General features: G+C 37.8%; 203 protein-coding genes, 8 tRNA genes, 3 rRNA genes, 14 pseudogenes and 4 riboswitches (2 of these 232 only partly in view). Of the genes and pseudogenes, 194 read left to right on the forward strand and 34 right to left on the reverse strand.

Annotated features, from left to right (window positions below):
* The 9 genes from fmt to DQN23_RS02235 form a co-directional block, all read left to right on the forward strand.
* Positions 1 to 421 carry the final stretch of a methionyl-tRNA formyltransferase gene (fmt, locus tag DQN23_RS02195; RefSeq protein WP_020916308.1) on the forward strand. It extends 515 nt beyond the left edge of the window, so 421 of the gene's 936 nt are visible here — the last part of the coding sequence; its start codon lies off the left edge, out of view; its stop codon occupies positions 419 to 421.
* Positions 411 to 1,733, forward strand: coding sequence for a 16S rRNA (cytosine(967)-C(5))-methyltransferase RsmB (gene rsmB / locus DQN23_RS02200; protein WP_111712651.1), 1,323 nt, complete (start codon positions 411 to 413; stop codon positions 1,731 to 1,733). Before fmt ends, rsmB begins: the two co-directional genes overlap by 11 nt.
* Before the next feature lie 37 nt (positions 1,734 to 1,770).
* A complete protein-coding gene (locus DQN23_RS02205; RefSeq protein ID WP_043894973.1) occupies positions 1,771 to 2,508 on the forward strand; it encodes a Stp1/IreP family PP2C-type Ser/Thr phosphatase in 738 nt (245 codons plus the stop codon).
* Positions 2,508 to 4,421 (forward strand): Stk1 family PASTA domain-containing Ser/Thr kinase, encoded by a 1,914-nt coding sequence (gene pknB / locus DQN23_RS02210; protein ID WP_058813683.1) that lies wholly within the window; start codon positions 2,508 to 2,510, stop codon positions 4,419 to 4,421. The genes DQN23_RS02205 and pknB overlap by 1 nt, the downstream gene beginning before the upstream one ends.
* A gap of 100 nt (positions 4,422 to 4,521) precedes the next feature.
* Complete coding sequence (liaF, locus tag DQN23_RS02215) at positions 4,522 to 5,217, forward strand: cell wall-active antibiotics response protein LiaF (protein ID WP_058813684.1); 696 nt, start codon at positions 4,522 to 4,524, stop codon at positions 5,215 to 5,217.
* The gene (locus tag DQN23_RS02220; RefSeq protein ID WP_020916313.1) at positions 5,214 to 6,239 is read left to right on the forward strand and encodes an envelope stress sensor histidine kinase LiaS; all 1,026 of its coding nucleotides are present in this window, start codon (positions 5,214 to 5,216) and stop codon (positions 6,237 to 6,239) included. The genes liaF and DQN23_RS02220 overlap by 4 nt, the downstream gene beginning before the upstream one ends.
* Positions 6,223 to 6,867, forward strand: coding sequence for a response regulator (locus DQN23_RS02225; RefSeq protein WP_020916314.1), 645 nt, complete (start codon positions 6,223 to 6,225; stop codon positions 6,865 to 6,867). Before DQN23_RS02220 ends, DQN23_RS02225 begins: the two co-directional genes overlap by 17 nt.
* Positions 6,868 to 6,990: 123 nt before the next feature.
* Positions 6,991 to 8,391 (forward strand): bifunctional Cof-type HAD-IIB family hydrolase/peptidylprolyl isomerase, encoded by a 1,401-nt coding sequence (locus DQN23_RS09550; RefSeq protein WP_081048448.1) that lies wholly within the window; start codon positions 6,991 to 6,993, stop codon positions 8,389 to 8,391.
* Positions 8,391 to 8,747 carry a S1 RNA-binding domain-containing protein gene (locus DQN23_RS02235; RefSeq protein WP_020916316.1) on the forward strand — a complete coding sequence of 119 codons (357 nt, stop codon included), beginning with the start codon at positions 8,391 to 8,393 and terminating at the stop codon, positions 8,745 to 8,747. The genes DQN23_RS09550 and DQN23_RS02235 overlap by 1 nt, the downstream gene beginning before the upstream one ends.
* Positions 8,748 to 8,845: 98 nt before the next feature.
* Here DQN23_RS02235 and cysK read toward each other — a convergent pair whose 3' ends face one another.
* Both cysK and DQN23_RS02245 read right to left on the reverse strand, forming a co-directional pair.
* Positions 8,846 to 9,775: a cysteine synthase A gene (gene cysK, locus DQN23_RS02240; RefSeq protein ID WP_020916317.1), complete on the reverse strand. Its 930-nt coding sequence runs from the start codon at positions 9,773 to 9,775 to the stop codon at positions 8,846 to 8,848.
* Between the two features lie 99 nt (positions 9,776 to 9,874).
* A complete protein-coding gene (locus DQN23_RS02245; protein ID WP_111712652.1) occupies positions 9,875 to 10,501 on the reverse strand; it encodes a YigZ family protein in 627 nt (208 codons plus the stop codon).
* Positions 10,502 to 10,555: 54 nt separating this feature from the next.
* On the opposite strand from DQN23_RS02245, the gene DQN23_RS02250 reads away from it, so the two are divergent.
* The 14 genes from DQN23_RS02250 (at position 10,556) to DQN23_RS02315 (ending at position 19,079) form a co-directional block, all read left to right on the forward strand.
* The gene (locus tag DQN23_RS02250) at positions 10,556 to 11,854 is read left to right on the forward strand and encodes a DEAD/DEAH box helicase (protein ID WP_020916319.1); all 1,299 of its coding nucleotides are present in this window, start codon (positions 10,556 to 10,558) and stop codon (positions 11,852 to 11,854) included.
* Positions 11,854 to 12,516 carry a ComF family protein gene (locus tag DQN23_RS02255; protein WP_020916320.1) on the forward strand — a complete coding sequence of 221 codons (663 nt, stop codon included), beginning with the start codon at positions 11,854 to 11,856 and terminating at the stop codon, positions 12,514 to 12,516. The genes DQN23_RS02250 and DQN23_RS02255 overlap by 1 nt, the downstream gene beginning before the upstream one ends.
* A gap of 76 nt (positions 12,517 to 12,592) precedes the next feature.
* Positions 12,593 to 13,141: a ribosome hibernation-promoting factor, HPF/YfiA family gene (gene hpf / locus DQN23_RS02260; RefSeq protein WP_058813685.1), complete on the forward strand. Its 549-nt coding sequence runs from the start codon at positions 12,593 to 12,595 to the stop codon at positions 13,139 to 13,141.
* 402 nt (positions 13,142 to 13,543) lie between these two features.
* A 16S ribosomal RNA gene (locus DQN23_RS02265) occupies positions 13,544 to 15,092 on the forward strand.
* Between the two features lie 53 nt (positions 15,093 to 15,145).
* Positions 15,146 to 15,218: transfer RNA gene (locus DQN23_RS02270), tRNA-Ala, on the forward strand.
* A 147-nt stretch (positions 15,219 to 15,365) separates the two neighbouring features.
* Positions 15,366 to 18,265, forward strand: a 23S ribosomal RNA gene (locus DQN23_RS02275).
* Positions 18,266 to 18,350: 85 nt separating this feature from the next.
* Positions 18,351 to 18,466, forward strand: a 5S ribosomal RNA gene (gene rrf / locus DQN23_RS02280).
* Together the 16S, 23S and 5S rRNA genes with 8 tRNA genes alongside form the textbook arrangement of a ribosomal RNA operon.
* Positions 18,467 to 18,470: 4 nt before the next feature.
* A tRNA-Val gene (locus DQN23_RS02285) sits at positions 18,471 to 18,543 on the forward strand.
* Between the two features lie 24 nt (positions 18,544 to 18,567).
* A tRNA-Asp gene (locus DQN23_RS02290) sits at positions 18,568 to 18,640 on the forward strand.
* 3 nt (positions 18,641 to 18,643) lie between these two features.
* Positions 18,644 to 18,716: transfer RNA gene (locus DQN23_RS02295), tRNA-Lys, on the forward strand.
* Positions 18,717 to 18,725: 9 nt separating this feature from the next.
* Positions 18,726 to 18,807: transfer RNA gene (locus DQN23_RS02300), tRNA-Leu, on the forward strand.
* 14 nt (positions 18,808 to 18,821) lie between these two features.
* Positions 18,822 to 18,894 (forward strand) — tRNA-Thr (locus DQN23_RS02305).
* Between the two features lie 28 nt (positions 18,895 to 18,922).
* Positions 18,923 to 18,996, forward strand: a tRNA-Ile gene (locus tag DQN23_RS02310).
* An 11-nt stretch (positions 18,997 to 19,007) separates the two neighbouring features.
* A tRNA-Glu gene (locus DQN23_RS02315) sits at positions 19,008 to 19,079 on the forward strand.
* A gap of 53 nt (positions 19,080 to 19,132) precedes the next feature.
* On the opposite strand, the gene DQN23_RS02320 is transcribed toward DQN23_RS02315, so the two are convergent.
* The 3 genes from DQN23_RS02320 to recX form a co-directional block, all read right to left on the reverse strand.
* Positions 19,133 to 19,444 carry a DUF960 family protein gene (locus tag DQN23_RS02320; protein ID WP_020916322.1) on the reverse strand — a complete coding sequence of 104 codons (312 nt, stop codon included), beginning with the start codon at positions 19,442 to 19,444 and terminating at the stop codon, positions 19,133 to 19,135.
* 53 nt (positions 19,445 to 19,497) lie between these two features.
* Positions 19,498 to 20,031, reverse strand: a complete 534-nt coding sequence (ntdP, locus tag DQN23_RS02325; protein ID WP_006531621.1) for a nucleoside tri-diphosphate phosphatase — start codon at positions 20,029 to 20,031, stop codon at positions 19,498 to 19,500.
* Positions 20,032 to 20,116: 85 nt separating this feature from the next.
* Complete coding sequence (recX, locus tag DQN23_RS02330) at positions 20,117 to 20,893, reverse strand: recombination regulator RecX (protein ID WP_058813687.1); 777 nt, start codon at positions 20,891 to 20,893, stop codon at positions 20,117 to 20,119.
* A gap of 56 nt (positions 20,894 to 20,949) precedes the next feature.
* Here recX and DQN23_RS02335 point away from each other — a divergent pair, with 56 nt between their 5' ends.
* From DQN23_RS02335 to DQN23_RS02345, 3 genes are all read left to right on the forward strand, one after another.
* Complete coding sequence (locus DQN23_RS02335; RefSeq protein WP_058833210.1) at positions 20,950 to 21,852, forward strand: tetratricopeptide repeat protein; 903 nt, start codon at positions 20,950 to 20,952, stop codon at positions 21,850 to 21,852.
* Positions 21,852 to 23,204, forward strand: coding sequence for a 23S rRNA (uracil(1939)-C(5))-methyltransferase RlmD (gene rlmD / locus DQN23_RS02340; RefSeq protein ID WP_061407276.1), 1,353 nt, complete (start codon positions 21,852 to 21,854; stop codon positions 23,202 to 23,204). The genes DQN23_RS02335 and rlmD overlap by 1 nt, the downstream gene beginning before the upstream one ends.
* Positions 23,205 to 23,337: 133 nt before the next feature.
* On the forward strand, positions 23,338 to 23,910 hold the full coding sequence (locus tag DQN23_RS02345; RefSeq protein ID WP_020916326.1) for a GNAT family N-acetyltransferase: 573 nt from the start codon (positions 23,338 to 23,340) through the stop codon (positions 23,908 to 23,910).
* A gap of 80 nt (positions 23,911 to 23,990) precedes the next feature.
* Here the strand turns inward: DQN23_RS02345 and pnuC are convergent, their stop codons facing one another.
* The 3 genes and pseudogenes from pnuC to DQN23_RS02360 all read right to left on the reverse strand — a co-directional run bounded on the left by pnuC (position 23,991) and on the right by DQN23_RS02360 (position 26,535).
* A complete protein-coding gene (gene pnuC, locus DQN23_RS02350) occupies positions 23,991 to 24,725 on the reverse strand; it encodes a nicotinamide riboside transporter PnuC (RefSeq protein ID WP_020916327.1) in 735 nt (244 codons plus the stop codon).
* Positions 24,726 to 24,731: 6 nt separating this feature from the next.
* Positions 24,732 to 25,370, reverse strand: a complete 639-nt coding sequence (locus DQN23_RS02355) for a deoxynucleoside kinase (RefSeq protein WP_058813692.1) — start codon at positions 25,368 to 25,370, stop codon at positions 24,732 to 24,734.
* Between the two features lie 398 nt (positions 25,371 to 25,768).
* Positions 25,769 to 26,535, reverse strand: a pseudogene (locus DQN23_RS02360) (nucleoside phosphorylase).
* A 248-nt stretch (positions 26,536 to 26,783) separates the two neighbouring features.
* On the opposite strand from DQN23_RS02360, the gene DQN23_RS02365 reads away from it, so the two are divergent.
* The 11 genes and pseudogenes from DQN23_RS02365 to asnA all read left to right on the forward strand — a co-directional run bounded on the left by DQN23_RS02365 (position 26,784) and on the right by asnA (position 38,245).
* Positions 26,784 to 27,038 (forward strand): DUF1912 family protein, encoded by a 255-nt coding sequence (locus DQN23_RS02365; RefSeq protein WP_020916330.1) that lies wholly within the window; start codon positions 26,784 to 26,786, stop codon positions 27,036 to 27,038.
* Position 27,039: 1 nt separating this feature from the next.
* Positions 27,040 to 27,357, forward strand: coding sequence for a helix-hairpin-helix domain-containing protein (locus DQN23_RS02370; RefSeq protein WP_020916331.1), 318 nt, complete (start codon positions 27,040 to 27,042; stop codon positions 27,355 to 27,357).
* 255 nt (positions 27,358 to 27,612) lie between these two features.
* A pseudogene (locus DQN23_RS09180) lies at positions 27,613 to 27,747 on the forward strand (GNAT family N-acetyltransferase); the annotation flags it as partial.
* Positions 27,748 to 27,845: 98 nt separating this feature from the next.
* Entirely contained in the window at positions 27,846 to 28,673 is an 828-nt protein-coding gene (locus tag DQN23_RS02380; protein ID WP_233422888.1) for a ribosome-binding factor A, read from the forward strand.
* Positions 28,674 to 28,694: 21 nt separating this feature from the next.
* A complete protein-coding gene (locus DQN23_RS02385) occupies positions 28,695 to 31,343 on the forward strand; it encodes a valine--tRNA ligase (protein ID WP_111712654.1) in 2,649 nt (882 codons plus the stop codon).
* Between the two features lie 326 nt (positions 31,344 to 31,669).
* On the forward strand, positions 31,670 to 32,233 hold the full coding sequence (locus DQN23_RS02390; protein WP_058813695.1) for a TetR/AcrR family transcriptional regulator: 564 nt from the start codon (positions 31,670 to 31,672) through the stop codon (positions 32,231 to 32,233).
* 124 nt (positions 32,234 to 32,357) lie between these two features.
* Positions 32,358 to 34,133: an oleate hydratase gene (locus DQN23_RS02395; RefSeq protein WP_058813696.1), complete on the forward strand. Its 1,776-nt coding sequence runs from the start codon at positions 32,358 to 32,360 to the stop codon at positions 34,131 to 34,133.
* A gap of 91 nt (positions 34,134 to 34,224) precedes the next feature.
* Positions 34,225 to 35,576: pseudogene (locus tag DQN23_RS09185) on the forward strand (IS3 family transposase); the annotation flags it as partial.
* An 18-nt stretch (positions 35,577 to 35,594) separates the two neighbouring features.
* The gene (locus DQN23_RS09190; protein WP_228380524.1) at positions 35,595 to 36,338 is read left to right on the forward strand and encodes an MmcQ/YjbR family DNA-binding protein; all 744 of its coding nucleotides are present in this window, start codon (positions 35,595 to 35,597) and stop codon (positions 36,336 to 36,338) included.
* Between the two features lie 55 nt (positions 36,339 to 36,393).
* Positions 36,394 to 36,693 (forward strand): annotated as a pseudogene (locus DQN23_RS09055) (MFS transporter); the annotation flags it as partial.
* Between the two features lie 559 nt (positions 36,694 to 37,252).
* Positions 37,253 to 38,245, forward strand: coding sequence for an aspartate--ammonia ligase (gene asnA, locus DQN23_RS02415; protein ID WP_058813699.1), 993 nt, complete (start codon positions 37,253 to 37,255; stop codon positions 38,243 to 38,245).
* A 133-nt stretch (positions 38,246 to 38,378) separates the two neighbouring features.
* Here the strand turns inward: asnA and DQN23_RS02420 are convergent, their stop codons facing one another.
* On the reverse strand, positions 38,379 to 39,110 hold the full coding sequence (locus DQN23_RS02420; RefSeq protein ID WP_111712657.1) for a hypothetical protein: 732 nt from the start codon (positions 39,108 to 39,110) through the stop codon (positions 38,379 to 38,381).
* A gap of 171 nt (positions 39,111 to 39,281) precedes the next feature.
* A complete protein-coding gene (locus tag DQN23_RS02425; RefSeq protein ID WP_111712658.1) occupies positions 39,282 to 40,124 on the reverse strand; it encodes a V-type ATP synthase subunit I domain-containing protein in 843 nt (280 codons plus the stop codon).
* Between the two features lie 131 nt (positions 40,125 to 40,255).
* Between DQN23_RS02425 and rsmD the strand changes: the two genes are divergently transcribed.
* From rsmD to trpA, 17 genes and pseudogenes are all read left to right on the forward strand, one after another.
* A complete protein-coding gene (gene rsmD / locus DQN23_RS02430; protein WP_058814365.1) occupies positions 40,256 to 40,795 on the forward strand; it encodes a 16S rRNA (guanine(966)-N(2))-methyltransferase RsmD in 540 nt (179 codons plus the stop codon).
* A gap of 31 nt (positions 40,796 to 40,826) precedes the next feature.
* Positions 40,827 to 41,324: a pantetheine-phosphate adenylyltransferase gene (gene coaD, locus DQN23_RS02435; RefSeq protein WP_058833202.1), complete on the forward strand. Its 498-nt coding sequence runs from the start codon at positions 40,827 to 40,829 to the stop codon at positions 41,322 to 41,324.
* Positions 41,302 to 42,387 (forward strand): SepM family pheromone-processing serine protease, encoded by a 1,086-nt coding sequence (locus tag DQN23_RS02440; protein ID WP_020916344.1) that lies wholly within the window; start codon positions 41,302 to 41,304, stop codon positions 42,385 to 42,387. Before coaD ends, DQN23_RS02440 begins: the two co-directional genes overlap by 23 nt.
* A 130-nt stretch (positions 42,388 to 42,517) precedes the next feature.
* Positions 42,518 to 42,766 carry a DUF3923 family protein gene (locus tag DQN23_RS02445; protein ID WP_043894978.1) on the forward strand — a complete coding sequence of 83 codons (249 nt, stop codon included), beginning with the start codon at positions 42,518 to 42,520 and terminating at the stop codon, positions 42,764 to 42,766.
* Positions 42,767 to 42,870: 104 nt separating this feature from the next.
* The gene (locus DQN23_RS02450) at positions 42,871 to 44,199 is read left to right on the forward strand and encodes a bifunctional metallophosphatase/5'-nucleotidase (protein ID WP_043894980.1); all 1,329 of its coding nucleotides are present in this window, start codon (positions 42,871 to 42,873) and stop codon (positions 44,197 to 44,199) included.
* A 29-nt stretch (positions 44,200 to 44,228) separates the two neighbouring features.
* Positions 44,229 to 44,790: pseudogene (locus tag DQN23_RS02455) on the forward strand (YutD family protein).
* Between the two features lie 20 nt (positions 44,791 to 44,810).
* Positions 44,811 to 45,911 (forward strand): 23S rRNA (adenine(2503)-C(2))-methyltransferase RlmN, encoded by a 1,101-nt coding sequence (gene rlmN, locus DQN23_RS02460; RefSeq protein WP_020916348.1) that lies wholly within the window; start codon positions 44,811 to 44,813, stop codon positions 45,909 to 45,911.
* Positions 45,912 to 45,920: 9 nt separating this feature from the next.
* Positions 45,921 to 46,427, forward strand: a complete 507-nt coding sequence (locus tag DQN23_RS02465; protein WP_020916349.1) for a VanZ family protein — start codon at positions 45,921 to 45,923, stop codon at positions 46,425 to 46,427.
* 216 nt (positions 46,428 to 46,643) lie between these two features.
* Positions 46,644 to 47,478, forward strand: a pseudogene (locus DQN23_RS02470) (ABC transporter ATP-binding protein).
* A pseudogene (locus DQN23_RS02475) lies at positions 47,475 to 48,087 on the forward strand (ABC transporter permease). The pseudogenes DQN23_RS02470 and DQN23_RS02475 overlap by 4 nt, the downstream one beginning before the upstream one ends.
* A pseudogene (locus tag DQN23_RS02480) lies at positions 48,084 to 49,174 on the forward strand (sensor histidine kinase). The pseudogenes DQN23_RS02475 and DQN23_RS02480 overlap by 4 nt, the downstream one beginning before the upstream one ends.
* A 1-nt stretch (position 49,175) precedes the next feature.
* Positions 49,176 to 49,761: pseudogene (locus DQN23_RS02485) on the forward strand (response regulator).
* 125 nt (positions 49,762 to 49,886) lie between these two features.
* A complete protein-coding gene (locus tag DQN23_RS02490) occupies positions 49,887 to 51,044 on the forward strand; it encodes a hypothetical protein (RefSeq protein WP_020916355.1) in 1,158 nt (385 codons plus the stop codon).
* Positions 51,045 to 51,525: 481 nt separating this feature from the next.
* Complete coding sequence (gene trpC, locus DQN23_RS02495) at positions 51,526 to 52,266, forward strand: indole-3-glycerol phosphate synthase TrpC (RefSeq protein WP_058833333.1); 741 nt, start codon at positions 51,526 to 51,528, stop codon at positions 52,264 to 52,266.
* Positions 52,253 to 52,834, forward strand: a complete 582-nt coding sequence (locus DQN23_RS02500; RefSeq protein WP_058833199.1) for a phosphoribosylanthranilate isomerase — start codon at positions 52,253 to 52,255, stop codon at positions 52,832 to 52,834. Before trpC ends, DQN23_RS02500 begins: the two co-directional genes overlap by 14 nt.
* Positions 52,835 to 52,907: 73 nt before the next feature.
* Positions 52,908 to 54,041: pseudogene (gene trpB / locus DQN23_RS02505) on the forward strand (tryptophan synthase subunit beta).
* Positions 54,042 to 54,044: 3 nt separating this feature from the next.
* Positions 54,045 to 54,828 (forward strand): annotated as a pseudogene (gene trpA, locus DQN23_RS02510) (tryptophan synthase subunit alpha).
* A 35-nt stretch (positions 54,829 to 54,863) separates the two neighbouring features.
* Here the strand turns inward: trpA and DQN23_RS02515 are convergent.
* A complete protein-coding gene (locus tag DQN23_RS02515; RefSeq protein ID WP_111712660.1) occupies positions 54,864 to 56,210 on the reverse strand; it encodes an Nramp family divalent metal transporter in 1,347 nt (448 codons plus the stop codon).
* Between the two features lie 87 nt (positions 56,211 to 56,297).
* Positions 56,298 to 56,948: a prepilin peptidase gene (locus DQN23_RS02520; protein ID WP_020916359.1), complete on the reverse strand. Its 651-nt coding sequence runs from the start codon at positions 56,946 to 56,948 to the stop codon at positions 56,298 to 56,300.
* Positions 56,949 to 57,086: 138 nt separating this feature from the next.
* Between DQN23_RS02520 and DQN23_RS02525 the strand changes: the two genes are divergently transcribed.
* From DQN23_RS02525 to DQN23_RS02570, 10 genes are all read left to right on the forward strand, one after another.
* Positions 57,087 to 57,611 (forward strand): Dps family protein, encoded by a 525-nt coding sequence (locus tag DQN23_RS02525; RefSeq protein ID WP_020916360.1) that lies wholly within the window; start codon positions 57,087 to 57,089, stop codon positions 57,609 to 57,611.
* 130 nt (positions 57,612 to 57,741) lie between these two features.
* Positions 57,742 to 57,951 carry a YqgQ family protein gene (locus tag DQN23_RS02530; protein WP_006531568.1) on the forward strand — a complete coding sequence of 70 codons (210 nt, stop codon included), beginning with the start codon at positions 57,742 to 57,744 and terminating at the stop codon, positions 57,949 to 57,951.
* Positions 57,944 to 58,912: an ROK family glucokinase gene (locus tag DQN23_RS02535; protein ID WP_111712661.1), complete on the forward strand. Its 969-nt coding sequence runs from the start codon at positions 57,944 to 57,946 to the stop codon at positions 58,910 to 58,912. The genes DQN23_RS02530 and DQN23_RS02535 overlap by 8 nt, the downstream gene beginning before the upstream one ends.
* A gap of 10 nt (positions 58,913 to 58,922) precedes the next feature.
* Complete coding sequence (locus DQN23_RS02540; RefSeq protein WP_020916363.1) at positions 58,923 to 59,303, forward strand: rhodanese-like domain-containing protein; 381 nt, start codon at positions 58,923 to 58,925, stop codon at positions 59,301 to 59,303.
* Between the two features lie 230 nt (positions 59,304 to 59,533).
* Positions 59,534 to 60,349 (forward strand): hypothetical protein, encoded by an 816-nt coding sequence (locus tag DQN23_RS02545; protein ID WP_228380506.1) that lies wholly within the window; start codon positions 59,534 to 59,536, stop codon positions 60,347 to 60,349.
* 187 nt (positions 60,350 to 60,536) lie between these two features.
* A complete protein-coding gene (gene typA / locus DQN23_RS02550; RefSeq protein ID WP_058813708.1) occupies positions 60,537 to 62,384 on the forward strand; it encodes a translational GTPase TypA in 1,848 nt (615 codons plus the stop codon).
* A gap of 141 nt (positions 62,385 to 62,525) precedes the next feature.
* Entirely contained in the window at positions 62,526 to 62,798 is a 273-nt protein-coding gene (locus DQN23_RS02555; RefSeq protein WP_058813709.1) for a DUF3165 family protein, read from the forward strand.
* A 142-nt stretch (positions 62,799 to 62,940) separates the two neighbouring features.
* On the forward strand, positions 62,941 to 64,296 hold the full coding sequence (gene murD / locus DQN23_RS02560) for a UDP-N-acetylmuramoyl-L-alanine--D-glutamate ligase (RefSeq protein WP_020916366.1): 1,356 nt from the start codon (positions 62,941 to 62,943) through the stop codon (positions 64,294 to 64,296).
* Positions 64,297 to 64,298: 2 nt separating this feature from the next.
* Complete coding sequence (locus DQN23_RS02565) at positions 64,299 to 65,375, forward strand: UDP-N-acetylglucosamine--N-acetylmuramyl-(pentapeptide) pyrophosphoryl-undecaprenol N-acetylglucosamine transferase (protein ID WP_020916367.1); 1,077 nt, start codon at positions 64,299 to 64,301, stop codon at positions 65,373 to 65,375.
* Positions 65,376 to 66,611, forward strand: coding sequence for a cell division protein FtsQ/DivIB (locus DQN23_RS02570; RefSeq protein ID WP_020916368.1), 1,236 nt, complete (start codon positions 65,376 to 65,378; stop codon positions 66,609 to 66,611).
* A 21-nt stretch (positions 66,612 to 66,632) separates the two neighbouring features.
* Here DQN23_RS02570 and DQN23_RS02575 read toward each other — a convergent pair whose 3' ends face one another.
* Positions 66,633 to 67,586, reverse strand: a complete 954-nt coding sequence (locus DQN23_RS02575) for an IS30 family transposase (RefSeq protein ID WP_111712662.1) — start codon at positions 67,584 to 67,586, stop codon at positions 66,633 to 66,635.
* Between the two features lie 72 nt (positions 67,587 to 67,658).
* Here DQN23_RS02575 and DQN23_RS09195 point away from each other — a divergent pair, with 72 nt between their 5' ends.
* The 14 genes from DQN23_RS09195 to ileS all read left to right on the forward strand — a co-directional run bounded on the left by DQN23_RS09195 (position 67,659) and on the right by ileS (position 79,834).
* Positions 67,659 to 67,871, forward strand: coding sequence for a hypothetical protein (locus DQN23_RS09195; protein WP_020916369.1), 213 nt, complete (start codon positions 67,659 to 67,661; stop codon positions 67,869 to 67,871).
* 1 nt (position 67,872) lies between these two features.
* On the forward strand, positions 67,873 to 68,130 hold the full coding sequence (locus DQN23_RS09200; RefSeq protein WP_058813711.1) for a hypothetical protein: 258 nt from the start codon (positions 67,873 to 67,875) through the stop codon (positions 68,128 to 68,130).
* A 9-nt stretch (positions 68,131 to 68,139) separates the two neighbouring features.
* Positions 68,140 to 68,490, forward strand: coding sequence for a hypothetical protein (locus DQN23_RS09205; RefSeq protein ID WP_058833193.1), 351 nt, complete (start codon positions 68,140 to 68,142; stop codon positions 68,488 to 68,490).
* Positions 68,491 to 68,782: 292 nt separating this feature from the next.
* The gene (locus DQN23_RS02585) at positions 68,783 to 68,986 is read left to right on the forward strand and encodes a cold-shock protein (RefSeq protein ID WP_020916371.1); all 204 of its coding nucleotides are present in this window, start codon (positions 68,783 to 68,785) and stop codon (positions 68,984 to 68,986) included.
* A gap of 673 nt (positions 68,987 to 69,659) precedes the next feature.
* On the forward strand, positions 69,660 to 70,073 hold the full coding sequence (locus tag DQN23_RS02590; protein ID WP_233422889.1) for a sigma-70 RNA polymerase sigma factor region 4 domain-containing protein: 414 nt from the start codon (positions 69,660 to 69,662) through the stop codon (positions 70,071 to 70,073).
* 256 nt (positions 70,074 to 70,329) lie between these two features.
* Positions 70,330 to 70,515 carry a competence regulator inhibitor paratox gene (locus tag DQN23_RS02595; protein WP_043894982.1) on the forward strand — a complete coding sequence of 62 codons (186 nt, stop codon included), beginning with the start codon at positions 70,330 to 70,332 and terminating at the stop codon, positions 70,513 to 70,515.
* A gap of 354 nt (positions 70,516 to 70,869) precedes the next feature.
* Entirely contained in the window at positions 70,870 to 72,243 is a 1,374-nt protein-coding gene (ftsA, locus tag DQN23_RS02600; protein WP_020916374.1) for a cell division protein FtsA, read from the forward strand.
* Between the two features lie 19 nt (positions 72,244 to 72,262).
* Positions 72,263 to 73,588 (forward strand): cell division protein FtsZ, encoded by a 1,326-nt coding sequence (gene ftsZ / locus DQN23_RS02605; RefSeq protein WP_111698309.1) that lies wholly within the window; start codon positions 72,263 to 72,265, stop codon positions 73,586 to 73,588.
* A complete protein-coding gene (locus tag DQN23_RS02610) occupies positions 73,588 to 74,262 on the forward strand; it encodes a YggS family pyridoxal phosphate-dependent enzyme (protein ID WP_058813713.1) in 675 nt (224 codons plus the stop codon). The genes ftsZ and DQN23_RS02610 overlap by 1 nt, the downstream gene beginning before the upstream one ends.
* A 12-nt stretch (positions 74,263 to 74,274) precedes the next feature.
* Positions 74,275 to 74,886 carry a cell division protein SepF gene (locus DQN23_RS02615; protein WP_111712663.1) on the forward strand — a complete coding sequence of 204 codons (612 nt, stop codon included), beginning with the start codon at positions 74,275 to 74,277 and terminating at the stop codon, positions 74,884 to 74,886.
* Positions 74,887 to 74,889: 3 nt separating this feature from the next.
* Entirely contained in the window at positions 74,890 to 75,147 is a 258-nt protein-coding gene (locus tag DQN23_RS02620) for a YggT family protein (RefSeq protein ID WP_006531549.1), read from the forward strand.
* A complete protein-coding gene (locus DQN23_RS02625; protein WP_020916378.1) occupies positions 75,144 to 75,929 on the forward strand; it encodes a YlmH family RNA-binding protein in 786 nt (261 codons plus the stop codon). The genes DQN23_RS02620 and DQN23_RS02625 overlap by 4 nt, the downstream gene beginning before the upstream one ends.
* Positions 75,930 to 75,939: 10 nt before the next feature.
* Positions 75,940 to 76,704, forward strand: a complete 765-nt coding sequence (locus tag DQN23_RS02630) for a DivIVA domain-containing protein (RefSeq protein ID WP_020916379.1) — start codon at positions 75,940 to 75,942, stop codon at positions 76,702 to 76,704.
* Between the two features lie 331 nt (positions 76,705 to 77,035).
* Entirely contained in the window at positions 77,036 to 79,834 is a 2,799-nt protein-coding gene (gene ileS, locus DQN23_RS02635) for an isoleucine--tRNA ligase (RefSeq protein ID WP_111712664.1), read from the forward strand.
* Positions 79,835 to 79,920: 86 nt separating this feature from the next.
* On the opposite strand, the gene DQN23_RS02640 is transcribed toward ileS, so the two are convergent.
* The 3 genes from DQN23_RS02640 to DQN23_RS02650 form a co-directional block, all read right to left on the reverse strand.
* A complete protein-coding gene (locus tag DQN23_RS02640) occupies positions 79,921 to 80,223 on the reverse strand; it encodes a DUF1827 family protein (RefSeq protein WP_020916381.1) in 303 nt (100 codons plus the stop codon).
* Between the two features lie 71 nt (positions 80,224 to 80,294).
* Positions 80,295 to 80,741, reverse strand: a complete 447-nt coding sequence (locus tag DQN23_RS02645) for an NUDIX hydrolase (protein ID WP_058833190.1) — start codon at positions 80,739 to 80,741, stop codon at positions 80,295 to 80,297.
* 201 nt (positions 80,742 to 80,942) lie between these two features.
* Positions 80,943 to 83,228 carry an ATP-dependent Clp protease ATP-binding subunit gene (locus DQN23_RS02650; RefSeq protein WP_020916383.1) on the reverse strand — a complete coding sequence of 762 codons (2,286 nt, stop codon included), beginning with the start codon at positions 83,226 to 83,228 and terminating at the stop codon, positions 80,943 to 80,945.
* A gap of 387 nt (positions 83,229 to 83,615) precedes the next feature.
* On the opposite strand from DQN23_RS02650, the gene DQN23_RS02660 reads away from it, so the two are divergent.
* Positions 83,616 to 84,967 (forward strand): IS3 family transposase gene (locus tag DQN23_RS02660; RefSeq protein ID WP_111712665.1). Its coding sequence is split into 2 segments (ribosomal slippage): positions 83,616 to 84,075 and positions 84,075 to 84,967, totalling 1,353 coding nucleotides; the frame shifts between segments, so codons are not numbered across the junction.
* Positions 84,968 to 85,165: 198 nt separating this feature from the next.
* On the opposite strand, the gene DQN23_RS09520 is transcribed toward DQN23_RS02660, so the two are convergent.
* Entirely contained in the window at positions 85,166 to 85,396 is a 231-nt protein-coding gene (locus DQN23_RS09520) for a DUF3278 domain-containing protein (protein WP_325051268.1), read from the reverse strand.
* Positions 85,375 to 85,572, reverse strand: coding sequence for a helix-turn-helix transcriptional regulator (locus DQN23_RS02670; protein ID WP_058813719.1), 198 nt, complete (start codon positions 85,570 to 85,572; stop codon positions 85,375 to 85,377). The genes DQN23_RS09520 and DQN23_RS02670 overlap by 22 nt, the downstream gene beginning before the upstream one ends.
* A gap of 174 nt (positions 85,573 to 85,746) precedes the next feature.
* On the opposite strand from DQN23_RS02670, the gene argF reads away from it, so the two are divergent.
* The 24 genes from argF (at position 85,747) to DQN23_RS02790 (ending at position 107,332) form a co-directional block, all read left to right on the forward strand.
* Positions 85,747 to 86,727: an ornithine carbamoyltransferase gene (gene argF, locus DQN23_RS02675; protein ID WP_058833331.1), complete on the forward strand. Its 981-nt coding sequence runs from the start codon at positions 85,747 to 85,749 to the stop codon at positions 86,725 to 86,727.
* Between the two features lie 117 nt (positions 86,728 to 86,844).
* Positions 86,845 to 87,075 (forward strand): DUF1797 family protein, encoded by a 231-nt coding sequence (locus DQN23_RS02680; RefSeq protein ID WP_004230761.1) that lies wholly within the window; start codon positions 86,845 to 86,847, stop codon positions 87,073 to 87,075.
* Between the two features lie 311 nt (positions 87,076 to 87,386).
* Complete coding sequence (locus tag DQN23_RS02685; protein WP_020916387.1) at positions 87,387 to 88,073, forward strand: amino acid ABC transporter permease; 687 nt, start codon at positions 87,387 to 87,389, stop codon at positions 88,071 to 88,073.
* On the forward strand, positions 88,073 to 88,807 hold the full coding sequence (locus DQN23_RS02690) for an amino acid ABC transporter ATP-binding protein (protein WP_058813720.1): 735 nt from the start codon (positions 88,073 to 88,075) through the stop codon (positions 88,805 to 88,807). Before DQN23_RS02685 ends, DQN23_RS02690 begins: the two co-directional genes overlap by 1 nt.
* A gap of 365 nt (positions 88,808 to 89,172) precedes the next feature.
* The gene (locus tag DQN23_RS02695) at positions 89,173 to 89,649 is read left to right on the forward strand and encodes a FeoA family protein (protein ID WP_020916389.1); all 477 of its coding nucleotides are present in this window, start codon (positions 89,173 to 89,175) and stop codon (positions 89,647 to 89,649) included.
* Positions 89,646 to 91,784, forward strand: a complete 2,139-nt coding sequence (gene feoB / locus DQN23_RS02700) for a ferrous iron transport protein B (RefSeq protein WP_111712666.1) — start codon at positions 89,646 to 89,648, stop codon at positions 91,782 to 91,784. The genes DQN23_RS02695 and feoB overlap by 4 nt, the downstream gene beginning before the upstream one ends.
* Positions 91,785 to 91,789: 5 nt before the next feature.
* Positions 91,790 to 91,936 carry a FeoB-associated Cys-rich membrane protein gene (locus tag DQN23_RS02705; protein WP_043895205.1) on the forward strand — a complete coding sequence of 49 codons (147 nt, stop codon included), beginning with the start codon at positions 91,790 to 91,792 and terminating at the stop codon, positions 91,934 to 91,936.
* 138 nt (positions 91,937 to 92,074) lie between these two features.
* The gene (locus DQN23_RS02710; protein WP_058813722.1) at positions 92,075 to 92,929 is read left to right on the forward strand and encodes a bifunctional methylenetetrahydrofolate dehydrogenase/methenyltetrahydrofolate cyclohydrolase; all 855 of its coding nucleotides are present in this window, start codon (positions 92,075 to 92,077) and stop codon (positions 92,927 to 92,929) included.
* Positions 92,926 to 93,759 (forward strand): NAD(P)H-hydrate dehydratase, encoded by an 834-nt coding sequence (locus DQN23_RS02715; protein WP_058813723.1) that lies wholly within the window; start codon positions 92,926 to 92,928, stop codon positions 93,757 to 93,759. The genes DQN23_RS02710 and DQN23_RS02715 overlap by 4 nt, the downstream gene beginning before the upstream one ends.
* 322 nt (positions 93,760 to 94,081) lie before the next feature.
* A complete protein-coding gene (locus tag DQN23_RS02720; RefSeq protein WP_058833182.1) occupies positions 94,082 to 94,309 on the forward strand; it encodes a YSIRK-type signal peptide-containing protein in 228 nt (75 codons plus the stop codon).
* Between the two features lie 30 nt (positions 94,310 to 94,339).
* Positions 94,340 to 96,145, forward strand: coding sequence for a GBS Bsp-like repeat-containing protein (locus tag DQN23_RS02725; RefSeq protein ID WP_111712667.1), 1,806 nt, complete (start codon positions 94,340 to 94,342; stop codon positions 96,143 to 96,145).
* Positions 96,146 to 96,206: 61 nt separating this feature from the next.
* Positions 96,207 to 96,776, forward strand: a complete 570-nt coding sequence (locus tag DQN23_RS02730; RefSeq protein WP_020916394.1) for a L,D-transpeptidase — start codon at positions 96,207 to 96,209, stop codon at positions 96,774 to 96,776.
* 163 nt (positions 96,777 to 96,939) lie between these two features.
* Positions 96,940 to 98,268: an exodeoxyribonuclease VII large subunit gene (gene xseA, locus DQN23_RS02735; protein ID WP_111712668.1), complete on the forward strand. Its 1,329-nt coding sequence runs from the start codon at positions 96,940 to 96,942 to the stop codon at positions 98,266 to 98,268.
* Positions 98,258 to 98,473: an exodeoxyribonuclease VII small subunit gene (locus DQN23_RS02740; protein ID WP_020916396.1), complete on the forward strand. Its 216-nt coding sequence runs from the start codon at positions 98,258 to 98,260 to the stop codon at positions 98,471 to 98,473. Before xseA ends, DQN23_RS02740 begins: the two co-directional genes overlap by 11 nt.
* On the forward strand, positions 98,473 to 99,342 hold the full coding sequence (locus DQN23_RS02745; protein ID WP_111712669.1) for a polyprenyl synthetase family protein: 870 nt from the start codon (positions 98,473 to 98,475) through the stop codon (positions 99,340 to 99,342). The genes DQN23_RS02740 and DQN23_RS02745 overlap by 1 nt, the downstream gene beginning before the upstream one ends.
* Complete coding sequence (locus DQN23_RS02750) at positions 99,335 to 100,159, forward strand: TlyA family RNA methyltransferase (RefSeq protein ID WP_020916398.1); 825 nt, start codon at positions 99,335 to 99,337, stop codon at positions 100,157 to 100,159. Before DQN23_RS02745 ends, DQN23_RS02750 begins: the two co-directional genes overlap by 8 nt.
* Entirely contained in the window at positions 100,146 to 100,616 is a 471-nt protein-coding gene (locus tag DQN23_RS02755) for an arginine repressor (RefSeq protein ID WP_058813728.1), read from the forward strand. The genes DQN23_RS02750 and DQN23_RS02755 overlap by 14 nt, the downstream gene beginning before the upstream one ends.
* Positions 100,617 to 100,629: 13 nt before the next feature.
* Positions 100,630 to 102,288 carry a DNA repair protein RecN gene (recN, locus tag DQN23_RS02760; RefSeq protein ID WP_111712670.1) on the forward strand — a complete coding sequence of 553 codons (1,659 nt, stop codon included), beginning with the start codon at positions 100,630 to 100,632 and terminating at the stop codon, positions 102,286 to 102,288.
* Between the two features lie 139 nt (positions 102,289 to 102,427).
* Complete coding sequence (locus DQN23_RS02765; RefSeq protein ID WP_111698323.1) at positions 102,428 to 103,270, forward strand: DegV family protein; 843 nt, start codon at positions 102,428 to 102,430, stop codon at positions 103,268 to 103,270.
* Positions 103,263 to 104,111, forward strand: coding sequence for an SGNH/GDSL hydrolase family protein (locus tag DQN23_RS02770; RefSeq protein ID WP_111712671.1), 849 nt, complete (start codon positions 103,263 to 103,265; stop codon positions 104,109 to 104,111). Before DQN23_RS02765 ends, DQN23_RS02770 begins: the two co-directional genes overlap by 8 nt.
* Entirely contained in the window at positions 104,080 to 104,682 is a 603-nt protein-coding gene (locus tag DQN23_RS02775; protein ID WP_020916403.1) for a YpmS family protein, read from the forward strand. The genes DQN23_RS02770 and DQN23_RS02775 overlap by 32 nt, the downstream gene beginning before the upstream one ends.
* 94 nt (positions 104,683 to 104,776) lie before the next feature.
* Positions 104,777 to 105,052 (forward strand): HU family DNA-binding protein, encoded by a 276-nt coding sequence (locus tag DQN23_RS02780; RefSeq protein WP_003063767.1) that lies wholly within the window; start codon positions 104,777 to 104,779, stop codon positions 105,050 to 105,052.
* A gap of 178 nt (positions 105,053 to 105,230) precedes the next feature.
* Positions 105,231 to 105,428, forward strand: a complete 198-nt coding sequence (locus DQN23_RS02785) for a hypothetical protein (RefSeq protein ID WP_020916404.1) — start codon at positions 105,231 to 105,233, stop codon at positions 105,426 to 105,428.
* A gap of 419 nt (positions 105,429 to 105,847) precedes the next feature.
* On the forward strand, positions 105,848 to 107,332 hold the full coding sequence (locus DQN23_RS02790) for a peptide MFS transporter (protein WP_020916405.1): 1,485 nt from the start codon (positions 105,848 to 105,850) through the stop codon (positions 107,330 to 107,332).
* Positions 107,333 to 107,440: 108 nt separating this feature from the next.
* On the opposite strand, the gene DQN23_RS02795 is transcribed toward DQN23_RS02790, so the two are convergent.
* Positions 107,441 to 108,376, reverse strand: a complete 936-nt coding sequence (locus DQN23_RS02795) for a dihydroorotate oxidase (protein ID WP_043894994.1) — start codon at positions 108,374 to 108,376, stop codon at positions 107,441 to 107,443.
* A gap of 321 nt (positions 108,377 to 108,697) precedes the next feature.
* On the opposite strand from DQN23_RS02795, the gene DQN23_RS02800 reads away from it, so the two are divergent.
* The 9 genes and pseudogenes from DQN23_RS02800 to DQN23_RS02840 all read left to right on the forward strand — a co-directional run bounded on the left by DQN23_RS02800 (position 108,698) and on the right by DQN23_RS02840 (position 119,042).
* On the forward strand, positions 108,698 to 109,012 hold the full coding sequence (locus tag DQN23_RS02800; RefSeq protein ID WP_058813731.1) for an ArsR/SmtB family transcription factor: 315 nt from the start codon (positions 108,698 to 108,700) through the stop codon (positions 109,010 to 109,012).
* A 2-nt stretch (positions 109,013 to 109,014) separates the two neighbouring features.
* Positions 109,015 to 110,898 (forward strand): heavy metal translocating P-type ATPase, encoded by a 1,884-nt coding sequence (locus DQN23_RS02805; protein WP_111712672.1) that lies wholly within the window; start codon positions 109,015 to 109,017, stop codon positions 110,896 to 110,898.
* A 360-nt stretch (positions 110,899 to 111,258) separates the two neighbouring features.
* Positions 111,259 to 111,951, forward strand: a complete 693-nt coding sequence (locus tag DQN23_RS02810) for a phosphoglycerate mutase (protein ID WP_020916409.1) — start codon at positions 111,259 to 111,261, stop codon at positions 111,949 to 111,951.
* Between the two features lie 175 nt (positions 111,952 to 112,126).
* A complete protein-coding gene (locus DQN23_RS02815) occupies positions 112,127 to 112,648 on the forward strand; it encodes a transcription repressor NadR (protein WP_020916410.1) in 522 nt (173 codons plus the stop codon).
* 176 nt (positions 112,649 to 112,824) lie between these two features.
* Positions 112,825 to 113,373, forward strand: coding sequence for a hypothetical protein (locus tag DQN23_RS02820; RefSeq protein ID WP_020916411.1), 549 nt, complete (start codon positions 112,825 to 112,827; stop codon positions 113,371 to 113,373).
* A gap of 153 nt (positions 113,374 to 113,526) precedes the next feature.
* Positions 113,527 to 115,608, forward strand: a complete 2,082-nt coding sequence (gene pbp2b, locus DQN23_RS02825; protein WP_020916412.1) for a penicillin-binding protein PBP2B — start codon at positions 113,527 to 113,529, stop codon at positions 115,606 to 115,608.
* Between the two features lie 59 nt (positions 115,609 to 115,667).
* The gene (recR, locus tag DQN23_RS02830) at positions 115,668 to 116,264 is read left to right on the forward strand and encodes a recombination mediator RecR (protein ID WP_014334442.1); all 597 of its coding nucleotides are present in this window, start codon (positions 115,668 to 115,670) and stop codon (positions 116,262 to 116,264) included.
* A gap of 183 nt (positions 116,265 to 116,447) precedes the next feature.
* Positions 116,448 to 117,728, forward strand: a pseudogene (locus DQN23_RS02835) (DUF3329 domain-containing protein); the annotation flags it as partial.
* A gap of 267 nt (positions 117,729 to 117,995) precedes the next feature.
* Entirely contained in the window at positions 117,996 to 119,042 is a 1,047-nt protein-coding gene (locus DQN23_RS02840; RefSeq protein WP_020916414.1) for a D-alanine--D-alanine ligase, read from the forward strand.
* Positions 119,043 to 119,119: 77 nt separating this feature from the next.
* On the opposite strand, the gene DQN23_RS02845 is transcribed toward DQN23_RS02840, so the two are convergent.
* Positions 119,120 to 119,677: a folate family ECF transporter S component gene (locus DQN23_RS02845; RefSeq protein WP_043894995.1), complete on the reverse strand. Its 558-nt coding sequence runs from the start codon at positions 119,675 to 119,677 to the stop codon at positions 119,120 to 119,122.
* A gap of 44 nt (positions 119,678 to 119,721) precedes the next feature.
* Positions 119,722 to 119,812, reverse strand: a riboswitch (THF riboswitch).
* Between the two features lie 116 nt (positions 119,813 to 119,928).
* On the opposite strand from DQN23_RS02845, the gene DQN23_RS02850 reads away from it, so the two are divergent.
* Both DQN23_RS02850 and DQN23_RS09215 read left to right on the forward strand, forming a co-directional pair.
* A complete protein-coding gene (locus DQN23_RS02850) occupies positions 119,929 to 121,293 on the forward strand; it encodes a UDP-N-acetylmuramoyl-tripeptide--D-alanyl-D-alanine ligase (protein WP_058813736.1) in 1,365 nt (454 codons plus the stop codon).
* Between the two features lie 10 nt (positions 121,294 to 121,303).
* Positions 121,304 to 122,461 (forward strand): polymerase, encoded by a 1,158-nt coding sequence (locus DQN23_RS09215; protein WP_233422891.1) that lies wholly within the window; start codon positions 121,304 to 121,306, stop codon positions 122,459 to 122,461.
* Here DQN23_RS09215 and DQN23_RS02860 read toward each other — a convergent pair.
* Positions 122,436 to 123,389 (reverse strand): IS30 family transposase, encoded by a 954-nt coding sequence (locus tag DQN23_RS02860; RefSeq protein WP_111712673.1) that lies wholly within the window; start codon positions 123,387 to 123,389, stop codon positions 122,436 to 122,438. The genes DQN23_RS09215 and DQN23_RS02860 overlap by 26 nt on opposite strands.
* A gap of 297 nt (positions 123,390 to 123,686) precedes the next feature.
* Here DQN23_RS02860 and DQN23_RS02865 point away from each other — a divergent pair, with 297 nt between their 5' ends.
* The 3 genes from DQN23_RS02865 to DQN23_RS02875 all read left to right on the forward strand — a co-directional run bounded on the left by DQN23_RS02865 (position 123,687) and on the right by DQN23_RS02875 (position 128,593).
* Complete coding sequence (locus DQN23_RS02865) at positions 123,687 to 125,231, forward strand: peptide chain release factor 3 (protein ID WP_058813738.1); 1,545 nt, start codon at positions 123,687 to 123,689, stop codon at positions 125,229 to 125,231.
* A gap of 74 nt (positions 125,232 to 125,305) precedes the next feature.
* Positions 125,306 to 126,657 (forward strand): IS3 family transposase gene (locus DQN23_RS02870; RefSeq protein WP_111712674.1). Its coding sequence is split into 2 segments (ribosomal slippage): positions 125,306 to 125,765 and positions 125,765 to 126,657, totalling 1,353 coding nucleotides; the frame shifts between segments, so codons are not numbered across the junction.
* A gap of 358 nt (positions 126,658 to 127,015) precedes the next feature.
* Positions 127,016 to 128,593, forward strand: coding sequence for a DEAD/DEAH box helicase (locus tag DQN23_RS02875; RefSeq protein WP_020916419.1), 1,578 nt, complete (start codon positions 127,016 to 127,018; stop codon positions 128,591 to 128,593).
* 40 nt (positions 128,594 to 128,633) lie between these two features.
* Here DQN23_RS02875 and DQN23_RS02880 read toward each other — a convergent pair whose 3' ends face one another.
* Together DQN23_RS02880 and DQN23_RS02885 are read right to left on the reverse strand one after the other, a co-directional pair.
* A complete protein-coding gene (locus DQN23_RS02880) occupies positions 128,634 to 128,909 on the reverse strand; it encodes a GIY-YIG nuclease family protein (RefSeq protein ID WP_111712675.1) in 276 nt (91 codons plus the stop codon).
* The gene (locus DQN23_RS02885) at positions 128,884 to 129,645 is read right to left on the reverse strand and encodes a tRNA1(Val) (adenine(37)-N6)-methyltransferase (protein ID WP_111712676.1); all 762 of its coding nucleotides are present in this window, start codon (positions 129,643 to 129,645) and stop codon (positions 128,884 to 128,886) included. The genes DQN23_RS02880 and DQN23_RS02885 overlap by 26 nt, the downstream gene beginning before the upstream one ends.
* A gap of 115 nt (positions 129,646 to 129,760) precedes the next feature.
* Between DQN23_RS02885 and DQN23_RS02890 the strand changes: the two genes are divergently transcribed.
* The 6 genes and pseudogenes from DQN23_RS02890 (at position 129,761) to DQN23_RS02915 (ending at position 136,143) form a co-directional block, all read left to right on the forward strand.
* Entirely contained in the window at positions 129,761 to 130,507 is a 747-nt protein-coding gene (locus tag DQN23_RS02890) for a lysophospholipid acyltransferase family protein (protein ID WP_111712677.1), read from the forward strand.
* Positions 130,508 to 130,603: 96 nt separating this feature from the next.
* The gene (locus tag DQN23_RS02895; RefSeq protein WP_020916423.1) at positions 130,604 to 131,284 is read left to right on the forward strand and encodes a helix-hairpin-helix domain-containing protein; all 681 of its coding nucleotides are present in this window, start codon (positions 130,604 to 130,606) and stop codon (positions 131,282 to 131,284) included.
* Positions 131,277 to 133,508 (forward strand): annotated as a pseudogene (locus tag DQN23_RS02900) (DNA internalization-related competence protein ComEC/Rec2). Before DQN23_RS02895 ends, DQN23_RS02900 begins: the two are co-directional and overlap by 8 nt.
* A gap of 64 nt (positions 133,509 to 133,572) precedes the next feature.
* Positions 133,573 to 134,610 carry a DNA polymerase III subunit delta gene (holA, locus tag DQN23_RS02905; RefSeq protein WP_020916425.1) on the forward strand — a complete coding sequence of 346 codons (1,038 nt, stop codon included), beginning with the start codon at positions 133,573 to 133,575 and terminating at the stop codon, positions 134,608 to 134,610.
* Between the two features lie 94 nt (positions 134,611 to 134,704).
* Positions 134,705 to 135,316: a superoxide dismutase gene (locus tag DQN23_RS02910; RefSeq protein ID WP_020916426.1), complete on the forward strand. Its 612-nt coding sequence runs from the start codon at positions 134,705 to 134,707 to the stop codon at positions 135,314 to 135,316.
* Positions 135,317 to 135,417: 101 nt separating this feature from the next.
* A complete protein-coding gene (locus DQN23_RS02915) occupies positions 135,418 to 136,143 on the forward strand; it encodes a YebC/PmpR family DNA-binding transcriptional regulator (protein ID WP_043894998.1) in 726 nt (241 codons plus the stop codon).
* 50 nt (positions 136,144 to 136,193) lie between these two features.
* Here the strand turns inward: DQN23_RS02915 and queA are convergent, their stop codons facing one another.
* The gene (gene queA, locus DQN23_RS02920) at positions 136,194 to 137,222 is read right to left on the reverse strand and encodes a tRNA preQ1(34) S-adenosylmethionine ribosyltransferase-isomerase QueA (RefSeq protein ID WP_020916428.1); all 1,029 of its coding nucleotides are present in this window, start codon (positions 137,220 to 137,222) and stop codon (positions 136,194 to 136,196) included.
* 163 nt (positions 137,223 to 137,385) lie between these two features.
* On the opposite strand from queA, the gene DQN23_RS02925 reads away from it, so the two are divergent.
* The 22 genes from DQN23_RS02925 (at position 137,386) to ribH (ending at position 160,198) form a co-directional block, all read left to right on the forward strand.
* The gene (locus tag DQN23_RS02925; RefSeq protein ID WP_058833169.1) at positions 137,386 to 137,892 is read left to right on the forward strand and encodes a VIT1/CCC1 transporter family protein; all 507 of its coding nucleotides are present in this window, start codon (positions 137,386 to 137,388) and stop codon (positions 137,890 to 137,892) included.
* A 132-nt stretch (positions 137,893 to 138,024) separates the two neighbouring features.
* Positions 138,025 to 138,732: a glucosamine-6-phosphate deaminase gene (nagB, locus tag DQN23_RS02930; RefSeq protein WP_111712678.1), complete on the forward strand. Its 708-nt coding sequence runs from the start codon at positions 138,025 to 138,027 to the stop codon at positions 138,730 to 138,732.
* A 73-nt stretch (positions 138,733 to 138,805) separates the two neighbouring features.
* Complete coding sequence (locus tag DQN23_RS02935) at positions 138,806 to 139,522, forward strand: pseudouridine synthase (RefSeq protein WP_111712679.1); 717 nt, start codon at positions 138,806 to 138,808, stop codon at positions 139,520 to 139,522.
* Between the two features lie 49 nt (positions 139,523 to 139,571).
* Complete coding sequence (locus tag DQN23_RS02940; RefSeq protein WP_111712680.1) at positions 139,572 to 140,534, forward strand: competence protein CoiA; 963 nt, start codon at positions 139,572 to 139,574, stop codon at positions 140,532 to 140,534.
* Positions 140,534 to 142,336 (forward strand): oligoendopeptidase F, encoded by a 1,803-nt coding sequence (gene pepF, locus DQN23_RS02945; protein ID WP_020916433.1) that lies wholly within the window; start codon positions 140,534 to 140,536, stop codon positions 142,334 to 142,336. The genes DQN23_RS02940 and pepF overlap by 1 nt, the downstream gene beginning before the upstream one ends.
* A 68-nt stretch (positions 142,337 to 142,404) precedes the next feature.
* Complete coding sequence (locus DQN23_RS02950; protein ID WP_111713073.1) at positions 142,405 to 142,902, forward strand: GNAT family N-acetyltransferase; 498 nt, start codon at positions 142,405 to 142,407, stop codon at positions 142,900 to 142,902.
* Positions 142,903 to 142,921: 19 nt separating this feature from the next.
* On the forward strand, positions 142,922 to 143,533 hold the full coding sequence (locus tag DQN23_RS02955; RefSeq protein ID WP_020916435.1) for an HAD-IA family hydrolase: 612 nt from the start codon (positions 142,922 to 142,924) through the stop codon (positions 143,531 to 143,533).
* 47 nt (positions 143,534 to 143,580) lie between these two features.
* Positions 143,581 to 144,282 carry an O-methyltransferase gene (locus DQN23_RS02960; RefSeq protein ID WP_111712681.1) on the forward strand — a complete coding sequence of 234 codons (702 nt, stop codon included), beginning with the start codon at positions 143,581 to 143,583 and terminating at the stop codon, positions 144,280 to 144,282.
* Positions 144,283 to 144,351: 69 nt separating this feature from the next.
* On the forward strand, positions 144,352 to 145,413 hold the full coding sequence (locus tag DQN23_RS02965) for a peptidyl-prolyl cis-trans isomerase (protein ID WP_111712682.1): 1,062 nt from the start codon (positions 144,352 to 144,354) through the stop codon (positions 145,411 to 145,413).
* A gap of 357 nt (positions 145,414 to 145,770) precedes the next feature.
* On the forward strand, positions 145,771 to 148,389 hold the full coding sequence (gene alaS / locus DQN23_RS02970) for an alanine--tRNA ligase (RefSeq protein ID WP_048791501.1): 2,619 nt from the start codon (positions 145,771 to 145,773) through the stop codon (positions 148,387 to 148,389).
* A 344-nt stretch (positions 148,390 to 148,733) separates the two neighbouring features.
* A complete protein-coding gene (locus tag DQN23_RS02980) occupies positions 148,734 to 149,516 on the forward strand; it encodes a carbon-nitrogen family hydrolase (protein ID WP_058813745.1) in 783 nt (260 codons plus the stop codon).
* Positions 149,517 to 149,529: 13 nt separating this feature from the next.
* Positions 149,530 to 150,708 (forward strand): pyridoxal phosphate-dependent aminotransferase, encoded by a 1,179-nt coding sequence (locus DQN23_RS02985; RefSeq protein ID WP_058813746.1) that lies wholly within the window; start codon positions 149,530 to 149,532, stop codon positions 150,706 to 150,708.
* A 312-nt stretch (positions 150,709 to 151,020) separates the two neighbouring features.
* Positions 151,021 to 151,473: a hypothetical protein gene (locus tag DQN23_RS02990; RefSeq protein WP_233422892.1), complete on the forward strand. Its 453-nt coding sequence runs from the start codon at positions 151,021 to 151,023 to the stop codon at positions 151,471 to 151,473.
* A gap of 133 nt (positions 151,474 to 151,606) precedes the next feature.
* Complete coding sequence (gene argC / locus DQN23_RS02995; RefSeq protein ID WP_058833163.1) at positions 151,607 to 152,629, forward strand: N-acetyl-gamma-glutamyl-phosphate reductase; 1,023 nt, start codon at positions 151,607 to 151,609, stop codon at positions 152,627 to 152,629.
* A gap of 19 nt (positions 152,630 to 152,648) precedes the next feature.
* Positions 152,649 to 153,842: a bifunctional ornithine acetyltransferase/N-acetylglutamate synthase gene (gene argJ / locus DQN23_RS03000; protein WP_020916445.1), complete on the forward strand. Its 1,194-nt coding sequence runs from the start codon at positions 152,649 to 152,651 to the stop codon at positions 153,840 to 153,842.
* A gap of 12 nt (positions 153,843 to 153,854) precedes the next feature.
* Positions 153,855 to 154,589, forward strand: coding sequence for an acetylglutamate kinase (gene argB / locus DQN23_RS03005; protein ID WP_020916446.1), 735 nt, complete (start codon positions 153,855 to 153,857; stop codon positions 154,587 to 154,589).
* Between the two features lie 16 nt (positions 154,590 to 154,605).
* Positions 154,606 to 155,736: an acetylornithine transaminase gene (locus DQN23_RS03010; protein WP_020916447.1), complete on the forward strand. Its 1,131-nt coding sequence runs from the start codon at positions 154,606 to 154,608 to the stop codon at positions 155,734 to 155,736.
* A 76-nt stretch (positions 155,737 to 155,812) separates the two neighbouring features.
* The gene (locus tag DQN23_RS03015; protein WP_374938522.1) at positions 155,813 to 156,388 is read left to right on the forward strand and encodes an NAD(P)H-dependent oxidoreductase; all 576 of its coding nucleotides are present in this window, start codon (positions 155,813 to 155,815) and stop codon (positions 156,386 to 156,388) included.
* A 59-nt stretch (positions 156,389 to 156,447) separates the two neighbouring features.
* A riboswitch (FMN riboswitch) is annotated at positions 156,448 to 156,665 on the forward strand.
* A 214-nt stretch (positions 156,666 to 156,879) separates the two neighbouring features.
* Complete coding sequence (gene ribD, locus DQN23_RS03020) at positions 156,880 to 157,935, forward strand: bifunctional diaminohydroxyphosphoribosylaminopyrimidine deaminase/5-amino-6-(5-phosphoribosylamino)uracil reductase RibD (protein WP_111712683.1); 1,056 nt, start codon at positions 156,880 to 156,882, stop codon at positions 157,933 to 157,935.
* The gene (locus DQN23_RS03025; protein ID WP_111698335.1) at positions 157,935 to 158,537 is read left to right on the forward strand and encodes a riboflavin synthase; all 603 of its coding nucleotides are present in this window, start codon (positions 157,935 to 157,937) and stop codon (positions 158,535 to 158,537) included. Before ribD ends, DQN23_RS03025 begins: the two co-directional genes overlap by 1 nt.
* Positions 158,538 to 159,716 (forward strand): GTP cyclohydrolase II, encoded by a 1,179-nt coding sequence (ribA, locus tag DQN23_RS03030; protein WP_111698337.1) that lies wholly within the window; start codon positions 158,538 to 158,540, stop codon positions 159,714 to 159,716. It begins immediately after the preceding gene.
* Between the two features lie 20 nt (positions 159,717 to 159,736).
* A complete protein-coding gene (gene ribH, locus DQN23_RS03035) occupies positions 159,737 to 160,198 on the forward strand; it encodes a 6,7-dimethyl-8-ribityllumazine synthase (RefSeq protein WP_020916453.1) in 462 nt (153 codons plus the stop codon).
* A 62-nt stretch (positions 160,199 to 160,260) separates the two neighbouring features.
* Here the strand turns inward: ribH and thiT are convergent, their stop codons facing one another.
* The 4 genes from thiT to nrdH all read right to left on the reverse strand — a co-directional run bounded on the left by thiT (position 160,261) and on the right by nrdH (position 164,873).
* On the reverse strand, positions 160,261 to 160,827 hold the full coding sequence (thiT, locus tag DQN23_RS03040; protein WP_111698339.1) for an energy-coupled thiamine transporter ThiT: 567 nt from the start codon (positions 160,825 to 160,827) through the stop codon (positions 160,261 to 160,263).
* A gap of 69 nt (positions 160,828 to 160,896) precedes the next feature.
* Positions 160,897 to 160,994: riboswitch (TPP riboswitch) on the reverse strand.
* 69 nt (positions 160,995 to 161,063) lie between these two features.
* Positions 161,064 to 162,029, reverse strand: coding sequence for a class 1b ribonucleoside-diphosphate reductase subunit beta (gene nrdF / locus DQN23_RS03045; protein ID WP_058813753.1), 966 nt, complete (start codon positions 162,027 to 162,029; stop codon positions 161,064 to 161,066).
* A gap of 386 nt (positions 162,030 to 162,415) precedes the next feature.
* On the reverse strand, positions 162,416 to 164,575 hold the full coding sequence (nrdE, locus tag DQN23_RS03050; protein WP_111712684.1) for a class 1b ribonucleoside-diphosphate reductase subunit alpha: 2,160 nt from the start codon (positions 164,573 to 164,575) through the stop codon (positions 162,416 to 162,418).
* Between the two features lie 70 nt (positions 164,576 to 164,645).
* Positions 164,646 to 164,873: a glutaredoxin-like protein NrdH gene (nrdH, locus tag DQN23_RS03055; RefSeq protein WP_111712685.1), complete on the reverse strand. Its 228-nt coding sequence runs from the start codon at positions 164,871 to 164,873 to the stop codon at positions 164,646 to 164,648.
* 285 nt (positions 164,874 to 165,158) lie between these two features.
* Here nrdH and acnA point away from each other — a divergent pair, with 285 nt between their 5' ends.
* The 8 genes from acnA to DQN23_RS03095 all read left to right on the forward strand — a co-directional run bounded on the left by acnA (position 165,159) and on the right by DQN23_RS03095 (position 176,869).
* The gene (gene acnA / locus DQN23_RS03060; RefSeq protein WP_111712686.1) at positions 165,159 to 167,822 is read left to right on the forward strand and encodes an aconitate hydratase AcnA; all 2,664 of its coding nucleotides are present in this window, start codon (positions 165,159 to 165,161) and stop codon (positions 167,820 to 167,822) included.
* Positions 167,823 to 167,825: 3 nt separating this feature from the next.
* Positions 167,826 to 168,944 (forward strand): citrate synthase, encoded by a 1,119-nt coding sequence (locus tag DQN23_RS03065; RefSeq protein ID WP_111712687.1) that lies wholly within the window; start codon positions 167,826 to 167,828, stop codon positions 168,942 to 168,944.
* 29 nt (positions 168,945 to 168,973) lie between these two features.
* Positions 168,974 to 170,149, forward strand: coding sequence for an NADP-dependent isocitrate dehydrogenase (gene icd, locus DQN23_RS03070; RefSeq protein ID WP_061407419.1), 1,176 nt, complete (start codon positions 168,974 to 168,976; stop codon positions 170,147 to 170,149).
* A gap of 77 nt (positions 170,150 to 170,226) precedes the next feature.
* Positions 170,227 to 171,027, forward strand: coding sequence for a putative ABC transporter permease (locus DQN23_RS03075; RefSeq protein ID WP_061407422.1), 801 nt, complete (start codon positions 170,227 to 170,229; stop codon positions 171,025 to 171,027).
* A gap of 219 nt (positions 171,028 to 171,246) precedes the next feature.
* Complete coding sequence (locus DQN23_RS03080; RefSeq protein WP_020916462.1) at positions 171,247 to 171,510, forward strand: phosphocarrier protein HPr; 264 nt, start codon at positions 171,247 to 171,249, stop codon at positions 171,508 to 171,510.
* Positions 171,511 to 171,514: 4 nt separating this feature from the next.
* Complete coding sequence (ptsP, locus tag DQN23_RS03085) at positions 171,515 to 173,248, forward strand: phosphoenolpyruvate--protein phosphotransferase (RefSeq protein ID WP_111712688.1); 1,734 nt, start codon at positions 171,515 to 171,517, stop codon at positions 173,246 to 173,248.
* 361 nt (positions 173,249 to 173,609) lie between these two features.
* Positions 173,610 to 175,040 carry an NADP-dependent glyceraldehyde-3-phosphate dehydrogenase gene (locus DQN23_RS03090; protein WP_111712689.1) on the forward strand — a complete coding sequence of 477 codons (1,431 nt, stop codon included), beginning with the start codon at positions 173,610 to 173,612 and terminating at the stop codon, positions 175,038 to 175,040.
* A 185-nt stretch (positions 175,041 to 175,225) separates the two neighbouring features.
* On the forward strand, positions 175,226 to 176,869 hold the full coding sequence (locus DQN23_RS03095) for a phosphoenolpyruvate carboxykinase (ATP) (protein ID WP_020916465.1): 1,644 nt from the start codon (positions 175,226 to 175,228) through the stop codon (positions 176,867 to 176,869).
* A 104-nt stretch (positions 176,870 to 176,973) separates the two neighbouring features.
* Here the strand turns inward: DQN23_RS03095 and DQN23_RS03100 are convergent, their stop codons facing one another.
* The gene (locus DQN23_RS03100) at positions 176,974 to 178,056 is read right to left on the reverse strand and encodes a DEAD/DEAH box helicase (protein WP_111712690.1); all 1,083 of its coding nucleotides are present in this window, start codon (positions 178,054 to 178,056) and stop codon (positions 176,974 to 176,976) included.
* Between the two features lie 155 nt (positions 178,057 to 178,211).
* On the opposite strand from DQN23_RS03100, the gene udk reads away from it, so the two are divergent.
* The 9 genes from udk (at position 178,212) to DQN23_RS03145 (ending at position 186,699) form a co-directional block, all read left to right on the forward strand.
* Positions 178,212 to 178,844, forward strand: coding sequence for a uridine kinase (udk, locus tag DQN23_RS03105; protein ID WP_020916467.1), 633 nt, complete (start codon positions 178,212 to 178,214; stop codon positions 178,842 to 178,844).
* Between the two features lie 306 nt (positions 178,845 to 179,150).
* On the forward strand, positions 179,151 to 180,716 hold the full coding sequence (locus DQN23_RS03110; RefSeq protein ID WP_111712691.1) for a 2-isopropylmalate synthase: 1,566 nt from the start codon (positions 179,151 to 179,153) through the stop codon (positions 180,714 to 180,716).
* A 47-nt stretch (positions 180,717 to 180,763) separates the two neighbouring features.
* On the forward strand, positions 180,764 to 181,801 hold the full coding sequence (gene leuB, locus DQN23_RS03115) for a 3-isopropylmalate dehydrogenase (protein WP_111712692.1): 1,038 nt from the start codon (positions 180,764 to 180,766) through the stop codon (positions 181,799 to 181,801).
* Positions 181,798 to 182,076, forward strand: coding sequence for a DUF1294 domain-containing protein (locus tag DQN23_RS03120; RefSeq protein ID WP_111698349.1), 279 nt, complete (start codon positions 181,798 to 181,800; stop codon positions 182,074 to 182,076). The genes leuB and DQN23_RS03120 overlap by 4 nt, the downstream gene beginning before the upstream one ends.
* A gap of 23 nt (positions 182,077 to 182,099) precedes the next feature.
* Entirely contained in the window at positions 182,100 to 183,488 is a 1,389-nt protein-coding gene (gene leuC / locus DQN23_RS03125; RefSeq protein ID WP_111712693.1) for a 3-isopropylmalate dehydratase large subunit, read from the forward strand.
* 12 nt (positions 183,489 to 183,500) lie between these two features.
* Entirely contained in the window at positions 183,501 to 184,091 is a 591-nt protein-coding gene (gene leuD, locus DQN23_RS03130; protein WP_111712694.1) for a 3-isopropylmalate dehydratase small subunit, read from the forward strand.
* Between the two features lie 152 nt (positions 184,092 to 184,243).
* On the forward strand, positions 184,244 to 184,741 hold the full coding sequence (locus tag DQN23_RS03135; RefSeq protein WP_020916473.1) for a GAF domain-containing protein: 498 nt from the start codon (positions 184,244 to 184,246) through the stop codon (positions 184,739 to 184,741).
* Positions 184,741 to 186,417, forward strand: a complete 1,677-nt coding sequence (dnaX, locus tag DQN23_RS03140; RefSeq protein WP_111698351.1) for a DNA polymerase III subunit gamma/tau — start codon at positions 184,741 to 184,743, stop codon at positions 186,415 to 186,417. The genes DQN23_RS03135 and dnaX overlap by 1 nt, the downstream gene beginning before the upstream one ends.
* A gap of 87 nt (positions 186,418 to 186,504) precedes the next feature.
* Positions 186,505 to 186,699 (forward strand): DUF3272 family protein, encoded by a 195-nt coding sequence (locus DQN23_RS03145; RefSeq protein ID WP_111713074.1) that lies wholly within the window; start codon positions 186,505 to 186,507, stop codon positions 186,697 to 186,699.
* Here the strand turns inward: DQN23_RS03145 and birA are convergent.
* The gene (gene birA, locus DQN23_RS03150; RefSeq protein ID WP_111712695.1) at positions 186,680 to 187,612 is read right to left on the reverse strand and encodes a bifunctional biotin--[acetyl-CoA-carboxylase] ligase/biotin operon repressor BirA; all 933 of its coding nucleotides are present in this window, start codon (positions 187,610 to 187,612) and stop codon (positions 186,680 to 186,682) included. The two genes, DQN23_RS03145 and birA, sit on opposite strands and share 20 nt — an antisense overlap.
* Before the next feature lie 513 nt (positions 187,613 to 188,125).
* On the opposite strand from birA, the gene metK reads away from it, so the two are divergent.
* Together metK and DQN23_RS03160 are read left to right on the forward strand one after the other, a co-directional pair.
* A complete protein-coding gene (gene metK, locus DQN23_RS03155) occupies positions 188,126 to 189,316 on the forward strand; it encodes a methionine adenosyltransferase (protein WP_043895003.1) in 1,191 nt (396 codons plus the stop codon).
* 140 nt (positions 189,317 to 189,456) lie between these two features.
* Positions 189,457 to 190,277, forward strand: a pseudogene (locus DQN23_RS03160) (AraC family transcriptional regulator).
* A gap of 189 nt (positions 190,278 to 190,466) precedes the next feature.
* Here the strand turns inward: DQN23_RS03160 and DQN23_RS03165 are convergent.
* Positions 190,467 to 191,420: an IS30 family transposase gene (locus DQN23_RS03165; protein WP_111712696.1), complete on the reverse strand. Its 954-nt coding sequence runs from the start codon at positions 191,418 to 191,420 to the stop codon at positions 190,467 to 190,469.
* A gap of 208 nt (positions 191,421 to 191,628) precedes the next feature.
* On the opposite strand from DQN23_RS03165, the gene DQN23_RS03170 reads away from it, so the two are divergent.
* The 5 genes from DQN23_RS03170 (at position 191,629) to DQN23_RS03190 (ending at position 196,689) form a co-directional block, all read left to right on the forward strand.
* Positions 191,629 to 192,888 (forward strand): UDP-N-acetylglucosamine 1-carboxyvinyltransferase, encoded by a 1,260-nt coding sequence (locus DQN23_RS03170; protein ID WP_058813767.1) that lies wholly within the window; start codon positions 191,629 to 191,631, stop codon positions 192,886 to 192,888.
* Between the two features lie 75 nt (positions 192,889 to 192,963).
* Positions 192,964 to 193,518, forward strand: a complete 555-nt coding sequence (locus DQN23_RS03175; RefSeq protein ID WP_061408902.1) for a GNAT family N-acetyltransferase — start codon at positions 192,964 to 192,966, stop codon at positions 193,516 to 193,518.
* Complete coding sequence (gene spxR, locus DQN23_RS03180) at positions 193,511 to 194,794, forward strand: CBS-HotDog domain-containing transcription factor SpxR (protein WP_061407452.1); 1,284 nt, start codon at positions 193,511 to 193,513, stop codon at positions 194,792 to 194,794. Before DQN23_RS03175 ends, spxR begins: the two co-directional genes overlap by 8 nt.
* A 112-nt stretch (positions 194,795 to 194,906) precedes the next feature.
* Positions 194,907 to 195,767, forward strand: a complete 861-nt coding sequence (locus DQN23_RS03185; protein ID WP_020916481.1) for a methionyl aminopeptidase — start codon at positions 194,907 to 194,909, stop codon at positions 195,765 to 195,767.
* A gap of 1 nt (position 195,768) precedes the next feature.
* Entirely contained in the window at positions 195,769 to 196,689 is a 921-nt protein-coding gene (locus DQN23_RS03190) for a YihY/virulence factor BrkB family protein (RefSeq protein WP_111712697.1), read from the forward strand.
* Positions 196,690 to 196,701: 12 nt separating this feature from the next.
* Here the strand turns inward: DQN23_RS03190 and DQN23_RS03195 are convergent, their stop codons facing one another.
* Positions 196,702 to 197,127 (reverse strand): GtrA family protein, encoded by a 426-nt coding sequence (locus DQN23_RS03195; RefSeq protein WP_111712698.1) that lies wholly within the window; start codon positions 197,125 to 197,127, stop codon positions 196,702 to 196,704.
* A 28-nt stretch (positions 197,128 to 197,155) separates the two neighbouring features.
* Positions 197,156 to 197,267, forward strand: a riboswitch (PreQ1 riboswitch).
* Here DQN23_RS03195 and DQN23_RS03200 point away from each other — a divergent pair.
* From DQN23_RS03200 to DQN23_RS03300, 21 genes are all read left to right on the forward strand, one after another.
* A complete protein-coding gene (locus tag DQN23_RS03200) occupies positions 197,265 to 197,774 on the forward strand; it encodes a QueT transporter family protein (RefSeq protein ID WP_020916484.1) in 510 nt (169 codons plus the stop codon). It overlaps the preceding riboswitch by 3 nt.
* A 107-nt stretch (positions 197,775 to 197,881) precedes the next feature.
* A complete protein-coding gene (ligA, locus tag DQN23_RS03205) occupies positions 197,882 to 199,840 on the forward strand; it encodes an NAD-dependent DNA ligase LigA (protein ID WP_111712699.1) in 1,959 nt (652 codons plus the stop codon).
* A 20-nt stretch (positions 199,841 to 199,860) separates the two neighbouring features.
* Entirely contained in the window at positions 199,861 to 200,886 is a 1,026-nt protein-coding gene (locus DQN23_RS03210) for a diacylglycerol kinase family lipid kinase (protein ID WP_020916486.1), read from the forward strand.
* 318 nt (positions 200,887 to 201,204) lie between these two features.
* A complete protein-coding gene (locus DQN23_RS03215; protein ID WP_006532331.1) occupies positions 201,205 to 201,408 on the forward strand; it encodes a F0F1 ATP synthase subunit C in 204 nt (67 codons plus the stop codon).
* Positions 201,409 to 201,446: 38 nt separating this feature from the next.
* Positions 201,447 to 202,166: a F0F1 ATP synthase subunit A gene (gene atpB, locus DQN23_RS03220; protein ID WP_020916487.1), complete on the forward strand. Its 720-nt coding sequence runs from the start codon at positions 201,447 to 201,449 to the stop codon at positions 202,164 to 202,166.
* Positions 202,167 to 202,180: 14 nt separating this feature from the next.
* A complete protein-coding gene (gene atpF, locus DQN23_RS03225; protein ID WP_111712700.1) occupies positions 202,181 to 202,678 on the forward strand; it encodes a F0F1 ATP synthase subunit B in 498 nt (165 codons plus the stop codon).
* Complete coding sequence (locus DQN23_RS03230; protein ID WP_020916489.1) at positions 202,678 to 203,214, forward strand: F0F1 ATP synthase subunit delta; 537 nt, start codon at positions 202,678 to 202,680, stop codon at positions 203,212 to 203,214. Before atpF ends, DQN23_RS03230 begins: the two co-directional genes overlap by 1 nt.
* 15 nt (positions 203,215 to 203,229) lie before the next feature.
* Positions 203,230 to 204,735, forward strand: coding sequence for a F0F1 ATP synthase subunit alpha (atpA, locus tag DQN23_RS03235; RefSeq protein ID WP_020916490.1), 1,506 nt, complete (start codon positions 203,230 to 203,232; stop codon positions 204,733 to 204,735).
* 14 nt (positions 204,736 to 204,749) lie between these two features.
* Positions 204,750 to 205,625 (forward strand): F0F1 ATP synthase subunit gamma, encoded by an 876-nt coding sequence (locus tag DQN23_RS03240; RefSeq protein WP_020916491.1) that lies wholly within the window; start codon positions 204,750 to 204,752, stop codon positions 205,623 to 205,625.
* A 67-nt stretch (positions 205,626 to 205,692) separates the two neighbouring features.
* On the forward strand, positions 205,693 to 207,099 hold the full coding sequence (atpD, locus tag DQN23_RS03245) for a F0F1 ATP synthase subunit beta (RefSeq protein ID WP_020916492.1): 1,407 nt from the start codon (positions 205,693 to 205,695) through the stop codon (positions 207,097 to 207,099).
* Positions 207,100 to 207,111: 12 nt separating this feature from the next.
* The gene (locus DQN23_RS03250) at positions 207,112 to 207,528 is read left to right on the forward strand and encodes a F0F1 ATP synthase subunit epsilon (protein WP_020916493.1); all 417 of its coding nucleotides are present in this window, start codon (positions 207,112 to 207,114) and stop codon (positions 207,526 to 207,528) included.
* Positions 207,529 to 207,656: 128 nt separating this feature from the next.
* Complete coding sequence (locus tag DQN23_RS03255; protein WP_111698364.1) at positions 207,657 to 207,893, forward strand: DUF1146 family protein; 237 nt, start codon at positions 207,657 to 207,659, stop codon at positions 207,891 to 207,893.
* Positions 207,894 to 207,954: 61 nt separating this feature from the next.
* Positions 207,955 to 209,229 carry a UDP-N-acetylglucosamine 1-carboxyvinyltransferase gene (murA, locus tag DQN23_RS03260; RefSeq protein ID WP_043895004.1) on the forward strand — a complete coding sequence of 425 codons (1,275 nt, stop codon included), beginning with the start codon at positions 207,955 to 207,957 and terminating at the stop codon, positions 209,227 to 209,229.
* 3 nt (positions 209,230 to 209,232) lie between these two features.
* Positions 209,233 to 209,421 carry a DNA-directed RNA polymerase subunit beta gene (locus DQN23_RS03265; RefSeq protein ID WP_020916495.1) on the forward strand — a complete coding sequence of 63 codons (189 nt, stop codon included), beginning with the start codon at positions 209,233 to 209,235 and terminating at the stop codon, positions 209,419 to 209,421.
* A 104-nt stretch (positions 209,422 to 209,525) separates the two neighbouring features.
* Positions 209,526 to 210,392, forward strand: a complete 867-nt coding sequence (locus DQN23_RS03270) for a DNA/RNA non-specific endonuclease (RefSeq protein ID WP_020916496.1) — start codon at positions 209,526 to 209,528, stop codon at positions 210,390 to 210,392.
* 291 nt (positions 210,393 to 210,683) lie between these two features.
* Positions 210,684 to 211,727, forward strand: a complete 1,044-nt coding sequence (pheS, locus tag DQN23_RS03275) for a phenylalanine--tRNA ligase subunit alpha (RefSeq protein ID WP_111712701.1) — start codon at positions 210,684 to 210,686, stop codon at positions 211,725 to 211,727.
* 32 nt (positions 211,728 to 211,759) lie between these two features.
* Positions 211,760 to 212,284 carry a GNAT family N-acetyltransferase gene (locus DQN23_RS03280; RefSeq protein ID WP_058833150.1) on the forward strand — a complete coding sequence of 175 codons (525 nt, stop codon included), beginning with the start codon at positions 211,760 to 211,762 and terminating at the stop codon, positions 212,282 to 212,284.
* A gap of 69 nt (positions 212,285 to 212,353) precedes the next feature.
* On the forward strand, positions 212,354 to 214,759 hold the full coding sequence (gene pheT, locus DQN23_RS03285; protein ID WP_111712702.1) for a phenylalanine--tRNA ligase subunit beta: 2,406 nt from the start codon (positions 212,354 to 212,356) through the stop codon (positions 214,757 to 214,759).
* Positions 214,760 to 214,905: 146 nt separating this feature from the next.
* A complete protein-coding gene (rexB, locus tag DQN23_RS03290) occupies positions 214,906 to 218,148 on the forward strand; it encodes an ATP-dependent nuclease subunit B (RefSeq protein ID WP_111712703.1) in 3,243 nt (1,080 codons plus the stop codon).
* Entirely contained in the window at positions 218,138 to 221,764 is a 3,627-nt protein-coding gene (addA, locus tag DQN23_RS03295) for a helicase-exonuclease AddAB subunit AddA (protein ID WP_111712704.1), read from the forward strand. Before rexB ends, addA begins: the two co-directional genes overlap by 11 nt.
* A gap of 224 nt (positions 221,765 to 221,988) precedes the next feature.
* Entirely contained in the window at positions 221,989 to 225,711 is a 3,723-nt protein-coding gene (locus DQN23_RS03300) for a P-loop NTPase (RefSeq protein WP_111712705.1), read from the forward strand.
* A gap of 241 nt (positions 225,712 to 225,952) precedes the next feature.
* Here DQN23_RS03300 and DQN23_RS03305 read toward each other — a convergent pair whose 3' ends face one another.
* Positions 225,953 to 227,098, reverse strand: coding sequence for a cobalamin-independent methionine synthase II family protein (locus DQN23_RS03305; RefSeq protein ID WP_111712706.1), 1,146 nt, complete (start codon positions 227,096 to 227,098; stop codon positions 225,953 to 225,955).
* Between the two features lie 186 nt (positions 227,099 to 227,284).
* Here DQN23_RS03305 and DQN23_RS03310 point away from each other — a divergent pair, with 186 nt between their 5' ends.
* Positions 227,285 to 227,725, forward strand: a complete 441-nt coding sequence (locus DQN23_RS03310) for a cytidine deaminase family protein (protein ID WP_111712707.1) — start codon at positions 227,285 to 227,287, stop codon at positions 227,723 to 227,725.
* Between the two features lie 28 nt (positions 227,726 to 227,753).
* Complete coding sequence (locus DQN23_RS03315; protein ID WP_058833144.1) at positions 227,754 to 228,488, forward strand: PHP domain-containing protein; 735 nt, start codon at positions 227,754 to 227,756, stop codon at positions 228,486 to 228,488.
* Positions 228,489 to 228,545: 57 nt separating this feature from the next.
* Here DQN23_RS03315 and DQN23_RS03320 read toward each other — a convergent pair whose 3' ends face one another.
* On the reverse strand, positions 228,546 to 228,722 hold the full coding sequence (locus DQN23_RS03320) for a DUF3042 family protein (protein ID WP_020916505.1): 177 nt from the start codon (positions 228,720 to 228,722) through the stop codon (positions 228,546 to 228,548).
* Between the two features lie 187 nt (positions 228,723 to 228,909).
* Between DQN23_RS03320 and miaA the strand changes: the two genes are divergently transcribed.
* Both miaA and hflX read left to right on the forward strand, forming a co-directional pair.
* The gene (gene miaA, locus DQN23_RS03325) at positions 228,910 to 229,809 is read left to right on the forward strand and encodes a tRNA (adenosine(37)-N6)-dimethylallyltransferase MiaA (protein WP_111712708.1); all 900 of its coding nucleotides are present in this window, start codon (positions 228,910 to 228,912) and stop codon (positions 229,807 to 229,809) included.
* An 89-nt stretch (positions 229,810 to 229,898) separates the two neighbouring features.
* On the forward strand, positions 229,899 to 230,686 hold the 5' portion of the coding sequence (hflX, locus tag DQN23_RS03330) for a GTPase HflX (RefSeq protein ID WP_020916507.1). 451 nt of this gene lie beyond the right edge of the window; only the first 788 of its 1,239 coding nucleotides appear in the window; its start codon is at positions 229,899 to 229,901; its stop codon lies beyond the right edge, outside the window.

Consider the following 230,686-nt stretch of genomic DNA (forward strand, 5'->3'; position numbering starts at 1 on the left):
AGGATGTGATCTGCTTTTGAAAACATTACCAGATTACATTGCTGGAAACATCAAACCAGAACCACAAGATGAAAGCAAAGCGACTTTCTCACCAAATATCACACCAGAAGAAGAACGTATCGATTGGAATAAATCAGCGCGTGAAGTCTTTAATCACATCCGTGGTTTGTATCCATGGCCTGTTGCACATACCCTTCTTGATGGCAAACGATTCAAAATCTATGAAGCAAGCTTGGCAGAAGGTCAAGGACAACCAGGTCAAATCATTGAAAAAGGCAAGGAAACTTTGGTTGTGGCAACTGGAGACGGTGCGATTTCTCTTAAAACAGTTCAACTAGCAGGGAAACCACGCATGAGCGTTGTGGATTTCTTAAATGGTGTTGGACGTAAACTTGAAGTAGGTGAACTTATTGGCGAATGATTGGAAGAAACAAGCACGCGGCTTAGCGCTAGTCGTTCTTGAAAATGTCTTTGAAGAAGGAGCGTATTCAAATATTACTCTCAATCAGGAACTTAAACAGACTCAGTTGTCACAAAAAGATAAGTCTTTGGTGACAGAAATCGTCTATGGTACAGTAGCACGAAAGATTACCCTAGAATGGTACTTAGCTCACTATATCGAAGACCGTGACAAATTGGATCCTTGGGTTTATTATCTTTTGATGCTGAGCCTTTATCAATTATTGTATCTTGACAAGATGCCAGCTCATGCTGTAGTAAATGACGCGGTTAATATTGCTAAAAATCGTGGCAATAAAAAAGGTGCTGAAAAATTTGTCAATGCGGTTTTGCGACGTTTGACTAAAGATGAGCTCCCAAATCCTGAAAGCATTAAACGTAAAAACAAATGTTACTCAGTTCTTTATTCTTTACCAGTCTGGTTGGTTAAAAAGTTAATTGACCAATTCGGTGAGGACCGTGCAAAAGCTATTATGCAAAGTCTGTTTATTCGAAATAAGGCAAGTATTCGAGTGACAGATCCTGAAAAATTGGCTGAGATTAAAGCTGCAACAGGCGCAGAACCCTCTACTTTATCGCCAGTAGGTTTGGTTAAAACGTCAGGTCACTTTGCTGGAACAGACTATTTTGCCAAAGGTGATATCACGATTCAAGATGAATCTAGTCAATTGGTGGCCCCAACTCTTAATATTCAGGGCGATGAAAATATCTTAGATGCTTGTTCAGCTCCAGGTGGAAAAACAACTCACATGGCTTCTTACCTGACAAGCGGGCATATTACAGCATTAGATTTATACGACCACAAGCTTGATTTGGTAATGGATAATGCTAAACGTCTGCATGTGGCTGATAAAATCTCTACACAAAAAATGGATGCCACAACAGTTCACGAACATTTTGCACCAGACACTTTTGATAAAATATTAGTTGATGCACCATGTTCAGGAATTGGTCTTATCCGCCGTAAACCTGACATTAAGTACAATAAAGAAAATCAAGATTTCAATGCTTTACAGGAAATTCAATTGCAAATTCTTGATAGCGTTTGTCAAACATTGCGCAAAGGTGGTATAATAACTTATAGCACTTGTACGATTTTTGATGAGGAAAACTTCCAAGTTATTAATAAATTTTTAGAAACTCATCCAAATTTCGAACAGGTAAAACTGAGTCATACGCAAGAAGATATTGTAAGAGATTGTTGTATTGCGATTACCCCTGAACAATATCAGACAGACGGGTTCTTTATTGGACAAGTTAAACGTATCTTGTAATCTCAAGGAGGAAACTGACACAGTCAGAAGGAAAACTATGAAAATTTCACTTGTAACTGATATCGGACAAAGACGTTCAAATAATCAGGATTTTATTAATAAATTTGATAACAAAAAAGGTATCACTTTAGTCATCCTAGCAGATGGTATGGGAGGTCATCGTGCTGGTAATATTGCTAGTGAAATGACCGTTACTGATCTTGGACGTGAATGGATTAGTACCGAATTTACAGAATTAAGCCAAATTCGTGATTGGCTGATTACTGCGCTTGAAGCAGAAAATCAAAGAATTTATGAACTGGGTCAAACCGATGAGTATAAAGGTATGGGAACAACCGTTGAAGCTTTAGCGATTGTTGATAACAATGTTATCTTTGCTCACGTTGGTGATTCACGCATCGGCTTGCTTCATAATGGTGAATACGAATTGTTAACAAGCGATCATTCTCTTGTTAATGAATTAGTGAAAGCTGGTCAATTGACAGAAGAAGAAGCTGCTAATCACCCACAAAAAAATATTATCACGCAATCTATTGGACAAGCTAATCCAGTTGAACCTGATTTAGGGGTTCAAGTTCTTGAAGAAGACGATTATCTTATTATTAACAGTGATGGTTTAACAAACATGATTACCAATGACGAAATTGTTAGCATTTTGAGCCAAGATAAAAATCTTGACGATAAAAATAATGAATTAGTTACTCTAGCTAACGAACGTGGAGGTCTTGATAATATCACCATTGCTCTTATCCACGCCGAAAGTGAGGAAGCTTAATGATTCAGATTGGCAAATTATTTGCTGGTCGTTATCGGATCCTCAAGTCTATCGGACGGGGTGGAATGGCAGATGTTTATCTTGCCAAAGATCTAATTCTTGATAATGAAGAAGTGGCTATCAAAGTCCTTCGAACTAATTATCAAACAGATCAAATTGCCGTTGCTCGTTTCCAACGTGAAGCACGTGCCATGGCAGAGCTAAACCATCCAAATATCGTTTCGATTCGTGATATTGGAGAAGAAGACGGACAGCAATTCTTAGTAATGGAATATGTTGATGGCTCGGACTTGAAAAAATATATTCAAGACCACGCCCCTCTTTCTAATAATGAAGTTGTTAGAATCATGGAAGAAGTCTTGTCTGCGATGACTTTGGCTCATCAACAAGGAATTGTTCACCGTGATTTGAAACCACAAAATATCTTGTTAACCAAAGACGGAACGGTTAAAGTTACCGACTTTGGTATCGCTGTAGCTTTTGCAGAAACAAGTTTAACACAAACAAACTCAATGCTTGGTAGTGTACACTATTTATCACCTGAACAAGCGCGTGGTTCAAAAGCCACTGTTCAAAGTGATATCTACGCTATGGGGATTATGTTGTTTGAAATGTTGACTGGTCACATTCCATATGATGGTGATTCAGCTGTTACGATTGCTCTTCAACATTTCCAAAAACCACTTCCATCAATCATTGATGAAAATAAAAATGTTCCACAAGCTTTGGAAAATGTTGTCATTAAAGCAACTGCAAAACGTTTGAGTGATCGCTACGCCTCAACTTTTGAAATGAGTCGTGATTTAATGACTGCTCTCTCATATAACCGTAGCCGCGAACGCAAACTTGTCTTTGAAGATACAGAAAATACGAAGACACTTCCAAAAGTAACAACTTCAACACCTGTTCCCTCAACAACAGAACAATTGTTGACAAAACAAAAAGCAGCTAAAGTTAATCGTGAAGCTGCGGATAATAAAATTGCAAAAGCGAAAACGAAGAAGAAAAAATCACATCGTATGTTTGGTACTTTAGTGAAAATTTTCTTTGCGGTCGTAGTAGTTGCAATTGCTATCTTTACTTACTTGACGCTAAGCACACCAGCTTCAGTCAACGTTCCAGATGTAGCTGGAACAAGTTTACAAGCTGCTAAGACAAGTCTTACATCAGCAGGACTTAAAGTTGGAAGGACCAAGGGAATTTATAGTGATACTGTTCCAAGTGGTCAGGTTATTGAGACTAATCCGAAAGCTGGCACATCTAAGAAAGAAGGTGCCAAAGTTGACATTTATGTGTCAAAAGGAACATCAGGCTTTAAGATGAAAGATTATACTGGTCAAAACTATCAAGAAGTTATCAAAGAACTCAAAGATAAACACGGTATTTCAAGTGATAAGATTGATGTTGAATGGATAACAGGCACTAACTATGATGGTGGTACTATCATTAGTCAAACACCTGAAAAAGGTACAAAAGTTGCTAGTGAAGATAAGATTACTTTCAAGGTTGCAGCAATCGTTATGCCAAACCTTATTGGTTATACTTATCAAGATGCAATTGCTGAATTGACTGCACTTGGCTTATCAAGTTCGCATATTATAGTATTCCAAGCAGATGCTACTTCATCAACTGGATATTCTCAAGTTAAAACACCATCTGCCTCTGCAGTTGTTGTGGCACAAGATCCTTACTTTGGCGCATCTATTGAAGGAGAGGTTAACCTTTACTTCTCAGCTAGAAGTGAAGCTCAGTCTTCAGAAGTTGCACCATCTCAATCTGTTTCTGAGTCATATGAGACAAGTGAAACTAGTGAGTCAAGTTCTTTAAGTAGCAGCAGTAGCAGCAGTAGCAGCAGTAGTAGCAGTAGCAGCACTGAAGAAAGTTCACAAACCGACTCATCATCAGTTGAATAATAAGATATTATAAGAACACCTAAATGGGTGTTCTTTTTTAGTCAAAATCGAGCAATTTCCGCTTCTTTTTGGTAAAATACAGAAAAAGAAAGGGTATGATATGAGGAAAGTTCAATTTTTTGTCATTGTCGAAACTATTTTATTAGTCATGGGTTTAATGACAATTATGGCCAACAATTTATCGAGTTTTATCTTAATTTTAGTTTTAATTCTTTTGGCATTACGTTTTTATAATCAAGACAAGCGCAATAATTTATTGTTAACAGTAGGATTGGTTCTTTTATTTTTGATTTTAATGTTAAATCCTTACATTATCATGGCAGTTGTACTTGGTGTTGTTTATGTGGTTATTAACCGCTTCTCACAAGTCAAGAAAAAAAATCGCTTTGCTTTGGTTCGTTTTTGTGAGGAAGACTTGAAAGCAAAACCAATTCGTAATCAATGGATTGGGGCGGATATGCATGATAGTGATTTTTATGCCTTTGATGACATCAACATGGTTCGTTTAACTGGAAGTGACACTATTGATTTAAGCAATGTCATCGTAACGGGTAAGGATAATGTTGTGATTATTCGTAAAGTTTTCGGTCCAACGAAGATTTTAGTTCCTATTGATGTTTCGGTTAAATTGAATGTTAGTGCAATTTATGGAAGTGTCCGTTATTTTGATTTTGAAGAATATGATTTGCGTAATGAATCTTTGAAATTATGGCATCCTAAAGATGAAGAATGTTTGAAAGCAGTTAAAGTGATTGTCAATGTTTTAGCAGGAGATGTTGAGGTGGTGCGTAAATGAAAAAACATCATTTTTTACTTTTGATTCTTTATGCAAGTATTATCATCATTTCTATCGTTGTTGTTGTCCTAGATAGTTTAGAGTTGCATTTGAAAAGTTTGATAACAGATTTCTGGATGGGGGAACGTTTTGTTTTTTCAATTATCTTCCTTATCTTAGCTGTTACTATTTTGTTATTACTACTTTGGGTTATTTTGGATGATAATAGCAAACGAAGTATTAACCAAAATCTCCGTCGTATTTTGAATAATCAAGAGGTTTGCTTAGATGAAGATACAGAGATTAATGCCAATTTAGCACGTTTGTCTAAAAAGATGACACACTTAACAAATAGTCTTCAAAATACTGAGAATAGTCGTATTCAAAATGGACAAGAAATTGTGGAGCAAGAACGTAAACGTATTGCTCGTGACCTTCATGACACGGTTAGTCAAGAACTGTTTGCTTCTTCGATGATTCTTTCAGGAGTATCTGCTAATCTTGATCAAATTGAAAGAGAGCAGTTGGAGTTTCAGCTAACAGCTGTTGAAAGTATGTTGCAAAATGCTCAAAAAGATTTGCGTATTTTATTGCTACATTTAAGACCTACAGAACTGGAAAATAAAACCCTTTCAGAAGGTTTTGACATCCTCTTGAAAGAATTAACAGATAAGAGTAGTATAGAAGTTGTTTATAAGAAAAATATCGGAAAACTGCCTAAAAAGATTGAGGATAATGTTTTTCGAATTGCTCAAGAATTTATCAGCAATACACTTAAACATGCCAGGGCAACGCGTTTAGAAGTTTACCTTAATCAGACAGAGACAGAATTGCAATTAAAAATGGTTGATAATGGTGTCGGTTTTGATATAGATGAACGCCATGATTTAAGTTATGGCTTGAATAACATTGAAGAACGTGTTGATGACATGGCAGGGACAATGACATTATTGAGCCAAAAAGGAAAAGGAGTATCAATGGATATTCGCTTGCCTTTGGTTAAGGGAGAAAACAAGGAGAAAGAAGATGGCCCAGAAAATTAGAGTTATCCTAGTTGATGATCATGAAATGGTGCGTCTTGGTTTGAAAAGTTTTTTTAACTTGCAACCAGATGTTGAAGTTATTGGCGAAGCAGGAAATGGAATTGACGGAATTAAACTTGCTTTAGACTTAAAACCAGATGTCGTAGTGATGGATTTGGTGATGCCTGAAATGAGTGGTGTTGAAGCGACCTTAAAACTCTTAAAAGAGTGGAAAGAAGCTAAAATCCTTGTTCTGACATCTTATCTTGATAATGAAAAAATCTATCCAGTTATTGAAGCAGGTGCTAAAGGTTATATGTTAAAAACATCTAGTGCCGCTGAAATTCTTAACGCTATTCAGAAAGTAGCACGTGGTGAACTAGCAATCGAAACAGAAGTCGATAAGAAAATCAAAGCACACGATCAAAGACCTGAATTGCATGAGGATTTGACAGCGCGTGAGCGAGATATTTTAAGACTTTTAGCCAAAGGTTATGATAATCAGACTATTGCTGATGAACTGTTTATTTCGTTAAAAACCGTTAAAACACACGTTTCAAATATCTTGGCTAAGCTAGAAGTGGATGACCGTACACAAGCGGTTGTCTATGCCTTTAAGCATCATTTAGTACCGCAAGATGAGGATTAATGTTATAATAAAAACATAGCTTTTCTTTGATTTCAAAGTTAGAAAGGAAAACGGGGCAAAAAGTCTAAGGACTTTTATGGAAATGAGATTTTAGTGACCATTTCCTTTCCCATAATGATACAGATGGATGTAAAAACAAAATACAAGGCTAAGAAGACAAAAATTGTTTTCTTTGATATTGATGATACCTTACGTGTCAAAGTCACAGGTTATATGCCAGAATCAATCAAATATGTTTTTAAAAGTTTGAAAGAAAAAGGCATTATGACAGGAATTGCGACAGGACGCTCTCTCTATGGTGTTGTTCCTGAAATTCGTGATTTAAACCCTGATTATTTTGTCACAATCAATGGAGCATATGTTGTTGACAAAAAAGAAGCAGAGATTGTTAGTGATCCTCTTCCACGTGATTTAGTTGAAAAATATGTCAACTGGGCTAAGTCAGAAGGTATTGAGTACGGCTTTACTGGTAAGGATAAACCAGCCGTGTCAAAACGTTGTGACTTGATTGATGATGCGATGAAACCTATTTATGGTATCTGTGATGTTGAGCCAGATTTTTATTTAACAAATGACGTTTATCAAATGTGGACATTTGCTGAAAATAATGCTGACTTACAATTGCCAGAAGATTTAGCTGATGAAATTCGTTTGGTACCTTGGCACGAACACTCATCTGATGTTGTTAAGGTTGGCGTTTCTAAAGCTTCAGGGGTTGCCCATGTTTTAGAAAGTCAAAACTTAAAACCACTCAATGCCATGATGTTTGGAGATGGTCCAAATGATATGGAAATCTTTGATTATGTTGGCTTGAAAATTGCTATGGGCAATGCCGTGCCTGAACTCAAAGAAAAAGCAGATTTTGTAACAAAAACAGTAGAAGAAGATGGCATTTTATATGCCTTGGAGAAACTCGGTTTGGTAGAAAAACAATTAAATTTCCCACAAGTTGATTTATCAACAGTTGAAGGTCCAGTTGCGACAATTAAAACAAATCATGGTGACATGAAAATCAAACTTTTCCCTGATCATGCACCAAAAACAGTAGCGAACTTTATTGCTTTGTCAAAAGATGGCTACTATGACGGTATCATCTTCCACCGTATCATTCCTGAATTCATGATTCAAGGTGGTGACCCAACTGGTACTGGTATGGGTGGACAATCTATCTATGGTGATAGCTTTGAAGATGAATTTTCAGAAGAACTTTACAATGTTCGTGGAGCTCTTTCAATGGCAAATGCTGGTCCAAATACAAACGGAAGCCAGTTCTTTATCGTTCAAAATAGCATAATTCCATACGCTCAAAAAGAACTAGAACGTGGTGGCTGGCCAAAACCAATCGCAGAACTTTATGCTGCTAAAGGTGGAACACCTCACCTTGACCGTCGTCACACAGTTTTTGGACAAATCATGGACGAAGAATCATACAAAGTTCTTGATGAAATTGCAAACGTTGAGACTGGCGCACAAGACCGCCCAGTTGAAGATGTAGTTATTGAAACAATCGAGGTAGTAGATTAATGAGAATTGGCGACAAAATCACTGGAACAATAACAGGTATAAAACCTTATGGTGCCTTTGTCGCATTGGATAATGGGACTACAGGCCTTATTCATATCTCAGAAATTAAAACAGGCTATATTGAAAATATTTACCAACTGCTAAAAGTTGGTGAGAAAGTCTTGGTACAAGTGGTTGATTTTGATGAATTTACGCAAAAAGCCAGTCTTTCATTGCGTACTCTCGAGGAAGAAAAACATCACCTTCATAGACGTCATCGTTTTTCAAATAGTCATTTAAATATTGGTTTTCAACCATTAGCAGACAATCTACCAAAATGGACAAAAGAAAGCCTAGAATTACTAACAAAAGATTAAAAAAATGCTGAGGCGAAGTGCTCAGCATTTTTTATATCATAATCATAAGCAAACAAGGTTAGAGCAGGACTGTAGCCTTGTTGAAGTTTTGATAATTTTTAGTCACCAAAGTCGTAAAGAGAAGTTGAAAGGTAACGTTCGCCGTTGTCAGGAAGAAGGGCTAAGACTTTTTTACCTTTACCAAGTTCTTTGGCTTTTTCAATAGCTGCAAAAATGGCTGCACCAGAAGAGATACCTGCAAGGAATCCTTCTTTTCCACCAAGATTACGGCTTGTGATAATAGCATCGTCTGATGCGACGCGAATGACGGCGTCATAAGATTTAGTATCGAGAGTGTCTGGGATAAAACCAGCTGAAATTCCTTGAATTTTGTGTGGACCAGGTTTTTCACCAGAAAGAACAGCAGATTCATCTGCTTCAACAGCATAGACTTTGATGTCTGAGTTTGCTTTTTTAAGAGCGTGAGAAACACCAGAAACAGTTCCTCCAGTACCAACACCAGCTACGAAAGCATCAAGGCCTTTTGGACCGAAGGCTTCAATGATTTCAGCACCTGTTGTTGCTTCGTGAACAGCTGGGTTAGATGGATTAGCAAATTGAAGTGGAACCCAACCATTTTTCTCTGCAGCAACTTCTTTGGCTTTAGCGATAGCCCCTTTCATCCCTTCGCTTCCTGGTGTCAAAACAAGTTCAGCACCATAAGCTTGGATAATTTTACGACGTTCAAGGCTCATTGTTTCAGGCATTACAATAATGATTTTGTATCCTTTAGCAGCACCGACCCAAGCAAGGCCAATACCTGTATTACCTGATGTCGGTTCGACAATTGTATCACCAGGTTTGATTGTACCAGCTTTTTCAGCATCTTCAATCATACGAAGAGCAATACGGTCTTTAACAGATGAGCCTGGGTTAAATGATTCAATTTTGACGTAAACATCAGCAGCATCTTCAGGAACAATGTTGTTAAGTTTGATAATAGGAGTGTTTCCAATTAATTCAGTAATTGAGTTATAAATTTTTGCCATAAATGATTCTCCTTGAATTAAAAGTTATAGGTCAAGTATATGCTCAAATTGACTGTTTGTAAAATATATAATTCTTATCATGGTGATAGGGAAATCTTATCACAAGGCAACTTCGACAATTTTTGAACCAGATTTTTCAAAAGAAACCTTACCCTGATAAAATTCAACAAGGCGGTCACTGACCTCTTGGACATTTTCAGGATCAAGGTAGATGTGAGTTGTTACATTTTCTAGAAATTCTGCGTCAAATTCTTGAAGATTTTCAGCTTGTAAGAAATTGGAGAATGTTTGGTATTGTGGGTAAGAAAGAGTTAATTTAAGTCCTTCTTGTTCCTTAACTTCTACAATACCAATCTCTTCAAGGGCGTTAGCAACACTGCCAGCATAAGCACGGATTAGCCCACCTGCACCAAGTTTAATGCCACCAAAATAACGTGTGACAACAGCGACAACATTAGTCAAACCTTGCTTTTCCAAAACAGTTAGCATCGGTACACCAGCTGTTCCACTTGGCTCACCGTCATCGCTAGAACGCTTTATTTCAGCATTTTCCCCAATAATCATAGCTGAACAAGAATGAGTTGCTTTGTAATGTTCTTTTTTGATTTGAGTAATAAATTCTCGTCCTTCTTCTTCAGTTTCAACACGTTTTAATTGGCAAATAAAGTGTGATTTTTTAATCTCTACCTCGCAAATGCCATCGTTTTTGATTGTTTTATAGTTCATACCAAAATTTTACAAGATTTTTTGGGATTTAGCAAAATTTTCGAATAAATAGGTATGACAGAGTTGAATGATTACTATGGAAGAATTTTTACAGGAAGTCAATTAACAGATGACTTGAAAAAGAAAGCAAAAGCCCTTCCTTCGGTTAAAAAGGAAAAAGGGCAAATGATTTGCAATCGCTGTGGAAGTGTAATGGCAGCAAATCAAATGTTGCAAACTGGTCGCATTTATTGTAGAGAGTGTTTAGTTTTTGGACGAAATACTAGTGATTCTAACCTTTATTATTTTCCTCAGAAGCCTTTTACAAAGACTCAGTCGTTAAAGTGGCAAGGGCAATTGACTTCTTATCAAGGTGAAGTTTCTAAAGGCATGCTTAAAGGCATTTTAGAAAAACAAGATTTATTGATTCACGCTGTGACTGGTGCTGGTAAAACTGAAATGATTTATCAATCTTTAGCCAAAGTTATTGATAATGGAGGAAGTGTCTGCTTAGCAAGCCCAAGGATTGATGTTTGTTTAGAACTTTATAAACGGTTATCCAGAGATTTTTCTTGCCCTATTACGCTTTTACATGGTGATTCTGAGCCGTATAAACGCTCTCCCTTGGTAATTATAACGACCCATCAGCTTTTAAAATTTTACCGAGCTTTTGATTTATTAATCATTGACGAAGTTGATGCCTTTCCCTTTGTTGATAATAAAATGCTTTATCACGCGGTCAACCAATCCTTAAAAGATGATGGCGTTAAACTCTTTTTAACAGCGACTTCGACTGATGAACTTGATAAAAAGGTGAAAAAAGGCGAGCTGACAAAGCTGCATTTGGCAAGACGTTTTCATGCCAATCCTTTGGTAGTCCCTAAAATAGTTTGGTTAAGTAAAGTGCTAATCTCAATGAAAAAGAAAAAACTTCCTCCTAAACTAATCTCTCTTTTAAAAAAGCAAAGGCAAAGTCAATTTCCGCTTCTTATCTTTTTTCCGAATATTGAACAAGGTAGAGAATTTACAAGTATCTTACAAACCACTTTTCCAGATGAAAGAATAGGATTTGTATCAAGTAAAACTGAAAATCGTCAGGAATTGGTAGAAGAATTTAGACAAGGAAAATTAACAATATTGGTGACAACAACCATCTTAGAACGCGGAGTCACTTTTCCTTGTGTTGATGTTTTTGTTCTACTTGCAAATCATAAATTGTACAGCAAAAGTGCGCTTGTACAGATATCAGGACGAGTTGGACGAGCAGCTGAAAGACCAACAGGAGAATTGCTATTTTTACATGATGGAGTGACAAAAGCAATGAAAAAAGCTATTTCAGAAATAAAAGAGATGAATAAAAAAGGAGGATTCTAATGAAATGCCTCCTTTGTGGACAAGACTTTTCTGAGAAAGAAATATTTTTAGGAATTATTTCAATACGTAAAAATAATTATTTGGTTTGTCCAGAGTGCCATAATATCTTTGAAAAGATTGGTGATGTGCATTGTCCTACTTGTTATCGAAAAGACTACAAAGAGCAATGTGAAGATTGTAAAAAGTGGGCAAAAGAAAATCACAAGGTTTCTCATCGAGCACTTTATACTTATAATGAAGCCATGAAAGAGTATTTTTCTAAATACAAATTTCAAGGAGATGCTATGTTAAGTAATGTTTTTGCAAAAGAAGTCAAACAAGTCTTGAAGAATTACAAAGGCTATACTATTATTCCAGTACCCTTAAGTAAAGAAAGGATGAAAGAAAGACAATTTAACCAAATTACAGCCATTCTAAATGCTGCCAAAATTCCCTATCATGATATTTTAGAGAAGAAGGATATTAAAAAGCAATCTGAAAAAAGTAGAAAAGAAAGATTGACGAGTGATTGCCCGTTTAGGATTAAATCAGACAGCCAGATACCAGATAAAGTATTAATTCTTGATGATATTTACACAACGGGAGCAACTTTAAAAGGAATTTATCACTTATTTTATGAAAAAGGAGCAAAGATTGTAAAAAGTTTAACAATTGCACGGTAAATGCTTGCAAATTTTCATGAAAGCAGTATAATAAAAGAGTAAAGAAAGCGCTTTATAGCGAGAAAGAGGTGTTTTTATGATTAAATATAGTGTTCGTGGAGAAAACATCGAAGTAACAGATGCTATACGTAACTATGTCGAATCTAAACTCGGAAAAATTGAGAAATACTTCAATGCTGAACAAGAATTAGATGCTCGTGTTAATCTAAAAGTTTACCGTGAAAAAACTGCAAAAGTTGAAGTAACAATTTTGGTTGATTCAATCACTCTTAGAGCTGAAGACGTTTCACAAGATATGTATGGATCAATCGATTTGGTAACTGATAAGATTGAACGTCAAATTCGTAAAAATAAGACTAAAATTGCTAAAAAACATCGTGAAAAACTTCCAGCTAGCCAAATTTTCACAAGTGAGTTTGAAGCTGAACCCGTAGAAGAAGGACCAGCAGTAAACGTCGTTCGTACAAAACACGTTAGCTTGAAACCGATGGATCTTGACGAAGCGCTTCTTCAAATGGACCTTTTAGGACATGATTTCTTTATCTACACTGATGCTGAAGATGGTGTCACAAACATTCTTTATCGTCGTGAAGATGGTGAACTTGGTTTAATCGAAGCCAAATAATCCGTAGAAAAATCCGCTAAAAAATTTAGCGGATTTTTTTAATTTACCTATTGACAGGAATCAGGATAGATGATAAACTATTGCAGTTGCTGCTTGAGAGTGAGCCTTTCAAGAGACTTAAGTTAATAACAAAAACTTAAAAAACTTCTTGACAAAGCGTTGAAGAAATGATAAACTAATATAGCTGTTGTTCGAGAGGGCGACAGAAACAAGTTTGAAAAGAGTTTGAAACTTTCTTGAAAAAAGATGTTGACAACGCGCTTCAAATTTGATAGAATATAGAAGTTGTCTCGAGTAAGACAAAGACCTTTGAAAACTGAACAATACGAACCAAACGTGCGGGTTACGGAAGTAACCTGTCAAAAAAACGATAAATCTGTCAGTGACAGAATGAGAACAAGATTAAATGAGAGTTTGATCCTGGCTCAGGACGAACGCTGGCGGCGTGCCTAATACATGCAAGTAGAACGCTGAAGACTTTAGCTTGCTAAAGTTGGAAGAGTTGCGAACGGGTGAGTAACGCGTAGGTAACCTGCCTACTAGCGGGGGATAACTATTGGAAACGATAGCTAATACCGCATAACAGCATTTAACCCATGTTAGATGCTTGAAAGGAGCAATTGCTTCACTAGTAGATGGACCTGCGTTGTATTAGCTAGTTGGTGAGGTAACGGCTCACCAAGGCGACGATACATAGCCGACCTGAGAGGGTGATCGGCCACACTGGGACTGAGACACGGCCCAGACTCCTACGGGAGGCAGCAGTAGGGAATCTTCGGCAATGGGGGCAACCCTGACCGAGCAACGCCGCGTGAGTGAAGAAGGTTTTCGGATCGTAAAGCTCTGTTGTAAGAGAAGAACGTGTGTGAGAGTGGAAAGTTCACACAGTGACGGTAACTTACCAGAAAGGGACGGCTAACTACGTGCCAGCAGCCGCGGTAATACGTAGGTCCCGAGCGTTGTCCGGATTTATTGGGCGTAAAGCGAGCGCAGGCGGTTTAATAAGTCTGAAGTTAAAGGCAGTGGCTTAACCATTGTTCGCTTTGGAAACTGTTAGACTTGAGTGCAGAAGGGGAGAGTGGAATTCCATGTGTAGCGGTGAAATGCGTAGATATATGGAGGAACACCGGTGGCGAAAGCGGCTCTCTGGTCTGTAACTGACGCTGAGGCTCGAAAGCGTGGGGAGCAAACAGGATTAGATACCCTGGTAGTCCACGCCGTAAACGATGAGTGCTAGGTGTTAGGCCCTTTCCGGGGCTTAGTGCCGCAGCTAACGCATTAAGCACTCCGCCTGGGGAGTACGACCGCAAGGTTGAAACTCAAAGGAATTGACGGGGGCCCGCACAAGCGGTGGAGCATGTGGTTTAATTCGAAGCAACGCGAAGAACCTTACCAGGTCTTGACATCCCGATGCTATTCCTAGAGATAGGAAGTTTCTTCGGAACATCGGTGACAGGTGGTGCATGGTTGTCGTCAGCTCGTGTCGTGAGATGTTGGGTTAAGTCCCGCAACGAGCGCAACCCCTATTGTTAGTTGCCATCATTAAGTTGGGCACTCTAGCGAGACTGCCGGTAATAAACCGGAGGAAGGTGGGGATGACGTCAAATCATCATGCCCCTTATGACCTGGGCTACACACGTGCTACAATGGTTGGTACAACGAGTCGCGAGTCGGTGACGGCAAGCAAATCTCTTAAAGCCAATCTCAGTTCGGATTGTAGGCTGCAACTCGCCTACATGAAGTCGGAATCGCTAGTAATCGCGGATCAGCACGCCGCGGTGAATACGTTCCCGGGCCTTGTACACACCGCCCGTCACACCACGAGAGTTTGTAACACCCGAAGTCGGTGAGGTAACCTTTTAGGAGCCAGCCGCCTAAGGTGGGATAGATGATTGGGGTGAAGTCGTAACAAGGTAGCCGTATCGGAAGGTGCGGCTGGATCACCTCCTTTCTAAGGATAAACGGAAGCACGTTTGGGTATTGTTTAGTTTTGAGAGGTCTTGTGGGGCCTTAGCTCAGCTGGGAGAGCGCCTGCTTTGCACGCAGGAGGTCAGCGGTTCGATCCCGCTAGGCTCCATTGAATCGAAAGATTCAAAAGATTGTCCATTGAAAATTGAATATCTATATCAAATTCCACGATTCAAGAAATTGAATTGTAGATAGTAACAAGAAATAAACCGAAACGCTGTGATTTAATGAGTTTAAGGTCAACAGACCAAAATAAGGTTAAGTTAATAAGGGCGCACGGTGGATGCCTTGGCACTAGAAGCCGATGAAGGACGTGACTAACGACGAAATGCTTTGGGGAGTTGTAAGTAAACATTGATCCAGAGATGTCCGAATGGGGGAACCCGGCATGTAATGCATGTCACTCATTACTGTTAAGGTAATGAAGAGGAAGACGCAGTGAACTGAAACATCTAAGTAGCTGCAGGAAGAGAAAGCAAACGCGATTGCCTTAGTAGCGGCGAGCGAAATGGCAAGAGGGCAAACCGATGTGTTTACACATCGGGGTTGTAGGACTGCGACGTGGGACGACAAGATTATAGAAGAATTACCTGGGAAGGTAAGCCAAAGAGAGTAACAGCCTCGTATTCGAAATAGTCTTTAACCCTAGCAGTATCCTGAGTACGGCGAGACACGAGAAATCTCGTCGGAATCTGGGAGGACCATCTCCTAACCCTAAATACTCTCTAGTGACCGATAGTGAACCAGTACCGTGAGGGAAAGGTGAAAAGCACCCCGGGAGGGGAGTGAAATAGAACCTGAAACCGTGTGCCTACAACAAGTTCGAGCCCGTTAATGGGTGAGAGCGTGCCTTTTGTAGAATGAACCGGCGAGTTACGATATGATGCGAGGTTAAGTTGAAGAGACGGAGCCGTAGGGAAACCGAGTCTTAATAGGGCGCATTAGTATCATGTCGTAGACCCGAAACCATGTGACCTACCCATGAGCAGGGTGAAGGTGAGGTAAAACTCACTGGAGGCCCGAACCAGGGCACGTTGAAAAGTGCTTGGATGACTTGTGGGTAGCGGAGAAATTCCAAACGAACTTGGAGATAGCTGGTTCTCTCCGAAATAGCTTTAGGGCTAGCGTCGATGTTAAGTCTCTTGGAGGTAGAGCACTGTTTGATTGAGGGGTCCATCCCGGATTACCAATATCAGATAAACTCCGAATGCCAATGAGATATAATCGGCAGTCAGACTGCGAGTGCTAAGATCCGTAGTCGAAAGGGAAACAGCCCAGACCACCAGCTAAGGTCCCAAAATATATGTTAAGTGGAAAAGGATGTGGGGTTGCACAGACAACTAGGATGTTAGCTTAGAAGCAGCTATTCATTCAAAGAGTGCGTAATAGCTCACTAGTCGAGTGACCCTGCGCCGAAAATGTACCGGGGCTAAAACATATTACCGAAGCTGTGGATACCTTTTAGGTATGGTAGGAGAGCGTTCTATGTGTGAAGAAGGTGTACCGTGAGGAGCGCTGGAACGCATAGAAGTGAGAATGCCGGTATGAGTAGCGAAAGACAGGTGAGAATCCTGTCCACCGTATGACTAAGGTTTCCAGGGGAAGGCTCGTCCTCCCTGGGTTAGTCGGGACCTAAGGAGAGACCGAAAGGTGTATCCGATGGACAACAGGTTGATATTCCTGTACTAGAGTATATAGTGATGGAGGGACGCAGTAGGCTAACTAAAGCGTGCGATTGGAAGTGCACGTCTAAGCAGTGAGGTGTGATATGAGTCAAATGCTTATATCTCTAACATTGAGCTGTGATGGGGAGCGAAGTTAAGTAGCGAAGTTAGTGATGTCACACTGCCAAGAAAAGCTTCTAGCGTTAATTATACTCTACCCGTACCGCAAACCGACACAGGTAGTCGAGGCGAGTAGCCTCAGGTGAGCGAGAGAACTCTCGTTAAGGAACTCGGCAAAATGGCCCCGTAACTTCGGGAGAAGGGGCGCTGGCTTTAAGTCAGCCGCAGTGAATAGGCCCAAGCAACTGTTTATCAAAAACACAGCTCTCTGCTAAATCGTAAGATGATGTATAGGGGGTGACGCCTGCCCGGTGCTGGAAGGTTAAGAGGAGCGCTTAGCATTAGCGAAGGTGTGAATTGAAGCCCCAGTAAACGGCGGCCGTAACTATAACGGTCCTAAGGTAGCGAAATTCCTTGTCGGGTAAGTTCCGACCCGCACGAAAGGCGTAATGATTTGGGCACTGTCTCAACGAGAGACTCGGTGAAATTTTAGTACCTGTGAAGATGCAGGTTACCCGCGACAGGACGGAAAGACCCCATGGAGCTTTACTGCAGTTTGATATTGAGTATCTGTACCACATGTACAGGATAGGTAGGAGCCTATGAAATCGGGACGCTAGTTTCGGTGGAGGCGTTGTTGGGATACTACCCTTGTGTTATGGCTACTCTAACCTAGATAGGCTATCCCTATCGGAGACAGTGTCTGACGGGCAGTTTGACTGGGGCGGTCGCCTCCTAAAAGGTAACGGAGGCGCCCAAAGGTTCCCTCAGAATGGTTGGAAATCATTCGCAGAGTGTAAAGGTATAAGGGAGCTTGACTGCGAGAGCTACAACTCGAGCAGGGACGAAAGTCGGGCTTAGTGATCCGGTGGTTCCGCATGGAAGGGCCATCGCTCAACGGATAAAAGCTACCCTGGGGATAACAGGCTTATCTCCCCCAAGAGTTCACATCGACGGGGAGGTTTGGCACCTCGATGTCGGCTCGTCGCATCCTGGGGCTGTAGTCGGTCCCAAGGGTTGGGCTGTTCGCCCATTAAAGCGGCACGCGAGCTGGGTTCAGAACGTCGTGAGACAGTTCGGTCCCTATCCGTCGCGGGCGTAGGAAATTTGAGAGGATCTGCTCCTAGTACGAGAGGACCAGAGTGGACTTACCGCTGGTGTACCAGTTGTCTTGCCAAAGGCATCGCTGGGTAGCTATGTAGGGAAGGGATAAACGCTGAAAGCATCTAAGTGTGAAGCCCACCTCAAGATGAGATTTCCCATGATTTTATATCAGTAAGAGCCCTGAGAGATGATCAGGTAGATAGGTTAGAAGTGTAAGTGTGGTGACACATGTAGCGGACTAATACTAATAGCTCGAGGACTTATCCAAAAAAGAAACGAGTCAATATTGACAGCGCGTAGGTTTCTTGTTAGAATATATAGGTATTCAATTTTGATTGGATAATCAATCATAGTTAAGTGACGATAGCCTAGGAGATACACCTGTTCCCATGCCGAACACAGAAGTTAAGCCCTAGCACGCCTGATGTAGTTGGGGGTTGCCCCCTGTTAGATATGGTAGTCGCTTAGCAAAAGGGAGTTTAGCTCAGCTGGGAGAGCATCTGCCTTACAAGCAGAGGGTCAGCGGTTCGATCCCGTTAACTCCCATTAACAATGGTATATAAACCAAAAGGTCCCGTGGTGTAGCGGTTATCACGTCGCCCTGTCACGGCGAAGATCGCGGGTTCGATTCCCGTCGGGACCGTTTGACTCGTTAGCTCAGTTGGTAGAGCATCTGACTTTTAATCAGAGGGTCACTGGTTCGAGCCCAGTACGGGTCATATTAATATGCGGGTTTGGCGGAATTGGCAGACGCACCAGATTTAGGATCTGGCGCTTAACGGCGTGGGGGTTCAAGTCCCTTAACCCGCATTAAATAAGAAGTTGCCGGCTTAGCTCAGTTGGTAGAGCATCTGATTTGTAATCAGAGGGTCGCGTGTTCAAGTCATGTAGCCGGCATAACCTTTTTGTTAATAGTATTGGCTTAGGGCGCATAGCTCAGCTGGTTAGAGCGCACGCCTGATAAGCGTGAGGTCGGTGGTTCGAGTCCACTTGTGCCCATTTATTAATATGGTCCGTTGGTCAAGGGGTTAAGACACCGCCTTTTCACGGCGGTAACACGGGTTCGAATCCCGTACGGACTATTTTATTTATTTTTGTTTAAAAGGTTTAAAAAAGAAGGCGGAAGTCTTCTTTTTTAGTCTAATTCATGTGGTAATAAAAGTGTTTCGGCTCCTGATTGATCAATCAGATAGACAATATTTGGAAAGAATGGGTCATACGGGTGATTATAATCAAAAGCAATAGCTGTTTTCTGCTTTCGATTTTGGTAGTAAATCGTTAGTGCTGCTTTTTTCTCAGTTAAGCGAAAGCTGATGATTGACTTTATTGGAACAACACCTTTTAGGTAGTTACCTAAGATATCCCAAAAGGTATCAAAGAATTCGTGTGGAAGGTTTGTTGCTACGCCAAAACTGGCGTATCTTTCTTTACTGATTTCAAATGCCATATAAAACTTCCTTTCTTTAGCGTAAAAGCACTCCAATAGGAGTGCTCGCAACTTTAACGATTCTTAAGTTCAAGATAACGTTTGTACCAAATGTTAATATAGGCTTCTGAGAATGGTCCTTTTCCATTGTTAATCCAATCAACAAGGATTTTGACATTCTCTTTTAAAATAAAATCAATGTCTGGAGAGTAGCCCATTTCTGCTTTGTGTATTTCGTACTCGTCGACGTCGAGTAGCCTTTTTTCACCGTCTGCAAAGACTTTGACATCCAAGTCGTAATCGATATACTTAAGAGCTTCTTCATCCATGACGTATGGACTAGCAAGATTGCAGTAGTATGAAACACCGTTATCTCTTATCATCGCAATGATATTAAACCAGTATTTTTTATGGAAATAAACAATGGCTGGTTCTCGCGTAACCCAACGTCTCCCATCACTTTCTGTTACTAGTGTGTGGTCGTTAACTCCTATAACAGCATTGTCTGTTGTTTTTAGTACCATAGTGTCGCGCCATGTTCGGTGCAAACTACCATCATGCTTATAACTTTGAATTGTAATAAAGTCGCCTTCCTTAGGTAATTTCATGCCTTACCAACTTTCTACAATTAAACTTATCTGTTATAGTTTATCATAATTTTCTGAAAAAGGACACTTAGAAATGCAATTTATTTCACAAATAATCTCTAAGAGCGCTCTTAATATCATCATATGAAAAGCCTTTTCGAGTGAGAGCTTGCGTTAATCGTTGATTTAGTTCATATCCTTCGTATTTTTTACTAAATTTTCGATATTGTTTATCAAGTTCTTTATTTAAAAGTTCGAATTCTTGTTCTTCATCTTTTTCGATGTCAAGTGTTTCAAAGGCATCTTTTGCTTCTGTGTATGAGAAGCCTTTGTTCATCATATTTTGGATAATTTTTTCTTTAAGTGTTTTTGTTGAGAGCTTGTTTTGATATTTTCGTAAAAGTTTTTGAGCTGTTTTTTCAGCTAGATCTGAAAAGTCTAATTCAGCTATTTTTGGGTCAATGAGCTGAGCATCAACTCCTTTTTGAAGTAATTTTTGTTTTAATACGTAGCCACCTTTATCACCTGATGTTAGATTTTGTGACAAATAGGTTTCAACATATTGAGAATCATTAATCCAGTTTTCTTTTTTGAGGTTTTCAATGATTTCTGGGATGTACTGATTATCAATTTCATGCTTTTCTAAATATTTTTTGACTTCATCTGAGGTACGTTGCTTGAAAGAAATTTGATAAAGCGCCAAGTTTTTACCGTATGAAAATTGAGCGTATCTTTGGATATCTTTTAAGGTTGTTTCGTCAATTTCCATATTTTTACTTAACATAAAGTGAACAATAGTGTCTTCTGTTACGTAAAGTTTATCTTTTTCGTCAATTTCTAAAAGATATAGCCTTTTTTTCTTTTCGATTTTAGTGATTTTCATACATTCATTATAACAAAAATGTTAAAATAGTAGTGATTAAAGTGTAGGGAGGTGATATGGTGAAAGCTAGTAAAATCGTTGATTTAGACGAATACCGTATGCTTAAAGCTTTGGGTGATGAGCTTGAAGAGTTTCCGTTTGATGATGACTTTTTAGAAGATGAAGAAGATGAGCTAGACTCTGAAAATTGGAATTTATTTGAGGATTTAACAGAGCTTAGAAAGCGTGTAGATTATTACCAAGAGCTTCATGAGAATGGTGAAATATCTGAGAAAGATTATTATTTTTCAAAGGTTAATCTTGGCATGGTTTATAAGCAAAACGGACTTTATCAGAGAGCTCTTGAGCAATTTGAAGCGGTTTATGAGCTGGATTTATCGGATTTGTTTGCTTGTCGTCATGAGATAATGGCATTGTATATTTTGACGTCACAATATGATAAGGCTTTGGTATTCTTTAAGAAACAGTCTGATATTGGACATGATATTTTACTAGAAATCCCTTTGTTAGTTGGGGCTATTTTAGATGGTCATGATAAGATGGCACTCTATTTGATTGAAGTTTTGAATGCTGATGTTAAGGATTTTGCTATTTTTTGTCAATCACCCGAGCTTTTGATGGATGATATTATGTATGTCGGCGCAGCTGGCATTCATTGTCCGGATAGTTTAGAAACGGTCTATGTAGGACTTTATCGTATTTTACCTTTACTGATGACTGCTGGAAATTATGTGCAAGCTTATTTGAATGATTATTTTTCAGAGCACAAGGTAGGTCAGGCAGAAGTTGAAGCATTAGCCTTTTTATCAGAATACCAAATTGAAATCTTGCTGACGCATGATATTTATGATTTGCAGGATTTTCAAGTTTGGACAGAAACAGAAATTTTAGCTTTACCTCAGTTTGGTAAGGTAACTTTAGAAAAATTGAAAGAAGCAGGAGTTATATTTAGTCACTAATGAATTTGAAAGTAAAACAAAGAATTCCTTTGAAAATTAAGCGTATGGGAATTAATGGTGAAGGAATTGGATTTTATAAGAAGACTTTAGTCTTTGTTCCAGGTGCTTTGAAGGGGGAAGATATTTTTTGCCAGATTACGGCGGTTAAGCGTAATTTTGCTCAGGCAAGACTTTTGACAATCAATAAGAAATCTAAGTTTCGTGTAGAACCAAAATGTCCTATTTATCAAAAATGTGGTGGTTGTCAGATTATGCACCTACATTACGATAAGCAGTTGGAGTTTAAGGATGATTTGATTGGTCAATCCTTGAAGAAATTCAAACCTGCTGGTTATGAAAATTATGAAATCAGGCACACACTTGGAATGGATGTGCCGTATTATTATCGTGCTAAATTACAGTTCCAAACACGTTCTTTTAAAGGAAATGTTAAGGCGGGACTTTTTGAAGAAGGCAGTCACCGCTTGGTCGATATCAAGGATTGTTTTGTTCAAGATGAATTGACGCAAGCGATTATTAATCGTGTGGCAGAATTGCTAGAAAAACATCATGTTCCGATTTATGATGAGCGCAAGGTGGCTGGCATTCGAACAGTAATGATTCGTAAGGCAAAGGCTACTGGACAAGTTCAGATTATCTTTATTACTAGTCGAGAAGTCTTTTTAGCACCGCTTATTAAGCAATTAACAGCTGAATTTGAGGCTATTAAGGGAATTGCTGTCAACTTTAACCGCTCTAAATCAAGTGAGATTTACGGCGGAAAAACAGAGGTTATCTGGGGCGATGCTGATATTTCAGAAGAGGTTTTGGATTATCAATTTAGTCTTTCGCCGCGTGCTTTTTATCAGTTGAATCCTGAGCAAACACAGGTCTTGTATAGTCAAGCTGTGGCTGCACTTGATGTGACAGAAGATGACCATGTTATCGATGCTTATTGTGGTGTCGGAACAATTGGTTTTGCTTTTGCAGGTAAAGTTAAGAGTGTTCGCGGGATGGATATCATTCCTGAAGCAATCGAGGATGCTAAGAAAAATGCACATCGTATGGGCTTTGATAATACTTATTACGAAGCTGGTCGCGCAGAAGATATTATTCCTAAGTGGTATAAGGAAGGTTATCGTGCAGATGCTTTGATTGTTGACCCACCTCGTACGGGTCTTGATGATAAACTCTTGGATACTATTTTGAAATACCAACCTGCTAAGATGGTTTATGTGTCATGTAATACGGCGACTCTGGCTCGTGATTTGGTTAAATTAAGTAAAGTTTACGATGTTCATTACATTCAGTCGGTGGATATGTTTCCTCATACGGCAAGGACAGAAGCAGTTGTCAAGTTGGTCAAGAAATAAGAAATGATGAAACGTAAGGGCTCCCTTATGTTTTTTAATAGCTAAATTTGACAAGTGGTGTTATGTTTATTTTGACACTGGGCTACTTTATCATTATACTTAATTATTGATTATTTTTGGAGGACTTGTAAGAATGGCCATTACGATTCGTTTGGCAAGCTTAGATGATGCAAAATCTCTGCTTGATATTTATCGTTATTATGTTGAAGAAACAGCTATTACTTTTGAATATGATGTGCCAACTTTAGAGGAATTTACGGGGCGTATGCGCTCAATCATGGCTTTTTATCCTTATCTCGTGGCAGAAGAAGATGGCAAGATTCTTGGCTATGATTATGCTTCTAAATTCCATCCTAGAGCTGCTTATGCTTGGTCAGCAGAAGTGACGGTTTATCTGGATAAGGCTGCGCGTGGTAAGGGTGTAGGACGTCAAATATATGGAAAGTTAGAAGATTATCTAACTCAAATGGGCATCCTCAATCTTAACGCTTGTATTGCCTCAACTGATGTTGAAGATGCCTACCTGACAAATGGAAGCGAGAAATTCCATCGAGCACTTGGTTATCAATTGGTTGGAAAATTTCATGATTCGGGTTATAAATTCAACCGTTGGTATGACATGATTTGGATGGAAAAAATACTGGGTGAGCATGGAGCAGACGTTGCACCAGTTAAGTCTATTCATGAGATTACAAAAAAAGCTTAACTTTTATGAGTTAGGCTTTTTATCATGTTTGTTCATGATATCAAAAAACTCTGAGACTACGGTCTCAGAGTTTTTTATTTTTATTCAGCAACGGTTTCTTGGGTAAGACTTTCTTGGCCTTGGCTCTTCTTCCAGATGATAATGCCTACGAAACCTTGTGCCACCATACCTAGGTAACTAAAGGCAACGATTGGGTTTCCGATAGATAGATAAAGGATAAAGCTAAGCAAATCGACAACTAGCCAAATGTAGTAGCCATCGAGGTGTCCTTTTACCTGACGTTGTTGGGCAGTAAAGGAAAGACCATTTGTGATGGCATCTAGGACAATTTTTTGTCCGCCCATCCAGTAAGAAATAAATCCTAAACCAAATGTCCAGAAGAAGACAGCGATAAGCACGTCTTTTAGACTGAATTTTTTATCAACGACTAATTCACCATTGTCATTGCGGCGTTTTTTCCAGTTATAGTGTCCGATAAATTCGGTTGAGAGGTAATAGCAACTTTTGAACATTTCACCATAAACACCTTGAATACCAGCGACTAAGATACCAGCAACATTTTGAACACCATTTGCTTTAAAGGTGTGCTGCCATTGAATCGCTAGTGTCCATGTCCCAATAAAACCAAAGATAGACATGATAATTGAGAGGACATGTAAGATGTTAAGGTCTCCTGAAAAGAGTGTCGGAATCATCCCGTATAGGGTAAATCCGAGAGAGACTAAGAAGGCAAAGATTACGAAAATCTTTTCTTTTAAGTCAAAACGATTCCAAGCGTTGTTAAATGATTCTTTGAGTGAAAGTTCTTTTTTCAAAAAATGTTAATCTCCAATTCCAATTGATTTCATTTCTTGACGGATCATTTTGTACACTTTATCCCAGTCCTCAGGTTTTGTAACATCGAGGTTGTCGGTGTTAATTTTCATTTTTGGACTGTATTGGTAATCTTCATACCATTTTGTGTAGTGCTTGTGAAGGAGTTTGTAGTAATCTGTTAGACCATTTTCGTCATCTGGTTGTTCAAAATCACGTCCACGTTTTTTGATGTTGTACATGATGTGGTCAAAACTACCTTCGAGGTAGATTAGCAAATCAGGGGCTTTTTTAGGAAGTCCGTCAATTTCCTCCATCATGTTGTCTAGCAATTCCAAGTAGATATTATATTCTTGATCGCTGATGCTTCCTTGAAGGGTATTAATGTAAGTAAATAAAGCATCTTCATAGATTGAGCGGTCTAAGACATTGTTGTCTGCTTCGTAAGCTTTTTTGATTGATTTGAAGCGTTTGTTCAAGAAGTAAATTTGTAAAGCAAACCCGTATTTTTCAGGGTCTTCATAGTATTTATCTAAAATTGGGTTATTGTCAACAGGTTCAAAGAATGCTGTTGTGCCAAGTTCTTTGGCTAAGAGAGAAGTGTAGGTAGTTTTTCCGACTCCTATCATTCCTGCTAGAATAATCACGATGGTAATGCACCTCCAATATGCTAATTCAGTAATATTTGTTTAAAAATGTAATGTGTAAAATGTATCTTTGATAGCAATGCTATCTGTCTAGAGTAAGGTTAGTAAATGTATGTTTGGTGAGTTATTATGGTTTGGAAATAGGTGAAACAAGCCCTCCTTTCCCAGTAGAGTATCTATATGTGACAAAATCAAGGCCTTGTATTTATCATAATAAATGATTTAAGCACAATATCTTGTGCCCGGATAAAATAGTAGCACTATATTTTGTGTTTGACAAGAGCGAAAACTTAATTATTTTTGACTAAAAAGTCAAAGATGGCTAAAAATCAGGATTTTAGCGTAAGCAAAAAATTTTTTTAAAAAAACTCAGCTAAAAAAGCTGAGAGTTTTTGAGCTTATTTGAAGACTTGGGTGGCAAAGTGTAAGGCGATACTAGCGATGCGGTCTTTTCTTTCAAGGTCAGCGTCATTTGCAAGGCTACGTGGGTCCCATTTTTCGCTGTCAAGATTGTCGGCGGAATAGAAAAACTGAAAATGATTAATCTGTCTAAAGTTAGCTAGTGCGGCAATAGCAGAGCATTCCATGTCAACAGCGATAGCACCTTGTGCCTTTCTAGCTAGCATTTTGCTTTGTGTTTCACGGTAAATACCATCTGTCGACCAGACTTTGCCTTCAGTATAAGAGATGCTTTGATGACTAAGAAAGTTTTTAAAGCGCTCACGATAAGTTGGATTAAGAGCAATTTCATTAGTAGCAGGGGCATAGTGATAGCTTGTTCCTTCGTCGCGAATAGCAGAGTTTGGAATAATAATCGAGGTTTCTTTAATGCTATTATCAAGGACGCCACAAGTTCCAAAGACAAGGAGATTTCCTGCTTCCATGGCAATGATATCTTCTAAGACAGCAACGCAGCTACTTGCCCCGACGTAGGAGTTAAAAAAGCCGATTTTTTCTCCATGAAAGTCAAGCTCATAAACTGGAATTTCGAGATTAGCCACACTTGTTTTAGCGATCTGACGGTGAGGAACTTCGGCTAAAATTCTAGCAAAGGTTGTTCTTGCAAAGCAGGTCACAACTGTTTTCGGAAAATCTGATAATTTTGCTACGCTATCGCTGGGATTGATGATGGCTCTTTTTCTGGATCAAATTGCGATAGAATCATATTGCATCTCCTTTATAAAGTGTGTCGAAATATTTTTAATATTCTACTTTAATATAGTAGCAAAAGACAAGTTTCTGTGAGAAAAAAGCTGAGGGACTCTTTTTTAGCCTTATCTGAACTTATTTTCAGAAAAATTTCTTAAAAAGGAAGGGGATTCATGGAAATCATGTTACAAATCCTTTACAAGGCTCTCATTTTTTCAAGGTTTGTGTTATAATATGACCTAGGAAATCAGACGAGAGGTATTTATGACTTACGAACAAGAATTTTTAAAAGAATTTGAAGCTTGGGTTGATTCACAGATTACAGTTAATGAGATGGCAATGGAAACCAGCCGTAAGATTGTGGAAGAAGATAAGGATGAACGTGCTGCTGATGCTTACATCCGTTACGAAAGCAAACTTGATGCTTACCGTTATATCCAAGGCAAATTTGCTAATTATAAAGCCGGCAAAGGTTTCCACGAATTACCAGATAATCTTTTAGGGGAGAGAAATTACTAAAATGGCAAAGAAAAAGAATCGAAAAAAAGAGTACTTATTGAAATTAAAACGTGCAGGTATCATCAAAACAGCTGCAACTTCAACTGTTAAAGCTGCTGCTAACGTTGTTTCAAAAGCGACTCTTAGTTTGGAAGAATTTTCAGCGATTTCTGCCGTAGAAGGCATTCGACCAAAATTTGTTGAAACACTTTATAATGAAGGAATTAAATCAGTATCTGATTTCCAAAATTACACAGAAAAAGAAGTTTTGGCCTTTAAAGGAATTGGTCCAGCAACAGTTAACAAACTTAAAGAAAATGGCGTGGCTTTCAAAGCTTAATCCATTTGCGTTAGCTGACCAAATCTGTTAAAATAAAAATATTCAGAGGTGTCTTGAAGACCATTTGTTACAGAAAGCGGTGGCACTGAGAAATCCGCACAAATGTCGAGGCTGGTTGCTGAAGGTTGTAACTGAATAACAAAGTTGCGAGTGCTAGTCACTCGAATGTGGGTGGTACCGCGGATTTATAAAAGTTCGTCCCTGTCGAAAGACAGGGGCGATTTTTTTGAACATACTTTATAGTTACAACAAGCCAGCCAGCGTATTGCTGAAAAGCTTGGTTTCACTCTAGAATCATGTATCCGCGACCGCAAAGACGCACAAGGAAAACGTTGCGATTTACTGCGTTATGGATTGTTAAAAAGTGAGCAGGAGGAGAGAAAATTATAGAAAATTCTATTTTAACAGAAGAGCAAATAAAAGAAATCGATGAAAAATATCCTCACTTGAAGGATAGCGACGTTATTGAAGATTTAGGCCGATATGAGATGATTTCTGGTCAAAATAATTTAATTATCGGTGAGTTTTCAAATAGGGAACAGTTAATCGAAATTTCTAATCAAATTTCTGATATTCAACAAGAATTTAACAAGCTTAAAGTGATGTATAAAATATTCATTTCGGATGTTTTTGATTTTTTGAAATTAAGTTCTGAGTTGGAGGAGAAAGAGAAGAAAATTGATGAATTTGATGTAAATCGTTTCATGATGCATCTACTTTCTAGTGGAAAATTATTTATTGATTTTGCTGAAAATCAGATAAAAATAAAACATAAGCAAGAATTTGAAAAATTTCATAAACTTACTAGTCAACAATATGACAATAGTTTTGCTTATCGATTTTGCTACAATCTTAGAAATTTTTCACAACATGTTGGAATTCCAATCTCTGCACTTCATAAGAAACAAGATTACGTCGATGACGAAAAAGTAATCATTAGTCTTTTGATTGAAAAAGATTATTTATTAAATTCTAGTTTTAATTGGAAAAAAATGCGTGCTGAAATAGAGGCAAGAAATGATATTGACGCAGTTGAGTTGGTTAAATCTTATATGAAGGCAATTACAATTTTATATGGTGAATATAATAAATTTCTTTTGAATATACACCATCGTAATTTAATGAATTTAAAACTTTCACTTGAAAATTTTGGATTAGTACATAGAAAATACTGTATAGTTGAAAGAACAAAATACAATTTAAAGTACGATCCAGCTAACATCACAACAAGACCTTTACTGGGATTAGCAGATATTGATGCAATTTATGTACATCTTAGTGAAATTGGAATTGTAAAAATAGTTAATAAAGAATAATATAAATTTAGGAGACACATTATGTCAAAAGAACTTTCACCAAAATATAACCCAGCTGAAGTTGAAGCTGGTCGTTATCAAAAATGGTTAGACGAAGATGTTTTCAAGCCTTCTGGCGATAAGAAAGCACATCCGTATTCTATCGTTATTCCACCACCAAACGTTACAGGTAAACTTCACCTTGGTCACGCTTGGGACACAACTTTGCAAGATATTATCATCCGTCAAAAACGTATGCAAGGTTTCGATACTTTGTGGTTGCCAGGTATGGACCACGCTGGTATTGCAACTCAAGCAAAAGTTGAAGCACGTCTTGCTGAAGATGGTATTTCACGTTACGACCTTGGTCGCGAAAAATTTCTTGATAAAGTTTGGGAATGGAAAAATGAATACGCATCAACAATCAAACAACAATGGGGTAAAATGGGTATCTCTGTAGATTACTCACGTGAACGTTTCACCCTTGACGAAGGTTTGTCAAAAGCAGTTCGTAAAGTCTTTGTTCAACTTTACAAAAAAGGTTGGATTTACCGTGGTGAATTTATCATCAACTGGGATCCAAAAGCTCGTACAGCTCTTTCTGATATCGAAGTTATCCACAAAGATGTCGAAGGTGCATTCTACCACATGAACTACATATTGGAAGATGGTTCACGTAGCCTTGAAGTGGCAACAACTCGTCCTGAAACAATGTTTGGTGACGTTGCCGTTGCGGTTAACCCAAATGATGACCGTTACAAAGATTTGATTGGCAAAAATGTTATCCTTCCAATAGTTAACAAAGCTATTCCAATCGTTGGTGACGAACACGCTGACCCAGAATTCGGTACTGGTGTGGTTAAAATTACTCCTGCACATGACCCTAACGACTTCCTAGTTGGTCAACGTCACAATTTGCCACAAATCAACGTTATGAACGACGATGGTACAATGAACGAACTTGCTGGTGAATTTGCTGGTATGGATCGTTTTGAAGCACGTAAAGCTGTCGTTAAAAAATTGGAAGAAATCGGTGCGCTTGTTGAAATCGAAAAAATGGTTCACAGCGTTGGTCACTCAGAACGTACTGGTGTGCCAGTTGAACCACGTTTGTCAACACAATGGTTCGTTAAAATGGACCAATTGGCTAAAAATGCCATTGCTAACCAAGACACTGATGACGAAGTGAAATTCTATCCACCACGTTTCAACGATACTTTCCTTCAATGGATGGAAAATGTTCACGATTGGGTTATTTCTCGTCAATTATGGTGGGGTCACCAAATCCCAGCATGGTACAATGCTGAAGGTGAAATGTACGTCGGTGAAGAAGCTCCAGAAGGTGACGGATGGACTCAAGACGAAGACGTTCTTGATACTTGGTTCAGTTCAGCGCTATGGCCATTCTCAACAATGGGGTGGCCTGACACAGAAGCAGAAGACTTCAAACGTTACTTCCCAACTTCAACATTGGTAACTGGTTATGATATCATCTTCTTCTGGGTATCACGTATGATTTTCCAATCATTGGAATTCACAGGACGCCGTCCATTTGAAAACGTGCTTATCCACGGTCTTATCCGTGACGAACAAGGACGTAAAATGTCTAAATCACTTGGTAACGGTATTGACCCAATGGACGTTATCGAAAAATACGGTGCTGACGCCCTTCGTTGGTTCTTGTCAAATGGTTCTGCACCAGGCCAAGACGTTCGTTTCTCTTACGAAAAAATGGATGCTGCTTGGAATTTCATTAACAAAATTTGGAACATTTCTCGTTACATTTTGATGAACAATGAAAATCTTACACTGGAACAAGCTAGCGCCAACGTTGAAAAAGTTGCTGCTGGTACAGCTGGTAACGTTACTGACCGTTGGATCCTTCATAACTTGAATGAAACAATCGGAAAAGTCACTGAAAACTTTGATAAATTTGAATTTGGTGTAGCTGGTCACATCCTTTACAATTTCATCTGGGATGAATTTGCTGACTGGTACGTTGAGTTGACTAAAGAAGTTCTTTACAGCGACAATGAAGACGAAAAAGTTATCACTCGTTCAGTTCTTCTTTACACACTTGATAAACTCCTTCGTTTGCTTCACCCAATCATGCCATTCGTAACTGAAGAAATCTTTGAACAAATTTCTGAAGCTTCAATCGTAACAGCTGAATACCCAACTGTTAACCCAGTATTTGAAAATGAAGCTGCGCACAAAGGTGTTGAAAGTCTTAAAGACCTTATCCGTGCCGTTCGTAACGCACGTAGCGAAGTGAACGTTGCACCAAGCAAACCAATCACACTTCTTGTGAAAACAAGCGACAAAGAATTGGAAGACTTCTTCAACAGCAATGTGAACTATATCAAACGTTTCACAAACCCTGAAAAACTTGAAATTTCTTCTGATATCGAAGCTCCAGAATTGGCAATGTCTAGCGTTATCACTGGTGCTGAAATCTTCTTGCCACTTGCTGACCTTCTTAACGTTGAAGAAGAATTGGCACGTCTTGACAAAGAACTTGCTAAATGGCAAAAAGAATTGGACATGGTTACTCGCAAACTTGGTAACGAAAAATTCGTCGCTAACGCTAAACCAGAAGTTGTCCAAAAAGAACGTGACAAACAAGTTGACTACCAAGCCAAATACGACGCAACAGTGGAAAGGATTAAAGAGATGGAGAAGTTGGGGTAAAAAGATGGTCTTGTTTAATATAAGCGCAGATTGTGCCCCCTTTTTAAGTTAGACCCGAGATATCGTCAAAATCTCCTGAACTAGCTGACAATATCAGTTAGTTCATTTTATTATGTCTTCAAGTCATGGTTTTAGTGACTGTTACCGTGACAAAGGTCATCATTTGAATTGATGCGGAAGTATTTGCCTGTATTGATGTTTTGGTGAGTAGGGAGAACCTCTATCAGTCAAAATGAGTGTTTCCTTTCTCAAACTTTTCAGCCCTGCTATTTCAGTGGGTGCTTTATTTAATTTTTGGTATAATAAAAGTATTGAAAGAGGAAACTATGGCACAAATAACGAAAAAAGCTTTGGAAGCGTCTTTGAAGCACTTGTTGCTACAAAAGCCTCTGCCTAAGATTACGATTCAGGATCTTACGGATGACTGTGGGATTAGTCGGATGACTTTTTATTATCACTTCAAGGACATTTATGATTTAGTAGAGTGGTCTTGTGAGGAAGATGCGCAAAAGGCTCTTGGTGAAAATAGGCATTATGATAGCTGGGAGGAAGGGCTGCTGGATATTTTTAAAGCAGTCAGGGAAAATAAGCCTTTTATCCTTAATGTTTACCATTCGGTGAGTCGGGAGCAGATTGAAACCTATCTCTATCAGTTGACCTATCAGCTCATGATTGATGTGGTTGAGGAAAAGGCAGTTAGTTTACGCGTCAGCACTGAAGATAAGGACTTTATAGCAGACTTTTACAAGTATGCCCTAGTCGGGCTCATGTTGGATTGGATTAAAAAGGACATGAGAGAAGACCCTCAAGACTTGGTCAATCGTCTGGCAATTTTGGTGCATGGTAATATTGTGGCTGCTCTGCAACATTATGATACTAAAGGGAGATAGCTCTGCTTTTTATCAAATATGCTTAAATGATAAAAAAATTATCATTTAAGCTTTTTTGTTTATTGTTCTTAGGTGGGGAGGCTTTTACAATAGAGATAAGTAAAAAAGATGAGAGGTATTCAAAATGTATTATTCTAGTGGTAATTATGAAGCTTTTGCTCGTCCTCAAAAGCCAGCTGGTGTTGATCACAAATCGGCCTATATCATAGGTTCTGGCTTAGCTGCTCTTTCAGCAGCATGCTTTCTTGTTCGTGATGGGCAAATGCTTGGTAAGCAAGTTCATATCTTAGAAAAGGATCCGATTCCTGGCGGGGCCTGTGATGGTTATCAATACAGTGATATTGGCTATGTCATGCGTGGCGGCCGTGAGATGGACAATCATTTTGAATGCATGTGGGATCTTTTCCGATCAATTCCTTCCATTGAAACTGACGGCGTCAGTGTCTTGGATGAATATTATTGGCTCAATAAAGCAGACCCTAACTACTCGCTCTGCCGCGCGACTGAAAAACAAGGTCAAGATGCTCATACAGATAAGAAGTTTGGCTTGTCTGACAAGGCAGCTATGGAAATTATGAAACTCTTCTTTACACCTGATGAAGATCTTTATAACAAACGAATCAATGAAGTTTTTGATGATGAGGTTTTTGATTCCAATTTCTGGCTTTATTGGCGAACCATGTTTGCTTTTGAAAATTGGCATTCTGCTTTGGAAATGAAGCTTTATATCAAGCGCTTTATCCATCATATCAGTGGTTTGCCTGATTTCACAGCTCTGCGTTTTACCCGTTACAATCAATACGAATCTATGATTTTGCCGATGGTCAAGTATCTGGAATCTTTTGGCGTTGTTTTCCATTACAATACTAAAGTGGTCAATGTCCTCTTTGACTGTCAAAAAGATAAGAAAGTCGCTAAAAAGATTGAAGTTATTCGTGAGGGGGAAGAAGACAGCATTGACCTGACTGAAAATGATTTGGTCTTTATCACCAATGGCGGCTGTGTTGAAAATTCAAGTTATGGTAGCCAAGATAAGCCTGCTAGCTTTAACAAGGCGATTCGTCCAGGTGGCGGTTGGGATATGTGGCGGAAGATTGCGGCACAAGATGCTAGCTTTGGTCATCCAGACAAATTCTGCTATGATCCCGAGCAATCTAATTGGATGAGTGCCACAGTAACGACGATCGATGATAAGATTCCATCTTATATTCAAAAAATTTGTAAGCGCGATCCGTTTTCAGGCAAGGTTGTTACAGGCGGAATTGTCACTGTTAAGGATTCAAGTTGGCTGATGAGCTGGACGGTTAACCGCCAACCACAATTTAGAAACCAAGCTAAAAATGAATTAGTGGTTTGGGTTTATGGGTTATTTTCTGATAAGGAAGGTGACTATATCAAAAAACCAATGCGCGATTGCACTGGTCAGGAAATTTGTGCCGAATGGCTTTATCATATGGGAGTGCCCGTATCAGAAATTGATAATTTATCGCGTCACAGTGCCAAAACTGTTCCTTGTATGATGCCTTACATAACAGCCTTTTTTATGCCACGTGAAAAAGGAGATCGTCCAAATGTTGTGCCAGATGGTGCGGTTAACTTTGCCTTTTTAGGACAATTCGCCGAAACACAGCGTGATACCATCTTTACCACCGAATATTCTATTCGGACAGGTATGGAAGCTGTTTACACGCTCTTGGATATCGACCGAGGTGTGCCAGAAGTTTGGGGAAGCACCTATGATGTGCGTGACTTGCTTCATGCGACAGTTGCACTGCGTGATGGCAAAACTATCACTGATATGGATTTAAATTTCGTGGAAAAATTTATCCTGAAACAAGCCCTTCGTAAGACAGAAGGTACCGATATTGAAAAACTTTTGCAAAAGTACCGTCTTATTTAAAAAGAAAAGGAAGTTAAGAAATGATATACTCCCCATATAGTAGACAGTGAAAAAACAAAAATTCACTAGAAACTATAAGGGGAGTTTTCATATGTCCAAAAGAAGTCCAAAATCTGTAGAAGAGAAATTAGAGATTGTTCAACGATTACTTAATCATGAGAAATCAGTCTCCCAACTCAGTAAGCTGTACGGAGTAAGTGAGTCAGCTATCAACTCTTGGAAAATGAAGTATGAAAAAGATGGTGTGGTTGGTCTAAAGGAAAGTCGAACTTGGAATAGCTATTCCAAAGAAGTCAAGGAACAAGCTGTTCTAGACTATCTTTATAGGAAAGGTTCCCTTACTGATATTTGTCAAAAGTATGATATTTCGGCTCATTCGGTTCTTGAAAAATGGATAAAACGCTATAATAGTGGTGAAGGTTTAAAAGCTACTAGTAAAGGATATAGCCGTATGAAGCAAGGAAGACAGACAACATTTGAAGAGCGTGTAGAGATTGTCAACTATACTATCGCACATGGGAAAGACTATCAAGCAGCTATTGAGAAGTTTGGTGTTTCTTACCAACAGGTTTATTCTTGGGTGCGTAAGTTTGAAAAAGATGGTTCTCAAGGTCTACTTGATAGACGTGGAAAAGCGTTAGAGAGTAAACCCAATCTTACCGAAGCTGAACAACTTCAACTCAAGATTAAACAATTGGAAGAGCGTAATCGTCTCCTAGAAATTGAGGTTGACCTGCTAAAAAAGTTAGAAGAGGTCAAACGGCGCAACCGTCGGTGAGGTTAGGTAAGCATTTAGAAGACTTTCAAGTCATCAAAGACTATCATGATAAAAAACCAGATATCCCCATTCAAACCTTATGTCAGCTCTTAAAGGTGTCACGGTCTGGTTACTATAAATGGCATAATCACATAGAAACAGTTTCTGAGACAGAGAATAAGAAGCTCATGAAGAAAATCAAGGAATTCCATAGGAACTACAATGGCATTCTAGGCTATCGCCGTATGACAAACTTTATCAACCGCCAGCTTGGCACAAATTATAACAAGAAACGTATTCGTCGATTGATGAAAATACTAGGTATCCGTTCTGTTATTCGCCGTGTGAGACAGTCTTGTACCAAAGGTGGAGGAAGATTTTACGAAGACAATATCCTTAATCGTGATTTCACCACAACAGCTCCCAATCAGAAATGGTGCACGGATGTGACTTACCTTCAATATGCACTAAGTGCTAAAGCCTACCTTAGCGTTATCAAAGACTTGTATGATGGCTCTATCATCGCTTATGAGATTGGCCATAAAAATGACAATCCACTGGTTATAAAGACGATTAAGAAGGCTTTAGAACTCAATCCAGGTGCTACACCAATTATCCATAGTGACCGGGGGAGTCAGTACACCTCGAAGGAATGTCGCTATATCACACAACAAGCTGGGCTGACCTTTCGTCTCGCACACTACTTGCAAGCGACATATGGCGACATATATGACCATCCTTTTGAAAAATATCCTGAGTTTTCGTCTTACCGTTACCCGCTGAATCATAAGTGGTATGCGTTGATTATGACGGTTGCGCGTGGAAAGTTAGATTTGGGCGATGAAACGTGGTCAAAAGAGGCATTGGAACAGAAAATCGAGATTATCAATATCAAAGTTAACCCCAAAGACTTGCCCCAATTGCTTGAAATAAGAGGCATTTACCCGTCTTACCATATGAGCAAGAAATCGTGGGTATCGCTAGTGCTGGACGAGACGGTTTCGGATGATTTGCTTTTTTCTTTGGTGGAAAATAGCAGAGCTTTAGTTGCAGGGAAAAGTCTTGGGAGCTTATCTGGGCCTGATTATTGGATTATCCCTGCCAATCTGAAATATTACGATATCGATGCGGAATTTGCTGCAAATTCGATTATTAATTGGACACAAAAAGCCAGTATTAAAGTGGGTGATTATGTTGTCATTTATATTACGGCGCCAACATGCGCCCTTCGCTACCTTTGCCGTGTCTTAGAATCCGACATTCCAAATAGCGGTTATCGAGAAGAAAAATCAATTAAAAAACTAATGAAAATTGAGCTATTGCAAACTTTTTCGGATAGCCAATTTCCAATCGCTGTGCTGAAAAAATGTGGTGTCACTAACATTCGTGGACCACGCCGTATGACAAAAGAATTAATTACCTTGATTGATTCGAACATAAAATCGTAAAATCTTGTGCGAAAGTGCAAGATTTTTTGTGTTCTATTTAAAAAATTGAAAGAATATTGCAAAAAATACTAGTTTGCTTGTTTCAAGTAGCGCCATTTCAAAAATTGGAGATGTTTTATTTGATTATGTTAACAATTCGTTTTTAGCTAGTTTGAATATGAATTCAATGGTGTTAGTTGGGGTATATCAAGCACTTGAAAACATTATGGGAGTCCTTTTTAATCTTTTTGGTGGTGTGATTGCTGACCGTTTTCGTTGAAAGAAAATCATCATTTTGAGCGATTTTTTAAGTGGTCTAGCTTGTATAGCCTTGTCATTTATCAGTGATAATACATGGTTAATTTATGCGATTATTTGAGGCGTGTTTTGGGAATTGTCTTTACAATAGCGGTGCTCTTTATGCCTCTTGGAATAACTATTTTTACAATCATATTGCGCCCTGACTACGAATTTAATTATTTATTCGTTGGTTTAGCGGTAATCATCTTATCTATCATTTTCTTGGTTTTACTACGCAAAACGAATGATAAAGAATAATATTTGGTCTGAAAATTCTTTTTTAGAAAACTTTTGAAAATTATAACAGTTATTAAAAAAGAATCATTTTAACAATATAAAAAGACTTTGAAGAAGATTGCACACACAACTTTTTCAGGTCTTTTTTCTTGTATTTTTTTGGTAAAAATAGCTGAAATTCCTTGATATGATTGACTTATCCCAAACATATGTAAGGTTTTCTGACATAAATTTAAAAAATATTGTAGAAATTTTCAAAAAAGTATTTATTTTTTAAAAGCTTAGGTGTATAATAGCTCTATCATTGTAAAGCGATCACGAAATACAAAATAAACCTCACCGTTATTCATTATTATTTTGGTATTTCAAATTTAAAAAAATTTTTTAAGGAGGAGCATATGAAGAAAAGCTTTATTCATCAACAGCAGGAGATTTCTTTTGTCAAGAATACTTTTACTCAATATTTGATTGATAAACTTGGCATTGTTGAAGTGCAAGGCCCTATTCTTAGTCAGGTCGGGGATGGTATGCAAGATAATTTGAATGGTATTGAAAATCCTGTATCAGTGCACGTAAAACGTATTCCTGATGCTGAATATGAAGTTGTTCATTCACTTGCTAAGTGGAAACGTCATACCTTAGCACGTTTTGGCTTCAATGAAGGAGAGGGGCTTTTCGTACACATGAAAGCTCTCCGACCAGACGAAGAAGAATTAGATCCAATTCACTCTATTTATGTTGACCAATGGGATTGGGAAAAAGTTATTCCAAATGGTCGTCGTAACATCGAGTATTTAAAAGAAACGGTTGAACAAGTTTACAAAGCTATTCGTTTGACAGAATTAGCAGTAGAAGCACGTTTTGATATTGATGCTGTTTTACCTAAGAAAATCACTTTCATTCACACAGAAGAATTGGTAGAACGTTATCCAGATTTGACACCGAAAGAACGTGAAAATGCTGCTGCTAAAGAATTTGGAGCAATTTTCCTTATCGGTATTGGTGGTATTTTGCCAGATGGTCAACGTCATGATGGTCGTGCACCTGACTACGATGACTGGACTTCTGAATCTGAAAATGGTTACCACGGTCTTAATGGTGATATCATTGTTTGGAATGAAGCTTTGGGTTCTGCATTTGAATTGTCTTCGATGGGTATTCGTGTTGACGAAGAAGCTCTTAAACGTCAAGTTAAAATTACTGGCGATGAAGATCGTTTGCAATTAGAATGGCATAAAGCTCTTCTTAATGGTCTCTTCCCACTTACTATCGGTGGTGGTATCGGTCAATCTCGTATGGCAATGTTCTTGCTCCGTAAGAAACATATCGGAGAAGTTCAATCAAGTGTTTGGCCGAAAGAAGTTCGTGACACTTACGAAAATATTCTTTAAGTAGAAGAAATCTTATTTTAAGGACTAAGAAAAGTCGGCTAGGATAACTAGTCGGCTTTTTGATTTTGGGAATAGAAAAAGTTGTTAGAGCGATTTTCTAACAACTTTTGTAAAATTATTTAAATTAGATTGCTTACCAAGGAAGACCTGCTGCAGCAATTTCAGCTTTTGAAGCGTATTGTCCATTTGGACGATGCCATCTGCCACGAGCATCTCTAGAGTATCCACTAGCAGCTTGTTGTTGTACCTGTTGAGCCGCTGCCTGTTCTTGTGCTTGGCGTGCAGCTTCTTCGGCTGCAGCTTGTTCTTGAGCCTGTCTAGCCTCTTCGGCTTTTCTTGCTTCTTCAGCTTGAGCCGCTTCTTCGGCTTCTTTAGTCTCAATAGCTGAAACAACGGCGTTAATACGATTGTTAAAATCACCTTTTTTAGCTGTGTCTGTTACCGCATCAACTTTATTTTTAGCATCGTCAACATTTTCACGAGTTTGATTAGCTTCTAAGTTTGCAACAGCAGTTTCAGCCGCTGCCTGAGCTGTCTCTTCTTGTTTTTGTGTTTCTATCGCAGTCTTGACAGTTGCGATACGTTTTTTAAGCTGGTTTTTGACTTTCTTATTTTTTACGGCTTTAACTTTTTTGGTAGCTAAATCAAGATTTTCTTGGGTCTGGTCCTTTTCAAGTTGTTTAACAGCTTTTTTTGCTGCTTTAGTAGCTTTATCTTCTTTTTTGGTGGTTTTACTTTTAGACTTAGTATCCGCTAAAACAACATGATTGTTTTCGACTGATGTTGTTAAAAGTCCTTGGTCTTGAGAGACTCCGATGAGGGCAGTTGCCATTAATAATATGGCGAGTTTTATTTTCTTCTTCATGTTTGATTCCTCCTGAAAAAACTTTGAATGATAAAATTTTTACACTAAAAGAATACCATTTTGGAATAATTCTGTAAATCTCTTTTTAAGGAAAAATTAATCAAAAAATGTTTGCGTAAAAATACTATAAAAAAACCGCTAGAGCAATCTCTAACGACTTAAAATAATCTATTATTCAAAACCACAGAGTGTTAAGCCTAAGGCCTGTGCTTCTGATAAGCTAACTGGTGTAGTGCTTTTTGAGCGATTTAAGCCACGGCAATTTGGATTGAGGTGGTAGTGGCTACCAGTTCTTGTAATGTAAACTGTTGTGGTATCTACTGGTTGGGCAGCTGCTTGGTTTTGTTGTTGCTGTGCCTGTTGAGCAGCAGCTTCGGCAGCGGCTTGTTCTTGAGCTTGTTTAGAAGCTTCGGCTTCTTTGGCTTCGATAGCTGAAACAACAGCGTTGATACGGTTGTTGAAAGCTTCCTTTTTAGTTGAATTATTTACCGCATTAACTTTATTTTTAGCGTCATCAATGTTATCACGCGATTGGTTATTTTCAAGGTTTTTAACCGCAGTTTCTGCTTTATCTTCTAGTTCTTTTTCTTTTTTAGCTTCAATGGCTGTTTTGACAGTTGCGATACGCTTTTGAAATTTCTCTTTTTTGTCAGCGTCTGTAACAGCGTCAACTTTACTTGTTGCTAAATCAAGATTAGCCTGCGTTTGGTCTTTTTCGAGACTTTTTACGGCAGTTTCTGCACTGTTTTCAATCTCTTTAGTCTTTTGAACTTCTTTTTTGCCAACTTCGATATAATCAGCATTTTTTTCTTTAAAATCAGCCAGTTCATCTTGGCTATCTTTTAAGTCTGATTTGGCTTGTTTGACATCCTGGCTAAGCTGTTCAATCTTATCCTCTGCTTGGGATAATTCTTGACTTTGGTTACCTTGACTAGAAAAACTAGCAATCAATAATACCGATAAAATGGTAATGGCAAGATTTTTCTTGTCTTTAAAGAATGTTTTAAAATCCATCATAACTCCTTTATCCTAAAAACTTTGATAATTTAAATTATCCTATTCATCATATCAAATCTTATTTTTAATGTAAACCTTATCAATAATTTTTTAAGGCATTTTAGGTTAATTTTGTTATAATGGTTCTTATGAGAGTTGTAGCAGGAAAATTTGGTGGGCGTCCGTTGAAGACGCTCGATGGAAAAATTACTCGTCCGACAACTGATAAGGTTAAGGGCGCTATTTTTAATATGATTGGCCCATTCTTTGATGGTGGGCGTGTTTTGGATTTGTTTTCTGGTAGCGGTAGCCTTGCTATTGAAGCTATCTCACGTGGGATGGATGAAGCGGTCATGGTTGAACGCAACCGTAAGGCGCAAGCTATTATCACAGAAAATATCAAAATGACGAAATCTGAACAGCAATTCCATTTGATGAAAATGGATGCTAATAAAGCACTTGGCATGGTCAATGGGTCATTTGATTTGGTTTTGTTGGATCCACCATATGCGAAAGAGGAAATTGTTAAAAATATCACTGACATGGAAGAAGCTGGGCTTTTGTCTGAAGATGTGATGATTGTATGTGAAACGGATAAAGCTGTGGATTTGCCAGAAGAAATTTCAAATTTTGGCATCTGGAAACAAAAAACATACGGAATTAGTAAGGTGACGGTTTACATTAGATAGTAAATGTCATGATATCCTTGATGGAGGCAATATGACAAAAATTGGTATGGTGACGGGATCTTTTGACCCCGTGACAAATGGACATCTTGATATTATAGCGCGTGCGAGTCAGTTATTTGAGACACTTTACGTGGGAATTTTTTACAATAAAAATAAAACAGGGCTTTTTACGATTGCTGAAAGAAAAGCTATGTTAGAAGAAGCAGTTAAAGCTTTTCCAAATGTAAAGGTTGTGACAGCACATGATTCTTTGGCAGTTGATGTAGCTAAAGAATTGAATGTTGGCTATTTGGTACGTGGAATTCGCAATGCTAAGGATTTGGATTATGAGGCTGATCTTGCTTTTTATAATCGCTATCTGGCAAGTGATATCGAAAGTGTCTTCTTGTTAACTTCACCAGAGTGGCTTTATGTCTCATCTAGTCGTATTCGCGAATTGATGCATTTTCATTCGGATATTTCGGCCTTTGTTCCAGAAAGCGTTGTGAAAAAAGTGGAGGAAAAATATGACAATCTTAAACGCATTTAAAGGGATTTTGAAAAAGTTAGGTCGTATTTTATACCGCTTTAAATGGTGGATACTAGGAGTAGTGGGAACTGTATTTCTTATCTTTAGTTTATTTTATCCCCTCGACTATTATGTTGAAATGCCTGGCGGTGCTTATGATGTTCGTAGTGTTTTGACTGTTAATAACAAAACAGATAAAGATGAAGGCTCTTATAACTTTGTAGCGGTGACGGTGAATCAAGCGACGCTTGCTCAGCTGGTTTATGCTTGGTTAACACCGCATACGGAGATTTCAACGGCTGCCGCAACAACAGGGGGCTACAGTAATGAAGATTACATGCGTATTAATCAATACTACATGGAAACTTCACAAAATACAGCGACTTACCAAGCTTTAACCCTAGCAGGAAAAGATGTTAAGCTTGATTATCAGGGTGTTTATGTCCTAAATGTAACCAAAAATTCAACCTTTAAAGGACTTTTACATCTAGCTGATACGGTTACTGGTGTAAATGGAAAAACGTTCAAGAGTTCACAAGAATTGATGGCTTATGTAGCAGACTTGGATCTTGGCTCTAAAGTCACTATTCAAGAAATTTCAAATGGTAAAACAAAAGAGGTTTCTGGTAAAATCATTGAATTGCCAAATGGTAAAAATGGTATCGGCATTGGTTTAGTCGATCATACCAAGGTGTCATCTGATGTCGATGTGACTTTTGATACCAGTGGTGTTGGTGGACCTAGTGCAGGCTTGATGTTCACCCTTGATATTTATGATCAAGTTAATAACGAAGACCTTCGTAAAGGTCGTAAAATTGCTGGTACTGGTACCATTGAATCAGATGGTTCTGTTGGTGATATCGGCGGAGCAGGCTTAAAAGTTGTCTCAGCTGCCAAATCTGGTGCAGATATTTTCTTTATTCCAAATAATCCAGTCGATAAAGAAACATTGAAAAAAAATCCTGATGCTAAGACAAATTACGAAGAAGCCAAAGAAGCTGCTAAAGGCCTTGATACAGACATGAAAATTGTCCCTGTCAAGAATGTCCAAGAAGCGATTGATTACCTAAGAAGTACAAATTAATACAAGAAGCATCTCTTTTAGACTAGCTAAAAGAGATGTTTTTTACTATATCAGTTAACTTTTTCTTAAGCTTTATTGTTTACAATGGTTTAAAATGAAGAGGTGGAATACTAATAGATTGGAGGAGTATATGACAAACTGGCAGAAACGTTTGGTGATTGGCTTTAATATTGCAGCCTTGTTTATCTTTTTAGATGTTAGTTTGTTAATTTTTATTAGATCTGTAAATGGTCATGGTGTTTATCAGACCTTAGGCATGAAGTGGCTGACTTTCTCAGCTTGGGTACTTTGTTATGCTTCCTTATGGATGCTCCAAGGAATTGCTTATATGTTTGTTAAGCGTCTCTCCTTGGCAAAAGAACAGCGAAATAGTCACTGAGTATTGAAAAAAGCTAGATTTTTTATCTAGCTTTTTTGGTTGATAATAGATTTGTAAAGGCACTGAAATATCACTATTGTGATGGAAAATGCTATAATATTGCTATGATAGAAAAGCTAACGATTTTACATCTGAATGATTGGCATTCTCATTTTGAAAACTATCCAAAAATCAAACGTTTTTTTCAAGAATATCCTGAGACAAATGAAGTTATTCGCCTTGATATTGGGGATAATATTGACCGCTGGCATCCGATGACAGATATCAGTAAGGGAAAATGTAATGTTCAATTTTTAAACGAGCTTAAGATCGACCTTGCGACTATTGGTAATAATGAAGGAATTGGTCTGGCAAAACATTGGTTAAATGAGGTTTATCAAGAGGCTGACTTTGATGTTATTTTAGGTAATCTTGAAGATGACAATGGTCGTCCAGCTTGGGCTGAGCCTTATAAGATTTATGAAACGAAAGCAGGCACTAAGATTGCTTTTTTAGCTTATACTTTTCCCTATTATCTGACTTATAAACCAGGTGGTTGGAAGGTACTTGACCCTTTAGAGTGTTTAAAAAGAGACCTTGCCGTTAAGGAAGTGCAGGAGGCAGATTTTAGAATTCTGCTAAGTCATTTGGGACTTCCTTGGGATAAAAAAATTACTGCTCTGTGTCCCGAAATCGATTTGATTATTGGGGCACATACGCATCATATCTTTGAGGATGGGGCATATCTTAATGGCACTTACATGGCAGCTGCAGGAAAATACGGTCAGTTTGTCGGTGAAATTAATCTCAGCCTTGACAATCATGAAATGATTGATATCACAATCCACGCTCATGAAACTAGTCATATGGCAAGTAAACCAGGTGATAAAGAATGGATTGAAAAAATCGTTTCAGGTGGTCGTAAGCTCTTAGGGCAAGAAATGGTGATGCAATTTGATGAGGATTTGAGTTTAGATGAGTCTTGTCGATTGGTTATGGATGCCATGAAAGATTATGCCAAGGCAGATATTGCCATGATAAATTCTGGTTTGGTTGTAGAGCCTTTTACTAAGGACATTACTAAAGATACCTTGCACCATTCGCTTCCGCATCAAATGCGATTAGCGAGGTTAGAGCTAACGACACAAGAGTTAGCCGAAATTTGTCAGGATGTTTATTCACAAGCTGAATTGTTAGCAAGACAACAAATCCGTGGAATGGGATTTCGCGGTAAGGAATTTGGGACCGTTTTAACGAGTGGATTTGCTTACAAAAACGGAAAAATAGTGTATAATGAAAAGGTTACGAATGAAAAGGAAACTGTCAGTCTAGTCTTGGTTGATCAATATTATTTTGCTCGTTATTTTGAAAGCATTAAATCACATCAAGCTGAGCTGCTTTTTCCTGAATTGCTTCGAGAACTGGTAGAAGGCTACCTCAGACATAAAGAATAAGTTTTACGATGGATGAAGAGAGGAGACCGATGAGAAAAGATATCTCTCCTGAAATGTACAATTACAATAAATTTCCTGGTCCACAATTTGTGGCAGTTTCTGATCGTGTCAAAAGCGACGATATCGAGTTGTTGATTTTAGCCAATGAAAAAGATGCTTTTAACGCAACTGTGTTTAGTCAACGATTTTCAGAGATTTTGCTTAAATATGACTACATCGTCGGAGATTTTGGAAATGAACAGCTACGTCTAAAAGGTTTTTACAAAGATGACCGCGACGTTAAAAAGGCTAATCGTATTTCACGTTTAGATGATTACCTCAAAGAGTATTGTAACTTTGGCTGTGCTTATTTTGTTCTTGAAAATAAAGAGCCGCGTCCTGTGAAGTCTGAAGAAGAAAAACAAACAAGACATCATAAATCACAAAAACGTTCGTCTGGTAAGAAAAAATCTGACCGTTCAGGAAATCAACATTTTACCAGCCAAAAACGTAAAGAAAACAAAGGTCGTTCAGACCGTCATCAAAAACATGAACAGCAAAAAGAAATTTAATCGGCAAAAACAATTTGTTATTCGCCGCAAAGAGAAATAGGAAGGAAATAAATTTACAGAATGCAAACAGAAACTAAGGACATGAAGCCCTCTATTTACGGTTTAACACGCGATGAACTTATCGAATGGGCAATCGAACACGGTGAAAAGAAATTCCGTGCAACACAAATTTGGGATTGGCTTTACCGTAAACGTGTCCAATCTTTTGAAGAAATGACAAACATCTCAAAAGATTTTATCGCTATTTTAAATGAAAATTTCTGCGTTAACCCATTAAAACAACGTGTCGTCCAAGAAGCATCAGATGGTACCGTCAAATACTTGTTTGAATTGCCTGATGGCATGCTGATTGAAACAGTTTTGATGCGCCAACATTATGGTTTGTCTGTCTGTGTAACATCACAAGTCGGTTGTAACATTGGTTGCTCATTCTGTGCTAGCGGTTTGATTAAAAAACAACGTGATTTGACAAGTGGTGAGATCACTTCACAAATCATGATGGTACAAAAATACTTTGATGAACGTGGTCAAGATGAGCGCGTGAGTCACGTCGTTGTTATGGGGATTGGTGAACCATTTGATAACTACGATAACGTGCTTCGCTTTGTTCGTACGATTAACAATGACAATGGTCTAGCTATCGGTGCGCGTCACATCACAATTTCAACATCAGGTTTGGCACACAAAATCCGTGAATTTGCTCATGAAAGCTTGCAAGTTAACTTGGCTGTTTCACTTCACGCGCCAAACAATGAATTGCGTTCACAAATCATGCGTATTAACCGTTCATTCCCACTTGAAAAACTCTTTGCTGCGATTGAATACTACGTTGAAACAACTAATCGTCGTGTGACATTTGAGTATATCATGTTAAATGATGTTAATGACTCACCAGAAAACGCACAAGAATTGGCTGATTTGACGAAAAAAATTCGCAAATTGTCTTACATCAACTTGATTCCATATAACCCAGTTTCTGAACACGACCAATATTGTCGTTCAAGCAAAGAACACGTTGCAGCCTTTTACGATGTTCTTAAGAAAAATGGTGTTAACTGTGTCGTTCGTCAAGAACACGGAACTGATATTGATGCCGCTTGTGGCCAATTGCGTTCAAATACAATGAAACGTGACCGCCAAAAAGCTGCTAAAGCAAAATAAGAAGGTAATATGAGAGAGCTATTTGATGAAGAACTTGAGTTGACAAGCTTAGGGCGTAAAGTAGCCCTAACTTTGGTGGGGATTTACATCCTTTGCCTTTGTTTCTTGTGCTTTAGTCCGCAACCTTTTAACATCGATGGGGTTGAGACACCCAATATCATTTATTATGGACGTTTGCGTTTGCTTTTGGTGCCGTTTAATAGTTTGGTTGGTATCGGTCAGCTAGACAGTGTCTTTGAAGTATTTTGGGTATTTGCGCAAAATGTCACCAATATATTTCTTATCTTTCCTTTGATGTTGGGATTGATTTGGATTTTTCCAAAACTTCGTCAGTGGATGCGAGCTTGGCTGTTAGCCTTTGGAATCAGCCTAACAATTGAAACAACTCAGCTGCTTGTCGATTTACTTTATAATGCTAATCGAGTCTTTGAAATTGATGACTTATGGACCAACTCCTTAGGCGGTCTTCTAGCTCTGTGGCTTTACTCAGCAATTTATCAAAAATTTCATAAATAATGAAAGGTTGGGTTTTCCCGATCTTTTTTTGTATACGTAAAGAAGTGATTTGAAAACTTTTCAAAAAACATGACAAAAGTCATGTGTTGTCATGATATTATGAGCTAAAAAAATCTGTGTTATTTTTCTAAAATTAAATCATCGAATGAAGATAAAAATGGAGATGTTAAGATGATTACAGTTAATAATATTTCAAAGATAATCAAGTAAAAAGAAATTTTAAGGGATGTTTCTTTTGAAGTAGTTGAGGGAGATTGTCTTGCATTGATTGGATCAAATGGCGTAGGTAAAACAACATTGATATCATGTCTTTTGGGAGATTTAAAGACTAGTAAGGGAGAAATTTTAGTTAAAGGATTATCACCACGTCATCACCAGTTAAGGGAAATGGTAGCAGTATTGCCACAAGAAAACCAGCTCCCAGAGAAATTAAAGGTGAAAGAGCTGATTCATTTTTTCAAAACGATTAGTAAGAACCCTTTGAATGACCAAGATATTGATCGAATTTTACAGTTTAGCGAGATACAAAAAAGATCAGTTGACAGAAAAATTATCTGGTGGTCAAAGACGACTGCTAGCTTTTACCTTATGTTTGATTGCTCAGCCGAAAATTCTTTTTTTAGATGAACCAACTGCTGGTATGGATACATCGACACGTCAGCATTTTTGGCGAATTATTCAATCTTTGAAAGACAAAGGGGTGACGATTATTTACTCTAGTCACTACATTGAAGAATTAGAGCATACAGCAGAGCGGATTCTTGTTTTACATCAAGATCGTCTGATTAGCGATACCACGCCATTTGCTATGCGAGAAGCTGAGCACGAAAAACAGTTGACCTTACCAAAAACATTTTTGCCAATTGTGGAAAAATTATCTTATATTAACAATATTGAATTGAAAAATGACACAGTAACTTTTATGACCAAAGAGATTGATAATGTCTGGCAGGACTTACAGGAGCAAGGTTGCCAGATTTCTGATATTGAAATTCAAAATAATAGCCTATTAAACACACTATTTGAACAGATTGAGGAGATTGAAAAATGATTGCTTTACTAAAAATTGAATGGATTAAAATGATACGCACTTGGATGACTTTTGTATTGTTTATTGGGCTGCCAGTTTTCTTTTTCTTACTTTTTTCCGGTATGGAATTTTCATCAAATAACCAAGAGCAACAATCTTATATTACGAGTTATATGTTAACGATGACAGCTTTTTCCATGTCGAGTTTTATTGTGTTTCGTATTATCTATTTTACTGGTATTTTCGTGTGGTGTGATTTTTTGTGATGTGATGATGCCGATTAATTGTTGGTTAGGGTCAGCAGCTTTATTACTGTTATCAAGTCTTTTGTTTTTAGCATTTGGGTTATTAATTTCACAATTAAAATCCCAACAATTAATGACGCTTGTGGGAAATATTGCTTTTCTTGGTTTAGCGATTCTTGGTGGTTCTTGAATGCCAATTGAAATTTTTCCAGAATGGCTGCAAACTATCTCGAAACTAACACTAACTTATCATGTCAATCAGCTGGTAACAACTTTTACTAAGAATGCTCAATTAAACTGGCAATCCTTGATTATCGTGCTCGGCTATGCCATAATAGTGGCAGCATTAGCACTTATGATTAAAAATAATACTGAGGTTAAATGATGTTCAAAAGAATTAAAAGAATTCATCCCTTATTTTATTTACCATTAGCTTTTTTGGCTTTTCCTGTTTTGGGTGTTTTCTTTTTTGGTTATCCAATTTGGACTCTAGGGACAACACTTGCTTTTTTGATTGATTATTTATTTCTTGTTAATTATGAAAAAATGTCCTAACCAATATTGTCTGGTTTTTTATGTTGTTATACATCATTTACATGACACTTTGTATGGGTGGTGGGATGATGTGGTTTACTTTTTATTTTAATAGTTTGCTTGTTTTTCGATTTCAAGATGATTATCGGTCATTTCGTTTTATTTCCTATGATTTATCCATGTTTTTCATGATGTTTGTAGGAATGACTTTGGCAGAGGACATAAAGACTCGTGTGATGATTTTTCTTGTTCCTATTGTTAATTATGCTATTTTATTCCATTGGACGAATGCTCGAAAAGATGAAGTACAAGAAAAAGCTATCATGGAAAAGAATCGCACCATTAATTTGTTACTAACTGAAAATGAGTGAAATCGTATTGGCGGTGATTTGCATGATACTTTGGGATATGTTTTTGCTGCCATGACTTTAAAAACAGAGTTAGCTCTCAAACAATTAGAAAAAGGAAAGTATGACCCAGTCAGAAAAGAGTTAGAAGAATTGAATCAAACCAGTCGTTCTTCGATGCATGATGTTAGAAATATCATTAACAATCTCAAATTTAGAAACTTGAAAGAAGAAATTGAACAGTTAGAACAATTTTTTGCGATGACTGATATTGATTATCATTTGCAAAATGAGTTAAATTTATCGGCTATGTCACCCGTGATGCAGTCGACACTTTGCATGATTTTGCGAGAACTAAGTAATAATGTTATCAAGCATAGTTAAGCAAATCAGTGCCAACTACGTTTATTTGAAAAAGAAGGTAAAATAGTTGTTGAAATAGAAGATAATGGTGTCGGCTTTGAAAAGACTTTTGGAGATGAATTGAAATCAATCCGTGACCGATTGCTTTTGGTAAAGGGAAATGTTCAGATACTATCGCCAAGAAAGCCTACACTTATTCAGGCTGAGCTGGGGTTAAAGGAGAATTAGGATGAAATTATTAGTTGCTGAAGATCAATCCATGTTGCGAGATGCTTTGTGTCAGCTGTTGCTTATGGAAGATGATGTCGATGAAGTTTTGCAGGCTGGAGACGGTGAAGAGGCTATTGAACTAGTCAAAAACGAGTCAATTGATGTAGCGATTCTTGATGTTGAAATGCCTAAAAAATCAGGACTTGATGTTTTAGAATGGACTCGAGAGCATAAGGATTTGAAAGTGATTATAGTGACTACCTTTAAACGAGTTGGTTACTTTGAACGTGCAGTAAAGGCAGGTGTTGATGCTTATGTGTTGAAAGACCGTTCAACTTCTGAGTTAATGTCAACAATCCACACAGTACTTGCAGGCAAAAAAAGAGTATTCACCGGAATTGATGGAATCTATGATAAGCCAGGATAACCCGTTGAGTCCTCAAGAAAAGCGTATTTTACTTGGAAAATCGAATCAAGATATTGCTGATACTCTTTATCTTTCAAATGGAGCGGTGAGAAATTACACATCATCAATTTTTAATAAATTATCAGCCAATAATCGTGTTGAGGCGGCTAGAATTGCTAAAGACAAAGGTTGGTTATAAAGTAAATTAGAACTCGGTCAAATGGGTTCTTTTTTATTTTCCTCAATTAAAAAAAATTCCGATTTTTGACATTTTGTTTACAGTTCCTGTTTTACAAGATCTCATTAGCGTAATATAATGAAGGTATGGAAAATAAAAAATTAAGTATTGTGTTAGATCAGGCAGTTGTCGATCAGTTAAATCTAAGTAAAGGGCAGCAATTAAAAGCTGAATTATACAATGATAAATTGGTTCTTCAAAAAGAGGGAAAACCAAAACAAGGACGTTTATCAAGCTGGGTTTTAATTTTATCAACTGTCATTTTATGTGTCTTATTTTATGCAGTGAGTTCTATTGAGAAGATGGATCAAATTTTGTTGGTTGGGGATTATTCTATTATTACCTTCTTGATTGGTTTTGGTGGGATACTTGGAATGACCATTTTTACAACAACGCTCATTCGCAACCGGACAGTCTTTCTTGGTGGCATCAAAGCGCGAGTTTTTTGGCGCATGCTTCCTGTTATTGTTGCCGCGTTTGCAGTGATTTTACTGTTAGCTCTTCTCGGCTTTGGTTGGCTGCTGGAGCAGATTTTCACTGGTGCTTCTTTTGACAAGTTAACTTCGAGTTTGATTTTAGGTACATCAATCTATGCGGTCAGTCTTTTTTGGGGACAAATAGCAGAGATGATTAGAGCAACTTGGTTGACGTCCGTTTTTACAGTAATTATGGTCAGTGGTGTCTTTGTCGCAATGGCGAGTAACCGTTCTTTGCAGTGGTGGCATTTCAACCTAAGCTTTTTGGGAACACAAGCAGCAAGAGAAAGTTGGCAATTTAATCTGACCTTGATCTTATCAGCTTTGGTATTAGTTACTTTGGTGGATTACCTATTTGTAGCTTTAGGTGAAAAATATGGTAAAAACTGGAAATTAAGAGCTATACGTATCATGTTGACCATCTTAGGGATTGATTTGGGAGCAGTTGGTTTTTTCCCGAATAACGCTGGCTCACACCTTTTGCATACCAGAGTAGCAGGGTATCTGGTTTTGATTATCATTGCCTTAATTATCAGTGTTAAATGGCTTTTGCCAGAAGTAACGCGAGATTTCTTGATTATGTCTTATGCCATTGGTGGTATGTTGGTTGGATTAGAAATCGCCTTTCAAGGTATTCATTACTTATCTTTAACAGCTTTTGAGTTGAGTGCCTTCTTACTTGCTTTTGCTTGGTTGATTCGATTAATCACCCATTTAGAAGGACTCTTATCCCCTGAAACAAAAGAAATCACTTTAACCCTTGAATAAATTCTAAATCTCTGAGTTTGACTTAGCATTTTAGCTAGGAAAAACTTAGAGATTTTTCAATTAAATCAACAAAAACAATTAAAAATATTGAATTTTTAGAAAATTCATAAAAACACTTGACAAGTCAAAATCGGGTGTTCATAATGGTGACCGATCAGAAAGTAGCAAGGATTTGCTTATAGGGAGCTCGTGGTTACTGTGAACGAGTAGCAGGTGGTTGTGAAATTGGGCTGATGGTATATTGTTGAAGATAAGAAATATTTTTCAGGTAGGCACCCCTTATCGTGCAGCTCCTTGTTAGAGGAGATAGAGATGACGGAGTATGTATTTCCGTTGAATTGAGATGGCACCGCGTTATCATTAGACGTCCTCACACAGAAGTTTTTTTCTGTGTGGGGATTTTTTGTTTAAAAAGGGAGGAAAACATAAAAAGAAGAGATAAAGGCTGGTGAATCAGCGACTAGAATTTACAAAAAATACAATTAAAACTCCATGTAGAGAAGTAGACTCTTTAGAGCTTGAACCCTTACAACTTCTTCGTGAGACTTATAAACTCTACGATTACCTTAAAAATAATGCGAATAAGCTACAAATTATCGCTGAGGTAAAAAAAGCCAGTCCTAGTCTTGGTGACATTAATCTCGAAGTTGATATTGTCAAGCAAGCCAAAACTTACCAAGATAGCAGTGCTGTGATGATTTCTGTTTTGACAGACCCTTTCTTTTTCAAGGGGGACATTGATTATCTTCGTCAGATTTCAAATCAAGTAAAAATTCCAACCTTAGCAAAAGATTTTATTATCGATGAAAAACAGATTATTCGTAGCCGAAATGCAGGAGCGACTGTTATTTTACTGATTGTAGTGGCTCTTTCTGAGACACATTTGAAAGAACTTTATGATTTTGCAACAGGATTAGGATTAGAAGTTTTACTTGAAACACATAACTTAGCAGAGTTGGAAGTGGCTCATCGCATTGGTGCTAAGATTATGGGCGTTAACAATCGTAACTTGGTGACCTTTGAGACTGATATCAATACAAGCTTGGAGTTATCAACGCATTTTAAGGAAGGTCCTGTTTATATTTCAGAGTCAGCTATTTTTACCAAAGAAGATGCTGAGCTCGTTGCTCCATTTTTCAATGGCATTTTAGTTGGTACAGCTTTGATGACTGCTGAAAATGTAGCTGAAAAAGTGAAGGAGTTGCAAATTGATAAAGATTAAAATTTGCGGACTTTCAAGCAAAGAAGCTGTTGAACAAGCGGTAGAAAGCGGAGCTGATTATATTGGTTTCATCTTGGCCAAAAGTAAACGTCAAGTCGGCATAAAACAAGCTAGCCATTTAGCTCAGTTGATTTCAGAAACTGTCCAAAAAGTGGGTGTTTTTGTAAGTCCGACTCTCTTGGAGCTTCAAGAAGCCATTACCAAAGTACCTCTTGATCTGGTGCAAATTCACGGAGAATTTGCGGATGAGAACTTTGAAAAAATTGAAGTTCCAAGTATTCGTGCCATTCCTGTCCAAAAAACACTGGGAGAAATTCATACTAAAGCAGATTTTCTATTATTTGACGCCCCCCTAGCTGGTTCCGGAAAGACATTTGATTGGGAATTGCTAAAAGATACTAAAATTAGAAAGCCATATTTTTTAGCCGGTGGATTGACTGTCGATAATGTCGGACAAGCTATAACTTTCTTTCGACCCTACGCTGTTGATATTTCTTCTGGCGTTGAGACAGATGGTAAAAAAGATTTATTGAAGATTATGAGATTGACAGAAAGTGTGAAAAAATGAGCTATACTATAACCAACCAGATATTAATGGATTTTATGAAAAATTCGGTGGACAGTTTGTCCCTGAAACGTTGATGACGGCTGTTATTGAACTTGATAAAGATTACCGTAAAACAAAAGCTGACCCAAGTTTTCAAGCTGAACTTGATGAATTGCTTAAAAATTATGTTGGACGTGAAACACCGCTTTATTACGCAGAGCGCCTAACTAAGCATATTGGTGGTGCTAAGATTTACCTTAAACGTGAAGACCTTAACCACACTGGTGCTCACAAAATCAACAACGCCCTTGGGCAAGTTCTCCTTGCAAAACGCATGGGTAAAAAGAAAATTATTGCCGAAACTGGAGCTGGTCAACACAGTGTGGCAACAGCTACAACAGCTGCACTTTTTGATATGGAATGTACCATTTACATGGGTGAAGAAGATGTGAAACGTCAAGCTCTCAATGTTTTTCGTATGGATCTGCTCGGTGCTAAAGTACATGCTGTCACAGATGGTTCACGTGTTTTGAAAGATGCTGTTAGTGTTGCTCCTCGCGCGTGGGTAGCAAATATCGAAGACACTCACTATATCATGGGGTCAGCTCTTGGACCTGCACCATTTCCTGAAATCGTGCGTGACTTTCAATCAGTTATTGGTAAAGAAGCAAAAAAACAATACGCAGAAATATCAGGTGGAAAATTACCAGATGCTGTTTCTCGGACTTCGTTCGGTGGTGGCTCAGATGCAATTGGACTTTTTTATCCATTTGTTGAAGATGAATCTGTTGCCCTTTATGGTGCTGAAGCTGCAGGACATGGACTTGATACGGAAGAACATGCAGCAACTTTTGCCAAAGGTCGTCCAGGTATCTTGCATAGAGCTTTGATGAATGTTCTCCAAGACCGTCACGGACAAATCATGGAAGCTTTCTCAATTTCAGTAGGTCTTGATTACCCTGGGGTTGGTCCTGAACACTGTCACTTCCAAGATATCGGTCGTGCAACCTATGGTTCAATTACGGATGAAGAAGCACTTGAAGCATTTATGCTTTTGTCACGCTTGGAAGGGATTATCCCAGCGCTTGAGTCAAGTCATACCGTTGCCCTTACTTAAAAAGTGGCTAAAGAACTTGGCCCAGATAAATCAACTATCGTTTGTCTATCAGGACGCGGAGATAAGGATGTTGTTCAAGTAAAAGAACGTTTGGAAGCAGAGGGGAAGTAAACGATGACTAAGACACTTACAAAACATCTTCAAGAGATTAAAGCTAGCGGTAAAGGAATTTTTGTTCCTTATATCATGGCAGGTGGCCATGATAAAGGTCTTGATGGTTTATTTGAGATGATTGACTTATTGGAAAATAGCGGAGCTTCTGCCATTGAAGTAGGAATTCCATGGTCTGACCCCGTCGCTGATGAACCAGTTATTGAATTAGCTGGACAAAGAAGCCTTGCTAAAGGCGTCAATTTGACAGGAATCGTTGAAAAATTACAAGAAAAAACAGTCGAAGTGCCTTTGGTCATTATGACTTACATCAATCTAGTTTACCAATATGGCATTGAAAAATTTGTTAAAGATTTAGCTGGTACGTCTGTTAAAGGTTTGATTATTCCTGATTTACCACACGAGCATGAAAATCTTATCAAACTATACCTTGATAATACAGATATTGCCCTTGTTCCACTGGTCAGCTTGACAACAGGCATTGAACGTCAAAAAAACCTTTTGTCAAAACGCTGAAGGCTTCATCTATGCGGTTGCTATCAACGGTGTTACAGGTAAAACTGGTAATTACCGAGATGATTTGGATAAACATTTGGCAAATCTTGAAACTGTTGCTGACATTCCAGTATTGACAGGATTTGGGGTGTCAACAAAAGCTGATATTGAGCGTTTTAATAAGGTGTCAGATGGCGTTATTGTCAGAACTAAAATTGTTCGAGATTTACACGAAGGTAAAGCAGATGACGTTGAAGCATTTGTAACATACGATTCAAATTATCAAAAATAAAAGAAAACCACTCGATTGAGTGGCTTTTATGATATTTAAAACAAATCAATAATTAATTTTAAGTTTAGAATAGTTAAGATAACGGCGACAAGGTATCCTAAAATGGTATTCCATTTGGCATTGACAAAGTCTCCCATAATTTTGCGGTCCGATGTGAAGTAAACCAAAGGGAAAATGGAGAATGGCAGTGCCAGCGAAAGGAAAACTTGTGAGTAAACAATCAGTTGATCAAGGACACTTTCTTGACTACCGTAGAGCACAGTCACAATCAGAACGGGAGCTAGTGCAGCCAAACGTGTGACCAGTCTGATAAGCCATTGTGGTAAGCGTAATTTTAAAAAGCCTTCCATAACGATTTGCCCAGTTAGGGTTCCTGTGATGGTAGAATTCTGCCCGCTAGCTAATAAGGCGACAGCAAATAAGGTTGATAAAGCGGCGCTAGCAACTGTACCTGCAATGTTTGAATCTTGAAGAGCTTCATACATTTGTGAAAAAGCGTTGATTTCATTGGCATGCCCGTAGAAGAGCGAAGCTCCCAAGATAAGAAGAAGCGAGTTAACCACAAAAGCTACCGTCAGTTGAATATTAGAATCCCAAGTCATAAAACGAACGGCTTGTTTAATGGATTTTTGGCTAGAGTAATCAACCTTACGAGTCTGTGAAATCGATGAATGGAGATAAAGATTGTGCGGCATTACCGTAGCACCGATAATTCCTAAAGCCAGCGTTAGCTTACTATTTACACCGCTCTGATGCAAATCGATAATCGCTGGATGTGGGATGTAGCCCTGTAAAATACCTGAAAAACTTGGCTTTGATAATAAGACTAAATAAAGGAAAATAATCAAAATTGTTGCAATTAAGGTCGAAACCAAAGCCTCAATCTTGCGAAAGCCAAGCTTCATCAAGGATAAAAGGATAAATACATCCAAGATAGTAATTAAAATCGAAAACAATAAGGACCAGCCAAAGAGCAAATGCAGTGCAATCCCAGATCCGATAACTTCTGCTAAGTCTGTTGCCATCAAAGCTAATTCAATGACAATGAATAAAAGAATGCGTAGTTTCTTAGGTAAATGGGCAGCAGTCGCCTGCGCTAAATCCTTTCTTGTAACGATTCCTAATTTTCCCGCCATCTGCTGTAGTTGCATCGCAATCAGAGATGATATCAGTACAACTGATAAAAGGATATATTTATAAGTAGCCCCACCGACAACACTAGTAATCCAGTTACCAGGGTCCATGTAACCAACAGCTACTAAAGCTCCTGGTCCAATAAAGGCTCGAAGTGTTCGCCAAAATGAGGCATTTTTTGGAACCGCAATACTTTGAGTGACCTCACTAAGTGATTTTTGAGAAGTAACAATAGTTTCCAAAAGCATCCCTCTTTTCTAAAACTCTTATTTAAGGCCTATTATAGCAGAAGAATTTTAAAAATAAAGTATTTTTAAATATATTTAACAAAAAAATTAATCACACTTAAAAATTATAACTAAAAGATAGCCTAAAAATAGAAAAGGAATAAAGGGAATGCGTTTGTTTTTATCAAAAAGGCAATACAGAATTCCTACCAAAGAACCCAGTTCAACAATCCATAAAATGCTCTCCAAATCAAGAAAAAGACTCAAACTGGCTAGGTAGAAAAAATCACCGCTACCGATTTTTATGTCAAAAAGCTCAGCTATGATCCCAAGTAAAAGAAGAATAATACTTACCGTATTAAGAGGAAGAAAAAGGAGTAAAGAAGCACTGGGTAGTAACCAGATTAATAGAGGAAAGGACTGGTTTTTTAAATCATATAAACTAAGTGTCATGCTAAAGAAGAAAATAAAGAGACTAGATGGTGCTATGATATCGTGGTAATAAAGAGCAGTTGCGAGCCCACAGACAAATTCAAAAATGCCATACCATAAAGGTATTTTACTTTTGCAAAAATGGCAGCGAGAATGATTAAAAATCTGAGAAAGAACTGGAATCATGTCTAGCGGTCTCAGTTGTTTACCACAGGTATTACAATGACTAGCAGGAAATAAAATAGATTCCTCTAGAAAACGATCAACAACTAATCCGATAAATGAAGCAAGCGATGCTCCAAGAAAAAAGAATAAAAAAGTGTCCATACCTTATTATTCGAAAAAAATTTTTAAAATTTGTGAGCATATTATTTGCAACTTATTTAGAATTATTCTAATATAGAATCGTAAGGAAAAAGAAAACATTCCTAGAACAACTGATTATTTTTTTAGAGGAGGTCGCTTATGACTCAAACAATGACTGAAACTATTTACGCATCTGTAACACATAACATTTCACAAAATACAAAAAATGCTAAAACAAAGGCTGTGCTTAATCAAGCAGTAGCAGATCTATCAAAGGCTGCTTCAATCGTTCACCAAATTCACTGGTACATGCGTGGTGCTGGATTCTTCTATCTTCACCCAAAAATGGATGAATTGATGGATGGACTTAACGCTAGCTTGGATGAAATCAGCGAACGTTTGATTACAATTGGTGGCGCACCATTCTCTACCCTTAAAGAATTCGATGAAAACTCTAAATTAGAAGAAACTGCTGGTTCATTCGATAAGACAATGGACGAAAATCTTGCTCGTTTGGTTGAAGTTTACACTTACCTTACAGCTCTTTACCAAGTTGGTCTTGATGTGACTGATGAAGAAGGAGATGCCCCATCAAATGACATCTTCACAGCAGCGAAATCTGACGCTGAAAAAACAATTTGGATGCTCCAAGCCGAACGTGGACAAGCTCCAGGACTTAAATAATTAAGAAAAAACACGATAGTGGGCCGAAAGGCCCATTATTTTTTTATGAAAATAAATGAAAACGTGAAAATAAAGAAAACGATTGCATATCCTATTGAAAAAGAGTCTTATTTTTGATAAAATGCTTTGTATGAAAACTTTATTTGACGTGCAACAACTGTTGAAACGGTTCGGCATTTTTGTCTATATCGGTAAACGTCTTTATGATATAGAAGTCATGAAACTTGAACTTGAGAAATTGTATGAAAATGGGTTGATTGACAAGGCTGACTACCTGAATGCAGAATTAATTTTACGTCGCGAGCACCGTTTAGAAATGGAGAAAGAAAATAATGACTAAAAAACTTTTAGGGATTGACCTAGGTGGAACAACGATTAAATTCGGTATCCTAACTCTTGAAGGTGAAGTTCAAGAAAAATGGGCAATCGATACAAATACACTTGAAGATGGGAAACACATCGTCCCTGATATTGTTGAATCAATCAAACACCGTTTGAACCTTTACGGTTTGACAAAAGATGATTTTGCTGGTATCGGTATGGGTTCACCAGGTGCTGTTGACCGTGAAAACAAAACTGTTACAGGTGCCTTCAACTTGAACTGGGCTCACACTGAAGAAGTTGGTTCAGTTATTGAACGTGAACTTGGTATTCCATTTGCTATCGACAACGATGCTAACGTAGCTGCTCTTGGTGAACGTTGGACGGGTGCTGGTGCTAACAACCCTGATGTTGTTTTCGTAACACTTGGAACTGGTGTTGGTGGTGGTGTTATCGCTGATGGTAACCTTATCCACGGTGTTGCAGGTGCTGGTGGAGAAATCGGTCACATGAACGTTGAACCAGTTGATGGTTTTGAATGTACATGTGGTAACAAAGGATGTCTTGAAACAGTTGCTTCAGCAACAGGTATTGTTCGTGTAGCTCGTCACTTGGCAGAAGAATACGAAGGTGATTCAAAAATCAAAGCTTCTATCGACAATGGTGACGTTGTAACAAGTAAAGATATCTTTGTAGCTGCTGAAGCTGGTGATAAATTTGCTGATTCAGTTGTTGAAAAAGTTGGTTTCTACCTTGGACAAGCAACTGCTAATATTGCAAACATCTTGAACCCAGACTCAGTTGTTATCGGCGGTGGTGTATCAGCTGCAGGTGAATTCTTGCGTAGCCGTGTTGAAAAATACTTCGTAACATACGCATTCCCACAAGTTCGTAAAACAACTAAAGTTAAAATCGCTGAACTTGGTAACGATGCTGGTATCATCGGTGCTGCAAGTCTTGCAAGTCAATTTGTAGATTAAGAGGCCAAAAATGAACTGGATGATTTTTCTAATTGCTTTAGTCGTTATCGTTGGTTGGTTCGCATGGACATACATTAGTGTTCGTCGTTCAGCTAAATTCATTAATAATGCAGAATTTGAAAGCATGATTCACACAAGTCAATTGATTGATGTTCGTGAAGCAGCTGCTTTCAAAACAAAACACATTATGGGAGCGCGTAATCTCCCAGCTAGCCAAATTCAATTGTCTTACTCAGCTATTCGTAAAGATAAACCTGTTCTTTTATACGATAGTAGTAGAAGTTCAGCACTTCCACGTGTTATTAGAACACTTAAAAAAGCAGGCTACACTAACCTGTATGTTCTTAAAGACGGCTTTGACTACTGGACAGGAAAAGTTAAAGAAGGTTAATCATTTACCAATATATGGAATTTGAAAAAGAAAATTTAAAGAGAAAAAACGATGAGAGTAAGGATGCCCTGAAATCGAAATACCTCAAAAATCAGATTTTTCAATTGAATTTGGAATTATGTCAAGTAACAGACGAAGATGAGAAAAAGAGACTTGAAGCGTTACGCAATGTTTACATCGAAAAATTGTAAGAAAACAAGAAACGTCGTTTAATCAGTCCATTGGTTTTCTTGGCTCTGATTATTTTGTATCTCGTCACAGCTTTCAATCGAGAAACAACCGCCAATAATAAGGCGGGATGGTCGCCATCTACAACGGCTACGTCGACAAGTACATCTAGTTTTTCAAGTTCATCAAGCACGAGCGAGACCAAGACCACTTCAACGATAAAACAAGATGTCCCTGCAGAGCTTGTTGGAAATTGGAAAACAGCTGATTTTGATGGAGTTATTCTGACAATCAGTGAAGATGGCACAATGACTAAAAATCAGTCTAATTACATCGTTACAGAGCGTGTTTCTGGTTATGAAGAAGTGGCGCAAGGTGTTTATCGTTTTTATCCTGCTGATGGAAGTGATAGTGAAGCCATCGGGGCACTTATTTTTGGTGGTATCGGTGGTAGTTACCAAACAACACCAAAATTTGCTTCGGGAATTTATGCTAAAAATGGTTATATTTATCCACAATTCTGGACAACAACCTCTAGCAAATTCACTTATTCGTTAAACACTAATCTCAAATTAGTACCAACCGACCAAGCAGCTGTTGCTGATACCATTGATACTAAAAATTTAACGACTGAGCAAGTGGAGTCTTGGGTTCTTGCCATTTATGCTTCGCAAAATCAATTATCCGATGAAGATAAAAATGATTATTTTGTAAATGTCAAAGCATATGATGACAATTTGGTTTATGCTAGTGTCCGAACAAACAGCGATTCAAAAATACGTTTAGCCTTATATCGTGTTAATGCAGACGGCTATCTTGAACAAGGAACACTTGAATCGACCAATTGGAGTGTTGTCAGTACTACTTATGTCGAATAAGATGAGGCTAAAATATTTATAGTATATAAAAAGTATATAAAAAGATGGGACATAGTTCTCATCTTTTTATATACTATAAGAAGCTAAATCCGTGTCTGAAAACATTTACACTTGTTTTATCGCTGTTTTTTCATAGGATTTGTGGTATAATTCAAAAGTTAGAATAAATTTAAAAAATCGAGGAATCATGACTAAATTAAGAGAAGATATTCGTAACGTGGCGATTATCGCCCACGTTGACCACGGGAAAACAACCCTTGTTGATGAATTGTTGAAACAATCACACACACTTGACGAACGTAAAGAATTGCAAGAACGTGCAATGGACTCAAACGATCTTGAAAAAGAACGCGGAATTACAATCCTTGCTAAAAATACTGCAGTTGCTTACAACGGTGTTCGTATCAACATCATGGACACACCAGGACACGCGGACTTCGGTGGAGAAGTTGAACGTATCATGAAAATGGTTGATGGTGTTGTTCTTGTTGTCGATGCGTACGAAGGTACTATGCCTCAAACACGTTTCGTGTTGAAAAAAGCTCTTGAACAAAACTTGACACCAATCGTTGTTGTTAACAAAATTGATAAACCATCAGCTCGTCCAGCAGAAGTTGTTGACGAAGTTCTTGAACTTTTCATCGAACTTGGTGCCGATGATGATCAATTAGAATTCCCAGTTGTTTACGCATCAGCTATCAACGGTACATCATCACTTTCTGATGATCCAGCTGATCAAGAACACACAATGGCTCCAGTCTTTGATACAATCATTGACCACATTCCAGCTCCAGTTGATAACTCAGAAGAACCACTTCAATTCCAAGTGTCGCTTCTTGATTACAACGATTTCGTCGGACGTATCGGTATCGGACGTATCTTCCGTGGTACTGTTAAAGTTGGTGATCAAGTTACTCTTTCAAAACTTGACGGTACAACTAAAAACTTCCGTGTTACTAAACTATTTGGTTTCTTCGGACTTGAACGTCGTGAAATCCAAGAAGCAAAAGCTGGTGATTTGATTGCTATCTCAGGTATGGAAGATATCTTCGTTGGTGAAACAATCACTCCAACTGATTGCGTTGAACCACTTCCAATCCTTCACATTGACGAACCAACTCTTCAAATGACATTCTTGGCAAATAACTCACCATTTGCAGGTCGTGAAGGTAAATTCGTAACATCTCGTAAAGTTGAAGAACGTTTGCTTGCTGAATTGCAAACTGACGTATCACTTCGTGTTGATCCAACTGATTCTCCAGATAAATGGACTGTATCAGGTCGTGGTGAATTGCACTTGTCAATCCTTATCGAAACAATGCGTCGTGAAGGATACGAACTTCAAGTATCACGTCCAGAAGTTATCATCAAAGAAATTGATGGCGTGAAATGCGAACCATTCGAACGTGTTCAAATCGATACACCAGAAGAATACCAAGGTTCAGTTATCCAATCATTATCAGAGCGTAAAGGTGAAATGATTGACATGCAATCAACTGGTAATGGTCAAACACGTCTTGTCTTCTTGGCACCAGCTCGTGGACTTATCGGTTATCCAACTGAGTTCCTTTCAATGACTCACGGTTATGGTATCATGAACCACACATTCGACCAATACATGCCAGTTATCAACGCTGAAATCGGTGGACGTCGTCGTGGTGCTCTTGTATCTATCGATACTGGTAAAGCAACAACATACTCAATCATGTCTGTTGAAGAACGCGGAACAATCTTCGTTAACCCAGGTACTGAAGTATACGAAGGTATGATTATCGGTGAAAACTCACGTGAAAACGACTTGACAGTTAACATCACTAAAGCTAAACAAATGACAAACGTTCGTTCAGCTACGAAAGACCAAACTGCCGTTATCAAAACTCCACGTATCTTGACTCTTGAAGAATCACTTGAATTCTTGAATGACGATGAATACATGGAAGTTACACCAGAATCAATCCGCTTGCGTAAACAAATCCTTGATAAAAACTTGCGCGCTAAAGCAGCTAAAAAGAAAAAATCAGCCGCTGAAGAGTAAAATAGTCTAGTAGACTATTTTAGGTCCGAGCCTGAAAATTAAAAAGCGAGGAAAGTTAGTGGTAGACTGTTTTAGGTCAAAACTTAAAATAAACTCGAAAAACTATACACATAAATTTGAATTGTAGGAAGGAATCATGAAATGTTTTATTTAATTATTGCGATTTTAATTATTTCATATTATATTTTCATGGCTCCTAAAACAATTCGTAATACTCTTGGGATGATTGGTTTGGTTGGCTTAGTTGCAATGCTACTTGTTTTAGCGGTAATGAGCTTTGTTAAAATCATGCAATCACCACCAGAAATTTTTCTTGCACTTGCTATGGTTGTCTTGGGATTTTTCGCGCTAAGGGATGTCTATCGCTTACCTGTTAAGAAAAATGAAAATAAGCAATATAGCGAAAGAGGCTGAGTATTTACTCAGCTTTTTTTGTCATAAACACTCTATCAGACATTACGACACTAAGATTGTCTTAAATGCCGTAGAATGATTGAAAAACGCCTTAAATAAAGGTAGAATATTATTATATTTGCAATGTTAGAATGGATATATTATGAAAAAAATTGAAACATTTGAAAATAAAAAAGTCTTAGTTCTTGGTTTAGCAAAATCTGGAGAAGCTGCAGCGCGTCTCCTTGAAAAATTAGGTGCTATCGTTACAGTTAACGACGGTAAACCATTTGATGAAAATCCAGCTGCACAATCTCTTCTTGAAGAAGGCATCAAAGTTATCTGTGGTAGTCATCCACTAGAACTTTTGGATGAAAACTTTGAATTGATGGTTAAAAACCCAGGAATTCGTTACGATAATCAAATGGTAGCTCGCGCTATCGAAAAAAATATTCCAGTTATCACAGAAGTTGAGTTGGCTTACATGATTTCAGATGCCCCAATTATTGGTATCACTGGTTCAAATGGTAAAACAACAACAACAACTATGATTGCTGAAACGTTGAATAACGGCGGTAAGTCTGGTCTTCTTTCAGGAAATATTGGTTTTCCTGCTTCTGAAGTGTCACAAACTGCTACAGATAAAGACACTTTGGTTATGGAATTATCTTCTTTCCAATTGATGGGAACAGATACTTTCCACCCACACATGGCTGTTATTACAAACCTTATGCCAACACATATTGACTACCATGGTAGCTTTGAAGAATATGTTGCTGCAAAATGGAATATTCAAAAGAATATGACAGCAGAAGATTATTTGGTACTTAACTTTAACCAAGATTTGGCAAAAGAATTAGCTCAAAAAACAGCAGCACAAGTTGTCCCATTCTCTACAACTGAGAAAGTTGACGGTGCTTACCTAGATGGTGATACTTTGTATTTCAAAGATGAAGCTATCATGAAAGCATCTGAAATCGGTGTTCCTGGTAGCCACAACGTTGAAAATGCTTTGGCAACAATTGCAATTGCAAAACTCTCAGGTATTGCAAATGAAGCTATTAAAGAAACTTTGTCACATTTTGGTGGGGTTAAACACCGTCTTCAAGCTCTTGGTGAAGTTAACGGCATTAAATTCTATAACGATTCAAAATCAACAAATATTCTAGCAACTCAAAAAGCTCTTTCAGGATTTGATAATTCAAAAGTTATCTTGATTGCTGGTGGTCTTGATCGTGGTAATGAATTTGACGAACTTGTTCCAGATATTACAGGTGTTAAATTGATGGTTATCCTTGGAGAATCAGCTTTTCGTGTGAAACGCGCAGCTGATAAAGCACAAGTTCCGTACGTTGATGCTAAAGATGTCGCAGATGCTACTCATATTGCCTACAGTAAAGCTGAAGCTGGTGATGTTGTTCTCTTGAGCCCTGCTAATGCAAGCTGGGATATGTATAAGAGCTTTGAAGTTCGTGGTGATGAATTTATCGCAACCTTTGAAGCTATTAAAGGAGAATAAGCATGGCTAAAAAAATCGTATTTACCGGTGGTGGTACAGTTGGCCATGTTACTTTGAACTTGATTCTTATCCCAAAATTTATCAAAGATGGTTGGGAAGTTCACTATATTGGTGACAAACATGGAATTGAACATGAACAAATTGAAAAATCAGGTCTAGATGTAACCTTCCATTCTATTGCAACAGGAAAATTAAGACGTTATTTTTCATGGCAAAACATGCTTGATGTGTTCAAAGTGTCATTTGGAATTCTTCAATCAATTGCAATTATCGCTAAAATTCGTCCGCAAGCCCTTTTCTCAAAAGGTGGCTTTGTATCTGTCCCACCAGTCATTGCGGCAAAAACACTTGGAATTCCTGTTTTTGTGCACGAATCTGATTTATCAATGGGCCTAGCTAATAAAATTGCCTATAAATTTGCGACAACGATGTACACAACCTTTGAACAAGCAAAAGGCTTGGTGAAAGCAAAACACGTTGGTGCGATTACAAAAGTTGGTAGCAAAGTTGCTTACGATAACAGCAAAATTGAAGAAATTAAAGCACACTTTAACACTGAATTGAAAACACTTCTTTTCATCGGTGGTTCTGCCGGTGCACGTGTTTTCAATGACTTTATTACAAATACTCCAGAATTAGTTGACCACTATAATGTCATCAACATTTCAGGAGATAAAAGTTTAAACGGATTGAGTCAAAATCTCTATCGAATTGATTATGTCACAGATCTTTACCAGCCTTTGATGGATATAGCAGATGCTGTTGTGACACGCGGTGGTTCAAATACTATTTTTGAATTAGTGGCGATGAATAAATTGCACTTGATTGTGCCTCTTGGAAAAGAAGCTAGTCGAGGAGATCAGCTTGAAAATGCAGCTTATTTTGAGAAAAAAGGTTATGCTCGCCAACTATCTGAAGATCAACTCACTTTCACACATTTGCAAGAAGAGCTCACTCAACTCTTTGAACAAGAAAATAGTTATCACACACAAATGAAAAATTCCACTGAAATCAAGTCACAAGAAGAATTTTATGATCTGCTTAAACAAGATATTTCTAAGACTGCAAAAGGAATTTAAATGACAAAAAAGAAAGAGCCTAAAAAAAGTCAAAAAGCTAAATCAGAAAAAAAATCAGCTTTGACGGAATGGCAAAAACGTAACATTGAGTTTCTAAAGAAAAAAGAAGCTGAAAAAGCGGAAAAGAAAAAACGTCAAGAAAAATTACGCTTAGAGCGCAAGCCGAAAGCAACAGATACTGATACCGAAGCTGAAAAAGTTGAAGAAAAAACTTTGAGTGCAGAAGAAAAGAAAAAGGCTAAAGAAGCAAAAAAAGAAGAAGCTAGAAAAGCCAAAGAGGCTAAAAAATTACAAAAACTGGAAGCTAAAAAAGAGAAAACGCCTCTTCAAAAAGCGATTCATCATGCGCTACCAGTTATCATCACTTCTGCGGTTATTCTTTTGATCTCAATTTTTTTGGTAACACCATTTAGTAAAAAGAAAATCATTACAGTTACAGGAACATCAACGGTTAGTCAAGAAGAAGTGATTAGAGATTCAGGAATTAAGCCGTCTAACTATCCTTTTTTATTGATTTTCCACCATTCAACTTATGAAAAAAATATTATTAGTAAAAATAAAATGGTGAAAAGTGCTAAGTTTACTTACCGTTTCCCAAATAAATTAAATATTGATATTAAAGAGTACAGTATTATTGCTTATGCACAGACTGATGATGGTTATCAACCTATCCTTGAAAATGGGACTCGTATTGGTCTTGTAGGAGCTTCTGAATTACCAGAAAGTTTCTTAACGATTAATTTATCATCAGAAAAAGATATTCAAAAACTCGTTAAGGCTTTTTCAAAATTAGACAGAGATTTGGTTAATCAAATTCAAATTGTCAGCTCAGCTGATTCTGCGACAACATCGGATTTGCTAAAATTAGAAATGCATGATGGAAACGTTGTTCGTGTTCCACTATCTGAGTTAGCTAAGAAATTACCTTATTATTTGAAGATAAAAGATAGTTTACCAGAAAACAGTATTGTTGATATGGAAGTGGGAATTTATGCAACTTCTGAATCCATTGAAGCATCTGTTGCAGCGGATAAAGAAAAAGCTAAAAACGAAAACAAAGAAGAATCAGAATCTGATTCTAAATCTGACGAAGAAAACTCTCAAACAGAGTCAAGTGAGGAAGCTACAGCAACAGAATCAAGCGAAGCTGAAGGCGTAGAAAATCAAGCTCCAGAAGCTACAAATGAAGAGCATCCGAACGAAACCGCAGTAGTTGAACAAGTAGCTCAACAATAAAAGCCAAATTTCAAGTTCAAATTAGCCAGTCTGTAAAAACTTTTTAGGAGATTTATAATTGAATAGTTTCTTTGGATAGTTGTTAATCCAGTTTTCAATAAATGCGACTTGTTGTTGAGTCGCATTTTTGCTTCCCTTAGGCAACCAACGCCGGATGAGTCTATTATGATTCTCATTAGTACCACGCTCCCAAGAAGAATACGGGTGAGCATAATAGATATGAGTAGGGTCAAAAACTTCCGCTAAACGACTGAACTCAGCCCCGTTATCAGCTGTGATAGAATTCATTTGATAATCCTTGAGGATTGCTTTCAGAGCTTGATTGACTGAAACCGCGGACTTATCGGGAATGACTCGAATGATTTGATAACGACTCTTTCTATCGGTTAGAGTCAACAGACACTCGTTTTTTGCCCGTGTTTGAATAACCGTATCAATTTCAAAATCACCGATATTCTCACGCTTATTAATGCTTTCTGGTCGTTCCTCAATAGACTTTCCAGCTGGCTTAAAATGGGGACTAGCATGCTTTTTCTTAGCTTTCTCTTGTCGAGGATAAAGCATATCAGCCTTGGTCAATCCTAAGTGTCCATGATAAATCCAGTAGTAAATGGTGGAGATGGGAACAGGTATCCCTTTTGACTTTACCATCATCTCGGGAGAGTATTTCTGTTCGATGTAGTGAGTTATCTTTTCTTTGAGTCCCTTGGTTAGGGAGGCTTGTTTAACAGAACGTTTGCGATTGTTTTGATAGGCTTTTTGAGCAAAATCAGCTGAGTAGATCACTTCAAATTTTCCTTTACGCACTTGTTGTCTAACCTGACCACGTTTGACCTCGTTGTTAATGGTTTGAGGAGCTTTAGCTAATCTCCTAGCGATTTCACGATTTGAGAGCCCTTCTTGAAGCCAACGTTCAATCATTCTACGTTCAGTTAGTGTTAAATGTTTACTTTTTGGTGTATAATAGGTTTGCATCTCAGAGTCTTTCTAATTGTTGTTGTGGTGATTACAATTATATCTCTCTGCGATGTTTTTTGATACCCTTAGGTGGCTAACTTCATTTTAGAACTTTCCAAAATTAAACTATTTAACCGTGAATTAGTTGCTGACGGATATTTCAGCAATGGCATAACGAAAACTAGACAAGAAAATAATGAGGAACTAGAAACCAGAGTGAATGAGTTCATGGCTGATAAGAAAATAAGAAGTGTACAAGCTTACGGAGATAATATCATGGTTACATATGAAGAGGTAAACTAATATGACTAACACAAACAAATCAACAGCACCAATGCCCCTAACAGAACTCAAAGCATGGGTAGAAGAAACATGCGAACTATCAACGCTATTACAGACCAAAGACTATAAGAGCTATCTTCCTGAAGAGAAACAAGAAGAATTTGAAGCAATCGCTTTTAGTGTTTTCAATTGTTTGGAAAGCTTCTTGATGATGTTAGAATATAATGAATTACATTATCAACCAAAGCCAATCGAGGAAGAAAGTGACTTGGATAACTAAGCCAACGAGATGGCACAGTATAATGAGCTGGTAAAAGAAGTAGAGGATAGCGACAAGGGAGCGCGTGAGATTGCTTATGATGATACTATTCATGAGTACATTGACAAACGAACAGAACAACTAAAGGAACAAGCAACGTTTGAGGAATTGATTAACAAAGTCGCAAGATATGCGAGTGAATTGCTAGATTATGCAGAACGTTTGTTAAGTGATAAACCATTGAATACAGATAGTGAAACAGCAATTGAAACACTTGATATGTTGGATGATGAAGAGATTGACTTATTCAAGTCTGTAGACGTTGATAATGAGTATCAAGGTTTAGAGTATTACAATACAGAACTAAACAAAGAAGACTAATAATACAGAGGAGATGTTACAATGACACGAACATTAAAAGAAATTACAGAAAAACCGACAGAACTTTGTTCCGATTAAAACGAAAAGCACTCAAGAATTAGCTAAGCAGATTTAAAATATATCACTCAATGGTTCTCTATAATTTGGTAAATGAGAGTTTAGTCTTGACTTATAGTGACTTTACTGTTAGACTAATGAGTGTAAATAAGATTTGGGGTTTAAGTAATAAGTGGTATCTTTTGTTTTTCCTCTTGAATATTTTTACAAATTTATATAAAAAAGAGGTAACTCAATGGTACAAGGTACAGTAAAATGGTTTAATATGGATAAAGGTTTTGGCTTTATCTCTCAAGAAAATGGGACTGATGTGTTCGCACACTTTTCTAAAATTAAATCTAATGGTTTTAAATCTTTAGAGGACGGTCAGAAAGTTCAGTTTGACGTTGAACAAGGAGAACGTGGACTTCAAGCAGTCAATATTATTAAAATTTCTTAACGTTTAAGGGGAGCTATTTTGATAGCTTCTTTTTTATTCGGAAATACCCTTAAATTTTTATCGGGGCACTGTATTGTTCGGATATAACAACGCTGCCCCTTTTTGCGCGTGATTTTCCCTTTTTGAATTTTTTAGAACGTCCTAGAACCTGCCTAAAAGCCCGTGTATGGCGGTAAAGATATTTCATATGTAATTCATTCAAACTTATTTAAAATGCCCCCGCCCCCTATCTCGTGTCAATGAGAGCCACCACAAGGTGTCCGCTTGTATCACGCGCCATTTTTTCAGATTTTTAAGGGGTGTCATATAACCTTGAAAAGTCTTATTTTGATTGTATTTTGTTTACCAGTTAACTTTCTATTTGTTCCACTTTTAGATTGCTACTGATATTGCTTTTTGGTATGCTTAAGACGTGGGTGTTTCTCCATTTTCCAATTATTAAAGTAATCAAACACCCATAGGCAGTTATCTATTGATAGCCGTCTTTTTTTATTGCATTAAAAAAGCCCACAGGGCGAACCTGTAAGCACTCACGCAAGTTTTTGTGGTATGAATTCGTTATGACTTTATTAAATCATTTTAAATAAAAAAGCCTGCTCGTATAAGCAGGAACATTCACATAGAAAACTTACTTTTATTATATCAAAATTGTTCACAATAGTATAATAGAGATATGAATATCAAAGATAAACTTAAAAACTTAAGGGCGACTATTTTATTGATTAAAAGCTTAGAAAACATGATAAAACGTGATAGAGAAACGTTCAAAAACTTTCCTAGACTGTTAGAAGAGTTAGGACATAATGAGGTATTGCAACAAATAGCAGAGCTTAAGCAAGACCAAAAAAACACTATGGCTTTAATTAATAGCCTAGATAATGAGTTACAGCGTAAAGTGCTTATAGAACGCTACTACAATGGCTATAATTGGGATAAGGTAGCCGATAATTTGGGATATTCTAGAGTGCATTTATACAAAGTACATAAAAAAACCTTGAACAGTTACCCCCTATGGTTTAAGCGTGTTTCTTTGGCAATAAAAGTTAGTTCATGCTACAATGTAGTCAACAACAAGGAGAATGTTTAGAATAGCATTCTAGGCATAAGAAAAGCACCCTATCTGCCAAGATTAAGGGTGTTTTTTATCTAAATAAAAACCGTGGAATAAACCACGGAAGAAAATCACAATATATCTATCTAAGTACACTAATATTATAACATAATGGGTTATGTTAGTCATACACGCGCGGTTATTGAAATGATTAATATAAGGCGCTGAATGTAGTAAAAATTAGTACTTTTTCTGTTTCTTTTACGAATAAATAAGTAAAGGAGTTATGGTTATGTTATATTATGATGAACTAAAAAAGGCAATCGATAGAGGCTTTATAACAGGTGATACTATTCAAATTGTGAGAAAGAATGGGATAGTATTTGATTATGTTTTACCTAATGAGCCAGTAAAGCCCTATGAGGTAGTTACTACTGAACGAGTAGCAGACGTTTTGGAAGAGCTAAAAGAATGGTAACAAAAAAAGAACCTCAAAAACCTCAAAAAACAGCCCGAACATTTTCACTATATCATAAAAGTACCCGTTAAGGTGCTTTTTTCCTGCCTGTTGAACTCGTAAATTTGTTATAAAATTTGTTACGTTTTTTGTTACGTGTATTTTATCGTAATTAATGTATTCTACCTATAAATATTAGTATGTGTTTTATACTGTAACGTTTTTTACAATATTAATAGTAGATAAATTTCTATAACAAAAAACGTAAAATGATAACATTTTACGTTTTTTTATGATATAATATTTCCTGAATAATTCTGATTTTATGCAGATTTTAGAATAGTAAATGATTGGAAAGATAGTGAGGTCGAGTGAATGGCTAGAAATGGCTTTTTTACAGGATTAGATATAGGGACAAGCTCGATTAAAGTTCTAGTAGCAGAATTTGTTTCTGGCGAAATGAATGTGATTGGTGTGAGTAACGTTCCCAGCACGGGAGTAAAAGACGGTATTATTATAGATATTGAAGCAGCTGCAGAAGCAATCAAAACAGCGATTGAACAAGCAGAAGAAAAAGCTGGAATGACAATCGATAAGATTAATGTTGGTCTTCCAGCTAATCTTCTTCAAATCGAACCAACTCAAGGTATGATTCCAGTTCCAAGTGAATCAAAAGAAATCAAAGATGAAGATGTTGATAGCGTTGTTAAATCAGCATTGACTAAGAGCATCACTCCAGAACGTGAAGTTATCTCTTTGATTCCAGAAGAATTCATCGTTGATGGTTTTCAAGGTATTCGTGACCCACGTGGCATGATGGGAATTCGTTTAGAAATGCGTGGTTTAATTTATACTGGACCAACAACAATTCTTCATAACCTTCGTAAAACAGTAGAACGTGCTGGTATCAGTGTTGAAAATGTTATTATTTCACCACTTGCTTTGGCAAAATCAGTTCTTAACGAAGGTGAACGTGAATTTGGTGCTACTGTGATTGATATGGGTGGCGGTCAAACAACTGTTGCTTCTATGCGAGCACAAGAATTACAATACACAAACATCTATGCAGAAGGTGGCGAATATGTCACTAAAGATATTTCTAAAGTCTTGAAAACTTCTATGGAAATTGCTGAAGCCCTTAAATTTAACTTTGGTCAAGCAAACTTAGAAGAAGCAAGCTCTTCAGAAACTGTTCAAGTAGATGTTGTTGGTAGTGATACACCTATCTCAGTTAGCGAGCGTTACTTGTCAGAAATTATTTCTGCGCGTGTACGCCACATTTTAGATCGTGTTAAACAAGATCTAGAACGTGGGCGTCTACTTGACCTACCAGGAGGAATTATTCTTGTTGGTGGTGGAGCAATTATGCCAGGTGTGGTAGAAGTTGCTCAAGAAATCTTTGGAACAACTGTCAAACTACACGTTCCAAATCAAGTTGGTATCCGTAACCCAATGTTCGCTAATGTTATTAGCTTGGTTGAATACGTTGGTACAATGAGCGAAGTTGATGTTATTGCTCAACGTGCGGTGTCTGGTGAAGAATTACTTCGTCGTAAACCAGTTGATTTCGAACCACAGCCACAAGTACAAGCGCAACAACGAGTGGTTTATAATAACGAACCTGTTGTACCAGTTAATGAAAACATGGTACAACAGCCAGCTCCAGTTCAGCCTGTACAAAGACACGAAGAACCAAAATCAAAATTTAGCGAACGTGTTCGTGGTATTTTCGGAAGTATGTTTGACTAATAATAAGTGAGGAATAAAAATGGCATTTTCATTTGACACAGCATCAGTACAAGGTGCAGTTATTAAAGTTATTGGTGTTGGTGGTGGCGGAGGTAACGCCATCAACCGCATGATTGATGAAGGTGTTGCTGGTGTTGAATTTATCGCAGCAAACACTGATATCCAAGCATTGAGCTCTTCAAAAGCTGAAACTGTTATTCAGTTAGGCCCTAAATTGACTCGTGGACTCGGTGCTGGAGGACAACCTGAGGTTGGTCGTAAAGCCGCTGAAGAAAGCGAAGAAGTATTGACTGAAGCTCTTACAGGTGCTGATATGGTCTTCATCACTGCTGGTATGGGTGGCGGATCTGGTACAGGTGCTGCACCAGTTATCGCACGTATCGCTAAAAGCCTTGGCGCTCTTACAGTTGCAGTTGTAACACGTCCATTTGGTTTTGAAGGTAACAAACGTGGTAACTTCGCTGCAGAAGGTATCCAAGAACTTCGTGAACAAGTTGATACATTGCTTATCATCTCAAACAACAATCTTCTTGAAATCGTTGATAAGAAAACTCCACTTCTTGAGGCTCTTAAAGAAGCAGATAACGTGCTTCGTCAAGGTGTTCAAGGTATTACTGATTTGATTACAAATCCAGGTCTTATCAACCTTGACTTTGCCGATGTTAAAACAGTTATGGCTAACAAAGGTAACGCTCTTATGGGAATCGGTATCGGTTCTGGTGAAGAACGTATCACTGAAGCAGCTCGTAGAGCTATCTTCTCTCCACTTCTTGAAACAACAATCGATGGTGCTGAAGATGTTATCGTTAACGTAACTGGTGGTCTTGACATGACTCTTACTGAAGCAGAAGAAGCTTCTGAAATCATCAGTCAAGCAGCTGGTAAAGGTGTTAACATCTGGCTTGGTACATCAATTGATGATACTATGAAAGATGAAATCCGTGTAACTGTTGTAGCTACAGGTGTTCATCAAGACCGTGCAGAACAAGTCGCTGGATTCCGTCCACAAGCAACTCGTTCATTTGCTCAAAACAACGCACAACAAGCAGCTGGTGCTCAATACGCTTCAGAACGTGCTCAACAACCTGGTCAAGCCGCTTTTGAACGTCGTTCAAACTTTGACTATGATATGAGCGAAAACCATGCAATGCCAGCTTCACAACAACCAACAGCAAATAAATCACAACAAAAAGATAATTCATTTGGAAATTGGGACCTTCGTCGCGACAACATCGCACGTCCAACAGAAGGTGAACTTGATAGTAAATTGACAATGTCAACATTTACAGCTAATGAAGATGCTGATGATGAACTTGAAACACCACCATTTTTCAAAAATCGTTAATGACCGGTTTTCAAAAAAATAAAGACCTTGTTTTTGAACAGGTTGCGCAAGCAACAAAAGCAGCCAATCGTTCACAAGAAAGTGTCAAGATTATTGCTGTGACGAAGTATGTTGATAGTGGTGTTGCTGCTCGTCTTATTGACACAGGTATTGAACATATTGGTGAAAATAGGGTCGATATGTTTCTGGAGAAGTATGAAGCGTTAAAAGATAAAAATTTAACATGGCACCTAATCGGTACTCTACAGCGTCGTAAAGTAAAAAATGTCATTAATTACGTTGATTATTTTCATGCTTTAGATTCTGTTAAATTAGCTGCTGAAATCCAGAAAAGAGCAGAGCATCCCATTAAATGCTTCCTACAGGTTAATATTTCCGAAGAAGAGAGTAAACACGGCTTTAAAGTTTCAGAAATTGCTGAAGCTTTAGCTGAAATCTCTGACTTTGATAAAGTGGAAATTGTAGGATTGATGACGATAGCGCCTAAGAATGCTTCTGAAAGTGAAATTGACGATATTTTTGGAAAAGCCGCCAAACTTAGACAAGAGTTGCAAGCACGACAGTTAGCTCATATGCCGTTTACCGAATTAAGTATGGGCATGAGTGGTGATTTCCCAATTGCTATTCGTAATGGGGCAACTTTTGTTAGAATTGGTTCATCATTCTTTAAATAACGGGAGAAAAACATGGCTTTTAAAGATAAATTTGACAAACTAATCTCTTATTTCGATACTGATGAGGTAAGTGATGTTGAAGAAACTGTTGAAGATGAGGTTAGACAACCTCGTGTTCAACAACAAGCTGAGGCTAAGCCACAGCAAGCACCTCGACGCGCAGAACAGCAATTCTCATCAGCACGTGCTCAACAAACTCAAGCTGTTGGAGGGGCTGTTCGTCAACGTGTGCAACCTCAACAAAGACGTGCAGTTGATGAAAATCCGCACGTTCATTCATTGAATCAACGTCGTGAAGAACAATCGCAAGTTCGAAACAATCAAACGACTACGACAATTGCCTTGAAATACCCTCGTAAATATGAGGATGCTCAAGAAATTGTTGATTTGTTGATTGTTAACGAATGTGTTTTGATTGATTTTCAATATATGCTTGATGCTCAAGCACGTCGTTGTCTTGATTTTATTGATGGTGCAAGTAAAGTTCTTTATGGTAGTCTTCAAAAAGTTGGCAGTTCAATGTATTTGTTGACACCATCAAATGTCATCGTCAATCTCGAAGAACTTCCAATTCCAAATGCAGGACAAGATGTTGGTTTCGACTTTGACATGAAGAGACGTTAATATATGATTTTTGTATTAATTGTACTATTAAAAACCATTCAATTTTACTCTTATCTGCTAATTGCGTATGCGCTCCTATCTTGGTTTCCAGGTGCGTATAACACTGGATTTGGTCGTTTACTGGTTCAAATTGTTGAGCCAGTAATTAAACCGTTTCAACGTTTAAATCTTCAATTTATGGGATTGGACTTTACGATCTGGGCCGCGGTTATTGCCTTAAATCTCTTGAGTCGCTTTCTTATTATGTTATTAGTTCGATGAAAAAAGAAATTTACCAACATTTTCGACCTGAAGAGTATGATTTCATTGAAAAAATAGATGACATCGCTCAGAGGGTAGAAGAGACATACGCTTATTCATTAACAGATTTTCTAAATCCTCGCCAAGTTGATATTGCTAAAAGTATTCTTGGGAATCGAGGCTTGCGCTACTTTGTTTCGAGTGATTATTATCCTGCAGAGTACGCACGTATACTAGTTGCCCCTGATTACTATGAGCTAAATTTGGAAAATTTCGAGTTAGCACTGCTAGAAGTGAATTATAATTCGAAGTTTAATCAATTGACTCACGCTCAAATAATGGGAGCTTTGCTTCACAAACTTGGAGTTAAGCGAACGATTATTGGAGATATTTTAGTTGAGCAAGGATACGCACAGTTATTAGTTACGAAAAATATGGTTGATTATTTTCAAGCTAATGTTACAAAGATTGCAAAAGCAAGCGTAAGCCTAAAAGAGATTCCACTTGATCAGTTGATTAAGGGAGAAAAAGAATCTCATCAGCTAGATATCATGGTTTCAAGTATGCGTTTAGATAAAGTTCTAGCAACAGTTTTGAAGCTTTCTAGAAGTCAAGCTATTCAGTTGATCAGTGCTGAAAAGCTAAAGCTTAACTATCAGACGCTTGATAGACCTTCAGAAATGCTTCAAGTTGGAGATTTGATTAGTGTTAGAGGATTTGGTCGTTTTTCTATCTTAAGTGAGAATGGGCTTACGAAGAATGGAAAATACAAATTGACCGTAGATAAGATGATACATAAATAAGGAGAAATCAATGGCACTTACAGCACTTGATATTAAAGATAAAACATTTAAATTAAAATTTCGTGGATATGACGAAGAAGAAGTTAATGAATTTCTTGATATTGTTGTAGATGACTACGAAGACTTGGTTCGTCGCAACCATGAACAAGAAAACAGAATCAAAGATTTGGAAGATAAACTTGCTTACTTCGATGAAATGAAAGAATCTTTAAGCCAATCTGTTATTCTTGCTCAAGAAACTGCTGAAAAAGTTAAAACATCAGCTAATGATGAAGCTGCTAACCTTGTTAGCAAAGCTAACTACGATGCACAACATTTGATTGATGAAGCAAAATCTAAAGCAAACCAAATTTTGCGTGATGCAACAGATGAAGCTAAACGTGTTGCGGTTGAAACTGAAGACTTGAAACGTCAAACTCGTGTCTTCCACCAACGTTTGGTTGCCGCTATCGAAGGTCAACTTGGTTTGACAAATTCACCAGAATGGACAGAATTATTGCAACCAACAGCTGTTTACCTTCAAAATTCAGATGCAGCTTTCCGTGAAGTTGTTGAAAAAGTTTTGGAAGAAGAAATGCCTGAAACTGATGATGAAATGTCAATGGATGCTACTCGTCAATTCACTCCAGAAGAAATGGAAGAATTGCAACGTCGTGTTGAAGCAGGAAACAAACATCTTGAAGAAACACAAAAACTTCCAGTAATTGATGATAGCGAAGCAGACGACATCAATCTTAACGAAACTCAAACATTTAAATTAAATATTGAAGAATAAGAAAAACGCGATTGATATTCTACATTTACAGCGAGCAGGTGATGGTGCGAGGCCAGCAATCTCTGGGATATCAGTTATCCTTTTCTAAGATTTTATCTGAATTGAGTAAGATAAAAGGGACAAACTCACCTTACGGGTTTAATGAGGGAAATTTAGATTTTCACTCCATTATTTGGTGTGCCTAAATTTCTAAACTAAGGTGGTACCACGAGCTTTCGTCCTTATTGAGACGAAGGCTCTTTTGTTTTATCACCTAAGAAACATTGTCATTTTTCTGTCTCTGGTTAACAATCCTTTGACAGTTGAATATTATTTATTATAAGGAGTAGTCATGAAATTAAAAGAAACGCTTAATCTTGGAAAAACTGCTTTTCCAATGCGTGCTGGACTCCCAAACAAAGAGCCTAAATGGCAAAAAGAATGGGAAGAAGCTGACATCTACGCAAAACGTCAACAATTAAACGAAGGTAAACCTTCATTCAACCTCCACGATGGACCTCCATACGCTAACGGAAACATCCACGTTGGTCACGCCATGAATAAAATTTCTAAAGATATTATTGTGCGTTCTAAATCAATGTCTGGTTTCCGTGCTCCTTATATTCCTGGTTGGGACACACACGGACTTCCAATTGAACAAGTTTTGGCTAAAAAAGGTGTAAAACGTAAAGAAATTCCTTTGACTGAATACCTTGCAATGTGTCGTGAATACGCACTTAGCCAAGTAGATAAACAACGTGAAGATTTCAAACGTCTTGGTGTATCTGCTGACTGGGAAAATCCATACGTGACTCTTATTCCTGCGTATGAAGCAGCTCAAATTCGTGTATTTGGTGCGATGGTTGATAAAGGTTACATCTACCGTGGTGCTAAACCAGTTTACTGGTCATGGTCATCAGAATCTGCTCTTGCAGAAGCTGAAATTGAATATCACGATATTGACTCAACATCACTTTACTACGCTAACAAAGTTAGAGATGGTAAAGGTATTCTTGATACTGATACTTACATCGTTGTTTGGACAACAACTCCATTTACAGTAACAGCTTCACGTGGTTTGACAGTTGGTCCTGAGATGGATTATGTTGTTGTAAAACCTGCTAATGATGATCGTAAATTTGTTGTTGCAGAAGCACTTCTTGATAGCCTTGCTGGCAAATTTGGTTGGGAATCATTCGAAGTTCTTGCAAAACACAAAGGTACTGAACTTGAATACATCGTTACTGAACACCCATGGGATACAGAAGTAGACGAACTTGTTATCCTTGGAGACCACGTTACTCTTGACTCAGGTACTGGTGTTGTCCACACTGCCCCTGGTTTTGGTGAAGATGACTACAATGTTGGTGTTAAATACAACCTTGAAGTTGCTGTTACAGTTGACGAACGTGGTATCATGATGGAAAATGCAGGCCCGGAATTCCAAGGTCAATTCTACGATAAAGTTGTTCCAACTGTTAAAGAAAAACTTGGTGATCTTTTGCTTGCTAGCGAAGTTATCACTCACTCATACCCATTTGACTGGCGTACTAAAAAACCTATCATCTGGCGTGCAGTACCACAATGGTTTGCATCTGTTTCTAAATTCCGTCAAGATATTCTTGATGAAATTGACCGCACAACATTCTATCCAGAATGGGGTCGCACTCGTCTTTACAACATGATTCGTGACCGTGGTGACTGGGTTATCTCACGTCAACGTGCATGGGGTGTTCCACTTCCAATCCTCTACGCTGAAGATGGCACAGCTATCATGACAAAAGAAGTAACTGACCACGTTGCTGACTTGTTTGAAGAATTTGGTTCAATTGTATGGTGGGAACGTGACGCTAAAGACCTTCTTCCAGAAGGATTCACACACCCAGGTTCACCAAATGGTGAATTCACTAAAGAAACTGATATCATGGACGTATGGTTCGATTCAGGTTCTTCATGGAATGGTGTGATGAACGCTCGCGAAGGTTTGGAATATCCAGCTGACCTTTATCTTGAAGGTTCTGACCAATACCGTGGTTGGTTCAACTCATCATTGATCACTTCAGTTGCCGTTAACGGACACGCACCTTACAAAGCTGTGCTTTCTCAAGGTTTCGTCCTTGATGGTAAAGGTGAAAAAATGTCTAAATCACTCGGAAATACAATCCTTCCAAGTGATGTAGAAAAACAATTTGGTGCTGAGATTTTACGTCTTTGGGTAACTAGCGTTGATTCTAGCAACGATGTTCGTATTTCAATGGATATTTTGAAACAAACATCAGAAACTTACCGTAAAATCCGTAACACACTTCGTTTCTTGATTGCTAACACAACTGATTTCAATCCCAATGAAGATGCTGTATTTTACGAAGATTTGCGTTCAGTTGATAAATACATGACTATTAAATTCAACCAATTAGTAGCAACAATCCGTAAAGCTTATGAAGATTATGATTTCATGACAATTTACAAAGCTGTTGTTAACTTTATCACAGTTGATTTGTCAGCCTTCTACCTTGATTTTGCTAAAGACGTTGTTTACATCGAAGCAGCAGATAACATTGCCCGTCGTCAAATGCAAACAGTTTTCTACGATATCTTGGTTAAAATCACTAAATTGTTGACACCAATTCTTCCTCACACTGCTGAAGAAATCTGGTCATACCTTGAATTCGAACCAGAAGAATTCGTTCAATTATCTGAATTACCAGATGCTGAAGTCTTCGAAGGACAAGAAAATATTCTTGAAGAATGGGATGCCTTCATGACACTTCGTAACCAAGCTCAAAAAGCTTTAGAAGAAGCTCGTAACGCTAAAGTTATCGGTAAATCATTGGAAGCTCATTTGACTATCTATGCTGGCGAAGAAGTGAAAACTCTTCTTGCTGCCCTTGATAGCGATATTGCTCAATTGCTTATCGTATCACAATTGACAGTTACTGATGAAGCTGCTCCAGCTGATGCTGTTGCTTTTGATGGTGTCGCATTTACAGTTGCTCATGCTGAAGGTGAAGTTTGTGATCGTTGCCGTCGCGTAGATCCAACAGCTAAAGAGCGTTCATACGGTGTTACAATTTGTGACCACTGTGCTGAAATCGTTGAAGCTAACTTCCCAGAAGCAGTAGCAGAAGGCTTTGAAGTTAAAGCAAAATAATGAGATAACCTATAGTAACTAAAAACGAACTCATTTGAGTTCGTTTTTTTGTATGTAAACTAAAAAAATCAGGTTTTTAAACCTGATTAGTGAACTGTTGGGAAGGAAATTTCAATTAGATTCGCTGTATGCAAGGTTTTCAACTGATCTAATTGAACGGTAGATTTGTCAATTTTGCGTTTGAGGAAAAATTCCCGAATGGCTTCGATTTCACTTTCTTTGATAGCACGATACTTGTTTGAAATCAACAGTTCGTAATGACTTGGTGCTTTAGTGAAAACAACATCGGTATTTCCTGCAGAGTAAGTCTCAACGAGTTTAGCGTCCGTGTTTCGAAGCTGGTTACGAACTAGCTCGGAATGACTACTTGTTGTGTTAATTAACCTCATAAATTTCCTCCTATGAACTTTCTACCATTATTATAACACTATTTTAGGTGAAAAACTTAGATTATGAGATTTTAATGATGATTTTTTTTCCAAGCATCAACACCCCATTTATGGCTGCCACGTTTTAATTTTACAATAGCTTCATCGACTGGGAACCAAGCAAGGTGATTAAAATCTTCAAGTGGTGCCCCAATTTTTTCATAATGTGTGACTTCATAGAGGTAAGCTGGGTTATAAAAATAAGTATCACGATGACGTGAGTAGAAGTACTCGTCAGCTTGTCCGTAATAATAACCAAGTTCAGCTGAAAAGCCGAGTTCTTCAATAAGTTCGCGTTTTAAAGCTGAAAAATGATCCTCGCCCGCTTCGATTTCTCCACCTGGAAGAAACCAAGAGCCGTTAGGGGCTTGAACTAAAATGATTTGGTCTTTAGTCGCATTTGGAATGATGGCATACACTCCGTAGCGAGCTTTGTAGTCAACGTTATCAAGTTTTTCACCAAAAGTTGGGTTAGACATAAAATTCTCCTATAAAACAAGTGTTAGAAAGAGTGGAGATAAAATTATCAATCTCTAAGATAGATTTGCAAGAGTGGCTATTGTTGTTATTATACTAAAAAAATCTGTCTTTTGCTAGAAAATTGTCGGAATATTTTGATTTTGGATTCGGAATTGTTAAAAAAGCCTAGGAAACTAAAAACTTCCTAGACTTTGCTTTTATTATTCTGCTGAAACAGTTTCTTCTTTTTCAACTTTTTTAGCTGATTTGATGATGATTTTGCCATTGCTTGTCATCACAGCTTTCAAATCTTTTTCAGTTGGGTGTTCAAGGTAGAAGTCTGTAATAGCATCTTCGATGTGATCTTGGATAGTACGACGAAGTGGACGAGCACCCATCTTAGGATCATATCCAAGGTCAACCAGTTTTTCTTTAACTTTATCTGTTACTTCAAGGTGAATATCGTTAGTTGCCAAACGGTTATTGACGTCGTCAAGCATGAGGTTAACGATATGAAGGAGATTATCTTTGCTTAGGGCTTTGAATTCGATAATACCGTCAAAACGGTTCATGAATTCAGGGCTAAAGAAGTCTCCAAGTTGACCAAGAACAGAATTTGTACGTCCTTCACGAGCAGCACCGAAACCAACAGAAGCTTCAACTTTGCCAGTACCAGCGTTAGATGTCATAATGATGATTGTATCTTTAAAGCTTACAGTACGTCCTTGACCGTCAGTTAAACGACCATCATCAAGAACTTGCAAGAACATGTGCATGACATCAGGGTGTGCCTTTTCAACTTCATCAAGCAAGATGAGTGAGTATGGGTTTCGACGAACTTTTTCAGTCAATTGACCAGCTTCTTCGTAACCAACATATCCTGGAGGGGCTCCGACAAGTTTAGCGACTGCATGTTTTTCCATGTATTCAGACATGTCAAAGCGGATCATGCTATCAGCTGAGCCGAAGAGTTCAATAGCAAGTTGTTTTGAAAGTTCTGTTTTACCAACACCAGTAGGACCGACGAAGAGGAATGAACCAATTGGACGGTTTGGTGTACCAAGACCAATACGGTTACGACGGATGGCTTTTGCAATCTTATCAACAGCTTCGTCTTGACCAATAACGTGTTCTTTCAAGTCATCAGCAAGGTGAATTAATTGAGATTGTTCTTTTTCTTTCAAGTCACCAACAGGAATATTTGTTTTTTCTTCAACGATTGCCTCGATGGTCTTTTCAGTAATCACTGGAATATCATCTTCGTTGATGGTTTGTTTTTGCATTTCCTTGTATTTAGCGATTTGATCACGAAAATAAGCTGCGCGTTCATAATCTTCTTCACGAGTAGCTTGATTTTTTAGATTTTCAGCTTGCACCAAACGTTTGTCAATTTCTTTTGGATCAACAAAGTTAAGTGTCAAGTTCATCTTAGAACCAGCTTCATCGAGAAGGTCGATAGCTTTATCTGGAAGGAAACGGTCTTGAATGTAGCGATTTGAGAGGTTAGCAGCAGCTTCGATAGCATCATCACTGTACTTGACATGGTGATAATCTTCATATTTCTTTTGAATACCACGAAGAATAGTGATAGTTTCTTCGACGCTTGGTTCGTCAACTTTTACAGGTTGCATACGACGTTCAAGCGCAGCATCTTTTTCAATGATGCGGTATTCGTTCAAAGTAGTTGCACCAACTAATTGTAGCTCACCACGAGCAAGAGCGGGTTTCAAGATGTTACCAGCATCCATGTTACCGTCACCAGCATTACCAGCACCGACAATTTCGTGGATTTCATCGATGAAGAGGATAACGTCTTTGCGTTCACGGATTTCTTCCATGAGTTTTTGCATACGTTCTTCAAATTGACCACGAATACCAGTTCCTTGAACAAGACTTACCACATCTAGGCGGATAACTTGTTTATTTTGGAGTTTTTGTGGAACGTTACCGTCTACAATTTTTTGTGCTAATCCTTCAACAACGGCAGTTTTACCAACACCAGGTTCTCCGATAAGAACAGGATTGTTTTTTGTACGGCGGTTAAGAATTTCGATAACACGAACAATTTCAGCATCACGTCCGATGACAGGGTCGATATCACCACGACGTGCGATATCAGTAACATTGATACCAAATTCTTCTAGCAAGCCCTTAGGTTCTTGTTGTGCTGGTCCGTTTGGGCGGAAATTGTTGTTGCCATTGCCACCGCGTCCGTTATTATTACCTTCACCAGATTGAGTTGGAGGAGTATTTTGGAATCCTTGGCTACCAAATGCTGGGAAGCCGCTGAGATTATTAAAGAAATCGTCGAAAGGGTTCGATGATTGGTTTGTTTGGTTAGAAGATGATTGAGGATTACCTCCTATTCCTCCTAAAATAGCGTTATTTGGGTCAGTTTTCATGATTTGATAGCAGTTTTGGCACAAATCAATTTGCTTTTGCTGACCATTGACATTTGTATACAGGTGAATAGTAGATTCATTTAAATGACAATTTTGACAGAGCATATAAAATACCCTCCTTTCGTAATGTCTGACTAAAACAATAAAGGTCAAAGATAGTCAGAATCTATACTTACATTATAGCACTAGCCACAAGGAAATCAAGAAAAAAGCATCAAAAATTAGCACTCTTATAAAAAGAGTGCTAATCCTTTTCAGGGTCAATTTGACTGGTAGCCATAGAGCCCATAACAGCTCCAAAGATAGAACCAGAAAAAATGAAGATAATTAAAAAGAGAGGACTGAATAAGATTTCAAAAGGATTTCCCCCGTCTTGCCATTTGCTAAACATGTTAAAAACAAGCATAAAAATGGCAAAAACAACTCCACTAAACTGACCTGCACCCCAAAAAAGTTAGACAGAAAAAAATCTAACGATTGGGGTGTTTTTGTATGAAATTAAGTTATGAAGATAAACTAGAAATATATCAGTTAAGACAGGCTGGTTTTTCTTGGCCTTATATTAGTCGAAAGTACGGTGTATGTCTATCCAATCTTAAGTACATGGTACGGCTTATGAATAAACATGGTATTGAGGTTGTTAAAAAAGGGAAAAATAAGTATTATCCCTCTAAATTAAAGCAGGAAATTATTAATAAAGTTCTTATTGAAGGTCAATCTCAGCTCACCGTATCACTGGATTATGCTCTTCCCCAACAATCCCTACTCACCAATTGGATAGCACAATACAAGAAAAACGGGTATACTATTGTTGAGAAACAACGAGGGAGACCGAGTAAGATGGGACGTAAACCAAAGAAAACTTGTAAAGAAATGACTGAGCTAGAGCATATTCTGGAAGAGAATGAGCGTCTGCGTACCGAGGTAGCTTATCTAAAAAAGTTGAGGGAATTGCGCTTGAGGGACGAAGCCTTACAGCGCAAAAGGTGGAAACAGTTAGAGAACTGGTCTCAGGAGGATTTCGATTAGACCTCTTACTAAAAACCGCTAAGCTAGCTCGTTCTACTTATTATTATCAGTTGAAACGGTTTAATAGAGCTAAGAAAGATAAGAAGGTCAAAGAGATGATTCAAACCATTTACGATGACCATAAAGGCAATTATGGATACCGTCGTATTCATTTAGAACTAAGAAACCGAGGATTTGTTATCAATCATAAGAAGGTTCAACGGTTAATGAAACTCATGGGACTCGCTGCTCGTACTCGTTGTAAGCGTAAATACTCGTCTTACAAGGGAGAGATTGGGAAGAAAGCTGATAATCTAATTCAACGTCAGTTTGAAGGGGCTAAGCCTTATGAGAAGTGTTATACAGATGTCACTGAATTCGCTTTACCAAATATTAGAGAGAAACTCTATTTATCCCCTGTTCTTGATGGATACAATAGTGAGATTATTGAATTCACCTTGTCACGCTCACCTGATTTAAAACAGGTTCAAACCATGCTTAAAAGAGCATTTCCGGCTACCTCTTACCAAGGAACTATTCTTCACAGCGACCAAGGGTGGCAATATCAACACCAGTCTTATCATGATTTCTTGGCATCCAAAGGGATTCGTCCATCTATGTCACGCAAGGGAAATAGTCCAGATAATGGCATGATGGAGTCCTTCTTTGGCATCTTAAAGTCTGAGATGTTTTACGGTTATGAAAAGACTTTTAAGTCGCTTGATAAGCTAGAACAAGCCATTACGGATTATATTTTTTATTACAACAATAAACGTATCAAGACAAAATTAAAAAGACTCAGTCCTGTGCAATACAGAACTAAATCCTTTCAATAATTTATTGTCCAACTTTTTGGGGTCAGTACATAAAGAGCCTTTTTTCTTAGCTTTTTGACGCTCTTTCTCAAGTTTATCTCTAGGAACTTCAATAGGTCCTTGTAAGTCTCTATTGGTCAGCATTGTCACCATAACCATTGGCATGACGAAAATAATAACAAAAGCGTTGCAGTAGAGAAAAATTTCAGCAGATACTTTTCAGACAGTGCTCAAGAGAAATGTAAGAGCTGTTGAAATGAATTCAAAAAGAAAGAGTAAGATAAACAGTTTGTTTCCAATTCGATTAACCTCTTGTTCACGGTATTCATCCAATTCTCCATTAATACCATAAAATCGCTTGATGAATCGTGGCCATAGTGGACCTTTACTTTTTTCATGACTAAATCTCCTAATTCCCAAATTTCCTTTTAAAGATGGCGAGTCTCCCAAAACAGCGTATTTAGATTAGTTCCTAATGGCTCAGCTAACTTGATGCAAAGGTCCAGTGAAGGATTGTACTTGTTATTTTCAATTAAATTAACAGTTTGCCTCGCGATTCCTATTTGCTTAGCAAGAGCCAGCTGAGAAATGTCTAAATTAGTTCGAAATTCTTTAACTCGGTTCATTTTTCCATCCTAATCTTTCTTGTGCCAAGTATAGTACAATATAAATGACATGTCAATTATAAATGACATGCTTTTCTGAATTAAAATTTATTTTTATTCAAAACAGGCTTGACGAACTGTATAATTATGCTAAAATTAGGTATATTATTCAAGGAGAAAAGGATGGATTGGCCTATGGTTTTTAATAATTCGTTTTTGAAAGAGATTGATTTTACTAAGGAAGAACTGACTAATCTGATTGATTTAGGATTGAAATTTAAAGAGTTGAAAAAGAAAAAAATTGCTCATAAATATTTAGAAGGCTTAAATATTGCTCTTATTTTCGAGAAGACAAGTACCAGAACACGTTCTGCTTTTACAGTAGCTGGACAAGATTTAGGGATGAATGTGACTTATCTTGGAAGCAGTGAAATTCAACTTGGCAAAAAAGAATCCGTAATTGATACGGCAAAAGTTCTAGGTTCAATGTTTGACGGGATTGAATATCGTGGCTTCAAGCAATCTGATGTTGAAGCTTTAGCGGAATTCTCTGGTGTGCCTGTCTGGAATGGTTTGACAGATACTTGGCATCCAACGCAAATGATTGCTGACTTTATGACATTAAAAGAAGTTTTCGGAAAACTAGAAGGTTTGACAATCGCTTATGTTGGCGATGGTCGTAACAACATGGCAAATTCTTTGCTAGTTACCTCAGCCATTCTTGGCGTGAATGTAAAAATCATTGCACCAGCCAGCTTGCAGCCGGAAAAAGAAATTATCGAGATTGCACAAGCACACAATAACGGAGCTGAGTTGACTATTACTGATGACCTTGATGCTGTTTGTGGCATTGATATGCTTTACACAGACGTTTGGGTGTCAATGGGCGAAAAAGTTGATTTTAAAAAACGTATCGACCTTTTATTACCTTATCAAATTAATGCTGATTTGGTTGAAAAGACAGGAAATCCAGATGTGATTGTCATGCATTGCTTGCCTGCTTTCCACGATTTAAATACAGAAATCGGTCAAGATATCTACGATAAATATGGTTTAGCAGAACTTGAAATCACAGATGAAGTCTTCCAAAAATACAGCTCAGTCATTTTCCAAGAAGCTGAGAACCGCATGCATTCTATCAAAGCGATTATGTATAATTCTCTAAAAGAGATTTAAAACGTTCTTTTTTTGACGAGAATTTATGATAAATGTGAGAAAATACACTCTCTTGTTGTTTGTTTAGTAGAAATTATGTTAAAATAGTATAGACAATAAACGAAGAGGAGAATAGTCATGGAATCACATTTGGTGAGAATTATCAATCGTCTTGAATTAATGACGACTGATGGTAGTAATCTTAAACGTAATTTTGAACGTGATGGTGTCGTTGTGGCAGAAGTGTCTTTCAGCAATGACCCTGAAAATGGTCCAGTTTTCACTTTGCGTGATGTTGAAGCACGTGAGTCTTACTCATTTGACAGCATTGATTTGATCGCAATGGAAATTTACGATCTTCTTTACTAAGATAAAGAAAAAATTCAGACACAGTATAAGGGCAAAGGATTTTTAGTCCTTTCCATCCTATTTTTAAGTGTGGTTTCTGTGCTTTCTTATATTGCTATTTTGAATTGATAAAAGCCTAGGATTTTATAGGCTTTTTTGTTTTTTTATTAATGCCTGATACTTAGGCAAAAATTCTTTTTAATCGTTTTGACTAGAAGTGCCTAAAATCCCTATATATCAGGCTTTTTAAGCCAAACCATCCGTTAGTGTTGATTGGTATTTTTATTCAACATATGTTATAATTAATTGATTATTACTTATAGGAGACACAAATGGATTTTTCATTTTTACCAAAGTATTGGGCTTATTTTAACTACGGTGTCCTTGTAACCATCATGATTTCAGCTTGTGTTGTCTTTTTCGGGACAATCATTGGTATCTTGGTTGCTTTAGTTAAACGTACAAATATTAAAATTTTAAATTGGATTGCTAGTTTTTATGTTTGGGTCTTTCGTGGAACTCCGATGGTCGTGCAAATCATGATTGCCTTTGCTTGGATGCATTTTAGTAATGCACCTATCGTAGGTTTTGGTGTTTTGGACCTAGACTTCTCACGTTTGCTTCCAGGTATTATTATCATTTCGCTAAATAGCGGAGCTTATATTTCTGAAATTGTTCGTGCTGGTATCGAAGCAGTGCCAAAAGGGCAACTTGAAGCGGCATATTCACTTGGAATTCGCCCAGTAAATGCAATGCGTTATGTTATTTTACCGCAAGCTCTTAAAAATATCTTACCAGCTCTTGGTAATGAATTTATTACGATTATCAAAGATAGTTCACTTCTTCAAACAATCGGTGTTATGGAATTGTGGAATGGTGCACAATCAGTCGTAACTGCTACATATTTACCAATTACGCCATTGTTGTTTGCTGCATTCTATTACCTCATGGTGACTACAGTCTTGTCATTCTTGCTTAAAAAACTTGAAAATCGTATGGGAAATGGAGGTAGCAACTAATGACAGAAACTCTTATTTCAATTAAAGGCCTTCACAAATACTTCGGAAAAAATGAAGTGCTTAAAGGCATTAATCTTGATATTAAAGCAGGTGAAGTTGTTGTTATCATCGGACCTTCAGGATCTGGGAAATCAACTTTCCTTCGTACAATGAACTTGCTTGAAACACCTACTAAGGGTGTGATTACCTTTGAAGGTGTCGATATTACTGATAAGAAAAATGACATTTTCAAAATGCGTGAAAAGATGGGAATGGTTTTCCAACAATTCAACCTTTTCCCCAATATGACAGTGCTTGATAACATCACTTTGTCACCAATTAAGACAAAAGGTGTTCCTAAAGAAGAAGCGCAAGCTAAAGCTTATGATTTGCTAGATAAAGTTGGGCTTCGTGATAAAGCCGATGCCTATCCAACAAGTCTATCAGGTGGTCAACAACAACGTATTGCTATTGCGCGTGGTCTTGCCATGGATCCAGATGTTCTTCTTTTTGACGAACCAACATCAGCGCTTGACCCAGAAATGGTTGGTGAAGTTCTTGGCGTTATGCAAGATTTGGCGAAATCTGGTATGACAATGGTAATTGTAACGCATGAAATGGGATTTGCGCGTGAAGTTGCTAATCGTGTCATCTTCATGGACGGTGGCGTGATTGTTGAACAAGGTTCACCAGAAGATGTTTTCGAAAATACTAAAGAAGCACGTACAAAAGATTTCTTGAGTAAAGTTTTGTAAGATAAAAAAATAACCCCAGTTGAGTTACAAACTTGGCTGAGGTTTTTTATTATAAAAAAGAAAGTTAAAGATACTTAAAAATGAGCAAAACATTAACTGTAAATGATTTATTTCTATACATTAAGTACACTTAATTTTTATGTTTTAGTTATTTTTAAGAGTGCTTTAGTCTATGAAAGAGCTGTGAAAACAGCTATATTATAACAATTCTAAATAAGGAATGATTTTATTTAGAATTGTTATAATCAATGCATAAATAAAGAAAAAAATTAATTTTTATGGTTTTTTTCGTCTATGTTTATGATATAATGATTCGGACGGAAATTTAAATATTTTATCAAAAAAATTTGGGGAGGTCAAGAATTTTGATTTTGCAGAATGCTAAAGTTGGTATTCCTTACACAATTGTCAGTATTGATTTACCTGATGAGAGTGTTAGACACTTGTCAGACTTAGGGCTAAAAGTTGGAGCCTCACTTAAAGTCGTTTCTAAAACACCAACTAGTGCGATTGTTATGCTTAAATCAAGTCGTTTGGCTTTTGATCAATCGATTTTAAGTCAAATTGATGTCACAGAAGAAGAAGGTGCTCTTTTATCTCTTCCTCTTTCAGAATTAAAAGTGGGTGAGTACGCTTATATTGACGGTATTTATGCAATGAATGAAGCCAAACGTCGCCTTATGGACATGGGCCTGACTCGTCACACAAAAGTTTACTTACGTAAAGTTGCTCCTTTAGGAGACCCAATTGAAATTAGCTTACGGGGTTACGAATTGACACTTCGTAAGTCTGAAGCGCAAATGATTAGTGTCGTTAAAGTAGATAGCGAGGAAGAAAAATGACAGAGATAGCCTTAATCGGTAATCCGAATAGTGGTAAAACAAGTCTTTTTAACTTATTGACAGGAACAAGTCAACGTGTTGGGAACTGGCCTGGTGTTACTGTTGGGCGTAAAAGTGGAACAGTTAAGAAACACGCAGACTGGAAAGTCCAAGATTTACCAGGGATTTATTCAATGTCACCTTACACGCCTGAAGAAAAAGTTGCGCGTGATTATTTATTAAGTAATGATGCTGACAGCATTCTTAATGTTGTTGATGCAACAAACTTGGAACGTAACCTTTACTTGACAGCTCAATTAATTGAAACAGGTATCCCAGTGACTGTTGCTCTTAACATGAGTGATGCTCTTAAAGCTCAAGGAAAAACAATTAACATTGATAAACTTTCTTATCAATTAGGCGTTCCAGTTGTTTCAACTAGTGCGGTTAAAAATACTGGTGTCGATAAAGCCGTTAAAAAAGCAGCTAATACGACAAAAGAAAGTGTTGATTTTATTCAATACCCAACTTACAGTGACCAATTCGAAGCAGCTGTTAAACAAATTATCGATATTTTAGGAGATGTTGTTCCAGAAGGTTCAGCGCGTTTTTACGCTATCAAATTGTTTGAACGTGATAGTTTGGTTCAAGAAGAGCTTCATTTGTCAGATTTCCAAAAAGGTGAAATCAACCAAGTCATTAAGATTACTGAGGAAATTTTTACTGAGGATTCTGAATCAATCGTTATTAATGAACGTTACGAATTTATCGAACGTGTGGCTAAAATGGCTCAAAACCAAGATAGCAATTTCAAAATGACAGTCTCAGATAAAATTGACCGAATTGTTACCAATCGAATCTTGGCCCTACCAATTTTTGCTGTCGTGATGTTCTTGGTTTACTATCTTTCAATTCAAACTGTTGGTACAATGGGAACTGACTGGGTTAATGATGTTCTATTTGGTGAATTGGTTCCTGGCTGGGTTCAATCTGGTCTTGATTCTCTTCATGTTTCAGGATGGCTAGAATCACTTATCATTGATGGTATTGTAGCTGGTGTCGGAACTGTGCTTGGTTTCTTGCCACAAATCTTTGTCCTCTTTATCTGTTTGGGCATTTTGGAAGATATTGGTTATATGAGCCGTGTTGCTTTCGTAATGGACCGTATTTTCCGTCGCTTTGGTTTGTCTGGTAAATCATTTATCCCAATGTTGATTGCAACAGGTTGTGGTGTTCCAGCAATTATGGCTAGTCGTACCATTGAAAATGAACGTGACCGTCGTATCACAATCATGACAGCAACCTTCATGCCATGTTCAGCTAAATTGGCAATTATTGCTTTGATTGCAGGTGCTTTCTTCCCAAGTAATGCTTATGTGGCACCGTCAGCGTACTTTATTGGTTTCTTTACCATTATTTTATCTGGTATTGCTCTTAAGAAAACAAAATTATTTGGAAGTTATGTGAGCCCATTTATCATGGAATTGCCAGCTTATCACATGCCAAAAGTTATGAGTGTATTTCGCTATGCTTTTGGTAAGGCTCTTAGCTTTGTAAAACGTGCAGGTACGGTTATCTTTAGCTTGACAGTTATTATTTGGTTTATGTCAAATTATAGCTTTACACTACATGCTGTTCCTACAAATAAATCAATCCTTGCAACACTTGGTAATTTGGTGGCTTGGATTTTCACACCACTTGGATTTGGTAACTGGAAAGCAACTGTGGCAGCTGTCACAGGTTTGGGTGCTAAAGAGGCTGTTGTTGGAACATTTGGTGTCTTGTATAATGATAGTACTACTAGCGGCTTGTATCACGCATTGCAATTGGATTACTCAGCTCTTGCAGGTTACTCATTCTTGATTTTCAACCTTCTTTGTGCACCATGTTTTGCCGCAATGGGAGCCATCAAACGTGAAATGGGTGATGCTAAGTGGATGCTTGGAGCTATTGGTTTCCAAACAGGTCTCGCTTATGTTGTTAGTCTGATTATTTATCAACTTGGACTTGTTGCTTTCTACGGTAAAGGTATTAACTTCTGGACAATTGTAGCTGTTGTTCTATTAATTGTGATTATCTACTTTATCGTGAGAAAACCAGCTCAAGAAAAAGAAGAAGTGATTACATTAGATAATCTAGAAAAAGTTGGAGAATAATGTTTATGGCAACTATTATTATTGCATTGCTAATTGTATTTGCTGTCTTTATGGGCTTACGAAGTTTCATCAAGGGTAAAGGCTCTTGTGGTGATTGCAATTGTTCGTGTCCCGTAAAAGATAGCCAACATAAAAATGCAAAAGTGAAATAATAAAAGAAATACTTGCTCATTTGTGCAGGTATTTTTTTATTATATTTTTATAGAATTTTCTGATAATTTATCAAAAAATATTTTATTATGAAGTCGCTTTCTGGTATAATAAAAGAAATATATTTTCAGGAGAATTTCATGGCAAAACTTATAGATGGAAAAGCTTTAGCGGATAAAATGCAAAATGAATTAGTTGAGAAGGTTGAAAAATTAAAAGCTGAAGCTGGTATTGTTCCTGGTTTGGTGGTGATTTTGGTTGGTGATGATCCCGCTAGTCAGGTTTATGTACGTAATAAAGAGCGCTCTGCTAAGAAAGCAGGTTTTTTGAGTGAAACCGTTCGTTTATCAGAATCAACTAGTGAGGAAGAATTGATTCAAGTCATTGAGCAATATAACAACGATGATCGTTTTCATGGTATTTTGGTGCAATTGCCACTTCCTGCACACATTAATGATAAACGTGTAATTTTGGCAATTGATCCTAAAAAAGATGTGGATGGTTTTCACCCTATCAACACAGGACATCTTTGGAATGGACGTCCTGTCATGGTGCCATGTACACCAGCTGGAATCATGGAATTATTGAGTGCTTACGAAGTTGATTTGGAAGGAAAAACGGCAGTTATTATCGGTCGTTCAAATATTGTCGGAAAACCAATGGCGCAGCTCTTGCTTGATAAAAATGCAACAGTGACACTAGCGCATTCACGTACTCTTGACTTGGCGCGTGTAACAAAACAAGCTGATGTCTTGATTGTGGCAATCGGTCAAGGACATTTTGTGACTAAGGAATTCGTCAAAGAAGATGCTGTAGTCATTGATGTTGGTATGAACCGTGATGAAAATGGTAAATTAATTGGGGATGTTAAGTTTGATGAAGTTGAACCGCTAGCTAGTCTCATCACACCAGTTCCTGGTGGTGTTGGACCAATGACTATTACGATGTTGATGGAGCAAACTTATCAATCAGCCCTTAGAAGTGTGAAAGCATGATTATTGATGAACGATTAGCTCGCAAGATTGTTGTTAGACGTCAAGTGGATTCTCATAAAGGGACTTATGGGCGCGTGCTCTTGATTGGTGGTTTTTATCCTTATGGCGGGGCTATCATCATGAGTGCTTTAGCTACGGTTAAAAGCGGTGCTGGTTTAGTGACAGTAGCGACGGAGTGTGAGAATATTGCAGCGCTTCACGCTCATTTACCAGAAGCTATGGCTTTTGATTGTGAGGACGAAGAATTTTTAGCGGAAAATCTTGCCAAGGCAGATGTAGTTTTGATTGGTCCTGGTTTAGGGGAAAATAGCAAAGCTAAACGCGTGTTTGAAGAAGTGCTTTCTAAAGTTTCTGAAAATCAGATTTTGCTTGTTGATGGTTCTGCCTTAAATCTTCTTGCCAAAGCCACGCCAGTTTTTTGTCAGGCAGGACACATTATTTTAACACCACACCAAAAAGAGTGGGAACGTTTGTCCGGTTTGGCAATTGCTGACCAAAGTCTTGAAAAGACCCAAGCTGCTCTAGCTCATTTTCCAAAAGAGACGATTTTAGTGGCTAAAAGTCATCACACCAAAATCTTACAAGCTAGTCAAGTTGGAGAATTAACCGTTGGTGGTCCTTATCAGGCAACTGGTGGCATGGGCGATACCCTTTGTGGAATGATTGCTGGTTTTGTGGCTCAGTTTAGGGATAATCTCTTTGAGAGTGTTGCAGTAGCAACGTATTTGCACTCAGCAATCGCTGAGCAACTTAGCAAAGAAGCTTATGTTGTTTTACCAACGACAATCAGCGCAGTTCTTCCAAAAGTCATGAAAAAATTATCAGAATAAAATAGCAAAGTACACTTTTTGTTATAAAAAGTGTACTTTTTTGTTCTCCAAAATACTTACAAAATAAAATATTTCAAAAATATTACAAACGTTACATCTTCGTATTGACTTATGTAAAAAACTACTTTATAATATTGGCAGAATTGGCCGATTCTAAGATAAAAAATAGTTATTAAAAAGGTTATTTATCACGCTATATTAGCTTTTTTTCTAAAATTATCCAAAATATTTTTTTAGAAAAATAGTGTAATCTTTTTGTAATAAAAACTGGTTATAAGCAAGTTTTTGGGAAACGTTTATTTTATCGAAGGGGAAAGATATTATGAAAAAAGGTAACTTTAATCAAAGAGCACAATGCTTTTCAATTCGTAAATATAACATTGGAGTTGCATCCGTTTTGATTGCAAGTGTGCTGTTTATGGGAGGACAGGTTGTAGCAGCTGAGGGTATGGTGTCAGCAGATGCCATGTTACAAGAACAAGTCACTCAATCAAGTGATAATCAGGTAGTAACTAACGAAAACACTAAGCAGGAAACAAGTGAGGGATAACTTGTTTCTAAAATCAATCAGCCTAGTGAAGTGCCTGATATCGGTGACAAAGAAGAAACAGTGAATGCTGAACAAGACCTAGCTTTAAAGGATGATCAAGTATCTACAAAAGAAAATCAGCCAGAACAAAAGACAGTTGTTAGCGAAGAAATTAATCAGTCAGCGGACTTTCCTGAAACTGTCACTGTTGATGCGGCTGATTTAGTAGGTGAAGCAAAAGCCAATCAGGAGTCATTTGTTAGAGAATCAAAAGTGTCTGTTACTGCTCAAAGTAATTTGCCAAGCCAAGGTTATTACACTTATTCTCAAAAGACAGAAGTAAAAAATGAACCGAGTGCCTCAGCTCCAGTTGCTTTTTATACTAACTCTGGTGACCGTGTCTTTTATGACCAAGTCTTAATACGAGACGGTTATCAATGGATTTCTTATAATTCTTATTCAGATCAACGCCGTTATGCTGCTATTTCTAAATTAACAGCTGAAGTTGTTCAAAAATTATCTAGCTCACTTAATTTTCAAAATGTGACAAGTCAAGGTTTTGATATCCTAGTGACAGATGTTTTAGATCCTAAGGGGATTACAAGTGTTAAAGTTCCTGTTTGGACTGTTAAGGACGATCAAGATGATATTATTTGGTACGACGCCACTAGACAAGGTAATGGTGATTATAAAGTTCGTGTGAATATAGTGGAGCATAAAGGTGAAACAGGGACCTACAATGCTCATTTGTATTATCAAGAAAGTGACGGACACCTTCCAAGGGTAGTGGCTAAGCAAGTAACTTTACCAGAAAAAGCAACAGGAGCCCAAACGCTTCCTGCTCAAGGTTCTTACGTATTTCAAAATACAGTAGAAGTAAAAAATGAAGCTCGTATGTCAGCACCGATAGAATTTGTGTTTGAAAAGGGTTATAAATTAGATTACTACGACCAAGTTTTAGAGACTGATAATCATCAATGGCTTTCTTATGTCAGTTATGGTGGCATTCGTCGCTATATTCCGATTGCAACTCTGACAAGTCAAAAATCAACAGGAGATATTTCAGTTAATAATCATGTTAACAGAGATTTTGATGTGGTTATTTCGAATGTTTCAGATGCCAATGGTGTATCTGAAGTTAAGGTTCCTATCTGGACTGTTAAGAATGACCAAGACGATATCATTTGGTACGATGGTGTCAAACAAAGTGATGGTACTTATAAGGTAAATGTCAAACTATCAGACCATCGTAATGAACGAGGCATCTATAATATTCACCTTTATTATGTAGAATCAAATGGTCAGCTGCAAGGTGTTGCAGGAACTCAAGTGACGCTTCCTGAAGCAAGATTGTCGGGCGATTTACACATTAGCAATCAGTCTGAAGCAGGTTTTGATGTTTTGGTAACTAATGTGTCTAATCCTGGTTCACTAAAAGCAGTTAAGGTACCTGTCTGGTCAACGCAGGGAGGACAAGATGACATTATTTGGTACACCGCAACTAAACAAGCAGATGGTAGTTATAAGAAAAGGGTTAATGTTAGTGACCATAAAAATAATTATGGTGAGTACAATATTCACCTTTATTATGAGCAAGCAGATGGTTCATTGAAAGGTGTTAGTGGTGTTAAAACAACAGTTGAAGCACCTAAGGTACCAGTGATGCCACAAAGCGGGAGTTATACCTTTACGAGCTCAAAAGAAGTTAAGAGTCAACCGAAAGTATCGGTAGCAACAGAATTCAAACTAGATGCTGGCTATCAAGTTCGCTATGACAAGGCTTTGTATGCGGATGGTCATCAGTGGATTTCTTATCTTAGCTATGGTAGTTTAAGACGTTACGTCTTAATAGATTAAAAGGAGAAGGGGCTTCTACCAGTGTTTAAACTGGTAGAGGTTGAGTTTAGGAAAAGGGAAAATGCAAAAGAAGTTTTCAAAAAAGGTTCTTATCTTACTTTTGACTTTTGCTAACCTAGTGGTTGGCTACGGTCTTTGTCGGCAACTAATCGTTACTCATCGAGAATCTGAGGCTAAACTTGATGAGTATGCTTTTGAAAAAAGCATGAAGAAAACCCAGAAGAAAATTTATCCTGACTTGTCAAAATATGATCATTTGAGTATTTTGGTGTCAATTTCACAGCAGAAAATGATTGTTTATTCTAAAAATGATGTCATTTTTAAAACCAAAGTATCGACTGGGGCAAAAGATACGCCAACACCAACGGGGAAATTTGCTATCGAGGTAGAACGTGGTGAGTTTTCTTACGATGATAGCTTGAACAGAGGTGTCTGCTACTGGGTATCCTTTAAAGACCATGGGGATTATCAATTTCAAAGTCTTCCGACGGATTGGAAAGGAAAGGTCTTGAAAGGAGAGACGAAGAAACTCGGAAAGGCGTGTACTGACGGGAATGTTAGGTTATCAAAAGAAGATGCCAAGTGGCTTTTTGAGAACATGCCAGAAGGAGTTATCGTTAGTGTGCATTAGTTAGAGGTTCTAGAATTAGAAAAAAATTCGATTTTCAACAGACTTGCTTTTGAATTTTTAGGCTCATGAAAAAACTGTCCACTGGACAGTTTTTTTCTGCTATAATAGTAAATGATATGCAAAATTTTTATGAAGTCAAAAATGCTATGGAAAGGAGCCTGTCATGTCAGATTATTTAAGTGTTTCGACCTTAACTAAATACCTTAAATTGAAGTTTGATCGTGATCCATATTTGGAGCGAATTTATTTGACAGGTCAGGTTTCCAATTTTCGTCGTCGCCCAACGCATCAATATTTTTCTTTAAAAGACGAAAATGCTGTGATTCAAGCGACAATGTGGGCAGGAACTTTTAAAAAACTTGGTTTTGAGCTTGAAGAAGGCATGAAAATCAATGTTGTGGGACGTGTCCAACTTTATGAACCAAGCGGCTCATATTCTATTATTATTGAAAAGGCAGAGCCAGACGGTATTGGTGCTTTAGCGCTGCAATTTGAACAATTGAAGAAGAAATTAGCAGAAGCAGGTTATTTTGATGAGCGTCATAAGCGTCAACTGCCTCAATTTGTGAAGAAAATCGGTGTGGTAACCAGTCCAAGTGGAGCGGTTATTCGAGATATTATCACGACAGTCTCTCGTCGTTTTCCTGGGGTTGAAATTTTGCTTTTTCCGACAAAGGTTCAAGGAGAAGGAGCTAGTCAGGAAGTGGCTGCTAATATCGCTAAAGCGAACGAACGTGATGACTTAGATCTTTTGATTATTGGTCGTGGTGGTGGTTCTATCGAGGACTTGTGGGCTTTTAACGAAGAAATTGTTGTTCAAGCGATTTTTGAATCTCGTTTGCCGGTCATTTCGAGTGTGGGACACGAGACGGACACGACCTTGGCAGATTATGTTGCCGACCGTCGTGCAGCGACTCCGACAGCGGCTGCTGAGCTTGCGACACCTGTGACTAAGGCTGATATCATTTCTTGGATTGCTGAACGTGATAATCGTATCTATCAAGCGACATTGCGTCGCATTAAGCAAAGTCAAGAACGCCTTGATAAATTAGCTAATTCAGTGATATTTAGGCAGCCAGAGCGTTTATATGATGGCTATGTTCAAAAACTGGATCGCTTGACTATGTCCTTGACAAATACCATGCAAACTCGATTTAGCCAAGCTAAACAACGTCAAGAGTTATTACACCAACGTTTACTTGCTTTTGATTTTGATAGTCAGATTAAGCATTATAAAGACAATTTGCAAAGTTTAAGACGTCTATTGTTATCAAATATGACTAGTCAATACGATAGTAAGTTAGCTCGATTTAAAAAGGCACAAGATGCCTTATTGTCTCTTGATACTAGCCGAATTATTGCTAGGGGTTATGCGATGCTTCAAAAAGATGATAAAATCATCTCAAGTGTGACTGATGTAAAACCAAGAGATCAATTGACAGTTCAATTAAAAGATGGTCAACTTGAAGTGGAGGTAAAAGATGCCAAGTAAAAAAACATTTGAAGAAAATTTACAAGATTTAGAAGCTATTGTAACAAAACTTGAAAACGGTGATGTAGTTCTTGAAGACGCTATTGCTGAATTTCAAAAAGGAATGCTTCTTTCGAAAGAATTGCAAAAAACACTAGATTCAGCTGAAAAAACACTTGTTAAAGTAATGCAAGCTGACGGAACTGAAACAGAAATGGATGTCTAATGGATAAAGTAAGTAAAATTGGTCAAGCCATTCATCGATATTACGAACAAAAAGACTTAGTATCACCAGATTTGATTGAGTCAATCTTGTATTCTGTTGATTCTGGGGGCAAACGTATCCGTCCATTGATTTTTCTAGAATTGCTAGAAGGTTTTGGAATTTCTTTGACAGATGCTCATTATGATGTGGCTGCCGCTCTTGAAATGATTCACACAGGTAGTTTGATTCATGACGATTTACCAGCCATGGACGATGATGATTACCGACGTAGACATTTAACAAACCACAAGAAATTTGATGAAGCAACAGCGATTTTGGCAGGAGATAGTCTCTTTTTAGACCCATTTGATTTGGTGGCAAATGCTGCGCTAACAGCTGATATCAAAATTTGTTTGATTACAGAATTATCACATGCTTCAGGAACCTATGGTATGGTCGGTGGTCAAATGCTTGATATGAAAGGGGAAGAACGCAAACTCAACCTTTCAGAATTGCAGTTGATTCACGCTAATAAGACAGGAAAATTATTAACTTTCCCTGTTGTGGCGGCTGGTATTGTAGCGGGTGTAGCTGCTGAAGAACTTGAGGAGCTGCGCAAAGCAGGAAGCTTGATTGGGCTTGCTTTCCAAGTTCGCGATGATATTTTAGATGTGACAGCAAGTTTTGAAGAAATTGGAAAAACTCCGAAAAAAGATTTACTAGCTGACAAAGCGACTTACCCAAGCTTACTTGGTTTAGATAAGTCTTATGAGATTTTGAATCAATCGCTTGACCAAGCATTAGCGATTTTCAAAAACCTCTCAGCCACTCATGACTTACATGCAGAAAAAATCACAGAAATGATAGAAAGGTTACGACTTAATGCCTAAGGAAAGAGTTGATGTACTAGCCTATAAACAAGGGCTTTTTGAGACACGTGAGCAGGCAAAACGTGGAGTAATGGCTGGTTTAGTAGTTAATGTTATTAATGGTGAGCGCTACGACAAACCAGGTGAAAAAATTGATGAGGCAACAGAATTAAAACTAAAAGGTGAAAAGCTAAAATATGTTAGTCGAGGTGGACTAAAACTTGAAAAAGCTTTGCAAGTTTTTGAGATTTCTGTTGATGGTCAAACAACGATTGATATTGGTGCTTCAACAGGTGGCTTCACTGATGTGATGCTACAAAATGGTGCTAAATTGGTTTATGCTGTTGATGTGGGAACCAACCAATTGGTTTGGAAACTACGTCAAGACGAGCGTGTGCGTAGCATGGAACAATATAATTTCCGCTATGCTGAATTAGCTGATTTTACCGAAGGGCAACCAACTTTCGCTAGTATCGATGTCAGCTTTATTTCGCTGAATTTGATTTTACCAGCACTTCATAATATTTTGGCTGAGGATGGTCAAGTGGTAGCTCTTATTAAACCGCAATTTGAAGCTGGACGTGACCAAATTGGAAAAAATGGAATCATTCGTGATAACGCTGTGCACCAAAAAGTTTTGGAAACTGTGACAAGTTTTGCTGTCGATTTCGGATTTACAGTTAAAGGGATTGATTTCTCACCTATCCAAGGTGGACATGGTAATATTGAATTTTTGGCACATTTGCAAAAATCAGCTGATGCGAAAAATTTAGTAGTTGCTATGATTCCAGAAATTGTTGAAAAAGCACATAAGGAATTTAAAGATGAAAAAGAGTGAACGTTTAGAATTAATTAAAAAGATTGTTGCTGAAAATGCTGTTGAAACGCAGCATGATTTACTTAAATTGCTTGAGGCTGAAGGACTTACTTTAACACAGGCTACCATTTCTCGCGACATGAATGAGATTGGTATCATCAAAGTGCCGTCAGTTGATGGGCCATACATTTACGGTCTTTCAAAAGATAAAACTAAAAAAGTTGGACAAGTATCTGTTCCAATTAAAAGCACTGTCCTTGCTGTTTCAGAAGAAACTGAAGGTCTTGAAAACATGATTAATCTTGATGTCATTCCAGGAAACAGCCGCTTAATCAAACGTTTCTTGTTGGAAGATTTCAAGGATAGTCTTTTTAGTGTTATTGCTGATGATGATAGTTTGTTAGTGGTCGCAAAAACAGCAGAAGATGCTGCAGCCATTCGCCAAGAAGTTCGTAAATGGATGACTGACCACAAATAAGAAAGGTCGTTCTATGCTTTTAGAAATTTCCATTAAAAATTTTGCCATCATTGAGGAAATCTCATTGACTTTTGAAAATGGCATGACCGTTTTGACGGGTGAAACCGGTGCAGGGAAGTCTATTATTATCGACGCCATGAATCTCATGCTTGGTGCGCGTGCGAGTCTTGATGTCATCCGTCACGGGGCAAATAAAGCTGAAATTGAAGGCCTCTTTTCAGTTGGTGAAAATGCTGTACTCACGCAAATTTTGGAGGAAAATGGCATTGAGGTTACGGAAGAATTAATTATCCGTCGTGAAATTTTGCAAAATGGTCGTTCGATTGGTAGGATTAATGGACAAATGGTTAACCTGACAACGCTTCGTGCTGTTGGTCAATATTTGGTTGATATCCATGGGCAACATGACCAAGAAGAATTGATGAAACCAAACATGCACATTCGTATGCTGGATGAATTTGGGGATAGCCAATTTGCTTCGGTCAAGAAACTCTACCAAGACCTTTTTGAACATTATCGCCGCTTGCGTAAACGTGTTTTAACCAAACAAAAAAATGAGCAAGAACACAAAGCACGTATCGAAATGCTGGAATTTCAAATTGCAGAGATTGAAGCAGCTGCCCTAAAATCAGGTGAAGACCAAGTTCTAAACCAAAAACGTGATAAGTTGTTAAATCACAAACATATCGCAGACACATTAACTAATGCTTATGTCATGCTCGATGATGAAGAGTTTTCAAGTTTGTCAAATATCCGCTCAGCTATGAACGACTTGATGACTTTGGAAGAATTTGATGCAGATTATAAAGACATGTCATCAAATGTTTCTGAAGCTTATTACATTCTAGAAGAAGTGACTAAGCAATTAAGTGATGTTATTGATGAGCTTGATTTTGATGCTGGTAGTCTTCAACAAATTGAAGCTCGTTTAGAAGTAATTCACAGCATTACCCGTAAATACGGTGGCAGTGTTGATGATGTTTTAGATTATTACGAAAATATTACCAAAGAATACAATCTTTTGACTGGCAATGATGAGTCATCTGATGATATGGAAAAAGATCTCAAACGCTTGGAAAAAGAATTGATTGTTGCTGCTGAGAATCTCAGTCAAGAACGTCATCAATTAGCTAAAAATTTGGAAGCTGAAATCAAGCAAGAACTGGCTGATTTGTACATGGAAAAGGCTGATTTTCAAGTGCAATTTAGCAAGGGAAAATTCAATCGTGATGGAAATGAAGCTATTGAATTTTATATTTCAACTAACCCTGGTGAAGGTTTCAAACCTTTGGTTAAAGTAGCTTCTGGTGGTGAAATTTCACGTTTGATGTTGGCTATAAAATCTGCCTTTTCACGTAAAGAAGACAAGACAAGTATCGTCTTTGACGAGGTTGATACAGGTGTTTCTGGACGTGTAGCGCAAGCTATTGCTCAAAAAATTTATAAAATCGGCAGCCATGGGCAAGTTTTGGCGATTTCACACTTACCACAAGTGATTGCGATTGCGGATTATCAATTCTTTATTGAAAAACGTAGCGATGAAAACACAACAGTTTCAACTGTACGTTTGTTAAGTGAAGAAGAGCGTGTTGAAGAAATTGCTAAAATGCTTGCTGGTAGTGATATCACGGAAATGGCACGTGAACAAGCGCGTGAATTGCTTAAGAAATAAATTAGGAGCCTCAGGGCTTCTTTTTTTGTCTTCTAGACATCATCCTGATAAAATGTCCCCCCAACTGCTAAAAATTTGGTATAATAGTTGCAAGGATAAAATTTTGATATAAAGTTTTGAAAGTATGATAGGATAAAAAATGAGTAAAATTAAAGTTGTTACAGATTCATCCTTAACGATTGAACCAGAATTAGTTGAAAAATATGATATTACAGTTGTGCCATTGTCAGTTATGATTGATGGTGTTGTTTATTCTGATAACGACATGAAAGAGGAAGGAAAATTCCTCAATTTGATGCGCAATAGCAAAGAATTGCCTAAGACAAGTCAACCCCCAGTTGGTGTGTTTGCAGAAGTTTACGAAAACTTGATGAAAAATGGTGCTGAGCACATTGTTTCAATTCACATCACGCATACACTTTCGGGAACTGTTGAAGCAGCTCGTCAAGGGGCTAACCTTGCTGGAGCGGACGTAACGGTTATCGATTCAACATTTACTGACCAATGTCAAAAATTCCAAGTGGTGCAAGCTGCCAAATTAGCTCAGGAAGGTGCAAGTTTGGAAGAAGTTATTGCAAAAGTTGAAGAAGTTCGCCAAAAATCAGAACTTTATATTGGTGTTTCAACTCTTGAAAATTTGGTTAAGGGTGGACGTATTGGACGCGTTACAGGTCTTCTCAGCTCACTACTTAACATTCGAGTGGTTATGGAAATGATTGATTGCGAATTGAACACAGTTATCAAAGGTCGTGGTGTTAAAACATTTAACAAATGGCTTGATAGCTTTATTGAGCATGCACAAACATCTGGAAAAAAAGTCGCTGAAATCGGTATTTCATACTGTGGAACGACTGATATGGCAAATGGCTTTAAAGAAAAGTTGCAAGTTTTGGGTGCTCCAATTGCTGTTTTAGAAACTGGTTCAATCATTCAAACGCACACTGGTGAAGATGCTTTTGCGGTTATGGTACGCTATGAATAAGAAAAAGAATTTTTTAACTGGGTTTGCTTTCTTTTTAGCATGCCTTCTTCTGTTTATCGCCGTTTTTAATATTTTGATTCCAAAATCAGATCAAGAATTAACCAAAAAGGATTTTTTAGCTCAGAAAACAAAGTCATTTCGTTATGTGGCTATCGGTGATTCCTTGACCGAAGGTGTTGGCGATACAACTAATCAAGGTGGTTTTGTCCCAATTCTATCTCAAAGTTTAACAGATACTTATCATTATCAAGTCTCACATGATAATTACGGGGTTTCAGGAAACACCAGTAACCAGATTTTGACACGAATGAAAGATAAGCAAGATATCCAAAATTCCTTAGCTAAAGCGGATATGATGACCCTAACCGTTGGGGGAAATGATGTCATGGCTGTCATTCGCAAGCATTTGACGAAATTATCTGTGGCGACCTTTAAAAAGCCTGCCAAATCATATCAAGAACGTTTACGTCAGATTATTGAGCTAGCTCGCTCAGAAAATGAAGATTTGCCAATTTATATTTTGGGGATTTATAATCCGTTTTACTTGAATTTCCCTGAAATGACGGAGATGCAAGAAATCATCAATGATTGGAATGACGCTACTGAGAGTGTGACAAAAGAGTACCGTCATGTTTACTTCGTTCCAATCAATGCTCAACTTTATAAAGGAATTGATGGTCAAGAAGGAATTGTGTCAACATCTGGTGACCAAACAACGGTTATCAACGATGCACTGTTCAGCGGTGACCATTTCCACCCGAATAATATTGGCTATCAAATCATGTCAGACGTAACAATGGAGAAAATCAATGAAACTAAAAACGAATGGAACAAAGACTAACTGGTGGAAGTGGGCGTGCCTTCTCATTTTAGCTATTAATGTGGCTTTTGTGGGAGTGATTGCTAGCCGCTTAATCCAAGTCAGAGAACCAGCAGCACAAACGATTACTTCAAAAAAAGCTAAAAGTGTCAAAGTTGGAACAGTTTCAACAACACGTGAGCAATTGAATAACACAGTTGCCTCATATTTGAAAGATTACCAAACGAAAAATTCATCTTACAATGTTTACGCAACTTCATCAGCAATTTTGTTTGAAGGAACTTATACTTTTTTAGGTTATGAAGTACCACTTTACATTTATTTCCAACCAAGTCGCTTAGAATCGGGAGCTATTCAGCTAAAAATCACTTCATTTTCAGTTGGAACACTAACATTGCCAGAATCAGAAGTTTTGAAGTACTTAAAATCAAGTGTTGACCTTCCAAATTTTGTGGAAGTTTTGCCAAAAGAGTCTGTTATTAATATCAATATTCAGAACATAAAAAACGATGCTGGCATCTTTTTGAAAGCGACAACAATTGATCTTGTAGGCGATCGATTTAACTTTGATATTTACAAGAAAAACGGCTAATTAAACGTTTAATACTTGACCTTAAGCCTTTTTTTGGGTATCATAGACTTTGTTAAAGTGTTAACGCTTAGAAATTAATTGGAGGATTTGTTAAATGGCTAACAAACAAGATTTAATCGCTAAAGTTGCAGAAGCAACTGAGCTTACTAAAAAAGATTCAGCAGTAGCTGTAGATGCAGTATTCTCAGCAATCGAAAGCTTCCTTTCTGAAGGCGAAAAAGTTCAATTAATCGGTTTTGGTAACTTTGAAGTTCGCGAACGCGCAGCTCGTAAAGGTCGTAACCCACAAACTGGTGAAGAAATTGAAATTGCAGCTTCAAAAGTACCTGCATTCAAAGCTGGTAAAGCACTTAAAGACGCTGTAAAATAATTACATAGAAAAGAACCTTGTCATATCAACTGTTGTTGAGCCTGGTAAGGCTCTTTTTTTCTTATAAAGAGGAAAAGTTTTACAGTAATAAATCAAAGTAATCCGTGCTTTTATGTTATAATCGAACATAGAAGTATCGTAAATTTACGTGTGATAAATGTAAAGAAAGAGTTGAATCATGGATAAAACACTTTTGTTAGTTGTTATTTTTTTAGGTGCTTTTTCACTTGTTAAGGCAGTGATGTTGATTATGGTGGGACTTGCCATGAAACCAAAAGTTGATGAAAACGGAAATATCATCACTCAAGATCAAGCAGAAAAAGACGATAAAACAAGCCCAGACGAAGACGACAGTGATTTTTGGGATAATTGGTAAAGAATAAGAAACTTGGGGTGAGAGTTGATTTCTTAGCCGATTATGGCTAAGTCAGCAGTGAGTACTTGCATTAATAATTAAAAATTGTCTAAAGTAGGAAATCTAACTTGCAAAGGAAACTAAGTCACTTAAAGTTGGCATATTTTTGGCAGTCATTTTCAAAAATTTATTTCCAGATTATTGAAATGCGTATATTTATTACAATTTTATAAATAGCGAGGCTGTGTCATTTTGACTAAATCTCTTTAAAAGTCAAAAAATAGCGCCTTTATGGCGCTATTTTTTTGAGTAAGTCATTTGAAAAAGATATTGATTTTGAGAGGAATTTGCTGTGATGATATCTATTTTCAAGAATTTACTTAATATTTTAAATAAAATTTCTATTGCTCAAATTAAAAAAAATCTATATAATGGATCGTATGGAAAAAAATAAAGAAAAAACATTTTTTGGACAGCCTAAGGCTTTGTTTACTTTATTCCAAACAGAACTTTGGGAACGATTCTCGTATTATGGAATGCGTGCGATCTTAATTTACTATTTGTACGCATCTGTTACTTCAGCTAACGCAGGGTTAGGACTTCCTAAGCCACAAGCAATGGCTATTGTAAGTATCTATGGAGCTCTTGTATACCTTTCAGGTATTATTGGTGGATGGTTTGCAGACCGTGTCCTTGGCGCATCTCAAACAATCTTTATCGGTGGTATTCTTATTACCCTAGGGCACATTGTTTTAGCTCTTCCGTTTGGCTTGACGTCTCTTTTCATCTCACTATTCTTGATTATCTTGGGAACAGGGATGTTAAAACCAAACATTTCAAATATGGTTGGTCACTTGTATGGACCAGACGATCCTCGTCGTGACACAGGTTTCAATATCTTTGTCATCGGTATCAATATTGGTTCATTACTTGCTCCTATTGTAGTAGGAACAGTTGGACAAAGTATCAACTATCACTTAGGTTTCTCTCTTGCCGCTATTGGTATGGTATTTGCTCTATTTGTTTATTGGTATGGACGAATGAAGCAATTCCCAGAAATTGGAAATAAACCTTCTAATCCATTAACGACAGCAGAGAAAAAAGGGTTAGCAATCAAATCAGTTATTGGTTTTGTTATCTTAGCTGTTGCTGGAACATTACTTTATCAAGCAAGCCCAGCTAAATTCGTTGATAACGTCATCAATATTCTATCAATGGCTGGTATCTTCATCCCATTTATCTACTTTATCTTGATGTTCGCATCTAAAAAAGTTTCAAGCACAGAACGTAAGCAATTGTTGGCTTACCTTCCATTGTTCTTGTCTTCTATCGTTTTCTGGTTAGTTGAAGAGCAAAGTGCGACAGTTATTGCTGTTTGGGGTGAAACTCGTACAAACTTGCATCCAACAATCTTTGGTATTAACATTTATATTGACCCTTCATGGTATCAATTGCTTAATCCATTGTTCATCGTTATCTTGACTCCATTATTTGTTTGGATTTGGAACAAAATGGGTGAACGTCAACCATCAGCGGTTACAAAATTTGGATTAGGATTGTTGTTAACTGGTGTGTCATACATGATCATGACTTTACCAGGCATGTTGTACGGAACCAACAACCGTGTAAGCTTTATCTGGTTGGTAGTAATGTTTGCTGTTCAAATGGCTGGTGAGTTGTTAGTTTCTCCAGTAGGTCTATCTGTTTCAACTAGACTTGCACCACTTGCATTCCAATCACAAATGGTTGCACTTTGGTTCTTGGCAGATTCAACTTCACAAGCAGTGAATGCTTTGATTACACCATACTTTACTAAAGACACAGAAGTAGCATTCTTCGGTATCTTAGGACTTGTGTGTCTTGGTATTGGTGCTTTGTTGCTACTGATCAAAAAACCAATTTTGAACTTAATGCGTAATAATTAATCTTTTAGGAACTCTTTCTCTTATGAGAAGAGCTTCTATGTCAACTGTAGGAGGTGGCAAATCCTAAAAAGAGTGAGGACAACATGTCCTTGCTCTTTTTATTTTTTATTAGTTGATATATTTCAATTTGCCACGGAAGTCTTCTAGGGTTTCATACCCTTTTTCTTCCATGATAGCTTTAAGTTCTTTTGTGATACGTGCAAAAGCAGCAGGGCCTTCTTGGTGAAGGATTGTTCCTAGTTGAACCATACTTGCACCACACAAGATGTGTTCAAAAGTGTCACGACCTGATTTGACTCCACCAGTTCCGATGATTTGGATAGAAGGATTTAGGCGTTTGTAAAAGGCATGGACATTGGCAAGAGCAGTTGGTTTTACATAATCGCCACCGATGCCACCAAAACCATTTTTAGGTTTGATAACAACAGTTTCATCGTCAACCACCAAACCATTTCCAACTGAGTTGATGCAGTTAACGAAAGTTAGTGGAAATTGATTGAAGATAGCTGCTGCACGGTCAAAGTGCGCAATGTCAAAATATGGAGGCAATTTAACTCCAAGAGGTTTTGTGAAGTATGTGAAGATATCTTTTAAAATTTGTTCAGTTGTTTTAAAATCATAAGCGATTTGTGGCTTACCTGGGACATTTGGACAAGAAAGGTTTAGCTCTACAAGTCCTTGGTAGTCAGACTCTTGAACTGTTTTTAAGATAGTATGTGTTTCTTCTTCAGACATACCAACAAGTGACAAGAAATGATTTTTACTATTTGGTGTGTTTTGGAGTTCAGTAACGTAGTCAAGATAATATTGGAAACCATTGTTTGGCAGTCCCATAGAATTGATTGAACCAAGAGCTGTATCAGCGTAACGTGGTTCGGGATTTCCTGGACGCGCAGCCAATGTCCCAGTTTTTGTGACGAAAGAGCCTGCAGCAGAAGCTTCAATTTCAGCTAATTCTTCTCGAGTCATACAATAAACGCCAGCAGCGTTCATCAAGCAGTTGTCAAAATCGAAAGCTCCAATTTTAGTTGCAGTTGAAACCATAAAGTCCTCCAAAAATCTATTATCACACAATAGTGAATTTTCTGATATTACAAGAAACATTTTACTATTTCAGTAACCTGAAAGCAAGTCTTTTTCCGAACATTTTTGATAATTTTATAAAAAATAGAAATATTTTGCTTGTTTTAGGATGCTTTTTTTGTTTTTTCCCTTGTTAATAGACTTATAAAATGAAAAATACCTCTCGAATTAAACAAAGTTAGTTCATGCTTGCATAGTTTTTGCGAAAGTGATATAGTGATTATAGTAGAACGTTTGAGTAATTGTTCAATTGTTTTATAAAAGATATTGGAGATAATTAAGATGATTGAGACTAATGAATCACAAAAATTGCTAAAAGGTGATTCTCTAATGGATGTATCCAGCTTTTTTAAGGCTTTGGGAAACACGACGCGCTTACAAATTATTTCTTGTTTAAGTAAGGGAGAGTTAAAATCTAGTGAATTAGCAGAAATTCTAGAGATGACGCCATCAGCGATTTCACATCAGTTGACTATGCTAAAAAATCTCAAGATTGTTTCTGTTCGACGTGAAGGGAAAAATCAGATTTATTCTCTTGCTGATAAGCATATTAGCCAAGTTTTGGAGTCTGTTGTAGAGCATTATCAGGAGGATTAATCATGTCACATAAACATAAAAAGAAGCTCGCTCGCATTTTGCTAGCAGCGCTAGTTTTTCTTGTCGTGTTCCTTGTGGTTCGCTTGAACCATCTAGGCTTAGTAGCTCAAGCTTTTTTATATGCCATTCCATTTTTAATAGCTGGTTATGATGTTTTGAAAAAAGCTTTGGTAAAAATAAGTCAAGGGAAAGTCTTTAGTGAACAATTTTTGATGTCACTAGCGACACTTGGAGCATTTGCTCTTAGTTTTATGACTGGCGAGGCTGAATTTTCCGAAGCTGTATTTGTAATGATTTTCTACCAAGTTGGTGAATTTTTTGAGCATATTGCTGAAGGCAGCAGTGAAAAATCAATTTCAGAACTGCTAGATTTGCGACCTGACCTTGTTCATTTGGAAGAAGGGGGTCAAACAGTTGATGTGGATCCGAAAAACTTACAAGAAGGTCAGGTGATTGTGATTCAACCTGGGGAGAAGATTGCGATTGATGGTATCTTGGTTTCTGGTGAGTCTTCGGTTGACACAGCAGCTTTGACAGGAGAAAGTTTACCGCAAAGTGTTCAGGTTGGAGACCAAGTTCTCTCAGGGATGATTAACATGACAGGTGTTATTCGTGTTAAAGTTTTGCATCGTGTTGAAGATTCTACTTTGAGTAAGATTTTAGATTTGCTTGAAAATTCAACAGCTAATAAATCAAAGAGCGAACGTTTTATGACTAAGTTTGCAGAAGTTTACACGCCAACGGTAGTTATTGCTGCTTTGATTTTAGCTTTCTTACCACCAGTATTTTCAGGTGATTTTGTAGGGGATTTTCCAGAGTGGTTGAGCCGTGCGCTTACTTTCCTTGTTATTTCTTGTCCATGTGCTTTGGTCATTTCTATTCCGCTTAGCTTTTTTGGCGGTTTGGGAGCAAGCTCAAAAGCTGGTGTTCTCATTAAAGGGTCAAATTATCTTGAAAGTTTAGCGTCGCTTGAAACGTTGCTTTTTGATAAAACAGGGACTTTGACAGAAGGTGTTTTTGAGGTAACAACGCTTCATTCAGATAATATTAAGAAAGAGCAACTACTACACTTAGCTAGTCACGTAGAACGTTTTTCAAGTCACCCAATTGCTCAATCACTTCGTGAAGCTTATGAAAAAGAAGCAGATGATTGTTCGATTACAGATGTGACTGAAAAGTCTGGTTACGGTATCAGTGCTAAGGTAAATGGACATGATGTGGTTGTCGGAAATACTAACTTTATGGATAACTTAGGAGTTAAATGGAAATCTTGCCATAAAGTCGGAACGATTGTTCATGTGGCTATTGATGGTGCTTATGCTGGACATATCGTTATTTCAGATTGTGTTAAATCTGACACCAAAGAAGCTCTAGAGCAACTTAGAAAAGCTGGTGTGAAAAATCTTGTCATGTTAACGGGAGACCGCCACGAAGTTGCTAAAAAAATTGCTAGTGACTTGTCTATGACAGATTACAAAGCGGAGCTATTGCCAGCCGATAAGGTCAGTGAACTGGAAGGCTATTTGGCGAAAAAATCTCCTCGTGCCATAGTTGGATTTGTTGGTGATGGCATTAATGATGCTCCTGTACTAGCTAGAGCTGATGTCGGTATCGCCATGGGCGGACTTGGTAGTGACGTAGCCATTGAAGCAGCAGATGTCGTGGTTATGAATGACCATTTGTCAAAAATTGCGCAGGCTATCAAGATTGCACGCCAGACAATCACTATCGCTAGAGAAAATATTATTATCTCAATCGGTATCAAAGTTTTAGTCTTGATACTCGCTAGTCTAGGCTTAGCTAATATGTGGCTAGCTATCTTTGCCGACGTTGGTGTGACAGTACTTGCGACCTTAAATGCCATGCGAACAATGAAATTGACATAGAAAATTTTTTGAACTATAATAGCCTTAATCATATAGAAAGCTACCATTTTCGTTAGAAAGTGGGGTGGTGTGACCGCAATTGAATCACTCTTTTTAAGAATCGATTGCTGGTCATTCCATTTTTTTATTTTGAAAAAAATGAGAGTAAACGGTTGGTAAAGGCAGACTCTTTTACAGAAAATTAGCAATTATACTAGCTTTTTTAGAGCTTTTTGGGTAGAATAGTAAGAGTAAACGACTTTTGTCGTAATAATAATTGGTTAAAATGCTGAGCCAAAAATAGTTTAATGATAAGGGTTAAGATCTATTTTTTGCTGTGTATTTATAGCCTTTGGACTATTTTAAAGGAGACTTTATCTAATGGTAAAATTAGTGTTTGCACGTCACGGGCAATCTGAATGGAACAAAGCTAACCTTTTCACTGGTTGGGCTGATGTTGACCTTACAGAAGAAGGTACTAAACAAGCTACTGAAGCAGGTAAATTGATCAAAGAAGCAGGAATCGAATTCGATGTTGCTTTCACTTCAGTTCTTAAACGTGCTATCAAAACAACTAACCTTGCTCTTGAAGCTTCTGACCAACTTTGGGTTCCAGTTGAAAAATCATGGCGCTTGAACGAACGTCACTACGGTGGTTTGACTGGTCAAAACAAAGCTGAAGCTGCTGAAAAATGGGGTGACGAACAAGTTCACATCTGGCGTCGTTCATACGATGTATTGCCACCAGCTATGGCTAAAGACGATCAATACTCAGCACACACTGATCGTCGTTACGCTAACCTTGATGACAAAGTTGTTCCAGATGCAGAAAACTTGAAAGTTACTTTGGAACGTGCCCTTCCATTCTGGGAAGATAAAATCGCTCCAGCTCTTAAAGATGGTAAGAACGTCTTTGTAGGTGCTCACGGTAACTCAATCCGCGCTCTTGTAAAACACATCAAACAATTGTCAGATGACGAAATTATGGATGTTGAAATCCCTAACTTCCCACCACTTGTATTCGAATTTGACGAAAAATTGAACGTTACTGACGAATACTTCTTGGGTAAATAATCTGATATAAGATTATAAGGCTTAAAAACCTTGATATGAAAGCATTCTAGGCTCACTCCTAGGGTGCTTTTTTTGAATTTGTTTAGATTTTTGTTAAGAGTTCGGAGAAATTCTGTTTTCGCTTAATTTGTGGTATGATTAGTAATAAGTATTATATTTTGTAAAGGGGGCTTTTATGAAAGCAGCAGAACGCCGTCAGAAAATTATTGATATTTTGAATCAGACGCAAGTTCCCATTTCAGCAAGTGTTTTAGCAGGTCAACTTGGTGTGAGTCGCCAAATTATTGTAGGAGATGTGGCTTTGTTGAGAGCAGCTAATCATGATGTCATTTCTACGCCACGAGGTTATGTCTTATCTCAGGCACTTTACTCACACCAGTTTATCGGGAAAATTGCTTGTCAACACGGTCCAGAGCATACTAAAGAAGAATTGGAGAGTGTCATCTCAAAAGGTGGCATTATGGTTGATGTGGAAGTTGAACATCCAATTTATGGGATGCTGACAGCACCTCTTAATATCAAAAGTCAGGAAGACATTGATAACTTTATGGAGAAGGTTGAACATTCAAATGCCACTCTCCTTTCATCTTTAACGGATGGTATTCATACACATACCTTGTCATGTCATTCCAAAGATGAATTTGAAGAAATCAAATCTGACTTGTCTGATAAAGGCTTGCTTTTGAAATCAAATTAAAACAGCTTCAGGTGTCTTGACACCTGTTCTTTTTTTCTTTATAATAGGCAAGGTCAGTTAGCTACTTTCAAAAAAACGTGTGTATTGCTTGTTAGTTAATTGATTAAAGCTATCGTCATACCTGAGTGATAATTGGGGATCATTCAGGTATTATCATATATAAAAGGAGTTGTCATATGAGACGTCATCAAACTAAGTCTCTTGCTTTTACAGCTATTTTAGTTGCCTTTGGGATTTTAATTCCTATGGTTATGCCGGTTAAGGTTGTCATTGGTCCAGCTTCATTTACACTAGCTAGTCATGTACCTGTCTTTATGGCTATGTTCATTTCACCACAAGTGGCTGTTCTAGTTGCTTTAGGAACAAGTCTTGGATTCTTGTTAGCTGGTTTTCCAATTGTCATCGTTTTGCGAGCTGTATCACATTTGTTGTTTGCAGTCGTTGGTGCCGTCATGATTAAAAAACACCCAACCTTGCTTGAAAAGCCAGTTTTGACATTGGGATTAGCGATTTTCTTAAACCTTTTACACGGCTTAGCAGAATTTATCGTTGTTCTTGCGCTAACAGCTGGAGCTCATACAGGAGCAGCTTATATTTGGTCTTTAGTAGGCTTGATTGGTTTAGGTTCTCTTGTTCATGGAACAATTGATTTTTACATTGCGTATTTCCTTTGGAAATTCTTAAGTGATAAAGTCGGCGTTGATTTTTCAGTTGATGCTAAATAGAGTGAAAGGAGTGTTAAATCACTCCTTTTTTGGTGCACTTTTTTTCTTGAAAAGTGGGGATGTAAAAAAGTGAAAAGTTTTATATTTTGTGTCACTCTCTTTTAAGTAAATTGTGATAAAATATAAAACGAAGCTTTTAATTGTGAGGAAAGAATGTCAGTTAAGAAGAGATTGAGCAAAATCAACATTGCAAAAAAAACAACCAGTATTACAAAACGTATCTATTTGATTTTTGCAGTTATCGTCGTCTTATTTTCAATTATTATTTTGAGATTGGCACAGATGCAAATTTTAAATAAATCTTTTTATGATGATAAGTTAAATTCATCAACTACCTACAAGGTAACGTCCTCAAGTCCTCGTGGTCAAATTTTTGATGCTGCAGGCAATCTATTAGTATCAAATAATGTTAAACAAGTCGTTGCTTTCACACGTAGTAATACCATCACTGCTGAGGAAATGAAAAACTTGGCAAGAACCTTATCAACTTTGGTTGATTTCACGGAAACAAATGTTACAACACGCCAGAAAAAAGATTATTATTTAGCTGATTCAGACACTTATGCTAAGGTCGTCAAGAGTCTTCCGAATAATCAAAAATATGATAATTACGGTAATAACTTAACCGAATCAAAAGTTTATGCCAATGCTGTTAAGGCTGTAACGGATGATGAGATTAATTATTCAGAAGACGAATTGAAGTTGGTGTACATTTTCAGTCAGATGAATGCTGCCTCAACATTTAGCACTGTTAATTTGACGACTGGTGATTTGACAGACGATCAAATTGCTTATATCACAGCTAATCGTTCAAAATTATCAGGAATTTCTATTGCGACTGACTGGGATCGTCAAACATCAACAGGTTCTCTTTCAACCCTTATTGGTACAGTTTCTTCAAAACAATCAGGTTTGCCAGCTGAAGAAGCAGAAGAATATCTAGCTAAAGGTTATTCGATGAATGACCGTGTCGGAACATCTTATCTTGAAAAAGCTTATGAAGATGATTTGCAAGGAACACACACAGTTCGTGAAATCACTACCGATAAAAATGGTAACGTTGTCTCAGATGATGTTACTAGAGAAGGTAAAGCAGGTAAAAACTTGAAATTGACTGTCAACTCTGATTTCCAATTAGGTGTTGAAAATATTTTGAATCAGTATTACGGAGCCTCAATCGCTGCTGGTTTTGCCACTTATTCTGAAGGGGCTTATGCGGTAGCTTTGAATCCGAAGACAGGTGCTATTTTAGCTATGGCAGGTTTGTCACATGAAACTGGTTCGTCAACAACAACTCTAGACGCTCTTGGAACAATTAATGACCTCTTTGTTCCAGGGTCAGTTGTCAAAGCTGCAACTATCAGTTCAGGTTGGGAAAATAATGCGATTTCTGGTAACCAAGTTATTGCTGACCAGTCAATCAATCTTGCTGGCTCTCCAGCCATTAAATCATGGTTCACAGGTAGTGGGGCAACGAATATCACAGCAGTTCAAGCCCTTGAGTACTCTTCAAATACTTACATGGTTCAAGTAGCTCTTAAAATGATGGGGCAAGAATATTATTCTGGAATGGCACTTGCCACAACTGGAACAAAAGAAGCTATGGAAGAACTTCGTGCTACCTATGCCGAATATGGTTTAGGAACAAGCACTGGAATGGATTTGCCAGAAACAACGACTGGTTACCTCTCAGAAGATTACAGCCCTGGTAATGTCTTAACAGAAGCCTTCGGTCAGTACGATTCTTACACACCAATGCAACTTGCTCAGTATGCTGCAACAGTCGCAAATGGTGGTAACCGTGTTGCGCCACACATTGTCGATAGTGTCTATGATAATGATGGCACAACAGGACTTGGCAACTTGTCTAAAATGATTGATACTAATGTTTTAAACAAAGTTAATATTTCAAGCGATGAAATGGCTATTCTTCAACAAGGTTTCTATCAAGTGGTAAATAGTACAAGTGGTTATGCTACTGGTACTCACATGCGTGGAAATGTCACTATCGCCGGTAAAACAGGTACTGCCGAAACTTATGCTATTGACGCTAATGGTAATGCAGTGACAACAGTTAACTTGAGTGTTCTTGCTTATGATTACTCAAAAAATAATGATTCTAAAATTGCGGTTGCGGTTATTATTCCTCACTTAACAAGTGATGAGAATCACCCTAACCAACTAATTGCGCGCGACATTATTAACTTGTACATGTCAACATACGCTAATAAATAAAAAAGAAGTTCGAGTCGGCAAAGGTCGGCTCGTGACTTTATCAGAAGAAAGGAGAAACAATGCTTTATCCAACACCAATTGCAAAGCTAATTGATAGTTTTACAAAGTTACCCGGAATCGGGATTAAAACGGCGACTCGTTTGGCCTTTTACACGATTGGCATGTCTGACGAAGACGTGAATGAATTTGCTAAAAACTTGTTAGCTGCAAAACGTGAATTAACTTATTGTTCAGTGTGCGGGAATTTGACTGATGAAGATCCTTGCCAAATTTGTAATGATCAGACACGTGATCGTTCAGTGATTTTGGTGGTTGAGGATTCAAAAGATGTCTCTGCCATGGAAAAAATCCAAGAATATCACGGACTTTATCATGTCTTACACGGACTTATTTCACCGATGAATGGTGTCGGTCCTGATGATATTAATTTGAAGTCATTGATTACACGTTTGATGGATAGTGAGGTTAGTGAGGTTATTATTGCAACCAACGCCACCGCAGATGGTGAAGCAACATCTATGTATATCTCACGTGTCCTAAAACCTGCAGGAATCAAAGTAACACGCTTGGCGCGTGGATTAGCGGTAGGTTCAGATATCGAATATGCCGATGAAGTGACCCTACTTCGCGCCATTGAAAATCGGACAGAATTGTAAACTAAGAAAGCAGTGATTTGCTGCTTTTTTGTTTGTAGCTGATTTCAATCTTGGATAAGTATGCTATAATAAAAAAACGTGAGAAGCTTTTATTAGAAAGGTATTGTGCTAGTGATTTTGAATAATGGTGATAGTCAGTCAAAGTTGAATTCTAAAAGAAATTGATATTTTTGGTTTTTAGGGCTTAGTGCTATTTTTGCATTACTAATTTTCCACTTAAATCGTCTGACATTATTTACATCGGATGATTATACTTATCATTTTGTTTATCAGGGGTATTTGCCAACCGCTCATCCTAAGCGTATTAACGGGTTGTTTTCAATTGTGAAATCTCAAATCAATCATTGGCAATTGTGGAATGGTCGTTTTGTAGCGCATTCAATAGTGCAATTCTTTTTACAATTTAAAAAAGTATACTTTGATGTTTTTAATACATTGGCTTATTTAACACTGATGTTTCTCTTACTTTCTATCAGTAAAGTAAAAGAAGTTGTTAAAATCACTCCAGTTTCCTACCTATTGTTATTTATATTTTTATGGTTTTATCTTCCAGAAATAGGGAAATCTGTTCTATGGGTCTCTGGTTCAGGAAATTATTTATGGACTAGTGTTATTTATCTCACTTATTTTAAATGTATTATATCAATAGCTAATAGAGAAATTTCCAATTTAAAAGGAATTGGAATTATGATTTTGGGATTTTTGGCTGGAGCGTGCAATGAAAATTCATCGCCGGCACTTTTATTAATGGCATTTCTGTACTTGATTATTCACTATCCTTATAAAAGTAAAGGAACAATATTTGGATTAGGAAGCTTATTTACTGGTGGATTAGGATTCTTATTGATGATAAAATCTCCGGGGTCACAGAAACGTGGTGGGATGGCATTGAATTTTGATGTCTTAAAAAATAATTTTAGACTAATTTTAGATAGCTTAATTCAGAATTATTGGTTAATTTATATTTTAATAATTATTTTACTTATTATATTAGTTATTAAAAAAGTACAGCTGTCTATAGAAACTGTCAGCTTATTAAGTATATTAGTTATTGGGCATTTTGCATCGACTTTTGCATTAGTCTTATCTCCAGAAACCCCAAAAAGAACATTTTTTGGTGCGGTATTATTTATTGGAATTGTTTTATTTAGCTTAATAAATATCTTAAATCAGAGAATTAGGAAATCTGTATTTGTTATTTCACTACTTTTGATGATTCTATTTGTTCAAAGTTACTTGAGTGTGAATAATGATTTAACAAAATCATTTAAGGAAGTATCCAATCAGTATAGTATATTATATGATGCGCCCCAAAATAGTGATGTAATGCTGCCCTTGTTAAGTACTCCTAAAACAGATTATAATGCTTATCAATTAACGTCCAATGTGAAAACAGATCCAAATGATTGGTTCAATAGATGGATGGCGGTTTATTTTGAGAAAAAGACTATTACTGGATATTGATGATTCAGAGTATATATTGGTCAATAATTAAGGTTTAGAAAGCAGCGATTTGCTGCTTTTTTGTTTGTCAAATTTTCTATCATCAAAATACTTAAGGTGATTTGAAAGGTGGCTTTATTTGTGGTATCATAAGTAGGAAATTGTAATAGAAAAGGAATTGAACTGGAACCGAGTTTTAGCTTATTTGGTGGAGTTGCTCGGTTTGATGAGAAATGTATTGAGCGTTGGTCAAGCTTGGTATGTTTTCTGTTCAGGTAGTTAAAGTTTATGGCAAAAGAAACGCTTGTTTTACTTTATGGTGGACGTTCTGCGGAACGTGAAGTATCTGTTTTATCAGCTGAAAGCGTCATGCGTGCGATTAATTATGATAAATTCTTTGTGAAAACTTACTTCATCACAAAATCTGGTGATTTTATTAAAACACAAGAATTCTTTAGCAAACCTGCTGACGATGAAAAATTGATGACTAACGCCACTGTTGTTGAAAGTCAAAAAATTAAACCAAGTGATATTTATGAAGAAGGAGCAGTTGTTTTCCCTGTTCTTCATGGACCAATGGGTGAAGATGGTTCTGTCCAAGGTTTCTTAGAAGTTCTTAAAATGCCTTACGTTGGCACTAACATTTTGTCATCAAGTGTTGCAATGGACAAAATTTCAACAAAACATGTCCTTGAATCTGCAGGAGTTCCACTTGTTCCTTACGTGACTTATGTTGAAGGTTCTGATCTTGATGTAGTCGTAGCAGAAGTAAATGACAAATTGACATACCCTGTCTTTGTTAAACCAGCTAACATGGGTTCTTCAGTAGGTATCTCAAAAGCTGAAGATGAAGCAGCACTTCGCTCAGCTATTGACTTTGCTCTTAAATATGATAGCCGTATTCTTATCGAAACTGGTGTTAACGCTCGAGAAATCGAAGTTGGTATTTTGGGAAATGCTGACGTGAAAACAACGCTCCCTGGTGAAGTTGTTAAGGACGTTGCTTTCTACGATTACGATGCTAAATACATCGATAACAAAATTACCATGGATATTCCAGCTCACATTGATAGCGACATTATGGAAGAAATGCGTGGCTATGCAACAACAGCTTTTCGTGCTATCGGTGGCTGCGGTTTGTCACGTTGTGATTTCTTCTTGACAGAAGATTGTCATGTTTACCTTAACGAATTGAACACAATGCCTGGTTTCACACAATGGTCAATGTACCCACGTCTTTGGGAAAACATGGGACTTGCTTACCCAGATTTGATTGAAAAATTGGTTGAGTTGGCAAAAGAGATGTTTGAAAAACGCGAAAGCCATTTGATTTAAAAATGAAAAGCACCGTTGGGTGCTTTTTTGCTGCAAAAAATACCTCAGAGATGGGATAACTCTCTGAGGTTTTTGATTTATAAATTAGCAAGCTTGCGTAGTTCAGGGATGCGCTGCAACCTTGGAACAACAAGCATGATGACGATAATACGAATTGGAATTTCAAAGATTTTTAACCAACGTCCAGCGACGTATTGTGCCCAAAATGGAACGTGAAAATAAATCTGAACAAGTAGTGGTGTGAAGATAAAAGTGCTAATCAGCATGGTAACAAGTACTGCCAGAGTGACGTGAAGCCAATCTTTTTTATTTGACCATTTGAGCTCTTTTCCATAGAAGAAAAGTCCATAAAAAAATCCTTGAACAGCTTCCATCAAAGTCCACCAGATGATGAAGTTTCCTTGACCGCTTAAGAGATTATCAACGACATCAAGAATGGCAAAACTAATAAATCCCCAAATAGGACCAGCAACCATTCCGATAATGGCATTAACAATAAAAGTAAAGCTTATGACCAACTGTTCTGGAATGACTGGAATAGAAAACTTTCCAACAATGAAAGCCAGTGCAATTAGCATAGCTAGGGTCACGAGGCGCCTTGATGTGATTTTGGGTGTTTGAAAAATGTTTTTCATTTTTTGCTCCTTTTTACATTTGAAAACTAGAGCTGTTAAAAAATAACAGCGGATGCAATGATTCACCGCGCAAATTGCTTCGTTGTGTGACGACATCCCATTCACACACACTTGACGCGAATCATCTACTCTGTGCAAAACAAGCTTTGCAATTACAATTGTATCATAAAAATTCCTGCATGGTTTGCAAAATGTGGTATAATAAAAAGCGTTAACACACTATATTTTTAAATAATTAAAAAGGATTCAAAATGAAATTAACTTTATATGAAGTTGCCAAAGTTGTTGGCGCTAAGAATACGATTTCGGAGTTTGATGACGTTCCCCTGCGACAAATTGAATTTGACAGTCGCAAGATTGAAAAAGGCGATTTGTTCTTACCTCTAAAGGGTGCGTGTAATGGACATGACTTTATTGAAACAGCTTTTGAAAATGGTGCTGTTGCCACTTTTTCAGAGCGTGACGTTGAAGGTCATCCTTATATTTTAGTTGACGATTGTTTAGAAGCTTTCCAAGCCCTAGCAAGTTATTATCTTGAAAAACAACGTGTTGATGTGATTGCAGTCACAGGTTCAAATGGTAAAACAACAACCAAGGACATGATTGCTGCTGTACTTTCAACAGAATATAAAACATACAAAACACAAGGTAATTACAATAATGAAATTGGTTTACCTTATACAGCACTTCACATGCCAGATGATACAGAAAAAATTGTCCTTGAAATGGGACAAGACCACATGGGTGATATTCATCTCTTGTCTGAATTGGCTAAACCACACATCGGTGTTGTAACTTTGATTGGTGAAGCGCACTTGGAATTCTTTGGCAGCCGTGAGAAAATTGCTAAAGGTAAACTTCAAATCGTTGATGGTATGGACTCAGATGGTATTTTGATTGCACCAGCTGACTCAATTGTTGATCCTTACTTACCAGAAAGTCAAATGGTGATTCGTTTCGGAGATGGTGCTGAGATTTTTGTCAAAGATTTGCAAGAAAGCAAAGATTCGCTTACTTTTACAACCAATGTAATTGACCGTCCAATTACACTTCCTGTTCCAGGAAAATACAATGCTACAAATGCCATGGTAGCAGCTTATGTTGGTAAGTTATTGGCGATTTCAGATGATGATATTGTTGAAGCCTTAGAAAACATCGAATTAACACGTAACCGCACAGAATGGAAAAAAGCGGCTAATGGTGCAGATATCCTGTCAGATGTCTACAATGCTAACCCAACAGCAATGCGTTTGATTTTAGAAACATTCTCTAAAATTCCTGCTAATGAAGGTGGTAAAAAAATCGCTGTGCTTGCTGATATGAAAGAATTAGGTGAGCAATCTGTCGAACTTCACAGGCGCATGATTATGAGTTTGTCACCTGAAACCTTAGACACTCTTATTTTCTATGGTGAAGACATTGCTGAACTGGCACAACTTGCTAGTCAAATGTTCCCACTGGGTAAAGTCTATTACTTTAAGAAAACAGCTGATGAAGATCAATTTGAAGACATGCTAAAAACGGTTAAAACTGTTTTACAACCTGCTGACCAAATCTTACTGAAAGGAAGTAATTCAATGCATCTCGCTAAAGTTGTAGAAGCTTTGGAAAACTAGTGATGTGGAGATGGTAGAGAAAAGTGTTAAGGAGGGAAATAAAGCCTCAGTTATTATCTACCGAGCGTTGTATTTCCTTGAATGTTGTATTTTATTTTTAGCGTGGTTTTTAAAACGTTATCCATTTCCACAACAGGTCTTCCTGTTTATGTCTAGCCTATCAATTATGGGTGGATTTGCTATTTATTTATGGAACTTCCGTCGAACAGGATTTTCACTTGAGAAAATTTTAGCTGGAATTTTTGCTCTCGCATTTATGATTCTCTTGCCCCCATCAGGCTATCTTGATACAGCAATAGATGATTTAAGCATGATTGTCTTCTTTTTATTGTCGGTCAGTGTTGATAAAGATGATGATAATTTAATCACTGCACTCTTTTATTTCAAGTTAGTCGTGGCTATGATGGTTTTATTGGCTTACAATGGACATCTTATTCATGATGTCTCTGGAATAAGATCACATACAGAAATTGTAAGGCACTCTTATGGCTTTATGCATCCAAACTCACTTGGAATGTTTTTCATTACTCTAATTTATGATTTTTCACTACTTAGAAAGCCTTATCGTTTTGTTGGTGGGATAATCATGTTGTTAGCAGCTTTGCTTGTTTTTTCAGTGACGGATTCAAGAACATCATTTTTTATTGCACTTGGTATTATCTTGTGTTATTTTTTGAAACCAATTTTATCGAAAATTAAAGTTTCAGGATATGTTATCATGCCATTTGTTATAGGAATGTTTGCACTTGGGCTTGCTTTGCCGAGATATTTTACACCAGATAATCCTATTTTTGTTACATTGAATCATCTATTTACTGGAAGAACTGGCATCGGTCATGCGTATCTGGAGCAATTTGGTCTCAATTGGATGCCAAGAAATATTCCAACATTTACAGAGATTAACGGTGTTCCAATGTATGATGATAGTTTCTATGTTGATGCGCTTTTGCGTCAGGGGATTATTCTTTTCTGCATGTATCCAACCTTCTTATTGGTTCTATTAAAAGGTAAAAAATTCACGCTTTTCCATACCTTGCTTTTCTTGTTGACATTCTTTATTGGTACTATGGAACATTATGGAGCAAGTGTTGAAATCTGCACTATCTTATTGCTGAATTATTTTGCCAAATTTCAAGTTCAAATTAGCCAGTCTGTAAAAACTCTTTAGGAGATTTATAATTGAATAGTTTCTTTGGATAGTTGTTAATCCAGTTTTCAATAAATGCGACTTGTTGTTGAGTCGCATTTTTGCTTCCCTTAGGTAACCAACGCCGGATGAGTCTATTATGATTCTCATTAGTACCACGCTCCCAAGAAGAATACGGGTGGGCATAATAGATATGAGTAGGGTCAAAAACTTCTGCTAAACGACTGAACTCAGCCCCGTTATCAGCTGTGATAGAGTTCATTTGATAATCCTTGAGGATTGCTTTCAGAGCTTGATTGACTGAAACCGCGGACTTATCGGGAATGAGTCGAATGATTTGATAACGACTCTTTCTATCGGTTAGAGTCAACAGACACTCGTTTTTTGCCCGTGTTTGAATAACCGTATCAATTTCAAAATCACCGATATTCTCACGCTTATTAATGCTTTCTGGTCGTTCCTCAATAGACTTTCCAGCTGGCTTAAAATTGGGACTAGCATGCTTTTTCTTAGCTTTCTCTTGTCGAGGATAAAGCATATCAGCCTTGGTCAATCCTAAGTGTCCATGATGAATCCAGTAGTAAATGGTGGAGATGGGAACAGGTATCCCTTTTGACTTTACCATCATCTCGGGAGAGTATTTCTGTTCGATGTAGTGAGTTATCTTTCCTTTGAGTCCCTTGGTTAGGGAGACTTGTTTAACAGAACGTTTGCGATTGTTTTGATAGGCTTTTTGAGCAAAATCAGCTGAGTAGATCACTTCAAATTTTCCTTTACGCACTTGTTGTCTAACCTGACCACGTTTGACTTCGTTGTGAATGGTTTGAGGAGCTTTAGCTAATCTCCTAGCGATTTCACGATTTGAGAGCCCTTCTTGAAGCCAACGTTCAATCATTCTACGTTCAGTTAGTGTTAAATGTTTACTTTTTGGTGTATAATAGTTTTGCATCTCAGAGTCTTTCTAATTGTTGTTGTGGTGATTACAATTATATCTCTCTGAGATGTTTTTTGATACCCTTAGGTGGCTAACTTCATTTTAGAACTTTCCGCTGAATTATTTTGCGGTTTCTGGTGATAAGTTAGAGGAGAAATATTGAAATAGCGGCTAATTTTCGTTATAATAATAGGGTTATGAAGTCCCATGACTCTATTTTTCTATTGCAAAAAAGGAGTGGACCAATGTAGCCACTAATTAAAACTGTGATATCGTAATTTAAGAATTTACTAAAAGTGATAAGGAAATAAAATGACAATTCAAGATGATATTAAAAAACGTCGTACATTTGCCATCATCAGTCACCCGGATGCTGGTAAAACGACAATTACAGAACAATTACTTTATTTTGGTGGAGAAATTCGTGAAGCTGGTACTGTTAAAGGTAAAAAAACAGGGAACTTCGCAAAATCTGATTGGATGGATATCGAAAAACAACGTGGTATCTCTGTAACATCATCAGTGATGCAATTTGACTACGCTGGTAAACGTGTTAATATCCTTGATACACCGGGGCACGAGGACTTCTCTGAAGATACTTACCGTACACTTATGGCCGTTGATGCAGCAGTCATGGTTGTTGACTCCGCCAAAGGTATTGAAGCACAAACGAAAAAACTTTTCGAAGTTGTAAAACATCGCAATATTCCAGTTTTCACTTTCATTAACAAACTTGACCGTGATGGTCGTGAACCACTTGATCTATTGGAAGAATTGGAAGAAGTGCTTGGTATCGCAAGCTATCCAATGAACTGGCCAATTGGTATGGGGAAATCATTTGAAGGGCTTTATGATTTGTACAACAAACGTTTGGAACTTTACAAAGGTGATGAACGTTTTGCAGCGCTTGAAGATGGTGACAAATTATTTGCTAACAACCCATTCTACCAACAAGTCTTGGAAGATGTTGAGTTGCTAGAAGAAGCAGGAAATGAATTTTCAGAAGAAGCTATCTTATCAGGTGATTTAACACCAGTCTTCTTTGGTTCTGCCCTTACAAACTTTGGTGTGCAAACTTTTCTTGATACATTCTTGCAATTTGCTCCAGAACCTCATGGTCACAAAACAACTGAAGGTAATGAAATCGATCCTTACGATAAAGATTTTTCAGGATTTGTTTTCAAAATCCAAGCTAACATGGACCCTCGTCACCGTGACCGTATTGCCTTTGTGCGTATCGTCTCAGGTGAATTTGAACGTGGTATGAGCGTGAATCTTGCTCGTACGAAAAAATCAGTTAAATTGTCAAACGTGACACAGTTTATGGCAGAATCACGTGAAAATGTTAAAAATGCCGTTGCTGGTGATATTATTGGGGTTTACGATACAGGAACTTACCAAGTTGGTGATACCTTGACTGTCGGTAAAAATAAATTCGAATTTGAACCACTACCAACCTTCACTCCAGAATTGTTCATGAAAGTTGCTGCTAAAAACGTCATGAAACAAAAATCATTCCACAAAGGCATCGAACAATTGGTGCAAGAAGGAGCAATCCAATTGTACAAGAACTATCAAACTGGTGATTACATGCTTGGTGCTGTTGGTCAGTTGCAGTTTGAAGTGTTCAAACACCGTATGGAAAATGAATACAATTCTGAAGTTATCATGACTCCAATGGGTAAAAAGACTGTTCGTTGGATTAAACCAGAAGATCTTGACGAACGCATGTCATCAAGCCGAAATATTTTGGCTAAAGACCGCTTCGATCAACCTGTTTTCCTTTTCGAAAACGACTTTGCACTTCGTTGGTTTGCGGATAAATACCCTGAAGTTGAACTAGAAGAAAAAATGTAATAATAAAAAGTCTGAGCATGACCTGCACCCCAAAAGTTAGACAGAAAAAAATCTAACAATTGGGGTGTTTTTGTATGAAATTAAGTTATGAAGATAAACTAGAAATATATCAGTTAAGACAAGCTGGTTTTTCTTGGCCTTATATTAGTCGAAAGTACGGTGTATGTCTATCCAATCTTAAGTACATGGTACGGCTTATGAATAAACATGGTATTGAGGTTGTTAAAAAAGGGAAAAATAAGTATTATCCCTCTAAATTAAAGCAGGAAATTATTAATAAAGTTCTTATTGAAGGTCAATCTCAGCTCACCGTATCACTGGATTATGCTCTTCCCCAACAATCCCTACTCACCAATTGGATAGCACAATACAAGAAAAACGGGTATACTATTGTTGAGAAACAACGAGGGAGACCGAGTAAGATGGGACGTAAACCAAAGAAAACTTGTAAAGAAATGACTGAGCTAGAGCATATTCTGGAAGAGAATGAGCGTCTGCGTACCGAGGTAGCTTATCTAAAAAAGTTGAGGGAATTGCGCTTGAGGGACGAAGCCTTACAGCGCAAAAGGTGGAAACAGTTAGAGAACTGGTCTCAGGAGGATTTCGATTAGACCTCTTACTAAAAACCGCTAAGCTAGCTCGTTCTACTTATTATTATCAGTTGAAACGGTTTAATAGAGCTAAGAAAGATAAGAAGGTCAAAGAGATGATTCAAACCATTTACGATGACCATAAAGGCAATTATGGATACCGTCGTATTCATTTAGAACTAAGAAACCGAGGATTTGTTATCAATCATAAGAAGGTTCAACGGTTAATGAAACTCATGGGACTCGCTGCTCGTACTCGTTGTAAGCGTAAATACTCGTCTTACAAGGGAGAGATTGGGAAGAAAGCTGATAATCTAATTCAACGTCAGTTTGAAGGGGCTAAGCCTTATGAGAAGTGTTATACAGATGTCACTGAATTCGCTTTACCGAATATTAGAGGGAAACTCTATTTATCCCCTGTTCTTGATGGATACAATAGTGAGATTATTGAATTCACCTTGTCACGCTCACCTGATTTAAAACAGGTTCAAACCATGCTTAAAAGAGCATTTCCGGCTACCTCTTACCAAGGAACTATTCTTCACAGCGACCAAGGGTGGCAATATCAACACCAGTCTTATCATGATTTCTTGGCATCCAAAGGGATTCGTCCATCTATGTCACGCAAGGGAAATAGTCCAGATAATGGCATGATGGAGTCCTTCTTTGGCATCTTAAAGTCTGAGATGTTTTACGGTTATGAAAAGACTTTTAAGTCGCTTGATAAGCTAGAACAAGCCATTACGGATTATATTTTTTATTACAACAATAAACGTATCAAGACAAAATTAAAAGGACTCAGTCCTGTGCAATACAGAACTAAATCCTTTCAATAATTTATTGTCCAACTTTTTGGGGTCAGTACAGCATTGCTCAGGCTTTTTGGTTATTAGCATAAAAAAACAGCCCTGACGAATCAGAGCTGTTTCCTTGAGATTATGGAAAAGAAAAGTTTTAGGATACTTATGTTTTAGTTTCTTTACCTTAAAGAAAACTTAAAAAACATCAAAAAAACGCTAATAACTTTTTTACAAAATATTTAAATAATTGACACTATGAAAACGTGTTAATGATTTAAATGGACCTGTTTCCTATCTTTTTATTCTGGAATATGTTACACTAGAAAAGTTGTTAAACAACGAAATTAAAGTTTAATAAGGCAGCTTCGCACTGCCTTTTAGAAAAGAGAAAAATTTGAAATTTACAGAACTTAACTTATCGGAAGCAATCCTTGCTACTGTTGAAAAAGCAGGCTTTGTTGAGCCATCACCAATCCAAGAGTTGACAATCCCTTTGGCATTGGAAGGTAAGGATGTTATCGGACAAGCGCAAACTGGTACAGGGAAAACAGCTGCCTTTGGTCTACCAACATTGGATAAAATTGATACAAGTCGTAATCTTGTCCAAGCCTTGGTTATTGCTCCAACACGTGAATTAGCGGTTCAAGGTCAAGAAGAATTGTTCCGTTTTGGTCGTGAAAAAGGTGTTAAAGTCCGTTCAGTTTACGGTGGTTCAAGCATTGAAAAACAGATTAAAGCTCTTCGTTCAGGTGCTCATATTGTTGTCGGAACACCAGGTCGTTTGCTTGATTTGATTAAACGTAAAGCTTTAAAACTTGAACACGTAGAAACATTGATTCTTGATGAAGCAGATGAAATGCTTAACATGGGATTCTTGGAAGATATTGAAGCTATTATCAGACGTGTGCCTGAGACACGTCAGACACTTCTTTTCTCAGCTACAATGCCTGAAGCAATCAAACGTATCGGGGTTAAATTCATGCATAATCCTGAACACGTTAAAGTAGCTGCTAAAGAATTGACAACTGATCTTGTCGATCAATACTATATTCGTGTTAAAGAACAAGATAAATTTGATACAATGACTCGTCTGATGGACGTTGATCAACCAGAATTGTCAATCGTCTTTGGACGTACAAAACGTCGTGTTGATGAATTGACACGTGGTTTGAAATTGCGTGGTTACCGTGCTGAAGGCATTCACGGTGATCTTGACCAAGGCAAACGTCTTCGTGTCTTACGTGATTTCAAAAATGATAACATCGATATCTTGGTTGCAACTGACGTAGCTGCTCGTGGTCTTGATATTTCAGGTGTTACACACGTTTATAACTACGATATTCCTCAAGATCCAGAAAGCTATGTACACCGTATCGGACGTACTGGACGTGCTGGTAAACATGGTCAATCTATTACTTTTGTTGCACCAAATGAAATGGGTTATTTGTCAATTATTGAAAAATTGACGAAAAAACGTATGAAAGGTTTGAAACCAGCAACTGCTGATGAAGCCTTCAAAGCTAAGAAAAAAGTTGCTCTTAAGAAAATTGAACGTGACTTTGCTGACGAAAAAGTCCGTAACAGCTTTGATAAATTCAAAGGAGATGCGGTTAAATTGGCTGCTGAATTCACACCAGAGGAGTTGGCACTTTACATCTTAAGCTTAACCTTTAAAGACCCTGAAACTCTTCCGAAAGTTGAAATTGCGCGTGAAAAACCATTGCCATTCAAACCTTCAGGTGGTGGCTTTAACAACCGTAAAGGTGGCCGTGGAAATAATGGCCGTGGACGTGATAACCGCCGTGGCGGGCGTGATCGCAAACGTGATGACCGTGACAACGGCTACCGCGATTTCAAACGCACATCATCTAAGAACAAACGTGATTTCCAAAATAAAGATAACAAACGCCCACACCGCACATCAAGCGAGAAGAAAAATGGATTTGTTATCCGTAACAAAGGGGAAAGATAATAGTAAAACGCACTCTGCTTGAGCAGGGTGCGTTTTTGGGTTAAGCTTTGTGTTCGTGAATATAATCGAGTTTTTGTTGTCGTGTTTTTTGTTTAAAATAGCTTTCTGCGGACATGGCGGCTTCTTTGTTATCAAAACTTTCTTGGTAAATGAGTTTGACAGGTAAGCGGCTTTTTGTGTATTTAGCACCTTTACCTGCATTATGCGTTTTGATGCGGCGTTCTACATCAGTAGTGTAGCCAGTGTAGAGCGTACCGTCTATGCACTCAACTACGTACATATAAGCTCTTTTAGTCTTTCTTTCCTTTTTTTCCATAATAGATTTCAAAAATATCGTCGGTATACTCACCGTTTTCTTTGTGAACAAAGAGTGGTGGAAGAATTTTTAGACCATCGGTTGAACCGTCTTTGATGGCTTCAATCAAAAGCATATTAGCATCTTTTCCCATTTTGGGGTAAACAAATTGGATGCGCTTTGGTGCTAGATTGTACTGTCTCATGGTATCGATGATGTCTAGAAAACGATCTGGCCTGTGCACCATAGCAAGTCTTCCGTTTGATTTTAGAGCATGTCTTGCGATGTCACAAATTTCTTCAAGGTTTGTTGTAATTTCGTGTCTAGCAAGAAGATAATATTCAGAGACATTTTTCTTAGAAGTCTCTGAAACCTTGAAATAAGGAGGATTGCAGAGAATTAAGTCAACACCAGTTCGCGGCACGTGATTTAATAAATTTTTCAAATCATCATGAATCATCTGAACTTGGTCTTCTAGGTGGTTCAAGTGAATTGAGCGCTCTGCCATGTCAGCTAAGCGCTCCTGAATTTCAACTTCGATAATTGGCGCTTTAGTGCGGGTACTGGCAAAAAGTCCAACGGCACCATTTCCAGAACAGAGGTCAACAATCAAGCCACGTGATGGAATTTTTGGAAAACGTGACAAGAGGACACTGTCGATAGAATAGCTGAAAACCTCTCTGTTTTGAATAATTTTTACATCTGTCGAAAAGAGCTGATCAATACGCTCACCTTCTTTTAAAATTGATTTAGTCATGACATTTATTATAGCAGATTTTGACTGTTCTCACTAGCGAGGTCGTTAATTTTTACTTTCTAAAACCGCTTAAGCATGGTACAATATAAAGTAATGAGAAAAAAGGAGTAAATCTGTGTTTTATACTTATTTACGCGGGCTAGTAGTTTTCCTACTTTGGATTATCAATGGAAATGCTCACTATCATAATGAGGACAAAATTTTAAGTAAGGATGAGAACTATATCTTGGTTGCTCCGCACCGTACTTGGTGGGATCCAGTTTATATGGCATTTGCTGCTCGTCCGAAAGAATTTATTTTCATGGCGAAGAAAGAATTGTTTACGAATCGTATCTTTGGTTGGTGGATCCGTATGTGTGGTGCCTTTCCGATTGACCGTGAAAATCCAGGGCAAAAAGCTCTTAAATACCCTATTAACATGTTGAAGAAAAGCGATCGTTCACTTGTGATGTTCCCAAGTGGTAGCCGTCATTCAACCGATGTTAAAGGTGGGGTTGCTGTTATTGCTAAAATGGCGAATGTTAAGATTATGCCAGTCGTTTATGCAGGACCAATGGAATTAAAAGGACTTTTGACTGGAGAACGTGTGGATATGAACTTTGGTAATCCAGTTGACATTTCTGACATCAAACGCATGAATGATGAAGGGATTGAAGAAGTGGCAAACCGTATTCAAACAGAATTTGATCGCTTGGATGCTGAAAATGCGACTTATCATACCAACAAAAAACCAAATCCATTAACTTACATTTACCGTATTCCTCTTGGACTTGTGGCGATTATCGTTGTTCTGTTGACATTGCTCTTTAGCTACATTGCAAGCTTTGTCTGGGATCCAGATAAACACCTTAAAATGAAATAAATAAGAAAAAACTCGGATTTCTTGAGTTTTTTTCGAATAATTAAGTAAGGGCTCCTTAGGAGCCTTTTTCTAATGCTTAAAAGGTGAGGTAATAGGATGATTGAAGAGATGAAAGAAAGACTTTTGGAACATAAGACGGTAGCAGCGGTTTTAGGAACGGTGCTTGTTATGCTTGTGGTATTCTTTGCTTGGTCTAGTGTGACCAGACCACAAGCTCAGCTACAAAGTGACTTACCAACAATTTCTAGTAGTATCCCAGCAAGTTCAAGTTTAGAAACAACAAAAATAAAGACTATGACATCTCATTCTCAAGATGACTCTGGCAAGATTTTTGTCGATATCAAAGGTGCTGTTAAAAATGAGGGTGTTTATGAACTGTCAAATGGCAGCCGTGTTACGGATTTAGTCAAAAAAGCTGGTGGATTTACAGATGATGCTGATAAGAAGTCAGTCAATTTAGCTGAAAAATTAGCTGACGAAGCGGTTGTCTATGTGGCAAAAATTGGTGAAGAAGTCACACCAGCAAGCACACTTTCTCAAGCTAAACCAACGACAGCTAGGGGGGGACAAGGTGACGGCTCAGCGCAAATCAATCTTAACACCGCAACTACAGAAGAACTCCAAACTATTTCTGGCATTGGGGCTAAACGTGCGCAAGATATCATTGATTATCGTGATGCTAATGGTGGTTTCTCATCTGTTGGTGATTTGAAAAATGTTTCTGGCATTGGTGAGAAGACTTTGGAAAAATTAAAATCTGAGGTGACTGTTGATTAAGCATTTCCCTGTCAAGCCAATTCAATTGGCTTTTTTGCTCATTTTGCTCTATTATTTTTGCTTTTCAAAAGGGATTGGGTGTTTGATGTTTCTCTTGCTAGCTTTGCTGTTTTTATGGCAACAGTATGGTTGGAAGGCTTGGTATCAGGTTTCACTGTGTTTGGCTTTTTTTGCGATATTTTTCCTGACTAAGGCTAATCAGACAGAACAGGCTTATCAAGCGGCGCCAACTCAGATAGCAAAAATACAGATGATTCCAGATACGATTTCGGTTAATGGTGATTTGTTATCTTTTCGAGGGAAGGAGGCTGGGCAGACTTACCAAGTTTTTTATATCTTGAAGTCAGAAAAAGAGCAGGAATTTTTTAAAAATCTTAATCAAACAATGCTTTTATCAGGGCAGGTGGATCTAGAAGAGGCAACGCCACAGCGGAATTTTGGTGGTTTTGATTACCGCACTTACCTTAAACATGAAGGCATTTATCGGATTGCTAATCTTTCTTCGATTACTGAAATAAGACAGCAGAGCTCTTTAAGTTTTTTTGAACGACTACATGAACTTAGAAGACAGGCGTTTGTCAGTATTCAAAGGAATTTTCCTGCTCCCATGCAACATTACATGACTGGCCTTTTGTTTGGATATTTGGATAAGTCTTTTGATGAGATGAGTGATGTTTATACTAGTTTAGGGATTATTCATCTTTTTGCTCTGTCTGGTATGCAGGTAGGCTTTTTTGTGGCACTTTTTCGTTTTATTATTTTACGTCTTGGGTTACGGTGAGATTATGTGGATATACTGCAAATCCCGTTTTCACTTGTATATGCTGGCTTGACAGGCTTTTCGGTATCAGTGATTCGTAGTTTAATTCAGTCTGCCTTTGCAAATCTTGGTATTAAAAAATTAGATAATCTTGCCTTTACTTTAATGACCCTTTTTATTTTGATGCCAAATTTCCTGCTAACAACAGGAGGAATTCTTTCTTTTACCTACGCTTTCATCCTGAGTTTTATTGATTTTGATGAGCTTAGTCATTATCAAAAAATCCTTACAGAATGTTTTGCGATTTCGCTGGGAAGTTTACCGGTTTTGCTATATTTCTTCTCAGTATTTCAACCTTTGTCGCTGCTTTTAACAGCTATTTTTTCACTAGCTTTTGATACGCTTATCTTACCTGTTTTGACCTTTGTTTTTCTTTTATCACCTCTGGTTAAAATTACCGCGTTAAATCCATTTTTTGTTTTTTTGGAAACTATCATCAAATTTAGTAAGTCGCTGATTGGCACACCACTTGTTTTTGGCAGACCAAGTCTAGGAATTTTGTTGCTATTACTTTTAATAATAGGACTTCTCTATGACTGTTATCGACACAAAAAAGTGGCCATTTTCCTTTTTAGCATAATAGCTTTGCTATTTTTCCAAATCAAGCATCCGCTCGAAAACGAAGTGACGGTGGTTGACATTGGGCAGGGAGATAGCATTTTGGTGCGAGATGTAAAGGGGCAGACGCTGTTAATTGATGTCGGAGGAAAAGTGAGGTTTAGTGAGAAAAAATCGTGGCAAAAGCGCTTAGCTGATAGCAATGCTGAGCGGACATTGATTCCTTATCTGAAAAGTCGAGGAATTGGTAAAATTGATCAGTTAGTTTTGACGCACACGGATACCGACCATATGGGCGATATGCTGGAAGTCGCAAAAGAGCTGAAAATTGGTCAAGTCCTGGTGAGTCCAGGAAGTCTCACAAAGCCAGATTTTGTGGTTAAACTTCGACAAATGAAGACGCCAGTTCACGCAGTTTCTGCAGGAGATAACTTGCCAATTATGGGAAGTCACTTGCAGGTGCTTTATCCAAATGCTGTTGGTGATGGTGGAAATAATGATTCTGTGGTGCTTTATGGTAATCTTCTGGGTAAGAATTTCTTGTTTACTGGAGACTTGGAAGAAGAGGGCGAAGAGCAGATGATGGCAACTTATCCCAATCTGCCAGTCGATGTCTTAAAAGCAGGACATCACGGTTCAAAAGGGTCATCGAGCCCAGAATTTCTAGATCACATTTCACCACAAATGGCTTTGATTTCCGCAGGGCAAAATAACCGTTACAAACACCCTCACCAAGAAACACTTGATCGTTTTCAAAATCAAAATATGACCATTTACCGCACAGACCAACAAGGTGCTATCCGTTTTAGAGGATTAAACCACTGGAAAATTGAAACGGTGAGGTGATTTAAAAGTGACAGCACACGAAAAACAGTAGTCGATTTGTGGCTGTTTTTGTTATAATATCTTTATGATTGCAATCGAAGAAATTGATAAATTACGAAAAGAAAATCTCAGCCTGATTACGGTGGTGACGGGTGAGGATTTGGGACAATATTCTCAGCTCAAAGAGCGCATGATGGAGCGCGTTGGCTATGATAAGGATGATTTGACTTATTCTTATTTTGATATGGCTGAGGTAGATTATCAGGATGCGGAGATGGACCTTGAAAGTTTGCCATTTTTTGCGGACCAAAAGGTGGTTATTTTTGATAATTTGCTTGACATCACGACGGCTAAAAAATCTTATTTGGATGATAAGGAACTCAAACGTTTTGAGGCTTATTTGGAAAATCCTTTGGACACGACACGTTTGATTATTTTTGCCCCAGGAAAATTAGATGGCAAACGTCGCTTGGTGAAAATTCTTAAACGTGATGCTCAGATTTTTGAAGCGAGTGAATTAAAAGAAGCAGAGCTAAAAACGTATTTCCAAAAATTAGCTCACAAAGAGAACTTAGTTTTTGATTCTGGCGTTTTTGAGGCTTTGCTTTTGAAATCCAATTATGATTTCAGCGAGATTTTGAAAAATATTGCCTTTTTGAAATCTTATAAAAAAGATGGTCATATTACTTCAGAAGATATTAATCAAGCCATTCCGAAAACACTTCAGGATAATATTTTTGACTTGACGCAGTTTGTCTTGAATGGCAATATCGACGAGGCGCGTGACTTGATTCGTGATTTGCGTTTGCAAGGCGAAGACGAAATCAAGTTGATCGCTATCATGCTAGGGCAATTTCGTATGTTTTTGCAAGTCAGTATCTTAGCCAGTCAAGGAAAGACAGAGCAGCAGATGGTAGCAACCTTGTCTGATTATCTGGGACGCCGTGTCAATCCTTATCAAGTCAAATTTGCTGTGCGTGATTCACGCACACTGTCAATGACTTTCTTGAAAAAAGCTATTGCTGTTTTGATTGAGACAGATTATGCCATTAAGACAGGAACATATGACAAAGATTACCTCTTTGATGTGGCTATTTTAAAAATTGCTCATGAGCATCATTAAGCATACTTAAAAAAGCAGTCAAATAATTTGCTAGTTAGACTTGATTCTTATAAAATGATGATAAGAAATAATGAAAAGAAAGAAGGTAGCTAGCATGGCTATTATTTTACCCGAATTACCATACGCATACGATGCGCTTGAACCATACATCGATGCAGAAACAATGACATTGCACCATGATAAACATCATGCCACTTATGTAGCAAATGCCAATGCGGCTCTTGAAAAACACCCTGAACTTGGAGATGATTTAGAAGTTATCTTGGCAGATCTTGACAAGATTCCAGCAGATATTCGTCAAGCGGTGATTAACAATGGTGGTGGTGCTCTTAACCACTCACTTTTCTGGGAATTCCTTTCTCCTGAAAAACAAGAGCCGACAGCAGATGTTTTGGCTGCGATTGAAGAAGCTTTTGGTTCATTTGATGAGTTTAAAGCTGTCTTTACAAAAGCTGCAACAACACGTTTCGGTTCAGGTTGGGCATGGCTTGTCGTTAACAAAGATGACAAACTCGAAGTAATCTCAACAGCTAACCAAGACAATCCAATTTCAGAAGGTAAAAAACCAATTCTTGGTCTTGATGTTTGGGAACATGCCTACTATCTCAAATACCATAATGTTCGACCAGACTATATCAAAGCTTTCTTTGATATTATCAATTGGGCAAAAGTTGCTGAATTGTACAAAGCAGCAATTGCTGACTAAAAATTAAAGATAGCACTCTCTAATCTAGAGGATAGGCATTTGTCTATCCTCTTTTTATGTCTAAATATGATATAATAGCAAGGAATAGGGAGGAATTTTGCATGTCAGGACATAATAAATGGAGCAAAATTAAAAATAAAAAAGGTGAAGCAGATGCTAAACGTGGTGCGATTTTCAATAAATTGTCACGTGAAATTTTTGTAGCTGCTAAAGCTGGTGATGGCGATCCATCAATGAACGCCAGGCTTCGTATGGTTTTGGATAAAGCGCGGGCAGCTAATATGCCAAAAGATAACATCAATCGTGCGATTAAGAAAGCAACAGATGTTGGTGATACAACAAATTACGATGAAATCACTTATGAAGGTTATGGACCTGGTGGGGTAGCTATTCTCGTTCACACACTAACTGACAATAAAAAACGTACAGATGCGAACATGCACACCATTTTTACACGTAACGGTGGTAACATGGGCTCAACTGGTTCAGTTGCTTACATGTTTGACCGCAAGGGTTATATTGTCATTGACCGTGAAAATTGGGACTTGGACGAAGACAGCATGCTTGAGTTGATTTTGGATGCTGGGGCAGAAGATTTGAAAACATTAGATGAAGCCTTTGAAGTCTTCACTGAACCAAAAGAATTTCCAGCTGTTAAAGAAGCTTTGCAAGCACAAAATCTTGAATTTGCACAAGCTCAACTTAGCATGATTCCACAAAACTACGTTAGCCTTGATGCAGAACAAGCAGACATTTTGGAAACATTGGTTGATAAACTCGAAGACGACGATGATGTCCAAGATGTTTACACAAACATGGCTGATTAATAATGAAAAAAAGAACTTCAATTTTTTTCGAAGTTCTTTTTGTGTATTTATTATTTTACAAACATAGCATCGCCAAAACTAAAGAAGCGGTAGCGTTCATCGATGGCGTGTTGGTAAGCTTCTAAGACGAATTCACGTCCGGCGAAAGCTGAAACCAACATAACAAGTGTTGATTTTGGTAAGTGGAAGTTTGTTGAAAAGGCATCAACCACTTTGAACTCATAACCTGGTTTGATGAAAATGTTTGTCCAACCACTGTCAGCTTTGATTTCACCGTTGAATTTTGAACCGATAGTTTCAAGGGTACGAATTGAAGTTGTTCCAACCGCAACAACACGTCCACCAGCAGCTTTTACGTCGCGAAGGGTTTGGGCAGCTTCTTCAGACAAGCGGTAGAATTCAGAGTGCATTTCGTGTTTTTCAACATTATCAACAGAAACTGGACGGAATGTTCCAAGTCCAACGTGAAGTGTGACGTAGACAAGTTTTACGCCTTTTGCTTCAATTTTTTCAAGCAATTCTTTGGTGAAGTGAAGTCCAGCAGTTGGAGCGGCAGCAGAACCATTTTCTTTGGCGTAGACTGTTTGGTAACGGTCTGGGTCATCCAATTTTTCGTGAATGTATGGTGGCAATGGCATTTCACCAAGGCTTTCCAAAATTTCAAGGAAGATACCATCGTAATTGAATTCAACGATACGACCACCGTGATCTAATTCTTCTACAACTGTGGCAGTCAAACGACCATCACCAAATGATACTTTTGCTCCCACGCGCAAGCGTTTAGCGGGTTTTGCCAAAACTTCCCATTGGTCGCCTTCAGTATTTTTCAAAAGAAGTAATTCAACGTGACCGTGTGTGTCTGGTTTTTCACCGTAAAGACGAGCTGGGAGAACGCGTGTGTTATTCATGACCAGAGCATCACCAGGGTTTAGCTCATCAAGAATGTGGTCGAAGTGTGTATCAACCATTTCGTGTGTTTTGTGGTCAATGATTAAAAGTTTAGAACTATCTCGTTTTTCAAGAGGCGTTTGGGCAATTAACTCCTCTGGTAAATTAAAATCAAAATCATCGGTATGCATAATCTAACATGTTTCCTTAATATTATATTCTCAACTAATCATTATAACACGATAAGCATTTTCCGTCATCTGGTCTTGTTTTAATTGTAACAATTCTAAAGAGATGGTATAATAAAAATAATAAAGAAAATGCTTAAAAATTAATGGAAAGTGATGAAAAAAGATGAAAGAAAAAATTGGAGACTACGCAAAATCAATCGTCTATGGTGGCATGGACGGGATTGTCACGACATTTGCGGTTGTTGCAGGAGCAGTCGGCGGTAACTTAGGAATCACGCCGATTGTCATTCTTGGCTTTTCAAATCTTCTGGCTGATGGCTTTTCAATGGCAGTCGGAGATTATTTGAGTTCAACAACTGAAAAATCGGTAGTTAAAGGTAAGGCAGTTAAGAATGCTGGAGCAACTTTCCTTTCATTCATCTTTTTTGGCTTGATTCCTCTTTTGTCTTACCTTTTGATTAATGTTTTTAGCATTTTTAGAGTTCACACTTTCATGATGGCTTGTATTTTGGTGTCACTTGCCCTAACCCTTTTAGGCTTTGTCAAAGCTTTGATAACCAAGAAAAGCAAACTCAAAGAAATTTTTAGAACCGTCTTGATTGGTTTAATCGCTGCGCTATTTGCTTACTATGTTGGAAATTTCCTAGGACAGATTGCAGGAACAAGATAGACATAAAGGTCTGAGATTAATTCTCAGGCTTTTTTTATTTCTCAAAATATTTTTCTTGACAAAAATTGGTATATACCATATAATAACTTTAGATAAATGGTATATACCAAAAAACAAGAATGGGGAAGTGTCATGAAAGTAATTCGTGTTAATAATCAAATTGAAGGTGGTAAAACAGCATTTGCTTTGTTAAAAGGAGCTTTGGAAAATGGTGCCAAAACTTTAGGGCTTGCAACAGGTAGCACACCACTTAGTTTCTATAAAGAAATTGCAAATAGTAATCTTGATTTTTCAGAAATGACAAGCATTAACCTTGATGAATACGTAGGTTTGGCTGCAGATAATGACCAAAGTTATCATCATTTTATGCAGGAAAATCTTTTCCAATATAAACCATTTAAAGAAAGCTATTTGCCAAACGGTCTAGCTGAAGATTTGCAAGTAGAAGCAAAACATTATGATCAAATCATCAAGGAACATCCGATTGATTTTCAAATTTTGGGAATTGGTCGTAATGGTCACATTGGTTTTAACGAACCGGGGACATCATTTGACATGACAACACATATCGTTGATTTGACAGCAGATACCATTAAAGCTAATAGTCGATTCTTTTCTAGCATGGATGAAGTCCCAAAACAAGCCATTTCAATGGGAATTAAGTCTATCTGTTCAGCTAAAATGGTTGTCTTGATGGCTTATGGCAAGGACAAAGCAGATGCTATTAATCAAATGCTTAATGGTCCCGTTAGCGAAGAGTTACCAGCTAGTGTTCTTCAACATCATCCAAATCTTGTTGTCATTGTTGATGAGGCAGCTGCCAGTGAATTAAATCAATAAATCATTCTGGGTGGCCTAGCTGCCCAGTTTTTGGTGCTTCAAAAAATCTTATAGAACATGGTACAATAAGAACATGCGTTTAGATAAATTGTTAGGACAGGCGGGCTTTGGCTCAAGAAATCAAGTCAAAAAACTCATCAGAAGTCGTCAGGTTTATGTGGATGGCAGGCTAGCTGAGGCAGATAACTTGAACGTTGAGCCAAGTTTACAAGAGATAACTGTTTCGGGCAAACAGGTCACATTGTCTACTGAAAAATATTTTATTTTAAATAAACCGTCAGGAGTCGTTTCTGCGGTGTCTGATAAAGAACATCAGACGGTCATTAATTTGATTGCTGAAGCAGACCGAGTGCCAAAACTCTATCCAGTTGGGCGTTTAGACCGTGACACGGAAGGGCTACTTTTAATTACCAATAATGGTCCCTTGGGTTTTCGCATGCTTCATCCAAAATACCACGTTACAAAGACCTATTATGTCGAAGTAAATGGTCTCTTAGCAGCTGATGCGCCAGCCTTTTTTGAAAATGGCGTGACCTTTGATGACGGAACGGTTTGTAAGCCTGCTAAGCTAGAGATAATTAAGACAAGTCTTGAAAAAAGCTCTGCTTATATCTCGATTGCGGAAGGAAAATTTCATCAAGTTAAGAAAATGTTTTTGGCTTATGGGGTCAAGGTCATTTACCTCCAACGAATGACTTTTGGTGACTTTGAACTTGGTGATTTACCAAGGGGACAATACCGAGAATTGAATACGAGAGAAACAGAAATCTTGAAAAAGTATTTGGATTAATTTGAAGCTTTTTCAGGATTTTTTCGAATAAAGAAGTAGGAGGTTTAATATGCTGTCTGCTCTTGATGAAAAAGATCGTTTGGTCTCCTTGTTAGATGAGATTTCTGAAAAGCAAACTTTTACTTGTCCAGCCTGTCATTCACCAGTTCGACTGAGACATGGTCAGATTATGCGTCCGCATTTTGCACATGTGTCGCTTAAAAATTGTGATTTTTATAGTGAAAATGAAAGTGACGAACATTTGCAGTTAAAAGCAGCACTTTACCAAGCTCTTTCACAAAGTGAAAATGTAACCGTAGAAGCTGTCTTGCCAGAGCTGCATCAGGTTGCAGATGTTTTGGTCAATGATAACTTAGCTCTGGAAGTTCAGTGTTCTAGGCTATCAGAAAAACGTCTCAGAGAACGAACGACTTCTTATCGCAAGGCGGGCTTTAATGTTTTATGGCTTTTGGGAGAAACATTATGGCTTGGTGAGCGCTTAACGCCCCTACAGCGACACTTTCTTTACTTTTCACAGAATATGGGGTTTCATCTGTGGGAGTTAGATGCTAAGCAAAGGCTTGTTCGACTACATTATTTAATTTATGAAGATTGGCACGGTAAAGTGCATTATTTGACGAAAAGCTGCTCGCTCTCAGGAAACTTAATGGCATTTTTCAGACTTCCTTATCAAAAACAAAAGCTCTCAACTTACGACGTTAATCAAGACTCAAATTTATTAAGCTATATTCAAAGGCAACTATCTTCTCGAAATACTTCTTGGTTAAAGCGCCAAGAAAAGGCTTATTTACAAGGGAAAAATCTTCTCACACTGCCTTTGTCAGCTTATTTTCCGCAAGTTAGGCCCCCAGAAGTTAAGGATGGCTTTTGTCAAATTTCACAAGACTTATCAGACTTTTATGAGACCTTTAGGCGTTATTATCAAAATCAAAGTGAAAAAGGTGTTCAAAGACTTTACCCGCCAGCTTATTATGGTAGAATGGTTAATAATGCCAAGAAAAGGAGAACATAATGTCAGATAATCGTAGTCATATCGATGAAAAATATAAATGGGATCTAAGCACTGTTTTTGCGACTGATGACGCTTGGGAGGCTGAATTAGCTAAGTTAGATGCTGGTTTAGAAGATGCTAAAAAATACAAAGGTCACTTGACGCAATCAAGTAAGAATTTGCTAACTATGACGGAGCATTATCTTGATTTGTCACGCAGATTGGAAAAAGTTTACGTCTATGCATCAATGAAAAATGACCAAGATACAACAGTGGCAAAATACCAAGAATACCAAGCTAAAGCCACAGCACTTTATGCTAAATACAGTGAAGTCTTTGCTTTTTACGAACCAGAATTGATGAAATTATCAGCTGAAGATTTTGCGGCATTTGTTGCTGAGACGCCAGCACTATCAGCTTATACGCATTTCTTTGAACAACTTTTCAAACGCCAAGCACATGTCTTGTCACAAAAAGAAGAAGAACTCTTAGCTGGTGCACACGAAATTTTTGGTGCTGCTGGTGAAACTTTTGAAATTCTGGATAATGCTGATATTGTTTTCCCAGAGGTTTTAGATGATGAAGGCAATGAGGTACAATTAACACATGGTAATTTCATTAGTCTTTTGGAATCAAAAAATCGCGACGTCCGAAAAGCAGCTTATGAAGCGATGTATGCCACTTATGAACAATTCCAACACACTTACGCTAAGACATTACAGACAAATGTTAAGGTTCATAACTATGATGCGCGTGTTCACCACTTCAAGTCAGCACGTGAGGCAGCACTTTCTGCTAACTTCATTCCAGAAGCAGTTTATGATACATTGATTGACCGTGTGAATGCACACTTGTCACTGCTTCATCGTTATGTGGCACTTCGTAAGAAAGTTCTTAAATTGGACGATTTGAAAATGTATGATATTCATACACCATTGTCTGAAATGGATATGAGTTTCACTTATGAAGAAGCTTTGAAAAAAGCAGAAGAAGTTTTGGCTATCTTCGGTAAAGATTATTCTGAACGTGTTCACCGTGCTTTCACAGAACGTTGGATTGACGTTCATGTCAATAAAGGAAAACGCTCAGGAGCTTATTCTGGTGGGGCTTACGATACCAACGCCTTTATGCTTTTGAACTGGCAAGATACGCTTGATAATCTGTTTACTTTGGTACATGAAACTGGGCACAGCCTTCATTCAACATTTACTCGTGAAAATCAACCGTATGTCTACGGTGATTACAGCATTTTCTTAGCTGAAATTGCTTCAACAACCAATGAAAATATTTTAACGGAAACGCTTTTGAAAGAAGTTGACGATGATAAAGCTCGCTTTGCGATTTTGAATCATTTCTTGGATGGTTTTAAAGGAACAATCTTCCGTCAAGCACAATTTGCAGAGTTTGAAGATATGATTCATAAAGCAGACCAAGCTGGTGAAGTATTGACAAGCGAATACCTTAACAATCTTTATGCAGACCTAAATGAAAAATATTATGGTCTTAGCAAGGAAGACAATCCGGAAATTCAATACGAATGGGCACGTATTCCGCATTTCTACTACAACTATTATGTTTATCAATACGCAACAGGTTTTGCAGCAGCAAGCTACCTAGCTGATAAAGTGGTTCACGGTACACAAGTTGATATCGACCGTTACCTTGATTACCTCAAGGCTGGTAATTCTGATTACCCACTTAATGTGATTGAAAAAGCTGGAGTTGATATGACAAGTAGTGATTATCTGGATGCTGCCTTCAAGATTTTTGAAGACCGCCTAAATGAACTAGAAGCCTTGGTTGAAAAAGGGGCACACCTTTAAAATAGTTTTTGAGATTGGATGATTTCAGTCTCTTTTATGTTATAATGGAAAAATTTGGAGGTGCTGGTATGGAAATTCGACCAATTGACTTTTGTGATGAAGAAGCTTACTGCTCTTTTCTAGCGTCTTTTAAAAATGATGATAATCCTTTTGTTGCTCCTGAGACGACGCGCGAAGTCACTGATTTTAAGGTGTTTGTAGAAAATAGCAGAGCTCAAGAAAGAGAAGCTGCTCATCCAGATTATTCGACAGTGACCACTTATTATACGTTTGTAGATGGTAGCATTGCTGCGCGAATTGCTTGTCGTTGGCAACTTGAAAAAGGAAATCTATCGACTGTTGGTGGACATATCGGCTATCAAACCTCACCAAAATTTAGACGACAAGGTATTATGACAAGACCTCTTAACTTTGCCCTTGAAGAATATGGTAAACGTGGGATTAGTCCCGTTTTGATCACAGCACGTGAAGACAATATTGCCAGTCGTCACATTATTGAAAAAGCTGGCGGGGCTTTAGAAAATAGTATTGATTTAGAAGACGGGCAGCGTTTAGCACGTTATTAGATTAGATTGGAGAAATAGATTGACAACTTTGATTTGGGATTTTGATGGAACTTTGGTGGACTCATATGAGGCAATTGGGGAGGCTTTGAAAGACACCTATGCACATTATGACCTTACTTTTAATGAAGAATGGGTTATGTCGTTTATCATCAAAGAATCGGTTAAGGCTTTGCTTTACAAGGTGGCTAAAGAGGAAGATTTGGATTTTGCTGAGCTGTCTAGTTTCTTTAAAAAAGAGCAAGAGGCGAGTGACCACAAGATTAATCCAATGCCACACATGGCAGAGATCTTAAAGCAAACCAAGCAAGCTGGCGTTAGCCATTTTGTCTATACTCATAAAGGCATTACGGCCAATGATGTTTTAGAAAGATTAGGTGTGCATCAGTATTTCACAGAAGTAGTGACATCGGCCAATGGCTTTGCACGTAAACCTGAGCCAGAAGCTATTGATTATCTGCTTGAAAAATACCATCTTGATAAGTCTGATACTTATTACGTTGGTGACCGTCGTATTGATGTTGAAGCGGCTGAGAATGCAGGTATCAAGTCAATCAATCTGGGTCAACCAAACTCAAAAATCAATCAAAAAATTGCAGATTTGTCTGATATTCCAGTACTTTTAAAAGCATGAAAAACTAGCTATTCACATCGGCTTTATTTTGCTATATAATAAGAGTTATGGTTAAATCATATTCAAAAACAGCAAATCACAATATGCGACGTCCTGTTGTCAAAGAGGGTGTCGTGCGTTATATGCGAACACGTCAAAAGCAAAATGACGGTTTTTTAGCTGAATTAGAAGCTTTTGCACATCAAGAAAATATCCCGATTATCCAGCACGAAGTCGTAGCTTATTTCCGTTTCTTGTTGCAAACCTTGCAACCTAAGAATATCTTGGAAATTGGAACAGCAATTGGTTTTTCAGCGCTTTTGATGGCAGAAAATGCACCAGAAGCTAAGATTACAACACTCGATCGTAATCCAGAAATGATTGCTTTTGCTAAGGAAAACTTTGCAAAGTATGACACTCGCAAGCAAATCACATTGGTTGAAGGCGATGCCGTTGATACTCTTTCACCCCTTGAAGGTGAGTATGACTTTGTCTTCATGGATTCTGCAAAATCAAAATACATCGTCTTTTTGCCAGAAGTTTTGAAACACTTGAAAGTTGGAGGTGTTGTGATTTTTGACGATGTCTTCCAAGGTGGTGATATTGTCAAACCAATCGAAGAAGTGCGTCGCGGACAGCGCACGATTTACCGTGGGCTTCAACGACTTTTTGACGCAACGCTTGATAATCCAAATCTGACAGCAAGCCTTTTACCACTTAGTGACGGACTGCTAATGCTCTGTAAAAATGCTGAAGATGTAGAACTGTAAAATTAAGCAACATTTAAGTTATTGTGGTATACTAATGGAGTTAAAGACAAATTAAGGAGTTTAATATCAATGGCTAACAAAGAAAAATCAGGATTTACAAAAATGATCCAAAGCAAGGCTTTTAAAGGTGTTTCTATTGCCGTGGCTTCAGCTCTTATCGGTGCTGGCGTTACTTACCTTGCTACAAACAACAATTCTGAAACTAAAGCTCTTGTTACAATGAAAGGTAACACAATTACAGTATCAGACTTCTACAGTGCTGCAAAAAGTTCAAAATCTTCACAACAAACAATGTTGAACTTGATTTTGTCACGTGTCTTTGAAGACCAATATGGAAGCAAAGTTTCAGATAAAGAAGTGACTGAAGCTTACAATAAAACTGCTTCATCATATGGTTCATCATTCTCAAGTGCACTTCAAGCTGCTGGTTTGACAACAGATACTTACAAGCAACAAATTCGCACATCAATGTTAGTGGAATATGCTGTTAAAGAAGCTGCCAAAGATAAATTGACAACTAAAAACTACAAAGAAGCTTACAAAGATTACACCCCTGATACAACAGCTACAGTTATTGCTTTGAGCAACGAAGACAAAGCTAACTCAGTTCACGATCAAGCAACTGCGGATGGCGCTGATTTTGATAAAATCGCTAAAGAAAACACAATAGCTAAGAAAACTGAATACACATTTGACTCAGCAGATACAAAACTTCCAACAGATGTTATGGATGCTGCATTCAAACAAAATGAAGGTTCAGTTTCAGATGTTATCAAAGTAATGAATTCTTCAACATATTCATACACTTACTACATCGTTAAGACAACTAAGAAAACAGATAAAAACTCTGATTGGAAGACATACAAAAAACGCTTGAAGAAAGCTATCATGGCTAAATATCAAAACGACACAAACTTCCAAAATCAAGTTATTGCTAAAGCTCTTGATAAAGCTAACGTGAAGATTAAAGATAACACCTTTGCAAGTATTCTTTCACAATATGCAACAAGCTCATCATCAAGTTCTTCAGCTTCATCATCAAAAGCTTCATCAACTTCTTCTGAAGCAAGCTCATCAAGTTCAACAGAAGAATCATCAACAACTGAATCATCTACAGATTCAGCTGAATAAGCTACTTGACCAGAAGCTTAAAATACAGTACAATTAAAAAGATTGAGAATCGTTTTTAAAAATTCAGATTCAGAAAAGTGGCGGTTGCTGCGAGCCATGGATGAAGTTAAAAATGTGCTACTCATGTTTTCTAATTGTCAATATTGGTAACCGAGTTACCAGGGTCAAATGCAAGAAAAAACAATTTAAGAGATAAATGAAGAATGACAGGTTCATTGAAAAGAGGTGGTACCGTGGCTAACGTCACCCTCTATGAGATGGACTTGCCGTTTTTTGTATCCTTAATGGCATAAAAGATGATTTCAATCTATGGCAAGCGTTGTAACATCGCTTAGTAACAAGAAAAGGAAAGATAAAATGAAACAATTGACTAGTGCGCAAGTGCGCCAAATGTGGCTAGACTTCTGGAAATCAAAAGGTCACTCTGTTGAACCTTCTGCAAACTTGGTTCCTGTAAACGACCCAACTTTGTTGTGGATCAACTCAGGTGTTGCCACACTTAAAAAATACTTTGATGGTTCAGTAATTCCAGAAAACCCACGTATCACTAATGCTCAAAAAGCTATCCGTACAAATGACATCGAAAACGTTGGTAAAACAGCTCGTCACCATACAATGTTTGAAATGTTGGGTAACTTCTCTGTTGGTGATTACTTCCGTGATGAAGCAATCACTTGGGGATTTGAATTATTGACAAGTCCAGAATGGTTTGACTTCCCTAAAGATAAACTTTACATGACTTACTACCCAGATGATAAAGACACTTACAACCGTTGGATTTCACTTGGTGTTGAACCAAGTCACTTGATTCCAATCGAAGACAACTTCTGGGAAATTGGTGCTGGACCTTCAGGACCAGATACTGAAATCTTCTTTGACCGTGGTGAAGACTTTGACCCAGACCACGTTGGTATCAAACTTCTTGCTGAAGATATCGAAAACGATCGTTACATCGAAATCTGGAACATCGTGTTGTCACAATTTAACGCTGATCCAGCTGTTCCACGTTCAGAATACAAAGAATTGCCACACAAAAACATTGATACGGGTGCCGGTTTGGAACGTTTGGTTGCGGTTATGCAAGGGGCTAAAACAAACTTTGAAACTGACCTCTTCATGCCAATCATTCGTGAAATCGAAAAATTATCTGGTAAAACTTATGATCCAGATGGCGACAACATGAGCTTTAAAGTTATCGCTGACCACATACGTTCACTTTCATTTGCTATCGGTGATGGTGCTCTTCCTGGTAACGAAGGTCGTGGATATGTGCTTCGTCGTTTGCTTCGTCGCGCAGTTATGCACGGTCGTCGCCTTGGTATCAACGAAACATTCTTGTATAAATTGGTTCCAACTGTTGGTAAAATCATGGAATCATACTACCCAGAAGTGCTTGAAAAACGTGAATTTATCGAAAAAATCGTTCGTCGTGAAGAAGAAACATTCGCACGTACAATCGATGCTGGTTCAAACATGCTTGACCAATTGTTGGCTGATTTGAAAGCAGCTGGTAAAGACACTGTTGAAGGTAAAGATATCTTCAAATTGTATGATACATATGGATTCCCAGTTGAATTGACTGAAGAATTGGCTGAAGACAAAGGCTTCAAGATTGACCACGCTGGCTTTGAAGCTGCTATGAAAGAACAACAAGAACGTGCGCGTGCAAGCGTCGTTAAAGGTGGTTCAATGGGTATGCAAAGCGAAACATTGTCAAGCATTACTGAAGAATCAGTCTTTAGCTACACTGAAGAAGTTCTTGATTCTACATTGTCAGTTATTATCGCTGATAACGAACGTACTGAAGCTGTTTCAGAAGGTCAAGTATTGCTTGTCTTTGCGAAAACTCCATTCTACGCTGAAATGGGTGGACAAGTAGCTGACCACGGTGTTATTAAAAATGATAAAGGTGACATCGTTGCTCGCGTGACAGATGTTCAAAAAGCTCCAAATGGTCAAGCTCTTCACACAGTTGATGTTCTCGCAAGCTTGTCAGTTGGTACGACATACACACTTGAAATTGATAGCAAACGTCGTCACAGTGTTATCAAAAACCACACAGCTACTCACTTGCTTCACGCTGCACTTCACCACGTTATCGGTGAACACGCTACTCAGGCTGGTTCTCTTAACGAAGAAGGATTCTTGCGCTTTGACTTCACTCACTTTGAAGCAGTAACTGCTGATGAATTGCGTCAAATCGAAGAAGAAGTTAACCAACAAATCTGGAATGCTATTCCAGTTAAGACTGTTGAAACTGACATTGATACTGCTAAATCAATGGGTGCTATGGCCTTGTTCGGTGAAAAATACGGTAAAAACGTACGTGTTGTAACAATCGGCGATTACTCAATTGAACTTTGTGGTGGTACACACGTTTCAAATACAGCTGAAATCGGAATCTTCAAGATTGTTAAAGAAGAAGGTATCGGTTCAGGAACTCGTCGTATCCTTGCTGTAACTGGTAAAGAAGCCTTTGAAGCATACCGTCAAGAAGAAGAAGACCTTAAAGCAATTGCTGAAACTCTTAAAGTGCCTCAATTGAAAGAAGTTACTAAGAAAGTAGTAAGCTTGCAAGAACAATTGCACAAATTGCAAAAAGAAAATGCTGAATTGAAAGAAAAAGCAGCAGCAGCACAAGCTGGTGACGTTTTCAAAGATGTTAAAGAAGCAAACGGTCTTCGCTTTGTCACTAGCCAAGTAACTGTTTCTGATGCAGGTGCCCTTCGTACATTTGCTGACAACTGGAAACAAAAAGACTATTCTGACGTTCTTGTCTTGGCAGCAGCTATTGGCGAAAAAGTCAATGTCCTTGTAGCAAGCAAATCAAAAGATGTTCATGCTGGTAACTTGATTAAAGTTTTGGCACCAATCGTATCAGGTCGTGGTGGTGGTAAACCAGACATGGCCATGGCCGGTGGTTCAGATGCTGCTAAAATCGCAGACCTTTTTGCAGCAGTAGCAGAAAATCTTTAAGATGACATCTAAAAAAATCTTTCTGAAACTCGCTATTGCTTTAATCAGCGTAACGATAGCAATTCTTATCTGTGTTCTTATTTCTGATAGTTTACAAAAGCAAGTGAATTGGCCACTTTTGGTCATTCTCTTTGCAGAATGTAGCTTACTCAGTAACCTGATTAAAATCTTGCGAGACAGAAAAAAATAAAAAGAAAGCCCACCTAATGGTGGGCTTTTTAGGGGTTATAGTTTCTAACTATCAAATCTATTTAAAATAACTATTTTACGAGGAGAAGGCAGACTGCTATAATAGTCACAAAGATTTCAGAAAATTTTCAACAAAAGATAGAATCGAGGAAATCATGAAAGTTTCACTAATTCAGATGGCTATTTACGAAGCTGAGCCGAAGAAAAACATTGAGAATGTCCTTGCTTGGTTAGAAAAAGCTGCACTTGATGAGTCCGATGTGATTGTTTTGCCTGAGATGTGGAACACTGGCTATGCTTTGGAGCAAATGGCTGAGCTTTCTGATAAGGATGGTCAGCAAACGAAAAATTTGTTAGGAAAGTTTGCCAAAGAAAATCAGGTTAATCTGGTAGCTGGTTCGGTCGCGACAGTAAAGAAAAATCAATTTTTTAATACTACTTATGTTTTTAACCGAGCTGGTCAGGTGATTGCTGATTATGATAAAGTTCATCTTTTTGGCTTGATGGGAGAAGATCGTTTTTTGCAGGCTGGGCATCGTGAAAGTACTTTTGAGCTTGATGGTGTCAAGGTAGCTAGTATCATTTGCTATGATATGCGATTTCCGGAATGGGTGAGAACCTTGATGGCGACTGGTGCTAGAGTTTTATTTGTCGTAGCTGAGTGGCCAAAAAAACGTGTGCCACAGTGGGAGATTTTGCTGCGTGCGCGTGCAGTTGAAAATCAAGCTTTTGTAGTAGCTGTCAACCGTGTTGGTCAAGGAGTGTTGGATGATTTTTCTGGGCATTCATTGGTTATTGACCCGCTAGGAAATGTTATTTTGCAAGCGCCAGATAATCAAGAAGGTGTTTTTTCGGTAGATATTGACTTATCAGAGGTTGAAAAAGTTCGTGGTCATATTCCTGTTTTCGCTGACCGAAAACCAGAGTTGTATCATTAAGGGGGGAGTTAGGATGTTTTCACAATCAGATATTTTACAAACATTACCAAAACAATTTTTTGCAAGTCTTGTTGCTAAGGTCAATGCTAAAGTGGCACAAGGTTATGATGTAATAAATCTTGGGCAGGGAAATCCTGATCAGCCGACCTACGATTATATCGTTGATGCCTTGATTGAATCTGCTAAGAATCCAGCATCCCATAAATATTCACAATTTCGAGGCAATGCTAATTTTAAAGAAGCAGCTAGTCAGTTTTATAAGGATAATTATCAGGTGGAACTTGATAGTGAGAAGGAAATTTGTGTCCTTGGTGGTGCAAAGATTGGTCTGGTTGAATTTCCAGTAGCCACCATGAATTCTGGTGATTTGCTTTTGCTGCCTGATCCTGGTTATCCAGATTATTTATCAAGCGTTTCTCTTGGAAAAATTGAATATGAAACCTTTCCTTTAAAAGAAGAAAATAACTTTCTGCCAGATTTGTCAGCCATTCCTGAAGAAGTGGCAAAGCGTGCTAAATTTATCTACATCAACTACCCCAATAACCCAACTGGTGCTGTGGCGACGCCTGAATTTTATGAAGAATTGGTTGCTTGGGCGAAAAAATACGAAGTAGGTGTGGTTAGTGATTTCGCTTACGGAGCTTTGGGAGCAGATGATTTTAAAAATCCAAGTTTTCTCTCAACACCTGGGGCTAAAGAAGTTGGCGTTGAACTTTATACATTTTCCAAAACCTTTAATATGGCAGGTTGGCGTTTGGCTTTTGCGGCGGGAAATGCGGAGTTGATTGAGGCGCTTAACTTATTACAAGACCACCTTTTTGTCAGCATTTTTCCAGCTATCCAAGACGCTGGCGCAGTAGCTCTTTTAGATGAGCGCGCTAAAGCGGCAATCGCAGAGCTAAATCACAAATATGACGAGCGACGCCACGCTTTTGTCAAAGCTGCTGCTAAAATCGGCTGGCACGCCTTTGAGTCAAAAGGTTCGTTTTATGCTTGGATGCCGGTGCCAGAAGGTTATAACAGTGAAAGCTTCGCTGATTTACTCTTAAATGAAGCTCACGTCGCAGTCGCACCGGGAAAAGGTTTCGGACAAGCAGGAGATGGCTACGTCAGAATCGGACTCCTAGTTGAACCAGAACGCCTTGAAGAAGCCGTCGAGCGAATTGGACAGTTGGGATGGTTTGAAAAATAAGATTTTTAAACACTGTTTTATTAAGATATAATGAAGGCATCAATAAACAAAGCTATAGGAAAATGCTAGTATGGGGAAAAATAGATTTATGAGTCTACTTTGGCTACGTTGGCAGTTCATAATGAGTAATAAATTTTTTATTTGTTGTGATATCTCCAATTTTTGATATTGTCTTATTTGTTAATTTACTTGGTTTTGATGATAATTCGGGGTTCATTGGTATGGGACTTAATATGATATATAGTATAACAGCAGGTTCTTTTGTCTCTACCATGATTTCAGAAGAAAAGGAAAAGAAAAAATTTAAAAAGTTTGATTTTATCAGGTGTTAAACAAGGAGAATATATCACGACAGTTATTATTTTCCCAATTATTTTTTCCTTACTTGCAAGTATTTTAATTCCAATTTTGATGCAGATTAAAGACATGGAACGATGGATCTATTTAGTTGCTATTAGTCTAACAAGCCTAGTCCTTATTTTATTAAATCTTTTAATTGCTTTTGTGGCTAAGAATCAAACCCAAATAACTGTTTGTAGTCTCACTCTAGTGCTTATTGCGAGTTTTTTGCCAATATTTTCTGAATTTGCTAAATTTGTTAGGACGGTCATGGAGTATTCTTTTATCGGAGCAAATGCCAAATATTTTAAAGAATTATCAGATTACCAATTAACAGATAAAACTATTTTCGTATTACTTGGTTGGATTGTTTTAACTTCGATTGCTTTTTATTTTGCTTACCAGAAAAATAGAAAAATTGATTAATATCCATAAATTTGAAAAATAATGAAAGTACGAATGAAAATTCGTGCTTTTTTATATTTTATGTAAAAAATACTTGACTTATGAATAAATATACTATAAAATCGAATACATATTTATTCAAGGAGTGTATATTATGAGAGTGTCGATTGTTGGCATCACTGGATACAGTGGTCTAGAATTAGTTAAATTATTGAATAATCATAAAAAAGTAACGATTGCTTCGATTCATGCAACTAAGGAAATCGGTCGACGATTATCAGACTTATACCCTTACTTAGTTGGTATCTGTGACTTGGTTATCGAAGAATTTGATGCTGATAAAATCATAGCAAAGTCAGACTTGGTATTCTTTGCAACACCAAGTGGGGTCGCAAGCAAGTTGGCACAGCCTTTTGTGAAAGCTGATTTTCCAGTGATAGATTTGTCAGGGGACCATCGCTTGCCAGCCTATCTTTATGAAAAATGGTATAAAAAAACACCTGCTAGTGATGAAGAGCTGAATAAATTTACATATTCTTTGGCTGAGTTTACAGATGTTAAAGGTAAAAAATTCATTTCAAACCCTGGTTGCTACGCGACAGCAACAGAATTAGCTTTGATACCTTTGCTAAAAGCTGGTGTTGTCGAAGAAGATTCTATTATCGTGGATGCGAAAAGTGGTTTGACAGGTGCTGGTAAGGCACTTTCTGAGTCAAGTCATTTTGTTAATGTGCATGATAATTACGTGACTTACAAGTTGAATCGTCACCAGCATATTCCAGAAATTGTGCAAGAGTTGAAGTTATTTGATGAGAAAGTTAGCCACATTCAATTTTCAACATCACTTTTGCCAGTTAATCGCGGCATCATGTTAACAGTTTATGTTAAGTTGAAAAAGCCACTAACAAATGCTAATCTTTTTGCTATCTATGAAGATTCTTACAAGGATACGCCATTTGTTCGAGTGCAAGATGATTTACCAGAATTGCACAATGTCATTGGTTCAAACTTTACCGATATTGGTTTCCTCTACAATGAGATCACAAATGTCTTAACCATTGTTTCAGTTATTGACAATTTGATTAAAGGAGCGGCTGGGCAGGCTGTTCAGAACCTCAACTTGATGAATGGTTGGGATGAAACAGAAGGATTAATGATTTCGCCAAATTATTTATAGTCTAGAAAGGGTATGAGATATGAAAGTTATTGAAGGTAATGTAGCAAGCCCACTTGGATTTTCAGCAGATGGATTACATGCAGGGTTTAAGAAAAGAAAACTTGATTTTGGTTGGATTGTTTCAGAAGTGCCAGCCAGCGTCGCTGGGGTTTATACGACCAATAAAGTCATTGCGGCGCCACTAATTGTGACACGTCAGTCTGTTAAAAAAGCACAAAAAATGAAAGCTATCGTGGTGAACTCAGGTATTGCCAATTCTTGTACAGGTGTGCAAGGAATGGAAGATGCTTACACGATACAAAAATGGACAGCAGAAAAACTTGGTGTTGAACCTGATTTGGTCGGCGTTGCTTCAACTGGTGTGATTGGTGATTTGTTGCCAATGGATACTCTTAAAACAGGTCTTTCTAAACTTGTGGTGAATGGAAATTCAGATGATTTTTCAAAAGCTATTTTGACAACAGATACCATGGTTAAAACTGTTGCAGTTACGGAAAAATTCGGTCGTGACGAGGTAACCATGGCGGGTGTTGCAAAGGGGTCAGGCATGATTCACCCAAATATGGCGACAATGCTAGCTTTTATCACTTGTGATGCTAATATTTCAAGTGAAACCTTGCAACTTGCGTTAAGTCAGAACGTTGAAACGACTTTCAATCAAATCACGGTTGATGGTGATACTTCAACGAATGATATGGTTCTTGTCATGTCAAATGGTTGCACTTTGAACGAAGAAATTTTGCCAAATACGCCTGAGTTTGATAAATTCTCAGCCATGCTTAATTACGTGATGCAAGAATTGGCTAAAATGATTGCCAAAGACGGTGAAGGCGCAAGCAAACTCATTGAAGTGAATGTTAAAAATGCTCCAAACGCTCTTGATGCACGCATGATAGCTAAAAGTGTTGTTGGTTCAAGCCTTGTGAAGACGGCTATTTTTGGTGAAGACCCTAACTGGGGACGTATTCTAGCAGCAGTTGGTTATGCAGGGGTTGATGTTCCTGTTGATAATATTGACATTTTCCTTGGCGATGTTCCAGTCATGTTAAAATCAAGTCCCGTTGAATTTGAAGCAGAAGAAATACAAGATGTTATGCACGAAGATGAGATTACTATCACTGTTGATTTGCATGCGGGTGAAGCACAAGGAAAAGCTTGGGGTTGTGATTTGTCATACAGTTACGTGAAAATCAATGCCCTCTATCGTACATAAAGGGATGAGACTATGAAAAATACAATTGTGATTAAAATTGGTGGCGTTGCTAGCCAAAACTTGTCGCAAGACTTTTTAGCACAAGTCAAAAAATGGAAAGATACCCATAAAAATTTGGTCATTGTGCATGGTGGCGGCTATGCTATTAATAAATTAATGGAAGATAACCAAGTACCAGTTAAAAAAATCAATGGTCTTCGTGTAACTAGTCAATCTGATATGAAGTTGGTCAGCTATGCTCTTCTTTACATGGTTGGTGAAAATTTGACTGAAAAACTTAACCAATCATCTATTGATAGTATTCAGTTGCTATCGAATATTAAAAGAGTGGTGACAGCTGATTTTCTTGACAAGGAAACTTATGGTTACGTTGGTGATGTCTCAAATATTCAGATACCGATTTTGGAGCAAATGCTTGATAACAACATGTTGCCAGTTCTTGCATCGCTTGGCTATTCTAAAGATGGCGAACTTTTAAACATCAACGCAGATTATTTGGCAACAGCGGTCGCTGTCGCTTTAGAGGCTGAAAAATTAGTCCTAATGACTGATGTTAAAGGCGTTTTGGAAAATGGAGTTGTGCTTGATAGCTTAACATCGACAGAATTTCAAGAGAAAATTGACCAAGGAATTATCACTGGCGGCATGATTCCTAAAATCGAATCAGCAGTGAACACTGTTTTAGCAGGTGTGGGTGAAGTATTGATTGGCGACAATCTTGTAACAGGAACTTCAATCATCTGCTAACGTAAAGGAGCGACGAATGACAAAACTATTTCAAAATTATAAACGCGCAGCTATCGAATTTGTTAAAGCGCAAGGTAATTATCTTTTAGACCAGGACGGCAAAAAATACCTTGATTTTTCATCTGGTATTGGTGTGACTAATCTTGGTTTTCACCCACAAGTCAAAGCAGCTTTGCTTAAGCAGGCTGAGGAGATTTGGCACATGCCAAATTTGTACCACAATTCCTTACAAGAAGAAGTAGCAGGTAAATTAATCGGGGATAAAGATTATCTTGCTTTCTTTGCAAATAGCGGTGCGGAAGCTAATGAAGCAGCGATTAAAATTGCTCGTAAGGCGACTGGCAAGCAAGAAATTATCACTTTTGTGAATTCTTTTCACGGTCGTACCTTTGGGTCAATGTCTGCGACTGGTCAGGACAAAATTAAAGCTGGTTTTGGTGATGTTGTCCCACATTTTAGCTATGCGACATATAATGATTTGGATAGTGTCAAAGCCTTGGTGACTGAGGATACTGCGGCGGTCATGCTAGAATTGGTTCAAGGGGAGTCAGGAGTTCGTCCAGCAGATAAAACTTTTGTAACAGCCTTGAGCGAATTTTGTCAAAATACAGGGATTTTGCTTATTGTTGATGAAGTCCAAACAGGTATGGGACGTACTGGGAAACTCTTTTCATTTGAACATTATGGCATTGAGCCAGACATTTTTACTTTGGCAAAAGGTCTTGGAAATGGCGTGCCAGTTGGTGCAATGATTGCAAAAGAAAAACTTGGTTCAGCTTTTTCTTACGGCAGTCATGGGTCAACCTTTGGTGGCAATAAACTTGTCATGTCAGCAGCCTCAAGCGTACTAGATATTATGCTGGCTGATGGATTCTTGCCACAAGCACTTGAAAATGGTAATTATTTGCAAGCTGAGTTGAAGAAAGCTCTAGCTGGTAATTCAAAAGTAACTGAGGTTCGTGGGCTTGGTTACATGATTGGTATTGAAACAACTGAAAATCTTGTTGACTTGGTTGAAAAGGCACGGGACAAAGGTCTTGTTGTCTTAACTGCAGGAACAAATGTTATTCGTCTCTTGCCACCATTGACTTTGACAAAAGAGCAAATTGATCAAGGTGTTGCTATTTTGAAAGACGTTTTTGCCTAAGATAAAAGGACTTCTCTAGTGAGAGGTTCTTTTTCAAGTTGACAAATTGCTTTTAATTGTATAGAATTTTCTAAAAATGGGAGGAGTGACAAAATTGGCTAAAAAAGTTCTTGTTGTTTCAGGGCATCCTGATTTGAAAAATGATTCACTTGCAAATAAAATGATTTTAAAAGAAATTAAAAAGCTTTATCCAGAAGTTGAATTGGATATTTTGAGTAATTTGTATCCTGATTATCAGATTAATGTGACAGCTGAGCAGGAAAAATTACATCGAGCTGATGTTATTGTTTTTCAGTATCCACTTTACTGGTACATGACACCATCTTTGATGAATAAATGGATTGAAAAAGTTTTTGTGCATGGTTTTTCACACGGTTCAAATGGCAATGCCTTGAAAGATAAAGTTTTGATTGCTTCTTTGACGACTGGCGCAGGAGAAGCAGCTTATAGCGCAGAAACAGGCACAACGATTGACGAGCTTTTGGCACCGATTCGTTTGACAGCAAAATTGACTCAACTGAATTTTGCAGGCCATGTTGTGACACACGGCGTTTCTTATTCACTTCGAAACGACGCTGAAAAAGCCCAAGAAATGATTGCAAAATCACAAGTCCATGCCAAGAAATTGGTCGAAATGATTGAAAGTTTGTAGGAAATAATAAAAAAATTGACAGCTTTTTAGATTCGTGATAATCTTAAGAAGAATTGAATAGTTTTCTTCGGGGCAGGGTGAAATTCCCGACCGACGGTGTTGTTGTCTCGTTGATTGTTACTTGCTTTTATTTCTCGCTGATGTTTCGCTATGTCTGTGAGGAGAAGCAATTACTAATCAACTTTATTTGAAAAATGAGAGAGCTAAGTCCGTGAGCGCAAGCTGATCTGGTGTGATTCCAGAGCCGACAGTATAGTCTGGATGGGAGAAGAATTGATAGAGTGTCAAAAAGCATACTCTCGCTTTTTGAATTACTTTTTTAGTTGTCTTTAATCGCCTCGTAGTGTAATGCTACGAGGATTTTTGTTTTTGGTATATTTTATGTGTCAGAAAATTCAGACAACTACAGTGATACCCGATGAAAATGACTGATTAGTGCAAGCTAGTCGGATAATTTTTGTCGGGATTTTTTTATGTGAAAGGAGGAAGATATGGATAAAAACTATATGTTGCAAGCGATAGAAGAAGCTAAGCGTGGCTTTAGGCAAACTTACACCAATCCTTTAGTTGGTGCGGTGATTGTCAAAGATAATCATGTGGTTGCTCGTGGTGCACACCTGCAGTATGGTCATGAGCATGCTGAAAAGAACGCGATTTTATATTGTCAAACTCCGGAAGAACTATTTAATTCAGCTCTTTATGTGACCTTGGAACCTTGTCATCATAGGGGAAAACAGCCACCCTGTACCCAAGCGATTGTTGAGGCAGGTATCAAAAAGGTAGTTGTTGGCCAGCTTGACCCCAATCCTTTAGTAGCAGGAAAAGGTGTGGCTTTCTTAAAAGAGCAAGGAATAGAAGTAGTCACTCATATTTTGGAAGAAGAGGCACGCGCACTCAACAAGCATTACAATGTTTACTATGAGCGCAAGCGTCCTTATGTTGTTTTGAAACAAGCAGTTAGTCTGGATGGAAAGATTGCTGTGCTTGGCAAACGAACGGCTTTGACTGATGACGAGACAAATCGTTTTGTTCACGATGAACGTGATGATTTTCATGCGATATTGGTTGGTGCTGATACGGTCTTGATTGACAATCCACGTTTGCTGGGGAGTGGGACAAGCTTTTGTCCGCCAGTGCGTGTGATTTTGGATGAAAAGGGGCGTGTTTTTGACCAGTTAGATTTACAGATTTTTGAAGATAATTCGGCTCCAGTTTATATTTTTAGTAGTCGGAAGGTTTCGGATTTACCAAAGCATGTCACAGTAATTGATTTGCCAGAGTTTTCAATTGAAAATATTTTGCAGGTGCTTTATGAGAAGAAGCTTCAGTCAGTTTATGTTGAGGGCGGAGCTGGTGTTCATGATGCTTTTCTGGAAAGTGGGCTTTGGGATGAAATCATTTCTTATGTGACTCCTAAGCTTATTGGTGGTAATGGCAAAGCAGCCATGTCGAGTTTTCGTCTGGTTAGTCAAGCCTTAGAATTAGACGATTTTACCTGTCAAAAAATCGGAAATAATATTAGGCTTTCGGCTAGAAGGAGGTTGTGATGTTTACCGGATTAATTCAAGAACAAGGTCGTATTAGCCGGATTGTCAAACACCAGCAAAATATCAAATTAACTTGCAAGGCTTCACGAAAGTTGTTAGCTGATTATAAAATTGGCGATAGTATGGCAATCAATGGTGTCTGCTTGACTTGCGTGGCTAAAGCAGGGGATGCATTTACAGTGGATGTCATGCCAGAAACCTTTAGGAGAACGATTTTTTCAGAGAGTCGCGTCGGTGATTTGGTAAATCTTGAGTTAGCTATGTCAGCCAATGCTCGCTTTGAAGGGCACCTTGTGACAGGGCACGTGGATAGTGTGGCAAGGCTTGTTACAAAAGAAAGTGATGAAACTGCACTTGTACTTAGCTTTGCTTTTCCAAAAGGACTTGAAGGGCAGATTGTTGGGCAAGGCTCAATCGCGGTCAACGGTGTTAGTCTGACGGTGGTATCCGCTGAGAAGGGGCAATTTAGCGTGTCGTTGATTCCACATACGGCAAAAGAGACTAACCTGGCAAGGCTCAAAACAGGTGACAAAGTCAATATTGAGACGGATATTTTAGCAAAATACATGCAAAAACAGCTAAGAATGATGAAAGGAGACTAGATGTTTAAGGATGTTGAAAAAGCAATTTCTGATTTGAAAGCAGGAAAATTAATCGTAGTCGTCGACGATGATGACCGTGAAGCTGAAGGGGACTTGGTTGGTCTGGCAGAATTGGCAAGCCCAGAAAATGTGAATTTTATGACCAAGCACGCGCGTGGTTTGATTTGTGCGCCAGTGTCTGAGGAGATTGCTAATCGTTTGGAGCTTGTTCCAATGTCAGAAGAAAATACGGATGCACATGGCACAGCTTTTACCATTAGCGTAGACCACAAAGAAACGTCAACAGGAATTTCAGCTTTTGACCGCGCTAAGACTATTCAAGGATTGGCGTCGTCAACAAGTAAAGCTAGTGATTTTCACAAACCTGGTCACATGTTTCCGCTAGTAGGACGCTTTGGTGGTGTATTAGAACGCCGTGGGCACACGGAAGCAAGTCTTGATTTGGCACGTTTAGCTGGTGTGAGAGAAGCGACTTACATTTGTGAGATTTTAAAAGATGATGGCACGATGGCTCGTAAAGTTGATTTACATGATTTTGCTAGCAAGTGGAATTTGACCATGATTGAAGTGGGTGATATTGCGCGTTATGTGAGCTTTCAAGATAGTCCTAAGGTAAAGTTGCCATCAAGTTATGGTGACTTTGACCTTCAGTTATTTGAAGATGAAGAAAAGCGCGAGCATGTTCTCTTGTCAAAGGGAGATTTGACGACAGATGAACCGCTTTTACTGCGTTTGCACTCAGAATGTTTGACTGGCGATATTTTTGGGTCTTTGCGTTGTGACTGTGGAGAACAGTTGCATGCTGCCATGGAAAAAATTGACCAAGTTGGGCGCGGAGCTATTTTGTACCTTCGTCAAGAAGGTCGAGGTATCGGTTTAAAAAATAAACTGAAAGCTTATCAGTTGCAAGAAGAAGGTTTGGACACTTATGAGGCGAATCTTGAGCTTGGCTTTGCCCCAGATGAGCGTGATTACCAGATTGCAGCGGATATTTTGAGCTTTTTAGATATCAAGCAGGTTAAACTCTTAACCAATAATCCTGATAAGTTAGAGCAACTTGAAATGGCAGGCATAGATATTGTAGAACGCTTGCCCTTACAGATGACAGCCCACCAGGAGAATCGCGCCTACTTGCAAACTAAACAAGAAAAATTTCACCATTTACTACACATTGTTTAAGGAAATAAGGAGAGAAAATCATGACAACATTTGAAGGAAAATTTATCGGAAAAGACTTAAAAATTGCTATCGTTGTAGCACGCTTTAATGAATTTATCACCTCAAAATTATTAGGTGGTGCCATGGATGGTTTGGTTCGCAATGAAGTAGCTGAGGATGATATCGATGTTTATTGGGTGCCAGGAGCATTTGAAATTCCGTTTATGACGAAAAAAATTGTTGCGACTGGTAAATATGATGGTGTTATCACACTCGGTAGCGTCATTCGCGGGTCAACAAGTCACTACGATTTGGTTTGTAATGAAGTAGCTAAAGGGGTTGGGCAAATCAATCTCACTAGTGATATTCCAGTTATGTTTGGTGTGATTACCACTGAGGATATCGAGCAAGCTATCGAACGTTCTGGTTCAAAAGCAGGTAATAAAGGTAGCGAATGCGCTCAAGGTGTCCTTGAAATGATTAATTTGGCGAGACAAATATAATAGAAAAAAGCTAAGACATTTTGTCTTAGCTTTTATGGTGTTAAACTTAGAAAATGAAGAGTTTATTTTTTTACCAAGAAAATTTTTCCTTGTGTTGGGATGATGATAGCAAGTGCCAAAATGACGAAGACTAGGGTTAACAGTCCAGCTGTACCATTGACACTGAGCGAATAAAGGTAAGGTGACATGCCTTTTGGTGCGTAGCTTCCCCAGAAGATAAAACCAGCGACATAGTGCCAGAAGTAGCGGACAAAAACAGCAAGTGTGGCACCGATAGTTGAGTAAATCAGAGCACGTCCTTTATTGTCTTTAGAAAGAGCATTTTGAAATGGGGCAGATAAAAATCCAGCCAAACCCATTGAGACAAAGGTAATGATGTATTCGATGATAACTTGTGACAAGGCTAGGTACCAAACTTTACCTAAAATAAAGTGAAGCAAGCCCCAGATAAGACCAGCTAGGGTTCCATATTTTGGACCGCGACGTAGGGCAAAAAGCACGACTGGCACTGCACCAAATGAAGGGGTGAACCAGCTAGCAAAATCTGGAATATAAGATAAAGCCATAGCAAAAGCAGCAACCAATGCAGTCTCAATTAAAGCAGACAATTGAGAATTCTTCGACGACATAAAAAAACTCCTTCTAACACAAAGGAGCTTTTTCTGATAATATGTTCAATGCTATTTTAATCACGTTTAAAAAAGTCATATCACAATCCCTACGCTCGTCCTAACGAGATCAGGTTATCAGGATTTCGCAAATGCGATCTCAGCCGATGGCACTCCTTTGTGAATTCAATTTGTATATAGTCTAGCATGAAAGCAAGTTTCTTGTCAAGCTAGTTTGGGATAATTTTTTGAAAAGTCTAATCAAGTCCATAATTGTAATCATCATCTTGCATAGCTTCAACAGAACCAAGAAGATATCCGTTCCCGATCTGACTAAAGAAATCATGGTTAGAAGTTCCTGTTGAAATACCATTCATAACGATTGGGTTGACATCATTAGCGGTATCAGGGAAAAGCGGATCTTGCCCTAAGTTCATGAGAGCTTTATTGGCGTTATAACGTAAGAAAGTCAGAACTTCCTCAGTCCAGCCAACTTGGTCATAAAGTGTTTTGGTGTAATTTTCTTCATTTTCATAGAGTTGATAGAGCAAGTCATACATCCAGTCACGCAAGTCATCTTGCTCTTTCTCAGACAATTCATTGAAACCAAGTTGGAATTTATAGCCGATATAAGTTCCATGGACAGATTCATCGCGGATGATTAATTTGATAATTTCAGCGACGTTTGCCAATTTATTATTGCCAAGATAATAAAGAGGGGTGAAAAATCCTGAGTAAAAGAGAAAGGTTTCAAGAAAAGTTGAAGCGACCTTTTTTTGTAGAGCAGTGCCATTTTCATAAATATCGTTGATGATTTTGGCTTTTTTCTGTAAGTATTCGTTGTTGTTCGTCCATTCAAAGATTGCTTCAATTTCTGATTTTGTATTAAGGGTTGAAAAAATGGAAGAGTATGATTTGGCGTGGACAGACTCCATAAATTGAATATTGTTGAGGACGGCTTCTTCGTGAGGTGTTCTGACATCTGCACGAATGGCCTCCACACCAGATTCGGATTGCATGGTATCAAGAAGGGTCAATCCGCCAAAAACTTTACCGACCAAATCTTTTTCTTGGTCAGAAAGCTTACGCCAATCATCGAGGTCATTTGACAGCGGAATTCGCGTATCAAGCCAGAATTGTTCGGTCAACTTTTCCCAAGTTGACTTGTCAATCACATCCTCAATCTCATTCCAATTAATGGCTTTATAATAAGTTTGCGACATGTATTTTCTCCGTAAAAATAGTTTAGAAGACCAGTCAGATGACTAGGTTCGAGTTAGCTCATTTATCTAGTAGCGCTGGCATTAGCCGTGACATGACACTAATCATTTTTAAACTAACAAAAGTTGTCAAAAGGTTACGCTACGTAAGCAATTGGCTCGATGCTAGTCGATTGCTGGAGTTAGTAAGTGAACTAGGCAAACCGCCCTAGCGGTTGCCGTCTTGTTGTTAGGTCCTTTAGGACCAATGCAAGTTTTAAGTAGTTATGCTACGTAAGCAAATGGGTCGATAATAGCTATTTGGTGAAGTTAGTAAGTGAACTAGGCAAACCGCCCTAGCGATTGCTGTCTCATTACTAGGTCCTTTAGGACCAATAACAAGTGTTCAGTTAAATCACACAGCTTTCGCATTGGTTTGAAACAACTTCTTCACCGTCATCTGTAAAGGTACGGATGTAATAGATTGATTTGAGTCCCTTATTAAAAGCATAGTGACGTAAGATAGAAAGGTCACGAGTGGTTTGTTTGCTTTGCGTTTTCCATTCGTAGAGCCCTTCAGGAATATCGCTGCGCAAGAACAAAGTGAGGGACAATCCTTGATCAACATGCTCAGTAGCTGCAGCGTAAACATCGATAACCTTGCGCATATCCATGTCATAAGCAGACGTGTAATAAGGAATTGTATCTGTAGACAACCCAGCTGCTGGGTAGTAAATCTTACCGATTTTCTTTTCTTGACGTTCCTCAATGCGTTGTGTAATGGGGTGAAGTGATGCTGAGACATCGTTGATGTATGAAATTGAACCGTTTGGAGCAACGGCAAGACGATTTTGATGGTAAAGTCCGTCTGTCATCACAGCATCGCGAAGCTCAGCCCAATCTTTGCCACTAGGAATAAAGTGCTCAGCGAAGAGTTCTTTGACGCGGTCAGATTTTGGTACAAAATCACCAGTGATGTATTTATCAAAATAACTACCATCAGCGTAGCTTGATTTTTCAAAGTTGGCAAAGGTTTGCTTGCGTTCGCGAGCAATCTGATTAGATTCGACTAAAGTCCAGTAATTGAGCAGCATAAAATAGATATTTGTGAACTCGATAGATTCTGGACTTCCGTAGTGAATGTGGTTTTGGGCAAGATAAGTGTGAAGTCCCATAGCACCAAGTCCGAAAGTATGGGCTTGTTCATTGCCATGTTTGATTGTTGGTACTGCTTCGATTGATGATGTGTCTGATACGAAAGTTAAGGCACGTGTCATGGCTTTGATAGAACGACCGAAATCAGGTGAAGTCATCATATTAACCACATTGGTTGAACCAAGGTTACATGAAATATCTGTTCCCATTTTGACAAATTCTTGGGCGTCGTTGATAATACTTGGTTTTTGGACTTGAAGAACTTCAGAACACAGATTTGACATGATGATTTTGCCATCGATTGGATTAGTGCGGTTAGCGGTGTCAATGTTAATCACGTAGGGATAACCAGACTCTTGTTGGAGTTTTGAAATTTCAGTTTCCAAATCACGCGCTTTAATTTTAGTTTTGACAATGTTGGGATTAGCGACCATTTTGTCGTACTCTGCTGTAATATCGACGTAACTGTATGGCACACCGTACTCACGCTCGACACTATAGGGACTAAAGAGGTACATGTCTTCATTTTTACGAGCTAATTCGTAAAATTTATCAGGGATGGTAATCCCAAGCGAAAGGGTTTTGACGCGTACTTTCTCGTCGGCATTTTCTTTCTTAGTCGATAAAAAGGCCATGATATCTGGGTGGAAAACATCGAGATAAACAGCACCTGCACCTTGACGTTGACCAAGTTGATTTGAGTATGAAAAACTATCTTCAAAGAGTTTCATCACTGGAACAACACCGGACGCTGCGCCTTCATAGCCTTTGATTGGCGCGCCAGCTTCACGCAAGTTTGACAGGCTGATACCGACCCCACCACCGATACGTGACAATTGCAGGGCTGAATTGATAGAACGTCCGATAGCATTCATATCATCTGTTACAGAAATCAAGAAACACGATACAAATTCACCGCGTCGACTTCGTCCAGCATTCAAAAAAGAAGGGGTGGCTGGTTGATAACGTTGATTAATCATCTCAAGTGCTAAATTCTGCGCCAGCTCTTCATTCCCATCAGCAAAATAAAGGGCATTAAAAAGCACACGATCTTCGATACTTTCAAGATATTGGCTGCCGTCATTAGTTTTTAAAGCATACTGTTGGTAAAACTTGTAAGCTGCCATGAAAGATTTGAAACGAAACTTGTGAGTCTGCAAGTCCTTAGACAAGTTTTCAATAAAGTTTGGTGAGTATTTACTGATGAATTCAGCTTCGATGTAATCATTGGCAATTAGATAGTCAATTTTTTCAGTGATGCTTTCAAATGTCATGGTGTTTGGAATGACATTTTCAAGAAAGAAAGCTTTGAGAGCTTCTTTATCTTTATTTAACGGGATTTGACCGTTTACTGGACGGTTGATTTCATTATTAAGGCGAAAGTAAGAGACTTCGCCAAGATTTTTAAGACTCATAAATAAAGTAAGTTACCTAGTTCATAGATTGAGTAAGGTAATTCCTTTCTAATTCAAGATGGAAGAGTAGTTAAATAATTTCTTTTAGTTTATTTGGTTGAAATCCTGAAAAGACAATTTCGCCCGCTTTGATAACTGGAGCGGCTGTAAAACCAAGACTTTTAACGTAATCAATCATATCTGGACATTCATCCATGTTAATTTCTTGGAAATCAGCGCCAGCTTTTTCTAAAAGTTTTTTAGTCATTTTGCATTGCATGCAATTATTTTTTGAAAAAAGTGTAATTTTATTAGCCATTAGGCTTTCCTCCATAAATCGTTATCTTTTTTTAAATTCAATATTTAATTAGAATAGCCAAAATATACCAAAAAAGCAACCAAAAAGGCTTACAAAAACACCATATGTAGTGTTTGATTATTGTAATCGGTACAAAATGTAGTGATACCAAGGTTTGACAGCTTTTTTATTTTCAAGTAACACATCATGTCAGGAAATCTGACACACATCTGTAAATTAATGCTGGCAAAATTTTCTGAATTTTGTATAATTAAAAACAATATCATTATAATCGGGGGTCCGTACATGACAGAGTTCTTATCTAATTTTTTTTTCAAAGAGAATAACTCTTCTTACCTTAATCTTGAAGAAGCCGTTTCTCATTATGGAGGAAATATCAAAAGAATCCCTTACACTATTCGTATATTACTTGAAAGTTTACTCAGAAAGTATGATGGAGTAGATGTTACAAAAAGTCACATTGAAAATTTAGCAACTTACAATCCTAAAAACATCCAAGGCGAAGTGCCATTCAAACCGAGTCGTGTTATCCTACAAGATTTCACTGGTGTACCAGTTGTTGTCGACCTTGCATCAATGCGTGATGCCATCGTTTCAAATGGTGGTGATGCAGATTTAATCAACCCTGAAATTCCAGTTGATTTGGTTATTGACCACAGTGTCCAAGTTGATTTCTTTGGCTGTGATACAGCTTTAGAAGATAACATTAATATGGAATTTAAACGTAACAATGAGCGCTATGAATTTTTGAAATGGGCTGAAAAATCATTCGATAATTACCGTGCTGTTCCACCAGCAACAGGGATTATCCACCAAGTTAATATAGAGTATTTGAGTGATGTTATCATTGAAAAAGATGGCATGCTTTACCCTGATTCAATGTTTGGTACTGATAGTCACGCAACAATGATCAATGGTATCGGTGTGCTTGGCTGGGGTGTCGGAGGTATCGAAGCAGAAGCAGCTATGCTTGGTGAAGCTTCATTCTTCCCAATTCCAGAAGTTATCGGTGTACGTTTGACAGGTAAATTACCTAAGATTGCGACTGCAACTGACTTGGCACTTAAAGTGACACAAGTCCTTCGTCAAGAAAAAGTTGTCGGCAAATTTGTTGAGTATTTCGGTGATGGTCTTTCAAATCTTAGCCTTGCCGAGCGTGCAACTATCGCTAATATGGCTCCTGAATACGGGGCAACATGTGGTTATTTCCCAATCGATGATGAAACGCTTAACTACATGCGTTTGACAAACCGTGATGAAGACCATATCGCATTGACAAAAGAATACGCTAAACGTAACAGTCTTTTCTATGATCCAGAGCATCAAGCTGAATACACTAAAGTTGTTGAGATTGATTTGTCTAGCATCTCACCAAGTATCTCTGGACCAAAACGTCCACAAGATTTGATTGATTTGACACAAGCCAAACAAACTTTCCAAGAAAGCTTGACACGCAAAGCAGGTGTTCAAGGATTTGGTTTGACGGCAGATGAGATTAATAAAACAGCGACTGTTCACCTTGAGGACCAAGATGTAGAAATCAAGACTGGGCATGTGGCAATTGCAGCTATCACATCATGTACGAATACTTCAAATCCTTACGTGCTCATATCAGCCGGTTTGCTTGCCAAGAATGCTGTTGAACGTGGTTTACACGTGGCTCCAACAGTCAAAACATCACTTGCCCCTGGTTCAAAAGTGGTGACAGGTTACCTTCGTAACTCTGGTTTGCAAACTTACCTGGATACACTTGGCTTTAACATTGTTGGTTTTGGTTGTACAACATGTATCGGTAACTCAGGTAGCCTTCGCCCAGAAGTCGCTGAGGCAATTACGGATACCGATTTGTTAGCGTCAGCTGTTTTGTCAGGTAACCGTAACTTTGAAGGACGTGTTAATCCGCTTGTCAAAGCAAACTTTCTTGCTAGCCCACCTCTTGTTGTGGCTTATGCACTCGCTGGAAATACTAACATTGACTTGACAACAGAACCACTTGGTTTTGACCAAAACAATGAGCCAGCCTACCTTAAAGACATCATGCCAACAAACGATGAAGTAGCAAAATACGTTGACCAATTTGTCACACGTGAATTGTTCGAGCACGAGTATGAGCATGTTTTCACTGACAGTGAAAAGTGGAACCAAATTCCAACAGAAGAAAGTAAAATCTATCATTGGAATGAAGCCTCAACATACATCCAAAACCCACCATACTTTGATAACTTGGGTGATGATTTGGCAATCAAGCCACTTAAAAACCTTAAACCATTGGCTAAATTTGGTGATAGTGTCACAACTGACCACATCTCACCAGCAGGGAACATCGCTAAAAACAGTCCAGCTGCTAAATATTTGACAGAACATGGTGTTGATTACCTTGATTTCAACTCATATGGTAGCCGCCGTGGTAACCACGAAGTCATGATGCGCGGAACATTTGCCAACATTCGTATTCAAAACCAATTAGCTGACGGTAAAATTGGTGGTTATACAAAATACAATGGCGAATTGATGCCAATTTACGATGCAGCCATGCATTATAAAGAAGATAAGGTTGATACTTTGGTCATTGCTGGTAAAGACTATGGTATGGGGTCAAGTCGTGACTGGGCAGCAAAAGGTTCAAACCTTCTTGGAGTTAAAGCTGTTCTTGCTGAGAGCTTTGAACGTATTCACCGTTCAAATCTTGTCATGATGGGGGTTTTACCATTGCAATTCTTAGAAGGTGATACAGCTGAAAGCCTTGGATTAACAGGTTACGAAACATACGATATTAACCTTTCAGAAAATCCTGGTATTCACGATATTGTAGATGTGATTGTACGTGATGATTCAGGTGAAAAACACTTTAAAGCCATGGTCCGTTTTGATGCAGATGCTGACATCCGATACTACAAAAACGGCGGAATTCTACCAATGGTTGTTAGAAAGAAATTAGGGGGTGCTTAATATATGACAGGATCAAGTGGATTAAAAGATTTAATCGCCTGTAATACCCGTATTAGTTCGATTATTAATGATAATTTATCTTATGCAGGTTATAACATTTCAGAATTAATGGACAATGATGCTAGTTTTGAAGAAGTGATTTATCTTCTTTGGAACCTTCATTCGCCAAATAAAACAGAACTTGATGATTTTGTAAAGTTACTTCGTTATAACTATGAAATCAGTGATGCTGTTGTGCAATGCATTATGATTCAATCACGTAATCACTTGCATCCAATGAGTGTTCTTCGTTCAACAGTTAGTTTGCTAGGTGTTTACAATGTTAATGCAGAAGATAACTCAGAAGAAGCAACTTACGAACAATCCATTCAATTAATGGCTAAAATGCCAACAATTATTGCAACCTTTGCACGTTTGCGTGAAGGAAAAACTCCTGTGGCACCACGTAAAGATTTGTGTTTTGCAGCCAATTTCCTTTATATGTTAAATGGTGAAGAACCAACTGATTTGCAAGTTAAAGCTCTTAATCGTGCTTTGGTACTACATGCTGACCACGAATTAAATGCCTCAACATTTGCTGCACGTGTTTGTGCCTCAACACTGGCAGACATTTATTCTTGTGTGACAACGGCTATTGGTACTCTTAAAGGTCCTCTTCACGGTGGTGCTAATGAACGTGTTTTTGACATGTTAACTGAAATCCGTGAAATGAGTGATACAAAAGCTTACCTTAAAGAAAAACTTGATTCACAAGAAAAAATCATGGGGTTTGGTCACCGTGTTTATAAGACACAAGACCCTCGTGAAAAATACCTTCGTGAAATGGCGAAAGCTTTGACAGAAGGAACTGAAAACGAAATTTGGTTTAACTTGTCTTGTGAAATTGAACAATGCATGAAACACACCAAAGGTTTGATTCCAAACGTCGATTTTTATTCAGCGACGGTTTATCATGTGCTTGGTATTGATAGTTCAATCTTTACCTTGATTTTTGCAATGAGTCGTGTGGCTGGTTGGATTGCTCATATCCAAGAACAACAAAAACACAATAAATTGATTCGTCCACGTTCACGCTACAAAGGTGAACTTGGTTTGAAATATGTTCCACTTGAAGATCGTTAAGAAAGATTACGAAAGGAAAAAAGGAAATTATGGCAGATAAAATCACTTTAGAAAATGGCCAATTGGTCGTTTCTAATCATCCAATTATTCCTTTTATTGAAGGGGATGGCGTTGGACGTGACATTTGGAAAAATGCGCGTGCTGTCTTTGATGCCGCTGTTGAAAAAGCTTATCAAGGTCAGAAAAAAGTTGAATGGCATGAGCTTTTAGCTGGTAAAAAATCGCACGAAGCGACTGGCGAATGGTTGCCAGCCGAAACACTTGATACCATCAAAGAAGATTTGATTGCTATCAAAGGACCACTTGAAACTCCAGTTGGTGGTGGGATTCGTTCGCTAAATGTTACACTTCGCCAAGAATTGGATTTGTATGCTTGTGTTCGCCCAGTTCGCTATTTCAAAGGAATTGAAAGCCCGCTTAAAGAACCAGAAAAAACAAGTATTACGATTTTCCGTGAAAATACAGAAGATATTTATGCAGGAATTGAGTGGGAAGCTGGCACAGCAGAAGTGAAAAAAGTCATTGAGTTTTTGCAAAATGAAATGTCTGTCAACAAGATTCGTTTTCCTGAGTCAAGTAGTATTGGTATTAAGCCAATTTCAAAAGAAGGTAGTGAACGACTTATTCGTTCAGTTATTGAATACGCCCTTGTTAATCAGCTAACAAATGTAACTATTGTTCATAAAGGAAATATCCAAAAATTCACTGAAGGTGGTTTCCGCAAATGGGGTTACGAACTTGCAGAACGTGAATACGCTAATGAATTAGCAAGTGGAAAATTGGTTATGAATGACATTATTGCCGATAACTTCTTGCAACAAATTCTGCTAAATCCTGAAAAATTTGATGTCGTAGCTTTGACAAACCTTAATGGTGACTATGCGAGCGATGCTCTTGCTGCTCAAGTTGGTGGAATTGGTATCTCACCAGGTGCTAATATCAACTACGTAACTGGACATGCAATCTTTGAAGCAACTCACGGAACAGCTCCTGATATTGCTGGAAAAGACATTGCTAATCCATGCTCTGTTCTTTTATCAGGTTGTATGCTATTTGACTATATCGGATGGACAGAAGTTGCAAATTTGATTTCTCAAGCCATTGAAACAACCTTTGCTAAAGGTCAATTCACAGCAGATTTAGCACAAGGAAAAGCTGCTTGCTCAACAAGTGAATTTGCAACTAAACTCATTAAAAATATGTAAAAGATCGCCTAGAACAAGTCTTGTTCTAAGTTTTTTGCTATAATGAGAATAGTTTGAAAGTTAGAGGTTGATGTTTTATGGGCTATTCTATAACGGATATTATTTTCCTATTTTTTATTTATTCATTTATCGGTTGGCTATGGGAGACTATTTATTGCTCCATCCATGACAAAAAGTTTGCCTATCGTGGCTTCTTAGCTGGACCTTATTGTCCAGTTTATGGCTTTGCGGTGACGACGGTTTTAATTGGCATAAAACCATTTCAAGATAATCTTTTAGGGCTCTTTATCGGTGGAATGGTTATTGCGACCGTTTTTGAATTCCTTGCTGGTTGGTTTTTGGAGCATTTCTTTCATATGAAACTTTGGGATTACAGCGATTTATTTGGTAATGTTAAAGGCTGGATTGCTCCTGAAATTTCACTTTTTTGGGGAGTTAGTATTTTGATACTTATTAAATTTGTCCAGCCGACGGTCATGGCTATTATCAATCATTTGAATGGCTGGATTGCCCTAGCGATTGTTTCTATTATGGCGGCGGATTTGATTTGGACAGTTATGGATACTGTGAAATTCCAACAAGCAGCTGCAACGGTTGAAAAATATGTTCGCTCGGAACAGGAAAGATTGCTTCGATCTGTTAAAACAGAATTTGACGACTGGACTAAACAAAGAGAAGCTTTCAGTAAACGTTTGGAGAAATTTAGACTTCAGATAAATGAGAATTTAAAAGTTAAGGGTGTTCAGCTATTTCGTTTCAACCAACGTCGTATGTTGCGGAACTATAAAAATCTTAGCTTGACAACAGCACCATTCTTTAATGAAATTCGTAAACAAACAGCAGTCCTAAAAAAGAAAAAAGCTGAAAAGAAAGATTAATCAATAAATAGAAGCGAGTTCAACTTGTTTCTATTTGTTTTTGAAAAAAATAGGTAATTTTACAGCCTGAAAGTGCCGTTTTTCCTTAATTTTTCAAAAAATAAGGTGCATACGAGGTGTGTAACTATTGAAATAAAAAAGGGTTTATGCTATAATCATAGCTTGTAAGGGTTATCATAAGGTAATCCGAAAAAACACAAATAAAAGGAGAACCATAATATGGCTTCAAAAGATTTTCACATTGTTGCAGAAACAGGTATTCACGCACGTCCAGCTACTTTGCTTGTTCAAACAGCTAGCAAATTCGCTTCAGACATCACTCTTGACTACAAAGGTAAAGCAGTAAACCTTAAATCAATCATGGGTGTTATGAGTCTTGGTGTTGGTCAAGGTGCTGACGTAACTATCTCTGCTGAAGGTCCTGACGCTGATGACGCACTTGCAGCAATCGAAGAAACAATGACAAAAGAAGGATTGGCTTAAGAAAATGACAGAAATGCTTAAAGGAATCGCCGCATCTGATGGTGTTGCTGTTGCTAAAGCGTACCTGCTCGTTCAACCTGATTTGTCATTTGAAACTGTTACAGTTGAAGATACAAGTGCAGAGGAAGCTCGCCTAGATGCCGCATTGAAAGCATCACAAGACGAGCTTTCTATTATACGTGAAAAAGCAGTAGAAACACTTGGCGAAGAAGCAGCTGCCGTATTTGACGCACATTTAATGGTGCTTGCTGACCCAGAAATGATCAGCCAAATTAAAGAAACTATTCGTGCAAAACAAATTAACGCAGAAGCAGGACTTAAAGAAGTGACTGATATGTTCATCACTATCTTTGAAGGAATGGATGATAACCCATACATGCAAGAACGTGCCGCAGATATCCGCGACGTTGCTAAACGTGTATTGGCTCACCTTCTTGGTGCTAAACTTCCAAACCCTGCTACAATTGATGAAGAATCAATCGTTATTGCACACGATTTGACACCTTCTGATACTGCCCAATTGAACAAACAATTTGTTAAAGCCTTTGTTACAAACATTGGTGGACGTACAAGCCACTCAGCTATCATGGCTCGTACACTTGAAATTGCCGCTGTTCTTGGAACAAACGATATCACTAGCCGTGTTAAAGATGGTGATATCATTGCTGTAAACGGTATCACTGGTGAAGTTATCATCAACCCAACAGATGAACAAGTTGCTGAATTTAAAGCTGCTGGTGAAGCATATGTTAAACAAAAAGCTGAATGGGCTCTTCTTAAAGACGCTAAAACAGTAACAGCTGATGGTAAACACTTTGAATTGGCAGCTAACATTGGTACACCTAAAGACGTTGAAGGTGTTAATGCTAATGGGGCAGAAGCAGTTGGTCTTTACCGTACAGAATTCTTGTACATGGATTCACAAGACTTCCCAACTGAAGATGAACAATATGAAGCATACAAGGCTGTTCTTGAAGGCATGAATGGTAAACCAGTTGTGGTTCGTACAATGGATATCGGTGGAGATAAAGAACTTCCTTACTTCGACCTTCCAAAAGAAATGAACCCATTCCTTGGATTCCGTGCACTTCGTATTTCTATCTCAGAAACAGGAAATGCAATGTTCCGTACACAAATCCGTGCACTTCTTCGTGCATCTGTACACGGACAACTTCGTATCATGTTCCCAATGGTTGCTCTTCTTAAAGAATTCCGTGCTGCTAAAGCAATCTTTGATGAAGAAAAAGCAAACCTTAAAGCTGAAGGTGTTGCCGTTTCAGATGATATCGAAGTTGGTATCATGATTGAAATCCCAGCTGCAGCTATGCTTGCTGACCAATTTGCGAAAGAAGTTGACTTCTTCTCAATCGGAACAAACGACCTTATCCAATACACAATGGCTGCTGACCGTATGAACGAACAAGTTTCATACCTTTACCAACCATACAACCCATCAATCCTTCGTTTGATTAACAACGTTATCAAAGCAGCTCACGCTGAAGGTAAATGGGCTGGTATGTGTGGTGAAATGGCTGGTGACCAAAAAGCTGTTCCACTTCTTGTCGGAATGGGACTTGACGAGTTCTCTATGTTAGCTACATCAATTCTTCGTACACGTAGCTTGATGAAGAAACTTGACACTGCTAAAATGCAAGAATACGCTAACCGCGCTCTTACAGAATGCTCAACAATGGAAGAAGTTCTTGAGCTTAGCAAAGAATATGTTAATGTTGACTAATTAACATGAGGAAGCTTTTAACGCAAAGTTAAAAGCTTTTTTAATGTTAAGAAACCTAAAATGTTAAGTGATTTTAGTTATGAAACTAGGATTTTTTATAATGAAAAATATGCATTTTTTTGGATAAAATAAAAGAATCTATTAATTTTTAAAATTCTATAAATTCTGATATTATTATCGTTATAATAGTGTTTAGGTGCATTTTTTTGAATTTATAAAGTATATTTATAAGTTTTATAATTATAACTATTTGACACTACAAATTTTTTGTCTAAATTTTCAGAATTTTTTCGTTTTAAAATATTGAAAAAAGCTAAAAAAGTGATAAAATGGAGTTATCACATTTAAAAGGAGATATCGCTTGACTAAACAATATAAAAATTACGTCAACGGTGAGTGGAAACTTTCTAAAGAAGAAATCAAAATTTATGCTCCCGCAACTGGTGAAGAACTTGGTTCTGTTCCTGCAATGAGCCAAGAAGAAGTAGACTACGTCTATGCATCAGCTAAAGCTGCTCAAAAAGCATGGCGTGCACTTTCATATGTAGAACGTGCTGAATACCTTCACAAAGCAGCTAATATTTTGATGCGTGATGCTGAAAAAATTGGTGCTGTACTTTCAAAGGAAATTGCTAAAGGTTATAAATCAGCTGTAGGTGAAGTTATCCGTACTGCTGAAATCATTAACTATGCCGCTGAAGAAGGCGTTCGTCTTGAAGGTGAAGTTCTTGAAGGTGGTAGCTTTGATCCAGCAAGCAAGAAAAAAATTGCTATCGTTCGTCGCGAACCAGTAGGTTTGGTGCTTGCTATTTCGCCATTTAACTACCCAATCAACCTCGCAGGTTCTAAGATTGCTCCTGCCCTTATTTCAGGGAATGTTGTTGCCCTTAAACCACCTACGCAAGGTTCTATCTCAGGTCTTCTTTTGGCTGAAGCATTTGCTGAAGCTGGACTTCCTGCAGGTGTATTTAGCACAATCACTGGACGTGGTTCTGTTATCGGTGACTACATTGTAGAACACGAAGCTGTTAATTACATCAACTTCACTGGTTCAACACCAGTTGGTGAACACATTGGTCACTTGGCTGGTATGCGTCCAATCATGCTTGAACTTGGTGGTAAAGACTCAGCTATCGTTCTTGAAGATGCTGATCTTGACTTGGCTGCTAAAAACATCGTTGCTGGTGCTTATGGATACTCAGGTCAACGTTGTACAGCCGTAAAACGTGTTCTTGTTATGGATAGCATTGCTGACAAGTTGGTTGAAAAAGTTTCTGCACTTGTAAACAACTTGACTGTTGGTATGCCGGAAGACAATGCTGACATCACACCACTTATCGATACAAAAGCCGCTGACTATGTTGAAGGTCTTATCAAAGACGCTCAAGAAAAAGGTGCTAAAGAAGTTATCTCATTCAAACGTGAAGGTAACCTCATCAGCCCAGTCTTGTTCGATAACGTTACAACTGACATGCGCTTGGCTTGGGAAGAACCATTTGGTCCAGTCCTTCCATTTATCCGTGTGAACTCAGTTGAAGAAGCCATTGAAATTTCAAACAAATCTGAATACGGTCTTCAAGCTTCTGTATTTACAAATAACTTCCCATTGGCATTCAAGATTGCTGAACAACTTGAAGTGGGTACTGTTCACATTAACAGCAAAACACAACGTGGTACAGATAACTTCCCATTCCTTGGTGCTAAAAAATCTGGTGCTGGAGTGCAAGGTGTGAAATACTCTATCGAAGCTATGACAACTGTCAAATCTACTGTATTTGATATTGCCAAATAATACAGTTAAGGTTAGAACATTGTTCTAGCCTTTTTATTTTTTTCTGAAATAGGCGTAAGTAGACTTGTACTTTTTTTGAAATTTTTTAGAAATTATTTCTTTTTTCTAATGTTTTTACACTTTTAATTATGAAAACGCATACTTTTTTGATAGAATAAAGTTAACCATACAATAGGAGGTAGAAAATGGTAACACGTAATCAATTTTCAACTTTAGAAATGCGCAAATCAAGTCCGTATTTTTCTGCATTAAAAACTATTGTCGAAACAGCATTTTATGAAAATCAGGTTCACCCGATTAAAACCTTAGAAGAAGCTTATCAATTAGCTTCCAATGCTGCAGGTACAGTGATTTTGGATATGCCTGTCATTCATACTAAGGAATTGGGTCTACCTTCCTATGCTCGTGTGTTGTTAACAAATTCTGGAGCAGTAGTTGGACGAACAGCGAAAGCCCGTCGAATTTTTGGGCAAGATGAAGAGGAAGATGAGTGTTTGTTATCCATTGTCAGAAGTGCCGTCTATCAGGCACATCGTCGCCAATTTTACAAAGCAGATGCTATTGTTGGGTTAGATGAAGAATTTATGGTGCGTGCTCACTTGATGGTACCAGAAGAAGAGATCAATAACCTTTATTCATGGTTATTGAACTTTCAAATTCTGGATGAAGAATTCAAAAATCGTTTGAAAGTTTCTAAAGTCTACAATGAAGATGATATTTTTGTCTTCTTTAATCCAAGATGGTCTCATCCAGATTACCCAGATGGCTTGGTCTATTTTGATACTAATCACAACTGTGTAGCTATTTTAGGACTCAATTACTTTGGTGAATTGAAGAAAGCAACTTTGACACTTGCCTGGGGAACGGCTGCACGTAATGGTTACGTGTCATGCCACGGTGGTTTGAAGATTTTTCAAGGAAAAGAAGGTCAGAAGGATTATGTAGCTTCATTCTTTGGTTTGTCAGGTTCAGGAAAATCAACTTTGACTCACGCTAAACACAATGGAAAATATGATATCAAAGTTTTACACGATGATGCTTTTGTTATTTCTGAAAAAGATGGCTCATCAATTGCTCTAGAACCATCATATTTTGATAAGACAAACGATTACCCAACAGGACACCCTGAACAAGATTTCTTTGTGACAGTTCAGAACTGCGGTGTGACTTTGGATGAAAATGGTCGTAAAAAATTGATGACAGAAGATATCCGAAATGGTAACGGTCGAACGGTTAAATCTCGTTTCGCGACACCAAATCGTGTTGACCATATCGAAGAACCGATTAATGCCATCTTTTGGATTATGAAAGACGATTCTCTACCTCCATTGATTAAGGTTAATGACCCTCTCATGGCAGCAACGATGGGATGTACCTTGATGACTAAACGGTCAAGTGCTGAAAATATTGAAGGAAATAAGCAAACACTTGTCATCGAACCATTTGCCAACCCATTTAGGGTTTATCCGCTCGTTGAAGATTATCAAAAATTCCGTTCACTATTTGAAGGAGATGTTGATTGTTACATCATCAATACTGGTACTTACATGGGACAAAGTATTCCGAAAGAAGTTTCTTTAGGAATTATTGAAAAATTAGTTGATGGTGATGCTGAGTTTAAAGATTTTGGGCCAATCGAAGGTTTCCAATATTTAGATTTGGCAGAATACCCTGTTCATCATTTTGACAGCAAGTATAAACAACTCATCCGTTCACGTATGCAGTTCCGTTTGAATTATTTGCTTTCATTCAACCAAAACAATCCAAAGCTTGCTTTGCCAGTTGAAGCTATTTCACGTTTGGAAAAAGTGATTAATAATTTGAAATAGGACATAAAATCACGAAAAGGATGACAATGATTGTATATTGTCATATTTTAAGGACATAAAAAACGAGGCTGGACATTTTGTCCTAGTCTCGTTTTGCTTTGAGTTTATTTCAAATGTATTTTTTGATTTTTAAGATAAACTTCTGAAACAGGTGCGTATTTCTTGAGTTTTTTCAATTCTTCTTTGTGGGTAACGAAAGTAATCACCACACCTGATTTTCCCATACGTCCTGTACGTCCAGTACGGTGGGTGTAAGTTTCTTTATCACGTGCGAGGTCAAAATTGATAACGTATTCGAGGTTTTCAATGTCGATTCCACGTGCTACTAGGTCAGTAGCAAGAAGAAGTGAAAGCTCATGGTTCTTGAATTTTTCAAGAATAACTTTACGGAATTTAACGTTAATGTCAGAAGCAAGAGAAACGGCCTGAACATCGTTGAACTGTAGACGCTCTTCAGCAGCACCTAAATCAGATAGGCTGTTGAAGAAAACCAAGCCACGAAATTCTGGAATATTTGAGAATTTGCGAAGTAAGTCAAGGCGATCACGTTTATCAACAGAGATGTAGTAGTGAACGATTTGATCAAGTTTTTGATTAGAAAGGTCAATTGTCAAAGTGTTTTCTGCAAGAACTTCAGGGTCAACTTTATCAGTTGCACTCATGTAAATCATTTGGTGGTCACGTGGCACACGATGAATAATATTTTCAACGAAATGATATTGTGAGTCACTAAGCAATTCGTCAAATTCGTCTAAGATGATTGTGTCAACATTCATCATTTTGATTTTTTTATGTTTAACGAGTTCGAAGACACGACCTGGTGTTCCAATGAGAATTTCAGGACCTTTTTTCAAGCGTTCGATTTGACGTTTTTGGCTTGAGCCAGAAATAAAGAGTTGTGTAGACAGGTTTAATGGCTCAGCCCATGTTTTAGTGACTTCAAAAATTTGCCCAGCCAACTCGGTGTTTGGAGCTAAGATAAGCAGTTGCTGAGATTTTTTAGGTTTTAATTTTAGGAGTGCTGGAAAGAGATAGGCTAGGGTTTTACCAGTACCAGTTGGGCTAATGCCGAGTAAGTTATCTCCTTGTGAAATAGGTTCAAACACTTGTTTTTGAATGTCTGTTAGGTCAGAAAAGCCAAGTGTTTTTAGCTGTTCCTGCCAGACTTGTGGAAATTGTGAAATCATAGTTTTCCTTTTCTATTCTATCTAGTCTTTACTTCATTATAACATAGAAAAAGCTAACTTTTTTTATTTAAAGGGTAAGTAAGGGATTTCAATGTTTGAAAATTTTAAAAAAAGTAGTAGAATAGATAGGAAATATTTTTTATTTGGAGTAATAAATGCGTAAAAAACCTATTATTATTGGTGTGACTGGTGGTTCTGGAGGCGGAAAAACCAGTGTTTCTAAAGCAATTTTGGCTAACTTTCAAGACCAAAAAATTGCTATGATTCAACACGACTCTTACTACAAAGATCAAAGCCACTTGACTTTTGAAGAACGTGTTTCAACTAACTATGACCACCCACTTGCTTTTGATACTGATTTGATGATTGAACACATCAATGAATTGATTGCAGGTCGCCCAGTAGATATTCCAATTTACGACTACACACTACACACTCGTAGTGAAAAAACATATCGTCAAGAACCTCAAGATGTTATCATCGTTGAAGGTATCTTGGTCCTTGAAGACAAACGTCTTCGTGATTTGATGGATATCAAACTTTTTGTTGATACTGATGACGATATCCGTATCATCCGTCGTATTAAACGTGATATGGAAGAACGCGGACGTAGCCTTGATAGTGTTATTGAACAATACACTTCTGTGGTTAAACCAATGTTCCACCAATTTATCGAACCAACAAAACGTTATGCTGACATCATCATCCCAGAAGGTGCTTCAAACGTTGTCGCAATTGACCTTATCAACACCAAAATTGCTGCAATTTTGAAAGAAAATGGAGAATAAGTGAAGGGTTGGAAAATCCAGCTCTTTTTACTTTTGGTAATTATTTTCAGAAAATTTATTTTATTTAGATTATTCTGTTGACTTTTAATTAATAAAAGAGTATTATGTAAAAAAACGAAAAACATCGAAGGGAAAAAAGTCAATGATATTCACAACAATGACAGTCTTGCTATTGCGTGATGAGGGCTAGTGCATAAGAGCATTAGTCCTGTTTGGCTTACCAAGCGGGATGAAAACATCTCGCTTAACCGTGAGATGTTTTTATTTTTATCTTAATGTTTTTGCTAGAATTAGAAAGAGGTTACTATGCGTAAAGTTGAATTTCTTGATACCACTCTTCGTGATGGTGAACAGACCCCAGGCGTGAATTTTTCTGTGAAAGAAAAAGTTGCTATTGCAAAGCAACTTGAAAAATGGGGAATTGCATCTATTGAAGCTGGTTTTCCAGCAGCAAGTCCAGATTCATTTGAAGCGGTTCGTCAAATTTCAGAAGCAATGACTACAACTGCTGTGTCTGGTTTAGCACGTTCTGTAAAGTCAGATATTGATGCGTGTTATGAAGCATTGAAAGATGCTAAATATCCACAATGTCATGTCTTCATTGCTACAAGTCCTATTCACCGCGAATACAAATTGAAAAAGACAAAAGAAGAAATTCTTGATATCATCAAAGAGCATGTAACTTATGCGCGTAGTAAATTTGACGTAGTTGAATTTTCACCAGAAGATGCCACACGTACTGAACTTGATTATCTGCTTGAGGTAGTTCAAACAGCGGTTGATGCAGGGGCTACTTACATTAATATTCCTGATACTGTCGGCTTTACGACACCAGAAGAGTTTGGAAATATCTTTAAGTATCTTATTGAAAATGTAACATCTGACCATGAGATTATTTTTAGCCCGCACTGCCACGATGACCTTGGTATGGCAATGGCTAATACGCTAGCAGCTATAAAGAATGGTGCTGGCCGTGTTGAAGGTACAGTAAATGGAATCGGAGAACGAGCTGGAAACGTAGCGCTCGAAGAAATTGCTGTCGCTCTTAATATTCGTGAGGACTATTATCAAGCAACCTCTGATATTGTTCTTAACGAAACAGTTAACACTTCAGAATTGGTTTCTCGCTTCTCAGGTATTCCAATTCCTAAAAATAAAGCAGTTGTTGGTGGAAATGCCTTCTCACATGAATCAGGGATTCACCAAGATGGTGTGCTTAAAAATCCACTTACTTATGAAATCATTACACCAGAGCTTGTTGGGGTTAAGCACAACTCACTTCCGCTTGGAAAACTTTCAGGTCGACATGCTTTTGTTGAAAAATTAAAAGAACTTGAAATTGCGTTTGAAGAGGCTGAAATTAAACCACTCTTTGCTAAATTCAAAAAGTTGGCTGATAAGAAAACAGAAATTACAGACGCTGATATCCGTGCTTTGGTTGCTGGTACAGAGATTGAAAATCCAGAAGGCTTCCATTTTGGAGATTTGAAATTGACGTCTAATCCAGACGAAACGGTTACTGCTGAGGTGACAATGATTAATGCTGAAGATGAAGAAGTTGATGTAACAGCAGATGGTAAAGGTTCTGTTGAAGCTGTCTACAATGCCGTTGATAAATTCTTCAACCAAAAAGTTCGTTTACTAAGCTACACAATGGATGCTGTGACTGATGGCATTGATTCTCAAGCTCGCGTGTCTGTATCAGTTGAAAACAGTGATTCAGGTACGATTTTTAATGCTTCAGGTATTGATTTTGATGTGTTAAAAGCTGGTGCGATTGCTTACGTGAATGCAAATGCGCTTGTTCAAAAAGAAAATGCGGGAGAAATTGGCAAATCTGTTTCATTTCGTGATGTGCCAACAAATGACTAAGAAAGGAAGTCGCGTGAGAATTTGATTATTTCACGCAAGGGATAAAGATGACTAAAAAAATTGTAACGCTAGCAGGAGACGGAATTGGTCCAGAGATTATGGCAGCAGGTCTTGAAGTTCTCGAAGCTGTCGCTAATAAAATTGGTTTTGATTATGATATTGATGCTAAACCTTTTGGTGGTGCGGGGATTGATGTCTGTGGGCATCCTCTGCCAAAAGATACTTTAGATGCGGCAAAAGCAGCGGATGCTATTTTGTTGGCAGCAATCGGTGGACCAAAATATGACAATGCGACAATTCGACCAGAGCAAGGCTTACTTGCTATTCGTAAAGAATTGAAACTGTTTGCTAATATCCGTCCTGTTCGTATTTTTGATGCGCTTAAACACTTATCACCATTAAAACCTGAACGCATTGAAGGGGTTGATTTTGTGGTGGTTCGTGAATTGACAGGTGGGATTTACTTTGGTGAACACAAATTAGAAGATGAAGCTGCGCGTGACATCAACGATTATTCAGCCCAAGAAATCCGTCGTATCATCCGTAAAGCTTTTGAACTAGCTCAAGTTCGTGGTAAGAAAGTCACTAGCATCGATAAACAAAATGTTTTGGCAACGTCAAAATTATGGCGTAAAGTTGCTGAAGAAGTTGCTCTAGAATTTCCTGATGTGACTTTGGAGCATCAATTGGTTGATAGCGCGGCTATGATTATGATTACTAACCCAGCTCGTTTTGATATTATCGTCACTGAGAACTTATTCGGTGATATTTTGTCAGATGAGTCAAGTGTCCTTCCTGGTACGCTTGGTGTGATGCCATCGGCTAGCCATTCAGAAAATGGTCTAAGCCTTTATGAGCCTATCCATGGTTCTGCCCCAGATATTGCTGGAAAAGGCATTGCAAATCCAGTCAGCATGATTTTGTCTGTAGCGATGATGCTTCGTGAAAGTTTTGGAGAATTAGCTGGTGCTGAAATGATTGAAGAAGCAGTTGATAAGACTTTTAACCAAGGCATTTTGACACGAGATTTAGGAGGTCAGGCAACTACAGCTGAAATGACAGCAGCCATTATTGCAAATCTATGAGTATAAAACAGTATGTCGTCTTTGTTTTCATTTTATGGAATGTTTTTGTCTTTATCACATATGGTGTTGATAAGATTAAGGCTATCAAGGGAAAATGGCGAATTCCAGAGAAAACCTTATTATGGGAGAGCATCTTATTTGGCAGTTTAGGTGCTTTTCTGGGCGGTAATTTTTTCCATCATAAAACCTTAAAATGGTATTTTAGAGCTTGTTGGTATCTTGGAATTATCATCAATGTTGTTTTTGCTTATTGGTATTTCATGATGTGGAAATGATGACAAGGACAGTGGAGGAAAATATGAGTGGAAAATCGATTTTTGATAAGCTTTGGGAGCGTCATGTGATTACAGGTGAAGAAGGCGAACCTCAGCTTATGTATGTTGACCAGCATTATATTCATGAAGTGACAAGTCCACAAGCCTTTCAAGGCCTTCGTGATGCTGGACGAAAGGTACGTCGACCTGAGTTAACATTTGGTACAACAGACCACAATGTGCCGACGGTTGACATTTTTAATATTCGTGATTTGATTTCAAAAAATCAAATTGACACTCTTGCAAGAAACATTGAAGAATTTGGTATTGACGCAGCAACACATGGAAGCGAACGTCAAGGGATTGTTCATATGGTTGGTCCGGAAACAGGACACAGTCAACCTGGCAAATTTATTGTCTGCGGGGACAGCCATACGGCGACACATGGCGCTTTTGGAGCCATTGCTTTTGGTATTGGAACATCAGAAGTGGAGCATGTATTTGCAACGCAATGCATTTGGCAAATGAAACCTAAAAAAATGAAGGTCGAGTTTGTCGGCAAACCACAAAAAGGTGTTTATTCAAAAGACTTTATTTTGGCTTTGATTGCTAAATACGGTGTTGATGCTGGTGTGGGTTATGCGGTCGAATATTGTGGCGAAGCTATTGATGCTCTTTCAATGGATGAACGCATGACTATTGCCAATATGTCGATTGAATTTGGTGCTAAAATGGGCTTGATGAATCCAGATCAAAAGACCTTTGATTATGTGAAAGGTCGTGAGGCTGCACCAAAAGGTGAGAAGTTCGAAGAAGCAGTTGCTGACTGGAAAACATTGGTTTCTGATCCTGATGCAGAGTACGACAAGGTAATCACTATCGATGTTTCTGACTTGGCACCTATGGTGACTTGGGGGACAAACCCGGAAATGGGTGTTGAATTTGGTCAACCATTCCCAGAAATCAAAGACATGAATGACGAACGTGCTTATCACTACATGGACATGAAACCTGGTGATAAAGCAGGAGACATTGATTTGGGTTATGTCTTTATCGGTTCTTGTACTAATGCTCGACTTTCAGACCTTCAATTAGCAGCTAAGATTGTCAAAGGAAAACACATTTCTCCAAAATTGACAGCTATCGTTGTTCCAGGATCTCGTCCTGTTAAGAAAGAAGCAGAGCGCCTTGGACTTGATAAGATTTTTTTGGATGCTGGATTTGAATGGCGCGAACCAGGATGTTCGATGTGTCTTGGGATGAATCCAGACCATGTGCCAGAAGGTGTACATTGTGCCTCAACAAGTAACCGTAACTTTGAAGGACGCCAAGGTTTTGGAGCGCGTACACATCTTTGTAGTCCTGCTATGGCGGCAGCGGCAGCGATTGCTGGTAAATTTGTAGATGTTCGTCAACTATCAGAAGTAGAATAAAGGAGAGAGACCATGGAAAAATTTACCGTTTATACAGGGGAGTCTGTCCCTCTGATGAATGATAATATTGACACTGACCAATTAATTCCAAAGCAATTTTTAAAAGCTGTCGATAAAAAAGGTTTCGGGAAAAATCTTCTTTTTGAATGGCGCTACCTTAATGATAATTACGATGAAAATCCTGACTTTATCTTTAATCAGCCTGAATATCGTGATGCAACTATCCTGATTTCAGGAGATAACTTTGGCTCAGGATCATCACGTGAACACGCTGCTTGGGCGCTTGAAGATTATGGATTTCGTTGTGTGATTGCGGGTTCATTTTCAGATATTCATTATAATAATGAATTAAAAAATGGCATGCTTCCCATTGTTCAACCATTGGAAGTGCGCCAAAAATTAGCGGCTCTACCAGCAGGAGAAGAAATTACTATCGATTTGCCAAATCAAGTCATCAAATCATCAGCTGGCGAATTTCCATTTAAAATCGATAGTGAGTGGAAACGTAAGCTTGTTCTTGGTCTTGATGATATTGGGACTACTCTTCAGTATGAAGAATTGATTTCAGCCTACGAAAAAAAACGTCCAAGTTACTGGCAATAAAGTATTAAGCAGTAGGCAACTTAACTAAGTAGTCATTTTAATATAAATTGAGTTGAGATGCCATTGTCTCAGCTCTTTTTTACGTTAAATTCACTAAAATATCATTTTTTCAAAGTATGACGAAGTAGGCTTTTTTTGATATAATTAAGCTTATGGAAAATACTAAGAAAATTGAGAATTATGAAATCATGTTAGCGCAAGCAAATGCTTTGTTTTCTAACGAAAAAAACTTGTTGTCTAACCTTTCAAATGCAAGTGCACTCTTGAAGATGACTTTGCCAAATTCTGTTTTTACTGGCTTTTACCTTTTCAATGGTGAAGAGTTGCTTCTTGGGCCATTCCAAGGTGGGGTATCTTGCGTACACATTAAACTTGGTAAAGGTGTTTGTGGAGAATCAGCAGCTAAACGTGAAACAATGATTGTCGCAGATGTGACAAAACATGCTAACTATATCGCTTGTGACTCAGCGGCCATGAGTGAAATCGTTGTTCCAATGGTCAAAGATGACAAACTTGTTGGTGTTTTAGATTTGGATTCACGTTTGACAGATGATTATGATGCTGTTGACCAAGAGTATCTTGAAAAATTTGCAGCTATTCTTGTCGAAAAATCATATTGGAATCTAGATATGTTTGGAGTTGAAAAATAATGTATCAAGCCCTCTATCGAAAATACCGTAGCCAAACTTTTGATGAAATCGTTGGGCAAACGGTTATTTCAACGACTTTAAAACAAGCAGTTTCTTCTGGCAAAATTAGCCATGCTTACTTGTTTTCAGGTCCACGAGGAACTGGTAAAACCAGTGCCGCTAAAATTTTTGCAAAGGCTATGAACTGCCCTCACCAGGTCAATGGTGAGCCATGTAATCATTGCGATATTTGTCGTGATATCACAAATGGTAGTCTTGAAGATGTCATTGAGATTGACGCGGCGTCTAATAATGGGGTTGATGAAATTCGTGAAATTCGTGATAAGTCAACCTACGCGCCAAGCCGTGCTACTTATAAAGTTTACATCATCGATGAAGTTCACATGCTTTCAACAGGGGCATTTAATGCGCTGCTAAAAACCTTAGAAGAGCCAACAGAAAATGTTGTTTTCATCTTGGCGACTACTGAACTGCATAAAATTCCTGCGACGATTTTGTCACGTGTCCAACGTTTTGAATTTAAAGCAATTAAGTTAGCAGCTATTCGAGACCATTTGGCTGATATTCTTGGCAAAGAAGGCATTACATACGAAGAAGATGCTTTAACCTTGATTGCACGCTGTGCAGAAGGTGGAATGCGCGATGCTTTGTCTATTCTTGACCAAGCGCTAAGTCTTACAAGTGATAATCATGTCTCACTTAGCATTGCTGAAGAAATCACAGGTAGCATTTCAATGACGGCTTTGGATGATTTTGTAGCAAATGTTTTAGCCAATCAAACTAGCCAAGCTCTGGCAAATCTTGAAACAATTTTCGATAGTGGTAAAAGCATGAGTCGTTTTGCGACGGATTTATTGAATTATCTTCGTGATTTATTAGTGGCTCAAAGTGGTGGTGAAAACACCCACACGAGTCAAGTTTTTCAAGAGAATTTGGCTAATGTTCAACAAGACCTTATCTTTGCGATGATTGACTTGGTGACCAAAGTTTTACCTGAAATCAAAAATGGTGTTCAGCCTAAGATTTACGCCGAAATGTTGACCATTCAGTTGTCAGAATCAGGTAAGCAAACCGCTCTAACTCAGGTGCCAGAAGGAATATCGGATGAGTTAGCTAGACTACAGTCAGAAATCAAAGACTTGAAAAATCATCTAACTAATCTGGACAGCTCTGAGATTTCACCAAAATCAACCAAGCGTCCAAAAACAAATTCTAGCTATCGCTATAAAGTTGACCGTGTCAAGATTTTAACTATCATGGAAGAAACGATTGTTGATAGTCAGAAATCAAGAGAGTATCTTGAAGCCCTTAAAGGCGCTTGGAATGAAATTTTAGATAGTATTTCTGCTCAAGACCGCGCGCTTTTGCTTGGTTCTGAACCAGTTCTTGCAAATAGCGAAAATGCTATTTTGGCTTTTGATGCAGCTTTTAATGCTGAGCAAGCTATGAAACGAACAGACCTTAATGACATGTTTGGAAATGTCATGAGTAAAGCTGCTGGTTTTTCACCAAATATTTTGGCGGTGCCACGAAAAGACTTTAACAGCATTCGAGCTGAATTTGCTCAAAATCTAAAAAAGAAAAAACAAAATCCAGTAGAAGAAGTTAAAGATGACTCTTTTATTCCAGAAGGTTTTAATTTTCTAGCAGATAAAATTAACAAAGTAGAAGATTAAAAGGAAGTTTCGATTGAAACTTCCTTTTAACTTGAAATCGTGACGGCGATAACTGCTAAAAGCAGTTATCTATGCTATAATAAAGATATGACTATAAGACGTTTTATTTTAATGGCACTCATGTGCGCCTTTGAAACCTACTTTTTTAATGAATGTTTATTTAATGGTGATTATTTCTTTGCTTTTTTTGGGGGGCTATTTTTGCTACGTGACCTTCAACGTGCTTATGCGGTTGATAAAGTTTTGCAAACTTTGACATCAACTACCAAGAAGAAAGACTAATTTCACCGCTACGAAGTAATTTTTCTTGACCGTTGTCGAGTTTGACAATCAGGTGTCCTTGATTGGTAATGTCTTGGGCAATTCCTGAGTATAGACAATCATTCTCTGTAAAAGTCACTTGTTTATCCAAGACAAGTGATTTTTCTTTGTAAACTTTGATTAAATCTTTTTCTGGAATAGTGAAGAAGAGTTTCCAAATTTCGGTGATGAGTTGGTTGCGCGTGATGCTAGGTTGCTCAGAAAAAATTGAACCAGCTTTTTCGGAAATGTCATCTGGAAATTTCGTAACGTGAAAATTAATGCCAACGCCGATAATGACATCGGTAATCAAGCCTGTTTCAACCGATGAGATAGCTTCGGTTAAAATGCCAGCGATTTTTTTACCATTGTAATAGATGTCATTGACCCATTTGATGTCTGTTTCGATGCCAGTTAGTCGCGAAATGGCTTTAACAACGCTTGAGGCCACCATAAGCGTATAGGGTTTTACTTCGTCGAAAGGGACGTTTGGTTTTAAGTGAAGTGACATATAAATGCCACCTTGTTTTGAGGTAAAAAACTGTCTACCAAATCGTCCTTTAGCTTGTTCTTGGCTTGGCGCTAAGTAGAGGTGCGCTTCTTTATCTTCATCTAAGTTATTTTTGGCGTCTAACTGTGTGGATTGGCTTTTTTCGTTGAGACTAACAGCTATTCTTAAATCTTTAGAAATGATTTCTGGAAGTAGCAAGTCACCTGAGAGAATTTTGTAGCCACGTTTTTTAACAGAGTCAATCTGAACACTTTTTTCTTCTAAAGTTTTGATGGCTTTCCAAATAGCGGTTCTAGAGAGTTCAAATTCACTTGCTAACTTTTCTCCGCTAATGTATTCACTTTGGTTTTGTAAATAATGATAAATTTTTTCGTAGGTTTTCATACCAATAGTATAATATATTTTTTCTAAATATTCTTAATGAAAAATGAATTTGTTACGAAATGGTAAGAATTTTTTTATAGGCAATTTGGGTAAAACGTGGTACAATATTCTAGTTAATGAGTCCCGATAAGACAATCTGGCGGTTTAATAACGTGTTATTCTTCGTTAGCTTATCTTGATATACTTCAGTATTATCTGCGATTTCACTGCCTTGACTAACCCGCCACTAACTGCGCCATATCTTTTTTTGAAGATACAGATTGGTACTTTGTAACTCACTAGAAATGTCTGCTACTGAACGTAGCTAGTCATTTCACGAAAAGCCGCTATGGCGCTTTCCTAAGTGACTTATTAGGTCAAAAACTAAAAGATAATCGTTTTAGTTTTTGACCGTCATAACTCTCACTGAAATGATGCTATTTTTGTACAGATATTTCAAGGAAAAAACTTTTCCGACATTTTAATGCCTAGAGGTGTTAGAATGAAAAAATAATGATATGGGGGGACATTTTTATGTCAGAACGTAAACTTTTCACGTCTGAATCAGTTTCTGAGGGGCATCCAGATAAGATTGCAGACCAAATTTCAGATGCTATTTTAGATGCTGTGTTGGAACAAGATCCTGATGCACACGTTGCAGCAGAAACGGCTGTATACACTGGGTCAGTCCATGTTTTTGGGGAAATTTCAACAACAGCTTATGTTGATATTAACCGCATTGTTCGCGATACTATCGCAGAAATCGGTTACACAAATGCTGAGTATGGCTTCGCTGCTGAATCAGTTGGGGTTCATCCATCATTGGTTGAACAATCACCTGATATTGCACAAGGGGTTAACGAAGCATTAGAGGTTCGTGGAAATGCTGATCAAGATCCACTTGACTTGATTGGTGCTGGTGACCAAGGTTTGATGTTTGGTTTTGCTGTTGATGAAACACCAGAATTGATGCCATTACCAATTTCACTTTCTCATAAATTGATTAAAAAATTGGCAGATTTGCGTAAATCAGGAGAAATTTCATACCTTCGTCCAGATGCAAAATCACAAGTCACAGTTGAATATGATGAAAACGACAAACCAGTTCGTGTCGATACTGTCGTTATCTCAACTCAACATGACCCAGAAGCAACCAACGAACAAATTCACAATGACGTGATTGAAAAAGTCATCAAAGCAGTTATTCCAGCTAAATACCTTGATGATAAGACTAAATTCTTCATCAATCCAACTGGTCGTTTCGTAATCGGTGGTCCTCAAGGGGATTCTGGTTTGACTGGTCGTAAGATTATCGTTGATACTTACGGTGGTTATGCACGTCACGGTGGTGGTGCTTTCTCTGGTAAAGACGCTACAAAAGTTGACCGTTCTGCATCATACGCTGCACGTTACATCGCTAAAAACATTGTTGCTGCTGGTTTTGCAAGCAAAGCAGAAGTACAATTAGCTTATGCTATCGGTGTGGCACACCCAGTTTCAGTTCGTGTTGATACATTTGGCACTAACACAGTTGCTGAAAGCAAATTAGAAGCTGCTGTTCGTGAAGTCTTCGATCTTCGTCCAGCAGGTATCATTAAGATGCTTGATTTGAAACGTCCAATTTACCGTCAAACAGCTGCTTACGGACACATGGGACGTACAGATATCGATCTTCCATGGGAAAAACTTGATAAAGTCGATGCTCTGAAAGAAGCTGTAAAATAAATATAGAAACGTTGTACTGATAGTGCGGCGTTTTTTTTATCCTAGATTTTTTGTTTCAAAAATATGGGGAAAATTTTTCAATCTTTTGCTAGACTATACAGTAGGAGGTGAGAGTAATGATTTCATGATTTAATCAAACAATGACCTACCTTGAAAGTGTGTTAACGACCGAAAGCGATAAGCAAAAAATTCAACACTTATCAGGATATTCCTATGCTATGTTTTCTCGTTTATTTTCTGTCTTAGCAGATATGACCTTATCGGAGTATTTGCGTAAGCGTAGATTATCAGAAGCAGTTAATGATTTGAAAATGTCATCTGATAAGGTGATTGATATTGCTATGAAATATGGTTATGATTCTGCGGATAGTTTTAGCGCAGCTTTTAAAAATGCCACGGTTCAATGCCAACTGAAGTTCGTAAGGAAATTCCCTACAAAGTATTTCCAAAAGTTTACTTATCATTAACGGTAAGTGTAGGTAAGTCTATGAATGTCACAATTGAAAAGAAAGCGGCTTTTGCGGTTGCTGGTGTTTTAGCATCGCAGATTGAAAGTAAAGATTGCCCAGGAGTTTGGGATGAACTCTATGCTAAATTTGATATTGCTGATTTAAAAGCATTAGGAAATGGTCAAAGTTTGGGTGTCTGCTCAGATCTCTCATCAGGTGTAGGACTTAATTACTTAGCGGGATATGATGTTACAGATAAGAAAAAGGCACAAGAGTTGGGCTTGAGTCTTTTAGAAGTAGCAGAAACGCAGTATGCAATTGTTCCAGTCAGAGGCAATGTTCCAGAGTCTATTCACGAAGCTTGGAAATATGTTCTTGAAGTATTTTTTCCAGAAAATGGTTATCGCCACTCTGGTGCTCCAGATTTTGAGGTTTATGCAGAAGGAGATATTCACGCTGAAGATTATAAAATGGCTTTGTGGATGTCGATTGTTAAAGAAGAGGTTAAATAGCTGACCAATATTTTTAATAAAGTCCATCAATTTGTTGCACTTGCCATAAAGTAGACATTTGAAACAGGTTTAAGCTTGATTTTGAAGGTTTTTGACTAAAAAAGTTTGAAAAATAAAAGTATTAGTTTCTGCTTATAATATTAAAACACGAAAAAATATGACAAAATCTTGCCAAATTTCAAGTTCAAATTAGCCAGCCTGTAAAAACTCTTTAGGAGATTTATAATTGAATAGTTTCTTTGGATAATTGTTAATCCAGTTTTCAATAAATGCGACTTGTTGTTGAGTCGCATTTTTGCTTCCCTTAGGTAACCAACGCCGGATGAGTCTATTATGATTCTCATTAGTACCACGCTCCCAAGAATAATACGGGTGGGCATAATAGATATGAGTAGGGTCAAAAACTTCTGCTAAACGACTGAACTCAGCCCCGTTATCAGCTGTGATAGAGTTCATTTGATAATCCTTGAGGATTGCTTTCAGAGCTTGATTGACTGAAACCGCAGACTTATCGGGAATGAGTCGAATGATTTGATAACGACTCTTTCTATCGGTTAGAGTCAACAGACACTCGTTTTTTGCCCGTGTTTGAATAACCGTATCAATTTCAAAATCACCGATATTCTCACGCTTATTAATGCTTTCTGGTCGTTCCTCAATAGACTTTCCAGCTGGCTTAAAATTGGGACTAGCATGCTTTTTCTTAGCTTTCTCTTGTCGAGGATAAAGCATATCAGCCTTGGTCAATCCTAAGTGTCCATGATGAATCCAGTAGTAAATGGTGGAGATGGGAACAGGTATCCCTTTTGACTTTACCATCATCTCGGGAGAGTATTTCTGTTCGATGTAGTGAGTTATCTTTTCTTTGAGTCCCTTGGTTAGGGAGGCTTGTTTAACAGAACGTTTGCGATTGTTTTGATAGGCTTTTTGAGCAAAATCAGCTGAGTAGATCACTTCAAATTTTCCTTTACGCACTTGTTGTCTAACCTGACCACGTTTGACTTCGTTGTGAATGGTTTGAGGAGCTTTAGCTAATCTCCTAGCGATTTCACGATTTGAGAGCCCTTCTTGAGGCCAATGTTCAATCATTCTACGTTCAGTTAGTGTTAAATGTTTACTTTTTAGTGTATAATAGGTTTGCATCTCAGAGTCTTTCTAATTGTTGTTGTGGTGATTACAATTATATCTCTCTGAGATGTTTTTTGATACCCTTAGGTGGCTAACTTCATTTTAGAACTTTCCATGACAAAATCTTAACAAAATGTCAAAATATTCACCATAATCAATTTGTCAAATGTCATAATCTATGATAAAATGAAAAGGTTGAATTCTAGCAGAAAGTTTTGAATGTATGCGTAAAATTGTTATTAATGGTGGCAAACCTTTAAAGGGAGAGGTTGCTATTTCAGGTGCTAAGAATAGTGTTGTGGCTTTGATTCCAGCAGCTATTCTATCTGATGATATTGTTATTTTGGATGGAGTTCCTGCCATTTCCGATGTTGATAGTTTGATTGAGATTATGGAAGTGATGGGAGCTAAGATTAAGCGAGAAGGCGAAACGCTCGAAATCGATCCACGTGGTGTTAAAAATAAACCAATGCCATATGGAAAAATCAATAGCTTGCGTGCTTCTTATTATTTCTATGGTAGTTTACTTAGCCGATTTGGTGAAGCAACAGTAGGTCTTCCAGGTGGTTGCGACCTTGGTCCTCGTCCAATTGACCTTCACTTGAAAGCTTTTGAAGCTATGGGAGCTCAAGTATCTTATGAAGGCGAAGCAATGCGTCTTGCAACAGATGAAGAACCAATTCATGGAGCTCATATCTATATGGATACTGTTAGTGTTGGTGCAACAATCAACACAATACTTGCTGCGACAAAAGCTAAAGGTCGTACTATCATCGAAAATGCCGCTCGTGAACCAGAAATCATTGATGTTGCGACATTGTTGAACAATATGGGAGCTCATGTCCGTGGTGCAGGTACTGACGTTATCACTATTGAAGGGGTTGAAAGTCTTCATGGAACACATCACCAAGTCATTCCTGACCGTATTGAAGCAGGTACTTATATTGCTATGGCAGCAGCAATTGGTGAAGGGGTTCGTATCACTAACGTCCTTTATGAACACTTAGAGAGTTATATTGTAAAACTCGAAGAAATGGGTGTTCGTATGACGGTCGAAGAAGATGCTATTTTTGTTGAAAAACAATCAACTCTAAAAGCTGTTTCAGTTAAAACATCACCATATCCTGGTTTTGCGACTGATTTGCAACAACCTATCACACCGTTATTGTTGATAGCAGAGGGTCGTGGTACGATTTTGGATACTATCTATGAAAAACGTACTAACCACATCGCTGAATTGGTGAGAATGGGTGCGGATATTTCAATTGTTGGCGGACGTATTGCTTATCAAGGACCTAATAAATTGACAGGAGCACCTGTTAAAGCATCAGACTTGCGTGCTGGTGCAGCTCTTGTGACAGCCGGTCTGATGGCAGATGGTCAAACAGAAATTACCAACGTTGAATTTATTTTACGTGGTTACTCAAATATTATCGAAAAATTGACAGCCTTAGGTGCTGATATTAAATTAATCGAAGAATAAAAGGAGCCTTAGGTCTTCTTTTTTTGTTTGAATTCTGCTAAACCAAATATTAAAGTCATGTGTTATAATAAGGTCATGGATATTTGGACGCGTTTGGGACGTTATGCCTCTTTTGAAACAGAACGCATGTATTTACGTCCTTTTACATATAAGGATAGTCAGGATTTTTTTGAGATTTGTAGCAATCCTGATAATCTTCGTTTTATTTTTCCAAGTTGTGCGACGCGTGAGGAGAGTGATTTTGTCATGGTTTATTATTTTATGAAGGAACCGCTTGGTGTTTGGGCGATTGAAGACAAAAAAACTCATAAAATGATTGGCTGTATTCGTTTTGAAAAACTTGACCCTAGTCGTATGACAGCAGAAATTGGTTATTTTATGAACCAAGCTTTCTGGGGCGAGGGGTTAATGACAGAGTGCTTAAAAACACTTGCTTTTTTGAATTTTCAAGAGTTAGGCTTGCAAAATTTGCATGTGATTGCTCATGCAGAAAATATAGCCAGTCAACGAGTAGCACAAAAATCAGGTTTTCGTTTGAAGCGTCAATTCAAGGGAAGTGACCGCTATAGCCGAAAAATGCGCGATTATGTTGATTATCAGTTGAGTAAAGGTGACTATCATTATGAGTAAACATCAGAAAATATTAGAGTATCTGGAGAATTTAGCGGTTGGTAAGCGCGTGAGTGTGCGTAGTATTTCTAATCACTTAAATGTTAGTGATGGGACTGCTTATCGTGCCATTAAAGAGGCTGAAAATCGTGGCATTGTTGAGACAAGACCTCGAAGCGGAACGGTTCGTATTGAAAAGAAACCTGCCGTGCGCATTGAGCGATTAACTTATTCAGAAATTGCTCGTATTAGTGATTCAGAGGTTTTGGCAGGAAAGGCTGGGCTTAGTCGTGAGTTTAGTAAGTTTTCGATTGGTGCTATGACACAAGAAAATATCTTGCGTTATCTGGTTAAGGGTGGGCTTTTGATTGTTGGGGACCGTGAAAACATCCAATTGCTTGCGCTTGAAAAACATAATGCCATTTTGGTGACTGGAGGATTTTCTGTCTCAGAAGCCGTTATTCGTCTAGCTGATGAGCTTGGCATTCCTGTCATGGTGACTAATTACGATACGTTTACGGTTGCCACGATGATTAACCATGCTTTGTCTAATTTACGTATTAAGACAGATTTGACAACAGTTGAGCAAGTTTATCAAGTCAAAGCAGAATACGGATTTTTGCACGAAGGTGACACCGTGCGTGATTTTAACACCTTGATTAAGCAAACCAAGAATGTTCGTTTCCCGGTTGTTAATAGTAAGAATCTTGTTGTCGGTGTTATCAGTATGTTTGACGTTGTTGATAAGGAAAATAACGTTGATATCAAGAGTATCATGTCTCGCAATTTGATTGTCGCTAAACCGCAAGCAAGTCTGGCTAATATTAGTCAAAAAATGATTTTTGAAGACCTTAATATGCTTCCAGTTGTAGCAGAAGATTTGACTTTACTTGGAGTGATTACACGACGTCAGGCTGTCGAGAATTTACAGAACCTACAGCATTCAAGTCCTTACACTTACAGTGATCAGATGCTGTCTAATTTGAAGCAAGAAGATGGTGTTTACCAATTCATCGTTGAACCAGCGATGATTGACCATGCAGGAAATTTTGCGCAAGGCGTTCTGACTGAATTTATCAAAGAAATTAGTGTTCGAGTCTTAACGAAAAAACACCAAAAGAATATTATTATTGAACAATTGATGCTTTATTTCTTGCAAGCTGTTCAGATTGATGATCGTTTGGTGATTCAACCAAGGATTATTACAGAAAAACGTCGTAGCTCGGTGATTGATTTTGAAATTCTTTTAGATGATCAAATTGTCGCCAAAGCTTTGGTAACGACAAAAATAAATTAATTTTTTCTATCAAAAAGTGACTAAAACGTTACCTTTTTGACAGTTTAGTGACTATCAGTGTATAATTAAGAGTACTGATTCTTTTTAGAGTTTATTATAGGAGATAGATAATATGATTACATTAAAATCAGCTCGTGAAATCGAAGCAATGGATCGCGCAGGAGATTTCCTTGCTTCTATCCACATCGGTTTACGTGATGTTATTAAACCGGGTGTTGACATGTGGGAAGTTGAAGAATATGTTCGTCGCCGTTGTAAAGAAGAAAATGTTCTTCCGCTTCAAATTGGTGTTGATGGTTCAATCATGGATTACCCATATGCTACATGTTGTGGTCTTAACGATGAAGTGGCTCACGCTTTTCCACGTCACTACATCCTAAAAGAAGGCGATTTGCTTAAAGTTGATATGGTTATGAGTGAACCACTTGATAAGTCAGTGGTTGACGTATCAAAACTAAACTTTGATAACGTTGAACAAGTTAAAAAACACACGCAATCATATTCTGGTGGCGTGGCTGACTCATGCTGGGCATATGCGGTTGGTGAGGTTTCACAAGAAGTTAAAGATCTTATGGACGTCACAAAAGAATGCCTTTATATCGGTATTGAAAAAGCAGTCGTTGGAAACCGTATTGGTGATATCGGTGCCGCTATTCAAGAATATGCTGAAAGCCGAGGATATGGAGTTGTTCGTGATTTAGTAGGTCACGGTGTTGGTCCTACAATGCACGAAGAACCAATGGTCCCTCACTATGGTAAGGCTGGTCGTGGACTTCGTTTGCGCGAAGGAATGGTATTGACTGTTGAACCAATGATTAATACAGGAACATGGGAAATCGATACTGACATGAAAACTGGCTGGGCTCACAAAACTCTTGATGGTGGGCTATCATGTCAATACGAACACCAATTTGTTATCACAAAAGACGGTCCTGTTATTCTAACAAGCCAAGGAGAAGAAAGAACTTACTAAGATGAAGCGAAAGCAATTCTTAGATAAATTATGGTCTAAATTAGAGTGGCAACCGCTGCAAGTTTATTTAAAACATTATCGCAGTGCTGAGATTGATTTATCAGCAATTGCCGTTGCTTATTATTTACTGCTAACAGCCTTTCCGCTGATTGTTATCGCAGCTAATATTTTCCCTTATCTGAACATTGATGTTAATATTTTGTTGGCATTTATGAAGAAAAATTTGCCGACTAACCTCTATCCGTCAGTATCGGCTATTACGATTGATATTTTTTCAGAACCTTCAGGTAGTATTTTGGGAGTTGCCACTTTAACAGCATTTTGGACTATGTCTAAATCGTTGACCTCTCTTCAAAAAGCAATTAATAAAGCCTATGGCGTAGCGCAACATAGAGATTTTGTGATTGGCCGATTAGTGGGAGTTATTGGAAGTCTTTTGATTCTTTTCTTACTAACTTTCGTTTTAATCTTTTCGACCTTTTCAAAAGCTGTTTTGCAAGTGATTAATTCATACTATGATTTAAGTGACACGATGGCTACTGTAATTTTGAATCTAGCACAGCCAGTGACAGTCTTAACCATTGTTATTGGATTGATGTTACTGTATTTTATTTTACCTAACGTCAAAATTCGACGTTTTCGCTACATCTTACCAGGAACCATTTTTACCTCGGTCGTCATTGTGTTCTTGAATAACTTGTTTAGTAGTTATATTCTAAGAACCTTTGAACGAATGGTTGACATTAAAACATTTGGATCAGTTGTGATTTTTGTATTAATGTTATGGTTTATCTTTCTTGCCCACATCTTGATTTTAGGAGCGATTTTTAACGCCACTTATCAAGAACTGCGTCAAGGAAAAATGGAAAGTAGACAAGGCGATTTGTTATCACTTTTAGCACAACGAGGCAAAAAAAAATAACACCTTTGGGTGTTATTTTTTGTCTTTAAAGACTAATAATTTGCTAAGGACGTAATTGAAGACGATGATTAATACTTGAGAAAAGAGAGTTTCGATAGCATTGATCATTGAAATGTTGTCGTTAACAAATTGTCCGATAATGTGCGGAAACTTTGTAACCAAGAAAAATGCCAAAGCTAAATCCAAAATGAGTGTTGACAAACGTGTAATGGTGAATTTGACCAAACGCTCAAACCAACCTTTACGAACTTGATTAAAAACAAAATAATCATTGGTAAAGAAGGCAAATAAAATGGCAACAATATTAGCAATGACAGCTGAGAAAGTTGCTGAGCTAGTCAATGAAAAGATAAGTAAACGTGTCCCCATGTAGACAAGAGTTGTTAGAACACCGAAAAAGAGATACTTAAAAACTTCGCTTGTGATTAATTTTTTCATAGCTCTACTATATCAAATTTTAGAAAAATGTGCTATACTTTTAAGCGTTGTCTTGACGACCCTTGGTGCTTAGTTCCCTTTCACCAAGCATATTACAAACGTTGGAAGCTAGCCTTTCAAACGTCAAAGGAGAAAAAATGGAAAAATTCACTATGCGTGATTTTGTTCGAGTTGCCCTTGTTGCAGCACTTTATGTTGTTTTAACAATCACACCGCCTCTAAATGCGATTTCTTACGGTGCTTATCAGTTCCGAGTGTCAGAAATGTTAGTATTTTTGGCTTTTTATAATCGTAAATATATTATCGGCTTAACAGCAGGTTGTATGATTGCTAATTTATACAGTTTTGGATTAATTGATGTCTTTGTCGGTGGCAGCCAGACTTTTGTTTTTTTGACGCTGGGTGTTATGTTGTTTGACCGCTATAAAGATCAATATCTCTTTAATGGTTTATTTAACAAAGCATTCTTTTATTTCTCACTATTATTTGCGGCTTCAATGTTTACCATTGCCACCGAGTTACATATTGTTGCCAATGCACCTTTCTTGATGACTTGGTTTACTTCAGCTGTTGGAGAGCTTGCTTCCCTTCTAATTGGCTCACTTGTCATGGATAAATTAGCGAGTCGTATTAAATTAACGCCTTAATAGACATAAAGAATTTCCAAATTGGAAGTTCTTTTTTCTATATAATATCTTCAAAAAATGATAAGTTTTAAAGAGTATTTTTCATTAGATGTGTTAAAATAGTATGTATGAAAGAACGTATTCAAAAATTGGTTGATGAACTCAACCAGTATCGAAAAGAGTATTATACACAAGACCAACCAACGGTCTCTGATAGTGAGTATGACAAGCTCTATCGTGAATTGGTAGAGCTTGAAAAGTCTAATCCAGACTTGATTTTGCCGGATAGTCCGACACAAGCAGTTGGGGGTCTTATTTTAGATGGCTTTGAAAAATATCAACATGAAACACCATTGTATAGTTTACAAGATGCTTTTTCACGTGAGGAATTAGATGATTTTGATCGTCGCGTCAAGGCAGAATTTCCAAATGCATCTTACATGGCTGAGCTTAAGATTGATGGACTTTCAGTATCGTTAGTCTACGTAGACGGTGTACTTCAAGTTGGTGCAACACGTGGTGATGGTTCAATCGGTGAAAATATCACTGAAAATGTCAAACGCATCAAAGACATTCCACACAAATTGGAAGAGCCTTTGACAATCACGGTTCGAGGCGAAGCTTATTTGCCGAGAGAATCTTTTGATAAGATTAACGAAGAACGTCGGGAAAGTGGTCAGTCAGAATTTGCCAATCCTCGTAATGCCGCAGCTGGTACCCTTCGTCAGTTGAATACTGCAGTCGTTGCAAAACGTAATCTAGCAACCTTCTTGTACCAAGAAGTGGCGTCAACAAGTATGACCACACAAAATGACGTTTTAGAAGAATTGTCTCGTTATGGTTTTTCAGTTAATCCAAAACGCATTACAACATCTTCAATGGAAGATATCTGGGCATTTATTCAAGAAGTGGCTGCAGAGCGTGATAGCCTTCCGTATGATATTGACGGTATCGTTATTAAGGTTAATAGCCTTGCTATGCAAAAAGAACTTGGATTTACAGTTAAGGCACCACGTTGGGCGATTGCTTATAAATTCCCAGCTGAAGAAAAAGAAGCTGAGATTTTGTCTGTAGATTGGACGGTTGGACGTACAGGTGTTGTTACACCAACAGCTAATTTGACACCGGTTCAACTCGCAGGAACAACTGTTAGTCGTGCGACTTTGCACAATGTGGATTATATTGCTGAAAAAGATATCCGAATCGGAGATACCGTAATTGTCTACAAAGCGGGAGATATTATTCCAGCGGTGCTTCACGTGGTTGAAAGTAAGCGTGATAAGCAAGTCCCAATGCCAATTCCTGAATCTTGCCCATCATGTGGTAGTGAGTTGATTCACTATGAAGATGAAGTGGCACTTCGTTGTATCAATCCACTTTGTCCAAGCCAGATTCAAGAACGCCTAACGCATTTTGCTAGTCGTGATGCCATGAATATCACTGGTTTAGGTCCATCAATCGTTAAGAAACTCTTTACAGCAGATTTGGTTCATGACGTTGCAGACATTTATCGACTAAGTGTCGAAGATTTGCTGACGCTCGATGGCTTTAAAGAAAAATCAGCTGAAAAACTTTACAATGCTATCCAAGCATCAAAAGCTAATTCAGCAGAAAAATTATTATTTGGTTTAGGAATCCGTCATGTTGGTGCTAAAGCAAGTCGTCAGCTCCTAGAAGTTTTTGAAAGTATCGAAAACCTTGTGGCAGCAGACGAAGAAGCTATTGCTAATATTGATGGTCTTGGAACAGTTATTGCTAAGTCATTGTGCAGTTATTTTGCAAAAAAAGAAGCTGAAGAACTCTTGGCAGAATTGAAAAATGCTGGTGTTAATTTTGCTTATCTTGGAAAGAAAGTTTCCAAAGATGCTCAATTAGCTGGTTTGACAGTGGTTCTAACTGGAAAACTCCAACGCTTAACGCGAAATGAAGCTAAAGAAAAGTTGCAGGATTTAGGAGCTAAGGTTACAGGTAGTGTTTCTAAAAAGACAGATATTGTCGTTGCAGGAGCAGATGCTGGATCAAAATTGACAAAAGCCCAAACTCTTGGGATTGACGTTCGTGATGAAGCTTGGTTAGAAAGTTTATAATTTTTTTGAGGTAATATAATATGGTCAAAAAACAAAAACGAGCACGTTTAATCTATAATCCGACCTCTGGCCAGGAAATTATGAAGAAAAACGTTGCCGAAGTTCTAGATATTTTAGAAGGCTTTGGTTATGAAACTTCTGCCTTTCAAACAACACCCGAAGAAAATTCAGCTCGCAATGAAGCTGAGAGAGTCGCAAAGGCTGGGTTCGATTTAGTCATTGCTGCAGGTGGAGATGGAACGATTAATGAGGTTGTTAACGGAATTGCTCCGCTAGAAAAACGACCAAAAATGGCAATTATTCCAACAGGTACGACAAATGACTTTGCACGTGCCCTTAAGATTCCTCGTGGAAATCCCGTTGAAGCTGCAAAAATTATTGGTAAAAACCAACTGATTCACATGGATATTGGACAAGCGTGTGAGGATACTTATTTCATTAATATCGCTGCTGCGGGTTCATTTACAGAATTGACTTACAGTGTGCCAAGTCAGTTAAAAACCATGTTTGGTTATTTAGCTTACTTAGCTAAGGGGGTTGAACTCTTACCTGGTATTCGTACGGTTCCAGTTCGAATTAAACATGAAAAAGGTGTCTTTGAAGGTGACGTGTCAATGATTTTTGCTGCTATTACTAATTCAGTTGGTGGCTTTGAACAAATCGCTCCAGATGCTAAACTTGATGATGGTAAATTCACTCTGATTTTAGTAAAAACAGCTAATTTGATTGAAATTTTACGCTTGATTCGATTAGTTCTTGATGGTGGTAAACACATCGGAGATAAGCGTATTGAGTACATCAAGACAGATTTCTTAGAAATTGAACCATTGTCAGATAAGAAAATGATGATTAATTTGGATGGAGAATACGGTGGTGATGCTCCAATTGTGCTTCGAAATCTTAAAAATCATATCACTTTCTTTGCTAACACAGATGAAATTTCAGATGATGCCTTGGTTTGGGATCAAGAAGATTTGGCTTTAGAGGCTATTGCTCAAAAATTTGCTCATGAAGTTGAAGATTTAGATGAGTCAATAGACAAATAACTCACACTTTAAATAGTAGAAAGTGTTTTCAAACTCATATGCAAAATTGACTATGAAAGCAGTTTCTGTACATTATGTCCAAAAATGTATTTTTCAACATCATTTGTATAGAAAATCTACCATAAAATGTTAGTAAATAAGGCTCATAAAGCCTAGAGGAAAGCGGATTTGACCGTTTTCCTTTTATTATTGCTCAAAAACTAAACAAAGGTTAAGTATAGTTTAGGAAAACGTTTCCTAAAACGGTGATTTCGTTGACAATTCCTTAAAATAGGACTAAAATAACGAAGTAAAAAATTTTAAAAGGAGATTCATATCATGTTGAATTTAAAAATCTTAGCACTTGGTCTTGCCGTACTAGGAGTTAGTATTGGTGAAGGTATCCTCGTTGCCAACATTGCAAAATCTGCAGCACGTCAACCTGAAATGTTCAGTAAATTGCAAACACTTATGTTCCTTGGAATAGCTTTCATCGAAGGTACATTCTTCGTCCTTCTTGCATGTACATTCTTCGTTGGATAATTCTAACTAAGAACTTTTAAAAAGAAGGAGGGATAAAGTTGGAAACATCTGTAAATCCAACAGCGCATGTCTTTGGTATTGAGTTTGACTTAACCATTTTAGCGATGTCTCTCTTGACGGTGATTATTTCCTTCGGTATCATTTTTTGGGCAACTCGAAAAATGACTTTAAAACCTAAAGGAAAACAAAATTTCATTGAGTATGTCTACGAGTTCGTACAAAATACGATTAAACCTAATCTTGGAGAATACACTCCTAAGTACAGCTTGTTGATGTTCACATTCTTCTTTTTCATTCTGATTGCTAACAACCTTGGTTTGCTAGTTAAATTGGAGTCTGAAGATTATAACTTTTGGACATCTCCAACATCAACTTTCATGGTCGATTTTACTTTATCTTTAATCGTTGCGATTGTTGTCCATGTTGAAGGTGTTCGAAAGAAAGGTGTCAAAGCATATTTGAAGGGTTACTTAAGTCCTTTCCCAATGATGCTTCCAATGAACATCTTAGAGCAATTTACTAACGTTTTGTCACTTGCTCTACGTTTATTTGGTAACATTTATGCTGGTGAAGTTGTTACTGCTTTGATTGTGGGTTTTGGTACAAAAAGCTTGATTTTTGCTCCATTGGCCTTTGCCCTTAACTTGGCTTGGGTTGCTTTCTCAGTCTTTATCGGATGCATTCAAGCGTACGTATTCACAATTTTGTCATCTAAATATATCTCAGAAGAACTTCCAGAAGATGAGGATGAATCTTAAGAAAGGAATAATCAATGGAAATACTAATCAATAGTACAAGTATTGGTAATATTATTATTACTGCTGGCTCAGTGATCCTTTTGTTGGTTCTCATCAAACTTTTTGCTTGGGAACAATTGACAGGGGTCTTTACCGCTCGTGAAGAAAAAATTGCTAATGATATTGATGGTGCAGAAGCAGCACGTAAAGAAGCAGAAGCTCTTGCTGCTAAACGTCAAGAAGAGTTAGCTGGCGCTCGTACTGAGGCCGCTCAAATTATTGATGATGCCAAAGAAACTGGTAAAAATCAAGAGATTAAAATCGTCGCTGAAGCACACGAAGAAGCTAGTCGCTTGAAAGCTAAAGCTAATCAAGATATCGAACAAAGTAAAGCAGAAGCTCTTTCAAGTGTTAAAGGTGATGTCGCTGATTTGACTGTCCTTTTGGCAGAAAAAATCATGACAGCTAATCTTGACAAAGAAGCTCAAAGTAATCTCATTGATAGCTATCTTGACAAGCTAGGAGATGCCTAATGGATAAAAAGACACAAGCTCTTGTTGAGCAATATGCGAAAAGTCTCGTAGAAATTGCTATTGAAAAAGACAGTTTAGCTGAACTCCAATCAGAAACAGAAGCTTTGTTGTCTGTTTTTGAAGAGACAAACTTAGCTGACTTCTTGTCAAGTTTAGTCGTTTCACGTGATGAAAAAGTAAAACTTGTTAGGTTGCTTCAAGAGTCTAGTTCAGTTTACATGAACAATTTTCTTGAGGTAATTTTACAAAACGAACGAGAAGCGTTCTTGAAAGCCATCTTAGAAGGTGTTCAAAAAGATTTTGTTATCGCAACAAATCAACACGATATCGTTGTAACAACAGCGGTAGCTTTAACTGATGAACAAAAAGAACGTATCCTAGCTTTAGTTGCTGAAAAATTCGGTGTTAAAGCTGGAAAACTCGTTGAAGACATTGACGAATCAATCCTTGGTGGATTTGTTATCAATGTTAACAATAAAGTAATTGACACAAGTATTCGTCGTCAATTGCAAGAATTTAAAATGAATTTGAAATAGAAAGTGGTGTGACTTTTGGCAATTAATGCACAAGAAATTAGCGCTTTAATTAAAAAGCAAATTGAAAACTTCCAGCCAAATTTTGACGTCACAGAAACTGGTGTTATCACTTATATCGGTGATGGTATTGCTCGTGCTCGTGGTCTTGATAATGCCATGAGTGGAGAACTTCTTGAATTTTCAAATGGTGCTTTCGGTATGGCTCAAAACCTTGAGTCAAATGACGTTGGTATCATCATTCTTGGAGATTTCTCTACAATTCGTGAAGGTGATGAAGTAAAACGTACTGGTAAAATCATGGAAGTACCAGTAGGTGAAGCTCTTATCGGTCGTGTTGTTAACCCACTTGGTCAACCAGTAGATGGTCTTGGTGATATCAAGACAACTGCTACACGTCCAGTTGAAACACCTGCACCAGGCGTTATGCAACGTAAATCAGTTTCTGAACCACTCCAAACAGGTCTTAAAGCGATTGACGCTTTGGTTCCAATTGGACGTGGTCAACGTGAATTGATCATTGGTGACCGTCAAACAGGTAAAACATCTGTTGCGATTGACGCAATTTTGAACCAAAAAGGACAAGATATGATTTGTATCTATGTTGCGATTGGTCAAAAAGAATCTACTGTTCGTACACAAGTTGAAACACTTCGTAAATACGGTGCCCTTGATTACACAATCGTTGTGACAGCCTCAGCTTCACAACCTTCTCCATTACTTTACATCGCTCCGTATGCCGGTGTTGCAATGGCAGAAGAATTTATGTATAACGGAAAACATGTATTGATCGTTTATGATGATCTATCAAAACAAGCAGTAGCTTACCGTGAACTGTCACTTCTTCTTCGTCGTCCACCAGGACGTGAAGCTTACCCAGGTGATGTCTTCTATCTTCACAGCCGCTTGCTTGAACGTTCTGCGAAAGTTTCTGATGCTCTTGGTGGTGGTTCTATTACAGCACTTCCATTTATTGAAACACAAGCTGGTGATATTTCAGCTTACATCGCAACAAACGTGATTTCTATCACTGACGGACAAATTTTCTTGCAAGAAAATCTTTTTAACTCGGGTATTCGTCCTGCGATTGATGCTGGTTCTTCAGTGTCACGTGTTGGTGGTTCAGCACAAATCAAAGCAATGAAGAAAGTTGCTGGTACCCTTCGTCTTGACTTGGCTTCTTACCGTGAACTTGAAGCCTTTACACAATTCGGTTCTGATTTGGATGCAGCAACACAAGCTAAACTTAATCGTGGACGTCGTACAGTTGAAGTGCTTAAACAACCTGTTCACAAACCACTTCCTGTTGAAAAACAAGTTGTGATTCTTTATGCACTTACTCATGGTTTCTTGGATGATGTGCCAGTTAATGACATTTTAGCATTTGAAGAAGCTTTGTATGATTACTTTGATGCACATTACGAATCAATCTTTGAAACTATCCGTACAACCAAAGATTTACCAGAAGAATCTGTCTTAGATGCAGCTATTAAAGCCTTTAAAGATCAGTCAGAATTCAAATAAGAGGGAGGTAGCATATGGCAGGCTCTCTTAGTGAAATCAAAGGGAAAATTATTTCAACTCAGAAAACAAGTCATATCACTGGTGCCATGCAAATGGTATCAGCTGCAAAATTGACCAAATCTGAGCAAGCAGCAAAAGATTTTCAAGTTTACGCTTCAAAAATTCGTCAAATCACTACTGACTTATTGAAATCAGAACTAGTTAATGGTTCAAAAAATCCAATGCTAGCCGCTCGTCCGGTTAAAAAGACTGGTTACATTGTTATCACGTCTGACAAAGGACTTGTTGGCGGATATAACTCAAAAATCTTGAAAGCAATGATGGATCTTATTGAGGAATATCACCAAGATGGTAACTATGCTATTATTGCCATCGGTGGTATTGGTGCTGATTTCTTTAAAGCTCGTGGAATGAACGTTGTCTTTGAATTGCGTGGTTTGGAAGATCAGCCATCATTTGAACAAGTTGGAAATATCATCGCAAAATCTGTTGAGATGTATAAAAACGAATTGTTCGATGAATTATATGTATGTTACAATCACCATGTGAACAGCTTGACTAGTCAAGTTCGTGTGCAACAAATGCTTCCAATTGCTGAATTGGATGCTGATGAAGCAGCAGAAGAAGGTGTCAGTGGTTTTGAATTAGAACCAAATCGTGAAATGATTTTGGAACAACTCTTACCACAATATACTGAAAGCCTTATTTATGGTGCCATTGTTGATGCTAAAACTGCTGAACATGCCGCTGGTATGACAGCTATGCAAACAGCAACTGATAATGCCAAAAACGTTATTAATGATTTGACAATTCAGTACAACCGTGCTCGTCAAGCTGCTATTACACAAGAAATCACAGAAATTGTAGCAGGTGCTAACGCACTAGAATAAAATGTGAGTGCGTTTTAGCCTCATAAAAAAGGGAACGACTCCCTAAAAAATCTAAAAGGAGAAAAACATGAGCTCAGGCAAAATTGCTCAGGTTGTAGGTCCAGTTGTCGACGTTGCGTTTGCTGCTGGTGACAAACTACCTGAGATTAATAATGCATTGATTGTTTATAAAGATGGCGATAAGTCTCAAAAAATTGTGCTCGAAGTTGCTCTTGAACTTGGAGACGGTCTTGTACGTACTATCGCTATGGAATCAACTGATGGGCTTACACGTGGATTAGAAGTTTTTGATACTGGTCGTCCAATCAGTGTACCAGTTGGTAAAGAAACTTTGGGTCGTGTGTTTAACGTTCTTGGGGATACGATTGACCTTGATGAACCATTTACAGAAGACGCACCACGCGAACCAATTCACAAAAAAGCACCAGCATTTGATGAATTATCAACATCATCAGAAATCCTTGAAACAGGTATCAAAGTTATTGACCTTCTTGCCCCTTACCTAAAAGGTGGTAAAGTTGGACTTTTCGGTGGTGCCGGTGTTGGTAAAACCGTTCTTATCCAAGAATTGATTCACAACATTGCCCAAGAACACGGTGGTATCTCAGTATTTACCGGTGTTGGGGAACGTACACGTGAAGGTAATGACCTTTACTGGGAAATGAAAGAATCTGGTGTTATCGAAAAAACAGCCATGGTCTTCGGTCAAATGAATGAACCACCTGGAGCACGTATGCGTGTTGCCCTTACTGGTTTAACTATCGCGGAATACTTTCGTGATGTTGAAGGACAAGACGTGCTTCTCTTCATCGATAACATCTTCCGTTTCACTCAAGCAGGTTCTGAAGTATCAGCCCTTCTTGGTCGTATGCCATCAGCCGTTGGTTACCAACCAACATTGGCTACTGAAATGGGTCAATTGCAAGAACGTATCACATCAACTAAAAAAGGTTCTGTTACATCAATTCAAGCCATCTACGTGCCAGCCGATGACTACACTGACCCAGCGCCAGCAACAGCATTCGCTCACTTGGATTCAACAACTAACCTTGAACGTAAGTTGACTCAAATGGGTATCTACCCAGCCGTTGACCCACTTGCTTCAAGTTCACGTGCCCTTGCACCAGAAATTGTTGGTCAAGAACACTATGAAGTGGCAACAGAAGTTCAACGTGTTCTTCAACGCTACCGTGAATTGCAAGATATCATCGCAATCCTTGGTATGGATGAATTGTCAGATGAAGAAAAAACATTGGTTGGACGTGCTCGTCGTATCCAATTCTTCTTGTCACAAAACTTCAACGTTGCTGAACAATTTACAGGTATGCCTGGTTCATACGTACCAGTTGCTGAAACTGTTCGTGGCTTCAAAGAAATTTTGGAAGGTAAATACGACGATCTTCCAGAAGATGCTTTCCGTAACGTAGGTCCAATTGAGGATGTAGTTGAAAAAGCTAAGAAAATGAATTACTAATGAGGTGATACCATGACATTTATGACTGTTCAGGTAGTAACACCAGATGGTATTCGCTATGATCACCATGCTAATTTTATTTCAGTAAAAACACCGGATGGTGAGATGGGGATTTTGCCAGAACACATTAACCTCATTGCTCCGCTAACAGTTCACGAGATGAAAATTCATCGTACAGATGATCCTAATCACGTGGATTGGGTAGCTATCAACGGTGGTATTATTGAGATTAAAGATAATCTTGTGACAATTGTTGCAGATTCTGCAGAACGTGAACGCGACATCGATGTTAGCCGTGCTGAACGCGCTAAGATTCGTGCTGAGCGTAAATTGGAACAAGCTCAAAGTACTCACGATAACGACGAAGTACGTCGTGCACAAGTTGCTCTTCGCCGTGCTTTGAACCGTATCAGTGTTGGTAATAAATAAAAGAAAAGGTCTGAGAATTTATCTCAGACTTTTTTGTTTTTTATTATTTTTTGATGTTTTTTTCATGAAGAAAGCTCACACTTGTGAAGTTTTTTGTTGTCAAAAATGAAATCTGATATAATAGTCCTATGGAAATTTTAAATAGTTCAGTGACTTTGATTAGTCACCTTGTTTTTATTGCAATGACCCATCAAATTCTTCGAAATTTATTTGATTGGTCAAAATTGATTAAGAATACGCCTGAGAATATTGGTCGTCTTAAAGTGTTTATTCTTTTGGTTAGTATTGCACTTGGTTATATGGTAAGTCACTTTATTTTGGAAATCATTATAGTCAGCCAGACTTTCTTCTTTGGCTTTCAATAAAAGCAATAATCGCTAAACTATGATATAATTTTGATATTATAATATAAGAATGGAGTTCATTTTGGATAAAATTATTATTGAAGGCGGTAATACACGCCTAGAAGGAGAAGTAATCATTGAAGGAGCAAAGAATGCGGTTCTTCCTCTTCTTGCAGCGACAATTTTACCGAAGGAAGGAAAGACAGTTTTAACAAATGTCCCAATCCTTTCAGATGTCTTTACGATGAATAATGTTGTCCGTGGTTTAGATATTCAAGTTAATTTTGATGAAGCAAAGAACACCATTGAAGTGGATGCTTCAGGAGATATTTTGGATATCGCCCCATATGAATATGTTAGCAAAATGCGTGCTTCAATCGTTGTTTTAGGACCAATTTTAGCGCGTAAAGGTCATGCAAAAGTATCAATGCCTGGTGGCTGCACGATTGGTAGTCGTCCAATTGACCTTCACCTTAAAGGTTTGGAAGCTATGGGGGCAAAAATCACACAAGCTGGTGGTGATATCACAGCGACTGTTGATGGGAAACTTAAAGGGACAACAATTTACATGGATTTCCCATCAGTTGGTGCAACACAAAACTTGATGATGGCAGCAACTTTGGCAGAAGGTGTGACTGTTATTGAAAATGTTGCACGTGAGCCGGAAATCGTTGATTTAGCGATGCTACTTAATAAAATGGGTGCTATCGTTAAAGGTGCTGGTACAGAGACTTTGACGATTACTGGTGTCGATAGTCTTCATGGTGCTGAACATGATGTGGTTCAAGATCGTATTGAAGCTGGAACTTTCATGGTAGCGACAGCTATGACATCGGGTAATGTTCTTGTTAAGGATGCTATCTGGGAACACAATCGTCCTTTGATTTCAAAATTGATTGAGATGGGTGTGACCGTTATTGATGAACCTGAAGGGATTCGTGTTATTGCTGATACAGCAAAATTGAAACCTGTAACGGTTAAAACTCTTCCTCACCCAGGTTTCCCAACTGATATGCAAGCGCAATTTACAGCTTTGATGGCAGTTGTCAATGGCGAATCAACAATGATTGAAACGGTCTTTGAGAATCGTTTCCAACATTTGGAAGAAATGCGCCGTATGGGCTTGCAGTCAGAAATCATGCGCGATACAGCTATGATTCATGGTGGGCTAGAGCTTCAAGGTGCTCCAGTTATGTCAACTGACCTTCGTGCTAGTGCAGCCCTTATTTTGACTGGGATGGTGGCAAAAGGAACAACAACAGTTGGTCGCTTGAATCATCTTGACCGTGGATATTACAAATTCCATGAAAAATTGGCTAAACTCGGTGCAAATATTAAACGTATAAGTGAGGCTTAAAAAATGACAAGTGGCTGGAAGTACGTAGCAAAACAGTTAGGACTAGTTCTAGTGGTTGCTCTTTTGGCTTGTTTATTTTTAGCAGTTGGATTGATGATTGGATATGCCGTCATTGGTGATGGTAAAAATCCATTCTCAATTTTATCGATTGATAAATGGCAAGCAATTATTGGTAAATTTACAGGTCAATAAGCTATTTGTATTTTAGAGCAGCTTGACGAAAATGTAGAAGTGGGATAATCGACTTTATGGTTTTGATAAAGCACGATGTTCCACTTTTTTAGTGAAAGGATTTTATGGTAAAGAAATCAAAACTGTCTAAACAGGCAAAATCATTTATTTTTTTATTAGTTTTATTGCTTAGTATTGGTGCGGGTTGGCTGACAACATCAGATTCAAGTAATCCTGTTAATCAAGTTATTTCCTTGATTACGGGAGAATCATCTGTAAAGATTGTGTCAAATCAGTCATCTGCTAATCAAGCAACGCCAAGTCAAGAATTGGCAGATTCAGTCTTAACAGACAGCGTTAAAGCTCAGCTTGGTTCAAACTTAGAATGGAACGGCGCGGGAGCTTATTTGGTTAACGGAAATAAAACCGATTTGAATGCAAGAGTAGCCAGCAAACCTTATGCCAATAACAAAACAAAAATTGTGCAAGGTCAGACTGTTCCAACGGTCGCAAATGCTTTGTTGAGTAAGTTGACACGTCAATACAGAAGCCGTGAGGAAACTGGAAATGGGTCAACCTCTTGGACGCCAGCTGGCTGGCATCAAGCCCAAAATATCTCTGGAAGATATAGTCATGCTGTTGACCGTGGGCATTTGCTTGGCTATGCTTTAGTCGGCGGCTTAAAAGGCTTTGATGCTTCAACAAGCAATCCTGAAAATGTAGCCACTCAGACAGCTTGGGCAAATGAAGCTAGTTCAGAAGACTCAACGGGTCAGAATTACTACGAAGGTCAGGTCAGAAGAGCACTTGATCAGAATAAACGTGTTCGTTACCGAGTGACTTTGATTTATGATGGCGATAATATTCTTGCTAGCGGGACACATTTGGAAGCAAAATCATCTGACGGTAGTTTAGAGTTTAATGTTTTCATTCCAAATGTCCAAAGTGGTTTAAGCTTTGATTATTATTCAGGTCAGGTTAGTGTGAATTAAGCCGCTATATTCAACCTTGTCAAATGGCAAAAAATTTGCTAGAATGGGGTGTAAATTGAATAGTGTCTTATGAGAATAGTAACCTTATGGCAGTTTAACAGGGAATGGAAGTCGTGACTGGAAGCTTCCTAGATGAAAGTTTGGCGAATTCACTCATGTTAAAGACGATGAATTAAGGTCTGCTAGTCAGATAAAAAACGGATGGTACCGCGTGTCAACGCTCCGCTATTGGAGTGTGGCACGCTTTTTTCGTTTAAAAACATTAGGGGTTGCCCCAAGGAAGGAATTTTAATGGATTTACAAGCGCAGTTAGAAGAATTAAAATCATCTACGCAAGCTAAATTGGCTGAAATGCGTGGAAACAATGCAAAAGAACTTCAAGAATTACGTGTGCAAGTTCTTGGTAAAAAAGGATCATTGACAGAATTATTGAAAGGTTTGAAAGATCTTTCTAAAGAAATGCGTCCAGTTGTCGGAAAACAAGTTAATGAAGTACGTGACGTTTTGACAAAAGCTTTTGAAGAACAAGCTAAAATCGTTGAAGCTGCTAAAATCAAAGCACAATTGGAATCAGAAAGCTTGGATGTGACTCTTCCAGGACGTCAAGTTAACCTTGGTAACCGTCATGTCTTGACGCAAATAAGTGAAGAAATCGAAGATATTTTCCTTGGTATGGGATTCCAAGTTGTTGATGGATATGAAGTTGAATCAGATTACTACAACTTTGAACGTATGAACTTGCCAAAAGATCACCCAGCTCGTGACATGCAAGATACTTTCTACATCACTGAAGAAATCTTGCTTCGTACTCACACAAGTCCTGTGCAAGCTCGTACACTTGATAAACACGACTTTTCTAAAGGTCCATTGAAAATGATCTCACCAGGACGTGTGTTCCGTCGTGATACAGATGATGCGACACACAGCCACCAATTCCACCAAATCGAAGGTCTTGTTGTTGGTGAAAACATTTCTATGGGTGATCTTAAAGGAACTCTTGAAATGATTATCAAGAAAATGTTTGGTGAAGATCGTAAAATCCGTCTTCGTCCTTCATACTTCCCATTCACTGAACCATCAGTAGAAGTTGACGTCTCATGCTTCAAATGTGGTGGTAAAGGTTGTAACGTATGTAAGAAAACTGGTTGGATTGAAATCCTTGGTGCTGGTATGGTACACCCTCGTGTTCTTGAAATGTCTGGTGTAGACTCAGAAAAATATTCTGGATTTGCTTTTGGTCTTGGTCAAGAACGTATTGCGATGCTTCGTTACGGTATCAATGATATTCGTGGTTTCTATCAAGGCGATGTCCGTTTCTCAGATCAATTTAAATAATTGATTAGCAAGAAAAAGAATTGGAGGTCATCATGGCAGAAATCAAAGTTGAAAAAGTGACCTTGGATAAGTTAGAGGCGCTGCAAAAGCTTAGCATCGATACTTTCCGTGAAACCTTTGGTTTTGATAATACCGAAGAAGAACTTCAACAATTTTTCGATGAGAATTATACTTTAGCGCAACTTGAAAAAGATGTGACAGATAAAGAATCTGATGTTCGATTTGTCAAAGTTGATGGGCGCGAGGTTGGTTTTATGAAAGTAAACTGGGGCGCAGCACAGACTGAGCATGAGTTGGAAAATGCTTTTGAAATTCAACGTATCTACATTCTTAGTGAATGTCAGGGATTTGGCTTAGGTAAGAAATTATTTGAGCTGGCGCTTGATATGGCTAAGGCAGGTGAATTTGATTGGGCTTGGTTAGGTGTCTGGGAAGGCAATATCAAAGCTCAAGGTTTCTACCATAAATACGGATTTGAAAAATTTTCAGAGCACTTATTTAAAGTTGGCGATAAAGTAGACACAGATTGGCTTATGCGAAAAGCCTTAAAAGAATAAGAGTAGAAAGGGATAAAGAAGCTTACCTGTCAAACGTATTTTGACTGCGAAAAGCTTTTAACACATATTATGTTAGTAAGTTATAAATGGTTAAAAGAGCTTGTTGATGTTGATGTTACAACACATGAGCTTTCTGAAAAAATGTCAACAACAGGGATTGAGGTTGAAGGAGTTTCATCACCATCTGAAGGATTGACAAAATTGGTTGTTGGTCACGTTGTATCTTGTGAAGATGTTCCTGAAACACACTTGCACCTTTGCCAAGTAGATACTGGTGATGATGAATTGCGCCAAATCGTTTGTGGTGCTCCAAACGTTACTGCAGGTATCAAAGTTATCGTAGCTGTACCAGGCGCACGTATTGCTGACAACTACAAAATCAAAAAAGGTAAAATCCGTGGTATGGAATCACTTGGTATGATTTGCTCACTCCAAGAGCTTGGTTTGCCAGAATCAATCATTCCAAAAGAATTTTCAGACGGTATTCAAATCTTGCCAGAAGATGCTAAACCAGGTGACAGCATTTTCCCATATCTTGATTTGGATGATGAAATCGTTGAATTGTCAATCACACCAAACCGTGCAGATGCTCTTTCAATGCGCGGGGTTGCACACGAAGTAGCTGCTATCTACGGAAAAGAAGTTCACTTCCCAGAAAAAGAACTCAAAGAAGTTTCTAAAGCTGCCAAAGACGTTATCGATGTTGCTATCGAGTCTGACAAAGTATTGACTTACAAAGCACGTGTCGTTGAAAACGTGACTGTTAAACCAAGTCCACAATGGTTGCAAAACCTTTTGATGAACGCTGGTATTCGTCCAATCAACAATGTTGTCGACGTGACAAACTACGTGCTATTGTACTTCGGTCAACCAATGCATGCATTTGATTTGAATAAATTTGAAGACAATAAAATCGTTGTTCGCAATGTGCGTGCTGGTGAAAAATTGGTCACTCTTGATGGTGAAGAACGTGAATTGACAGAAGAAGACCTTGTTATCACAGTAGCTGACAAACCAGTTGCTCTTGCTGGTGTGATGGGTGGTCAAGCTACTGAAATCGACAACGCTTCTAAAAACGTTGTTCTTGAAGCTGCTGTCTTTGATGGTACCGCCATCCGCCGCACTGGATCTCGTTTGAACCTTCGTTCTGAAAGTTCAGCTCGTTTCGAAAAAGGTATTAACTACGCTACTGTTGACGAAGCGCTTGATTTTGCGGCAGCAATGCTTACAGAATTAGCTGAAGGTGAAGTTCTTTATGGTCGTGTGGAAGCTGGTTCAGTTCCAACTGAAGATGTTGAAGTATCAACAACACTTGACTACGTAAACGTTCGTTTGGGAACAAAATTGACTTTTGCTGATATCGAAGATGTCTTTGCAAAACTTGGTTTTGGTTTGTCAGGAAATGCTGATAAATTCACAGTTTCAGTACCACGTCGCCGTTGGGATATCGCTATTCAAGCTGACTTAGTTGAAGAAATTGCACGTATTTACGGTTACGATAATCTTCCAACAACACTTCCAGAAGCTGCTGCTACAGCAGGTGAATTGACAGCAACACAAAAATTGCGTCGTAAAATGCGTTCAATTGCTGAAGGTGCTGGATTGACTGAAATCGTCTCATACGCTTTAACAACACCTGAAAAAGCTACTGAATTCACATTGCAACCAAGCAATTTAACTGAATTGATGTGGCCAATGTCAGTAGAACGTTCAGTTCTTCGTCAAAATGTTGTTTCTGGTATGCTTGATACTATTGCCTACAACGTTGCTCGTAAAAACAGTAACTTAGCAATTTACGAAATTGGTAAAGTCTTCGAACAAAAAGGCAATCCAAAAGAAGAATTACCAAACGAAATCAGCACATTTGCCTTTGCTATCTCTGGTTTAGTTGCTGAAAAAGATTTCCAAACAAAAGCAATTCCAGTTGATTTCTTCTATGCTAAAGGTATCGTTGAAGCTATCTTTAACAAACTTGATTTGACAGTTGAATATGTTGCTGAAAAAGGTCTTGCAAGCATGCATCCAGGTCGTACAGCAAGCATCTACTTGGATGGTCAGTTAGTTGGTTTTGTTGGTCAAATCCACCCACAAACAGCTAAAAACTACAACGTTCCAGAAACTTACGTAGTTGAATTAAACTTGGATATTATTGAAGCTGCTCTTCAAGCTGATAAAGCGTTTGTTGAAATCACTAAATTCCCAGCGGTTTCTCGTGATATTGCTTTGCTATTGCCAGCAACTACTACTCACAAAGAAATCGTTGCTGCTATTGAATCAGCTAAAGTGAAACGTTTAACTGATATCAAGCTCTTTGACGTCTATGCTGGTGCAAATATTGCTGAAGGTATGAAATCAATGGCTTACAGCCTTACTTTCCAAAATCCAAACGACAACTTGACTGATGAAGAAGTTACTAAATACATGGATAAAATCACTAAAGTCCTTGTTGAACAACTCGGAGCAGAAGTTCGTTAGTCATTTGAGACAATATTAGGCTATTTGGGTTAATATAGATAAACCACCGCTACGAAAGTAGTGGTGGTTTCTTGTTTATCAAAAAGCCAAACTGATAGCAGAATTTGGTATAATAGGATTATCTAGTGATATGACGAAGGATTATTATGAAATTATTATATACAGATATTCAGTTTGATATGACTGAAATTTTGGCAAGAAAAGCGATGGAAGAGGCTAAAGCTGGTAAGCGTGTTTTCTACATCGCTCCAAACTCTTTGTCTTTTGAAAAGGAAAGGGCGGTTCTGGAACTTTTACCTGACCACGCGTCTTTTGCCATTACCATTACGCGTTTTGCTCAAATGGCACGCTATTTTGTCTTAAATGAGCCTCAGACCAAAGAAACGATTGATGATAATGGATTAGCTATGATTTTTTATCGTGCGCTGTCTCATTTTTCGGATACGGATTTGAAAGTTTTTGGGCGTTTAAAGCAAGATACGAATTTCATCAAGCAATTGGTTGATTTGTATAAGGAATTAAAAACGGCTAACATGACCGTGCTCGACTTGACAGAATTGCATACGGCTGAGAAGCAAGAAGATTTGGTGAAAATATTTTTGGCGGTTAATGATATTTTGTTAGCCAATCAGTATGACAATCAGTCAAAAATTGCATTTTTTACTAAGCAGGTAGCATCGGGTCAGTTGGATGATGCGCTTGAAAATGTTGTTTTGGTTATCGACGGTTTTACACGTTTTTCAGCAGAAGAGGAAGATTTGGTCAGCCTTTTAGAAGAAAAATGTGCTCAAGTGATTATCGGAACTTACAGTAGTCAAAAGGCTTATAAGGCGACATTTTCAACTGGGAATGTCTATCAGGCAAGTTTGGATTTTTTACGTTCTTTGGCAGCTAAATTTCAAACACAGCCAGAATATGTTGAGAGCTCTCAAAAATCTCAAGAAGCATTTGCTAAGTTGTCAAAACTCTTTGAAGCTAAGCACGACTTTACAACATCAGATATCACCTTAACGCAAGATGATAAGAAACATTATGCTATCTGGGATGTTATTAATCAAAAAGAAGAAGTTGAGCATGTGGCAAAGGCTATTCGTCATAAACTTCACCAAGGCTATCGCTATAAAGATATTTTGGTGCTTTTGGGTGATGTGGATAGCTATCGTCTGCAAATCGGCAAAATTTTTGATAAATATGAAATTCCCTATTATTTTGGAAAAGCAGAGTCGATGAGCGATCATCCTTTGGTGCATTTTATTGATTCCTTGGAGCGCGTGAAACGTTACCGTTTTCGTATGGAAGATGTGGTTAATCTTTTGAAAACAGGACTTTATGGTTCCTTCACTCAAGATGATTTAGACCTTTTTGAGCAATATCTGATTTACGCTGATATTAAAGGACAAAGTAAATTTGGCAAGGAGTTCACGATTGCTTACAAGGGTGAAGAACACTTAGCTTATATTAATTGCATGCGCGAGCAAATCATGGCGCCTTTGCTAGGTTTATTTAAGGCACAAAAGCAGTTTGGCTCAAGCCTGCTTGAAAAATTGATGACTTTCTTGGGTGCTATTTCTTTGCCTGAGAATTTAGAGCGTATGGTAGCTACCTTCTCAGAAAATGACCAAGAAAAGCACGAGCAAGTTTGGCGAACATTTACTGGCATTCTCGAGCAATTTCAAACGATTTTTGGACAAGAAAAATTGTCTTTGGATGAATTTTTAGCTCTTTTAAGAAGCGGTATGTTGGCTGCCCAGTACCGCGTAGTGCCAGCAAGTGTTGATGTGGTTTCTGTAAAATCTTATGATTTGGTTGAGCCACATACCAATAAATTTGTCTTTGCACTTGGCATGACGCAGTCGCATTTCCCAAAGATTGCGCAAAATCGTAGCTTGATTTCAGATGAAGAACGTGCCAAGGTTAATGAGACAACAGCTGACAATCAACGTTTTGATGTGATTAGTCGTGAAAATATTAAGAAAAATCATTTTGCTGCTTTGTCATTGTTTAATTCAGCGACGGAAGAATTGGTGCTCAGTTTGCCACAAATTGCTAACGAGTCAGAAGATAAGGAATCTTCTTATCTTGCGGAATTAGCTAGCTTTGGTGTGCCTGTTTTGGTTAAGGGACGAAATCGTTTGTCGACAGATGCTGAAGACATTGGGAATTATAAAGCGCTCTTATCTCGTGTGATTGAGGTTAATCGCTTAGCTATTGAAGAAGAACGCGAGCTTAGCAAAGAAGAGCAGACCTTCTGGTCAGTAGCTGTACGTTATCTTCGTAAAAAACTGGTAAATGACGGTATTGAATTGCCACTTATTAAGGACAATATGCAGACCAAGCCAGTTTCTGATGAAGTGATTGAGACGCGTTTTCCAAGTGATGAGCCGATTAATTTATCTTCATCAGCGGTGACAACTTTCTATAACAATCAGTACAAATATTTCTTACAGTATGTGCTTGGTTTACAAGAGGTTGAAACTATTCACCCTGACGCTAGAAATCACGGAACATACCTTCATCGTGTCTTTGAATTGGTCATGAAAGATGCTTCTAACCAGCCGTTTGACAATAAATTAGATCGAGCTATTCAAACAACCAACGCCGAAGATGCTTTCAAATTTATCTACGAAGAAGACGAGGAAAGCCACTACTCATTGACAGTCTTAGAAGATATTGCTAGAAGCACGGCAACCATTTTACGTCAGGATACTCAGATCCAGGTGGAAAATGAAGAAGAACCTTTTGAATTAATGCTTGCCAATGCAGTTCGTATTCGAGGCATTATTGACCGTGTGGATCGTTTGTCAGATGGAAGTCTTGGGGTGGTTGATTACAAATCAAGTAACAATACCTTTGATATTCAAAAATTCTACAATGGTCTTAATCCGCAATTGGTGACTTATATGCAAGCACTTCGCGATAAAAAAATTAAAAGTGAATCAGATAAGATTTTTGGAGCCATGTACCTTCACATGCAAGAGCCAAAAGTAGATTTGTCATCGGTAGCTACTACAGAGAAAATTTTGGAGAATTTGTCTAAAGAACTTCGCTATCGTGGCTTGTTCTTAGAAGATGAAAAAGGCTATTTATCAAATGGAAATTATCATCTTAATGATTCTGTTTACACGCAAGAAGAGTTAGATATTTTACTAGATTATAATCAAAAATTATTCCTTCAAGCAGCTGAGCAAATTAAACAAGGATACTTTTTGATTAATCCTTACAGTGAGGATGGTAAGACGGTTAAGGGTGACCAATTAAAAGCTATCACACGCTTTGAAGCGGATCGCCACATGCCATACGCACGCAAGTGGTTTAAATTACCAAGAAAAGATAGACGTCAAGGCTTTTTGAGCCTGATGCAAGAAGAGGAGGAAAAAGATGATCTTTAAACCATTTTTAACGGCTGAAGCGATTTCTTCTCTACAGCAAAAAGAGGCTCAGTCATCAAAAGCGCAAAAACGAACACCTGAACAAATTGAAGCCATTTATAGCTATGGCAACAATATTTTGGTATCAGCGTCGGCTGGTTCTGGGAAAACTTTCGTCATGGTTGAGCGCATTATTGATAAAATTTTGCGTGGGATTACTGTTGACCAGCTCTTTATTTCGACCTTTACAGTTAAAGCAGCGGGAGAATTAAAAGAACGTCTTGAGAAAAAAATCAGCCAAGCTTTGCAACAAGCGACGCATAATGATTTAAAAACCTATCTTAATGAGCAGCTGCTAGCTCTGCAGACTGCTGATATTGGAACCATGGATGCCTTTACGCAAAAGTTGGTTAACCAATACGGCTACACATTAGGAATTTCACCGACTTTTCGCATTATGACGGATAAGAGCGAACAAGATCTTGTCAAGAATGACGTTTTTGCAGATCTTTTTGCAGATTACATGACGGGGCAAAATCAAGACATTTTCCGCAAATTAGTTCGTAATTTTTCTGGCAATCGTAAAGATACCACAGCTTTTAGAGGAATTGTTTACAAAATCTATGATTTCATTCAAGCAACGGATAATCCTAAGAAATGGCTGTCTGAGGTTTTCTTGAAAGGTGCTAGAACCTATACTGATTTTTCCGCCATTCCCGACCAAGAAGTTGTGGATTTTCTAGCTTGCATGCATGAGACAGCTAATCAATTACAAGATGTGACGGATTTAGAAGATTACAAGCAAAAAACAGCTAAGGGGACGCCTACAGCGGCTTATAAAAAGCATTTGAACATGATTGAGCATTTGCATGAGTGGGCTTTGCATTTTGAGACGCTTTACGGTCGTGATGGACTTGGTCGTTTGGCGACAGATGTGGCTGACTTGATTCCATCTAGTCCAGCTGTGACAGTTGCAGGGGTAAAATATCCAATTTTCAAGACTCTCCAAGGTCGTTTGGCTGGTCTGAAACACTTAGAAACTATCTTCAAATACCAATCGGAAAGTCTGCCTTTGTTAGAACTTTTACAAGCGTTTATGCAGGATTTCTCTGAACAATATTTGCAAGCTAAAATTCAAGAAAATGCTTTTGAGTTTTCGGATATCGCTCATTTTGCTATCCAGATTTTGGAAGAAAATCCAGATATTCGTGAGCTCTACCAAGATAAATACCACGAAGTCATGGTCGATGAGTACCAAGATAACAATCACACGCAAGAACGCATGCTTGAATTATTGTCAAATGGTCATAATCGATTCATGGTGGGAGATATCAAGCAATCTATCTATCGTTTTCGTCAGGCTGATCCGCAGATTTTTAACCAAAAATTCAAGGATTTTCAAGAGCATCCAGAACATGGAAAATTAATTCTGCTAAAAGAAAACTTCCGTAGTCAGTCAGAAGTCTTGGATACGACAAATAGTGTCTTTACGCATTTGATGGACGAGTCTGTTGGGGAAATTTTGTATGATGGCATGCACCAGTTAGTAGCAGGCAGTCCCGCACAAAAAGAAGCTCATCCAGAAAATAAAACACAAGTCCTTATTTACGATACTGATGATGGTGGTGAACTTGCAAGTAGTCTAGAAGAGGAGCAAATCAATCCAAACGAGGTTAAGCTGGTAGCTAAAGAAATTATTCGCCTGCATAACGAAGAAGGTGTTGCCTTTGAAGACATCACGTTGCTAGTTTCATCACGTACGCGTAATGATGGTATTTTGCAGACTTTTGAACATTATGGTATTCCTTTGGTGACGGATGGCGGTGAGCAAAATTACCTAAAATCTGTTGAAGTTATGGTGATGCTAGATACCCTTCGAGCTCTGGATAATCCGCTTAATGATTATGCTTTGGTAGCTCTGATGCGTTCACCAATGTTTTCTTTTAACGAAGATGATCTTGCTCGTCTTGCTCTTCAAACAAGCGAGGATGAGACCAGAGCCAATCTTTACCAAAAACTAGAACATGCTTTGGCTAATCAAGGTCAGCATGCAGAATTGGTCACACCAGTTTTACGTGAAAAATTAAAAGATTTTATGACTTGCTTTAGCAAGTGGCGTGATTTTGCCAAATGGCATTCGCTTTATGATTTGATTTGGAAGATTTACAATGAGCGCTTTTATTATGATTACGTGGGCAATCTCCCCCGTGCCGAGCAGCGCCAAGCCAATCTTTACGCCCTTGCACTTCGTGCTAATAATTTTGAAAAGACTGGCTTTAAAGGCTTATCACGCTTTATTCGCATGATTGATCGCGTCTTAGAAAGTGAAAATGATTTGGCTGACGTTGAAGTGGCCCTTCCAAAACATGCTGTGAATTTGATGACTATCCATAAGAGTAAAGGACTTGAATTCAAGTATGTCTTTATTTTGAACATTGATAAGAAATTCAGTATTCAAGACATGATGTCACCCTTGATTTTGTCACGTCAAAATGGAGCTGGTATCAAATATTTGGCTGACATGCGAGAAGAGTTAGATACGGATGTTTTTCCAACCGTTAAAGTTAGCATGGACACTTTGCCTTATCAGCTTAATAAACGTGAACTGCGCCTAGCAACCTTGTCTGAACAAATGCGTTTGTTCTATGTTGCCATGACCCGTGCTGAGAAGAAATTGTATTTAGTCGGAAAAGCAAGTTCTGAGAAATTGGTTGATAAATACAGCGGTAAGTCAGAAAATAATCATCTTCCAGTTGCAGAACGTGAAGCTTTCATGACTTTCCAAGATTGGATGTTGGCCATTCATGAAGCTTATAAGGACTTACCATTTAAGGTTGAATTTGTCACAGATGAAGATCTGACAGAAGAGAAAATCGGTCAGATTGAAGTCAAATCAGCTATTAAACCTGATGATTTGTCAAATAACCGCCAGTCAGAAAATATTGCAGAAGCTTTGGAGAGACTTGAGGCAGTTGCAGAGTTGAATACCAAATATCAATCAGCCATTAACCTGCCAAGCTTAAGAACACCTAGTCAGGTTAAGAAACTTTATGAGCTTGTTATGGATACTGATGGTGTTGATGTGATGGCTAAGAAGGACCAAGTAAAACCAAGCTTTGCCTTACCTGATTTTTCGAAAAAAGCCAAGGTTGAAGCAACAGCGATTGGTTCTGCCATGCACGAGCTCATGCAGCGCATTTCCTTGTCTCAAAAAGTGACACTAGAGGATATTTCAAAAGCTCTAACACAAGTGTCTGCTAAAGATGAAGTTAAAGCGCGCATTCATCTAGAAAATGTTTTGGATTTCTTTGAAAATTCAGCTCTTGGACAATTGATTCAGCAAAATACTGACAAAATCTACCGCGAAGCTCCATTTGCTATGCTAAAAGAAGACCCTGAGAGCAAAGAAAAATTTGTTGTTCGTGGGATTGTCGATGCTTATCTTATTTTAGAGGATCGTTTGGTTCTTTTAGATTACAAGACTGATAAATACACAAACAGCGAGGAAATCAAAGACCGATACCAAGGTCAAATGGCACTTTATGCCGAAGCACTCAGCAAGTCATATCATATTGATCAAGTTGACAAATACCTTGTTTTACTTGGTGGAGAGTGTCTGGAAGTAGTTAAACTTTAAAAGTGGTTATTTGATATTTTAGATTCTCATTCTATATTTAGTGGTTTATAATAATGGTAATTTTTAGTTGTGAGTAGAGTTGGTCTTGTTATAATTTTTCTGATAAAGTTGCTTTGGATATAAATTTTAAAATTCAGTTTATTCAGAAATATACTTTTAATAAGTTACGATAAAGAACTCTTTTAAACTGTATTATTTTTTAATATTTATGAGAAAGGTGAAGTATGTCGAGTATTACAGATATAAAAAGACGAATTATTGAATTAGGACCTGCTGAATTTCAGGAATTTTGTGATACATTTCTTTCTAAAAAAGGGTATGGAAATGTGCATGGATATGGGATGAAAGCTGGAACAGGAAAAACTACCAAAGGTAATCCTGATACATATTTTCGAAAAGAGAATGGAAAGTATGTATTTGTAGCTTATACAATGCAGGATCAAGGAATTTACTCAAAAATAAAAGAAGATGTAGAAAAATGTCTAGATGTATTAAAAACAGGAATTGAAACGAGCGGCATTGAAGAAATTATATGCTGTCATACCTCATCAAATTTAAATGCTGGGGATGACAAAAAGTTACATGATATTTGTGAAGAACAAGGGGTACGACTGACGATTTATGGTGTGGATGAGATTGCCAATCAAGTATATTCATTTTATCCTTCCTTGGTAACATACTTGGGATTAAGTATTGATACAAATCAAATTCTTTCAGTTGATGATTTTATTATTCAATGTGATGCAAATGGTATGTCTGCACCACTTAGAACAAATTTTCAATTTAGGATTTCTGAAAAAGAAAAAATAATAAATGCGCTACTAGAAAACAATGTAGTCGTTGTGACGGGAAAAGCTGGTGTAGGCAAAACAAGGTTAGCTTTAGAGGCGATAAAAGAATTTTCGAATAACAATGGATGGAAGTTGTTGTGTGTTAAAAATAATAATCTTAGCTTATATGAGGATCTTGTGTCGGCAACAGAACAACGAGGAAAGTATTTGTTCTTTATAGATGATGCGAACGAATTAGCTGAGCTTAGTCGTATATTAGAGTATGTTACAAAAGGATATCTTGGGTATGAAGCCAGGATAATTGTTACAGTTAGAGATTATGCAAAGGGAAATGTTATTTCTGAGATTAAGAATTATGTTAATCCACATATTACATTGATTGAACCACTTAAGGATGATGAAATCATAAGCTTTTTGGATGAAAATTTGGGTATAAAAAATTTAAACTATATAGAAAAGATAGTAAAGATATCAAAGGGAAATCCAAGAATAGCTTATATGGCTGGTAAATTAGCATTAGAGAAAGAAACACTCTCCGTAATAAACGACGTTTCTCAACTATATGATGCATACTACAGAAAACATGTAGATAATGCTTTGGGCGAAGATAAGGAACTTTGTTTAACTGCGGGAATTTTAGCCGTAATAAATACTGTGATTTTAAACGATTTATCAGCTTTACAAGGTATTTTAAAATGTTATGGTATTTCTAACGAAGTATTTATGATGAAAGTTCGTCAACTAGCTCAACTTGAAGTTGTAGAGATACATTTAAATCAAGTAGCAAGTTTATCAGACCAATGTCTGGCAAATTATATGTTATATTATGTTTTCTTTCAAAGAAAAATACTTTCTCTGGGGGAAGTGTTGGAAATAGGATATAGGTATTTTAGAAACGGCGTTATTCGATCAGTCAATACAATACTAAATATTTTTGAATCAGATGTAACTAAGGAATATTGTAGAAAAGAGATTTTGAAAGTTTGGGAAAAGTTAAAGATTTCTAATGATGATTGTTATGAAAAATTTGTAGAAGATTTCCATGTATTTAATCCAGAAGAGGGATTTTTATTGGCAAAAGAAGGGATTGACGAGCTTGAATATGATCAATTTAATCCGTTAAATGTTGATTTCAGAGAAAATCAGTATATTATGAGTGACAGGCTATTGAACTTATTGGTGGGTTATAATTATAGTACTAATATTAACTATGTTGTAGAATTATTGATTGAATATTGTAGTAAGAGTAGTAAAAATTTCATCTTAGGTTCTGGCTGGTTGAAGGATAATTATGGTATAGATATTTATTCTTATCGTTATGATTATTATTCGCAAATAAGAATTGGAAAATTATTATTACAGTCTGTTGAAGAAGAAAATGAAATTGCAATGGTTTTAGGCCTGCAGTGGTCTAAGTATGTTTTGAATTTCAGTTTTCATCCGTTAGTCTCTGAATCTGAAAATGCAGTTCGAGTTTATCACATGAAATTAGAAAACTCAAAAGGGGTAAGAGAATATCGTCAGTATTGTTGGAAAATACTTCTACTACTTGCAGAAAGAAACGAGTTCAAAGATTTTGTATTACAGTACATAGAAAATTATGTTAGAAGTATTTCCTGTGAAGTTGATTCTAAAATATTAGATGCTGAAATTAATGATATTTATAAAATTTTAGATTTGTTAAATTGTGATAGAATCTGTTTTATTAAAACTCTTGAGATCTTACAACGTAATTTAAAGAGTATTAATATTGAAATTGATAAAAAATGGTGTGATAAACAACAAGGACCTTTGTGGAATTTATATAGTTTGTTTAGATTTGATGTTTTACTGAATAATCTTGACTATAAAGAGTATGAAGCCCTGAGAGAAAAGAAAATCAAAGATTATGCAGATAGGATATCAAAAAGTGAAGTATATAATTTTGTATACTATATGAATGAAATCCTGAAAGATATTCCAGATGGTTTTGAATTATGTCACATTAATTTGGGAATAGAGATATTCCTTACTAATTTGCGAGAAGAATATTTAGAAGAGTTTTGGAATTCATATATTAGCAATGGTTCAAATTTTTCTATTTATCCTAGACAAATATTAAAGTCCATGAATAAACTTAATAACTTCAAAAATTTATATTCTAAGATAAACTCAAAAGAGTTTCCTCAAAAAAATGAATGGCTATTTATTTTTTTTGATATTTTGCCACAAGAGGTTATTAATAAAAAATGGTTAGATGAATTTCTTAAATTTTTAAAGTATGATAGCGATAAGGAGGTTACTTTATCATCTCAGCGTTGTTTAAGAATTTTAGATAAGTTTTTGAAGTGTGAACCCAAAATTTATCCTATTGCTTGTTCAATTATTTATGAAAAAAGATGTTATAGTAATTTTATGGTAAAAATTTATTTTGAACACTTATTTCATAATCAGATATATTCTCCTAAAGAATTACTTGAACTTTTTAAAGATAATATAGAACTTTTGAGGAATATATATTTTTATATATTATCTATAGAAAGAATTGTAGATTATACGGGAGAGTTTTTACTTGAATTCATAAAGAATGATGATATTTGGCTTAAAGAATATTCTGAGTTTTTTTGGAATAATCAGTCACAAAATGAATATATGAGAAATAATATTCTTTGGAAATCAGAAAATTATATTAAATACTACGATTACCTACTAAAAAATGTTCCGAATGAAATCATGTATGATTGGCAAATTAGTAGTAGATTTGGCGAGATGCTGCAGTATTCTGGAAATGATGAGTTGGTTAAAAATCGGCAGGAAGAGTGGATTATTCATCAAGTAAAACTAAATGCGCATTCTGATTCTATTTATGTAATTTTTTCAATGATTAGTGAATTGAATGAAGATATAAGACGAAGTGCATTTGAGGAGTTTTTGTCAAATAATGAGAATTATGAAGCGTTTAAGCAATTGCCTCTAACGCCAAATTGTTATAATGGTACAAATAGCTTGGTACCGGCTTATCAAAGGCAAATTGTTTTCTTAGAGTCTTTGTATCCATTAGTGAGTGGCATAAGATTCTTAAAACATAAATTAAGTATTAAAGAAAGTATAGAAAAGCTAAAAAAATTAATTGAACAAGAAGAAGTAGAAGTTATTTATCGACATTTATATATGTGATTATTAATTTGTATTATTTACAGTGTTTATTTAGAGGTGCAAGTGGTAAGTTAATGTAATGAATTTTAATTAATAAAATAATAATGCTGATTGACATAAGCTGGGCTTATTATCGGTGGAGACCGCCTAGAAGTCGTCAAACTTTAAAAGTAATTAAAAAAACGACCGTTTAGCATAAAGCTTGCGGCCATTTTTGGTATAGTATATTGTATATTGAAAAAATAAAGGCGAGTTGATTGGATTAACTCCAGAATTTAGCGGCGATGTCTTGACCTTGCTTAATTTTAGCCCATTGTTGTGGGATAGCAAGTTCATTTCCTGAATCACATGAAGCAAAACCACATTGGTGAGAAAGGAAAAGACGGTCTTTAGGGATGATTTGGCTAGCTTCTTCAAGCATTTTAAGCGCACGTTCTTCATCGTCAAGATCAGTTGTTTTACTTGAAAGAAGTCCAAGAACGACTTCAGCATCTGAGTCTTTCAAGCTTTCAAGAGCTTTAAGGTCACCAGCCACTTCGCTATCCCATTCAAGGAAGAAACGGTCATAGTGTTGATCTTTCAAGAATTTTGTTGCGATAGCTTCGTAAGTACCACCAGCAGCAGAACGACTTTCGTAGTTACCACGGCAGTTGTGAGTCCAAACTTGCAAACCAAGCTCATGACCGTAGTCCGCAACATCGTTATTTACTGCGATGAATTCATCAGCAAGATTGGCAAGAGCGCTGTTCCCTTGAGCAAAGAAACCAGTTGGGTTTGTTTCATCGAAAAGTTCCCAGAGGCAGTCGTCAAATTGAATGATTTCTCCGCCAGCTTCTTTGTATTCTTTCAAGAATTCTTTATAGGCATTTGTAAGACCAGCTTTTAGTTCTTCTTTAGTTTTGTAAACTTGGTCTTCGCCAACTAATTGATTAAAGACTGTGAATTCTGTGTAGGCGTGGGCAGGTCCCCAGATTGTTAGTTTTGTGTCAGTTTCACCAGCTTCTTCTTTAAGAAGTTTGTAAATATCTAGAAAGTGGTGATTTTTGCCAGAAAGTGGTTCTGTGATACGGATACCAATATCCTTACGTGTTTCAAAATGACCGCCATCATGGTCTTGGAAAGTGTATCCGTGGTCAGCGATGTAACGTTCAATACCTTTTAAGCCCCAAACGAAATCAAGGTGCCACATAGATTTTGAGTATTCGCCGTCAGTTAGGACATCGATACCTGCCGCTTTTTCTTCAGCGATAACTTTTTTGATATCAGCTGTTTCTGTTTCTTTGTAGTTTTCGAATGCATCGTAGAAAGGATATTTGATATCATCACGATGTTCGATTGCGATTTTGTATTCGCGTAAATCTGCTGGTCGTAAAAGTGAACCAACTAGTTGAAATCTTGATTTAGCCATTTTCTATACCTCGTTTATTTTTTTGTGATTCCTATTTTAGCTGAGCTTTTCAGTTTTGAAAAATAGTTATTTATATGGGATAATGTATAGTTATAAACTATAACTGAAAAAATATGTTTTTCTATAAAAATGACAGAAAATTTGGTAAAATAAGAAAAGACTGACAATTTTTATAGGAGATTTATGATGGATATTTGGGAGAAACTGTACGAAGCGGCAAAAAATGACTATAATCCACATTATGTGACGCCTTTTATTTATTCAAATCATGTTGTTGCAGCAATTGAAGCAGAAGATGGACAGATTTTCACAGGCTACTGTTTTGAAGCTACGTCTGGTGTATTTCATCTTTGTGCGGAACGAGCTGCATCATTTAATATGTTCCAGCAATCTGGTCAAACGACTATAAAGCGTAACATTGCCTTTCGTGATAAAGCGCCAAATGGTGGTGGTTCAGGTATGCCTTGTGGTGCCTGCCGTGAATTTTTGATGCAATTGTCACCTAAAAATAAAGATTTGGAATTTATGATTGACTATGACAAGCGTGAAACCATTACACTTGGTGAGTTGATGCCAAATTGGTGGGGAGAAGAGCGCATGGCAGCTGGTATTGAGGATTTAGATTAGTCACAAGTAAAGATAAACGAGGTAGAGGATGCGAGATAATCATTTACACACACATTTTTCATATGATTCAGAGACTCAGTTTGAAGATTATTTAACTCATTATGATGGTGATATTGTGACAACAGAGCACTATGATTTGTCAAATCCTTATACTAAGCAAGATAATGTGCCGGATTATGACGCTTATTCGCGTGAAATAGCTGAGCTTAATCGAAAATATGGCAATCGTATCAAAAAAGGAATTGAAATTGGCTATTATGAGCCACGTGAAGATGATATTATTGCTTATTTAGCAGATAAGAACTATGACTTAAAATTGTTATCAGTTCACCATAATGGGACAAATGATTACCTTGATGATGAAGTGGTAGATATGGAAAAGGCGGAGATTATTCAAGAATATCTGGATAAGTTAGAGTATGCTATTGGGCGCGTGGATGCGGATGTTTTAGCACATTTTGATTATGGCTTTCGAATTTTTGATATGACAGTCGAGGATTTAAAAGTTTATGAACCTCAATTAAAGCGTATCTTCCAAAAAATGATTGACCATGATTTAGCTTTTGAGTTAAATAGTAAATCCATGTATTTGTATGGCAAAGAAGAGCTTTATCGATATGCACTAAGTCTAGTAAAAGAACTTGGTTGCCATAAATATTCCATTGGTTCAGATGGACACAAATTAGAACATTTTCGTTTGGCATTTGATAAGATTCAAGCATTATTGGATGAATTTAGTATTGAAGATTGGGAGATTTTGTAAAAAGACACATAAAAAAGCTATGAGCAACAGGCTCAGAGCTTTTAGTTTGTTCAGCAATTAGTGAGAAATACGTTTACGTGCTGCTTTTTTACGATTTTCTTGAATGAAAGCAGCTTTTTCCTCTTCAGGTTCAATAATTTTTTTCTTAACTGCAAAGATAGCACCAGCAACTGTAGCTGCAGTGGCTACCACACCAGTAGCAATACCTTTAGCAAATGCGAATTTTTTAGCCATAATAATTCTCCTCCTTACTGATAAGAACAGGGAGTATAAAGAGTTCTTTATACTCTTTTGTAGCAATAGGATTGGTTTTCTTGTCCTACCATCTTATGTTATAATAAGGGTAACAAAAATTGCCTAAAAGTTCAAGTGAAAACGTTATATTTACTAAAAAATCAGGCTTAGGACGGATAAGAAATAAATGTCAAAAAAAATAAAACTGCTAGCGGTAGTTGGGCCGACTGCTGTTGGAAAAACAGCACTGGGAATTGAGCTAGCAAAACAGTTCAATGGAGAAATTATCAGTGGTGATAGTCAGCAAGTCTATCGTCAATTAGATATTGGAACGGCAAAAGCAACTCCTGAAGAACAAGCTGAAGCAGTGCATCATTTGATTGATGTGCGCAATATTGATGAGACTTACTCGGTTTATGATTTTGTTCAGGAAGCTAGCGCAGCCATTTCAGATATTGTTAGTCGAGGCAAACTTCCGATTATCGTCGGAGGAACAGGACTTTATCTTCAAAGCTTACTAGAAGGTTACCATCTGGGTGGCCAAGTAGATCAGGAAAAGGTCCTTGCTTATCGAAAAGAGCTTGACCTTTTATCAGACGACGAGCTTTTTGGAAAAATAGCAGAGCAAAAAATTGAAATTTCTCAGATTAATCGACGTCGAGCTATTCGAGCACTTGAGTTAGCTAAATTTGGAAAAGGTTTAGAAAACAAAGAAACAGATTATGATGCTTACTTAATTGGCCTAAATGACGATCGTCAAGTTCTATATGACCGCATTAATTATCGCGTTGATCTCATGGTTGAAAATGGGGTTTTGAATGAGGCAAAATGGCTCTATGACAATTATCGTGAGGTCCAAGCAGCACGAGCTATTGGCTACAAAGAACTTTTCCCCTACTTTTCAGGAGAAGATTCTCTTGAAAACTGTGTTGAAAAATTAAAACAAAACACACGACGCTTTGCCAAACGCCAGTTAACTTGGTTTAGAAATCGAATGACAGTTCAGTTTTATAATGTTTCTGAAACAGATTTTAAAACAAAAGTTGCAGAAGATGTTGACCGTTTCTTAAATGATAATAAAGTGTAAGGTAGAGCAAAAACTCCTTTACCCTCTTCGAATAAAATTTATGTTATAATGATATTTACGGATTAATCAAGTAAAGGGGTGAGTACAAGATGATTGAAACAAGCAAGCACCAAGAACGAGTGATTTTGCTAGGAGTTGAGTTGTCTGACACAGAAAACTTTGAAATGTCAATGGAAGAATTGGCGTCACTCGCTGAAACAGCAGGTGCTGAGGTGGTCTCATCTTATCGTCAAAAACGTGAGAAATATGATAGCAAATCTTTGATTGGTTCAGGGAAATTAGCTGAAATCAAAGCGATTGTTGACGCTGATGCGATCGATACTGTGATTGTCAACGACCGCTTAACGCCACGTCAAAATGTTAATTTGGAAGCAGAACTTGGCGTTAAAGTTATTGACCGTATGCAGTTGATTCTAGATATTTTTGCCATGCGTGCCCGTAGTCACGAAGGTAAATTGCAAGTTCATCTGGCTCAACTCAAATACATGTTGCCACGTCTTGTTGGTCAGGGGGTTATGCTTAGCCGACAAGCAGGTGGAATTGGTAGTCGTGGACCTGGTGAAAGCCAGTTAGAGCTTAACCGTCGTTCGATTCGCAATCAAATTTCAGATATTGAACGTCAACTGAAAATCGTTGAGAAGAATCGTGAAACTGGTCGAGAAAAACGCACTGAGTCACAAGTCTTTAAAATTGGTTTGATTGGTTACACAAATGCTGGTAAATCAACGATTATGAACGTTTTGACAAATGATAAGCAGTATGAAGCTGATGAATTGTTTGCGACTTTGGATGCGACGACAAAGCAAATTTATTTGCAAAATCAATTTCAAGTGACTCTCACGGATACGGTTGGATTTATTCAAAATTTACCGACAGA

The sequence above is a fragment of the Streptococcus lutetiensis genome, from assembly GCF_900475675.1.
Classification (GTDB): domain Bacteria; phylum Bacillota; class Bacilli; order Lactobacillales; family Streptococcaceae; genus Streptococcus; species Streptococcus lutetiensis.

Bases quoted from the DNA above. Each gene is read 5' to 3' on its own strand.
- typA (WP_058813708.1), top strand. From the start codon at position 60,537: ATGACTAAATTAAGAGAAGATATTCGTAACGTGGCGATTATCGCCCAC.
- DQN23_RS03010 (WP_020916447.1), top strand. From the start codon at position 154,606: ATGACAAAACTATTTCAAAATTATAAACGCGCAGCTATCGAATTTGTT.
- DQN23_RS03310 (WP_111712707.1), top strand. From the start codon at position 227,285: ATGGATATTTGGGAGAAACTGTACGAAGCGGCAAAAAATGACTATAAT.
- DQN23_RS02650 (WP_020916383.1), bottom strand. From the start codon at position 83,228: ATGCTCTGTCAAAATTGTCATTTAAATGAATCTACTATTCACCTGTAT.
- DQN23_RS02770 (WP_111712671.1), top strand. From the start codon at position 103,263: ATGAATAAGAAAAAGAATTTTTTAACTGGGTTTGCTTTCTTTTTAGCA.
- DQN23_RS03270 (WP_020916496.1), top strand. From the start codon at position 209,526: ATGGTAAAGAAATCAAAACTGTCTAAACAGGCAAAATCATTTATTTTT.
- DQN23_RS02775 (WP_020916403.1), top strand. From the start codon at position 104,080: ATGAAACTAAAAACGAATGGAACAAAGACTAACTGGTGGAAGTGGGCG.
- ligA (WP_111712699.1), top strand. From the start codon at position 197,882: ATGAAAGAACGTATTCAAAAATTGGTTGATGAACTCAACCAGTATCGA.
- DQN23_RS03135 (WP_020916473.1), top strand. From the start codon at position 184,244: ATGGAAAATACTAAGAAAATTGAGAATTATGAAATCATGTTAGCGCAA.
- ileS (WP_111712664.1), top strand. From the start codon at position 77,036: ATGAAATTAAAAGAAACGCTTAATCTTGGAAAAACTGCTTTTCCAATG.
- DQN23_RS02800 (WP_058813731.1), top strand. From the start codon at position 108,698: ATGATTGAGACTAATGAATCACAAAAATTGCTAAAAGGTGATTCTCTA.
- ftsZ (WP_111698309.1), top strand. From the start codon at position 72,263: ATGGCATTTTCATTTGACACAGCATCAGTACAAGGTGCAGTTATTAAA.
- DQN23_RS02750 (WP_020916398.1), top strand. From the start codon at position 99,335: ATGCCTAAGGAAAGAGTTGATGTACTAGCCTATAAACAAGGGCTTTTT.
- holA (WP_020916425.1), top strand. From the start codon at position 133,573: ATGATTGCAATCGAAGAAATTGATAAATTACGAAAAGAAAATCTCAGC.
- DQN23_RS02565 (WP_020916367.1), top strand. From the start codon at position 64,299: ATGGCTAAAAAAATCGTATTTACCGGTGGTGGTACAGTTGGCCATGTT.
- DQN23_RS03110 (WP_111712691.1), top strand. From the start codon at position 179,151: ATGCGTAAAGTTGAATTTCTTGATACCACTCTTCGTGATGGTGAACAG.
- DQN23_RS03080 (WP_020916462.1), top strand. From the start codon at position 171,247: ATGGCTTCAAAAGATTTTCACATTGTTGCAGAAACAGGTATTCACGCA.
- DQN23_RS03300 (WP_111712705.1), top strand. From the start codon at position 221,989: ATGTCGAGTATTACAGATATAAAAAGACGAATTATTGAATTAGGACCT.
- DQN23_RS03190 (WP_111712697.1), top strand. From the start codon at position 195,769: ATGAAGCGAAAGCAATTCTTAGATAAATTATGGTCTAAATTAGAGTGG.
- nagB (WP_111712678.1), top strand. From the start codon at position 138,025: ATGAAAGTAATTCGTGTTAATAATCAAATTGAAGGTGGTAAAACAGCA.
- DQN23_RS02880 (WP_111712675.1), bottom strand. From the start codon at position 128,909: ATGGAAAAAAAGGAAAGAAAGACTAAAAGAGCTTATATGTACGTAGTT.
- DQN23_RS02715 (WP_058813723.1), top strand. From the start codon at position 92,926: ATGATTATTGATGAACGATTAGCTCGCAAGATTGTTGTTAGACGTCAA.
- DQN23_RS02790 (WP_020916405.1), top strand. From the start codon at position 105,848: ATGGAAAAAAATAAAGAAAAAACATTTTTTGGACAGCCTAAGGCTTTG.
- DQN23_RS02795 (WP_043894994.1), bottom strand. From the start codon at position 108,376: ATGGTTTCAACTGCAACTAAAATTGGAGCTTTCGATTTTGACAACTGC.
- DQN23_RS03170 (WP_058813767.1), top strand. From the start codon at position 191,629: ATGCGTAAAATTGTTATTAATGGTGGCAAACCTTTAAAGGGAGAGGTT.
- DQN23_RS03200 (WP_020916484.1), top strand. From the start codon at position 197,265: ATGGAAAAATTCACTATGCGTGATTTTGTTCGAGTTGCCCTTGTTGCA.
- DQN23_RS02450 (WP_043894980.1), top strand. From the start codon at position 42,871: ATGATAGAAAAGCTAACGATTTTACATCTGAATGATTGGCATTCTCAT.
- DQN23_RS02925 (WP_058833169.1), top strand. From the start codon at position 137,386: ATGAAAGAAAAAATTGGAGACTACGCAAAATCAATCGTCTATGGTGGC.
- murD (WP_020916366.1), top strand. From the start codon at position 62,941: ATGAAAAAAATTGAAACATTTGAAAATAAAAAAGTCTTAGTTCTTGGT.
- DQN23_RS02850 (WP_058813736.1), top strand. From the start codon at position 119,929: ATGAAATTAACTTTATATGAAGTTGCCAAAGTTGTTGGCGCTAAGAAT.
- pepF (WP_020916433.1), top strand. From the start codon at position 140,534: ATGTCAGATAATCGTAGTCATATCGATGAAAAATATAAATGGGATCTA.
- DQN23_RS03320 (WP_020916505.1), bottom strand. From the start codon at position 228,722: ATGGCTAAAAAATTCGCATTTGCTAAAGGTATTGCTACTGGTGTGGTA.
- DQN23_RS02935 (WP_111712679.1), top strand. From the start codon at position 138,806: ATGCGTTTAGATAAATTGTTAGGACAGGCGGGCTTTGGCTCAAGAAAT.
- DQN23_RS02740 (WP_020916396.1), top strand. From the start codon at position 98,258: ATGCCAAGTAAAAAAACATTTGAAGAAAATTTACAAGATTTAGAAGCT.
- feoB (WP_111712666.1), top strand. From the start codon at position 89,646: ATGACAGAGATAGCCTTAATCGGTAATCCGAATAGTGGTAAAACAAGT.
- DQN23_RS02335 (WP_058833210.1), top strand. From the start codon at position 20,950: ATGGTGAAAGCTAGTAAAATCGTTGATTTAGACGAATACCGTATGCTT.
- DQN23_RS03280 (WP_058833150.1), top strand. From the start codon at position 211,760: ATGGCAGAAATCAAAGTTGAAAAAGTGACCTTGGATAAGTTAGAGGCG.
- DQN23_RS03075 (WP_061407422.1), top strand. From the start codon at position 170,227: ATGGGCTATTCTATAACGGATATTATTTTCCTATTTTTTATTTATTCA.
- liaF (WP_058813684.1), top strand. From the start codon at position 4,522: ATGAGGAAAGTTCAATTTTTTGTCATTGTCGAAACTATTTTATTAGTC.
- DQN23_RS02365 (WP_020916330.1), top strand. From the start codon at position 26,784: ATGACTTACGAACAAGAATTTTTAAAAGAATTTGAAGCTTGGGTTGAT.
- DQN23_RS02755 (WP_058813728.1), top strand. From the start codon at position 100,146: ATGAAAAAGAGTGAACGTTTAGAATTAATTAAAAAGATTGTTGCTGAA.
- DQN23_RS03305 (WP_111712706.1), bottom strand. From the start codon at position 227,098: ATGGCTAAATCAAGATTTCAACTAGTTGGTTCACTTTTACGACCAGCA.
- DQN23_RS02980 (WP_058813745.1), top strand. From the start codon at position 148,734: ATGAAAGTTTCACTAATTCAGATGGCTATTTACGAAGCTGAGCCGAAG.
- DQN23_RS03315 (WP_058833144.1), top strand. From the start codon at position 227,754: ATGCGAGATAATCATTTACACACACATTTTTCATATGATTCAGAGACT.
- rlmD (WP_061407276.1), top strand. From the start codon at position 21,852: ATGAATTTGAAAGTAAAACAAAGAATTCCTTTGAAAATTAAGCGTATG.
- nrdH (WP_111712685.1), bottom strand. From the start codon at position 164,873: ATGGCTAATAAAATTACACTTTTTTCAAAAAATAATTGCATGCAATGC.
- DQN23_RS02255 (WP_020916320.1), top strand. From the start codon at position 11,854: ATGAAATGCCTCCTTTGTGGACAAGACTTTTCTGAGAAAGAAATATTT.
- DQN23_RS02765 (WP_111698323.1), top strand. From the start codon at position 102,428: ATGAGTAAAATTAAAGTTGTTACAGATTCATCCTTAACGATTGAACCA.
- ptsP (WP_111712688.1), top strand. From the start codon at position 171,515: ATGACAGAAATGCTTAAAGGAATCGCCGCATCTGATGGTGTTGCTGTT.
- DQN23_RS02490 (WP_020916355.1), top strand. From the start codon at position 49,887: ATGGAAAATAAAAAATTAAGTATTGTGTTAGATCAGGCAGTTGTCGAT.
- DQN23_RS02585 (WP_020916371.1), top strand. From the start codon at position 68,783: ATGGTACAAGGTACAGTAAAATGGTTTAATATGGATAAAGGTTTTGGC.
- recN (WP_111712670.1), top strand. From the start codon at position 100,630: ATGCTTTTAGAAATTTCCATTAAAAATTTTGCCATCATTGAGGAAATC.
- DQN23_RS02865 (WP_058813738.1), top strand. From the start codon at position 123,687: ATGACAATTCAAGATGATATTAAAAAACGTCGTACATTTGCCATCATC.
- DQN23_RS03065 (WP_111712687.1), top strand. From the start codon at position 167,826: ATGACAGGATCAAGTGGATTAAAAGATTTAATCGCCTGTAATACCCGT.
- DQN23_RS02465 (WP_020916349.1), top strand. From the start codon at position 45,921: ATGAGAGAGCTATTTGATGAAGAACTTGAGTTGACAAGCTTAGGGCGT.
- DQN23_RS02950 (WP_111713073.1), top strand. From the start codon at position 142,405: ATGGAAATTCGACCAATTGACTTTTGTGATGAAGAAGCTTACTGCTCT.
- miaA (WP_111712708.1), top strand. From the start codon at position 228,910: ATGTCAAAAAAAATAAAACTGCTAGCGGTAGTTGGGCCGACTGCTGTT.
- DQN23_RS03100 (WP_111712690.1), bottom strand. From the start codon at position 178,056: ATGATTTCACAATTTCCACAAGTCTGGCAGGAACAGCTAAAAACACTT.
- DQN23_RS02610 (WP_058813713.1), top strand. From the start codon at position 73,588: ATGACCGGTTTTCAAAAAAATAAAGACCTTGTTTTTGAACAGGTTGCG.
- addA (WP_111712704.1), top strand. From the start codon at position 218,138: ATGATCTTTAAACCATTTTTAACGGCTGAAGCGATTTCTTCTCTACAG.
- DQN23_RS02555 (WP_058813709.1), top strand. From the start codon at position 62,526: ATGTTTTATTTAATTATTGCGATTTTAATTATTTCATATTATATTTTC.
- DQN23_RS02235 (WP_020916316.1), top strand. From the start codon at position 8,391: ATGAGAATTGGCGACAAAATCACTGGAACAATAACAGGTATAAAACCT.
- DQN23_RS02745 (WP_111712669.1), top strand. From the start codon at position 98,473: ATGGATAAAGTAAGTAAAATTGGTCAAGCCATTCATCGATATTACGAA.
- queA (WP_020916428.1), bottom strand. From the start codon at position 137,222: ATGCATACCGATGATTTTGATTTTAATTTACCAGAGGAGTTAATTGCC.
- DQN23_RS02815 (WP_020916410.1), top strand. From the start codon at position 112,127: ATGAAAGCAGCAGAACGCCGTCAGAAAATTATTGATATTTTGAATCAG.
- DQN23_RS03165 (WP_111712696.1), bottom strand. From the start codon at position 191,420: ATGCAAACCTATTATACACTAAAAAGTAAACATTTAACACTAACTGAA.
- pknB (WP_058813683.1), top strand. From the start codon at position 2,508: ATGATTCAGATTGGCAAATTATTTGCTGGTCGTTATCGGATCCTCAAG.
- DQN23_RS03145 (WP_111713074.1), top strand. From the start codon at position 186,505: ATGACTATAAGACGTTTTATTTTAATGGCACTCATGTGCGCCTTTGAA.
- DQN23_RS02220 (WP_020916313.1), top strand. From the start codon at position 5,214: ATGAAAAAACATCATTTTTTACTTTTGATTCTTTATGCAAGTATTATC.
- DQN23_RS09550 (WP_081048448.1), top strand. From the start codon at position 6,991: ATGGATGTAAAAACAAAATACAAGGCTAAGAAGACAAAAATTGTTTTC.
- acnA (WP_111712686.1), top strand. From the start codon at position 165,159: ATGACAGAGTTCTTATCTAATTTTTTTTTCAAAGAGAATAACTCTTCT.
- DQN23_RS02515 (WP_111712660.1), bottom strand. From the start codon at position 56,210: ATGCTTTTGGAAACTATTGTTACTTCTCAAAAATCACTTAGTGAGGTC.
- DQN23_RS02570 (WP_020916368.1), top strand. From the start codon at position 65,376: ATGACAAAAAAGAAAGAGCCTAAAAAAAGTCAAAAAGCTAAATCAGAA.
- DQN23_RS09215 (WP_233422891.1), top strand. From the start codon at position 121,304: ATGGTAGAGAAAAGTGTTAAGGAGGGAAATAAAGCCTCAGTTATTATC.
- DQN23_RS02685 (WP_020916387.1), top strand. From the start codon at position 87,387: ATGGATTTTTCATTTTTACCAAAGTATTGGGCTTATTTTAACTACGGT.
- DQN23_RS02720 (WP_058833182.1), top strand. From the start codon at position 94,082: ATGAAAAAAGGTAACTTTAATCAAAGAGCACAATGCTTTTCAATTCGT.
- ribH (WP_020916453.1), top strand. From the start codon at position 159,737: ATGACAACATTTGAAGGAAAATTTATCGGAAAAGACTTAAAAATTGCT.
- DQN23_RS02630 (WP_020916379.1), top strand. From the start codon at position 75,940: ATGGCACTTACAGCACTTGATATTAAAGATAAAACATTTAAATTAAAA.
- leuC (WP_111712693.1), top strand. From the start codon at position 182,100: ATGAGTGGAAAATCGATTTTTGATAAGCTTTGGGAGCGTCATGTGATT.
- DQN23_RS02680 (WP_004230761.1), top strand. From the start codon at position 86,845: ATGGAATCACATTTGGTGAGAATTATCAATCGTCTTGAATTAATGACG.
- DQN23_RS03255 (WP_111698364.1), top strand. From the start codon at position 207,657: ATGGAAATTTTAAATAGTTCAGTGACTTTGATTAGTCACCTTGTTTTT.
- coaD (WP_058833202.1), top strand. From the start codon at position 40,827: ATGACAAAAATTGGTATGGTGACGGGATCTTTTGACCCCGTGACAAAT.
- DQN23_RS02810 (WP_020916409.1), top strand. From the start codon at position 111,259: ATGGTAAAATTAGTGTTTGCACGTCACGGGCAATCTGAATGGAACAAA.
- argF (WP_058833331.1), top strand. From the start codon at position 85,747: ATGGTTTTTAATAATTCGTTTTTGAAAGAGATTGATTTTACTAAGGAA.
- spxR (WP_061407452.1), top strand. From the start codon at position 193,511: ATGAGTAAACATCAGAAAATATTAGAGTATCTGGAGAATTTAGCGGTT.
- rexB (WP_111712703.1), top strand. From the start codon at position 214,906: ATGAAATTATTATATACAGATATTCAGTTTGATATGACTGAAATTTTG.
- leuB (WP_111712692.1), top strand. From the start codon at position 180,764: ATGACTAAAAAAATTGTAACGCTAGCAGGAGACGGAATTGGTCCAGAG.
- argB (WP_020916446.1), top strand. From the start codon at position 153,855: ATGAAAAATACAATTGTGATTAAAATTGGTGGCGTTGCTAGCCAAAAC.
- ribA (WP_111698337.1), top strand. From the start codon at position 158,538: ATGTTTAAGGATGTTGAAAAAGCAATTTCTGATTTGAAAGCAGGAAAA.
- recX (WP_058813687.1), bottom strand. From the start codon at position 20,893: ATGAAAATCACTAAAATCGAAAAGAAAAAAAGGCTATATCTTTTAGAA.
- DQN23_RS03215 (WP_006532331.1), top strand. From the start codon at position 201,205: ATGTTGAATTTAAAAATCTTAGCACTTGGTCTTGCCGTACTAGGAGTT.
- DQN23_RS02670 (WP_058813719.1), bottom strand. From the start codon at position 85,572: ATGAACCGAGTTAAAGAATTTCGAACTAATTTAGACATTTCTCAGCTG.
- DQN23_RS02780 (WP_003063767.1), top strand. From the start codon at position 104,777: ATGGCTAACAAACAAGATTTAATCGCTAAAGTTGCAGAAGCAACTGAG.
- DQN23_RS03095 (WP_020916465.1), top strand. From the start codon at position 175,226: ATGGTAACACGTAATCAATTTTCAACTTTAGAAATGCGCAAATCAAGT.
- icd (WP_061407419.1), top strand. From the start codon at position 168,974: ATGGCAGATAAAATCACTTTAGAAAATGGCCAATTGGTCGTTTCTAAT.
- DQN23_RS02960 (WP_111712681.1), top strand. From the start codon at position 143,581: ATGGTTAAATCATATTCAAAAACAGCAAATCACAATATGCGACGTCCT.
- DQN23_RS02860 (WP_111712673.1), bottom strand. From the start codon at position 123,389: ATGCAAAACTATTATACACCAAAAAGTAAACATTTAACACTAACTGAA.
- DQN23_RS02985 (WP_058813746.1), top strand. From the start codon at position 149,530: ATGTTTTCACAATCAGATATTTTACAAACATTACCAAAACAATTTTTT.
- DQN23_RS02710 (WP_058813722.1), top strand. From the start codon at position 92,075: ATGGCAAAACTTATAGATGGAAAAGCTTTAGCGGATAAAATGCAAAAT.
- DQN23_RS02520 (WP_020916359.1), bottom strand. From the start codon at position 56,948: ATGGACACTTTTTTATTCTTTTTTCTTGGAGCATCGCTTGCTTCATTT.
- DQN23_RS02225 (WP_020916314.1), top strand. From the start codon at position 6,223: ATGGCCCAGAAAATTAGAGTTATCCTAGTTGATGATCATGAAATGGTG.
- DQN23_RS03185 (WP_020916481.1), top strand. From the start codon at position 194,907: ATGATTACATTAAAATCAGCTCGTGAAATCGAAGCAATGGATCGCGCA.
- DQN23_RS02540 (WP_020916363.1), top strand. From the start codon at position 58,923: ATGAACTGGATGATTTTTCTAATTGCTTTAGTCGTTATCGTTGGTTGG.
- DQN23_RS03025 (WP_111698335.1), top strand. From the start codon at position 157,935: ATGTTTACCGGATTAATTCAAGAACAAGGTCGTATTAGCCGGATTGTC.
- DQN23_RS02575 (WP_111712662.1), bottom strand. From the start codon at position 67,586: ATGCAAACCTATTATACACCAAAAAGTAAACATTTAACACTAACTGAA.
- rlmN (WP_020916348.1), top strand. From the start codon at position 44,811: ATGCAAACAGAAACTAAGGACATGAAGCCCTCTATTTACGGTTTAACA.
- xseA (WP_111712668.1), top strand. From the start codon at position 96,940: ATGTCAGATTATTTAAGTGTTTCGACCTTAACTAAATACCTTAAATTG.
- rsmD (WP_058814365.1), top strand. From the start codon at position 40,256: ATGAGAGTTGTAGCAGGAAAATTTGGTGGGCGTCCGTTGAAGACGCTC.
- DQN23_RS02445 (WP_043894978.1), top strand. From the start codon at position 42,518: ATGACAAACTGGCAGAAACGTTTGGTGATTGGCTTTAATATTGCAGCC.
- DQN23_RS02730 (WP_020916394.1), top strand. From the start codon at position 96,207: ATGCAAAAGAAGTTTTCAAAAAAGGTTCTTATCTTACTTTTGACTTTT.
- DQN23_RS02615 (WP_111712663.1), top strand. From the start codon at position 74,275: ATGGCTTTTAAAGATAAATTTGACAAACTAATCTCTTATTTCGATACT.
- DQN23_RS02965 (WP_111712682.1), top strand. From the start codon at position 144,352: ATGGCTAACAAAGAAAAATCAGGATTTACAAAAATGATCCAAAGCAAG.
- DQN23_RS02845 (WP_043894995.1), bottom strand. From the start codon at position 119,677: ATGAAAAACATTTTTCAAACACCCAAAATCACATCAAGGCGCCTCGTG.
- leuD (WP_111712694.1), top strand. From the start codon at position 183,501: ATGGAAAAATTTACCGTTTATACAGGGGAGTCTGTCCCTCTGATGAAT.
- DQN23_RS02940 (WP_111712680.1), top strand. From the start codon at position 139,572: ATGCTGTCTGCTCTTGATGAAAAAGATCGTTTGGTCTCCTTGTTAGAT.
- DQN23_RS02345 (WP_020916326.1), top strand. From the start codon at position 23,338: ATGGCCATTACGATTCGTTTGGCAAGCTTAGATGATGCAAAATCTCTG.
- DQN23_RS02885 (WP_111712676.1), bottom strand. From the start codon at position 129,645: ATGACTAAATCAATTTTAAAAGAAGGTGAGCGTATTGATCAGCTCTTT.
- recR (WP_014334442.1), top strand. From the start codon at position 115,668: ATGCTTTATCCAACACCAATTGCAAAGCTAATTGATAGTTTTACAAAG.
- DQN23_RS02390 (WP_058813695.1), top strand. From the start codon at position 31,670: ATGGCACAAATAACGAAAAAAGCTTTGGAAGCGTCTTTGAAGCACTTG.
- DQN23_RS03265 (WP_020916495.1), top strand. From the start codon at position 209,233: ATGACAAGTGGCTGGAAGTACGTAGCAAAACAGTTAGGACTAGTTCTA.
- DQN23_RS02420 (WP_111712657.1), bottom strand. From the start codon at position 39,110: ATGAAGAAGAAAATAAAACTCGCCATATTATTAATGGCAACTGCCCTC.
- DQN23_RS09205 (WP_058833193.1), top strand. From the start codon at position 68,140: ATGGCACAGTATAATGAGCTGGTAAAAGAAGTAGAGGATAGCGACAAG.
- DQN23_RS02625 (WP_020916378.1), top strand. From the start codon at position 75,144: ATGAAAAAAGAAATTTACCAACATTTTCGACCTGAAGAGTATGATTTC.
- DQN23_RS03015 (WP_374938522.1), top strand. From the start codon at position 155,813: ATGGGAGGAGTGACAAAATTGGCTAAAAAAGTTCTTGTTGTTTCAGGG.
- atpF (WP_111712700.1), top strand. From the start codon at position 202,181: ATGGAAATACTAATCAATAGTACAAGTATTGGTAATATTATTATTACT.
- DQN23_RS02840 (WP_020916414.1), top strand. From the start codon at position 117,996: ATGGCAAAAGAAACGCTTGTTTTACTTTATGGTGGACGTTCTGCGGAA.
- nrdE (WP_111712684.1), bottom strand. From the start codon at position 164,575: ATGAGTCTTAAAAATCTTGGCGAAGTCTCTTACTTTCGCCTTAATAAT.
- DQN23_RS03120 (WP_111698349.1), top strand. From the start codon at position 181,798: ATGAGTATAAAACAGTATGTCGTCTTTGTTTTCATTTTATGGAATGTT.
- DQN23_RS09200 (WP_058813711.1), top strand. From the start codon at position 67,873: ATGACTAACACAAACAAATCAACAGCACCAATGCCCCTAACAGAACTC.
- DQN23_RS02910 (WP_020916426.1), top strand. From the start codon at position 134,705: ATGGCTATTATTTTACCCGAATTACCATACGCATACGATGCGCTTGAA.
- argJ (WP_020916445.1), top strand. From the start codon at position 152,649: ATGAAAGTTATTGAAGGTAATGTAGCAAGCCCACTTGGATTTTCAGCA.
- DQN23_RS02320 (WP_020916322.1), bottom strand. From the start codon at position 19,444: ATGGCATTTGAAATCAGTAAAGAAAGATACGCCAGTTTTGGCGTAGCA.
- ntdP (WP_006531621.1), bottom strand. From the start codon at position 20,031: ATGAAATTACCTAAGGAAGGCGACTTTATTACAATTCAAAGTTATAAG.
- thiT (WP_111698339.1), bottom strand. From the start codon at position 160,827: ATGTCGTCGAAGAATTCTCAATTGTCTGCTTTAATTGAGACTGCATTG.
- udk (WP_020916467.1), top strand. From the start codon at position 178,212: ATGCGTAAAAAACCTATTATTATTGGTGTGACTGGTGGTTCTGGAGGC.
- DQN23_RS02640 (WP_020916381.1), bottom strand. From the start codon at position 80,223: ATGAGGTTAATTAACACAACAAGTAGTCATTCCGAGCTAGTTCGTAAC.
- DQN23_RS02535 (WP_111712661.1), top strand. From the start codon at position 57,944: ATGACTAAAAAACTTTTAGGGATTGACCTAGGTGGAACAACGATTAAA.
- DQN23_RS02205 (WP_043894973.1), top strand. From the start codon at position 1,771: ATGAAAATTTCACTTGTAACTGATATCGGACAAAGACGTTCAAATAAT.
- DQN23_RS02620 (WP_006531549.1), top strand. From the start codon at position 74,890: ATGATTTTTGTATTAATTGTACTATTAAAAACCATTCAATTTTACTCT.
- DQN23_RS03210 (WP_020916486.1), top strand. From the start codon at position 199,861: ATGGTCAAAAAACAAAAACGAGCACGTTTAATCTATAATCCGACCTCT.
- DQN23_RS02440 (WP_020916344.1), top strand. From the start codon at position 41,302: ATGACAATCTTAAACGCATTTAAAGGGATTTTGAAAAAGTTAGGTCGT.
- DQN23_RS02595 (WP_043894982.1), top strand. From the start codon at position 70,330: ATGTTATATTATGATGAACTAAAAAAGGCAATCGATAGAGGCTTTATA.
- DQN23_RS02250 (WP_020916319.1), top strand. From the start codon at position 10,556: ATGACAGAGTTGAATGATTACTATGGAAGAATTTTTACAGGAAGTCAA.
- dnaX (WP_111698351.1), top strand. From the start codon at position 184,741: ATGTATCAAGCCCTCTATCGAAAATACCGTAGCCAAACTTTTGATGAA.
- DQN23_RS03240 (WP_020916491.1), top strand. From the start codon at position 204,750: ATGGCAGGCTCTCTTAGTGAAATCAAAGGGAAAATTATTTCAACTCAG.
- alaS (WP_048791501.1), top strand. From the start codon at position 145,771: ATGAAACAATTGACTAGTGCGCAAGTGCGCCAAATGTGGCTAGACTTC.
- DQN23_RS02370 (WP_020916331.1), top strand. From the start codon at position 27,040: ATGGCAAAGAAAAAGAATCGAAAAAAAGAGTACTTATTGAAATTAAAA.
- argC (WP_058833163.1), top strand. From the start codon at position 151,607: ATGAGAGTGTCGATTGTTGGCATCACTGGATACAGTGGTCTAGAATTA.
- DQN23_RS02590 (WP_233422889.1), top strand. From the start codon at position 69,660: ATGAATATCAAAGATAAACTTAAAAACTTAAGGGCGACTATTTTATTG.
- DQN23_RS03230 (WP_020916489.1), top strand. From the start codon at position 202,678: ATGGATAAAAAGACACAAGCTCTTGTTGAGCAATATGCGAAAAGTCTC.
- nrdF (WP_058813753.1), bottom strand. From the start codon at position 162,029: ATGTCGCAAACTTATTATAAAGCCATTAATTGGAATGAGATTGAGGAT.
- birA (WP_111712695.1), bottom strand. From the start codon at position 187,612: ATGAAAACCTACGAAAAAATTTATCATTATTTACAAAACCAAAGTGAA.
- DQN23_RS02645 (WP_058833190.1), bottom strand. From the start codon at position 80,741: ATGTCTAACCCAACTTTTGGTGAAAAACTTGATAACGTTGACTACAAA.
- atpD (WP_020916492.1), top strand. From the start codon at position 205,693: ATGAGCTCAGGCAAAATTGCTCAGGTTGTAGGTCCAGTTGTCGACGTT.
- DQN23_RS02705 (WP_043895205.1), top strand. From the start codon at position 91,790: ATGGCAACTATTATTATTGCATTGCTAATTGTATTTGCTGTCTTTATG.
- DQN23_RS02530 (WP_006531568.1), top strand. From the start codon at position 57,742: ATGAAAACTTTATTTGACGTGCAACAACTGTTGAAACGGTTCGGCATT.
- DQN23_RS02785 (WP_020916404.1), top strand. From the start codon at position 105,231: ATGGATAAAACACTTTTGTTAGTTGTTATTTTTTTAGGTGCTTTTTCA.
- pheS (WP_111712701.1), top strand. From the start codon at position 210,684: ATGGATTTACAAGCGCAGTTAGAAGAATTAAAATCATCTACGCAAGCT.
- DQN23_RS02690 (WP_058813720.1), top strand. From the start codon at position 88,073: ATGACAGAAACTCTTATTTCAATTAAAGGCCTTCACAAATACTTCGGA.
- DQN23_RS02245 (WP_111712652.1), bottom strand. From the start codon at position 10,501: ATGAACTATAAAACAATCAAAAACGATGGCATTTGCGAGGTAGAGATT.
- metK (WP_043895003.1), top strand. From the start codon at position 188,126: ATGTCAGAACGTAAACTTTTCACGTCTGAATCAGTTTCTGAGGGGCAT.
- DQN23_RS03175 (WP_061408902.1), top strand. From the start codon at position 192,964: ATGGATATTTGGACGCGTTTGGGACGTTATGCCTCTTTTGAAACAGAA.
- DQN23_RS03250 (WP_020916493.1), top strand. From the start codon at position 207,112: ATGACATTTATGACTGTTCAGGTAGTAACACCAGATGGTATTCGCTAT.
- DQN23_RS02525 (WP_020916360.1), top strand. From the start codon at position 57,087: ATGACTCAAACAATGACTGAAACTATTTACGCATCTGTAACACATAAC.
- DQN23_RS02380 (WP_233422888.1), top strand. From the start codon at position 27,846: ATGATTTCTGGTCAAAATAATTTAATTATCGGTGAGTTTTCAAATAGG.
- DQN23_RS02805 (WP_111712672.1), top strand. From the start codon at position 109,015: ATGTCACATAAACATAAAAAGAAGCTCGCTCGCATTTTGCTAGCAGCG.
- pheT (WP_111712702.1), top strand. From the start codon at position 212,354: ATGTTAGTAAGTTATAAATGGTTAAAAGAGCTTGTTGATGTTGATGTT.
- DQN23_RS02915 (WP_043894998.1), top strand. From the start codon at position 135,418: ATGTCAGGACATAATAAATGGAGCAAAATTAAAAATAAAAAAGGTGAA.
- asnA (WP_058813699.1), top strand. From the start codon at position 37,253: ATGAAGAAAAGCTTTATTCATCAACAGCAGGAGATTTCTTTTGTCAAG.
- ftsA (WP_020916374.1), top strand. From the start codon at position 70,870: ATGGCTAGAAATGGCTTTTTTACAGGATTAGATATAGGGACAAGCTCG.
- hpf (WP_058813685.1), top strand. From the start codon at position 12,593: ATGATTAAATATAGTGTTCGTGGAGAAAACATCGAAGTAACAGATGCT.
- ribD (WP_111712683.1), top strand. From the start codon at position 156,880: ATGGATAAAAACTATATGTTGCAAGCGATAGAAGAAGCTAAGCGTGGC.
- pbp2b (WP_020916412.1), top strand. From the start codon at position 113,527: ATGTCAGTTAAGAAGAGATTGAGCAAAATCAACATTGCAAAAAAAACA.
- DQN23_RS02820 (WP_020916411.1), top strand. From the start codon at position 112,825: ATGAGACGTCATCAAACTAAGTCTCTTGCTTTTACAGCTATTTTAGTT.
- DQN23_RS02425 (WP_111712658.1), bottom strand. From the start codon at position 40,124: ATGGATTTTAAAACATTCTTTAAAGACAAGAAAAATCTTGCCATTACC.
- DQN23_RS02385 (WP_111712654.1), top strand. From the start codon at position 28,695: ATGTCAAAAGAACTTTCACCAAAATATAACCCAGCTGAAGTTGAAGCT.
- DQN23_RS02395 (WP_058813696.1), top strand. From the start codon at position 32,358: ATGTATTATTCTAGTGGTAATTATGAAGCTTTTGCTCGTCCTCAAAAG.
- DQN23_RS02895 (WP_020916423.1), top strand. From the start codon at position 130,604: ATGATTGAAGAGATGAAAGAAAGACTTTTGGAACATAAGACGGTAGCA.
- DQN23_RS03195 (WP_111712698.1), bottom strand. From the start codon at position 197,127: ATGAAAAAATTAATCACAAGCGAAGTTTTTAAGTATCTCTTTTTCGGT.
- cysK (WP_020916317.1), bottom strand. From the start codon at position 9,775: ATGGCAAAAATTTATAACTCAATTACTGAATTAATTGGAAACACTCCT.